General features: G+C 68.7%; 227 protein-coding genes, 2 tRNA genes, 1 other RNA gene and 8 pseudogenes (1 of these 238 cut by a window edge). 120 read left to right on the plus strand and 118 right to left on the minus strand.

The window, feature by feature from the left end:
* Window positions 1-438: 438 nt before the first annotated feature.
* Both ASD47_RS22610 and ASD47_RS22615 read left to right on the plus strand, forming a co-directional pair.
* Window positions 439-987: a hypothetical protein gene (locus ASD47_RS22610; RefSeq protein WP_056761718.1), complete on the plus strand. Its 549-nt coding sequence runs from the start codon at window positions 439-441 to the stop codon at window positions 985-987.
* Window positions 988-1,051: 64 nt separating this feature from the next.
* A complete protein-coding gene (locus ASD47_RS22615) occupies window positions 1,052-1,468 on the plus strand; it encodes a DUF4826 family protein (RefSeq protein WP_056761721.1) in 417 nt (138 codons plus the stop codon).
* Window positions 1,469-2,429: 961 nt separating this feature from the next.
* Here the strand turns inward: ASD47_RS22615 and ASD47_RS22620 are convergent.
* Entirely contained in the window at window positions 2,430-2,936 is a 507-nt protein-coding gene (locus ASD47_RS22620) for a hypothetical protein (protein ID WP_230983913.1), read from the minus strand.
* 122 nt (window positions 2,937-3,058) lie between these two features.
* On the opposite strand from ASD47_RS22620, the gene ASD47_RS22625 reads away from it, so the two are divergent.
* Together ASD47_RS22625 and ASD47_RS22630 are read left to right on the plus strand one after the other, a co-directional pair.
* Entirely contained in the window at window positions 3,059-3,454 is a 396-nt protein-coding gene (locus ASD47_RS22625) for a VOC family protein (protein ID WP_056761724.1), read from the plus strand.
* Between the two features lie 18 nt (window positions 3,455-3,472).
* A complete protein-coding gene (locus ASD47_RS22630; RefSeq protein WP_056761727.1) occupies window positions 3,473-4,513 on the plus strand; it encodes a ThuA domain-containing protein in 1,041 nt (346 codons plus the stop codon).
* Here ASD47_RS22630 and ASD47_RS22635 read toward each other — a convergent pair.
* The 3 genes from ASD47_RS22635 to ASD47_RS22645 all read right to left on the minus strand — a co-directional run bounded on the left by ASD47_RS22635 (window position 4,510) and on the right by ASD47_RS22645 (window position 6,610).
* The gene (locus ASD47_RS22635; RefSeq protein ID WP_056761730.1) at window positions 4,510-5,610 is read right to left on the minus strand and encodes a peptidoglycan DD-metalloendopeptidase family protein; all 1,101 of its coding nucleotides are present in this window, start codon (window positions 5,608-5,610) and stop codon (window positions 4,510-4,512) included. The genes ASD47_RS22630 and ASD47_RS22635 overlap by 4 nt on opposite strands.
* 77 nt (window positions 5,611-5,687) lie before the next feature.
* Complete coding sequence (locus ASD47_RS22640) at window positions 5,688-6,254, minus strand: DUF2239 family protein (RefSeq protein WP_056761732.1); 567 nt, start codon at window positions 6,252-6,254, stop codon at window positions 5,688-5,690.
* Between the two features lie 8 nt (window positions 6,255-6,262).
* On the minus strand, window positions 6,263-6,610 hold the full coding sequence (locus tag ASD47_RS22645) for a GIY-YIG nuclease family protein (protein WP_056761735.1): 348 nt from the start codon (window positions 6,608-6,610) through the stop codon (window positions 6,263-6,265).
* Window positions 6,611-6,744: 134 nt separating this feature from the next.
* Between ASD47_RS22645 and ASD47_RS22650 the strand changes: the two genes are divergently transcribed.
* Complete coding sequence (locus ASD47_RS22650) at window positions 6,745-7,065, plus strand: hypothetical protein (protein ID WP_056761738.1); 321 nt, start codon at window positions 6,745-6,747, stop codon at window positions 7,063-7,065.
* A gap of 3 nt (window positions 7,066-7,068) precedes the next feature.
* Here ASD47_RS22650 and ASD47_RS22655 read toward each other — a convergent pair whose 3' ends face one another.
* Window positions 7,069-7,515, minus strand: coding sequence for an NUDIX domain-containing protein (locus ASD47_RS22655; protein ID WP_056761739.1), 447 nt, complete (start codon window positions 7,513-7,515; stop codon window positions 7,069-7,071).
* 4 nt (window positions 7,516-7,519) lie between these two features.
* Window positions 7,520-8,551, minus strand: a complete 1,032-nt coding sequence (locus ASD47_RS22660; RefSeq protein WP_056761742.1) for a S1/P1 Nuclease — start codon at window positions 8,549-8,551, stop codon at window positions 7,520-7,522.
* Window positions 8,552-8,901: 350 nt separating this feature from the next.
* On the opposite strand from ASD47_RS22660, the gene ASD47_RS22665 reads away from it, so the two are divergent.
* Entirely contained in the window at window positions 8,902-9,393 is a 492-nt protein-coding gene (locus ASD47_RS22665) for a 3D domain-containing protein (protein WP_056761745.1), read from the plus strand.
* A gap of 36 nt (window positions 9,394-9,429) precedes the next feature.
* Here the strand turns inward: ASD47_RS22665 and ASD47_RS22670 are convergent, their stop codons facing one another.
* The 8 genes from ASD47_RS22670 to cobA all read right to left on the minus strand — a co-directional run bounded on the left by ASD47_RS22670 (window position 9,430) and on the right by cobA (window position 16,214).
* Window positions 9,430-9,900 (minus strand): response regulator, encoded by a 471-nt coding sequence (locus tag ASD47_RS22670; protein WP_056761748.1) that lies wholly within the window; start codon window positions 9,898-9,900, stop codon window positions 9,430-9,432.
* Between the two features lie 34 nt (window positions 9,901-9,934).
* Complete coding sequence (locus ASD47_RS22675) at window positions 9,935-10,312, minus strand: hypothetical protein (protein ID WP_056761751.1); 378 nt, start codon at window positions 10,310-10,312, stop codon at window positions 9,935-9,937.
* A 48-nt stretch (window positions 10,313-10,360) separates the two neighbouring features.
* Window positions 10,361-11,914: an alpha/beta hydrolase gene (locus ASD47_RS22680; protein ID WP_082564759.1), complete on the minus strand. Its 1,554-nt coding sequence runs from the start codon at window positions 11,912-11,914 to the stop codon at window positions 10,361-10,363.
* Between the two features lie 75 nt (window positions 11,915-11,989).
* Complete coding sequence (locus tag ASD47_RS22685; protein ID WP_230983912.1) at window positions 11,990-12,781, minus strand: phosphoadenylyl-sulfate reductase; 792 nt, start codon at window positions 12,779-12,781, stop codon at window positions 11,990-11,992.
* The gene (locus ASD47_RS22690) at window positions 12,781-13,281 is read right to left on the minus strand and encodes a DUF934 domain-containing protein (protein ID WP_056761759.1); all 501 of its coding nucleotides are present in this window, start codon (window positions 13,279-13,281) and stop codon (window positions 12,781-12,783) included. The genes ASD47_RS22685 and ASD47_RS22690 overlap by 1 nt, the downstream gene beginning before the upstream one ends.
* Window positions 13,265-14,923 (minus strand): nitrite/sulfite reductase, encoded by a 1,659-nt coding sequence (locus tag ASD47_RS22695; RefSeq protein ID WP_056761762.1) that lies wholly within the window; start codon window positions 14,921-14,923, stop codon window positions 13,265-13,267. The genes ASD47_RS22690 and ASD47_RS22695 overlap by 17 nt, the downstream gene beginning before the upstream one ends.
* Before the next feature lie 5 nt (window positions 14,924-14,928).
* Window positions 14,929-15,294: a DUF2849 domain-containing protein gene (locus ASD47_RS22700; RefSeq protein ID WP_056761765.1), complete on the minus strand. Its 366-nt coding sequence runs from the start codon at window positions 15,292-15,294 to the stop codon at window positions 14,929-14,931.
* The gene (gene cobA / locus ASD47_RS22705) at window positions 15,291-16,214 is read right to left on the minus strand and encodes a uroporphyrinogen-III C-methyltransferase (RefSeq protein ID WP_056762105.1); all 924 of its coding nucleotides are present in this window, start codon (window positions 16,212-16,214) and stop codon (window positions 15,291-15,293) included. The genes ASD47_RS22700 and cobA overlap by 4 nt, the downstream gene beginning before the upstream one ends.
* 221 nt (window positions 16,215-16,435) lie before the next feature.
* Between cobA and gcvA the strand changes: the two genes are divergently transcribed.
* Window positions 16,436-17,392 carry a transcriptional regulator GcvA gene (gene gcvA / locus ASD47_RS22710; RefSeq protein WP_056761768.1) on the plus strand — a complete coding sequence of 319 codons (957 nt, stop codon included), beginning with the start codon at window positions 16,436-16,438 and terminating at the stop codon, window positions 17,390-17,392.
* A 60-nt stretch (window positions 17,393-17,452) separates the two neighbouring features.
* Entirely contained in the window at window positions 17,453-17,782 is a 330-nt protein-coding gene (locus tag ASD47_RS22715; protein WP_162251701.1) for a chorismate mutase, read from the plus strand.
* A 3-nt stretch (window positions 17,783-17,785) separates the two neighbouring features.
* Here the strand turns inward: ASD47_RS22715 and ASD47_RS22720 are convergent, their stop codons facing one another.
* From ASD47_RS22720 to ASD47_RS22730, 3 genes are all read right to left on the minus strand, one after another.
* Window positions 17,786-18,373 (minus strand): hypothetical protein, encoded by a 588-nt coding sequence (locus ASD47_RS22720; RefSeq protein WP_056761775.1) that lies wholly within the window; start codon window positions 18,371-18,373, stop codon window positions 17,786-17,788.
* A gap of 26 nt (window positions 18,374-18,399) precedes the next feature.
* A complete protein-coding gene (locus ASD47_RS22725; RefSeq protein ID WP_056761778.1) occupies window positions 18,400-19,230 on the minus strand; it encodes a TIGR00266 family protein in 831 nt (276 codons plus the stop codon).
* 98 nt (window positions 19,231-19,328) lie between these two features.
* Entirely contained in the window at window positions 19,329-19,667 is a 339-nt protein-coding gene (locus ASD47_RS22730; RefSeq protein ID WP_056761781.1) for a histidine phosphotransferase, read from the minus strand.
* Between the two features lie 81 nt (window positions 19,668-19,748).
* Between ASD47_RS22730 and ASD47_RS22735 the strand changes: the two genes are divergently transcribed.
* The 3 genes from ASD47_RS22735 (at window position 19,749) to ASD47_RS27770 (ending at window position 20,568) form a co-directional block, all read left to right on the plus strand.
* Window positions 19,749-19,824: transfer RNA gene (locus ASD47_RS22735), tRNA-Lys, on the plus strand.
* Between the two features lie 253 nt (window positions 19,825-20,077).
* Window positions 20,078-20,311 (plus strand): hypothetical protein, encoded by a 234-nt coding sequence (locus ASD47_RS27765; protein WP_235526105.1) that lies wholly within the window; start codon window positions 20,078-20,080, stop codon window positions 20,309-20,311.
* A gap of 11 nt (window positions 20,312-20,322) precedes the next feature.
* The gene (locus ASD47_RS27770; protein WP_235526107.1) at window positions 20,323-20,568 is read left to right on the plus strand and encodes a hypothetical protein; all 246 of its coding nucleotides are present in this window, start codon (window positions 20,323-20,325) and stop codon (window positions 20,566-20,568) included.
* Between the two features lie 41 nt (window positions 20,569-20,609).
* On the opposite strand, the gene dxs is transcribed toward ASD47_RS27770, so the two are convergent.
* The 7 genes from dxs to ASD47_RS22775 all read right to left on the minus strand — a co-directional run bounded on the left by dxs (window position 20,610) and on the right by ASD47_RS22775 (window position 26,097).
* Entirely contained in the window at window positions 20,610-22,526 is a 1,917-nt protein-coding gene (gene dxs / locus ASD47_RS22745; protein WP_056761784.1) for a 1-deoxy-D-xylulose-5-phosphate synthase, read from the minus strand.
* A 17-nt stretch (window positions 22,527-22,543) separates the two neighbouring features.
* Entirely contained in the window at window positions 22,544-23,428 is an 885-nt protein-coding gene (locus tag ASD47_RS22750) for a polyprenyl synthetase family protein (protein ID WP_056761789.1), read from the minus strand.
* On the minus strand, window positions 23,425-23,775 hold the full coding sequence (locus ASD47_RS22755) for a tRNA-binding protein (protein ID WP_056761793.1): 351 nt from the start codon (window positions 23,773-23,775) through the stop codon (window positions 23,425-23,427). The genes ASD47_RS22750 and ASD47_RS22755 overlap by 4 nt, the downstream gene beginning before the upstream one ends.
* The gene (locus ASD47_RS22760) at window positions 23,775-24,017 is read right to left on the minus strand and encodes an exodeoxyribonuclease VII small subunit (RefSeq protein ID WP_056761797.1); all 243 of its coding nucleotides are present in this window, start codon (window positions 24,015-24,017) and stop codon (window positions 23,775-23,777) included. Before ASD47_RS22760 ends, ASD47_RS22755 begins: the two co-directional genes overlap by 1 nt.
* Before the next feature lie 121 nt (window positions 24,018-24,138).
* A complete protein-coding gene (locus ASD47_RS22765; RefSeq protein WP_056761800.1) occupies window positions 24,139-24,768 on the minus strand; it encodes a phosphoglycerate mutase family protein in 630 nt (209 codons plus the stop codon).
* Between the two features lie 48 nt (window positions 24,769-24,816).
* Window positions 24,817-25,737, minus strand: coding sequence for a histone deacetylase family protein (locus tag ASD47_RS22770; RefSeq protein WP_056761803.1), 921 nt, complete (start codon window positions 25,735-25,737; stop codon window positions 24,817-24,819).
* Window positions 25,738-25,740: 3 nt separating this feature from the next.
* Window positions 25,741-26,097: a helix-turn-helix domain-containing protein gene (locus tag ASD47_RS22775; protein ID WP_056761805.1), complete on the minus strand. Its 357-nt coding sequence runs from the start codon at window positions 26,095-26,097 to the stop codon at window positions 25,741-25,743.
* Window positions 26,098-26,206: 109 nt separating this feature from the next.
* On the opposite strand from ASD47_RS22775, the gene ASD47_RS22780 reads away from it, so the two are divergent.
* The 3 genes from ASD47_RS22780 to ASD47_RS22790 all read left to right on the plus strand — a co-directional run bounded on the left by ASD47_RS22780 (window position 26,207) and on the right by ASD47_RS22790 (window position 29,116).
* Window positions 26,207-27,211 (plus strand): zinc-binding alcohol dehydrogenase family protein, encoded by a 1,005-nt coding sequence (locus ASD47_RS22780; protein WP_056761806.1) that lies wholly within the window; start codon window positions 26,207-26,209, stop codon window positions 27,209-27,211.
* Window positions 27,212-27,252: 41 nt separating this feature from the next.
* Window positions 27,253-27,765, plus strand: a complete 513-nt coding sequence (locus ASD47_RS22785; RefSeq protein WP_056761808.1) for a GNAT family N-acetyltransferase — start codon at window positions 27,253-27,255, stop codon at window positions 27,763-27,765.
* Window positions 27,766-27,937: 172 nt separating this feature from the next.
* The gene (locus ASD47_RS22790; RefSeq protein WP_056761810.1) at window positions 27,938-29,116 is read left to right on the plus strand and encodes a VWA domain-containing protein; all 1,179 of its coding nucleotides are present in this window, start codon (window positions 27,938-27,940) and stop codon (window positions 29,114-29,116) included.
* A gap of 159 nt (window positions 29,117-29,275) precedes the next feature.
* Here ASD47_RS22790 and ASD47_RS27095 read toward each other — a convergent pair whose 3' ends face one another.
* Both ASD47_RS27095 and ASD47_RS22795 read right to left on the minus strand, forming a co-directional pair.
* Window positions 29,276-29,419: a hypothetical protein gene (locus ASD47_RS27095; protein WP_162251700.1), complete on the minus strand. Its 144-nt coding sequence runs from the start codon at window positions 29,417-29,419 to the stop codon at window positions 29,276-29,278.
* 46 nt (window positions 29,420-29,465) lie between these two features.
* Entirely contained in the window at window positions 29,466-30,341 is an 876-nt protein-coding gene (locus ASD47_RS22795; protein WP_056761812.1) for a transglutaminase family protein, read from the minus strand.
* Window positions 30,342-30,433: 92 nt separating this feature from the next.
* Here ASD47_RS22795 and ASD47_RS22800 point away from each other — a divergent pair, with 92 nt between their 5' ends.
* Complete coding sequence (locus tag ASD47_RS22800; protein ID WP_056761815.1) at window positions 30,434-31,660, plus strand: putative DNA modification/repair radical SAM protein; 1,227 nt, start codon at window positions 30,434-30,436, stop codon at window positions 31,658-31,660.
* On the plus strand, window positions 31,660-33,096 hold the full coding sequence (locus ASD47_RS22805; protein ID WP_056761817.1) for a UdgX family uracil-DNA binding protein: 1,437 nt from the start codon (window positions 31,660-31,662) through the stop codon (window positions 33,094-33,096). Before ASD47_RS22800 ends, ASD47_RS22805 begins: the two co-directional genes overlap by 1 nt.
* A gap of 56 nt (window positions 33,097-33,152) precedes the next feature.
* Here the strand turns inward: ASD47_RS22805 and ASD47_RS22810 are convergent, their stop codons facing one another.
* The 4 genes from ASD47_RS22810 to ASD47_RS22825 form a co-directional block, all read right to left on the minus strand.
* Window positions 33,153-34,499, minus strand: a complete 1,347-nt coding sequence (locus tag ASD47_RS22810; RefSeq protein ID WP_082564761.1) for a PepSY domain-containing protein — start codon at window positions 34,497-34,499, stop codon at window positions 33,153-33,155.
* A gap of 8 nt (window positions 34,500-34,507) precedes the next feature.
* A complete protein-coding gene (locus ASD47_RS22815; protein WP_056761819.1) occupies window positions 34,508-36,604 on the minus strand; it encodes a TonB-dependent siderophore receptor in 2,097 nt (698 codons plus the stop codon).
* A gap of 253 nt (window positions 36,605-36,857) precedes the next feature.
* Entirely contained in the window at window positions 36,858-37,541 is a 684-nt protein-coding gene (locus tag ASD47_RS22820; protein WP_056761820.1) for a TetR/AcrR family transcriptional regulator, read from the minus strand.
* A 175-nt stretch (window positions 37,542-37,716) separates the two neighbouring features.
* Window positions 37,717-38,022 (minus strand): UvrB/UvrC motif-containing protein, encoded by a 306-nt coding sequence (locus ASD47_RS22825; RefSeq protein WP_056761821.1) that lies wholly within the window; start codon window positions 38,020-38,022, stop codon window positions 37,717-37,719.
* 94 nt (window positions 38,023-38,116) lie between these two features.
* Between ASD47_RS22825 and ASD47_RS22830 the strand changes: the two genes are divergently transcribed.
* Window positions 38,117-39,571 (plus strand): MFS transporter, encoded by a 1,455-nt coding sequence (locus tag ASD47_RS22830; protein WP_056761822.1) that lies wholly within the window; start codon window positions 38,117-38,119, stop codon window positions 39,569-39,571.
* 8 nt (window positions 39,572-39,579) lie between these two features.
* Here the strand turns inward: ASD47_RS22830 and ASD47_RS22835 are convergent, their stop codons facing one another.
* Window positions 39,580-40,641, minus strand: coding sequence for a Glu/Leu/Phe/Val dehydrogenase (locus tag ASD47_RS22835; protein WP_056761823.1), 1,062 nt, complete (start codon window positions 40,639-40,641; stop codon window positions 39,580-39,582).
* A gap of 95 nt (window positions 40,642-40,736) precedes the next feature.
* Between ASD47_RS22835 and ASD47_RS27775 the strand changes: the two are divergent.
* Window positions 40,737-40,844, plus strand: a pseudogene (locus ASD47_RS27775) (hypothetical protein); the annotation flags it as partial.
* Between the two features lie 17 nt (window positions 40,845-40,861).
* On the opposite strand, the gene ASD47_RS22840 reads toward ASD47_RS27775, so the two are convergent.
* The 4 genes from ASD47_RS22840 to ASD47_RS22855 all read right to left on the minus strand — a co-directional run bounded on the left by ASD47_RS22840 (window position 40,862) and on the right by ASD47_RS22855 (window position 43,663).
* On the minus strand, window positions 40,862-41,893 hold the full coding sequence (locus ASD47_RS22840; protein ID WP_056761826.1) for an alpha/beta fold hydrolase: 1,032 nt from the start codon (window positions 41,891-41,893) through the stop codon (window positions 40,862-40,864).
* Window positions 41,890-42,477, minus strand: coding sequence for a uracil-DNA glycosylase family protein (locus tag ASD47_RS22845; protein WP_056761828.1), 588 nt, complete (start codon window positions 42,475-42,477; stop codon window positions 41,890-41,892). Before ASD47_RS22845 ends, ASD47_RS22840 begins: the two co-directional genes overlap by 4 nt.
* Window positions 42,478-42,543: 66 nt before the next feature.
* Window positions 42,544-43,179, minus strand: a complete 636-nt coding sequence (locus ASD47_RS22850; RefSeq protein WP_056761830.1) for a glutathione S-transferase family protein — start codon at window positions 43,177-43,179, stop codon at window positions 42,544-42,546.
* A gap of 187 nt (window positions 43,180-43,366) precedes the next feature.
* Entirely contained in the window at window positions 43,367-43,663 is a 297-nt protein-coding gene (locus tag ASD47_RS22855) for a DUF3253 domain-containing protein (protein ID WP_056761831.1), read from the minus strand.
* Between the two features lie 105 nt (window positions 43,664-43,768).
* On the opposite strand from ASD47_RS22855, the gene ASD47_RS22860 reads away from it, so the two are divergent.
* Window positions 43,769-44,218: a PaaI family thioesterase gene (locus ASD47_RS22860; RefSeq protein WP_056761833.1), complete on the plus strand. Its 450-nt coding sequence runs from the start codon at window positions 43,769-43,771 to the stop codon at window positions 44,216-44,218.
* A gap of 42 nt (window positions 44,219-44,260) precedes the next feature.
* Here the strand turns inward: ASD47_RS22860 and ASD47_RS22865 are convergent, their stop codons facing one another.
* The 3 genes from ASD47_RS22865 to ASD47_RS22875 all read right to left on the minus strand — a co-directional run bounded on the left by ASD47_RS22865 (window position 44,261) and on the right by ASD47_RS22875 (window position 47,104).
* Window positions 44,261-44,878: a glutathione S-transferase family protein gene (locus tag ASD47_RS22865; RefSeq protein WP_056761835.1), complete on the minus strand. Its 618-nt coding sequence runs from the start codon at window positions 44,876-44,878 to the stop codon at window positions 44,261-44,263.
* 62 nt (window positions 44,879-44,940) lie between these two features.
* On the minus strand, window positions 44,941-46,221 hold the full coding sequence (locus ASD47_RS22870; protein ID WP_056762107.1) for a NupC/NupG family nucleoside CNT transporter: 1,281 nt from the start codon (window positions 46,219-46,221) through the stop codon (window positions 44,941-44,943).
* A gap of 145 nt (window positions 46,222-46,366) precedes the next feature.
* Complete coding sequence (locus tag ASD47_RS22875) at window positions 46,367-47,104, minus strand: calcium-binding protein (RefSeq protein ID WP_235526119.1); 738 nt, start codon at window positions 47,102-47,104, stop codon at window positions 46,367-46,369.
* Between the two features lie 309 nt (window positions 47,105-47,413).
* Here ASD47_RS22875 and ASD47_RS22880 point away from each other — a divergent pair, with 309 nt between their 5' ends.
* From ASD47_RS22880 to ASD47_RS22900, 5 genes are all read left to right on the plus strand, one after another.
* Window positions 47,414-48,607 (plus strand): ABC transporter permease, encoded by a 1,194-nt coding sequence (locus tag ASD47_RS22880; RefSeq protein ID WP_056761837.1) that lies wholly within the window; start codon window positions 47,414-47,416, stop codon window positions 48,605-48,607.
* Window positions 48,604-49,371, plus strand: coding sequence for an ABC transporter ATP-binding protein (locus ASD47_RS22885; protein WP_056761839.1), 768 nt, complete (start codon window positions 48,604-48,606; stop codon window positions 49,369-49,371). The genes ASD47_RS22880 and ASD47_RS22885 overlap by 4 nt, the downstream gene beginning before the upstream one ends.
* A gap of 20 nt (window positions 49,372-49,391) precedes the next feature.
* Entirely contained in the window at window positions 49,392-50,396 is a 1,005-nt protein-coding gene (locus ASD47_RS22890; RefSeq protein WP_056761841.1) for an HlyD family secretion protein, read from the plus strand.
* 139 nt (window positions 50,397-50,535) lie between these two features.
* Window positions 50,536-51,444: an SDR family NAD(P)-dependent oxidoreductase gene (locus ASD47_RS22895; protein WP_056762109.1), complete on the plus strand. Its 909-nt coding sequence runs from the start codon at window positions 50,536-50,538 to the stop codon at window positions 51,442-51,444.
* 277 nt (window positions 51,445-51,721) lie between these two features.
* Complete coding sequence (locus ASD47_RS22900; RefSeq protein WP_056761842.1) at window positions 51,722-53,032, plus strand: outer membrane protein transport protein; 1,311 nt, start codon at window positions 51,722-51,724, stop codon at window positions 53,030-53,032.
* Window positions 53,033-53,126: 94 nt separating this feature from the next.
* Here the strand turns inward: ASD47_RS22900 and ASD47_RS22905 are convergent, their stop codons facing one another.
* Entirely contained in the window at window positions 53,127-54,239 is a 1,113-nt protein-coding gene (locus tag ASD47_RS22905; RefSeq protein WP_056761844.1) for an Mrp/NBP35 family ATP-binding protein, read from the minus strand.
* A 97-nt stretch (window positions 54,240-54,336) separates the two neighbouring features.
* Between ASD47_RS22905 and hflK the strand changes: the two genes are divergently transcribed.
* Both hflK and hflC read left to right on the plus strand, forming a co-directional pair.
* Window positions 54,337-55,437, plus strand: coding sequence for an FtsH protease activity modulator HflK (hflK, locus tag ASD47_RS22910; RefSeq protein ID WP_056761845.1), 1,101 nt, complete (start codon window positions 54,337-54,339; stop codon window positions 55,435-55,437).
* Window positions 55,437-56,279 (plus strand): protease modulator HflC, encoded by an 843-nt coding sequence (gene hflC, locus ASD47_RS22915; RefSeq protein ID WP_056761847.1) that lies wholly within the window; start codon window positions 55,437-55,439, stop codon window positions 56,277-56,279. The genes hflK and hflC overlap by 1 nt, the downstream gene beginning before the upstream one ends.
* Window positions 56,280-56,328: 49 nt before the next feature.
* Here hflC and ASD47_RS22920 read toward each other — a convergent pair whose 3' ends face one another.
* Genes ASD47_RS22920 through ASD47_RS22930 form a run of 3 tightly spaced genes read right to left on the minus strand, consistent with a single transcriptional unit; the run spans window position 56,329 to window position 58,396 of the window.
* The gene (locus ASD47_RS22920) at window positions 56,329-56,976 is read right to left on the minus strand and encodes an HAD family phosphatase (RefSeq protein ID WP_255355541.1); all 648 of its coding nucleotides are present in this window, start codon (window positions 56,974-56,976) and stop codon (window positions 56,329-56,331) included.
* A 32-nt stretch (window positions 56,977-57,008) separates the two neighbouring features.
* Window positions 57,009-57,878 (minus strand): phosphoserine phosphatase SerB, encoded by an 870-nt coding sequence (serB, locus tag ASD47_RS22925; RefSeq protein WP_056761849.1) that lies wholly within the window; start codon window positions 57,876-57,878, stop codon window positions 57,009-57,011.
* A gap of 56 nt (window positions 57,879-57,934) precedes the next feature.
* Window positions 57,935-58,396: a hypothetical protein gene (locus ASD47_RS22930; protein ID WP_056761850.1), complete on the minus strand. Its 462-nt coding sequence runs from the start codon at window positions 58,394-58,396 to the stop codon at window positions 57,935-57,937.
* Window positions 58,397-58,451: 55 nt separating this feature from the next.
* On the opposite strand from ASD47_RS22930, the gene miaA reads away from it, so the two are divergent.
* The 9 genes from miaA to ASD47_RS22965 all read left to right on the plus strand — a co-directional run bounded on the left by miaA (window position 58,452) and on the right by ASD47_RS22965 (window position 64,523).
* Entirely contained in the window at window positions 58,452-59,327 is an 876-nt protein-coding gene (miaA, locus tag ASD47_RS22935) for a tRNA (adenosine(37)-N6)-dimethylallyltransferase MiaA (protein ID WP_056761852.1), read from the plus strand.
* Entirely contained in the window at window positions 59,324-59,752 is a 429-nt protein-coding gene (locus ASD47_RS22940) for a hypothetical protein (protein WP_056761854.1), read from the plus strand. The genes miaA and ASD47_RS22940 overlap by 4 nt, the downstream gene beginning before the upstream one ends.
* Window positions 59,753-59,761: 9 nt before the next feature.
* Window positions 59,762-60,244 (plus strand): CinA family protein, encoded by a 483-nt coding sequence (locus tag ASD47_RS22945; RefSeq protein ID WP_056761855.1) that lies wholly within the window; start codon window positions 59,762-59,764, stop codon window positions 60,242-60,244.
* A 118-nt stretch (window positions 60,245-60,362) separates the two neighbouring features.
* Window positions 60,363-60,410 carry a hypothetical protein gene (locus ASD47_RS28340; RefSeq protein WP_369744215.1) on the plus strand — a complete coding sequence of 16 codons (48 nt, stop codon included), beginning with the start codon at window positions 60,363-60,365 and terminating at the stop codon, window positions 60,408-60,410.
* Window positions 60,411-60,524: 114 nt separating this feature from the next.
* Window positions 60,525-62,330 carry an acetolactate synthase 3 large subunit gene (locus tag ASD47_RS22950; protein WP_056761857.1) on the plus strand — a complete coding sequence of 602 codons (1,806 nt, stop codon included), beginning with the start codon at window positions 60,525-60,527 and terminating at the stop codon, window positions 62,328-62,330.
* Window positions 62,331-62,479: 149 nt separating this feature from the next.
* Window positions 62,480-62,818, plus strand: coding sequence for a GIY-YIG nuclease family protein (locus ASD47_RS26345; RefSeq protein WP_082564764.1), 339 nt, complete (start codon window positions 62,480-62,482; stop codon window positions 62,816-62,818).
* Complete coding sequence (ilvN, locus tag ASD47_RS22955) at window positions 62,819-63,367, plus strand: acetolactate synthase small subunit (RefSeq protein WP_056761859.1); 549 nt, start codon at window positions 62,819-62,821, stop codon at window positions 63,365-63,367.
* Between the two features lie 2 nt (window positions 63,368-63,369).
* Entirely contained in the window at window positions 63,370-64,221 is an 852-nt protein-coding gene (locus ASD47_RS22960; protein WP_056761860.1) for a hypothetical protein, read from the plus strand.
* Between the two features lie 71 nt (window positions 64,222-64,292).
* Window positions 64,293-64,523 (plus strand): DUF6289 family protein, encoded by a 231-nt coding sequence (locus ASD47_RS22965; RefSeq protein ID WP_056761862.1) that lies wholly within the window; start codon window positions 64,293-64,295, stop codon window positions 64,521-64,523.
* A 54-nt stretch (window positions 64,524-64,577) separates the two neighbouring features.
* On the opposite strand, the gene ASD47_RS22970 is transcribed toward ASD47_RS22965, so the two are convergent.
* Together ASD47_RS22970 and ASD47_RS22975 are read right to left on the minus strand one after the other, a co-directional pair.
* The gene (locus ASD47_RS22970) at window positions 64,578-65,240 is read right to left on the minus strand and encodes an aquaporin (RefSeq protein ID WP_056761864.1); all 663 of its coding nucleotides are present in this window, start codon (window positions 65,238-65,240) and stop codon (window positions 64,578-64,580) included.
* A gap of 122 nt (window positions 65,241-65,362) precedes the next feature.
* A complete protein-coding gene (locus tag ASD47_RS22975; RefSeq protein WP_056762111.1) occupies window positions 65,363-66,271 on the minus strand; it encodes an AraC family transcriptional regulator in 909 nt (302 codons plus the stop codon).
* 243 nt (window positions 66,272-66,514) lie between these two features.
* Here ASD47_RS22975 and ASD47_RS27995 point away from each other — a divergent pair, with 243 nt between their 5' ends.
* From ASD47_RS27995 to ASD47_RS23005, 7 genes are all read left to right on the plus strand, one after another.
* On the plus strand, window positions 66,515-66,643 hold the full coding sequence (locus ASD47_RS27995) for a hypothetical protein (protein ID WP_255355536.1): 129 nt from the start codon (window positions 66,515-66,517) through the stop codon (window positions 66,641-66,643).
* A complete protein-coding gene (locus tag ASD47_RS22985) occupies window positions 66,640-66,927 on the plus strand; it encodes an Atu4866 domain-containing protein (RefSeq protein ID WP_056761867.1) in 288 nt (95 codons plus the stop codon). Before ASD47_RS27995 ends, ASD47_RS22985 begins: the two co-directional genes overlap by 4 nt.
* Window positions 66,893-67,257: a transfer-messenger RNA gene (gene ssrA, locus ASD47_RS26350) on the plus strand. Before ASD47_RS22985 ends, ssrA begins: the two co-directional genes overlap by 35 nt.
* 299 nt (window positions 67,258-67,556) lie before the next feature.
* Window positions 67,557-68,042 carry an SspB family protein gene (locus ASD47_RS22990; protein ID WP_056761869.1) on the plus strand — a complete coding sequence of 162 codons (486 nt, stop codon included), beginning with the start codon at window positions 67,557-67,559 and terminating at the stop codon, window positions 68,040-68,042.
* Window positions 68,043-68,046: 4 nt separating this feature from the next.
* A complete protein-coding gene (locus ASD47_RS22995) occupies window positions 68,047-68,532 on the plus strand; it encodes a PaaI family thioesterase (protein WP_056761871.1) in 486 nt (161 codons plus the stop codon).
* Window positions 68,533-68,539: 7 nt separating this feature from the next.
* Window positions 68,540-69,340: a C13 family peptidase gene (locus tag ASD47_RS23000; protein ID WP_056761872.1), complete on the plus strand. Its 801-nt coding sequence runs from the start codon at window positions 68,540-68,542 to the stop codon at window positions 69,338-69,340.
* A gap of 118 nt (window positions 69,341-69,458) precedes the next feature.
* A complete protein-coding gene (locus tag ASD47_RS23005) occupies window positions 69,459-71,657 on the plus strand; it encodes a serine hydrolase (RefSeq protein WP_056762112.1) in 2,199 nt (732 codons plus the stop codon).
* 44 nt (window positions 71,658-71,701) lie between these two features.
* Here the strand turns inward: ASD47_RS23005 and ASD47_RS23010 are convergent, their stop codons facing one another.
* From ASD47_RS23010 to ASD47_RS23020, 3 genes are read right to left on the minus strand one after another with little or no spacing between them, the layout of a single operon-like run.
* Window positions 71,702-72,103, minus strand: coding sequence for a RusA family crossover junction endodeoxyribonuclease (locus ASD47_RS23010; RefSeq protein WP_056761874.1), 402 nt, complete (start codon window positions 72,101-72,103; stop codon window positions 71,702-71,704).
* A 2-nt stretch (window positions 72,104-72,105) separates the two neighbouring features.
* Entirely contained in the window at window positions 72,106-72,429 is a 324-nt protein-coding gene (locus tag ASD47_RS23015) for a YbjQ family protein (protein WP_056761875.1), read from the minus strand.
* Window positions 72,430-72,483: 54 nt separating this feature from the next.
* On the minus strand, window positions 72,484-73,023 hold the full coding sequence (locus ASD47_RS23020) for a DUF1697 domain-containing protein (protein ID WP_056761877.1): 540 nt from the start codon (window positions 73,021-73,023) through the stop codon (window positions 72,484-72,486).
* Window positions 73,024-73,152: 129 nt separating this feature from the next.
* Between ASD47_RS23020 and fumC the strand changes: the two genes are divergently transcribed.
* The 6 genes from fumC to ASD47_RS23050 are packed head-to-tail and all read left to right on the plus strand — an operon-like array spanning window position 73,153 to window position 77,025.
* A complete protein-coding gene (fumC, locus tag ASD47_RS23025; protein ID WP_056761879.1) occupies window positions 73,153-74,544 on the plus strand; it encodes a class II fumarate hydratase in 1,392 nt (463 codons plus the stop codon).
* A 2-nt stretch (window positions 74,545-74,546) separates the two neighbouring features.
* Window positions 74,547-74,993, plus strand: a complete 447-nt coding sequence (locus tag ASD47_RS23030; RefSeq protein WP_056761881.1) for a GNAT family N-acetyltransferase — start codon at window positions 74,547-74,549, stop codon at window positions 74,991-74,993.
* Window positions 74,990-75,673: a phytanoyl-CoA dioxygenase family protein gene (locus tag ASD47_RS23035; RefSeq protein WP_056761882.1), complete on the plus strand. Its 684-nt coding sequence runs from the start codon at window positions 74,990-74,992 to the stop codon at window positions 75,671-75,673. The genes ASD47_RS23030 and ASD47_RS23035 overlap by 4 nt, the downstream gene beginning before the upstream one ends.
* On the plus strand, window positions 75,670-76,440 hold the full coding sequence (locus tag ASD47_RS23040) for an AAA family ATPase (RefSeq protein WP_056761884.1): 771 nt from the start codon (window positions 75,670-75,672) through the stop codon (window positions 76,438-76,440). The genes ASD47_RS23035 and ASD47_RS23040 overlap by 4 nt, the downstream gene beginning before the upstream one ends.
* A 31-nt stretch (window positions 76,441-76,471) precedes the next feature.
* A complete protein-coding gene (locus ASD47_RS23045; protein ID WP_056761886.1) occupies window positions 76,472-76,714 on the plus strand; it encodes a type II toxin-antitoxin system CcdA family antitoxin in 243 nt (80 codons plus the stop codon).
* Window positions 76,708-77,025: a CcdB family protein gene (locus ASD47_RS23050; RefSeq protein WP_051339603.1), complete on the plus strand. Its 318-nt coding sequence runs from the start codon at window positions 76,708-76,710 to the stop codon at window positions 77,023-77,025. The genes ASD47_RS23045 and ASD47_RS23050 overlap by 7 nt, the downstream gene beginning before the upstream one ends.
* Here the strand turns inward: ASD47_RS23050 and ASD47_RS23055 are convergent.
* On the minus strand, window positions 77,022-77,423 hold the full coding sequence (locus ASD47_RS23055) for a YccF domain-containing protein (RefSeq protein ID WP_056761887.1): 402 nt from the start codon (window positions 77,421-77,423) through the stop codon (window positions 77,022-77,024). The two genes, ASD47_RS23050 and ASD47_RS23055, sit on opposite strands and share 4 nt — an antisense overlap.
* 165 nt (window positions 77,424-77,588) lie before the next feature.
* On the opposite strand from ASD47_RS23055, the gene ASD47_RS23060 reads away from it, so the two are divergent.
* Window positions 77,589-78,437 carry an FkbM family methyltransferase gene (locus ASD47_RS23060; RefSeq protein WP_056762113.1) on the plus strand — a complete coding sequence of 283 codons (849 nt, stop codon included), beginning with the start codon at window positions 77,589-77,591 and terminating at the stop codon, window positions 78,435-78,437.
* A 4-nt stretch (window positions 78,438-78,441) separates the two neighbouring features.
* Window positions 78,442-78,561, plus strand: a pseudogene (locus tag ASD47_RS28345) (hypothetical protein); the annotation flags it as partial.
* Between the two features lie 6 nt (window positions 78,562-78,567).
* Here ASD47_RS28345 and ASD47_RS23065 read toward each other — a convergent pair.
* Window positions 78,568-79,110 (minus strand): hypothetical protein, encoded by a 543-nt coding sequence (locus ASD47_RS23065; RefSeq protein WP_056761888.1) that lies wholly within the window; start codon window positions 79,108-79,110, stop codon window positions 78,568-78,570.
* 1 nt (window position 79,111) lies between these two features.
* Window positions 79,112-80,122 (minus strand): polyprenyl synthetase family protein, encoded by a 1,011-nt coding sequence (locus ASD47_RS23070; protein ID WP_162251703.1) that lies wholly within the window; start codon window positions 80,120-80,122, stop codon window positions 79,112-79,114.
* Between the two features lie 200 nt (window positions 80,123-80,322).
* On the opposite strand from ASD47_RS23070, the gene ASD47_RS23075 reads away from it, so the two are divergent.
* Window positions 80,323-81,021: a methyltransferase gene (locus ASD47_RS23075; RefSeq protein ID WP_235526121.1), complete on the plus strand. Its 699-nt coding sequence runs from the start codon at window positions 80,323-80,325 to the stop codon at window positions 81,019-81,021.
* Window positions 81,022-81,058: 37 nt separating this feature from the next.
* Here ASD47_RS23075 and ASD47_RS23080 read toward each other — a convergent pair whose 3' ends face one another.
* Window positions 81,059-81,622 (minus strand): nucleoside 2-deoxyribosyltransferase, encoded by a 564-nt coding sequence (locus ASD47_RS23080; protein WP_056761890.1) that lies wholly within the window; start codon window positions 81,620-81,622, stop codon window positions 81,059-81,061.
* A 49-nt stretch (window positions 81,623-81,671) separates the two neighbouring features.
* Here ASD47_RS23080 and ASD47_RS23085 point away from each other — a divergent pair, with 49 nt between their 5' ends.
* Together ASD47_RS23085 and ASD47_RS23090 are read left to right on the plus strand one after the other, a co-directional pair.
* Window positions 81,672-82,472: a CAP domain-containing protein gene (locus tag ASD47_RS23085; protein ID WP_056762115.1), complete on the plus strand. Its 801-nt coding sequence runs from the start codon at window positions 81,672-81,674 to the stop codon at window positions 82,470-82,472.
* A 102-nt stretch (window positions 82,473-82,574) separates the two neighbouring features.
* Window positions 82,575-83,768: an alpha/beta fold hydrolase gene (locus ASD47_RS23090; protein ID WP_056761891.1), complete on the plus strand. Its 1,194-nt coding sequence runs from the start codon at window positions 82,575-82,577 to the stop codon at window positions 83,766-83,768.
* Window positions 83,769-83,839: 71 nt separating this feature from the next.
* Here ASD47_RS23090 and ilvC read toward each other — a convergent pair whose 3' ends face one another.
* On the minus strand, window positions 83,840-84,859 hold the full coding sequence (gene ilvC, locus ASD47_RS23095; RefSeq protein ID WP_056761892.1) for a ketol-acid reductoisomerase: 1,020 nt from the start codon (window positions 84,857-84,859) through the stop codon (window positions 83,840-83,842).
* Window positions 84,860-85,026: 167 nt separating this feature from the next.
* Between ilvC and ASD47_RS23100 the strand changes: the two genes are divergently transcribed.
* Window positions 85,027-85,962: an NAD(P)H-dependent oxidoreductase gene (locus ASD47_RS23100; RefSeq protein WP_056761893.1), complete on the plus strand. Its 936-nt coding sequence runs from the start codon at window positions 85,027-85,029 to the stop codon at window positions 85,960-85,962.
* Here the strand turns inward: ASD47_RS23100 and ASD47_RS23105 are convergent.
* Window positions 85,959-86,360, minus strand: a complete 402-nt coding sequence (locus ASD47_RS23105; protein ID WP_056761894.1) for a DoxX family protein — start codon at window positions 86,358-86,360, stop codon at window positions 85,959-85,961. The two genes, ASD47_RS23100 and ASD47_RS23105, sit on opposite strands and share 4 nt — an antisense overlap.
* Window positions 86,361-86,559: 199 nt before the next feature.
* Window positions 86,560-87,495 carry an RcnB family protein gene (locus ASD47_RS23110; protein WP_056761896.1) on the minus strand — a complete coding sequence of 312 codons (936 nt, stop codon included), beginning with the start codon at window positions 87,493-87,495 and terminating at the stop codon, window positions 86,560-86,562.
* Between the two features lie 134 nt (window positions 87,496-87,629).
* Between ASD47_RS23110 and ASD47_RS23115 the strand changes: the two genes are divergently transcribed.
* From ASD47_RS23115 to ASD47_RS23140, 6 genes are all read left to right on the plus strand, one after another.
* Window positions 87,630-88,184 (plus strand): DUF924 family protein, encoded by a 555-nt coding sequence (locus ASD47_RS23115; RefSeq protein ID WP_056761898.1) that lies wholly within the window; start codon window positions 87,630-87,632, stop codon window positions 88,182-88,184.
* Window positions 88,185-88,254: 70 nt separating this feature from the next.
* A complete protein-coding gene (locus ASD47_RS23120) occupies window positions 88,255-89,205 on the plus strand; it encodes an SH3 domain-containing protein (protein WP_056761900.1) in 951 nt (316 codons plus the stop codon).
* Between the two features lie 98 nt (window positions 89,206-89,303).
* Entirely contained in the window at window positions 89,304-90,146 is an 843-nt protein-coding gene (locus ASD47_RS23125) for a thymidylate synthase (protein ID WP_056761902.1), read from the plus strand.
* Window positions 90,143-90,571: a PaaI family thioesterase gene (locus ASD47_RS23130; RefSeq protein ID WP_056761904.1), complete on the plus strand. Its 429-nt coding sequence runs from the start codon at window positions 90,143-90,145 to the stop codon at window positions 90,569-90,571. The genes ASD47_RS23125 and ASD47_RS23130 overlap by 4 nt, the downstream gene beginning before the upstream one ends.
* Before the next feature lie 69 nt (window positions 90,572-90,640).
* A complete protein-coding gene (locus ASD47_RS23135) occupies window positions 90,641-91,156 on the plus strand; it encodes a dihydrofolate reductase (RefSeq protein WP_056761906.1) in 516 nt (171 codons plus the stop codon).
* The gene (locus ASD47_RS23140) at window positions 91,156-91,566 is read left to right on the plus strand and encodes a hypothetical protein (RefSeq protein WP_235526131.1); all 411 of its coding nucleotides are present in this window, start codon (window positions 91,156-91,158) and stop codon (window positions 91,564-91,566) included. Before ASD47_RS23135 ends, ASD47_RS23140 begins: the two co-directional genes overlap by 1 nt.
* A gap of 1 nt (window position 91,567) precedes the next feature.
* Here the strand turns inward: ASD47_RS23140 and ASD47_RS27780 are convergent.
* Window positions 91,568-91,686, minus strand: a pseudogene (locus ASD47_RS27780) (hypothetical protein); the annotation flags it as partial.
* 70 nt (window positions 91,687-91,756) lie between these two features.
* Here ASD47_RS27780 and ASD47_RS23145 point away from each other — a divergent pair.
* Entirely contained in the window at window positions 91,757-92,668 is a 912-nt protein-coding gene (locus tag ASD47_RS23145) for an SMP-30/gluconolactonase/LRE family protein (RefSeq protein ID WP_056761908.1), read from the plus strand.
* Between the two features lie 103 nt (window positions 92,669-92,771).
* Window positions 92,772-93,563, plus strand: a complete 792-nt coding sequence (locus ASD47_RS23150) for an SDR family NAD(P)-dependent oxidoreductase (protein ID WP_056761909.1) — start codon at window positions 92,772-92,774, stop codon at window positions 93,561-93,563.
* A gap of 45 nt (window positions 93,564-93,608) precedes the next feature.
* Here ASD47_RS23150 and ASD47_RS23155 read toward each other — a convergent pair whose 3' ends face one another.
* The 6 genes from ASD47_RS23155 to ASD47_RS23180 all read right to left on the minus strand — a co-directional run bounded on the left by ASD47_RS23155 (window position 93,609) and on the right by ASD47_RS23180 (window position 98,087).
* Window positions 93,609-94,700 carry an NADH:flavin oxidoreductase gene (locus tag ASD47_RS23155; RefSeq protein WP_056761911.1) on the minus strand — a complete coding sequence of 364 codons (1,092 nt, stop codon included), beginning with the start codon at window positions 94,698-94,700 and terminating at the stop codon, window positions 93,609-93,611.
* A gap of 226 nt (window positions 94,701-94,926) precedes the next feature.
* Window positions 94,927-96,138, minus strand: coding sequence for an acyl-CoA dehydrogenase family protein (locus ASD47_RS23160; protein ID WP_056761913.1), 1,212 nt, complete (start codon window positions 96,136-96,138; stop codon window positions 94,927-94,929).
* Between the two features lie 5 nt (window positions 96,139-96,143).
* Window positions 96,144-96,434, minus strand: coding sequence for a putative quinol monooxygenase (locus ASD47_RS23165; protein ID WP_056761915.1), 291 nt, complete (start codon window positions 96,432-96,434; stop codon window positions 96,144-96,146).
* Between the two features lie 105 nt (window positions 96,435-96,539).
* Complete coding sequence (locus ASD47_RS23170; RefSeq protein ID WP_056761916.1) at window positions 96,540-96,932, minus strand: hypothetical protein; 393 nt, start codon at window positions 96,930-96,932, stop codon at window positions 96,540-96,542.
* 24 nt (window positions 96,933-96,956) lie between these two features.
* Window positions 96,957-97,244: a hypothetical protein gene (locus ASD47_RS23175; protein WP_056761918.1), complete on the minus strand. Its 288-nt coding sequence runs from the start codon at window positions 97,242-97,244 to the stop codon at window positions 96,957-96,959.
* Window positions 97,245-97,391: 147 nt separating this feature from the next.
* Window positions 97,392-98,087 (minus strand): DnaJ family molecular chaperone, encoded by a 696-nt coding sequence (locus ASD47_RS23180; protein ID WP_056761920.1) that lies wholly within the window; start codon window positions 98,085-98,087, stop codon window positions 97,392-97,394.
* 367 nt (window positions 98,088-98,454) lie between these two features.
* Between ASD47_RS23180 and ASD47_RS23185 the strand changes: the two genes are divergently transcribed.
* On the plus strand, window positions 98,455-99,348 hold the full coding sequence (locus tag ASD47_RS23185; RefSeq protein WP_056761922.1) for a hypothetical protein: 894 nt from the start codon (window positions 98,455-98,457) through the stop codon (window positions 99,346-99,348).
* Window positions 99,349-99,377: 29 nt separating this feature from the next.
* Here the strand turns inward: ASD47_RS23185 and ASD47_RS28350 are convergent.
* The 15 genes and pseudogenes from ASD47_RS28350 to ASD47_RS23255 form a co-directional block, all read right to left on the minus strand.
* Window positions 99,378-99,466: pseudogene (locus tag ASD47_RS28350) on the minus strand (hypothetical protein); the annotation flags it as partial.
* Between the two features lie 34 nt (window positions 99,467-99,500).
* Complete coding sequence (locus ASD47_RS23190; RefSeq protein ID WP_056761923.1) at window positions 99,501-100,895, minus strand: GH1 family beta-glucosidase; 1,395 nt, start codon at window positions 100,893-100,895, stop codon at window positions 99,501-99,503.
* 288 nt (window positions 100,896-101,183) lie between these two features.
* On the minus strand, window positions 101,184-103,013 hold the full coding sequence (locus ASD47_RS23195) for a DUF885 family protein (protein ID WP_056761925.1): 1,830 nt from the start codon (window positions 103,011-103,013) through the stop codon (window positions 101,184-101,186).
* 73 nt (window positions 103,014-103,086) lie between these two features.
* Window positions 103,087-103,314, minus strand: coding sequence for an NAD(P)H-dependent oxidoreductase (locus tag ASD47_RS23200; protein ID WP_056761927.1), 228 nt, complete (start codon window positions 103,312-103,314; stop codon window positions 103,087-103,089).
* A 185-nt stretch (window positions 103,315-103,499) separates the two neighbouring features.
* Window positions 103,500-104,261, minus strand: coding sequence for an NYN domain-containing protein (locus ASD47_RS23205; protein WP_056761928.1), 762 nt, complete (start codon window positions 104,259-104,261; stop codon window positions 103,500-103,502).
* 96 nt (window positions 104,262-104,357) lie between these two features.
* A complete protein-coding gene (gene metH, locus ASD47_RS23210; RefSeq protein ID WP_082564765.1) occupies window positions 104,358-107,027 on the minus strand; it encodes a methionine synthase in 2,670 nt (889 codons plus the stop codon).
* The gene (locus ASD47_RS23215; RefSeq protein ID WP_056761932.1) at window positions 107,024-107,425 is read right to left on the minus strand and encodes a DUF4259 domain-containing protein; all 402 of its coding nucleotides are present in this window, start codon (window positions 107,423-107,425) and stop codon (window positions 107,024-107,026) included. The genes metH and ASD47_RS23215 overlap by 4 nt, the downstream gene beginning before the upstream one ends.
* A gap of 1 nt (window position 107,426) precedes the next feature.
* Window positions 107,427-108,422, minus strand: coding sequence for an ATP-grasp domain-containing protein (locus tag ASD47_RS23220; RefSeq protein WP_056761934.1), 996 nt, complete (start codon window positions 108,420-108,422; stop codon window positions 107,427-107,429).
* Window positions 108,423-108,433: 11 nt separating this feature from the next.
* Window positions 108,434-109,510 carry a homocysteine S-methyltransferase family protein gene (locus tag ASD47_RS23225; RefSeq protein WP_056761936.1) on the minus strand — a complete coding sequence of 359 codons (1,077 nt, stop codon included), beginning with the start codon at window positions 109,508-109,510 and terminating at the stop codon, window positions 108,434-108,436.
* A gap of 85 nt (window positions 109,511-109,595) precedes the next feature.
* A complete protein-coding gene (blaCAU, locus tag ASD47_RS23230; RefSeq protein WP_056761938.1) occupies window positions 109,596-110,471 on the minus strand; it encodes a CAU/MBL1b family subclass B3 metallo-beta-lactamase in 876 nt (291 codons plus the stop codon).
* Window positions 110,468-111,424 (minus strand): methylenetetrahydrofolate reductase [NAD(P)H], encoded by a 957-nt coding sequence (gene metF / locus ASD47_RS23235; protein WP_056761940.1) that lies wholly within the window; start codon window positions 111,422-111,424, stop codon window positions 110,468-110,470. Before metF ends, blaCAU begins: the two co-directional genes overlap by 4 nt.
* Entirely contained in the window at window positions 111,421-112,422 is a 1,002-nt protein-coding gene (locus tag ASD47_RS23240; RefSeq protein WP_056761942.1) for a metalloregulator ArsR/SmtB family transcription factor, read from the minus strand. Before ASD47_RS23240 ends, metF begins: the two co-directional genes overlap by 4 nt.
* 97 nt (window positions 112,423-112,519) lie before the next feature.
* The gene (locus ASD47_RS23245) at window positions 112,520-112,894 is read right to left on the minus strand and encodes a VOC family protein (protein ID WP_056761943.1); all 375 of its coding nucleotides are present in this window, start codon (window positions 112,892-112,894) and stop codon (window positions 112,520-112,522) included.
* Window positions 112,895-113,092: 198 nt separating this feature from the next.
* The gene (locus tag ASD47_RS23250) at window positions 113,093-114,052 is read right to left on the minus strand and encodes a 2-hydroxyacid dehydrogenase (RefSeq protein ID WP_056761946.1); all 960 of its coding nucleotides are present in this window, start codon (window positions 114,050-114,052) and stop codon (window positions 113,093-113,095) included.
* Window positions 114,053-114,248: 196 nt separating this feature from the next.
* Complete coding sequence (locus tag ASD47_RS23255; protein ID WP_056761948.1) at window positions 114,249-114,860, minus strand: type 1 glutamine amidotransferase domain-containing protein; 612 nt, start codon at window positions 114,858-114,860, stop codon at window positions 114,249-114,251.
* Between the two features lie 186 nt (window positions 114,861-115,046).
* Between ASD47_RS23255 and ASD47_RS26845 the strand changes: the two genes are divergently transcribed.
* Window positions 115,047-115,487 carry a hypothetical protein gene (locus ASD47_RS26845; protein WP_235526145.1) on the plus strand — a complete coding sequence of 147 codons (441 nt, stop codon included), beginning with the start codon at window positions 115,047-115,049 and terminating at the stop codon, window positions 115,485-115,487.
* 70 nt (window positions 115,488-115,557) lie between these two features.
* On the opposite strand, the gene ettA is transcribed toward ASD47_RS26845, so the two are convergent.
* Entirely contained in the window at window positions 115,558-117,225 is a 1,668-nt protein-coding gene (gene ettA, locus ASD47_RS23265) for an energy-dependent translational throttle protein EttA (protein ID WP_056761950.1), read from the minus strand.
* A gap of 75 nt (window positions 117,226-117,300) precedes the next feature.
* Between ettA and ASD47_RS27785 the strand changes: the two are divergent.
* The 3 genes and pseudogenes from ASD47_RS27785 to lepB all read left to right on the plus strand — a co-directional run.
* A pseudogene (locus tag ASD47_RS27785) lies at window positions 117,301-117,414 on the plus strand (hypothetical protein); the annotation flags it as partial.
* 158 nt (window positions 117,415-117,572) lie between these two features.
* On the plus strand, window positions 117,573-119,951 hold the full coding sequence (locus tag ASD47_RS23270; RefSeq protein ID WP_056761952.1) for a TonB-dependent receptor: 2,379 nt from the start codon (window positions 117,573-117,575) through the stop codon (window positions 119,949-119,951).
* A 132-nt stretch (window positions 119,952-120,083) separates the two neighbouring features.
* Complete coding sequence (lepB, locus tag ASD47_RS23275) at window positions 120,084-120,848, plus strand: signal peptidase I (RefSeq protein ID WP_056761953.1); 765 nt, start codon at window positions 120,084-120,086, stop codon at window positions 120,846-120,848.
* A gap of 31 nt (window positions 120,849-120,879) precedes the next feature.
* On the opposite strand, the gene ASD47_RS23280 is transcribed toward lepB, so the two are convergent.
* Window positions 120,880-121,215: an EF-hand domain-containing protein gene (locus ASD47_RS23280; RefSeq protein WP_056762117.1), complete on the minus strand. Its 336-nt coding sequence runs from the start codon at window positions 121,213-121,215 to the stop codon at window positions 120,880-120,882.
* 274 nt (window positions 121,216-121,489) lie between these two features.
* On the opposite strand from ASD47_RS23280, the gene ASD47_RS23285 reads away from it, so the two are divergent.
* Window positions 121,490-123,721, plus strand: coding sequence for a S9 family peptidase (locus tag ASD47_RS23285; protein ID WP_056761955.1), 2,232 nt, complete (start codon window positions 121,490-121,492; stop codon window positions 123,719-123,721).
* Window positions 123,722-123,762: 41 nt separating this feature from the next.
* Here ASD47_RS23285 and ASD47_RS23290 read toward each other — a convergent pair whose 3' ends face one another.
* The 3 genes from ASD47_RS23290 to ASD47_RS23300 are packed head-to-tail and all read right to left on the minus strand — an operon-like array spanning window position 123,763 to window position 126,108.
* The gene (locus ASD47_RS23290; protein WP_235526147.1) at window positions 123,763-124,299 is read right to left on the minus strand and encodes an AAA family ATPase; all 537 of its coding nucleotides are present in this window, start codon (window positions 124,297-124,299) and stop codon (window positions 123,763-123,765) included.
* A 56-nt stretch (window positions 124,300-124,355) separates the two neighbouring features.
* A complete protein-coding gene (locus tag ASD47_RS23295) occupies window positions 124,356-125,168 on the minus strand; it encodes a hypothetical protein (protein WP_056761956.1) in 813 nt (270 codons plus the stop codon).
* Between the two features lie 43 nt (window positions 125,169-125,211).
* Window positions 125,212-126,108, minus strand: coding sequence for an alpha/beta hydrolase (locus tag ASD47_RS23300; protein WP_056761958.1), 897 nt, complete (start codon window positions 126,106-126,108; stop codon window positions 125,212-125,214).
* Between the two features lie 127 nt (window positions 126,109-126,235).
* On the opposite strand from ASD47_RS23300, the gene ASD47_RS23305 reads away from it, so the two are divergent.
* Both ASD47_RS23305 and ASD47_RS23310 read left to right on the plus strand, forming a co-directional pair.
* Window positions 126,236-126,418, plus strand: a complete 183-nt coding sequence (locus ASD47_RS23305; RefSeq protein WP_056761959.1) for a hypothetical protein — start codon at window positions 126,236-126,238, stop codon at window positions 126,416-126,418.
* A 60-nt stretch (window positions 126,419-126,478) separates the two neighbouring features.
* Window positions 126,479-127,039, plus strand: coding sequence for a hypothetical protein (locus ASD47_RS23310; RefSeq protein ID WP_056761961.1), 561 nt, complete (start codon window positions 126,479-126,481; stop codon window positions 127,037-127,039).
* 211 nt (window positions 127,040-127,250) lie between these two features.
* Here the strand turns inward: ASD47_RS23310 and ASD47_RS23315 are convergent, their stop codons facing one another.
* Window positions 127,251-127,970 carry a sensor histidine kinase gene (locus tag ASD47_RS23315; protein ID WP_056761963.1) on the minus strand — a complete coding sequence of 240 codons (720 nt, stop codon included), beginning with the start codon at window positions 127,968-127,970 and terminating at the stop codon, window positions 127,251-127,253.
* A 342-nt stretch (window positions 127,971-128,312) separates the two neighbouring features.
* On the opposite strand from ASD47_RS23315, the gene ASD47_RS23320 reads away from it, so the two are divergent.
* The 6 genes from ASD47_RS23320 (at window position 128,313) to ASD47_RS23340 (ending at window position 132,184) form a co-directional block, all read left to right on the plus strand.
* Window positions 128,313-128,558 (plus strand): hypothetical protein, encoded by a 246-nt coding sequence (locus ASD47_RS23320; protein WP_056761964.1) that lies wholly within the window; start codon window positions 128,313-128,315, stop codon window positions 128,556-128,558.
* A 142-nt stretch (window positions 128,559-128,700) separates the two neighbouring features.
* Window positions 128,701-128,835: an entericidin A/B family lipoprotein gene (locus tag ASD47_RS23325; RefSeq protein WP_018061959.1), complete on the plus strand. Its 135-nt coding sequence runs from the start codon at window positions 128,701-128,703 to the stop codon at window positions 128,833-128,835.
* 298 nt (window positions 128,836-129,133) lie between these two features.
* A complete protein-coding gene (locus tag ASD47_RS23330) occupies window positions 129,134-129,532 on the plus strand; it encodes a DUF983 domain-containing protein (protein ID WP_056761966.1) in 399 nt (132 codons plus the stop codon).
* Window positions 129,533-129,631: 99 nt separating this feature from the next.
* Window positions 129,632-129,787 carry a DUF3309 family protein gene (locus tag ASD47_RS26360; protein ID WP_082564766.1) on the plus strand — a complete coding sequence of 52 codons (156 nt, stop codon included), beginning with the start codon at window positions 129,632-129,634 and terminating at the stop codon, window positions 129,785-129,787.
* 118 nt (window positions 129,788-129,905) lie between these two features.
* Window positions 129,906-131,357: an MFS transporter gene (locus ASD47_RS23335; protein ID WP_056761967.1), complete on the plus strand. Its 1,452-nt coding sequence runs from the start codon at window positions 129,906-129,908 to the stop codon at window positions 131,355-131,357.
* Between the two features lie 44 nt (window positions 131,358-131,401).
* Complete coding sequence (locus tag ASD47_RS23340; RefSeq protein ID WP_369800333.1) at window positions 131,402-132,184, plus strand: DUF599 domain-containing protein; 783 nt, start codon at window positions 131,402-131,404, stop codon at window positions 132,182-132,184.
* Window positions 132,185-132,193: 9 nt separating this feature from the next.
* On the opposite strand, the gene ASD47_RS23345 is transcribed toward ASD47_RS23340, so the two are convergent.
* Genes ASD47_RS23345 through msrA form a run of 3 tightly spaced genes read right to left on the minus strand, consistent with a single transcriptional unit; the run spans window position 132,194 to window position 133,681 of the window.
* On the minus strand, window positions 132,194-132,541 hold the full coding sequence (locus ASD47_RS23345; protein ID WP_056761968.1) for an MmcQ/YjbR family DNA-binding protein: 348 nt from the start codon (window positions 132,539-132,541) through the stop codon (window positions 132,194-132,196).
* Window positions 132,538-133,014: an SMI1/KNR4 family protein gene (locus ASD47_RS23350; protein ID WP_056761969.1), complete on the minus strand. Its 477-nt coding sequence runs from the start codon at window positions 133,012-133,014 to the stop codon at window positions 132,538-132,540. The genes ASD47_RS23345 and ASD47_RS23350 overlap by 4 nt, the downstream gene beginning before the upstream one ends.
* A 13-nt stretch (window positions 133,015-133,027) precedes the next feature.
* On the minus strand, window positions 133,028-133,681 hold the full coding sequence (gene msrA / locus ASD47_RS23355) for a peptide-methionine (S)-S-oxide reductase MsrA (protein WP_056761970.1): 654 nt from the start codon (window positions 133,679-133,681) through the stop codon (window positions 133,028-133,030).
* 153 nt (window positions 133,682-133,834) lie between these two features.
* Between msrA and ASD47_RS23360 the strand changes: the two genes are divergently transcribed.
* The 3 genes from ASD47_RS23360 (at window position 133,835) to ASD47_RS23370 (ending at window position 135,724) form a co-directional block, all read left to right on the plus strand.
* Window positions 133,835-133,924: transfer RNA gene (locus tag ASD47_RS23360), tRNA-Ser, on the plus strand.
* 364 nt (window positions 133,925-134,288) lie between these two features.
* The gene (locus tag ASD47_RS23365) at window positions 134,289-134,693 is read left to right on the plus strand and encodes a GreA/GreB family elongation factor (protein ID WP_056761972.1); all 405 of its coding nucleotides are present in this window, start codon (window positions 134,289-134,291) and stop codon (window positions 134,691-134,693) included.
* Between the two features lie 56 nt (window positions 134,694-134,749).
* A complete protein-coding gene (locus ASD47_RS23370; protein ID WP_162251702.1) occupies window positions 134,750-135,724 on the plus strand; it encodes a DUF4424 domain-containing protein in 975 nt (324 codons plus the stop codon).
* Here the strand turns inward: ASD47_RS23370 and ASD47_RS23375 are convergent, their stop codons facing one another.
* The 4 genes from ASD47_RS23375 to ASD47_RS23390 form a co-directional block, all read right to left on the minus strand.
* Window positions 135,725-136,051, minus strand: a complete 327-nt coding sequence (locus ASD47_RS23375) for a helix-turn-helix transcriptional regulator (protein WP_056761976.1) — start codon at window positions 136,049-136,051, stop codon at window positions 135,725-135,727.
* Window positions 136,038-136,484: an SRPBCC family protein gene (locus ASD47_RS23380; RefSeq protein WP_056762120.1), complete on the minus strand. Its 447-nt coding sequence runs from the start codon at window positions 136,482-136,484 to the stop codon at window positions 136,038-136,040. Before ASD47_RS23380 ends, ASD47_RS23375 begins: the two co-directional genes overlap by 14 nt.
* 113 nt (window positions 136,485-136,597) lie before the next feature.
* The gene (locus ASD47_RS23385) at window positions 136,598-137,059 is read right to left on the minus strand and encodes an EF-hand domain-containing protein (RefSeq protein WP_056761977.1); all 462 of its coding nucleotides are present in this window, start codon (window positions 137,057-137,059) and stop codon (window positions 136,598-136,600) included.
* Window positions 137,060-137,073: 14 nt separating this feature from the next.
* A complete protein-coding gene (locus tag ASD47_RS23390) occupies window positions 137,074-137,871 on the minus strand; it encodes a DUF4198 domain-containing protein (RefSeq protein ID WP_056761979.1) in 798 nt (265 codons plus the stop codon).
* Between the two features lie 159 nt (window positions 137,872-138,030).
* On the opposite strand from ASD47_RS23390, the gene ASD47_RS23395 reads away from it, so the two are divergent.
* Together ASD47_RS23395 and purU are read left to right on the plus strand one after the other, a co-directional pair.
* Window positions 138,031-140,277, plus strand: coding sequence for a TonB-dependent hemoglobin/transferrin/lactoferrin family receptor (locus tag ASD47_RS23395; protein ID WP_056762121.1), 2,247 nt, complete (start codon window positions 138,031-138,033; stop codon window positions 140,275-140,277).
* A 153-nt stretch (window positions 140,278-140,430) separates the two neighbouring features.
* Window positions 140,431-141,300, plus strand: coding sequence for a formyltetrahydrofolate deformylase (gene purU, locus ASD47_RS23400; RefSeq protein ID WP_056761980.1), 870 nt, complete (start codon window positions 140,431-140,433; stop codon window positions 141,298-141,300).
* On the opposite strand, the gene ASD47_RS23405 is transcribed toward purU, so the two are convergent.
* Window positions 141,297-143,306 (minus strand): glycoside hydrolase family 2 TIM barrel-domain containing protein, encoded by a 2,010-nt coding sequence (locus ASD47_RS23405; protein ID WP_235526150.1) that lies wholly within the window; start codon window positions 143,304-143,306, stop codon window positions 141,297-141,299. The genes purU and ASD47_RS23405 overlap by 4 nt on opposite strands.
* Before the next feature lie 142 nt (window positions 143,307-143,448).
* On the opposite strand from ASD47_RS23405, the gene ASD47_RS23410 reads away from it, so the two are divergent.
* Window positions 143,449-144,480 (plus strand): MerR family transcriptional regulator, encoded by a 1,032-nt coding sequence (locus ASD47_RS23410; RefSeq protein ID WP_056761983.1) that lies wholly within the window; start codon window positions 143,449-143,451, stop codon window positions 144,478-144,480.
* Between the two features lie 59 nt (window positions 144,481-144,539).
* On the opposite strand, the gene ASD47_RS23415 is transcribed toward ASD47_RS23410, so the two are convergent.
* Window positions 144,540-153,113: a M10 family metallopeptidase C-terminal domain-containing protein gene (locus ASD47_RS23415; RefSeq protein ID WP_056761985.1), complete on the minus strand. Its 8,574-nt coding sequence runs from the start codon at window positions 153,111-153,113 to the stop codon at window positions 144,540-144,542.
* Between the two features lie 433 nt (window positions 153,114-153,546).
* Between ASD47_RS23415 and ASD47_RS23420 the strand changes: the two genes are divergently transcribed.
* From ASD47_RS23420 to ASD47_RS23430, 3 genes are read left to right on the plus strand one after another with little or no spacing between them, the layout of a single operon-like run.
* Entirely contained in the window at window positions 153,547-154,086 is a 540-nt protein-coding gene (locus ASD47_RS23420; protein WP_056761987.1) for a phage tail protein, read from the plus strand.
* A gap of 36 nt (window positions 154,087-154,122) precedes the next feature.
* Window positions 154,123-154,674, plus strand: a complete 552-nt coding sequence (locus ASD47_RS23425) for a phage tail protein (protein ID WP_056761988.1) — start codon at window positions 154,123-154,125, stop codon at window positions 154,672-154,674.
* Window positions 154,675-154,704: 30 nt separating this feature from the next.
* Window positions 154,705-155,250: a phage tail protein gene (locus ASD47_RS23430; RefSeq protein ID WP_056761990.1), complete on the plus strand. Its 546-nt coding sequence runs from the start codon at window positions 154,705-154,707 to the stop codon at window positions 155,248-155,250.
* 25 nt (window positions 155,251-155,275) lie between these two features.
* Here the strand turns inward: ASD47_RS23430 and ASD47_RS23435 are convergent, their stop codons facing one another.
* Window positions 155,276-155,581: a hypothetical protein gene (locus ASD47_RS23435; RefSeq protein ID WP_056761992.1), complete on the minus strand. Its 306-nt coding sequence runs from the start codon at window positions 155,579-155,581 to the stop codon at window positions 155,276-155,278.
* Window positions 155,582-155,721: 140 nt separating this feature from the next.
* Between ASD47_RS23435 and ASD47_RS23440 the strand changes: the two genes are divergently transcribed.
* From ASD47_RS23440 to ASD47_RS23470, 7 genes are all read left to right on the plus strand, one after another.
* Window positions 155,722-156,195: an N-acetyltransferase gene (locus ASD47_RS23440; protein WP_230983901.1), complete on the plus strand. Its 474-nt coding sequence runs from the start codon at window positions 155,722-155,724 to the stop codon at window positions 156,193-156,195.
* A complete protein-coding gene (locus tag ASD47_RS23445; RefSeq protein WP_235526153.1) occupies window positions 156,192-157,193 on the plus strand; it encodes a Gfo/Idh/MocA family protein in 1,002 nt (333 codons plus the stop codon). Before ASD47_RS23440 ends, ASD47_RS23445 begins: the two co-directional genes overlap by 4 nt.
* A 218-nt stretch (window positions 157,194-157,411) precedes the next feature.
* Window positions 157,412-158,770 carry a nucleotide sugar dehydrogenase gene (locus ASD47_RS23450; RefSeq protein ID WP_056761998.1) on the plus strand — a complete coding sequence of 453 codons (1,359 nt, stop codon included), beginning with the start codon at window positions 157,412-157,414 and terminating at the stop codon, window positions 158,768-158,770.
* A gap of 1 nt (window position 158,771) precedes the next feature.
* Entirely contained in the window at window positions 158,772-159,425 is a 654-nt protein-coding gene (locus ASD47_RS23455) for an acyltransferase (RefSeq protein WP_056761999.1), read from the plus strand.
* Window positions 159,422-160,342 (plus strand): NAD(P)-dependent oxidoreductase, encoded by a 921-nt coding sequence (locus ASD47_RS23460; RefSeq protein WP_056762000.1) that lies wholly within the window; start codon window positions 159,422-159,424, stop codon window positions 160,340-160,342. Before ASD47_RS23455 ends, ASD47_RS23460 begins: the two co-directional genes overlap by 4 nt.
* A complete protein-coding gene (gene wecB / locus ASD47_RS23465) occupies window positions 160,339-161,430 on the plus strand; it encodes a non-hydrolyzing UDP-N-acetylglucosamine 2-epimerase (RefSeq protein WP_235526161.1) in 1,092 nt (363 codons plus the stop codon). The genes ASD47_RS23460 and wecB overlap by 4 nt, the downstream gene beginning before the upstream one ends.
* Entirely contained in the window at window positions 161,427-162,812 is a 1,386-nt protein-coding gene (locus ASD47_RS23470) for a hypothetical protein (protein ID WP_056762002.1), read from the plus strand. The genes wecB and ASD47_RS23470 overlap by 4 nt, the downstream gene beginning before the upstream one ends.
* 40 nt (window positions 162,813-162,852) lie before the next feature.
* On the opposite strand, the gene ASD47_RS27170 is transcribed toward ASD47_RS23470, so the two are convergent.
* The 3 genes from ASD47_RS27170 to ASD47_RS23480 form a co-directional block, all read right to left on the minus strand.
* Window positions 162,853-163,002 carry a hypothetical protein gene (locus tag ASD47_RS27170; protein WP_163229564.1) on the minus strand — a complete coding sequence of 50 codons (150 nt, stop codon included), beginning with the start codon at window positions 163,000-163,002 and terminating at the stop codon, window positions 162,853-162,855.
* Between the two features lie 14 nt (window positions 163,003-163,016).
* Window positions 163,017-164,102 carry a hypothetical protein gene (locus tag ASD47_RS23475; protein WP_056762005.1) on the minus strand — a complete coding sequence of 362 codons (1,086 nt, stop codon included), beginning with the start codon at window positions 164,100-164,102 and terminating at the stop codon, window positions 163,017-163,019.
* Window positions 164,103-164,244: 142 nt separating this feature from the next.
* Entirely contained in the window at window positions 164,245-165,381 is a 1,137-nt protein-coding gene (locus ASD47_RS23480; protein ID WP_056762008.1) for a helix-turn-helix domain-containing protein, read from the minus strand.
* 337 nt (window positions 165,382-165,718) lie between these two features.
* Here ASD47_RS23480 and ASD47_RS23485 point away from each other — a divergent pair, with 337 nt between their 5' ends.
* Window positions 165,719-166,225, plus strand: a complete 507-nt coding sequence (locus tag ASD47_RS23485; protein ID WP_230983898.1) for a hypothetical protein — start codon at window positions 165,719-165,721, stop codon at window positions 166,223-166,225.
* Between the two features lie 13 nt (window positions 166,226-166,238).
* Here ASD47_RS23485 and ASD47_RS23490 read toward each other — a convergent pair whose 3' ends face one another.
* Window positions 166,239-167,915, minus strand: coding sequence for an MFS transporter (locus ASD47_RS23490; protein WP_056762012.1), 1,677 nt, complete (start codon window positions 167,913-167,915; stop codon window positions 166,239-166,241).
* Between the two features lie 176 nt (window positions 167,916-168,091).
* On the opposite strand from ASD47_RS23490, the gene corA reads away from it, so the two are divergent.
* Together corA and ASD47_RS23500 are read left to right on the plus strand one after the other, a co-directional pair.
* Window positions 168,092-169,060 (plus strand): magnesium/cobalt transporter CorA, encoded by a 969-nt coding sequence (corA, locus tag ASD47_RS23495; RefSeq protein ID WP_056762013.1) that lies wholly within the window; start codon window positions 168,092-168,094, stop codon window positions 169,058-169,060.
* 141 nt (window positions 169,061-169,201) lie between these two features.
* Window positions 169,202-169,858, plus strand: coding sequence for a hypothetical protein (locus ASD47_RS23500; protein WP_056762015.1), 657 nt, complete (start codon window positions 169,202-169,204; stop codon window positions 169,856-169,858).
* A gap of 36 nt (window positions 169,859-169,894) precedes the next feature.
* On the opposite strand, the gene ASD47_RS23505 is transcribed toward ASD47_RS23500, so the two are convergent.
* Window positions 169,895-170,119 carry a hypothetical protein gene (locus ASD47_RS23505; protein ID WP_056762018.1) on the minus strand — a complete coding sequence of 75 codons (225 nt, stop codon included), beginning with the start codon at window positions 170,117-170,119 and terminating at the stop codon, window positions 169,895-169,897.
* Between the two features lie 367 nt (window positions 170,120-170,486).
* Between ASD47_RS23505 and ASD47_RS27790 the strand changes: the two are divergent.
* Window positions 170,487-170,660, plus strand: a pseudogene (locus ASD47_RS27790) (hypothetical protein).
* Here the strand turns inward: ASD47_RS27790 and ASD47_RS23510 are convergent.
* Entirely contained in the window at window positions 170,629-171,267 is a 639-nt protein-coding gene (locus ASD47_RS23510; protein WP_056762019.1) for a TetR/AcrR family transcriptional regulator, read from the minus strand. The pseudogene ASD47_RS27790 and the gene ASD47_RS23510 sit on opposite strands and share 32 nt — an antisense overlap.
* A gap of 167 nt (window positions 171,268-171,434) precedes the next feature.
* Between ASD47_RS23510 and ASD47_RS23515 the strand changes: the two genes are divergently transcribed.
* The 5 genes from ASD47_RS23515 to ASD47_RS23535 all read left to right on the plus strand — a co-directional run bounded on the left by ASD47_RS23515 (window position 171,435) and on the right by ASD47_RS23535 (window position 178,368).
* Window positions 171,435-171,620, plus strand: a complete 186-nt coding sequence (locus ASD47_RS23515; protein WP_056762021.1) for a hypothetical protein — start codon at window positions 171,435-171,437, stop codon at window positions 171,618-171,620.
* Window positions 171,621-171,667: 47 nt separating this feature from the next.
* Complete coding sequence (locus ASD47_RS23520) at window positions 171,668-172,846, plus strand: efflux RND transporter periplasmic adaptor subunit (RefSeq protein ID WP_056762023.1); 1,179 nt, start codon at window positions 171,668-171,670, stop codon at window positions 172,844-172,846.
* Between the two features lie 226 nt (window positions 172,847-173,072).
* Entirely contained in the window at window positions 173,073-176,252 is a 3,180-nt protein-coding gene (locus ASD47_RS23525; RefSeq protein ID WP_056762025.1) for an efflux RND transporter permease subunit, read from the plus strand.
* A complete protein-coding gene (locus ASD47_RS23530; RefSeq protein WP_056762027.1) occupies window positions 176,252-177,685 on the plus strand; it encodes an efflux transporter outer membrane subunit in 1,434 nt (477 codons plus the stop codon). The genes ASD47_RS23525 and ASD47_RS23530 overlap by 1 nt, the downstream gene beginning before the upstream one ends.
* Before the next feature lie 284 nt (window positions 177,686-177,969).
* Window positions 177,970-178,368 (plus strand): hypothetical protein, encoded by a 399-nt coding sequence (locus tag ASD47_RS23535; protein WP_056762028.1) that lies wholly within the window; start codon window positions 177,970-177,972, stop codon window positions 178,366-178,368.
* Window positions 178,369-178,371: 3 nt separating this feature from the next.
* Here ASD47_RS23535 and ASD47_RS23540 read toward each other — a convergent pair whose 3' ends face one another.
* Window positions 178,372-178,611 (minus strand): hypothetical protein, encoded by a 240-nt coding sequence (locus tag ASD47_RS23540; RefSeq protein ID WP_028039238.1) that lies wholly within the window; start codon window positions 178,609-178,611, stop codon window positions 178,372-178,374.
* Window positions 178,612-178,857: 246 nt separating this feature from the next.
* Between ASD47_RS23540 and ASD47_RS23545 the strand changes: the two genes are divergently transcribed.
* The gene (locus tag ASD47_RS23545; protein ID WP_056762030.1) at window positions 178,858-179,148 is read left to right on the plus strand and encodes a hypothetical protein; all 291 of its coding nucleotides are present in this window, start codon (window positions 178,858-178,860) and stop codon (window positions 179,146-179,148) included.
* A 275-nt stretch (window positions 179,149-179,423) separates the two neighbouring features.
* Here ASD47_RS23545 and ASD47_RS26365 read toward each other — a convergent pair whose 3' ends face one another.
* From ASD47_RS26365 to ASD47_RS23585, 9 genes are all read right to left on the minus strand, one after another.
* Window positions 179,424-180,587, minus strand: coding sequence for a Shedu immune nuclease family protein (locus ASD47_RS26365; RefSeq protein ID WP_082564773.1), 1,164 nt, complete (start codon window positions 180,585-180,587; stop codon window positions 179,424-179,426).
* 113 nt (window positions 180,588-180,700) lie between these two features.
* Window positions 180,701-182,281 carry a HAMP domain-containing sensor histidine kinase gene (locus ASD47_RS28045; RefSeq protein WP_056762032.1) on the minus strand — a complete coding sequence of 527 codons (1,581 nt, stop codon included), beginning with the start codon at window positions 182,279-182,281 and terminating at the stop codon, window positions 180,701-180,703.
* Window positions 182,278-183,000 (minus strand): response regulator transcription factor, encoded by a 723-nt coding sequence (locus ASD47_RS23555; RefSeq protein WP_082564768.1) that lies wholly within the window; start codon window positions 182,998-183,000, stop codon window positions 182,278-182,280. Before ASD47_RS23555 ends, ASD47_RS28045 begins: the two co-directional genes overlap by 4 nt.
* A gap of 117 nt (window positions 183,001-183,117) precedes the next feature.
* Window positions 183,118-184,137, minus strand: coding sequence for a helix-turn-helix domain-containing protein (locus ASD47_RS23560; RefSeq protein WP_056762033.1), 1,020 nt, complete (start codon window positions 184,135-184,137; stop codon window positions 183,118-183,120).
* Between the two features lie 601 nt (window positions 184,138-184,738).
* The gene (locus ASD47_RS23565) at window positions 184,739-186,112 is read right to left on the minus strand and encodes an HlyD family type I secretion periplasmic adaptor subunit (RefSeq protein ID WP_056762034.1); all 1,374 of its coding nucleotides are present in this window, start codon (window positions 186,110-186,112) and stop codon (window positions 184,739-184,741) included.
* The gene (locus ASD47_RS23570; RefSeq protein ID WP_056762036.1) at window positions 186,109-187,878 is read right to left on the minus strand and encodes a type I secretion system permease/ATPase; all 1,770 of its coding nucleotides are present in this window, start codon (window positions 187,876-187,878) and stop codon (window positions 186,109-186,111) included. The genes ASD47_RS23565 and ASD47_RS23570 overlap by 4 nt, the downstream gene beginning before the upstream one ends.
* Before the next feature lie 119 nt (window positions 187,879-187,997).
* Complete coding sequence (locus tag ASD47_RS23575) at window positions 187,998-188,933, minus strand: Gfo/Idh/MocA family protein (protein ID WP_056762038.1); 936 nt, start codon at window positions 188,931-188,933, stop codon at window positions 187,998-188,000.
* Window positions 188,934-189,032: 99 nt separating this feature from the next.
* Window positions 189,033-189,488, minus strand: a complete 456-nt coding sequence (locus tag ASD47_RS23580; protein WP_056762039.1) for a VOC family protein — start codon at window positions 189,486-189,488, stop codon at window positions 189,033-189,035.
* 52 nt (window positions 189,489-189,540) lie between these two features.
* The gene (locus ASD47_RS23585; protein WP_082564769.1) at window positions 189,541-191,841 is read right to left on the minus strand and encodes a glycoside hydrolase family 3 N-terminal domain-containing protein; all 2,301 of its coding nucleotides are present in this window, start codon (window positions 191,839-191,841) and stop codon (window positions 189,541-189,543) included.
* 106 nt (window positions 191,842-191,947) lie between these two features.
* Between ASD47_RS23585 and ASD47_RS23590 the strand changes: the two genes are divergently transcribed.
* Complete coding sequence (locus ASD47_RS23590) at window positions 191,948-192,181, plus strand: hypothetical protein (protein WP_056762041.1); 234 nt, start codon at window positions 191,948-191,950, stop codon at window positions 192,179-192,181.
* Between the two features lie 144 nt (window positions 192,182-192,325).
* On the opposite strand, the gene ASD47_RS23595 is transcribed toward ASD47_RS23590, so the two are convergent.
* The 4 genes from ASD47_RS23595 to ASD47_RS23610 all read right to left on the minus strand — a co-directional run bounded on the left by ASD47_RS23595 (window position 192,326) and on the right by ASD47_RS23610 (window position 196,099).
* On the minus strand, window positions 192,326-193,216 hold the full coding sequence (locus tag ASD47_RS23595) for an oxygenase MpaB family protein (RefSeq protein ID WP_082564770.1): 891 nt from the start codon (window positions 193,214-193,216) through the stop codon (window positions 192,326-192,328).
* A gap of 160 nt (window positions 193,217-193,376) precedes the next feature.
* Window positions 193,377-194,969, minus strand: coding sequence for a fatty acid--CoA ligase (locus ASD47_RS23600; protein ID WP_056762043.1), 1,593 nt, complete (start codon window positions 194,967-194,969; stop codon window positions 193,377-193,379).
* Window positions 194,970-195,093: 124 nt separating this feature from the next.
* Window positions 195,094-195,549 carry a hypothetical protein gene (locus ASD47_RS23605; RefSeq protein WP_056762044.1) on the minus strand — a complete coding sequence of 152 codons (456 nt, stop codon included), beginning with the start codon at window positions 195,547-195,549 and terminating at the stop codon, window positions 195,094-195,096.
* A gap of 250 nt (window positions 195,550-195,799) precedes the next feature.
* Window positions 195,800-196,099: a hypothetical protein gene (locus ASD47_RS23610; protein ID WP_056762046.1), complete on the minus strand. Its 300-nt coding sequence runs from the start codon at window positions 196,097-196,099 to the stop codon at window positions 195,800-195,802.
* Between the two features lie 253 nt (window positions 196,100-196,352).
* On the opposite strand from ASD47_RS23610, the gene ASD47_RS23615 reads away from it, so the two are divergent.
* The 5 genes from ASD47_RS23615 to rutA all read left to right on the plus strand — a co-directional run bounded on the left by ASD47_RS23615 (window position 196,353) and on the right by rutA (window position 201,409).
* Entirely contained in the window at window positions 196,353-197,999 is a 1,647-nt protein-coding gene (locus ASD47_RS23615; protein ID WP_235526171.1) for a sensor histidine kinase, read from the plus strand.
* A gap of 291 nt (window positions 198,000-198,290) precedes the next feature.
* Complete coding sequence (gene rutB / locus ASD47_RS23620) at window positions 198,291-198,989, plus strand: pyrimidine utilization protein B (protein WP_056762049.1); 699 nt, start codon at window positions 198,291-198,293, stop codon at window positions 198,987-198,989.
* A 144-nt stretch (window positions 198,990-199,133) separates the two neighbouring features.
* Complete coding sequence (gene rutC, locus ASD47_RS23625; RefSeq protein WP_056762051.1) at window positions 199,134-199,523, plus strand: pyrimidine utilization protein C; 390 nt, start codon at window positions 199,134-199,136, stop codon at window positions 199,521-199,523.
* On the plus strand, window positions 199,523-200,341 hold the full coding sequence (rutD, locus tag ASD47_RS23630; protein WP_056762052.1) for a pyrimidine utilization protein D: 819 nt from the start codon (window positions 199,523-199,525) through the stop codon (window positions 200,339-200,341). Before rutC ends, rutD begins: the two co-directional genes overlap by 1 nt.
* Window positions 200,342-200,344: 3 nt before the next feature.
* Window positions 200,345-201,409, plus strand: coding sequence for a pyrimidine utilization protein A (gene rutA / locus ASD47_RS23635; RefSeq protein ID WP_056762054.1), 1,065 nt, complete (start codon window positions 200,345-200,347; stop codon window positions 201,407-201,409).
* Between the two features lie 126 nt (window positions 201,410-201,535).
* Here rutA and ASD47_RS23640 read toward each other — a convergent pair whose 3' ends face one another.
* Both ASD47_RS23640 and ASD47_RS23645 read right to left on the minus strand, forming a co-directional pair.
* The gene (locus ASD47_RS23640) at window positions 201,536-202,042 is read right to left on the minus strand and encodes an FKBP-type peptidyl-prolyl cis-trans isomerase (protein WP_056762056.1); all 507 of its coding nucleotides are present in this window, start codon (window positions 202,040-202,042) and stop codon (window positions 201,536-201,538) included.
* A gap of 321 nt (window positions 202,043-202,363) precedes the next feature.
* Window positions 202,364-204,298: a M61 family metallopeptidase gene (locus tag ASD47_RS23645; protein WP_056762063.1), complete on the minus strand. Its 1,935-nt coding sequence runs from the start codon at window positions 204,296-204,298 to the stop codon at window positions 202,364-202,366.
* A gap of 262 nt (window positions 204,299-204,560) precedes the next feature.
* Between ASD47_RS23645 and ASD47_RS23650 the strand changes: the two are divergent.
* Window positions 204,561-204,901 (plus strand): annotated as a pseudogene (locus tag ASD47_RS23650) (DUF559 domain-containing protein).
* Between the two features lie 73 nt (window positions 204,902-204,974).
* Here ASD47_RS23650 and ASD47_RS23655 read toward each other — a convergent pair.
* Window positions 204,975-205,343 (minus strand): response regulator, encoded by a 369-nt coding sequence (locus tag ASD47_RS23655; protein WP_056762064.1) that lies wholly within the window; start codon window positions 205,341-205,343, stop codon window positions 204,975-204,977.
* A 219-nt stretch (window positions 205,344-205,562) separates the two neighbouring features.
* Between ASD47_RS23655 and ASD47_RS23660 the strand changes: the two genes are divergently transcribed.
* The 5 genes from ASD47_RS23660 to ASD47_RS23680 all read left to right on the plus strand — a co-directional run bounded on the left by ASD47_RS23660 (window position 205,563) and on the right by ASD47_RS23680 (window position 210,302).
* Window positions 205,563-206,192, plus strand: a complete 630-nt coding sequence (locus ASD47_RS23660) for a PepSY-associated TM helix domain-containing protein (RefSeq protein WP_056762065.1) — start codon at window positions 205,563-205,565, stop codon at window positions 206,190-206,192.
* Between the two features lie 11 nt (window positions 206,193-206,203).
* Window positions 206,204-206,734, plus strand: coding sequence for a DUF2271 domain-containing protein (locus ASD47_RS23665; RefSeq protein ID WP_056762066.1), 531 nt, complete (start codon window positions 206,204-206,206; stop codon window positions 206,732-206,734).
* Between the two features lie 11 nt (window positions 206,735-206,745).
* The gene (locus ASD47_RS23670; RefSeq protein WP_056762068.1) at window positions 206,746-207,651 is read left to right on the plus strand and encodes a DUF4198 domain-containing protein; all 906 of its coding nucleotides are present in this window, start codon (window positions 206,746-206,748) and stop codon (window positions 207,649-207,651) included.
* A 129-nt stretch (window positions 207,652-207,780) separates the two neighbouring features.
* Window positions 207,781-208,773 (plus strand): FAD:protein FMN transferase, encoded by a 993-nt coding sequence (locus ASD47_RS23675; protein WP_056762070.1) that lies wholly within the window; start codon window positions 207,781-207,783, stop codon window positions 208,771-208,773.
* On the plus strand, window positions 208,770-210,302 hold the full coding sequence (locus ASD47_RS23680) for a sulfite reductase flavoprotein subunit alpha (RefSeq protein WP_056762072.1): 1,533 nt from the start codon (window positions 208,770-208,772) through the stop codon (window positions 210,300-210,302). Before ASD47_RS23675 ends, ASD47_RS23680 begins: the two co-directional genes overlap by 4 nt.
* 81 nt (window positions 210,303-210,383) lie before the next feature.
* Here the strand turns inward: ASD47_RS23680 and ASD47_RS23685 are convergent, their stop codons facing one another.
* Window positions 210,384-210,923: an NTP transferase domain-containing protein gene (locus ASD47_RS23685; protein WP_056762074.1), complete on the minus strand. Its 540-nt coding sequence runs from the start codon at window positions 210,921-210,923 to the stop codon at window positions 210,384-210,386.
* 145 nt (window positions 210,924-211,068) lie between these two features.
* Between ASD47_RS23685 and ASD47_RS23690 the strand changes: the two genes are divergently transcribed.
* Window positions 211,069-212,127: a LacI family DNA-binding transcriptional regulator gene (locus tag ASD47_RS23690; protein WP_056762076.1), complete on the plus strand. Its 1,059-nt coding sequence runs from the start codon at window positions 211,069-211,071 to the stop codon at window positions 212,125-212,127.
* Between the two features lie 141 nt (window positions 212,128-212,268).
* Here ASD47_RS23690 and ASD47_RS23695 read toward each other — a convergent pair whose 3' ends face one another.
* On the minus strand, window positions 212,269-212,646 hold the full coding sequence (locus ASD47_RS23695; protein WP_056762078.1) for a DUF427 domain-containing protein: 378 nt from the start codon (window positions 212,644-212,646) through the stop codon (window positions 212,269-212,271).
* A gap of 210 nt (window positions 212,647-212,856) precedes the next feature.
* Here ASD47_RS23695 and ASD47_RS23700 point away from each other — a divergent pair, with 210 nt between their 5' ends.
* The 5 genes and pseudogenes from ASD47_RS23700 to xylD all read left to right on the plus strand — a co-directional run bounded on the left by ASD47_RS23700 (window position 212,857) and on the right by xylD (window position 217,576).
* A complete protein-coding gene (locus ASD47_RS23700) occupies window positions 212,857-214,008 on the plus strand; it encodes a fumarylacetoacetate hydrolase family protein (protein ID WP_056762080.1) in 1,152 nt (383 codons plus the stop codon).
* 37 nt (window positions 214,009-214,045) lie between these two features.
* Window positions 214,046-214,792: a D-xylose 1-dehydrogenase gene (gene xylB / locus ASD47_RS23705; protein ID WP_056762082.1), complete on the plus strand. Its 747-nt coding sequence runs from the start codon at window positions 214,046-214,048 to the stop codon at window positions 214,790-214,792.
* Window positions 214,783-214,899: pseudogene (locus ASD47_RS27805) on the plus strand (hypothetical protein); the annotation flags it as partial. The gene xylB and the pseudogene ASD47_RS27805, both read left to right, overlap by 10 nt.
* 33 nt (window positions 214,900-214,932) lie before the next feature.
* Complete coding sequence (locus ASD47_RS23710; RefSeq protein ID WP_056762083.1) at window positions 214,933-215,808, plus strand: SMP-30/gluconolactonase/LRE family protein; 876 nt, start codon at window positions 214,933-214,935, stop codon at window positions 215,806-215,808.
* Complete coding sequence (gene xylD / locus ASD47_RS23715; protein WP_056762085.1) at window positions 215,795-217,576, plus strand: xylonate dehydratase XylD; 1,782 nt, start codon at window positions 215,795-215,797, stop codon at window positions 217,574-217,576. The genes ASD47_RS23710 and xylD overlap by 14 nt, the downstream gene beginning before the upstream one ends.
* A gap of 159 nt (window positions 217,577-217,735) precedes the next feature.
* Here xylD and ASD47_RS23720 read toward each other — a convergent pair whose 3' ends face one another.
* A protein-coding gene (locus ASD47_RS23720) for a TonB-dependent receptor domain-containing protein (RefSeq protein ID WP_056762088.1) crosses the window boundary here: on the minus strand, window positions 217,736-217,987 show its end. Its footprint extends 1,932 nt past the window's final position; only the last 252 of its 2,184 coding nucleotides appear in the window; the start codon falls outside the window, past its right edge; its stop codon occupies window positions 217,736-217,738.

Raw genomic sequence — 217,987 nt, forward strand, 5'->3', positions numbered from 1 at the left:
GATGAAGGCGATCCAGGCCTGACGCCGGCCTCGCGCCACGCTCATGCTCTCTCGCAGGGGCGCAGCGGTTAGAGGGTTTTTACACAGCCTCGACCCGTTGCTGACTTCTCAAGCGCCTTGCGTCCTTCGAGGCGCGCTCAGGAGCGCGCACCTCAGGATGAGGAACTCAGCACAACGCTCCTCATCCTGAGGCGCCCGCGCAGCGGGCCTCGAAGGACGCACGACCTGTCCGAAATCACGCCTGGAGCGCCGTCGCCAAGGTCAACTTTCTGGTAGCGCCCCCAAAGGCGCTTTCGACCCCGAACAGACCTTTACCCTGTCCGCTTCCGGCATGGCGCTCAAAGGCCGGTGACGGGCGCGATCGCAAATTCCGGACCCGACCCGTTGCGAACTCGCAGCAAATTAGCACAACGTCGCGGCGCAGCTTGAAGGCGACGAATGACCCCGAACAACATCAAGGAATTCCGCGCGGGGCTGAGCGACGCCCTAAAAGCGCATGGGCTTTCTCGCAGGAAGTTGCGGCCCCAGGTTCAGCCAGGCTGGGAAGTTTCCAGCGAGGGGGCGATCAAGCCGCAATACTTCCCGCATGAGATTAGACATCCTTGGGGTTTTAATCTCACGGGAGTGATCGCGATCGAATTGCTAGAGCTGCGCTCTTGGCTCGATGCTAATTACCCGGCCGCCGATCAAGGGATATTCCGCTCAACATTCGTTGGCTGGCATTTGGGGAACGATCGAGATTTCGACTTTCTCGCTGCTACCGGAGAGGATGTGCCGATCGGCGAATGGGTCGAGCGGGTGAAAGTCAGACTGGAGAGAATTCCGACGTCTCTGGACGAACTTGTTCAGGCGTATCACCTCCAATCAGAAACGATCAGAGGTTTGGCATCTGTCTCGAACCAGCCCGCTTGGGACTTCTTGCTCGACTGGTTGCCGAAGCGCCATACCTCGATGCCGATCCCGTGGCCGCCAGGGCTCGTCCGCTAACTTCCGACATCCACCCTGAGTAGAGCTTGTTGCTCCGCTCCCGCTGTTCGCCGAATGTGCGCTCATGACTGATCAAGACGAAGAAGCGTGGTGCGACGCGCGGCGCAGCGAGGTGGTCGAATATCTGGATCGGGCCTCGCTCCACCACGGAGAAATCGGCGAATGGCCCGCTTGGCACATCGCGCCATATGTCTCCCTGTGGGCAATTGAGAGCGTAATCGCGCCCGGAAGCGTGGGGTGGTGGGCGCTCTGCGGCGACTTGCCTACGGACTATTGCGCCGCCAACGACTGCCGTTCTCCTAGGGAAGCGGTCGCGAAAATAGCGCGCACGTGGCTTAAGTCCGTCGCCGAGACCGCGCCGGATGACACGACGCTTCAAGGCCTCGGCCTGGATGCCTCTCTCGGGCCGATGCTAACGAGTCGAGCGAATGCCCTGCTCGACTGGGAGCGAGACCCCGCGATTTGGGCGGAAGACCGGTGACCACCCGTCGCGGACCTTCGGGCTGTCTCTTTTCCGGCAAATCCCATCGCTCCGCATGGGGCCTCGCCGCTGCGGGCGGGCTCACAACATTTCCCCAACGCTCGTCACCCTCGGACTTGTTCCGAGGACCCCTGCCTCCACTGCGAAGGAGGCTGGTCCGTTGAGCGGTGAGGCCGTGGTTCCGTCTGGAGCGACAGCGCGGCTGAACGAGGGGTCCTCGGAACAAGTCCGAGGATGACGGCAATTGGGGGGATGGACGCTGCTCAATCCCCGTCGTCGGCGCTACAAACCCCAGCCCTTCCAACGCCCTGCAGAAAAAGCAGCGTCACCGGTCCTCGGGCCTCAAACCTCCTGCACAATCGAAGCTGTCCCTATCGCGGGGGAGGGCTCTTGGTACCGGCCCAAGCAGGCGATGGGGGTGGGACCGAGCGGGGCCGCCTGGGCCTGGCGATCGGACCGCGGCGGGCGGCGGGGCTCAGAAGGCTCCAAGGCCCGGCGGGGACGGTGGCGGGACAGGCGGGTCGACGGGGCCGGGAGTTCAAACCGGCCTGTTCCAGGATCAGTCGGAGTCGCCGACGGCCCCTTCCGGGCGACCTGATCCTGCCCGCCTGAGGGGAAACGCCGACCGGGATGAAACAAGCCCTCAGTCGTCGTCCCTTGAGACAAACGGTTTCGCGGAGCGGTCAGGTCTAGCCGAAACGCACACTCTAAACCCACGGTCATCCGGGCTGGGCCCGGACCGCTCCGCGCCTCCCCGCCCACTCGCCCGCGAAGGGCCGAGGTCGAAGAGCCGTGTCCGTGAAAGACCCCCTCAGTCGCTTCGCGACAGCTCCCCCAGAGGGGGAGCATCTGAGCGGTGCTAGATCCTCCCCCTCTGGGGGAGGTGGCCCGGAGGGCCGGAGGGGGATCGCGGCGCATCAGGCCTGAGCGCCGGGCCCATGCCATGAGCATGTCGCCTCTTCTAATGCGGCCAGACCTCGGTGAGCACCTTGGCCTTGCCGCCCTTCCAGCTGACCTCCAGGGCCGGGGTCTTGGGCTGGCCCTCGGCGAACAGCTCGTAGATCACCTCGCCGTCGGCCTGGGTGCTCTCGATCACCCGGACCGGCGCGACCTTGGGGGCGGCCTTGACCGCGGCGTCGCGCACCGGCTGGGGCGTGGCGGTCCAGGCGACGTCGCGCTGGGTCTCGACGATCTTCCACCGGCCGCCGGCCTCCAGCAGGTCGAACTCGATCTCTGCGCCGTCCGGCAAGGTCCCCTCGACATCATAATAGCGCCGGTCCTCGCGCACCTTGAGTTCCGCCGCCTTGATCTTCAGGCCCGGCGCGGCCTTGGTGACCGCCGCGACCACGGCCGGCGGCAGGTCGGCGGCTTCCACGGGCGTGACCTTGGTCTCGGGAACCTGGGCCCCGGCGGCGCCGGCCGCGAGGGCCAGGGCGATGGCCGAAGCGAGGATCGAACGTGCGAACATGGCGGCTTCTCCACAGGCGGATCGTCGGCGACCCGGGCAGTATGCTTCAATCGGGCGTCGATAACCCGCGGATCGTACGTCGCGTCCTCGTGCTAAGCAGGGATGTCACCGAGTGAGTCTCCATGGCCCAGCACCTCGCCCTCCTGTCCCTGCTCGTCCGCGACTACGATGAGGCCCTGGCCTTCTATCTCGGCAAGATGGGGTTTTCCCTAGTGGAGGACAGCCACTTGGGCGGTGGCAAGCGCTGGGTCGTGGTCGCGCCGGGCGCGGCCGGCACGCGCTTCCTGCTGGCCAAGGCCAGCGACGACCAGCAAACGGCGTTGGTCGGCGGCCAGGGCGGCGGCCGGGTCTGGCTGTTCCTGCACACCGACGCCTTCGAGGCCGACCACGCCCGACTGAGCGCCGCCGGGGTGAGGTTCCTCGAGGCGCCCCGCCACGAAGCCTATGGCAGCGTCGCGGTCTTCGAAGACCTGTACGGCAACCGCTGGGACCTGCTGCAGCCCAAGACCAAGGCCTGATCCCCCATGCTCCACCCCATGCGTCGCATCCTCGCCCTGCTGTTCGTCGCCGTCGCGGCCCTGGTCGCCGCCCCGGCCATGGCCGAGCCTGTTCCGTTGCGGGTGCTCTATCTGGACCAGTCGGTCGGCTGGAAACACGCCCCCGTCGCCCGGCCCGAGGGCGGCGGCCTGGCGCCGTCCGAGATCGCGATAAAGGCCATCGGCGAGGAGAGCGGCGCCTTCACCGCCGAGGTCACCCAGGACGCCCGCGAGATCACGCCGGAGCGGCTGGCGAGCGTCGATGTGCTGGTGTTCTACACCACCGGCGCCCTGCCGATCTCGCCGGAGGCCTGGGCGGTCGTCCAGTCCCGCGTGAAGGCCGGCAAGCTGGGCTTCGTCGGCGTCCACAGCGCCACCGACACCGGCTGGCCCTATGACGGCCCCGGCGAGACCTATACCCGCTTCATCAACGGCAAGTTCGCCGGCCATCCCTGGACCCAGGGCACGCCGATCCGCGTCGAGACGCTGGATCCCGACCTGGCCCTGGTCGGCATGTGGCCGGTCGGGTTCGACTATGCCGAGGAGATCTACCAGCACAGCGACTTCGACCCGGCCAAGGTGCGCGTGCTGCAGACGCTGGACTTCGCCGGCACGCCGCTGAAGCGGCCCTACGCCGTGCCGGTCGCCTGGGCGCGCCAGGTCGGCCAGGGCCGGCTGTTCTTCACCAACCTGGGCCACACGCCCTCGACCTGGGACGATCCGCGCTTTCGCAAGCAGATCGTCGCGGCGGTGAACTGGACCGGCCGTCGCACCGACGGCGAGGCCAGCCCCGACACGCTGCGCCAGTTCCTGTGGCAGGTGAAGGCGCTGCTGGCCTACGCGCCCGCCGACGGCCGCGACGACAAGGCGATCCTCGGCCGGCTGCTGAAGATGGAGCCGAAATGGCAGGCCGCCACCGCCCAGCGCATCGCCGACCTGCGCACGGTCTATCCGGCCAAGCCCGACAGCGACCGCGCGCCGTTCGACACCGCCTACAAGGCGGTGCTGGCGGACGTGCTGGCGCGGGGCGGCGCCCGCTAGCGCCCCTCCACCACGTCGCCGCTGTCGATCGCGCCGTTGACCACCGGGGTGCGTACGGCGCCGCGTACCCGGGTGAGGCCGGCGAACCCGCTGGGCGCGCCCTCGTCGCGCATGCTGGGGCCGGTCATCAACTGATAGTGCAGATGCGGAAACAGCGAGCTGCCCGAGGCGCCGATCGCCGCCACGGGCTGGCCCGCCTTGACCGGATCGCCGACCTTCACCTTCAGGCTGGCCTGGCGGATGTGGCCCAGGATGCTGAACAGGCCGTCGGCATGGCGGATCACGACATAGTTGCCGAACAGGGCGTTCGGCGCGTCCTTCAGTTCGCCCGGATCGAAGCTCTTGTCGTCCGGCCGGCTGTCCAGAGCCGCCACCACCATGCCGTCGGCCGGCGCCCGCACCGGGCGGCCGAAGCCGAGATAGCTCTCGTTGCGCGTCGCATCGCCCGCCGCCATCCGGCCCTCGGCGTCGACGGGCGCCAGGTCGTAGGAATAGCGCATGGCGTTGGCGCCGATGCCCATCTGCTTGAGGAACGGATGCTGGGTGTCGAACCGGCGATGGTGCGACAGCAGGTCGTGACCATCCCAGACCAGCACCCGGCCCTCCACCGGCAGCACCAGCTTGCGGGTCCAGGCGGGCGCGCTCGCGAAGACGGCCTTGGCCTCGACCACGGTCGGGACCTCGCCGGCCGGCGCCGTTTCGCCCTCCTTCGTCACGCGCTCCAGCGTCACCCGCACCCGCATGGCCGAGGCGGCGACGTCGCCGGGGAGCTCCGGGAACGGGTTGAAGAACAGCCGGGTCTCGCCAGGCGCCAGCACCCGATTGGCGATGGTCTCGATGGCCGGGGCGAAGCCGTTGCCGTCGATCCGCCGCTCCAGCACCGCCGCGCCGCCGGTATCCAGGGTGGTCACCGTGACCTCCGAGACCTCGACCGGCCAGGCCTTGTCGTTGGTGATCAGCACGTCGAAATTGGCGCTGGCCCCCGCCGCCGTCGGCTCCAGATAGGGCCGCTCGGGCAGGATGCGGGCCTGGGCCAGGGCGGCTTGCGAACCGCCGGCCCAGAGGCCGAGCGCCAGCAGCGAGGCGATGAGTTTCATTCGGGTCCCCCGTTTCGTGATCGGCGCACCCTGCCACGCCGCCCCGGGATCTCGGCCTTAAACCTCTGTAACGGCTGTTACACTTCGGTAATGGACGCCTCGAACGCCTCGCTCGCCAGGGTCCGCAGGTGGTCGCGGACGTCCGTCGGCCAGTCGGCGATCCGCGCCGCGAACCCGGCCGCGTCGCCGGCGAACAGCGCCCGGCTCATGGCCTCGAAGCCCGGCCGGTCGCCGGCCATGGCCGAGGCGAAACGGTAGGCGGCGTCGCGGGCGGCGCGGCGGCGGTCGGGCCCTTCGCTCTCGCGACGGGCGGCCTCGACCAGCTTGCGCAGGGCGACCGACGCGCCGCCCGGCTGGGCGGCCAGCCACTCCCAGTGGCGCGGCAGCAGGGTCACCTCGCGAGCCGTGACGCCCAGCTTGGGCCGTCCGCGGCCGCGCGGCGCGGGCTCGCCCACCCCCAACCGCAGCGCAATGTCCCAGGGTCCGCCTCGCAGGTCAAAATCCACCTGGCGTCCCTCGGGGTCGAAGATCAGCAGCGAGGCGTCCGGCGCCTGGGCCAGGCGAGCCTGGGCGGCCACCGCGACCTCCAGCTTCGGACCGGCCGCGAGCCGCCGCTCGCCCTCGAACAGCACATAGGACGTCATCGGGCCGCTCACCGCCGCAATTCCTCGGCGTGCAGGGTCGCGCGCCAGTGCTCGCGGCGCTCGACCAGCAGCGAGGCCCGGCCCAGCCGCTCCAGCCCCTGGTCGTCGAGGACTTCGAGCACCTCGAAACCGAAGGCCGCCTCGCCGTGGGCGTTCCAGGCCTGCTGCAGGGTCGGGCTGGTGTGGCCGCCCATGCGCAGGGCGAACCAGACGCCGTTCTGGCGGGTCGACAGGTCGGGCGTGCCGCCGATCCAGACCTCGCCGGTCGCCGCGCAGCGGACGGCGTAGATCCCGGCCTGGACCCTGCGGTCCTTATAGTCGCGCACCAGGGCGCGCCGGTTGTTCGTCTTTTCCATGAGCAGCTTTTTACCCGGGTATTTTATGAAGTCAATATTATCCGGGTATATTAATCCGCTAATGCCCCACCTTCGCCCGCTGGCTCGCGGGACCCAAAGACGCTAGAGACCCCGCTCCCATTCCGGAGGCCGATATGGTCCGCAATCTCAAGGGCAGGCTGATCGCTCCAGCCGTCGACCCGATCGCCCAGGCCGATATCGCCTGGTTCGAGGCGCACGAGGGCCGGGCTTTCCGCCTGCGCGATCCTGCGCCGCTGGAGTTCAAGGATCCGCTGGGCGATCCCGGCGACGGCTTTTCATGGCGCGTCCTCGTGGCCAGGCTGGCCGACGGCGGCCGACTGAAGCTGCCCGTGTCATTGGCCTGGGACCTGCACAACGACCACGCCAAGGACACGCACCTGAAGATGATCTTCGACCAGGTCGCGCCGGAGAAGGCCAAGGCCCTGCTGAGGTAGGCCTTAGCCCCGCCGCAGCCAGGCCGCCACGGCCCAGGCGTGGGCGTCGTGCCTCAGGGCGACGACCGCGTCGCGCGGGTCCAGCCAGACCAGCGTATGGTCGTCCTCGACCTTCAGCTCGGACCGCTGGCCAGTGACGCGGACGACATAGATGCCGCCGTTGTTGCACACCGGCTGGCCGTTCGACTTCAGGAAGGGCTGGCTGACCTCGATCACCCGCCGCCCCACCTCCACGACCAGGCCGGTCTCCTCGCCGAACTCGCGCACCACGGCGGCGTGCTCGTCCTCGTCGCCATCGACCGCCCCGCCCGGCAGGTCGAAATAAGGCGCTCGGCCCGGCTTGCGCACCTCGACCAGGGCGATGGTCCCGTCAGCCCCCTCAGCGATGCCGAAGGCGGCCCAGCGGTGCTTGTACTCCAGGCCCGGCTCGGGCGCGTCGAACGCCTGCATGGGATCAGTCCTTGCCGTAAAGGTCGTTCCACGGATCGGCCTTGCCGCTGGTCACGTCGTCGACCGTGATCTCGGGACGATAGCCGATCTTGCCTGTGGCGCTGGCCTTCCAGGCGTCGACGACCATGTCGCGCAGCTGGGTCGCCCCGGCCGCCAGGCGCTCGTCGACGAAGGTCTTGGCGCGCGGGTCGGTCGCGACCAGTCCGCCCTCCTTCTCCAGCTTGTACAGCGGCTCGACGAAGCCGACGGTCGTGCTCAGATAGGTCACGGTCCGCGCCTCGATCGTGCAGCCGCAGTCCTTGTAGGCCGGCACCAGCGCCTTGACGTCGGCGTCGACCGCCACGGCCTTGACCAGAGGCCCCTCGAAATTGCCGTGGGTGGCCTTGCTCTGGGTGTAGCCATTCGGATTGGGGTAATCGCCCCAGCCGTTGTAGTGCACGCTCAGATGCAGCGGCTGGCTGGCGTCGCCGACATAGTGGGCCCAGACGCCCAGGTCGCGGACCAGCAGGTCCTCGCGCCGCTTCAGGTCGGCGACGTAATAGGCTTTCCGGGTGGCGTCTTTCTCGGTGGCGGAGACCGACTGCAGGATGCGCCAGTAGGTGAAGTCCTTCACCAGCTGTTGGTAGCCGTCGATGATCGAATACGGTAGGTAGCCGGCGTTCCAGCTGTCGTGGCCGACCGCGGTCAGGGCCTTTTCGTAGTCGGCGCGGGTGGACGGCAGGGTTTCCAGCGTGAACTTGGGCCCGCCGTACATCCGCCCCTCGTCGTCGATGTCGAGGAAGTGGGCGGCGTCGCGGTCGGTGTCGTGGACCTTGCCCGAGCCCTTCCAGCGGTCCGGCTCGCGGGCGTATTCGCCGATCGCGGCGGCCGCCTCGGGCGTGCGCAGGAAGGCCGGCAGGTCGCTGGGGAGGCTCTCGGCGGCGACCACGCCGACCATGCGGTGGCCCCAGGCGCCCCAGGCCAGGGCCGAACTGGCGGGAGCAGCCATGGCGGCGATCATCGCGACGCTGGCGAAAAGGCAGACGGACAGCTTCATGCGCACTCCAACGAACGGACGACCGGGCCACCGCCGCGTCTCACCCTGCCCCGCGGACCGGCCCAAGACGCGTGCACCGCCGAAAAGCCGTGGACGACTCCGGTTTATGCCACCCCGACGCCGACCGCCAGAGCGCGGCGTTTCCGCTCCAAGCGTCAGCATGCAATCCCTTGCCCGTTCCCGATTAACGCTCATCAGGGAACCAAAAGTGCGTTCGAACGATGGCGCCGCGCGCCGCCGCTAAGGGTGCGGCGCGGCATCAAGTCGCCTCCAGGTGGGTTGTCACGCGGCTGTGATCTTAGTAATCAGGCCGCCGACCGACACTCTACGCCGATAAGAGGAACCCCTCGATGCGACGCACGTTTGCGGGATTTCTGGCCATCGCGGCCATGTCCATCGCCCTCCCCGCCCTGGCCGCCGACTCGGACTCCAAGCCCGATCCGCTGGGCGATCTGATCGCCGGCGCCCTGACGGGCACCATGCCGGGGTCGGTCGAATACAAGATGAAGGCCACGCTCTACCACGCCGGCGCCAAGGGCATCCGCGCCCTCGATAGCCTGGGCTGCAAGGTGGTGGCCATGCGCACCCTGGCGGTCGACAAGACCGTGATCCCGCGCCGCACCGTGGTGTTCATCAAAGAAACCGTCGGCCTGCCGATGCCCAACGGCGAAAAGCACGACGGCTACTGGTACGCTTCCGACATCGGCGGGGCGATCAAGGGCAACAAGCTGGACCTGTTCAGCGGCCAGGGCGCGTCCTCGATGAAGCCCCTGATGGGCCTGAACCTCTCGACCCTCTCGGTGACCAAGGTCGGCGAGTTCAAGGGCTGCCCGCCGGAATAGCCGGCGTCGCCCGGAGGCGAAGCCTTCCGGGATCTCCTAGATGAAGACGTCGCTGGACGGCGAAGGCCGGCCTGCGGGCGGCATCCGCGATCCCACCGCGCCGGCCGGCGACGGCGCGGGCGAAGCCGGCTTCAGCATCTTGCCGACCCGCTCGACTAGGTCCGCGCCGCTGAACGGCTTGAGCATGCAGGCCCGGACGCCGAGAGCAGCGCCGCGCTTGACCTCGTCGACGCCCAGTCGCTTACCCACCAGCAGGATCTGGCCGCGCGGGCGCGAGACGTCGCGTTGCAGCGCCGCCATCACCTCGAAGGCGGTCATTTCGGTGATCGCCAGGTCCAGCACCATGAGGGCCGGGCGCATGTTGTGCGCCATTTCCAGCGCGGCCGGACCGCTGCGGGCCGCCAACGCGTGATAGCCGGCCAGGTCCAGGCGGATCTGCAGCATTTCCAGGACTGCCCGGTCGCTGTCGGCGACCAGGATCCGCGTGCCGGGTTGAACCATGTTCATGGGCGTCCCCGCAGTTGGTGTCGGCGGCGCGTCATCAGAAGAGATCCAGGTCGCCGGCGTCGTCGCCGTCGTTGATGCCCGCTTCGTCGCCGCCGAACGACGAGGTCATCCTATCGGCCAAGGCGCCGAGGGTCACGCTCTGCAAGGCGGCGCCCACCTCGATCTGCTCGGGCGCGGCCACGGTCTGGCTGAGGCTTCGAGCGAAGGTCGACAGGCCCGTCAGGTGCTGGCTGAGCAGGTCCACGGCCTGAATGCCCTCGATCAGCTGCTCGCGATGCTCGGGCGCTACGGTCCCCAGCAGCTTGCCGATCAACGTGTCCAGGAAGATGCAGCGGGCGCCGGCCAGCTCCAGCTCCCACGACAGGACGTCGAACGTCGCCGCGACGTCCGACCGAAGCTCACTCGCGACCATCGACAAGATCTTTTCTCCCGAACCCAGGCCGAAGCTACGAGGCGAGGCCTAACGACGATTTAACCTTGGGGATGTGTCGGGCCTGGTTCCCTGCGTCGAAACCGCGCGCCCAGGCGCTGGAAAGTCCGGCCTGGCAAAGGTTACAGGGTCCAGCTGCACCTCGGCCGGCAGGTCCGTCGTGCGGCCGTCGCGCAGGAAGTCGTAAACCTTGGCCGCCACCTCGGGTCGGCCGCGCAACAGGGCGAACGGGCCGTTATGCTGGGCGCGATGCAGGACGATCGTCCGGCTGTTGGGGAAATAGGGCAACATGGCCAGGGTGTTCTCGATCGGCGTCGAGGTGTCCCAGTCGCCCTGGACGAAAAGCACCGGCGTCGGGTCCTGGACCGGCCGGCGGAAGGCGTCGCCGGCGTCCGGCGTCGCCCACTCGCCCTTGGTCGCCAGATAGGCGGCGAAGTTCCAGTTTCCCAGCATCGGCAGGGCCGGATCGCTCCACAGCAGGCTCTTGCGCTCGGCGGTCATGTCCAGGCCGATATTGATCAGCGGATTGATCAGCGACCGCTTCTCGGACGCGCGCCAGCCGATGGCGTCCCTGGCCCACGCCTCGTAGTGGCCGTGATAGGCCGACACCACGAAGCGCGGGAAGGCGGCGGCGTCGGCCGAATAGGTGATCAGGGCCAGTTGGTAATCTTCCAGGCCCAGCACGATCCGGCGCGCTTGGCCGCCCTCGTCCTCGACCGTCACGGTGACCGGTCCGCCCGCGAACCGGTCGCGCACGGCCCGCATCGCCGCGATCAGCCCGCCCGGCGGCAGATAGGGCTCCAGGCCGGGATCGGCGTCGGCCTCGACGGCGATGCGCTGGAAGGCCGCGAACACCTGCGAGGGCATGTCGTAGCCGTAATCCAGCGGCTCGGCCGACGAGATCACCGCCCGCGCCACGCGGCCCGGATGGCGCTTCAGGACCGCGAAGGCCCATTGCGAGCCGAAGCTGGCCGCCACCAGGCTGACCTTGTCGTAGCCCAGGGCCTGGCGCAGGTCGTCGACGTCGTCGGCGATCTGGGTGATCGAATAGCCGGAAAGGTCCGCTTGCGGATAGGCCGCCTGGGCCCGGCGGGCCAGGTCGCGGGTGACCTCGATGTCCTGGGCCGTGGTCGACGGCCGGTCCAGCGGCAGGGCCGGGCTGTCGATCTCCATCAGGTCGCCGCGCAGGGTATAGCCCCGCTGCTCGATGACGATCAGGTCGGCGACCTGGGCGTAGGCCTGCCACGCCTTGACCCGCCGCCTGGCGGCTTCGTCGTGGTCGAGCACGATGTCCAGCATGGTGACGCCGGGACCTCCCGCCAGCAGCACGATCGGTGGGGCGTCCGTGGCGCGGGCGGCCCGGACGCGCGCGAACCCGACGCCGATCAGCCGGCTGCCCGGCTTGGCGCGGTTCTCGGGTACGTACAGCGTGCCGATCTCGTAGGCCATGGTCGAGCCGTCGAGGGCGTTAGCGACGCCGGGCTCGGTGGCGACCTGCCCGGCGCGACGGAGCGGCTCGGCGGTCGCGGGTAGGGTCGAAGCGGCGATCAAGGCCGCGAACATGCACGCCAGCACCGCCCTCATCGCCCGCCCCCTCTCAACCGAACGTAGAAGGCAGGCTCAGACAGCGACGTCCTGGCGTCAAGAGCCGCCGAGGCTTTAGATCCCCTCGCCCACGTTCGGCGCGGCGCCGGGGGCCCGGGCGACGTGGATGCCGCATTCGGTCTTGTCCTGGCCGGCCCAGCGGCCAGCGCGGACGTCGGCGTTGGGGTCCTCCACCGGCTTGGTGCACGGCCAGCAACCGACCGAAGGGAAGCCCTGGGCGACCAGCGGATGGGCCGGCAGGTCGTGCTCGGCGACATAGGCCTCCAACTCGGCCTTGCCCCAGTTGGCCAGGGGGTTGAACTTGATCTTGCCGTCAGCCTCCTCGACCACCCGCAGCCGCAGGCGGTCGCCGCCGTGGAACCGCTTGCGGCCCGTGGTCCAGGCGGCGAACTCGCCCAAGGCGCGGTCCAGCGGCAGCACCTTGCGGATGTGGCAGCAGGCGTCGGTGTCGGTGCGCCACAGGTCCGACTTGGGATCGGTGACCGCCAGGTCGGTATAGGCCGGGCGCAGGTCGCGCACGTCGGTCAGGCCCAGCTTGGCGGCCAGTTGCCGGCGGTAGTCCAGGGTCTGGCCGAACAGCATGCCGGTGTCGAGGAACAGCACGGGAATGGCTGTCGACACCTGGCTGGCCAGGTGCAGAAGCACCGCTGATTCCGCGCCGAACGAGCTGACCAGGGCCAACTGGTCGCCGAACGTCTCGTAGGCCTTGCGCAGGATGGTCAGCGGGTGGGCGTCGCGCAGCTCGGCGTCCAGCCGCGCCGCCAGGTCAGCGGCCCCGCTTTCCGGGACGAGAGGCTGCGTCGCGACGGTCGGCTTCACCTCGGTCACGGTCTGGTCGTAGGCCATCAGCTGGCCCTTTCCTCGAACGCCACCTGACGGTTGTCGGCGGCGCGTTGATAGACATGGCGATAGCGGTGGGCGGCCTTGGTCCAGACCTCGGGCGTCGCGCCGTCGGCGGGTTCGAAGGCGTCGAAGCCGCAGCGGACCATGAAGCCGGCCTGTTCCTGCAGCACGTCGCCGACCGCCCGCACCTCGCCGGTGAAGCCCAGGCGCTCGCGCAACAGGCGGGCCGAGGTATAGGCGCGGCCGTCCCGGTATTTCGGGAAGGCCAGGGCCACCACCGACAGGCGCGGCAGGTCATAGGCCAGAGCTTCGACCTCCTGGTCCGCCTCGACCCGCACGCCGACGCGCCGGCTGTTGGACAGCAGGATCTCGCCCTCGGCCTGGAAGCGGGCCAGGGACAGGATCACGTCGCCTTCGGGCAGGGCGTCGTCGTCGCCGACATGGGTGAAGACGTCGTCGGCCCACTGCGCCGTGTCGCCGGTCAGCTTAATCAGCTTGGGCATAGACCGCCTCCTTGAAGGGCTCGAGGCCGACGCGGCGATAGGTGTCGAGGAAGCGCTCGTCGCCGGCGCGGATGTTCAGATAGGCGTCGACCAGGGCGTCGATGGCCGGGGCCACCTTGTCGGCCGACAGGCCCGGGCCCAGGATCCGGCCGATGCTGGCGTCCTCCGCCCCCGAGCCGCCGAGCGAGAGCTGGTAGAATTCCTCGCCCTTCTTGTCGACGCCCAGGATGCCGATGTGGGCCACGTGGTGGTGGCCGCAGGCGTTGATGCAGCCGCTGATCTTGATCTTCAGCTCGCCCACCTTCTCGGCGCGATCCGGATCGGCGAACTTCCTGGCGATGTCCTGGGCGATCGGGATGGCGCGGGCGTTGGCCAGGGCGCAGTAGTCCAGGCCCGGGCAGGCGATGATGTCGCTGGCCAGGTCGATGTTGGCGGTGGCCAGGCCCGCGGCCTCCAGGGCCGCGTGCACGGTCGGCAGGTCGTCCAGCTTGACGTGCGGCAGGACTAGGTTCTGGGCGTGGGTCACGCGCAGGTCGTCCAGGCTGTAGCGCTCGGCCAGGTCGGCGACGACCTCCAACTGCTCGGCCGTGGCGTCGCCCGGCGTCTGGCCGATGGCCTTCAGAGACACCTCGACGATCGCATAGCCGCTCTGCTTGTGCGGCTTGACGTTGTTGCGCACGAAGCGCTGCAGGGCCGGGCTGGCGGCGCGGGCGGCCTCGAAGGCTTCGGACACGGCCGGCAGGGTCTCGAAGCGGGTCTGGGCGAAGGCGGCGCGGACGCGGGCCAGTTCGCTGGCCGGCAGGTTGGCGCGCGCGGCGTCGATCTTGCCCCACTCCTCCTCGACCTGACGGGCGAACTCCTCGGCGCCCAGGGCGGCGACCAGGATCTTGATCCGGGCCTTGTAGATGTTGTCGCGGCGGCCATGGCGGTTGTAGACGCGCAGGATCGCCTCGACATAGCTGAGCAGGTGCTCGGCGGGCAGGTACGAGCGGATGGTCGGGCCGACATAGGGCGTGCGCCCCTGGCCGCCGCCGACGATCACCTCGAAGCCGATCTGGCCGTCACGGCCCTTGCGCAGGATCAGGCCGATGTCGTGCACCTTGACCGCCGCGCGGTCGGTCAGGGCGCCGGTGATGGCGATCTTGAATTTGCGCGGCAGGAAGCTGAACTCGGGATGCAGGGTCGACCACTGGCGCAGGACTTCCGACCACACCCGCGGGTCGTCGATCTCCTCGGCCGTGGCGCCGGCATAGGGGTCGGCGGTGACGTTGCGGATGCAGTTGCCGCTGGTCTGGATGGCGTGCAGGTCCACCTCGGCCAGGGCGTCCAGGATGTCGGGCGCGTCCTTCAGCTTGATCCAGTTGAACTGGATGTTCTGGCGGGTGGTGAAGTGGCCGTAGCCCTTGTCGTAGGTGCGGGCGATCCAGGCCAGGCGGCGGGCCTGGCGGGCGTTCAGCGAGCCGTACGGAATGGCGATCCGCAGCATGTAGGCGTGCAGCTGCAGGTACAGGCCGTTCATCAGCCGCAGCGGTTTGAACTGGTCCTCGGTCAACTCGCCGGCCAGACGGCGCGCCACCTGGTGGCGGAACTCGTTGGAGCGGTCCGTCAGGAATTCGCGGTCGATGGGATCGTACAGGTACATGCGGCTTACTTCCTGCGGATCAGGTCGACGCGACCGGTCGAGCGGGCGGCGCCGGCTGCGTGGCGCAGCGCCTCGATGACCTCGCCGCCGACGGCCTGCTTGCCGTGGGTGGGTTCGTTGGTGGGCCCCAGGGCCCGGATGCGTTCGCGATAGCTGATCGGGGCCAGACCGCCGTCCACCGGGGCCAGGTCGATCGGATAGACGTCGACCACCACCGTCGGCTGGGCCTTGCCGTTGGCCACCACGGTCTCGACCTCGGCCTCCTGGCCCTCGCCGAACAGCTGGGCGTCGCCGAAGCCCTCGACCCAGGCGCCGGCCTTCCAGAACACGACCTCGCCGTCGATCAGGCGATTGGCGGTGATGGCTTTCATTGACCAGGGCTCACGCGTTGGACTTTCGGGGAGGCGACCTCGTCCTTAGACAAGCTCAGGATGAGGCCTACTGCAGCGCCCGAGACAACCTCATCCTGAGCTTGTCGAAGGACGAGGTTGTTCGGCACGACGTCGGCCATCGCCATGGCCTCGCCGACCATCAGCAGCGCCGGGCCCTTGAGGCCCTCGGCGGCGAGCGCCAGGCCGGCCAGAGTGGTCAGGAGACGGCGCTCGTCGGCGCGGCTGGCGTTCTCGACGATCAGGGCCGGGGTCGAGCCGGCCCGGCCAGCCGCCGTCAGGCGCTCGGCGATCAGGCCGGCGGTCGAGACGCCCATATAGACGACGACGGTCTGGTTCGGCCGCGCCAGGGCGGTCCAGTCCAGATCCGGCTCACCATGAGCGGCGTGGCCGGTGACGAAGGTCACGGCTTGGGCGGCGCCACGGTGGGTCAAGGGCGCGCCGGCTCCGGCCGAGGCGGCCAGGGCGGCGGTCACGCCGGGAACGACGGTGCAGTCGACGCCGGCCTCGCGGCAGGCGGCCAGCTCCTCGCCGCCGCGGCCGAACAGGAACGGATCGCCGCCCTTCAGCCGCACCACGGTCAGGCCGTCCAGGGCCAGGGCGACCAGCAGTTGGTTGATGTCGTCCTGCGGCAGGGTGTGGCGCGACTTGCGCTTGGCGACGTTGATCCGCCGCGCCGCCACCGGCGCCAGGTCGAGGATCTCGTCGGACACCAGGCCGTCGTGGACCACCACCTCGGCGGCCTGCAGGGCCTTCAGCGCCTTGATCGTCAGCAGCTCCGGATCGCCGGGCCCCGCGCCAACCAGGGTCACCCGGCCCGGCGCGCGCGCGTCCGTCCCGCCGCCGAGAGCGACGAGACCGGCGTTCGACCGGGAAGCGGATCGGACCGTTGGCCGAGCCATCAGATTCAGGTCCTCTATAAGCCAGCCACCATTGGCGACGCGCCGGACCGGCGCGTTCGCCAAACCGGTGCGCTTCAAAGCATTGCGGGGCGAACCCTAGGGTCCGCCCCGCTCGCGTTCGCCAAGGAAAAGGGCCATCTCCATCAGCGAACGCTTGCAAATTGGTCGCGACCGGGCCAATTCGCAAACAAGGTCTTCTGCCGGGGCGTTCAGTAAAACTCATGGAAAGACAGTCCGAACGACGTCGCCTCCCGCCCTTGAACGCCCTGCGCGCGTTCGAGGCGGCCGCACGTCACCTGAACTTCAGTCGCGCCGCCGACGAGCTTTCGGTGACGCCGGGCGCGGTCAGCCAGCAGATCCAGAACCTGGAGGACTATGTCGGCGCGGCCCTGTTCAAGCGCACGCCCAAGGGCCTGCTGCTGACCGACGCGGCCCAGACCGCCCTGCCCGCCCTGCGCGAGGCCTTCGACCGGCTGGCCGAGGCCGCCAGCCTGCTGACCGCCGCGGTCGACGGCCGCCGCCTGACCCTGACCGCCGCCCCCTCGTTCGCCGCCAAGTGGCTGGTGCCGCGCCTGGGCAAGTTCGAGCAGGCCCAGCCCCAGGTCGACGTCTGGCTGTCGGCCGGCATGGAGGTCGTCGACTTCGCGGCCGGCGAGGTCGACCTGGCCATCCGCTACGGCTCGGGCCGCTATCCGGGCCTGGAGGTGATCCGCCTGCTGAGCGAGACGGTGATCCCGGTCGCCAGCCCTGAACTCCTGGCGTCCAACCCGTTGGAAACGCCCGAGGATCTGTCGCGCCACATCCTGCTGCACGACGGCTCGCCCGACGCCGACGACAGCTGCCCGGACTGGGCCATGTGGCTGGCCGCGCGGGGCATCAAGAGCGTCGACGGAGCGCGTGGCCCGCGCTTCAACCAGTCCAGCCTGGTGATCGAGGCCGCCGCCAACGGCCGCGGCGTCGCCCTGGCCAAGCAGACCCTGGCCCAGGCCGATCTCGACGCCGGCCGGCTGGTGATCCCGTTCGAAGCCGCCACGGCGGTCGATTTCGCCTATTACGTCGTCCACCCCAAGGCCAAGGGCCGCCTGCCGCAGGTCAAGGCCTTCGTGGCCTGGCTCAGGGACGAGGCCGCCGCCCATGAAGCGGCCCTGCTGACCATGGACAACGGCGCGGGCATCTAGGCGGCCGCCACGGTCAGGTTTGGTATGGTCCCCGCCGCTCAAAACGGCTTAAAGGGGCGCATGATCAAGACGACTCTCAACGTCGACGAGCGCCTCGCCCCCGCCGACTGCCAGACGATGCTCGACGTCCGCCAGGGGGTCGACGCCCTGGATCGGGCCCTGGTGGCGCTGCTGGCCGAGCGCCAGGGCTACATGGACGCCGCCGCCCGCATCAAGGCCGACCGCAACAAGGTGTTCGACCGCGCCCGGATCGAGGACGTGGTCGACAAGGTCAAGATCGCCGCCCGCGAGTCGGGCCTGTCGGAAGCCATCGCCGAGCCGGTTTGGCGTACGCTGATCGACCGCTGCATCGCCTATGAGTACGACAGCTGGGATCGGACGAAGGGTTAGGCCTCAGTCGGCTTTCAGCCGCCTGATGGAGCGCCGGAGGTTTTCGCGCGCCCTGGCCTCGAACCTGGCCTTGCCCCAGTCCGAGAAGTACAGCGCGTCCCGCTCCAGGAAGCGCTCGAGAATCGCCGCGCGTCCGGCCCGAAAAACGGTTTCCGGGACCTCCCGATACTCGTGCCGGACGCCAGCTTCGTAAGTGTCGAACGCCTCAGGCGCGGCGCCGAGAATCGACAGGTCCATGTCGAGAAACCGCGCCATGTCGCCGACCTCGCCGGGCGGAAGATCCTCGGGAACGGCGTGGTGCTGCGTCGCCTCGATCAAGCGCACCGCCCGCTCCAGAGTGGCCGCCGGCACGACGCTGTCCAGCATGCGTCGGGCGAGTTCGGCGCTGCGGGTCTCGTTGTCGGCGCGGCGAGGCTCGTAGATCGCGTCGTGCAGCAGGATCGCGCATCGCACCGCCAGCGGATCATCAAGCTCGGTCTCGATCTCCGCCAGCTGGCCCAGCAACGCCAAGGGGTGGCTCCAGTCATGGTAGCCGCGGTCCTCCCCCTCGTGGAGGGCACGGATGTCCGCCAGAACCGCGTCCGAAAGCATCGCGCCCTTCCTCACAATGCTACGGCCTATCGATTCCCGCCGATCAGATCGCCCAGTTCGCCCAGAATCGACCCCTCGCCGCGATTGCCGCCCTGGCCGCCGGCGGCCGCCAGCATCCGGCCGGCCAGGCGCGAGAACGGCAGGGACTGGATCCACACCTTCCCCGGTCCACGCAGCCGGGCGAAGAACAGCCCCTCGCCGCCGAACAGCACGCTGCGCACGCCGCCGGCCGTGACCAGGTCGAAGTCGACGCCCGGCGTGTAGGCCGCCAGGCAGCCGGTATCGACGTGCAGCTCCTCGCCGGCCCGCAGTTCGCGCTCGACCAGCGTGCCGCCCATCTGGACGAACACCCAGCCGTCGCCGTCCAGCCGCTGCATGATGAAGCCCTCGCCGCCGAACAGGCCGGTCATCATCCGCTTCTGGAAATGGACGCCGATCGACACGCCGCGCGCCGCGGCCAGGAAGCTGTCCTTCTGGCAGATCAGGCTTCCGCCCAGCTGGCCCAGGTTCAGCGGCAGGATCGAACCCGGCGTCGGCGAGGCGAAGGCCACGCGCGCCTTGCCCGAGCCGGTGTGGGTGAAGACGGTGGTGAACAGGCTCTCGCCGGTGACCAGGCGCTTGCCCGCCCCCAGCAGCTTGCCCATGAAGCCGCCGCCGGTATCGCCCGAGCCGTCGCCGAACACCGTGGTCATCTGGATGCTGGCGTCCTTCCAGACGAACGATCCGGCCTCGGCCACGGCGCTCTCGCCGGGATCCAGCTCGATCTCCAGGAACTGCAGCTCCTGGCCCTTGATCTCGAAATCGACGTCATCGGCGACGCTGGCGCTGCGCTGGTGGGACCAGGGGCTGTTGGTCATGGTCGAAGGGACTCCCGTTATGGCCCCCGCAGCCTAGGCGAGCGCCGCGCGGCAAGCCAATTACAGGTTCGTAAGTTCAGGGGCGAATGAGAGCTCAGCTACCCCTTCAGCGACCGCAGCGCCCGTTCGTGGGCGTAGGCGGCGATGTCCAGCAGCGCGGCGTCCAGGGCGTTACGCACGTCGCCCAGGCTCCGGGTCCCCGCCTCCGCCTGCGCGCAGACATCCCCCAGGACGAAGGCCCCCACGCCCCGCGCCGCGCCCTTGACCGTATGGACCGCGTCCATCCAGCCGGGATGGCTCTTGTCGAGCATCGGCGTCCACAGCGCGGCCTGCTCGCGAAACAGCGCCAGCACCTCGTCGATGACCGCGGAATCGTTCATCGCGAACCCTTCCAGGTAAGCGAAATCCACGGCTCCGCTGATATCTCGTCTGGCCAAAAAATAGTCCCTTGCGTTCCAAGATTCTTTGCGTATGTTCCGCGCCTCGCCGCCGAGGCAAACCATCGCTTCGGGTCGCGCGGGCGCATAGCTCAGTTGGTAGAGCAGCTGACTCTTAATCAGCGGGTCGTAGGTTCGAATCCTACTGCGCCCACCATCTTCCTCCGAAATCCGATCCTCAAGCCCTCCCCTCCGGGGATCCCGACACGCTCGGGCCGGACGGACGATAGCCCAATCCGCCGTCTCTGACGCCCCTGGAAATCGCCGCTCCTCCCGCGGTCGCCGGCGGGGCGATCCAGCGATCCTGCGCCAGGTCGGGCCTGGACGGGCCAACGCGAACGGGAGCCGTAAACCGCGCGGCGCTGAACCCGCGCGCCGGGACGGACGTTCCCTTGACGAAGGGACCGCCCATGCCTCGCCGCCGCCTGTCCACCCGCCTGCCGCCCAACGCCCTGCTGCTGCTCCTGACTCTCGGCGGGCTGACGTTGGGGGCCTGCGCCCATGACCGGGCCGGCCAACCGGGCTACGGCTGGAACTACATGGACAACGCCGGCGAAGGGCCCAAGCTGGCCTATGGCCGGCCGAACAGCGACGACGTCGTGATGATGCGGCCTGCGCGCCCCACGCCTCGGGCGTCACCCTGACCACGACGGGCGTGGCGGGCGGCGAGATCGCCCTGGCCTCGGGCCGCTCGGTCACCCGGCTGAGGGCCCAGCCGGCGGTGTCGGACATGGACGGCGGCGTGCTGGAAGCCCGCACCACGGTCGACGCCTCGGCGCTGCGCGCCTTCCGCCGCACCGGCGACCTGGACCTGCTCGTGGCCGACGCCCACCACGACCTCGACGCCGCCTCGGCCGATCAGCGGCAGGTGAAGGCGTTCTTCAAGGCCTGCTCGACCTAGGGCGAAGATGTTGGGCGCACGATTTCGAGTATCGATCCGCCTTAAGCCCGACGCCCCGCCGCGCTGATGTTGTCGATGCCCAGCGCCGACAGCGCCCCGCGCAGGATACCCTCGGCGTCGAGGCCCGCCTGGGCGTACATCAGGTCGGGCTTATCCTGGTCCTGGAAGACGTCGGGCAGCACCAGGGTGCGGATCTTCAGGCCGCGGTCCAGGGCTCCGTGCTCGGCCAGGGCCTGCAGCACGAAGGCGCCGAAGCCGCCCATAGCCCCCTCCTCCACCGTGATGATCGCCTCGTGCTCGCGCGCCAGGCGCAGCAACAGGTCGACATCCAGCGGCTTGGCGAAACGCGCGTCGGCGACCGTGGCCGACAGGCCGCGGGCGGCCAGCAGGTCGGCGGCCTTCAGGCATTCGGTCAGGCGCGTACCTAGCGAGACGATGGCGACGCTGGTCCCCTCGCGGACGATGCGGCCCTTGCCGATCTCCAGCGGGGCTGCGAGCTCCGGAAGGGTCAGGCCCAGGCCCTCGCCGCGCGGATAGCGGAAGGCGCTGGGACGGTCGTCGATGGCCACGGCGGTCGAGACCATGTGGGCCAGTTCCACCTCGTCGGCGGCGGCCATCAGCACCATGCCGGGCAGAGCCCCCATGAAGCCGATGTCGAAGGTGCCGGCGTGGGTCGGGCCGTCGGCGCCGACCAGGCCGGCGCGGTCCATGGCGAAGCGCACCGGCAGGCGCTGGATGGCCACGTCGTGGACCACCTGGTCATAGCCGCGCTGCAGGAAGGTGGAATAGATCGCCGCGAACGGCTTCATGCCGTCGGCGGCCAGACCGGCGGCGAAGGTCACCGCATGCTGCTCGGCGATGCCGACGTCGAATGTGCGCTCGGGGAAGGCCTTGCCGAACAGGTCCAGGCCCGTGCCCGAGGGCATGGCGGCGGTGATGGCCACGATCTTGTCGTCGATCGCGGCGTGCTTGATTAGCTCCTGGGCGAACACCTTGGTGTAGCTGGGCGGGCCGGCGGCGGCCTTGTGCTGCTGGCCGGTGACCACGTCGAACTTGACCACCGCGTGCAGCTTGTCGTCGGCCCCCTCGGCCGGGGCGTAGCCCTTGCCCTTCTGGGTGACGACGTGGACCAGCACGGGCTTCTCGTCGAAGTTCTTGGCGTTGGTCAGCACGCTGACCAGGGCGTCCATGTCGTGGCCGTCGATTGGGCCGACATAGTGGAAGCCCAGCTCCTCGAAGAAGGTGCCGCCGGTGACCATGCCGCGGGCGTATTCCTCGGCCTTGCGGGCTGCGTCGCGGATCGGGGTCGGCAGCTTTTCGACCACCGTCTTGCCCAGCTTGCGCACCTTGCGATAGGCGCCGCCCGAGACGAGGTTGGCCAGATAGGCGCTCATCCCCCCCACCGGCGGGGCGATCGACATGTCGTTGTCGTTGAGGATGACGATCAAGCGCTTGGTGGTGTCGGTGGCCGCGTTCATGGCCTCGTAGGCCATGCCGGCGCTCATCGAGCCGTCGCCGATCACGGCGATGACGCTGTTGTTCTCGCCTTTCGCGTCGCGCGCGGCGCAGAAGCCCAGCGCCGCCGAGATCGAGGTGGCCGCGTGGGCCGCGCCGAAGGGGTCGTATTCGCTCTCGGCCCGCTTGGTGAAGCCCGACAGCCCGCCGCCCTGGCGCAGGGTGCGGATGCGGTCGCGGCGGCCGGTCAGGATCTTGTGCGGATAGGCCTGGTGGCCGACGTCCCAGATGACGATGTCCCTGGGCGTGTCGAACACGTGGTGCAGGGCGACGGTCAGCTCGACCACGCCCAGGCCCGCGCCCAGGTGTCCGCCGGTCACCGAGACGGCGTCGATGGTCTCGGCCCGCACCTCGCTCGCCAGCTGCTTCAGTTCGGCCACGCTGAGGCCGCGGGTGTCGGCGGGCGAGGCGATGGTGTCGAGGAGAGGGGTCAAGGCAGGCATGTCCGAAGAAAGCGCGGTCAGTTGCGGCGGTCCAGCACGAAATCCACGCTAAGGCGCAGATGTTCGGCCCGTTCGCCGAAAATATCGAGATGTGACCGAGTCTGAGCGGCCAGGAGGTTGACTCGTTCCTTGGCCGCTTCGAGGCCCAGCAGGGTGACGTAGTTGGCCTTGCCCTTGGCGGCGTCCTTGCCGCCGGCCGCCTTGCCCAGCACCGCTTCGTCGCCCTCGGCGTCAAGAATGTCGTCGACGATCTGGTAGGCCAGGCCCAGGTCCTGGGCGAATCCCATCAGGGCCGCCCGCTCCTCGGGCTTGGACCGGGCGATGATCAGCGGGATCTCGAAGGCGAAGGCGATCAGGGCGCCGGTCTTCAGGCGCTGCATGCGGGCCACCGCGCCCAGGTCGTCGCGAACGCCCAGCAGGTCGATCATCTGGCCGCCGGCCATGCCCTTGGCGCCCGAGGCGATCGCCAGCTTGCGCACCAGTTCCGAGCGGACATGGCCGTCGTCGTGGGTGTCGGGGTGGGCCATGATCTCGAAGGCGGCGGTCTGCAAGGCGTCGCCGGCCAGGATCGCCGTGGCCTCGTCGTACTGCACGTGGACGGTCGGACGGCCGCGGCGCATGTCGTCGTCGTCCATGGCCGGCAAGTCGTCATGCACCAGGCTGTAGGCGTGGATGCACTCCAGGGCGCAGGCGGCGCGCAGGACCGGCCGCTCCGGAAGGTCGAACATCTTGCCCGTCTCCAGGGCGAAGAACGGCCGCAGGCGCTTGCCGGGCCCCAGGGCCGCATAGCGCATGGCCTCGGTCAGGCGGCTCTCCGGACCGTCGGCCCGCGGCAGCAGTTCGTCCAGCGCCACGGTGACGATGTCGGCGGCCTGGACGATGCGCTTTTCGAGGTCGATCAAAACAGCTTCCCCCCGTTGGGAACGTCGCGGTCGACGTCGATCAGCACCACGCCGCCCTCGGCGTCCGGAAACCCCAGGCACAGGACCTCGGACTTCACCGGACCGATCTGGCGCGGCGGAAAATTGACCACGGCGGCCACGCGGCGGCCGATCAGTTCGTCCAGGGCGTAGTGCTTGGTCACCTGGGCCGAGGATTTCTTCACCCCGATCTGGGGACCGAAATCGATGGTCAGCTTGTAGGCGGGCTTGCGCGCCTCCGGAAACGGCGTGGCCTCGATCACCGTGCCGATGCGGATATCGACCCGTTCGAAGTCCTCGTAGCCGATCTGGGGCGACGCCTGGCCCATCAGTTGAACTCGGCCGCTTCGGCGGTGACGGCGCCGCCCTGGCCCAGCACGATCTTCTCGACCTTCAGGCGGGCCGCCTCCAGCTTCTTCTCGCAGTGGGCCTTCAGCGCCGCGCCGTCCTCGTAGATCTCGATCGAGCGCTCGAGCTCGGCCTTGCCGGACTCCAGCTCGCCAACGATCTGCTCCAGACGGGCCAGGGCCTGCTCGAAGCTCATGCCTTCAAGATCTTGCGGACTGATCATTTCTACTCCGGGGGCGAATGGGCGCACCCTAGTGGCGGGCCGCGGCGCGGGCAACGCCGTTGGCGGGGCTTTTGGTGAACGGGGCCCGGGGCGCCGAGGTCCCCGGCGCCCGCGCGCGCGGTCAGGGCCGCTCGAAGCGCTTCACGCACCAGTACTGGAATCCCTGGTCCAGCGTCTTCTTCAGGCCGCGCTTCTGAAGCGACAGGCCGATCATGGTGTTGAAGAAGCCGTGGGCCACCAGCAGCACTTCCTGGCCGTTCTTCGACAGGTCGATTAGCAGGTCGGCGGCCTGGTCGGCGCGGATCTCGGCCTGGGCCCGGCTCTCCTGGCCGGCGTGGTGATCGAAGAACCACCACCAGAACCGGGCGAAGAAGCCCCAGTGCTTGGGCGACATCTTGATCCAGCGCGGCCAGGGCGGCGGCGGCAGGGGCGCCTCGATGAACAGCGGATCGGTGGCGAAGGCCTTGCCGTCGGCCACGGCCGTGGCCGTCTCGATCGAGCGGCGGCGCGTCGAGGCGATCATCACCCCGGCCCGCCTGGCCGTGGCCTTCAGGAACTCCGGCGGAGTCTGGCCGGGCAGCAGCCCGCCCTCTTCGTAGCGCGCCCACCATTCGCCGTAGGCCGGGGCGTTGAAGCGGACCTTGCGCGACAGGGCCGGCTCGCCGTGACGGGCCAGGGTGATCGCGCCAGGGCGCTCGGCAGGTCCGGAAGGTCCCGGCGAGGAAAGGTGGTCGGCGGATTCGTCGGCCATAGATCTTGGAGGTCCGGCTGGTCGCCCCCGGCGACCCGATCGAACCTCTCACCCCTCCTGCAACGCCTTGACATGCGCCGCCGCCGAGCGGCCGAGCGCCTCTAGGTCGTAGCCGCCCTCGAGCGAGGAAACAATACGCCCGCCGCAACGTCGGTTGGCGACCGAGGCGATCGCTCGTGTCGCCCAGGCGAAATCCTCGGCCTCCAGGCTCTGGGCGGCCAGCGGATCGCGGACATGGGCGTCGAAGCCGGCCGAGACCAGGATCAGCTCTGGGGCGAACCCGTCGACCCGGTCCATCAGTCCCTCGAAGCCTTTGCGCCAGACCTCGCGAGGGGCGTGCGGGGCGACGATGGCGTTGGCGACGTTGCCGACCCCGGTCTCGGACGGATCGCCGGTGCCCGGATAGAGGGGCGATTGGTGGATCGAGGCGAAGAACACGCTCGGATCATGCTCGAACGCCGCCTGGGTGCCGTTGCCGTGGTGGACGTCGAAGTCGACGATCGCCACGCGCTTGAGGCCGGCCGCCTGGGCGACGCGGGCGGCCACGGCGATATTGGAGAACAGGCAAAAGCCCATGGCCGTGCTCGGCTCGGCGTGGTGGCCCGGCGGCCGCACCGCGCAGAAGGCCCGTTTCCCCTGCCCGTCCGCCACGGCCCGGGTCGCGGCGACCACCGCCCCGGCGGCGCGGCGGGCCGCCGTCAGGCTGCCGGCCGACAGCACGGTGTCCGGGTCGAGGGCGTGGCGGCCGGCGCGCGGCGCGGCGGCCAGGATGGCGTCGATGAAACCTTGCGGATGCACCAGCGCCAGGTCGGCGAAGTCGACCAGCGGAGCCTCGAATCGCTCCAGGTCCAGACCGGCGTCGTCCTCCAGCGCCTCGATCACCGCCCGCAGACGTTCGGGCCGCTCAGCGTGACCGTCGCCAGGCCGGTGGTCCAGCATGTCCGGATGGGTGTGGAGCGCGACCTCCATGGCTCAGGCCGCTTTCGGGGCGGCCGCCAACCGGGCGATGCGACCCTCGCCCCAGGCGGCCAGGGCGTCGATCACCGCCCCAAGGCTGCGGCCCTCGTCGGACAGGCTGTATTCGACCTTCGGCGGCACCTGGGCGTAGACCCGGCGATCGACCAGGCCGACCTCCTCCAGCTCGCGCAGCTGCTTGGTCAGCATGCGCTGGGTGATCCCCCTCAGCCGCCGGCCCAGTTCGTTGAACCGCAACGTGCCGTCCCGCTTCAGGTGGAACAGGATCACGCCCTTCCACTTGCCGTCGAGCAGGTCGAGGGTGGCTTCGACCGGGCATCCTTCGGCGCAGCTGTAGTCGCGACGCTTGGTCATCACGGTATCCTTTGGTGTACTACCTACAGAATTTCGCCGTACTTGCGCGCTTCGCAGGCTAGTCCGATCTGGGGGTCCAGGCCAAACCTATCAAGCCCTGAGGACCCCCATGAAAGCCGTCGGTTTCAAAGCCCCCTCGCCCATCGACGTCCCCGAGTCGCTGATCGACTTGGACCTGCCTCAGCCCGTCCCGACCGGCCGCGACCTGCTGGTCGCCGTCCGCGCCGTCTCGGTGAATCCCGTCGACACCAAGGTCCGCGCCAGCCGTAAACCGGTCGAGGGCCAGGCCGAGGTGATCGGCTGGGACGCCGCCGGGGTTGTCGAGGCGGTCGGACCGGAGGCGACACTGTTCAAGGTCGGCGACCCGGTGTTCTACGCCGGGGCCATCGACCGCCCGGGTTCCAACGCGCAGTTCCAGCTGGTCGACGAACGTATCGTCGGCAGGAAGCCCGCCAGCCTGTCCTTCGCCGAGGCCGCCGCCTTGCCCCTGACGGCGATCACCGCCTGGGAGCTGCTGTTCGACCGACTGGGCGCCACGACGGACAGCACCGGCGCCCTGCTCGTCGTCGGCGGGGCCGGCGGGGTCGGCTCGATCCTGATCCAGCTGGCTCGTCAGCTGACGGGCCTGACGGTCATCGCCACCGCCTCTCGGCCCGAAACGCGCGACTGGTGCCTGGCGCTGGGCGCCCACCACGTGGTCGATCATGCCGGCGACCTCGTCTCGGCGGTCAAGGCGACCGGCGCCGGCCCGGTCGGCCTGGTGGCCAGCCTGACCAATACGACCGACCACTTCCCAGCCCTGGTCGAGATCCTGGCGCCGCAAGGCCGCCTCGGGGTGATCGACGATCCCAAGAGCCTCGACGCCCTGCCGCTGAAGTGGAAGTCGATCTCGCTGCACTGGGAGATGATGTTCGCCCGCTCGCTATATCAGACTCCAGACATGATCGAGCAGCACCGCCTGCTGGACGCCGTCGCCGACCTGGTCGACGCCGGCCGGCTGAAGACCACGCTGACCCAGGTGCTGACCCCGATCAACGCCGCCAACCTCAAGACGGCCCACGCGGCCGTCGAGAGCGGCAGGACGCGCGGCAAGATCGTGCTCGAAGGCTTCTGACCCGTTGCAAGACGGCGGTCGTGGCGGCTATCGGTGTCGCCATGACCGCGACCTTACGCCGAGCCACGATCAACGACGCCGACACGGTTTCCAGCCTCGGCGCCCGCACCTTCAGCGAAACCTTCGCCCACCTTTACCCGGCGCAGGACCTGGAGACCTTCCTGGCCTATGCCTACGGCCTGGAGCGGACACGCAACGACCTGGCCGACCCCGCCAAGGCCGCCTGGCTGCTCGAAGACGACGGCGAGGTGATCGGCTACGCCCTGGCCGGCCCCTGCGGCCTGCCCCATCCCGACGCCCGGCCTGAGCACGGCGAGCTGTATCGGATCTATGTGCTCAAGTCGCACCAGGGCGGCGGTCGCGGCTCCGTGCTGCTGAACGCCGCTTTGGACTGGCTGGAGCAGGACGGCCCGCGCCCGCTGTGGATCGGCGTGTGGTCTGAGAACTTCGGCGCCCAGAAGCTCTATGGCCGCCTGGGGTTCCAAAAGGTCGGCGAGTATCACTTCCCGGTCGGGGAGACGAAGGACCTGGAGTTCATCCTGCGGCGGGGGTGAGATCGAGCGTCCTTCGAGGCTCGGCTTCGCCGCGCATCTCAGGATGAGGATGTCAGCATAGGAGCGCCTCATCCTGAGATGCCCGCGTAGCGGTCCTCGAAGGACGCAGGGCCGTTGCGCGCCGTCGCATAACCCGCCATCCTTCGAACACTCGTTCGAAAGCCGTCCGCCCATGTTCCTGCGCTTTTTCTCCGAACTCCGCGCCGCCAAGGTCCCCGTGTCCCTGCGCGAATACCTCCTGCTGATGGAGGCGCTGGACAAGGACGTCATCGACCGGCGGATCGAGGACTTTTACTTCCTGTCGCGCGCCAGCCTGGTGAAGGACGAGAAGAACCTCGACAAGTTCGACCGGGTGTTCGGCCATGTGTTCAAGGGGCTGGAGACGGTCGAAGACGGCATCACCGCCGACATCCCGGCCGAGTGGCTGAAAGCGCTGACCGAGAAGTTCCTGACCGACGAGGAAAAGGCGCAGATCGAAGCCATGGGCGGCTTCGAGAAGCTGATGGAGACCCTGCAGGAGCGCCTGAAGGAGCAGAAGGAACGCCACGAGGGCGGCAACAAGTGGATCGGCTCGGGCGGGACCTCGCCCTTCGGCAACAACGGCTACAATCCCGAAGGCGTCCGCATCGGCCAGGACAAGAGCCGCCACGGCCGGGCCGTGAAGGTCTGGGACAAGCGCGAGTACAAGAATCTTGATGACAGCGTCGAGCTGGGCACCCGCAACATCAAGGTGGCGCTGCGCCGCCTGCGCAAGTTCGCCCGCCAGGGGGCGCTCGACGAACTGGACCTGAACGGCACCATCCGCGGCACGGCGGAGAAGGGTTATCTGGACATTCAGATGCGCCCCGAGCGGCGCAACACCATCAAGGTGCTGCTGTTCTTCGACATCGGCGGCTCGATGGACGGCCACATCAAGCTCTGCGAAGAGTTGTTCAGCGCCGCCAGGACCGAGTTCAAGCACCTGGAGTTCTTCTACTTCCACAACTGCCTTTACGAGGCGGTGTGGAAGGACAATCGCCGCCGCCAGGTCGAGAAGATCCCGACCTTCGAGGTGCTCCACAAGTTCCCGCACGACTACAAGGTCATCTTCGTGGGCGACGCGACGATGAGCCCCTACGAGATCACCTATCCGGGCGGCAGCGTCGAGCACTGGAACGAGGAGGCCGGGGCCATCTGGATGAGCCGGGTCACCGACATCTATCAGAGCGCCGTCTGGCTGAACCCCACGCCGGAGCGGCACTGGGACTACACCCAGTCGATCGGGGTGATGAAGCAACTGATGAACGACCGGATGTTCCCCCTGACCCTGGACGGGCTGGACAAGGCGATGCGGGAACTGGTGCGGGGGTGACCCTTCCTGACAATGCCGCGCCAATCCGGCCGGCCGAAAACCTCGTCCTTCGACAAGCTCAGGATGAGGTTTTCTAGACGCTGAGCCTGCGAACGGTCCTCATCATGAGCTTGTCGAAGGACAAGGACCACGCACGACCATGAAAGGCCGATCCGTCTCCTAGTGGGCCGGACGCGGCTCGAACGAGCGCTTTTCCGGCGTCTTCAGGCACTCGGCGTCGGGCTTCTGGCCATGCTGCGGCTTGGGCTCCGGACGCGGCAAGTGGCCGGCGCCGAGGGGAGCCTGGTGTTGGAATGCTTTCATCATCGCCTCATCCTCCCGAAATCTCTTGTCGTTGTTCTCGTTCTTGTCAGGCCGCCGCCTCCAGGGCGTCCAGCAGCCGCACCTCGACCCTGACGCTCAGATGCGCCTCGCCGGGCTCGCCGATGATCGTGCCCGACACCGGCCGCGCTTCGCCAGGCGTGCGCGTGGCGGCGACCCGGATCAGGTCGGGCGATTCCGCCAGGCCGTTGGTCGGGTCGAACTCGGTCCAGCCCAGGTCGGGCAGGAACACCTCGCACCAGGCGTGGGTCGCCCCCGCGCCGCGCACCGTCGCGCCGGGGCTGTGGATGTAGCCGGTGGCGAACACCGCCGCATAGCCCAACCGCCGCAGGGCCTCGACCATCAGCCAGGCGAAATCGCGGCAGGTGCCGCTGCCTTGGGCGATGGTCTCCGCCGGCGTCTGGACGCCGACCTCCTCACGCGGGACATAGTCGAACTGGTCGTGGATCGTGCGGTTCATCCGCAGCAGGAAGTCGACCGCCGGCTCGTCGGGACGTTCCATCTGGCCGCGCAGCCAGCGCAGCAGCACCCGGTCCTCGTCCTCGGTGGCCGGGACGATGAAGGGGTTGAGCACGGCCCGGTCCTCGCGGGCGTAGACGATCGGCGAGACGGTGTGCGGGTCGTCGACGTGCAGGCTGGTCAGGGGCGCGGGAAAGCGGTCGATCACCAGCCGGCTGATGATGGTCAGGCTGTCGGCCTGCCCCTGCGGCGTGAACCAGCAGACGCAGTTCCCGGCCGCGTCATAGGTCCAGCGGGTCTCGCCCGGCAGCGAGGTCTGCAGCGAGGCCTCGCTGATGCGGATGGCGTGGCTGTCGCGCGGTCGGATCAGCAGCCTGTGCGCCCCGAAGCCGACCGGCCGGGCGTAGCTGTATCGCGTTTCGTGGAGGATGCCGAGCCGCGCCATGGGTCCATCATAACCCCATCAGGCCTGCTTCGTTCCGTCACAGGCGGGTGATCGCGCTGGACGGAACAAAATGGGAACAATAGATTGGACGCATGGCCGTCCTCGATCTGAAACGCAAGCTCGCCATCCTCTCCGACGCCGCCAAGTACGACGCCTCGTGCGCCTCGTCAGGAGCCGAGAAGCGCAACTCCCTGGGCGGGAAAGGCGTCGGCTCGACCGAAGGCATGGGCATCTGCCACGCCTATGCGCCGGACGGGCGCTGCATCAGCCTGCTGAAGATCCTGCTGACCAACTTCTGCATCTACGACTGCGCCTATTGCGTGAACCGGGTGTCGTCCAACGTCGCGCGGGCCCGGTTCAGCGTGAAGGAGGTCGTCGACCTCACCCTCAACTTCTACAAGCGCAACTACATCGAGGGTCTGTTCCTGTCGTCGGGGGTGATCCGCACCGGCGACTATACGATGGAGGAGATGGTCCGGGTGGCCCGGTCGCTGCGACTGGATCACGACTTCCGCGGCTACATCCACCTGAAACTGATCCCCGAGGCTTCGCCTGAACTAGCGGCGGAGGCGGGCCTGTACGCCGACCGGGTGTCGATCAATGTCGAGCTGCCGCACGACGAGAGCCTGGCGGTGCTGGCGCCGGAGAAGGACGCCGCCGGCATCAAGAAGGCCATGGGCCGCATGCGCCTGCATATCGAGGACCGCAACGAACCGGTGAAGGCCGGGCGCGCCAGGCCGCGCAGGTTCGCCAGCGGCCAGTCGACCCAGCTGATCGTCGGCGCCGACGGCGCCAGGGACGGCGACATCCTGGCCCGCAGCGCCGCGCTCTACGGATCCTACCAGCTCAAGCGGGTCTATTATTCGGCCTTCAGCCCCATCCCCGACGGCAGCGCCCGCCTGCCGCTGAGCCGTCCGCCGCTGGTGCGCGAGCACCGCCTGTACCAGGCCGACTGGCTGATGCGGTTCTACGGTTTCGGCCAGGGCGAGATCGTCGCCCCGGGCGAGGACCTGGACCTGGCCGTCGACCCCAAGACCGCCTGGGCCCTGCGTCATCGCGGCGACTTTCCGGTCGACGTCAACACCGCCGACCGCGAGACCCTGCTGCGCACGCCGGGCCTGGGCGCGCGGGGCGTCGATCGCATCCTGCAGGCCCGCGCCCAGACCCGACTGACCCTGGACGACGTCAAGCGGGTCTGCGGCTCGGTCAAGCGAGCCAAGCCTTTCATCGTCACCGCCGACTGGACGCCGGGCGCCGCGACCGACGCCGAGGGTCTGCGAGCCGCGCTGGTCGCGCCCCAGCAGCTGAGCCTGTTCTGATGCGGGTGGCGCGGCTGGAGTCCGAGATCGACTTCGACGGCTGGCGGACGGCGGCGCGGGCGCTGCGGGCCGAGGGGGTGAGGCCGGAAGCGGTGGTATGGACGGTGGAACGTGAGCTGTTCGATCAAGGTCTCTTCCCTCCCCATGAAGGCGAGGGAAAGGCATTTGGTGTCCCCGCCGCCTTCGTCGAGCTGGCCCGGACCGTCATCCTGCACCGCTCCCCCGAGCGGTTCGCCCTGCTCTACCGCATCCTCCACCGCCTGGAACGCCAGCCGCGCCTGCTGGACAATCCTGCCGACACCGACGTCGCCAAGGCCCGCGACATGGCCAAGGGCGTTGGACGCGCCATCCACAAGATGCACGCCTTTGTCCGCTTCCGGCGGGTCGAGGACGTGGCGCCCGAGACCCCAAGGGAGCAATACGTCGCCTGGTTCGAACCGGCCCACCGCGTCACCGAGGCCGCCGCGCCGTTCTTCGCCCGGCGGTTCGCCAACATGAACTGGTCGATTCTGACGCCCGACGCCTGCGTCCATTGGGACCGGGCCATGCTGACGATGTCAGCCGGCGCCGATCCCGCCGACGCGCCCTCCCAGGACGCCCAAGAGGAGATGTGGCGCACCTACTACGCCTCGATCTTCAACCCGGCGCGGCTGAACCCGGCGATGATGAAACAGGAAATGCCCAAGCGCTATTGGCGGAACCTGCCGGAGGCGGCGCTCATTCCAGACCTGATCGAGAAAGCGCAGAGCCGGACCGAGACCATGGTCGCCGCCCAACCCGCCAAGCCGTCGGAACGCGTGCTCAAGGCCGCCCTGAAGCACGCGCGCGGGTCGTACGGCGAGGGCAACCTGACCAACCTGGAGGAGGTGGCGGCCGGCATCCAGGTCTGCCGCCGCTGCGACCTGTGGCGCGACGCCACCCAAGGCGTTCCCGGTCTCGGTCCGGCCAGGGCGGCCTTGATGATCGTCGGCGAGCAACCGGGCGACCAGGAGGACCTGCAGGGCGTCCCGTTCGTCGGACCGGCCGGCCAGCTGCTCGACCGGGCGATGGCCGAGGCCGGCGCGCCGCGCGACCGAGTCTTCGTGACCAACGCCGTCAAGCACTTCAAGCACGAGCCGCGCGGCAAGCGCCGGCTCCACAAGACCCCGGACCGCGGCGAGGTCCAGGCCTGCCGCTGGTGGCTGGACGCCGAGCGACGGCTGGTCCGCCCCAAGGTCATCCTGGCCCTGGGCGCGACGGCCGTGCAGGCGGTGTTCGGCAAGGCCTTGCCGATCGGCAAGACCCGAGGCCAGCGCCAGGCCCTGGAGGGCGGCGAGCTGGCCCTGGTCAGCTGGCACCCGTCGTTCATGCTGCGCATTCCCGACCGCGACGCCAAGGACCGCGCCTATGCCGAGCTGGTCGCGGACCTGAAGCAGGCCTGGAAACTGGCGGACTAGTTCTCTTCTGCTGCTAGCCCGGCCAAGGTCCGCAGGGCTGGGATGACAAGCGTTGATCAGGCCGCTCTTGCCCCACGCCCCACCCGCGCCCTGCGCTTCTTCAGCCAGATCACCACGCCAGTGACGCTGAGCGCCGCGACGACCAGGCCGGTCAGCGAGATCAGGATCCGTCCCGGAATCCCCAGGATGCGGCCCGAGTGCAGCGGGAACTGGGCCTGGACGAAGATGTCGGCGGCGGTGCCCTTCCACGGCTGGCGGGCGCCCAGCAGAGCGCCGGTCTTGCCGTCGTAATAGAGGTAGGGCGGACCGACGCCGGCCGCGCCGTGGTCGCCGCCGGGCTCGTGGAAGGCCACGCCGTAGATGCCGTATTCAGGCGAGTAGAACGCGCTGCCGGCCGACGCCCGCCAGCCGCGCTTGGCCGCCTCGACCCGGGCGCTGTCCAGCACCTGGGCGTAGGTGCGGGTCGCCACGATCGGCGAATGGATGTCGGCCGGCTTGCGCAGGTCGAAGGGGCCCGGCGTCACCTTCGAGACCTTGGACATGACCGGATAGAACACCTCGCTGTAGAGGTTCAGCGAGAAGGCGGTGAAGGCCACGGTGAACAGCACGCCCCACAGCCACAGGCCGAAGGCCCGGTGGATGTCGAAATTGATCCGATAGGCGCTGGCCGAGGTCTTGATCACCCAGGCCGGTTTCCAGCGCGCCCAGAACCCCTTGGCCGGCTTGGCGCCGTTCCCGCCGGGCAAGGCCTTCCGGCGCGGCGGCAGGGTCAGGTAGAAGCCCACGAAGCAGTCCAGCGTCCACAGGACCGCCACCCCGCCCAGCAGCCAGATCCCCCAGCGGTCGATCCCCCACATCGCCGGAATGTGCAGGGTGTAGTGCAGCACATAGAGGAACGAGACAAAGGTCTCGCGGGTGATCGGCCAGACCGCGCCCCACTCGCGCCGCCCCTGCTCGGCCCCGGTCGCCGGATCGATGAACACCTGGTTGTAGTGCGGCTCGAACAGCTTGCCGGTGGCCGGGTTGCGCTTGGGCGCGACGCCGAAAGCCAGGGTCCCGCCCGGCTCGGGGGCCAGGGGCAGGTAGGTCACCTGCACCCGCGGATCGCGGACCTCGATCCGGCGCGCCAGGTCGAGCGGCGGCAGGGCGGCGGCGCCCTTCGACTGGGCGAACATCAGGTGCGGATTGAGCAGATCGTCCAGCTCGTGGTCCCACGAGATCACCGCCCCGGTGACGCCCGACACGAACAGGAACCCGGCGATGAACAGCCCCACCCAGCGATGAAGGAAGGTCAGGCCGGGCCGAAGGCTGAACGGCGCCAACCGGGCGGCTCCCGAACGCACCGGCGCGGGACCCGCATCCGGAGCGGTGGCGGGGGCGAGGTCATGGGTTCGCGCGTCCATGTCCGTCCTCAGAAGCTGTAATCAAGACGCAGCGACACGCTGCGCGGCGCGGCGTAGTACGACTGGGTCCACATCAGGCTGGTCAGGTAGGTCTTGTCGGCCGCGTTCTTGACGTTGAGCGTGGCGCGCACCTTGTCGGTCAGGTCGAGGCCGGCCATCAGGTCGACGACGCCGTAGGCCTTCTGCTCGACGGGCGCGATGTCGACCATCGACACCGCGCTCTGCCAGCGCAGAGCGCCGCCGATCGTCAGGTTGCGCAGTTCGGGGAAGGTATAGGCCGTGGTGGCCTTGAATGTCTTTCGCGGCAGGTACTCGCGGTTCTGGCCGTCCTCGCCCTCGACCTTCAGCTGGGTCCAGCCGGCGCTGACCGTCCACTGGTCGCTCAGCGCGCCGGTGGCCTCCAGCTCATAGCCGGTCACCTTGGTGTCGAGACCGGCATAGACCGTGCGGCTTCCGTCCATGCCCACGGCGATGGCCAGATCGTCCTGCTCCGACTGGAACACCGCGCCTGTCAGGTAGAGGCGGTGGTCGAACCACTCGCTCTTGACCCCCGCCTCATAGGCCTTGCCATGGGCGGCCGGCAGGTTCCGGTTGTTGATGTCGCGCTCGGACTGCGGATTGAAGATGTCGGTGTAGCTGGCGTAGAGTGAAACGTTGGGATTGAGGTCGTAGACCGCGCCGACATAGGGGCTGACCTTCTTCTCGTCGCGCGGCGTGTCGGCGCCGTACGAATAGCCCTTGGACTTCAGTTTCAGGGCGTTGAAGCCGGCCACGATCTTGAGCGGGTCGGCGACGCTGAAATGGGCGGCGGCGTAGAAGCGCGATAGGCGGTCGGTCTGGTCGGAGGCCTGGTACGCGCCGGGATAGGCCGGTTCGGCGACCCGCTGCGCGCCCCACAGGCCGATGGCCGGATAGGGGATCTCGGAGTCGAGGGCGAAGTTCTCCCATTCCTTGCCGGTCGACTTGGACGTCTGCCCGCCGACCACCAGCTGGTGCGTCCGCCCGAACAGCTGGAACGGTCCGGAGGCGTAGGCGTCGAGGATGAAGTTCTCGTACTTGGACGGATAGACGCCGCTCATGCCCTTCACGCCCAGGCCGGTGTCCGGATCGGGGTTGCCGTAAGCGTAGAGCAGCTTGGCGTTCTCGTTGAAGCGCTTGTAGGTGCCCGTGGCCTTGAGCTCCCAACCGTTGTCGAACCGGTAGTCGAGCTCCGTAAAGGCCGTCTGGTCCTTGACGTCCCAATAGGTCCAGTCGGCCGAGGTCGACGCCGAGCGCGGATAGTCGACCTTCGCGCCGTCTTCATAGAGCAGCGGCAGGGCGCCCCACAGCACGCCGCGCGAACGGTTGTCCTGCAGCGCATAGCCGGCGGTGACCGTCAGCTTTGGCGTGACGTCCCAGGCCAGCAGACCCGAATAGACGTTGCGATTGACGTGGTAGTAATCGAGGTACGATCCCCTGTCCTCGTTGGCGTAGATCAGCCGGCCGCGCACCGTACCCGCGGCGTTCAGCGGTCCCGAAACGTCGGCCTCCAGGCGGTAGTCGTCCCACGAGCCGTACTGCAGAGCCGCGTTGGCCTTGAAGGTGTCAGTCGGGCGCTTGCGCACATAGTTGACCGTCGCCGACGGATTGCCGGTGCCGGTCATCATGCTGTTGGCGCCGCGCACCACCTCGACCCGGTCGAACAGCACGGTGTCCAGGTCGCCGAACTGGATGCCCCAGATCAGCGGCAGGCCGATGCCGTCGACCTGGAAGTTGGTGATGTCGAAACCACGGGAGTTGTAATAGGTCCGGTCGGTCTCGACCTTCTCGACATTGACGCCGGTCACCTGGGCCAACAGGTCGTTGACGCTGGTCAGGCCGAAATTGCGGATCCGGGCCTGGTCGAGGATCGTCACCGACTGCGGGGTCTCGCGCAGGCTCATGTCCAGCCCCGTCACCGCCGAGGTGCGGGTGCGCGCCCCGGTGACCACCACCCCGTCCACCTGGTTCTCGACCACGCCGGCGTCGGCGACGGGCGCGGTCTCTTCAGCCTGGGCGACGGCGGCGGAAGACAGGGCCAGGAGCGCGGCGCCGGCCATCAGCAGGGCGCGCGGGGAGGAAATCATGGATGGTCTCGCTTGCGAACAATAATGAGTCGCAAGTGCAATAGTAGGTAAGGGCGCGACCTGTCAAACCGTCACCCGGCGTTGCACGACGTTTGTAGGATGAGGGCGCGAGTCCGCGCATCCGGAGAGCACGCGGCGCTCGTCCAGGTCCGGGCCGGCCGCGCCGCCGGCTCACTCACGCAAATCTCGGCAGCTTCGCGAGGCCTTTCGAGGTAAGGCGATCTCAAGCCGCCTCCCGATCGGAGAACGACCGCTAGGCCGAGAACCCCGCCTCGGCGAAGGCCAGCATGCGGCCCAGCAGGGCCTCGACGTCGGCCTCGCTGGTCGTGCCTTCCGACAGCACGTTCAGGCGGTCGAACTCGGCGAAGCGGTTGTTGTGCAGCATGCCCAGGGTGAAGTGCAGCCGCCAGTAGATCTCCTCGGACGGCAGGTCTGGACGGGCCTTGAGCAGGGCGTCCGAGAAGCGGCGCAGGTGGGTGACGTCGGTCTGCAGCACCTTGCGGATCTCGTCGGTGCCTTCGCTGCGGGCGCGGATCAGGAACTGCAACGAGATGCGGCGCTCGTGGTCCGGCGCCAGCCACTTCAGCGGCGGGGTCAGCAGGGCGGCGAGGATCTCGCGCACCGGGGGGTTGCCCGCATGGCGGTCGATCGCCTCGTGCAGCTTCTTGGCCCGCTCGCGGTTCAGCTCGACCGTGCGGCGACGGAAGATCTCGTACAGCAACGCGTCCTTGGACCCGAAGTGGTAGTTCACCGAGGCCAGGTTCACACCCGCCGCGGCGGTGATGTCGCGCACCGACACGTTCTGGAAGCCGTGCAGCGCGAACAGGCGCTCGGCGGCGACGAACACCAGGTTCTTGGTAACGGCTTCATTGTCGACGCCCTCGACCTCGGTCTCCGGCGCGGTGGTGACGGTCGCGCCGTCGCTCTTCGGACTCACTACGGTATCCCCTTTACCTGTAGGGAAGTCTTACGACCGTTCGAATTTGGCGCAAGCGTCAAGATGAAACGCGGACGGAGGAATTCTGAAAGCGGCCCCAAGGCGCCTTGAGGTGGGCGCCCCGGGGCGGGCGCCCGCGATCCCGCAAGGCAGATCGGCGCACGGCCCCCAGCCGTCAGCTCTTCGAGCGTCGGCCGCCCCTGGAATGTCCCGTCGTCATCGGGTCTGGCTTGGGGGGCGGAACCCACCCCTTGGGCGGGACATAGCTGGATTGGTTGGTCCCCAGGCCCATCCTTCCCGGCTCCTGGCGACGAAGGTAGGAAGCCTGGGGCGCGTCGGCGCCGGGCTGTTCCATGATCCGCTGGTCGCGGCGGATCTGATCGACCTGGTCGCGCAGCGCCGCGGCCGTCTCGAAATCTTCTGAGGCGACAGCCTGGGCCATCTCCTCTTCCAAAGCCGACAGATGGGTTTCCTGGGTCATGGCGGGCTCCGGGCGGGTGCGTTCAATGTAACGCGCCAGACGTCGGATCGGGCCGCGCTTGAGATCGGCGCCGCGCGGGCGTAAGCCGCGTTTCGTGTCGTCCGATCAGCCCGCCCCTTCGCCAGACCCGTCGACTCTCGGAACCCGGCTGATCGCCCTGGCCGTGGCCAGCGCCCTGCTGATGGAGTTCATCGACTCCACCGCCCTGTCGACGGCCCTGCCCACACTGGCCCGGGCCTTCAGCGTCGATCCGATCCATCTGAAGCTGGCCCTGACCTCCTACATCCTGGCCCTGGCGGTGTTCACCCCCGCCAGCGGCTGGGCGGCGGAAAGGTTCGGGGCGCGGCGGGTGTTCATCACAGCCATGATCGTCTTCCTGGCCGGTTCGGCCTTATGCGGGCTGTCGCGGGACCTGGCGGCCCTGGTCGCCTCGCGCATCCTCCAGGGCGTCGGCGGGGCGATGATGACGCCGGTCGCCCGGCTGATCGTGGTCGGCTCGACGCCCAAGGACAAGCTGATCCGCGCCATGGGGTGGTTCACCATGCCCGCCCTGGTGGGCCCGCTGATCGGCCCTCCCCTCGCCGGCCTGGTGCTGAGCGTCGCCGACTGGCCGTGGATCTTCTACCTGAACCTGCCGATCGGCCTGCTGGGCATGGCGGCGGTGATGCGCTTCGTGCCCCGGGGCCAGCCGAACAAGGAAATGGGCCGGTTCGACACCCTGGGCTTCCTGTTGTCGGCCCTGGCCATCAGCGGCCTGGTGGTGGTGGCCGAGACGGCAGGCCTGTCGCTGCTGCCGCCCTGGGCTCAGGCGACCGTGCTGGCGCTGTCCGTCGCCGCCGGCTGGCTGTACCTGCGCAAGGCCAAGGTCACGCCAAGGCCGATCCTCGACCTGGACCTGCTCAAGTATCGCACCTATCGCGCCAGCCTGCTGGGCGGGACCTTCGTGCGGCTGGGGATCGGGGCCAGCCCGTTCCTGCTGCCCCTGCTGCTGCAGGTCGCCCTGGGCTGGAGTCCCCTGAGGGCCAGCGCGGTCACGCTGGGCGCCGGGGTCGGCACCCTGATCGCCCGGCCGTTCGCCGCGGCGGGCCTGAAGCGCTTCGGTTTCCGCACCTCGCTGGCGGTGTTCGTGGTCGCCACGGCGATCCTGACGGCGGTCCCGGGGTTCTTCACCCTGGCGACGCCGATGGCGGTGATGGCCGCGGCCCTGTTCCTGGCCGGCTTCGCCCGCTCCAACCAGTTCATCGCCGCCAACACCATCGCCTATGCCGACGTGCCCCAGCCCAGAGTGGCCGCGGCCTCTACGCTCGCGGCGGTGAGCCAACAAGTGGGCCTGGCCCTGGGCGTCAGCTTCGGCGGCCTGATGCTGCACGTCGCGCGCGGCCACGGCGCGCACCTGACCCCCGACCGCTTCACCTGGCCGTTCGTGGCCATCGGCCTGGTCACCCTGCTGGCCCTGCCGGTCTACCTGCGGCTGGACCGCGACGCGGGGGCGGAGATCAGCGGAAGGGTGCGAACAACAGAAACCCTCTCCCAGCGGGAGAGAGTTTGATTGGGAGTTTAGGAACGCGCCGCCGCGATGCGGGCGCGGGCGATCTCGTCGGCGACCAGGTTGGCGGGGCGCTTGTCGACCAGCGAGTGGTCCAGCACCTCGCCCAGCGTCTGGGCCAGGCGATCCAGCTTGGTCGCCACCCAGTCCGGATCGAAGGCCACGCCGGCCTCCAGCGCCCGGATCTCGCCGGCCACGTTGATGATGCCGCCGCCGTTGATCACGTAGTCGGGAGCGTAGAGGACGCCGCGATCATAGACGGCCTGGCCGATCGTCGCGTCGGCCAACTGGTTGTTGGCCCCGCCGGCGATCACCTTGACCTTCAGGCGCGGCAGGGTGGTGGCCGAGATCGCGCCACCCAGGGCGCACGGAGCGAAGACGTCGGCCTCCACATCGAAGATGGCGTCGGTCGAGACGATCCTGGCGCCGGTCCTGGCCGCCACCTCGTCCAGGGCGCGGGCATTGACGTCGGCGATGACCAGCCTGGCGCCCGCAGCGTGCAGCTTCTCGGCCAGATAGGCGCCGACATGGCCGACGCCCTGGATGGCGACGGTGACGCCGTTCAGGTCGCGGTTCAAGGCGCGCTGGACACACAGGCGCACGCCACGGAACACGCCCTCGGCGGTGACCGGCGACGGGTCGCCCGAGGCGGCCGCGTGGCCTTCCAGGCCGGCGACGTAGCGGGTGGTGCGACGGGTGGCGACCAGGTCGGCCGGCGAGACGCCGACGTCCTCGGCAGTCCAGTAGCGACCGGCCAGGCTGTCGACGGCGCGACCGAAGGCCTCGAACAGCTCGGGAGTCTTCTGGCTGCGGGCGTCGCCGATGATCACGGCCTTGCCGCCGCCGAAGTCCAGGTCGGCCATGGCGTTCTTGTATGACATGCCGCGCGACAGCCGCAGGGCGTCGGTCACGGCCGCGTCGGCGCTGGAATAGTCCCACATCCGGCAACCGCCGGCCGCGGGGCCGCGGGCAGTGGAGTGGATGGCGATGATCGACTTCAGGCCGGTTTTTTCGTCAAAGAACGCGTGAACGCCTTCGTGTCCCTCGAAATCCGGGGAATCGAACAAGGTCATGCCGTCAGTCCTGCCCTAGTCAGAAAGTTTGCGCGCGGTGTACGCTGGCGGGCCTTCCCCCACAACCCCTCGCTTCAGGGCGCGGGTTTACCGGGCGCCGTGCGTCCTTCGAGGCTCGGCTTCGCCTCGCACCTCAGGATGAGGAATTCAGTAGCAACAAAGCGCCTCATCCTGAGGCGTCCGCGCAGCGGGCCTCGAAGGACACACGGCCGCGGCGGCGCTACTGTTTCGATATTTCCGACCGCACCACGTTCGGCGCGGTCGGCGCCCCCGGGATCGGCGGAGCGCCGGACGGCAGGTCGGCTAGAGGGTCCTTCAGGAACGAGGCCGCGTCCGTCCACACCACCTGGGCCTGCCGGTCGACCAGCAGCAGGTGCCAACCGTTGGCGTAGTAGGCCGAGCGGTCGTCGGGCTTGAGCCGCCGGACGGCCTCCATCGTCGGCTCCTTGGGGATGATGTGGTCGTTGGCCCCGTAGAAATAGGCGACCGGGACCTGGACCTTGCCCAGCGCCGCCCAGGCTTTCTCCATCAGCCCGACCAGGCCGTACAGGGTGTCCGAACGGGCGCCCCAGATCATCAGCGGGTCGCGCCCCATGCGCCGCAGCTCGTCGATATTGTCGGTGGGCTGGACATTCTTGACCAGCCATTCCGGCGGCTTGACCACCCAGCTTCGGGTGGTGTGGGCGGTGATCCACAGGCTGGTCTTGTAGGGCAGCGGCTGGTTCGACCAGCCCCAGACGGCCGGCGCGAACAGCAGCAGGCGCTCGGCGGCGGGCGGGCGGTCCGAGGCCATGGCGACGATGGCCAGCGCCCCGCCCATGCTCTCGCCGGCCAGGGCGACCTTGGCCTCGGGATGAGCTTCGCGGACCAGGGCCACGGCGGTGCGGATGTCCTCGATCACCAGTTCGGGCGGCGCCCAGACGCCGCGGTCGGGGGAGCGGCCGAAGCCGCGGATATCGATGGCGTAGGTGGCGATCCCCTGCCCCGCCCAGAACGGCCCGGCCAGGTGGAAGGCGTTGGCGTAGTCGTTCATGCCGTGCAAAGCGACGATCACGTGGGTGACGGGCTGCCCTTCGGGCGGCAGCCACGTCATCAGGCCCAGCCTCTTGCCGTCGAAGCTGAACAAGCCGTCCTTGTCCAGCCGGGGGCCTCGATAGCCCAGCTCGCCCGGGCCGGGATGCTGGATGACCGGAGCGCAGGCGGCCAGGCTGGCCGCGCAGGTCGCCCCCAGAAGGAGAGTCCGACGGTTCATGACCCCAGAATGCCCGCCACTCGGCGGCGAAGATAGGGCGTGACCTCGACCTCGAACCAGGGATTGCGCCTGAGCCAGGCGGTGTTGCGCCACGACGGATGCGGCAGGGGCAGGACGCCTTGGTCGATATGGTCCCGCCAGGCGGCGACGGTGTCGGTCATGTTGGCCCTCATCCGCTCACCCAACGCCCAGGCTTGGGCATGGCTCCCGACCAGCAGGGTAAGCTCGACGTTCGGCAGGGCCGCCAGCAGCGGCTTGCGCCAGAGCGCGGCGCAGCGGGCGGGCGGCGGATAGTCGCCGCCCTTGGGATTGGTCCCCGGAAAGCAGAAGGCCATGGCCGCGACGCCGATCTCCGGCCGGCCGTAGAAGGTCTCGCGATCGACGCCCATCCAGTCGCGCAGGCGATTTCCCGACGGGTCGTTGAACGGCAGGCCCGTCTCGTGCACCAGCCGCCCCGGCGCCTGGCCGCAGATCAGCAGGCGCGTCCCCTCGCCCACCCGCACCACCGGCCTGGGTGTATGCGGCAGGTACGGCGCGCAGGCCCGGCAGGCGGCGATGTCGGCGAGAAGGACGTCCAGCGGCATGGCGTGCAGTTAGGGCGACGGCCGCCGCCCGGCAAGCGCGACCTGGGCGCGCACCCGCGCGGGCGTTCAGGCGGCCAGCAGGCGCTTTTCCTTGGCGACCTGCTCGGCGAACGAGGGCCGGGCCAGGATCGCGTCGGCATAGGCCCGGGTCCCGGGCCAGGCCGAGAGATCGAAGCCCAGATGGTCGAGATTGGCGAACGGGCTGGCCACGGCGATGTCGGCCAGGGTGATGCGGTCCTCCAGCAGGAAACCGCCGCCGTCGGGAACCAGGCCTTCCAGGTAATCCAGCAGCGGTGGGATCGTCTCGCGCTCGGCCTTCACGCAGACGTCCTCGTCGCCGTCCCTGCCCATGAAACGGGGACCGACGATGCGGTTGAAGAACAGGGGGCCGGCGGCGGCGACGACGATCGTGTCGGCGAACTCCTCGAACCACACCGCCCGCGCCCGGTTGCGCGGATCCAGCGGGATCAAGTTGGGCTCGGGATGCAGGGCCTCCAGATAGGTGATGATCGCCGAGGAATCGGAAATCTGGAAATCACCATCCCTGAAGCCGGGGATCTTGCGGAACGGGCTGCAGGCCAGGAAGTCGGGGTCGGGTTCGCCGCGCCGGGAGACCTTGTTCTCCAGGACTAGCCCCTTCTCGGCCCCGAAGGCCAGGGTCTTGCGCACATAGGGCGACAGCGACGAGCCGTAGACGATCATGATGGAGCTCCCTTATGAGTCCCGCTCATAGGTCCACGGCTTAGGTTGCGTTTCAAGACTTTGGCCAAAACACCGTGGGTCCTTCAAGGTCCCGCTCCGCAGACGCCTCAGGATGAGGACGCCTGTTGCAGTGAATTCCTCATCCTGAGGTGCGAGCCGCAGGCGAGCCTCGAAGGACGCAGGGCGCCTAGCCCTCGCCCCCCTCTTCGCCCGCCGCGTCCTCAAAGCTGGTCGGGTCGCCTTCCTGGCGCAGACGCAGCCGGTAGACGCCGCGGAACTTCTCCGGATTCACCGGCTTGTTGTGGCGCAGGATGACGATCTGACCCTCGCGGGCCAGCTCGATGGCGTTGGTCCGCACATGACCCAGCAGGCGCTGCCAGCGCTCGGGCTCGATGGCCTTGGCGACCGACATCGGATCGATGGACTTGCCAGCGGCCACGGCGGCCAGTTGCGAGAGAATGGTGTCTTGGATCGGGGTGGTCATGGCCGGAGGGATGGCACGAATCCGTCAGCAGCGCGAGGGCCGCCGCTTGCCTCCCGCGCCGCGCCGTCTTAGCTGCATCCTCAAAGACAACGAAGGGGACGGATCATGGACGGCGGCAACGAGATCTGGGACGGGCCCAAGCTGGTGACCGAGGGCGAATGGGCCGGCTGGCGAACCTGGGCCGGCATGGACGCCTTCGAGGACCAGACCGGGCCGTTCTATTTCAAGGAAGAGAACGGCGTCGTCCGCAGCGCCTTCCGCGCCGAGCCCCGCCACATGAACGGCGGCGGCTTCATGCACGGCGGCTGCATGATGACCTTCGCCGACTATTCGCTGTTCGCCATCTCCTGGGCCTACCTCAAGGATGTCCGGGCCGTCACCGTAAGCCTGAACGGCGAGTTCCTCGGTCCCGCCAAGGCCGGCGACCTGGTGGAATCGACCGGCGAGGTCACCAAGGCCGGCGGGTCGCTGCTGTTCGTGCGCGGACTGGTGTCGACGAGCGGCGCGCCGATGCTGAACTTTTCCGGCGTGATCAAGAAGATCCGGGCGCGGTGACAGGATGGGGATAGGCGCATGCGCCTGTCCCCGTTCGCGTTCCTATACCCCCGCCTTCGCCGCCGGCCGGGCCATCATGCCCTCGAGCCAGCGCTTCACATGGACCAGCTCCGCGTCGGGCCGAAACCGCACCATGCGGGCGAAGTCGATCGCCGTCGCGGCCAGGATGTCAGCCATGGTCAGCCGCTCGCAGGCGATGAAGTCGCTCTCGGCCAGGCGGCGATCCAGCATCTTCAGCCCCTTCTCGGCCGAGGTCCGGCCATGGGCGGCGACCTCGGGAATCTGGGTCTCGATGGCGGCCAGGGCGGGATGGGCGTGGCGAACCGCCATCATCAGCGGCGTGGCCACGGTCATCTCCGTCCGGCGCGACCACATCTCGATGACGGCCGACTCCCAGGCGTCCTCGCCGAACAGGTTGGGCTCTGGATAAAGGCTCTCCAGGTAGCGGCAGATGGCCACCGACTCGGTGATGGTCCGACCGTCGTCCCTCTCCAGGGCCGGCACGTTGGGCAGGCCCGCCCTGGCCAGGTATTCGGGCGTGCGGTGCTGGCCGCCGAAGATGTCGATGTCGACGACCTCGATGTCCTCGATCCCCTTCTCGGCCATGAACCAGCGCACGCGGCGGGGGTTGGGCGCACGGCGGCTGTCATAGAGCTTCAAAAAGAAATCCTCCCGGCTTGCGACCGGGAGGATGCTTCGGTTCCGCGAGGGAAGGAAGGACCTTACAGCCCGAACCAGGCCCGCGGCATCAGGCCGATCAGCGAACCGGTCAGGCAGGTGGCCAGGAAGCCGGCCATCATCGCCTTCCAGACCAGGCCCAGCACCTCCTGCCGGCGCTGGGGCACCAGCACCGAGAAGCCGGCGACGTTCATGCCTACCGAACCGATATTGGCGAAGCCGCACAGCGCATAGGTCATGATGATCCGGGTGCGCGGGTCCAGCAGCTCCGGACCGGTCTTGGCCATCTGGATGAAGGCGGTGAACTCCGTCAGGATCAGCTTGACGCCCAGCAGGCCGCCGGCCGCGCCGGCTTCCTTCCAAGGCACGCCCATGGCCCAGGCCAGGGGCGAGAAGACCACGCCCAGGATGCGGGCGATGCTCAGGTGCTCGCCGCCCACCATCGGCAGGGCGAACAGGATCTTGTCGACCATGGTGGCGAGGGCGATGAACACGATCAGGGTGGCGCCGACGTTCAGGGCGATCTGCAGGCCGTCGGTGGTGCCCTTCATGACCGCGTCGATCGAGCTGCCATAGGTCTTGTCCTCCTCGGCGAGGTCCAGGTCGTCGGACTTTTCGCTGGGATCGCCGGGCACCATGATCCGGGCCAGCAGAACGCCGGCGGGGGCCGAGATCAGCGAGGCGGCCAGCACGTGGGCGGCGGCGTTGGGCAGCACGTCGTGCAGGATGGTGGCGTAGGCGACCATGGTCGAGCCGGACACGCAGGCCATGCCGACCGCGATCAGCATGAACAGTTCCGAGCGGGTCAGGCGCTCCAGATAGGCGCGGATGAAGATCGGCCCCTCGATCTGGCCCATGAAGATGGTGGCGGCGGTGGCCAGGGCGGGCGGGCCGCGCAGGCCCAGGGTCTTCTGGAACAGGAAGCCCAGGCCCTTGGCCAGCCACTTCAGGATGCCCCAATGCCACAACAGCGCCGACAGGGCGCAGACCACCAGGATCACCGGCATGACCCGGAAGGCGAACAGGAAGCCGGCCCCTGGATTGGTCTCGGTATAGGGCGGCGTCGTGCCCGACAGGTAGCCGAACACGAAGTTGGTTCCCGCCTGGGTCGACGAGGCCAGCCCTTCCACCGCGCCGTTCACGCCCTGCAGCGCGCTGCGCATCGCCGGCAGCTTGAACAGCACGAACACCAGGACCAGCTGGATGGCGATCGCGCAGACGGCCAGCACCAGCGGGAAGCGCTTGCGGTTCTCGGACACCAGCCAACAAAGGCCGAGGATCAGCGCCACGCCCGCCAGGGCCTGGACGTTCTCGGGAAGGAAGATCAAGACGGAAGGACCTTAACTGATGAGGCGACGCCCCCGCGACGCCATCCAAGGGCCCAAATGACTATGAATGGGGGGCGCGGCGCAAGGGCCATGCGCAGGAAACCGCGAGGGCCGGCCGGTCCGCCCAACCCTCGCGCAAGACCTAGGCGGCCAGGTCGATCGACGTGGCGTCCGGACCAGTCGAGCTGGTCAGGCTGCTGACCAGCTGGCTGAGCAGCTTCTGCATCAGGTCGGAGGCGTCGCTGGAGACGTCGCCCCCCAGACTGTCGGCCGCCGAGGTCAGGGTCTGGGCCAGTTCGTCGGCCGAGACCACGCCGTCGCCGTTCAGGTCGGCGGCGTTGGTTGAGGCGCTGGTCGACGCCGCGGTGTCGCCCGCCCCGTCGCTGGGCGGCGGCCCGGGCGGCGGGCCGCCGTTTGGCGGCTTCAGGGCCTGGAACTCGCTGAGCGACAGCGAACCGTCGCCGTCGGAATCGCCGTCGGTCAGCATATTGGACGCCATGTCCGTGGCGCTGGGCGCGCCGGCCGGCCGGCCCGACGGGGCATGGGCGGCCATGGCCGTGGCCAGTTCGTCGCTGGTCACGGCTCCGTCACCGTCCGCATCGGCGTCGGCGAACATCGAGGCGGCCCGGTCGCCTTGGTCGGTCTGCTGCGTGCTCAGCAGCGAAGCCAGCGTATCGGCGCCGAAACCCTGGCCCGACGAGGACCAGCCCTGCATCGGCGGCGGCGGACCGTTCCTGCCGCCCGACGGCAGGTTTTGCCCGGCCTGGCCGAGCGCGCTGCTTGACGCCGCGCCGGTGTCGGCCGCCTGGGTCGAGGCGGACGCCCTCGCCTGCAGCAGCTGCTGCAACAGCGAGGACGATCCGAGACTGGAGATGGTCATCTGTCTCTCCTTTGAGGAAGGAGCGCCGGTCCCTGCGCCGCACGCCCGCGCCGAAGGGCCGACGCGGAGAGCGAAGTGCGAAAAACATGCCCTGTTTCAGCGCGTTACGGCTCCGATACAATGCGTGGCTTATCGATACACCCGACCGAAACCGAAAAGCTTGACCAACCGGCGCGGTCCCGCCTCGCCGCCCAAACCAGCACGGCGCCGCTTTTGGCGCGCGCGAACTACGCCTTACCCCGATTTAACTTGGCCGCTTGAAGTTCACCGGTCATTGCTGCAACCGTAGATTTGGGGAGCGTTGCGAGCATGTCGCTGGCCTTGGCCACACTGTTGTACGAGTGGCGTCGGTACATGGCGGCCGTCGTCGCCCTGGCCTTTTCGGGCCTGCTGGTGCTGGCCCAGGTCGGCATCTTCGTCGGCATCGGCAAAGGCTTCACCGCCCAGATCGACCGCGCCCGGGCCGACATCATGGTGCTGGGCCCCGGCGCCAAGGCGCTGTTCGGCGGCCCCTCGGGCCTGCCGCGCCGGATGATCCCCCTGGTCTACAGCCACCCCGAAGTGCTGCAGGTGGCGCCGCTGGACGGCTCGGGCGGCCGCTTCCAGAACATTCAGTCGCCCGAGGAGCAGGCCAAGGCCGATGCCCGCGCCAAACAGGGCGGCAAAGGCGGGGGCGGGGGTGGCCGCAAAAGCGAGTTCGTCAATGTCACGGTGATCGACGCCATCCCGGGCTTCGTCACGGTGCCGACCGACTATACGCTGAGCATGGTCGAGGCCCTGCGCCAGCCGTACTCCGTGGCCGTCGACCAGACCGCCCTCAAGCGCCTGGGCGTCAAGAAGGGCGACAAGGCCCTCTACAATGGCAAGACCATCACCATCGGCGTCGTCACCCACGGCTACCCCAACATCATCCAGCCGACCCTGGTGATGTCGCGCGACACCCTGCGAATGCTGGGCGAGGCCGACACCGGCCAGCGCGTCGGCCCCCTGATGGTGCAGATCCGCGACCCGGCCCGCGCAGAGATCGTCGCCGCCCAACTCAACAAGAAGGGCGACGGCAAGTTCCGCGCCTGGACCCGCCAGGAACTGGCCGACGCCAATTCCGGCGCTATGCTCGGCGACCAGATCATCGTCATCATCCTGGGCTTCTCGGCGTTCCTGGGCCTGCTGATCGGGGTGGTGATCACCTGGCAGACCCTGCGCGGGGCGATCATGGCCAACATCAAGGAATTCGCCAGCCTGCGCGCCCTGGGCGTGTCGATGAGCGACCTGCGCAACATCGTCCTGGAGCTGAGCTTCTGGGTCGGGGTGGTCGGGGTGGTCGCCTCGGGCGTGCTGACCTGGCTGGTCTCTCTGGCGGCCACCGTCAGCGGCGTGCCGATGTACTTCCCGCCCCTGCTGGTGGTGGTGGTCGCGGTGTTCCTGATCGTCATCGCCATGGTGTCCGGTTTCCTGTCGCTGGGCGTCCTCAAGAACAGCCAACCCGCGGACCTCCTGCGATGAACGCTCCCGTCACGATCAAAGGCGTCAGCAGCTTCACCCATGGCGAAAGCGCCCTTACGGCCAAGGGCCTGGTCAAGCGCTTCAAGACCGGCCGCACGTTCATCGAGGTGCTCAAGGGCGTCGACTTCGACGCCAAGCACGGCGACGTGACCATGGTCATGGGCCCCTCGGGCTCAGGCAAGTCGACCCTGGTGGCGGCCCTGTCGGGGCTGCTCAAGCCCGACGAAGGCAAGGTCAAGGCCCTCGAGGCCGCCGACCTGTGGAAGCTGTCGCCGGGCAAGATCGACAAGTTCCGCCTGGACCACTGCGGCTTCATCTTCCAGGGCTTCAACCTGTTCCCCGCCCTGACAGCCAAGCAGCAGGTGATGACCGCCCTGAAGTACCAGGGCGTCGGTCCCGGCGAGGCCGGGCGGCGCGCCCAGGCGGCGCTGGAATCGGTCGGCCTGGGCCCACGCGTCAACCAGCGTCCGTCCGAGCTGTCGGGCGGCGAGAAGCAGCGCGTCGCCATCGCCCGCGCCCTGGCCAAGAACCCCAACCTGATCTTCGCCGACGAGCCAACCTCGGCCCTCGACGGGAAAAGCGGCGAGATCGTCATCCGCCTGCTGCGCCAGGCCGCCACCGAACGCGGCGCGGCGGTGATCTGCGTCACCCACGACCCGCGGCTGGAAGCCTACGCCGACCGCGTCATCCATATCGAAGACGGCCGGATCCTGGACGACGTGCGCCGGACGCCCGACGCCAATCCCACGCCGCTCAGCCACTGATTTTCCGAGGAAGCCCCGCAATGCCCGCGTTCCTGCGCCGCCCCGCCTTCTGGATCATCCTCGCCGTGTTCGCGCTCGGCGGCGGCGGGTTCTTCTTCATGAAGACACAGGCCGCCGAGAAGAAGAAGAAGCTCGAGGCCGCCGCCGTCCAGGAAGAGCCGAGCCCCTACGCGGCCATCGCCAACGGCAAGGCCGACGTCGAGGGCGGCATCATCCAGGTGGCTGCGCGTCGCCAAGGCATCGTGCGCGAAGTGTTCGTGCAGGAAGGCCAGGACGTGGTGGCCGGCCAGGCCCTAGCCAAGCAGGAGGACGACGACGCCCGCCTGGCCGCCGACACCGCGTCGGCCAGCCTGGCCTCGGCCCGCGCCCAGGTCGCCGTCTACCAGGTGCAGTTGCACACGGGCCAACGCGAGTACAAGCGTCTGCAGAACCTGTCGGCCGCCAACTTCGTGGCCGGCCAGCGCCTGGACGCCGCCCAGGACCAGATCTCGTCGGCCAACGCCAACATCCAGGCCCAGCAGGCCGCGATCCAGGTGGCGACGGCCCAACTGGCCCAGGCCCGCTATAACCAGGAACTGACGGTGATCCGCGCGCCCGCCAACGGCCGCATCGCCCGTCGCTACGCCAATCCCGGCGCCGGCGCCTCGACCCTGAACGTCACCCCGATGTTCGACCTCGAGCCGCAAACCGCTCGCATCGTCCGCGCCGAGATCGTCGAGGCCGACATCCCCAACATCACGATCGGGCAGGAGGTCGAGATCCAGCCGGAAGCCGACCCGACCAAGACCTATGTCGGAAAGGTGCTCCGCCGCGCCGCCGTGTTCGGGGCCCGCAAGCTGGCCTCCGACGATCCGAGCCAACGCAGCGACGAGCGCGTCGTCGAGGTGGTGGTCAGCGCCGACGGCGCCCCGATCCTGGTCGGCCAGCGCGTGCTGGTGAAGTTCATGAAGCCCGGCCAGAAGGCCGGCGTGAAGCGCGACCAGCCCAAGCCGCCGGTGGCCGGCGGCGACAAGAAGAAGGCGTAAAGCGCCCTCCTCCCCTCCCGGGCGGGGCTATCGCATATGCGTTGAGCCGGACCGGACGGGTGGACCGCTCTCTTGACGCCAATTCTCCCGCACCGCACAAACGCCCCAAACAAAACACGCGTTTGAGGGAGATATGAGCATGGCGGACGATATCCGGTTCGACGGTCAGGTGGCGATCGTCACGGGAGCGGGCGGGGGCTTGGGCCGGCAGCATGCGCTGGAGCTGGCGCGGCGCGGGGCCAAGGTGGTGGTCAACGATCTTGGAGCCAGCGTCGACGGCTCGGGCGGCTCGTCCGAGGCGGCCAAGGCTGTCGTGGCCGAGATCGAGGCCTTCGGCGGCCAGGCCATCGCCCATGGCGCGTCGGTGACCGACGACGCCGGCGTCGCCGACATGGTCAAGACCACGATGGAAAAGTGGGGCCGGATCGACATCCTGGTCGCCAACGCCGGCATCCTGCGCGACCGCACCCTGACCAAGATGGAGCTGGCCGACTTCGAGGCGGTGATCCAGGTCCACGTGTTCGGCACCTTCAAGCCGATCAAGGCGGTCTGGGACATCATGAAAGCCCAGAACTACGGCCGCATCGTCGTGACCACCTCGTCCTCGGGCATGTACGGCAATTTCGGCCAGTCCAACTACGGCGCGGCCAAGATGGCGGTGCTGGGCCTGATGAACACGCTGAAGCTGGAAGGCGCCAAGAACAACGTCAAGATCAACGCCATCAGCCCGGTCGCCGCCACCCGCATGACCGAGGGCCTGATGCCGCCGGAGGTTCTGGAGAAGCTGAAGCCGGAATATGTCACCCCGGGCGTGGTCTATCTGGTGTCGGAAGACGCCCCGACCGGCGCGATCCTGACCGCCGGCGCCGGCGCCTTCGCCCTGTCGCGGATCTTCGAGACCGAAGGCGTCTATCTGGGCGAGGGCGGCCTCTCGGCCGAGGAGGTTCGCGACAACTGGGACAGCATCACCGCCGAGGCCGACCAGAAAGCCTACTTTAATGGCGGCGAACAGGGCGCGAAGTTCTTCCGCAAGCTGGCGGGCGGTTAATTCCGCTCGCGAAGGCGAGATCTTGAATTGTGACGCGGAAGAACGTGGCGTAGATTTCCCTTACGTCAGCTTTTCCGCGTCCTTTTCAGGCAACTTCAAACGTAACTGACAGAACATCGAAATATAGATCCCGTTCGACGCCGACATTCTTGGGCGCTCTGCACAAAATTCACGGTTTTGCGAATAAATAGCAACGGTTTTTGACTGGATGCGTTAGAGCGACGGCAACCGGCGCCACCAAGGGCGCCGGAGCTTCCTCCCCAGAAGGTCGTCTCTCATGTCCATTACGCGTATCTCCCTCGCCGCCGGCGTGGCGCTCGCCGCGCTGGTCGCGGCTTCCCAGGCCTCGGCCGCCGCCTTCTACCTGCAGGAACAATCGGTGCGCGGCGCCGGTCGCGCCTATTCGGGCGAGGTCGCCGACCGCGGCGCCGCCAGCCTGTGGTGGAACCCCGCCTCGATCGCCGGCCTCGACAAGAACGAGATCTACGGCGGCGTGCACCTGGTCCAGGTCGACTCCCAGGTCAACAACGCCGGTTCGACCCTGACCCGCCCGGTCATCCCCGGCGGCTTGACCACCCCGGTCGGCGGCGAGCCCTATGCCGGCGGCCCGATCAACAACGGCATCGTGCCCAACCTGGCCGGCGCCTTCCGCGTCAACGACAAGCTGGCAGTCGGCCTGTCCGTCGCCGCGCCCTACAACTTCACCACCGACTACAACAGCCGCAGCTGGACCCGCTACGACGCCCTGAAGTCGAACCTGAAGACCATCGACGTCAACGGCGTGATCGCCTACCGCGTCAACGACATGCTGGACCTCGGCGTAGGCGTTTCGGCCCAGTACACCGACGCCGAACTGAGCTCGGCCCTGCCCAACCTGTCGCCCCTGCTGCCCGACGGCTCCTCGTCGCTGAAGGGCGACGGCAACTGGGACTACGGCTGGAACGTCGGCGCCCAGTTCCACGCCACCCCGGCCCTGACCATCGGCGCCTCGTATCGCTCGGAGATCAAGCACAAGCTGGACGGCCACGTGGTCGTCTCCGGCCTGCTGGGCCCGCTCGCCGCGGCCAATGTCGACACCGACGGCAAGGCGACGATCACCACTCCGTGGATGGCCAACCTGGGCGCCCGTTGGCAGGTGACCGACAAGACCACCCTGAACGCCTCGGTCTCGCGCATCGGCTGGAGCGAGTTCGACCAGATCGTCGTCACCTATCCGAACGGCGGCAGCGTCAGCGAGCAGAACTACAAGGACACCACGACCGTGGCGGTCGGCGTCGATCATGACGTCAACGACAAGCTGACCCTGCGGGCCGGCGTGCAGTACGATCCGACCCCGACCCCGGACGTCGGCCGCACCGCCCGCGTGCCAGACGGCGACCGCATGCTGTACGCCATCGGCTCGACCTGGAAGGCCACCGACGCCATCCAGTGGGACGCGGCCTTGTCGTACATCAGCTTCGACGACACCAAGATCAACCGCACCGAAACGATCTATCGCGGCACCGCCGCGGCGACGACCCTGAATCTCAAGGGCGACGTCGGGGGCTCGGCCGTGGTCTTGTCGACGGGCCTGCGCTGGAGCTTCTAAGCCCTGGCGTGAGTTGACGAAAGGAGGCCGTCCGGAGCGATCCGGGCGGCCTTTTTCTTTTGATCCTCCCCCGCAGGGGAAGCCCCATGGCGAACTATTCCTTCACCCCGTCCCACAGCGCCTTCGCCGCCCCGACGAACGCCTTGGCCGCGGCGCTGTCCGGCGCGCGCAGCACCACGGGGGTCCCCGCGTCGCCCGCCTCGCGCACGACGATCTCGATCGGGACCTGGGCCAGGACCGGCACGCCCAGCGCCTTGGCCTCCGCCACCCCGCCGCCGGCCCCGAAGATCGGGATCGGGGCGCCCGTGGCCGGGTCGGCAAAGAAGGCCATGTTCTCGATCAGGCCCAGGATCGGCGTGGCGGTCTTGCCGAACATCGCCGCGGCCCGGCGGGCGTCGATCAGGGCGATCTCCTGGGGCGTGGTCACCAGCACCACGCCGTCGATCCTCAGCTTCTGCACCAGGGTCAGCTGGATGTCGCCGGTGCCGGGCGGCAGGTCGACGACCAGCACGTCCATCGGCGCGGCCTCCGAGCCCCAGGCCACGTCGTGGATCATCTGGCGCACGGCCGACGACGCCATGGGACCGCGCCAGATCATCGCCTTGCCCTCGTCGACCAGGAAACCGATCGACATCAGCCTGATCCCATGGGCCTCCAGCGGTTGCAGCTTGCCGTCCTCGAAGCTGGGCTCGCCGTCGACGCCCATCATCCGCGGGGCCGAGGGCCCGTAGACGTCGGCGTCCAGCAGCCCGACCCGCAAGCCTAGGGCGGCGAAGGCGCAGGCCAGGTTGGTGGCCACGGTCGACTTGCCCACCCCGCCCTTGCCCGAGGCGACGGCGATCACGTGCTTCACATGGGCCGGCTTCTCGGCCTCCGGCGGCGGGACCAGCCTGGCCTGGCCGTCTTCGGAAACCTTGGCGCCCTTGCGCACCCGCGTCGCGCCCTCGGCGGCCTGGGCGGTCAGCACCACCTGGGCGACGTCGACGCCCGGCAAGCCGGCCAGCACCTTCTCGGCCGCCTCACGCACCGGGGCGTAGGTCGCCGCCTGGGACGCCGGGACCTCCAGCATGAAACCGGCGCGACCGGCGCGGACCACCAGGCCCTGCACCAGACCGGCCGCCACCAGGCCTTCGCCGGAGACCGGATCGACGATCAGGTTCAGCGCCGCGCGGGCGTCGTCGAGGGTGGCGGGGGAAGCTGCGGTCACGGGATTGTCTTGCCTTGTTCTGCGGGGGCTTTCATATCCGCGTGCGGGGGTCGTTTTACAACCCCGCCCTTCGTTGTGACGGAAGACCAAGCCGCCCATGCCCTGGAACGACAACGCCGGCCCCGGACCCTGGGGATCCCCGCCGCCGAACGACGGCAAGAAGGACGCGGATCGTAACCGGGGCGAAGAGCCGCGTCCGAGCGGTCCCGGCGGTCCGCCGCCGCCCATCGACGTCAACGCCCTGCTCGAACGGCTGTCCGACCGGATGCGCCAGGTCCTCGGCGGCCCGCGCCGGTCCCGCGCGCTCGCCATCTCGGCGGCGGTGGCTGTCGGCCTATGGGCGATGTCCGGATCGTACGTGGTGCAGCCCGACGAGCAAGCCGTGGTCACGACCTTCGGCGCCTATTCGCGCACCGCTTCGCCCGGCCTGCGCTATCACCTGCCCTTCCCGATCGAACAGGTCGAGAAGGTCTCGGTCACCTCGCTCCAGCGCATCGACGTGGGCGGCGTTCCCACCGCGCCCCTGCCCGACGAAAGCTTGATGCTGACCGGCGACGAGAACATCGTCGATCTCAGCTTCTCGGTTCAGTACCGCATCTCCGACCCGGCCAAGTACCTGTTCAACCTTCGTGACCCCGACGCGGCGATCAAGGCCGTGGCCGAGAGCGCGATGCGCGAGGTGATCGGCAAGACCGCCCTCCAGCCCATCCTGACGACCGCCCGCGGCCAGGTGCAGGACCAAGCGGGCAGCCTGACCCAGGCCATTCTCGACCGCTATCAGGCCGGCGTGTTCATCGACGGCGTGCAAATCCGCGCCGCCAACCCGCCGCCACCGGTGATCGCCGCCTTCCAGGACGTCACCGCCGCCGGCCAGAACGCCGAGTCAAACGCCAACATCGCCCGCGGCGAAGCCGCCAAGGTCGTGCAGGCCGCGCGCGGCTACAGCGCCCAGGTGGTCCGTGAAGCCTCGGGCGAGGCCGCTCGCTTCAACCAGGTCTATGACCAGTACAAGCTGGCCCCGGCCGTCACCCGCGAACGCCTCTACATCGAGACCATGGAGCGCGTGCTGGCCCGGTCGAACAAGGTGGTGGTCGACAGCAAGGGCGCCAGCGCCCCGATCATTCTGCCCCCCGACGCCTTCCGCCCGCGCACCTCGACCGCTCGAGTCACCTCTTCCACGCCGGCGGGAGCCAACTGATGACCGATCGTCGCCTGTTCGCCGGAGCCGCCTTGGCCATCGGCGCCCTGATCCTTCTCTCCCAGACCGTCTATCAACTGGACCAGCGCCAGCAGGCGCTGATCGTCCGTTTCGGCGATCCGATCCGCGAGGTCGAGTCGCCCGGCCTGCACCTGAAGACGCCCTTCGTCGAAAACGTCGTGCGGTTCGATAATCGCAGCATCGCGCTCAACGTCGACCAAGAGGAGATCATGGCGTCGAACGCCCAGCGCCTGGTGGTCGACGCCTTCGTCCGCTATCGCGTCACCGACCCGCGCCAATTCTACCGCACCCTGCGCGACGAACGCACCGCCGCCGACCGCCTGACCCGCCTGGTCAACTCATCGCTGCGTCAGGAACTGGGCCGGGCCTCGTCCGAGGAGATCGTCTCCGGCGGTCGCGCCGCCCTTACCAAGCGGACTCGCGACGACATGGTCCGCCGCGCCGCGACCTCGAACCTGGGCGTACAGGTCATCGATGTGCGCATCAAGCGCGCCGACCTGCCCGAGGCCAACCAGCAGGCGGTCTTCGAACGCATGCGCACCGCACGTCAACGCGAAGCCGCCGAACTGCGGGCCAAGGGCGAGCAACAGCGGCTGGAAATCATCGCGACGGGGACTGAGGAAGCCGAGAAGATCCGCGGCCAGGCCGATGCCCAGCGCGCCCAGTTGTTCGCCGAAAGCTTCGGCCGCGACCCGGGTTTCGCCGCCTTCTATCGCTCGATGTCGGCCTACGAGAAGGCGCTGGGCCAGGGCGACACCACCCTGGTGCTGTCGCCCGACAGCGCGTTCTTCAAATATTTCGAGAAGGGTCCGGCGGGCTGACCTGATCCTTCTCCCCCTTGCGGGAGAAGGAAGTCCCGGCTGGACGGCTCTAAGCCGCCGCCTTCAGCAGGTCCATGACCACGTGCAGGCTCTCCGCGATGTGCACGCACTTGTCGTGCATCTCTTCATTCGGATCGAGAATGTCCGGCACCATGATCGTCATCATCCCCGCCGCGTGGGCCGCGCGGACGCCCGGGTGGGAATCCTCCAAGGCCAGGCACAGGGTCGGGTGCACGTTCAGCCGGCGGGCGGCTTCCAGATACGGGTCAGGATGCGGCTTGTGGCGGACGACGTCGGCGTTGGCGACCACCGCGTGGAAACGTTTGACCAGGTCGAAGCGGCCTAGATAGCGGTCGACGGCTTGGCGGCTGTTGGAGGTGGCGATGGCGCGCGGCACACCCAGGGAGTCCAGGTAGTCGAGGATCTCCATCACCCCGGTCTTCAGCCGCACCTCGGCCTCAAGGATCGCCTCAACGTCGGCCCAGGTGCGGGCGAAATAGTCCTCGACCGGGAAGCCGGCGCCGTAGAGCTCTCGCAGCATCATCCCGCATTCCGGGTTGGTCTTGCCGACCATCGAGCGGTAGGTGGCGGCCGTGAAGTCGACGCCAAACGCCTGGCCCGCCTCGATCATCGCCGCCTGGTAGACGGTCTCGGTGTCCAGCAGCAGCCCGTCCATGTCGAACACCACCGCCCGAATCTCTTCCGGAAAGGGGACGCCGCGTGGGAAGGTCACGAGGCGAACTCCGCGGCGGTGTAGCCCTGGAAGTAGAGCAAGGCGGTGAGGTCTGCGTGGTCGACCTTGGCGTGGGCCTGGGCCGCGACGATCGGCTTGGCGCGGTAGGCGACGCCCAGGCCCGCGGCCTCGATCATCGCCAGATCGTTGGCGCCGTCGCCCACGGCCAGGGCGTCGGCGGGGGTCAGTCCCAGCGCCGCGGTCTCCTCCCGCAGGGCCGCCAGCTTGGCCTCCTTGCCCAGGATCGGATCGCCGACCGTGCCAGTCAGGAGGCCGCCCGCCTCGATCAAGGTGTTGGCGCGGTTCAGGTGGAAACCGGCGGCGTCGGCGACGCGCGAGGTGAAGAAGGTGAAGCCCCCCGAGACCAGGGCGCAGCGAGCGCCGTGGGCCGCCATGGTCCGCACCAGGGTCCGCGCCCCGGGATTGAGCTTCACGCGGTCGTCGTAGCAGGCCTGCAGGGCGTCAACCGACAGGCCCTTGAGCATGCCGACCCGCTCGCGCAGCGCGCCCTCGAAGGCCAATTCGCCGCGCATCGCCCGTTCGGTGATCTCCGACACCTTGTCCTTGACCCCGGCGAAGTCGGCCAGTTCGTCCAGGCACTCCACATTGATGATCGTGGAGTCCATGTCGGCGATCAGCAGCCGCTTGCGGCGGTTCTCGACGGGCTGCACGGCGAAGTCGACCGGCAGGTCGCCGACGGTGGCCTTCACCGCCTGGTGCGTCTCGACCGGCGGCGAGTCGGCCAGCAGGTCCAGCGCGCCCTCCCCCAGCGGAATATCCGACGTGATCGCCACGGCGGCGCGCACGACGGCGGCGGCCTGCGCCAGGGCGGCAGGGTCGGGCGAGACGAGTGTGATCGCGAGCATGACGGGGCGGCTATTGGAGGAAGCCGCCCGCGTCAACCTTCAAGCGTTCCGAAGGCTCAGGATTGGGGCGCGGCCACCGACATGCAACGGCTGAACACCGCCATGGCCTGGTCCTTGCCGCCGCCGTCCTGGTTGATCTTGGCCGACAGCGCGGCCACGCCTCGGCGGTACAGCGTCGAGGGCGTCGAGCCCTGGGCCACGCCCTCCGCATAGGCCTTGTCCAGCACCTGGCCGCCGCTGACGCCCAGCAGCTTGAACATCGGGACCATCGCCGCCCCGGCGCCGTTGCCCTGCGAGAACTTCGCCGCCAGCTGTGGATTGCGCTGCAGCACCTCGTCGATGGTCACCAGCATCACGCCGCAGCCCAGGCGCTCGTCCAAGGTGGCGGGCCCTTCGGCTTGAGGCGCCGTCTCGGCGGTCGCCTGGGCTGGCGTGGTGCGATCGCCCGATGCGGCCAGGGCCGAAGACGCGGTCAAGACAAGAACGCCGGCCAGGATGGCGCCGAAGGTGGTTTTCATGGTTTGTCCCCGATAACGCGAACCCCTCGAGACCGGAAAAGGACTCGACCCGAGATTGCCTGATACAAAGATCGTCCTTATCGCCGGGCCAACCGCCAGCGGCAAGTCCGCCCTGGCCCTGAAACTGGCGCGCGAGACCGGCGGCGAGATCGTCAACGCCGACTCCATGCAGATCTATGCCGGCCTGCGGGTGCTGACGGCCGGACCGTCGCCCGACGAGCTGGCCCAGGCGCCGCACCACCTGTTCGGCGTCGCCGACGCCGCCGACGGTTGGTCGGTCGGGCGCTGGCTGGCGGCGGCGACTCACGCCTTGGCGGAGATCGCGGCGCGCGGCCGTCCTGCCATCTTGGTCGGCGGCACGGGCCTCTATTTCCGCGCCCTGACCCACGGCTTGGCCGACGTGCCGCCGGTGCCTGAAAGCCAGCGCGAGATCTCGGCCCTGCTCTACGCGGCCCAGGGCGAGCCCGAATTCCGCGACGTGCTGGCCACGCTCGACCCTCAGGCCGAGGCCCGTATCGAGGTCGGCGACCGCCAACGCCTGGTCCGGGCCCACGCCGTGGCCGTGGCCACCGGCAAGTCGCTGACCGCCTGGCAGACCGACACCCGACCGGCCCTGGCGGCGGGGAGCTGGCGGGGCGTCGTGCTGGAGCCGCCGCGCGCCGAGCTCTACGAGCGCTGCGACACCCGCCTGGGCCTGATGGTTGAGCACGGCGCCCTGGACGAGGTGGCGGCCATGGAAGCGCGCGGCCTGGACCCGTCCCTGCCCGCCCTCAAGGCCGTCGGCTACCGCGAACTGGCCGCTCATCTGCGGGGCGAGACGAGCCTGGACGAGGCGCTGGAAGCCGCGCGGCAGGAGACGCGGCGCTACGCCAAGCGGCAGATGACCTGGTTCAGGAACCAGACGCCGGATTGGGAGAGGGTGGTTCCATGAAATACGCGCTGACGCTCTTCGCCTTGGCCGGCCTCACCGCTTGCGCCACGCCGGATCCCGTCGAGCAGCCCAGCTACGCGCAGCTGGGCATGGTCGTCGATAGAGACTCCAAAGGAGGATTGCTCTTCAGTCTTGGCTTGCCCGAACCGCTCAACGGCGAGCGCGTCCGGCTCTATACGCACCGCATGGCTTTCCGACCCTGCGCTTGGCGAACCGCTCGCCCAATGACCTTCAAGGCCGCCGACGTCGGGATCGTCACGATGATCGACGGCGGTGTCATCAAGGGCCCCGCTGCGCAAAGCCGGGAAATGGCGGCGACGTTCGACCGGCTGATCGCCGAACGCGGCCTGCGGGTGACGTCTGAGGAGACAGCCTGCGCCAAGTCGCTGATGGATCAGATCGCTTTCAGCGAAGATGCAAACTAGGGAACATTCATGACCGAACTCGCCCGCCTCGCCGCCGCCGTCGCCGCTCGCCTGACTGAGCGGGGTGAAACCGTCGCCGTGGCCGAATCCTCGACCGGCGGCCTGATTTCGGCGGCCCTGCTGGCCGTGTCCGGCGCGTCGAAGTTCTATGTCGGCGGCGCGGTGGTCTACACGGCCCGCGCCCGGCTTACCCTGCTGGACATCCCGCAGAAGGCCATGGACGGCCTGCGCTCGGCCAGCGAGCCCTACGCCGTGCTGCTGGCCCGGGTGGCCGGCAAGAACCTGAAGGCGACCTGGGGACTCTCGGAAACCGGGGCGGCCGGGCCGGACGGCAACCGCTATGGCGACGCGGCGGGTCACAGCTGCGCCGCCGTGGTCGGGCCGGACACCGAGGTCAGTCTTACCGTCGAGACGGGCCTGGACGACCGCGAGACGAACATGCGGCGCTTCGCTGAGCACGCCCTTGCCCTGCTCCTGGAACGCTTGGGTTGAATTTCGCCTGACGGAACGCCGTTGCGCCGGCGCAACGGGTCGTTTCTTGCGTCAAAGCGCGCCTTGACGCCCTTGGGCGAGCATGGCATTCCCCAATCATCCATTTGGAGCAACACTCGTGCGCAACACCATGATCGTACTTATGGAGCGGCCGTTCACGGCGTGACCTCGAAGTCACGCTGATAGATCGGTCGCGCGCACAAAGGTCCTTCGGGGCCTTTTTTCTTTTCCGCTTCTCCGCTTCCCGCCGCCTCGCTTCCCAACCCCAGGGATCACCGCCATGACCGCCCACCAGACCATCGAGAGCTCGGCCGCCGTCGACACCGCCTCCCGCGCCATGACCGGCGCCGAGATCGTGGTCCGCGGCCTCGTGGACCAGGGCGTCGAGGTGCTGTTCGGCTATCCGGGCGGCGCGGTCCTGCCGATCTACGACGCGCTGTTCCACGAATCGCGCCTGCAGCACATCCTGGTTCGCCACGAGCAGGGCGCAACCCACGCCGCCGAGGGCTACGCCCGCAGTTCGGGCAAGCCGGGCGTCGTGCTGGTCACCTCGGGCCCGGGGGCGACCAACGCCATCACCGGCATCATGGACGCCCTGATGGACTCGATCCCGATGGTCGTCATCACCGGCCAGGTCCCCACCCACCTGATCGGCACCGACGCCTTCCAGGAAGCCGACACGGTCGGCATGACCCGCTCGTGCACAAAGCACAATTACCTGGTCAAGGACGTCCGCGACCTGCCGCAGATCATCCATGAGGCCTTCAAGATCGCCACCACCGGCCGGCCCGGCCCGGTGCTGATCGACATCCCCAAGGACGTCCAGTTCGCCAAGGGCGAATATTACGGCCCGACCGAAGTCGCCTCGACCCACGCCTACAATCCGCGGGTCAAAGGCGACCAGAACCGCATCGCCGAAGCCGCCCGACTGATCGCCGGCGCTCGCCGACCGATCTTCTACACCGGGGGCGGCGTCATCAACGCCGGTCCCAAGGCGGCCGAAGCCTTGCGGGAGTTCGCGGCCCTGACTGGCGCGCCGGTCACCTCGACCCTGATGGGCCTGGGCGCCTTCCCGGCCGCCGACCCGGCGTGGCTGGGCATGCTGGGCATGCACGGCACGTTCGAGGCCAACAACGCCATGCACGACTGCGACGTGATGATCTGCGTCGGCGCCCGCTTCGACGACCGGGTCACCGGCCGGCTCGACGCCTTCTCGCCGGGCAGCAAGAAGATCCACATCGACATCGACGCCTCGTCGATCAACAAGAACGTCCGCGTCGACCTGCCGATCGTCGGCGACGCCGGCAGCGTGCTCGAGGACCTGATCGCCGCCTGGAAGGCCGCCGGCCACCAGGCCAACAAGGCCGCCCTGACCGACTGGTGGGCCCAGATCGACCAGTGGCGCGCCCGCCAGTGCCTGAACTACCGGCGCTCCGACACGGTCATCAAGCCGCAGTACGCCATCGAGCGCCTGTACGCCCTGACCCGTGACAAGGACGTCTACATCACGACGGAAGTCGGCCAGCACCAGATGTGGGCGGCCCAGTTCTTCCGGTTCGAGGAGCCCAACCGCTGGATGACCTCCGGCGGCCTGGGCACCATGGGCTACGGCCTGCCCGCCGCCCTGGGTGTGCAACTGGCCCATCCGGGCGCCCTGGTCGTCGACATCGCCGGCGAGGCCTCGATCCAGATGTGCATCCAGGAGCTGTCGACGGCGATCCAGTTCAACCTGCCGGTCAAGATCTTCATCCTGAACAACGAATGGATGGGCATGGTCCGCCAGTGGCAGCAGCTGCTGCATGGCGAGCGCTACAGCCACTCCTATTCCGACAGCCTGCCCGACTTCGTGAAGCTGGCCGAAGCCTATGGCGCGGTCGGCATCCGCTGCTCGGACCCGGCCGAGCTGGACGGCAAGATCCTGGAAATGATCAACAGCGACAAGGTCGTGGTCTTCGACTGCCGCGTCGAGAAGCACGAGAACTGCCTGCCGATGATCCCCTCGGGCAAGGCCCATAACGAGATGATCATGGGCGACGTCGAGGACATCGGCAACGTGATCGGAGCGGCGGGCGCGGGACTGGTCTAACGCACTGCGTCCTTCGAGGCCCTCCTGCGGAGAGCGCCTTAGGATGAGGAATTCAGTAAGGTCGCGGTTTTTCTGCTTTCGTGTCGTCCACATCCTTCCTCATCCTGAGGTGCGAACCTGAAAGGTTCGCCTCGAAGGACGCAGGGCCGATGTACGATCTCAACAGCGCATGGGTTTACATGCTCCAGTGCCGCGACGGTTCATACTATGTCGGCTCTCATCGAGGACCGGATGTAGAGGTGCGCGTCGCTCAGCATCAAGAGGGTCGCCGCGGCGAGTACACAGCCTGTCGGCTTCCCGTGAAGCTCGTATGGTGTCAGCCCTTCCAATACATCGTCGACGCTATCGACACCGAGCGTCGGATCAAAGGTTGGTCCCGCGCCAAGAAAGAAGCGATGATGCGCGGCGATTGGGATGCACTACCGTCCCTGTCGCGTCGTCGCAGCGGCAAACCCAAACAACAAGAGCACAGAGTCAGAGCGCCCTAGATGACCGACCTCCAACCCGCCTCCGCCTACGACATGGCCCCGAACGAACAGGTCGAGCAGACCGCGACCTTCGCCCTGCTGGTCGACAACGAGCCGGGGGTGCTGCACCGGGTGGTCGGACTGTTCGCCGCCCGCGGCTACAACATCGAGAGCCTCACCGTCGCCGAGACCGACCGCAAGGCCCACACCAGCCGGATCACCGTGGTCACCCGCGGCACCCGTCACGTGCTCGACCAGATCGAGGCCCAACTGCACAAGGTGGTTAGCGTCCGCCGCGTGCACGACGTGACCCGCGATCCCAACGGCGTCGAACGCGAGCTGGCGCTGGTCAAGGTGCGCGGCCAGGGCGTCGACCGCGTCGAGGCCCTGCGCATCGCCGAGATCTTCCGCGCCAAGCCGGTGGACACCACCCTGGAAAGCTTCGTGTTCGAGATCTCGGGCGCGCCGTCGAAGATCGACAAGTTCCTGGACCTGATGCGGCCGCTGGGCCTGGTGGAACTGTCGCGCACCGGCGTGCTTTCCATCGAGCGGGGTGTTGAAGGGATGTAGCCATGACGGGCGCGATGCTTCTGGCCGGCCTGCTGACGGGGTTCGCCCTGGTCGGCCAGCAGCCCGCCGCCCAGGCTCCGCCCGCCCCGCCGCCCGATCCTGCCGTTTGGTGGTCGCCCGAGATTCCCAAGCCGCCCCCGGAGCAGGACCCGTTTCAGGGCCGCCGCCTGCGCAAGGGCGAGCAACTGGTTCCGATCGACAACGGCGTCGATCCCCTGCTCTACCGGCTCTGGGGCCTGCAGCCCCTGCAGAGCCAGCTGATCAAGCCCGGCGAACTGGTGCTGGAGGTCTGGGCTCGCCCGGCCACAGGCGTGCGCCAGGCGGTGGTTCGGGTGACCGTGCGCCGCGACGGCCGCGCCTTCGTCCAGGCTCGCGCCGGCCTGGGCTGCTGTACGCCGGAGATCGGCCGCCGCGTCGACATCGATGCCGAGCTCGCCACCCAGCAGATCCCGCCGCTGAAAGCCCTGGTCGGCGCGCCGATGTGGAGCCAACCGCGGTCGGTGATCGTCGACTATGGCGGCGGGGCCGTGGAGCCGGTGTGCCTGGAGGGCGTCTCGTGGGACGTCACCCTGCTGGTCCCCGGCCAGGCCCGCCACCTGCGCCGAGCCTGTGACGACGCCGAGGTGGGCTCCATCGCGCCGGCCCTGGCCGCGGCGCTGTCGGCGGCCTCGGGCCGCGACGCCCGGTTCGACGCGGTCTTCGCGCGCGGCGGCGACTTCTCGCGCCAGCAGCGGGCCTACGACTCCCTGATCGCCTCGGGCGGTCAGTTGAAGCCCGGCGAGAACAACCGCCCTCAGCCACCGGCGGCGCCGTTGCCGCCGGAAGACCCGCCAACCGTAAATACTCGCCCATAGGGACGAGATCAATCTTCGATTGTGGCGCTCGCGGCGCGATGCAAGAGTGAGCGCTCCAGGAGGAGTCCACCATGCGCCCGTCAAAAACCTTTAAGATTCTGGCCCTGTCGGTCGTCGCCGCTTCGGCCCTGGCCGCCGGCGTCGCTTTCGCCCTGCCCACCCACGAGGTCGAGACCTACTACTATTCCGACGCCTCCCACACCGAGGAGGTCGGACACACATTGCTCGCCTGCAACGGTCACTTCTTCTCGAACGGCGTGCAGACGGCGTATGCGGACGTCACCTCCACGCCCTGCGATTAAGCTTCCGACAGACCACTGCGGTTATGACCTCAGTGGTCCGCCGTTCCGCCGAAGCTAGCCGACCTTCAGTACGTTGAAGCGGTAGAGCAGCGCGCCCAGCACGGCGCCGATCGCCGGGGCGACGAAGAACAGCCACAGCTGCGCTACAGCCTGGCCGCCGACGAGGATGGCCGGGCCGAAGCTGCGGGCGGGGTTGACCGAGACGCCGGTCACCTGGATGCCGACGATGTGGATCACCGCCAGGGCGATGCCGATGCCCAGCCCCGCGAAGCCTGGGGCGGCGTCGGTGCCGGTCGAGCCGAGGATGACGATCACGAACAGGGCGGTCATCACCACCTCGAACGCAAAGGCGGCCTCGACCCCGAAGCCGCCGCCGTAGCCCGTGCCCCAGCCGTTCTGGCCCAGGCCGTGCGCCGTGCCGCCGGCGATCAGCAGCAGCACCGCCGCCCCCGCCGTCGCGCCGACGAACTGGGCGATCCAGTACAACCCCATCTCCTTGGCGCTCATCCGCCCGGCCACGAAGGCCGCCAGACTGACCGCCGGGTTGACGTGGCAGCCCGACACCGGACCGATGCCGTAGGCCATCGCCACGATCGCAAACCCGAACGCCAAGGCTATGCCAAGTTGTCCGACATGGTCGCCGCCCAGCACGGCCGCACCGCAACCGAACAACACAAGAGCAAACGTGCCGATGAACTCGGCAACAATTTTTGACATTTCGCGATCTCCCGCTCCGCGCCCGCACTTCACCTTGAAGACAAGCGGTACAACCTTGTCTCTATTTGGCGAGTCCTGGAATAGGGGAAATGCGCTGGCGATCGGCGGGCGACCGACGGGCGTCAGGTCTCCAGCAGCATGTCGGGCCGGCCTCTCAGGCGGGCCGCGTCGCGCAGGGGCGGAGCCCCGAACAGCCGCGCGTATTCGCGGCTGAACTGCGAGGGACTGTCGTAGCCCACCGCGTGGCCGGCCGAACCGGCGTCCAGCCGCTGGGCCAGGATCAGCTTGCGCGCCTCCTGCAGGCGGATCTGCTTCTGGTACTGCAGCGGGCTGAGCGCCGTGACCGCCTTGAAGTGGCGATGCAGGGCCGAAGGGCTCATCCGCGCCTCGGCCGCCAGTTCCTCGATGCTGAAGGGCTGGTTGAAGTGCTGGGTGATCCAGCCGATGGCGCGCTTGACCTGGCGCATGCGGCCGTCGGCGCGGGCGATCTGGGCCAGGCGCGGCCCCTGGTCGCCCAGCAGCATGCGGTAGAGGATCTCGCGCTCGATCAGCGGGGCCAGCACGGCGGCGTCACGCGGCGTGTCGATCAGCCGGACCATCCGCATCACCGCGTCCAGCAGGGGCGGATTGACCTGGCTGACGGCCATGGCTCCGACCAGCGGCCCGGCGTCCTGGGCCAGCGCCGGCTCGCCGCCCAGCTGCAGCAGGAGGTCGCCGATCACCGCCGGGTCCAGCGTCATCCGGAAGGACAGGTACGGCGCCTCCGGCGAGGCTTCGACCACCTGGCCGATCACGGGCAGGTCAACCGAGGCGACCACATAGTTCAGCGCGTCGTAGACCAGGACCGATCCGCCGCTGAGCACCTGCTTGCGTCCCTGGGCCACCACGCAGACCGCGGCGCCGAACACCCCGTGGGTCGGCTCGCTGGGCTGGCTGGCGCGATGCAGGGAGGCCTTTTCGCAGACCTTGTGATCGCCGTCCGTAGGCGCGTATCGTTCAATCAGAGCGGCGAGTTCGCCCGGCTCGACCATCGACATTTCCTTTTTCTGATGGCGCTTGCCCTACACCCGGCGCGGGGGGCCGTCACCTCCGCCAGACATGATGTGCAGGATCGTGCAATCAAGGAGCAGCATCGGTCTATCGCGAACGACGATCCATGGGTCATGGTGGGGATGTCCCGCCCCCGCCGCCATCGCCGCCCCTTCCCGAGCTCTCGGCCACAGCCGTCGGCCCAGGACCGGACGACGCGGCGGCCGTCCGCCCCCGAGGATGTCATGACCCGCTACACGCCCCGCCGGCCCCAGGCCGCGCCTCGGTGGTTCGTCGCCGCCTGGCTGACCGCCACCGCCCTCTTCACCGCCGCCTCCGCCCTCAGCGGCGCCGCATGGGGAGCTGTCCATTGACCGGCCGCCGCGTCTCCGGCGTCTGGGCCAGCGCCGACGGAGGCGTCAGCCTGGAACTGCGCCCCGACGGCCGCTTCGACGAGCGCCACGAAGGGGAACTGGTGTTCGCCGGTCATTACGAGCTGATCGGCGACGACATCCGGCTGTTCGAGGACGGCGGCGGCCAACTGTCGGGCCGCCTGACCGAGGGCCGGCTGAGCCTGGCGCCGCCGCCACGTCCTGCGCCCCACCCTCGTCAATGGCGGCGTCGCTCTTCCCATGGCGAGCCTCACCCCCTATATTGAGGGCGTTCGGGTTCGCCCGGACTATGGGGATAAACGCGCACGTAATAAGCGGACTGGACCCGGGTGCGATTCCCGGCGGCTCCACCAAAACCTCCCGAGTTATCACGGGACTTCATGGGGCCGATCAGCATCGACAGACGTGTAAAGGTGTATGCTTTCTCTCGGCGTGGCTCACCGTATCGGGCCGCTAAACTAACTGCGAACGATAACTTCGCTGAAGAGTTCGCCATCGCCGCGTAATGCGGTGCGGGTGATCTCGCCTCTTAAGTCCTAGGGGTTCAGATCCTTAGGCGGGGCCCGGAGGGAGCCTGCCAACAGAATCCCTCCACTTTCCACGACATCGCCGAGGCTCCCTCCTCTTCCTTGCTGAAGGATGAGGGAGCCTGCCAACAGAATCCCTCCACTTTCCACGACATCGCCGAGGCTCCCTCCTCTTCCTTGCTGAAGGATGCGGGAGCCTGCCAACAGAATCCCTCCACTTTTCACGACATCGCCGAGACTCCCTCCTCCAGCAGCAGGGAAAGCCGTCGGGCCAATTGTAAAATTCCCCTACTCCCCCACCTTCTCGCCGCCCCTGCGACACGCTACTCTGCGCGCTTCGTTCCAGTTCCCGCCTTACGATGGACCGCATGGCCCAGACCAATCCGCCTGAAGACCTGATGCAGTACGAGGCGATGGCCCAGGACGCCCTGCGCGGCGTCGTCAAGGCCGCGCTGAAGAAGGCCGCCGCGCCCGGCGGCCTGCCCGAGCCGCACCATCTGTACATCACCTTCAAGACCCAGGCGGCGGGCGTGTCGGGCCCCCAGGACCTGCTGGGCAAGTATCCCGACGAGATGACCATCATCCTGCAGCACCAGTATTGGGACCTGGCGCCGGGCGAGACTTTCTTCTCGGTCACCCTGAAGTTCGGCGGCCAGCCCAAGCGGCTGTCGATCCCTTATGCCGCGGTGACCCGGTTCTACGACCCGTCAGTGCAGTTCGCCCTGCAGTTCGAGGCGCCCGAGATCGCGCCGCAGGAGCCCGAGCCGGAGCCGGAACCCGAGGTCGCCGCCGCCACCGAAGGCGGCGAGGAAGCGCCCAAGATCATTTCCCTCGACCAGTTCCGCAAGAAGTAGCCGGGTGAGCGACATCGCCCCGAACGATGTGGCTTTCGATGCGCCGCAGAGCCTGACGGACGAGGCGATCCTGGCGCGCTTTCAGACGTCCAAGAACCCGCCGGGCAGCGCCCGCACGCTGGGCTTCCACATGCTGTCGGTCAACCAGGTCGAACGCCGGGTCGAGATCGCCTTTGCGCCCTCGGTCGAGGCGGTCGGCAATCCCATGGGCCAGGTCCAGGGCGGCTTCGTCTGCGCCATGCTGGACGAGTGCATGTCGGTGGCGGGCATGATCGCCTCGGGCATGACGTCCGTCGTTCCGACGCTCGAGATGAAGACCAGCTTCCTGCGTCCGGCCCTGCCCGGCCCGCTCAAGGGTGTCGGCTGGGTGGTCAAGCAGGGCAGGACGGTCTGTTTCCTGGAGGGCGAACTCTACGATCCGGAAGGCCGGCTGCTGGCCCGGGCCAGCGCTACCGCGATCCCGACGCCGTTCTCGAAGTTCAAGACGTAACGGGATCATGCGGCGGTTCGCGAGCCTGATCCTGGGTTTGCTGCTGACGTCGCTGCTGGCCGCCGCGCCGGCTCAAGCCGACACCCCGTCGTTCTCCAACTGGGCCGCCGTCGTGGTGGCCGGCGATTGGCGCGCCCATTCGGGCGGCCCCACGGAGGCCTTCGACAACGCTCGCCGCGACGTGAGCGCGACCCTGCTCGGCCTTGGATTTTCTCCCGACGCCATCCGTCAATATTCGATGCGCCCCAGGCGCTATCCCGCCCCCAAGCCCCGCAAGACCGACCTGGGCGCCATCCACGCCGACCTGCGCGACCTGGCGACCAAGCGCACGGCCGGATGCCTGGTCTATCTCACCAGCCACGGCGCGCCCGAGGGGGCGCTGCTGGGGGAGGACATCCTTCCGCCCAGCCTGCTGGCGGCCATGGTCGACGACGCCTGCCCGGCCCGCCCATCGATCATCGTGGTCTCGGCCTGCTTTTCTGGGGTGTTCGTCAAGCCGCTGCAGCGCGAAGACCGGATGATCCTGACCGCGGCGCGGCCCGACCGCACGTCGTTCGGCTGCAGCGAGGACGACAAGTACCCCTATTTCGACGACTGCTTCCTGTCGTCGGCCCCCGCCGCCCACGACTTCGCGGTCTTGGGCCGGGCGGTGCAGGCTTGCGTGGCGCGGCGGGAGCGCGACACCGGCGCCGAACCGGCCTCGGAGCCGCAGCTGTGGATCGGCGCGGGCCTGAGGCCGCTGCTGCCGCTCTACGCCTTTCCGCCACGCGCTCCCATCAAGCCCGCCGCTTCCCCAAAACGACGCTGACCGGCCAGGCGTCCACGGGAAAGACGCCCGGGCAGGACCACATCCCCTTGATCCCCGCCCGGGGCGCCCTAGAAGTCTGATCACTCTTAGTTTTCCAGAAGCCGGCGAGGTCTTGTTCGTGACGCTGCGTCTTTCGTTCAGGGCTGTTGTTTCGGCGGCGATCATCGGGTGCGGCCTGTTTGGCGCGACGGTGGCCGAGACCCAGGACGCTCCGGCCCGACGGCCGGCGGCAACGAGCGCCGTCCTGCCCTCCAAACCGATCCCCTACACCTCGACGGTGCGCCGCCGCGCGCCGCGCCCACGCCCCGCCGCGCCGGTCGCCGCCCGTACGGCGACCCCGACCCGCGCCACGACGGCGACGGCCGCAACGGCGGCGGCGCCCCCGACGGCGGCCTCGCCGGAAACCGCCGCGCCCGCGCTGTCGCCCGCCCCCGCCAGTTCCACCGTCGCCCCGCTGCCCCCCGCCGACCTGGAAGCCTATGTCGACGGCGTCGTCCGCGACCGCATGGCCCGCGACCACATCGCCGGCGTGACCGTCGCCGTGGTCCAGAACGGTCAGGTGGTGCTGAAAAAGGGCTATGGCGTCGCCAGCCTGAGAGACCGTCGCCAGGTCGATCCCGACACCACCCTGTTCCGCGTCGGCTCAATCTCCAAGACCTTCACCTGGATCGCCCTGATGAACGAGGTCGAGGCCGGGCGCATGCGCCTGGACGCCCCGATCAACGTCTACCTGCCCGAGAAACTGCAACTGAAGGACCAGGGCAAGAAAACCCCGGTGCGACTGCGCGACCTGATGACCCACACCGCCGGGTTCGAGGACCGGGCCCTGGGCCAGTTGTTCGAGCGCGACCCACGTCGCGAACGGCCCCTGGAACTGTACCTGCGCCAGGAGCGCCCCAACCGCGTGCGCGAGCCGGGCCTGCTGCCGGCCTATTCCAACTATGGCGTCGGCCTGGCGGGGGAGGCCCTGGCCAACGTGACCGGCCAGCCGTTCGAGAAGGTGATCGCCGACCAGGTGATCCTGCCCGCCGGCCTGACCCACACGACCTTCCGCGAGAACCGCCCGTGGCGGGACGATCTGCCCGCCCCGATGGCGCCGGCCCTGGCGGCCGGCCTGTCGGACGGCTTCCGCTGGACCCCGCTGGGCTTCCAGACCGAAGCGCCCGAGTTCATCGGCCACATCGCCCCCGCCGGCGCCGCCTCCAGCACGGCTGGCGACATGGCCCGCTACATGACCCTGCTGCTGAACGGCGGGACGATCGATGGCAGGACGATCTTCTCGCCCCGGACCAGCGCGATGTTCCGCACGCCGATGTACCGCCCGGCCGAGGGCGCCCCGGGCTGGAACGCCGGCTTCATGGACATCCCCCTGCCCGGCGGCCGCCGCGGCTTCGGCCACGCCGGCGCGACCCTGTGGTTCCACTCCAACCTGGTCATGGTCCCCGAACTGGGCCTGGGCGTGTTCGTGGCGGTCAACACCGACACCGGCGCCGACCTGCCCGCCAGCCTGCCCTCGACGATCATCGAGCGCTTCTACGCCCCGCGCCCTGAGATCCCCGCCGCCAGCAAGATCACCCGCGACGAGGCCCGCGCCTATGAGGGCCAGTTCCTGACCACCCGGCGCGCCTATGGCGGACTGGAAGGCTTCATCGACCGCTTGATCGGCCAGGCGACCGTACGGGCCGCGCCGGACGGCCGTCTGACCCTGACGATCGACGGCCAGTCCAGCCAATGGACCGCCACCGACCAGCCCGACACGTTCGCGCCCGCCAGCGGCGCGGGCCTGCTGGTGTTCCAGCGCGAGGACGGCAAGGTGGCGCGGTTCTTCTCGCCCACCGGCGGCGCGGCGTTCGAGCGCATCGACTTCCCCCACCAGCGCAGCCTGTTGACCACCTTCGCCGTCCTGGCCGCCCTGGCCGCCCTGGCGACCCTGGTCGGCGTGGCCACCCGCGACCGCCGCGAGGCGCGCCAGACCCCGACCCAGGCCCGGGCCAGCCTGCTGCAAACCATCCAGGCGATCCTCTGGCTGGTCGCCCTCGTCGGCGTGGGCGTGTTCGCCAGCGGCGCCGACGACATGGCCCGGGCGTTCTATGGCTGGCCCAGCGGCTGGCTGCTCAGCGCCTCGGCCTGCGCCTTCGTGGCCACCCTGCTGACCATCGCCACCCTGGCCATGCTGCCGGTGGTGTGGCGAGGCGGCCGGCGGGTCGACAGCTGGACCGCGCTGCGCAAGCTGGCCTTCAGCTGCACCACGCTGATCTTCCTGGGCTTCGCCCTGCTGCTGGCGGCCTGGGGCTTCCTGGAGTTCTGGAACGCCTAGAGCGAAAACGGGGACAGGCCCATGGGCCTGTTCTCAGCCGCTCCTCAGTCTTCCAGCGTCGCCCGCAGGAAACGCGATTCCAGCCGGCGCACCACGATGACGATCCGTTCGCGCTCTGCCGGCCGGCGCTCGACCAGCAGCCGGGCCACCTGGGCGTCGTCGTGGAAGGCGTAGCCCTTGATCGCGTCCAGCAGGGCCTTGGCCAAGTTGTCCAGGTCCATCCACGGCGGCTCGCCGACGAACTCCATGCCGATCTCGACCGAGAACTCGCCCCAGGTCGGACGCGCCCCGCGCCAGACCTTGCGGAAGAACTCGTAGATCAGCGGCTTGTAGTACTTGGCCTGGGTGGTGAGGCCGTCGACCACCAGGGTCAGTTCACCGTCGGCCTCGCGGGCCCGGACCTTGCCGTGGTGGATCCAGCCGTCACTCTCACCCAAAGGAGGCATCGCTAGGCGATCGGCTCGACCTTCACGGCGGTGCCGTAGGCCAGGACCTCGGTAATGCCTTCCATGATCTCGTTGGCGTCGTAGCGCATGGCCAGGATGGCGTTGGCGCCCATCTCGGTCGCGTGCGCCACCAGCAGGTCGTAGGCCTCCTTGCGGGCCGCCTCGGCCAGGTTGACATAGATCGACAGCTTGCCGCCGAAGATCGACTGGATCGAGCCGCCGATATTGCCGATCACGCTGCGCGAGCGGACGGTGACGCCGCGCACCAGGCCCAGATGGGCGACGATGCGGTGGCCGGGCAGGTCATTGGTGGTGGCGACGAGCATGGGATATCTCCTTGGCGTGCCGTCGATATAGCCAAGGCCGGCGGGCCGCGTCCCCTACAAACCCACCATCGTCGCCAGCTTCAGCACCGTGTTCCAGTTGCGGGCGGTGCCCAGAGGGGACCTCTTGGTCTTCTTCCAGTCCCGGTCGAGCATCGAATGGCCCACGTCCTCGGGGTAATCGATATAGAGTTCGCGCGTTCCGACCTTGAAGGTCTCCGGACCGGTGATCGCCGCGCGCAGCGTGGCTTCGTCGCCGTCCGGCAGTGCGGCCTTCATGAAGTGCACCAGCAGGTGGTTGGGGTGGCTCCTGACCTCGTCCGGATAGGGGTTCGCGTCGATGATCGCCTTCAACTCGGCGGAGGTGCGGACGAAAAACTCGGTGCGCAGGCCCATACGCTTTTCCAGGCCGTCCTCCAGCCGCTTTTCCAGATGGGCGTCTGCCTCGGCCTTGCCCCACAGCACCAGGTTGCCGCTGGCCAGCAGGGTCTTGGCGTCGTCGAAGCCCAGGTCCTTGGCCAGGCCCAGCAGGTCGTCCTTCAGCACCTTGCGGCCACCGACGTTGACGCCGCGCAGCAGGGCGATGTGAGGGCTCATCGGGCGAACTCCGTTCCTTGATTGTTCCCGTCGTACCCGCGACCGCGTCCGTGAGCAACCGGGGAACGTTGCCCTGGGCGCGCCTTGGGTCTAGACCCCGCTCGACCGTTTTTCCGGGAGACCCGCCGCATGACCGCCACGCGCAACGAGACCGACACCTTCGGCCCGATCGCCGTCGAGAACGACAAGTACTGGGGCGCTCAGGCCCAGCGTTCGCTCGGCAATTTCAAGATCGGCTGGGAGAAGCAGCCGCTTCCGGTCGTCCGCGCCCTGGGGATCGTCAAGCGCGCCGCCGCCGAGGCCAACCTGGCCTTGGGCAAGCTGGACCCGAAACTCGCCGAGACCATCGTGGCGGCCGCCAACGAAGTCATCGAAGGCAAGCTGAACGAACACTTCCCGCTGGTGGTCTGGCAGACCGGCTCGGGCACCCAGTCGAACATGAACGCCAACGAGGTGATCTCGAACCGCGCGATCCAGATGCTGGGCGGCGAGATGGGCAGCAAGAAGCCCGTCCACCCCAACGACCACGTCAATATGAGCCAGTCGTCGAACGACACCTATCCGACGGCGATGCACGTGGCCTGCGCCGAGCAGATCGTCCACGATCTGCTGCCGGCCCTGAAGCACCTGCATGAGGCCCTGAAGGCCAAGTCCGACGCCTGGGCCAAGATCATCAAGATCGGCCGCACCCACACCCAGGACGCCACCCCCCTGACCCTGGGCCAGGAGTTCGGCGGCTACGCCCAGCAGGTCGCCAACGGCATCGAGCGCATCGAGCAGACCCTGCCCAAGCTGATGCAGCTGGCCCAGGGCGGCACCGCGGTCGGCACGGGCCTCAACGCCCCCATCGGCTTCGCCGAGAAGGTGGCCGAGCAGATCGCCGCCATCACCGGCCTGCCCTTCACCACCGCTCCGAACAAGTTCGAAGCCCTGGCCGCCCACGACGCCATGGTCTTCAGCCACGGCGCGATCAACACCGTCGCCGCCAGCCTGTTCAAGATCGCCAATGACATCCGCTTCCTGGGCAGCGGCCCGCGCGCCGGCCTGGGCGAACTCAGCCTGCCGGAAAACGAGCCGGGCTCGTCGATCATGCCGGGCAAGGTCAACCCGACCCAGTGCGAGGCTCTCACCCAGGTCTGCGTCCAGGTGTTCGGCAACCACGCCGCCGTCACCTTCGCCGGCAGCCAGGGCCATTTCGAGCTGAACGTCTTCAACCCGGTGATGGCCTACAACTTCCTGCAGTCGGTGCGCCTGGTCGCCGACGCCGCGATCAGCTTCACCGACAACTGCGTGGTCGGCATCGAGCCGCGCGTCGACAACATCAACAAGGGCGTCGAGAACAGCCTGATGCTCGTCACGGCCCTGAACGGCAAGCTGGGCTACGACGCCTGCGCCAAGATCGCCAAGACCGCGCACAAGAACGGCACCACCCTGCGCGAGGAAGCCGTCGGCGGCGGCTACCTGACCAACGAAGAGTTCGACCAGTACGTCCGCCCCGAGAACATGATCTCGCCGGGCTGAATTTGATCCAGCTGGTCCGGATCATCGACGACCTGCCGGACGGCTTTGACGCCCTCCTCGCCGACGCGGCGAGTGAGGGCGTTGGCGCCATGGCTCGGCTCGCAGAGGGCTGGGCCAGCGCCGACCAGCGCTTCGAGGACGACGGCGAGGCCCTGCTGGGCGCGCTGCTGGCCGGCGAACTGGCCGGGATCGGCGGCCTGTCGGTCGAGCCCGCCGCGGCCGAACCCGCCCGCCGCGTGCGCCGCCTCTATGTCCGCCCCGCCTTCCGCCGCCAGGGCGTGGCGCGCGCCCTGGCCTCCGCCCTGATCCAGGAAGCCTTCGACCAGGTCGACCTCCTCACCTGCAACGCCGCCGCCTCCCCCGTCGCCGCGCCGTTCTGGGAGGCGCAAGGCTTCTCGCCAGATCCTTCGGGACCTTGGACCCACCTGTTGCGGCGGAGCGTCGGATGACCCCGTCCCTCGCCTTCGCCCGCGATGGCGCGGCGCTGTTTCCTGCCGTGCTCGACGACGCGACCGTCGAGGTCCTGCGCGCCTTGGCCAACGAGCGTATCGGCGCCCGTCCCGGCGCCAGGTTGCGCGGCGACGCGATACTGGCCGACCTGCTGGCCTTCCGGGGCGCGATCGGCGCCCTGGCCGCCACCCTCACCTCTCCTGCCGCCCGAGTGGTGCGCGCGGTGATGTTCGACAAGACGGCCGAGGCCAACTGGGCCGTGGCCTGGCACCAGGACCGCACCCTGCCCGTCGCCCGTCGAGTCGAGGTGGCGGGCTTCGGCCCCTGGTCGACCAAGGACGGCGTCTTGCACGTCGCCCCGCCGTTCGAGATCCTGGCGCGAATGATCACCCTGCGCGTCCATCTCGACCCCGTCGACGCCAGCAACGCCCCGCTACGCGCGGCTCTGGGCTCGCACCGCCTGGGCCGCGTGGCCGCGGAGGACGCCGCCGTCCGCGCGGCCGAGCATTCCGTGATCACCTGCCTGGCCGAACCCGGCGACGTCTGGGTCTACGCCACCCCGATCCTGCACACCTCCGACCGGGCCAACCCGCCCCGACGCAGGCGGGTCCTACAGATCGATTACGCCGATTTCGACTTGCCCGGCGGCCTGGCTTGGGCGGGACTTTCCAGCGGATGACCGCCCTCGACCGCCCTTATTGGATCGAGGCCCGCGTTGAGCGGCGAGAGGGTTGGGACGCTGGCGCCTACCCTTTCAATTTGCCGGTGGTGCGAGATCTCGACACCCTGGCATTCCATCCGCATGTGACCTTCCTGGTCGGCGAGAACGGCTCGGGCAAGTCGACCCTGATCGAGGCCCTGGCGGTGGCCTGGGGCTTCAACGCCGAGGGCGGGTCACGCAATTTCAGTTTTTCGACCCGCAGCTCACATTCGGATTTACATCGCTTCATTCGTCCCGTGCGTAGTCCCCTTCGCGCGCATGACGGCTATTTCCTGCGCGCCGAGAGCTACTTCAATATTGGGACAGAGATCGAAAATCTCGACAAGGATCCCGCCGGCGGCCCACCGATCGGACCGGCGTATGGCGAGCGCCTCCTGCACGAACAGTCGCACGGCGAGGCCTTCTTCGCCCTGTTTGACAACCGCTTCCGCGGCGATGGCCTCTACATCCTCGACGAGCCCGAGGCGGCCCTGTCGCCGCAGCGGCAGCTGTCGTTCCTGGCGCGGCTGCACGAACTGGTCCTGGCCCGCTCGCAGTTCATCATCGCCACCCACTCGCCGATCCTGCTGGGCTATCCCGACGCCTGGATCTACCAGGCCTCCGAGCGCGGCCTCGATCGCGTGGACTACGAGGACACCGAGCACTTCCAGGTGACCCGCAACTTCCTCAACCGTCGCCAGACCTTCCTGGACGTGCTGCTGGCGGACGACGACTTCGAAGCCTGACGCGCGGCGAGGGGCGTGTTAGCCTTCGCCCATGGGCAAGGTCGAACTCGACATCGGCATCGATCCGGAACTGCTGGCGCAGGCCAAGCGGCTGGAAATTTCCGTGGCCGGCATGAGCGAGACGCAGCTTCGACTGCATCTCCAGAAAGTGGACCCCGCCTGCGCCGAGGAACGTGCGCGGCGGTGGGCGGACGAGAACGCCGACGCGATCAAAGCGCTTCATCGGTTCGTCGAGGAACACGGCGCCTTCGGGGACGATCTGCGGACGTGGTGATCCGTCAGTACGACGTCTTCGACAATCCGAGCGCGATCACGCGCGCCAAGGTCCCTTATGTCGTCGTTCTGCAATCCCATTTGTTCGAGGCGCTGCCAACGCTGGTCATCGCGCCCATGATGCGGCTCGATCAATCGGTGCATGGCGGCAAGATCTTGGTCGAGGTGAACTTCGCGGATGAACGCCTGGTCGTGAATACGGCTTTCCTGACCAACATCGAACGTTTGCGGTTGGGCCGCTCGCGCGGCTCCCTCGCCGCCTACGAAGACGACATCCGCCGCGCCGTCGACCGCCTGTTCACCGGCTTCTAGCGCCGGTCCACCACGGTCCGGCCGATCGGGGCCAGGGCCACGACGGCCAGCTGCAGGTCCTTGATCGCGAACGGGATGCCGATGATCGTCACCGCCTCGGCGACGGCGGCGATCAGATGCGCCAGGGCGATGTACCAACCGCCCAGGACGAACCAGATCACGTTGAGCGCGCAGCCCAGGGGACCGGTGCCCAGGTCCTCGCGGCCGGTCACTAGGTCGCGCGGCACGATCTCCTTGCCGAAGGGCCAGAAGGCGAAGCCGGCGATGCGCCAGGCCGCGCCCGCATAGGGCAGGCCCACGATCGTGATGGCCAGCAGCAGCCCGCCCAGCAGCCACAGGCAACCGGAGATGAAGCCGCCGAAGATGAACCACAGAATGTTGAGCAGCAGGCGGATCATGACGGCCTCCGGAAGTCGCAAGCCTAGGCGTGGGACGAATCGCGGGTGATGTCGAGCTTCGCCTTTCCCTTCGCCGGACGTGACCTTGCCACAAGGTATCGCTATGTGACGCGCTCGAAACAAAGGCGCGACGCGATTCCGCGCGAGGCGCAGAACGAGGGCACGATGGGTCTGTTCCGCAAGAAGAAGCACCAGGCGATCTCGCTGCCGGTCGGCGCGGCCCCTGTGCCCGCCTCGGTGAAGTTCCGCGGCTGCACGTTCCGCATGCCCGACCACTGGGTGATCACCAAGCAATTGCTGGACGGCAAGGACTACGAGCCCTGGGTGCTGGACTATTTCCTGCAGACCCTGAAACCCGGCATGACCGTGCTGGACGTCGGGGCCAGCTGGGGCGCCTTCGCCTTGCCCGCCGCCAAGAAAGTCGGTCCCACCGGCCGGGTGATCGCCATCGAGATGAGCCCAGGCAACGGCCGGGTGATCCTGGAGAGCGCCAAGACCAACGCCATAGACAACATCCGCCTGATCCTGGTGGGGGTGTCCGACACCCTGGAGACGGCCTTCTTGCGCCGCCAGACCATGCACAACAATCACCAGTTGGAGCCGGCCGGCCAGGCCGCGCCGGACGACCTGAGCGACTACGACTTCGCACCGGTGGTGCCGATCGACCTGCTGCGCGGCGAACTTGGTAAGGTCGACGTGATGAAGATCGACATCGAGGGCATGGAATATCGCGCCTTCATGGGCGCCAAGGCCTTCATGGCCGAGCAGAAACCGATCACCTTCCTGGAATATTCACCGCGCTTCCAGGCCGAGACCTCGCGCGCCGAGGGCTCGGCCCTGCTAAGCTTCTTCCTGGACCTGGGCTACGGCGTCGAGATCCTGCACCGCAAGAAGAAGCGCGAGACGGTCAAGGGCGCCGACGCCGCCGAGGTGATCGCCCGAATCGACGCCGCCTGGACGCGCCACGTCGAGGACGACAACGGCACGCACCTGGACCTGTGTCTGAAGGCGTAGGGCTGAACGCCGTGCGTCCTTCGAGGCTCGGCTTCGCCTCGCACCTCAGGATGAGGAATTCAGCAGCAACAAAGCTCCTCATCCTGAGGCGTCCGCGCAGCGGGCCTCGAAGGACGCAAGGCGCAACCGCCTACTTGATCAACTGCCACCGCTTGGCCCACCGCCCCTTGCCGAAGCGGGTGAGGATCAGCAGGTAAAGTCCCGCATAGATCACCGTGCCGGCGCCGACGACCGCCATCGCCCAGGGTCCGGGCGCATGCCAGGGCGGTGGCGCCAGCCAGTTGTGCGGCGGCGCCGTAAGTTCCAGCCACAGTCCGCCCACCCAGGCCAGCGAGAACAGCAGCACGGCCGGATAGCGCAGCAGCGGGCTCTTCTGGACCAGCAGCAGGACCTGGAGGAACGCCACGGCCAGGCCGGCGGCGATCGCCGCGCCAGCGGTCAGCCAGCCATTGTGCGCCAGCGCCTTGACCTGCATCGCTGTGGAAACGGCCGCCCACAGTGGAGCCCACAGCACCGGGCCGAACATCAGCAGCAGGACGCAAAAACCGATCACCACGCCCAGGCCGCCACCGATCACCCGGCCGGCCGCCTCGCCGGCGTGGTGCGCGTGGTCGTGGCCGTGCCGTTCGTCGCGAGCTGTTTCGGAGGAGGCCCGCCGCCCCGCCCTGGCCATGTCAGGCTCGCCGGCTGACCGCGAAGTCGGCCAGGCTCTCGAGGCTGGAGCGCCAGTCGTTGGCCGGGAAGCCCGCCAGGGCCGCCTTGGCCTTGTCGGCGTAGTTGGCGGCCAGGTCGAGCGTGGCCTCCAGCGCCCCGGTGCCGACGATCAGCTCGCGGGCCCGACGGAAATCGGCCTCGGTCTGCTCGCGGCGGCCAATGGCCCGTTCCCAGAACTCAGCCTCTCGCGGGCCCGAGCGGGCGATGGCCAGGAGCAGCGGCAGGGTCGCCTTGCCTTCGCGGAAATCGTCGCCGGCGTTCTTGCCCAGCGCCTCGGTGGTGCCGCCGTAGTCCAGGGCGTCGTCGGCCAGCTGGAAGGCCAGGCCCAGGTTCATGCCATAGGCGCGCAAGGCGTCCGACTGGGCCGCCGTCACCCCGGCCGAGACGCCGCCAGCCTCCGACGCCGCGGCGAACAGCTCGGCGGTCTTGGCGGCGATGATCTCGAGGTACAGCGCCTGCGACAGGTTCAGGTCGTGGCTGCGGGTGAGCTGCAGCACTTCGCCTTCGGCGATGACGCGGCTTGCACGGGCCAGGATCTCCAGCGCCTTCATCGAGTTGGTCTCGACCATCAGCTCGAACGCCCGGGCGAACAGGAAGTCGCCGACCAGCACGCTCTGCGCGGCGCCCCAAATCAGATGGGCCGCGACCTTGCCGCGCCGCAGCTGGCTGCCGTCGACCACGTCGTCGTGCAACAGGGTGGCGGTGTGGATGAACTCGACGGCGGCCGCCAGCTTCAGGCAGGTGTCGTTGTCCGACCCGGCCAGGCGCGCGGCGGCTACGGTCAGCAGCGGACGCAGGCGCTTGCCGCCGGCGGCGATCAGGTGCTCGGCCAGGGCGGGAATGACCGGCACTTCGCTTTGCATGCGCGCGGTGATCAGAGCATCGACCCCGGCCATGTCGGCGGCGGCCAGCCGCACGAGACGATCCACCGATCCCGGCTGGCGGGCGAGGGTCGCTGCAGCTGCGTCCAAAACCATACTCTCCCTGCTGACGCCCGCCGGCGGTCGGCGTACGCCTCGCGTCCCTTGGGCTTGATCAGCCGTTGCGAGCGACAATGGTGGCGGGATAGGTCAGGGTCAAGGCGAGCACAAGGCTTGAAACGTTGCCGAACGAGATACCCGCGGCCGGAAGCCCGCCAAGCGTCACCGAAGACGCCGTCCTGAACGGCCGCGTGCGACTGCGCCAAGCCGTGGCGGGCTACCGGGCGGGCATGGACGCGGCCCTTCTGGCGGCCGCCTGCGACGCGGGGCCCGGCGAGCGGGTGATAGAGGCCGGCTGCGGGGTGGGCGGCGCGCTGCTGGCGGCGGCCGTCCGGCGCCCCGGCGCCCGATTCGTCGGCATGGAGCGCGATTCCGTCGCCGTCGAGCTGGCCCGAGGCAATGCGGAGCTCAACGCGCTCCAGGATCGGGTCGAGATCGTCGGCGGCGATGTCGAGCGCGGCTTTCGCGCGCTGGACCTGCCGGTGTTCGACGCGGTCATGAGCAATCCGCCGTTCTTCGATGACCCCGCCGCCCTGCGCGCGCCCGCGCCGGAGAAATCCGGCGCCTGGATGGCCGACGGCGGGCTAGGGGCCTGGACGGCCTTTTGCCTGAAGGCCGTGCGCGAGGGCGGGAGCCTCACCCTGATCCACCGCGCCGACCGCCTGGCCGACCTCCTGGCGCTGCTGGCCCCTAAGGCCGGCTCGTTCAAAATCCGCCCGATCGCGCCCTTCGCCGACGCCCCGGCCAAGCGAGTGATCGTCCGGGCGATCAAGACTGGCAAGGCTCCGCTGGTCCTGCTGCCGCCGCTGGTGCTGCACGAGCGCGACGCGCCGGGGCATTCGGCGGCGGCCGAGGCGATTTTGCGGGGGGACGCGGCGCTGGGGTGGTGAGCGAACTTCTCCCCGTGGGGGAGGACCTCGAAGCTCCCTACTCCGCGTACAGCGCCAGCGCCTCCAGGCACATCTCCAGCCCGGTCAGGTCGTGCAGCGGATCGTCGGTGATGATCACGAACAGGCGCCGCGCCTCGGCCCACAGCATCAGGGTCTCGGGCAGGCCGAAGTCCTCGACCACGCAGCCGTCGCCGTCGCGCCAGACGCCGTGCTCGTCGCGCTGGGCGCCGACATGCACCTCCACCCGGTCGACATATTCGGCCTCGCTCTCGTCGGCGATATTGACATAGGCCATGACCGGACGCCCCAGCCCGGCCAGCACCCCGGCCTCGAACGCCGCGGCGCTGGCGCAGGACGGTCCGCGGAACGGCGTCAGGTTGATGATCCCGGCGTCGGCCTGCCGCAGCTTGGCCATTCTCTCGGCGTAGAGTTCGCGGGCCTGGACCTCGACATTGTCGGCCTGGGTCTCGACGATGGCCGGCGCGGTCAGGCCGGTGAAGCCGTTGTCCGCGCAGAAGGCGCGCTGGCGCGCGCTTTGCGCCTCGGCGTCGGGAAGCCAGGGCTCGGGGCCGGCCAGCCAGATGGAACGTACGGGTCTCATGCCCCTTACAACTTGCCGAAACAGGACGCTGTCAACCGCCTTGAAGACCATGATCGCCCCAAACCGCCGCGCGCTGATCGCCGCGACCGCCGCCGCCCTCGCCGCGCCAAGCTTGGCCGAGGCCGCGCAGAGCGACCCGTGGCTGGCCTATGACCGCCGCCTGCGCCAGCAACTGGCCGAGAGCCGGGGCGACTTCGATCCCGATTTCGAGACCAACCTGCGCGACCTGGGCGACCTCTTCCGGCGGGGCCGGAGCCTCTCCGAACTCGCGCCCGATCCCGGCCTGGCCCTGGCGGCCCGCGCCCACGCCGCCGACATCGCCCGCACCGGCGTCTTCGACCACATGACCCGCGAGGGTTTCGGCCCCGCCGCCCGGGTCGGGCTGCTGGCCCGCGACCTGGTCGGCGCCCCGGCCGAGAACATCGCCGAGCGCCTGAACGCCGACGGCGCCGTGCGACCCGATCAGATCATGGGCCAGTGGAAGGGCAGCGCCGGCCATCGCGCCAACCTGCTGTCGCCAGGCTTCACCCATGTCGGCTACGGGGTGCTGCGCCGGGGCCGCGAGGTGATCGCCGTGGGGGCCTATGCCGAGGTCTCCGCCCGCCTGGCCGCCCCGGCCCCGCTCCGCGTGGCCTCGGTCGCCTCCATCGCCTCGGCCCTGTCCAACGCGGTCCCGCGCATCGACCAGTTCTCGGTGTCGGAGCCTGGCGCCGAACCCCTGGTCGAGACTTATGTGGAGGCCCCCGGCGCCCGGACCTTGCCGCCGGGGGCCTGGCAGCTGCGCCCGCACTTGTCGACCGGCGCCCGGAAGTACCAGGTGGCCTGGGGGCCGGTGTTCGTGCTGGGGTGAGAAGCCAGAGCGGCGGCGATTATCCTATGTTTTCCCTGGGCGTCGCCCCGGGAACATCACAGCCGGGCGGTCGTTGGGATCTTCCACCCACCGGACCCGCCAATGCCTCTCCTCTTCCTGCTGCGACTGATCTTTTCCCTGCTTTCCTGGGCCGTCCTGGCGGCGGCGGGATATCTGATCTGGAGCTGGTGGCAAGGCGACCTTGTGGTCGCTCCCGATGGCCTGGCGCGGCGCGTTCGCGACGAGGACTGGCGGTTATGGGCGGGCCTGGCCCTCCTGGCCTGGTCGTTCCTGGGCAAATGGTTGGTTGTCCCGCTCGTGGCCAAGCCCGACACGCGGCGCACACGTCCTGACCGAGTCGCTGGGCAGATCGTCAAGAGCCCCGGCGGCGGCGAGCTGCATGTGGAGGTCTCGGGCCCCATCGACGGACCGCCGATCATCCTGACCCATGGCTGGGGCCTGGACAGTACGATCTGGTTTTACGCCCGGCACGACCTGGCCAGGCGGTTTCGCGTCATCACGTGGGACCTGGCGGGGCTGGGCAAGTCGCGACGCGGCTCCTCCGGCAAGATCGATCTGTCTCGCTTCGCGGACGACTTGGCGGCCATCCTAGACCTTACCGGCCAACGCCCCGCGGTGCTCGTCGGGCATAGCATCGGCGGAATGACCATCCAGACCCTGGCGCGCGACCACCCGCGCCTCTTCGCCGACAAGGTTCGCGGCGTGGCCCTGCTGAACACCACCTACACCAATCCTCTGCGGACCATGGTCTTCAGCCGCCTGTTCCAGGCCCTGCGACGACCCTTGCTGGAGCCGCTGCTTCACCTGACGATCTGGCTGCAGCCCGTGGCCTGGCTCAGCGCTTGGCAGAGCTATCTGAGCGGATCGGCGCACCTGGCCAATCGCTTTGGCTTTGGCCGGTTCGTCACGCGCAGCCAGCTGGAGCACACCACCCTGCTCGCCACGCGCAACGCCCCCGCAGTCCAGGCGCGGGGCAATCTGGCCATGTTCCGCTGGGACGCGACCGGCGCGCTCGAAGGCCTCCAGACGCCTGTCCTGGTGATCGGCGGCGAAGTCGACATCATCACCAAACTGGAGGCGAGCCGCGAGATCGCCAGGTCCGCGCCGGAGGCTCGATTGCAGATGGTCGACGGCGTCAACCACATGGGCTTCCTGGAACGGGCGAACCTCTACACGGCGGCGATCGAGAGCTTCGCCGAGTCCGTGCAACCCGAGTCCGTGGCGAGCCAGCGGATCGAAACCCCGGCGGTGCTGGGAGCTCATGAAAGCTCCTGAGATCTGAGAAAACGAAAAACGGCGGGCCCTTGCGAGCCCGCCGTTCGTCGGTTCAGCGATGGAGCGAAGGCCTAGTTCTTGGCTACGTCCACCAGCTTGTTCTTGGCAATCCAGGGCATCATGGCGCGCAGGCGGCCACCGACTTCCTCGATCTGGTGCTCGGCCGAGCGGCGACGGGTCGCCTTGAAGCTCGGCTGGCCGACTTGGTTCTCCAACATGAAGTCGCGAACGAACTTGCCCGACTGGATGTCGTCCAGCACCCGCTTCATCTCAGCCTTGGTTTCCGGCGTGATGATGCGCGGGCCGGTGACGTACTCGCCATACTCGGCCGTGTTGCTGATCGAGTAGTTCATGTTGGCGATGCCGCCTTCATACATCAGGTCGACGATCAGCTTCAGCTCGTGCAGGCACTCGAAATAGGCCATTTCCGGCGCGTAGCCGGCTTCCACCAGCACTTCGAAGCCCGCGCGGACCAGTTCGACCGTGCCGCCGCAGAGGACGGCCTGCTCGCCGAACAGGTCGGTTTCGCATTCCTCGCGGAAGTTGGTCTCGATGATGCCCGAGCGACCGCCGCCGATGGCGCTGGCGTAGGCCAGGCCCAGGTCGAGGGCGTTGCCGGTGGCGTTGTGGTGCACCGCGATCAGGCAGGGCACGCCGCCGCCCTTCTGGTACTCGCCGCGCACGGTGTGGCCGGGGCCCTTGGGGGCGACCATCAGCACGTCGATGGTGTCCTTGGGCTCGATCAAGCCGAAATGGACGTTCAGGCCGTGGGCGAACAGCAGGGCCGCGCCGTCGCGGATGTTGGGCGCGATGTCGTTCTTGTAGATGGCGGCCTGATGCTCGTCGGGCGCCAGGATCATCAGCAGGTCGGCCCAGGCCGCGGCTTCCGCCACGGTCATGACCTTCAGGCCTTCACCCTCGGCCTTCTTGGCGGTCGGCGAGCCGGCGCGCAGGGCGACGGCGACGTTGGTGGCGCCCGAGTCCCGAAGGTTGAGGGCATGCGCGTGACCTTGCGAACCATAGCCTACGATCGCGATCTTCTTGTCCAGGATGCGGGCGAGGTCGGCGTCGCGATCATAATAGACGCGCATGTTTTTTCTCCAGGACTTGGTCAATATGGCCACCCCGCGCAACGGCGGAGCGACAAAGGCCGGGCGTTTGAGCGTTTTTTTGCCGTTTCGTCAAGGCGACGACGACAGAACGTTGTGGCCGGAAAGCCTCTGTGGCGACGTTTTAGACGCTAGAGCGTTTCCCCGCCATGGCCAGCCTTGAAGAAGCATCCGAACACGCCCCGACGATCGCTCCCCGGCCGACCGAGGACCGCGCCCTGCGGGTGCTGGTGGTGGCGGGCTCACAGCGACGCCACAACAGCTGCCCGGGCCTGGATTCCAAGGCCCGCGCCCTGATGCTGCGGATGGCCGCTCGCCTGCCCGCCGCGTGGCAGATCGACACGGAGGACCTGGGCAACCAGCACGGCAGGCCGAAGATCCAGGCCTGCAACGCCTGCGTCAGCTCGTCGATGGCGCTCTGCGTCTGGCCCTGCAATTGCTACGGCCCGCGCAGCACCACCCAACCCGACCTGATGTGGGACCTGGACCTCTATGGCCGCCTGGCCCGGGCCGACGCCTGGGCTTTCATCGGCCCCACCAACTGGTACGGCCCTTCCACCAACTTCAAGCTGATGTTCGACCGCCTGGTCTGCGCGGCCGGCGGCAATCCGCGTCCCGACCTGATCGACAAGAAGGACACGCTGAAGGCCCAGGCCCTGGAGCGCTCGCCCCAGTGGCGGCGGCTGACGAGGAACCACCTGGAGGGGCGCACAGCCGCGTTCTTCACCTATTGCGACGGCGGGGCCAACGAGCTCGGCGAGGACGGCCGGCCCCAACTGGTCCAACGCAAGGACTGGTTCGACCCGGGCCAGGAGCCGTACCAGGACGAGCGCCTGGCCTATCAGGGTCTGGTCTGGCAGTGCCGCTACAGCGGGATCGAGGTCCCCGACCGCCTGTGGACCGCCGGCGTGTTCGGCGAGGGCAAGCCCTACGCCGACGACCAGGCCGACGACATGATGGCCGAGACCGACCACGTCGCCGAGTTCGACGCCTGGGTCGATGCCTTCATCACCCACGTGGCGCTCAAGGGGATCGTGGCGACCAAGGAAGACGAGCGGGCGGCGAAGTCGACCACGAACGTCTAGGCGTTGGCCGCCGCGCGCCAGGGAAACAGCGCCCGCAGCCCCGGGTCGCGCAGCCACAGGCCGCCCCACATGAACAGGCCCAGGTAGATCGAGAACAGTTCGTGGCTGAACAGTGGGTTCTCGACCCGAACCTGGGTCGCCATGGCGCCGCCCAGCAGGCCGGTCATCAGGACCGCGCCCAGCACGGCCGTGCGCGGAAACAGGTAGAGCGCGACGAAGGCCAGTTCCATGATCCCGATCATCAGGACGTAGTCGGCCTTCCAGCCCAGCGCCGTCAGGGTTTCGGTCGCGACCGGCATGCCGGCCAGTTTCGGCAGGACCGATGCGCCCAGCATGAACAGGGCGAACAGACCGGTCAGGACGCGTCCCGTCCAGACCATGGGCGAAGCTTTCAACATCGTCGTTTCCTTTCGAAGCCGTCGCGCGGCGGGCAAGGCGTTGCGCCATTGCCCCGAGGACGATCCCGCGGCCCGCGACCCGACAAGTCCCCCTCGAAAAACTTCACCGTCGAAGCTCGGACCGAGATGCCGACGCTGGAAACGACAAAGCCCGGGCGGATCGGCGATCCGCCCGGGCTTCTTCAAGAGGCGGCCAAGCCTACCAGAACAGGTCGTAGTAGACGCTCAGCACCTGGCCGCTCCAGACGTCGACCAGCACGGCGTCGTCCCCGACCCGCACCCACTCGCAGCCGATCGGCGGATACGGCAGGCCGTAGCGCCAGGCGTCCAGATAGTAGGACGAGCCGTACCAGCCGCCCGGCAGGTAGTCGCCGAACGACCAGCGGCGCGCATAGAATCCGCGTGGATAGCGATAGGCCGGGACGCGATAGCGCTGGGTGGCGCGATAGGATGGCCGGTAGCGGCGCTGGTCGTAGCGCTGGCGGTCGTTGTCACGGTCGCGCCAGTGGCCGTCGTGGCCCGGCCGGCCCCAGTCGGGGCGTCCCTGGCCGGGGCGGCCCTGGTCGCCACGTCCGGGACCCCGGTCCCAGCCGCCATTGCGGTCGCCACGATCACCGCGATCGCTCCAGTTCCGGTCGCCGCGGTTCCGGTCGCCGCGATTTTGATCATCGCGGCCTTGGTCACCCCGATTTTGATCGCCGCGGTTCTGGTCGCCACGGTTCTGGTCGCCACGATCCCAACGGCCGTCGCGGCCGCCCCGGTCTTGCCAGCCTTCCCGCGGATTGCGGGGCTGCGGCGCCGGCGCCGGTTGCTGGGGCTGCTGGGCCTCGGGCGCCGGCCGGGCGCCGCCGTTCCAGTCGGGACGACCACCGCGATCGCCCCGGTCGCCGCGTTCCCCGCGCGACTGACGCCAGGCGCCGCGATCGCCGCCGCCCGAAGGCTGCTGTTGCGGTTGAGCCTGGGGCGCCTGAGCCTGGGGCTGCTGCTGTTGCTGTTGTTGCCGCTGACGCCAGCCGCCGCCCTCGGCGCCGCGTTCGCCGCGACGATCCGGGCGGTCCTGCCCGGCGCCGGCGGCTTCCGCCGCGGCCCCGCCCAGCAGCGACAGGATCATCGCCGTCGTGATCAGACGTTTCATGTCTTTCCAAGTGCTCCAAGGGGCCTCGTGCTGACCCCGTCGCTCATCCCTTGTATTGAAGTGTCGGCCTTGCTCCATGAACCTTGTTTGAACGACTCCGCCTATCCAAGATTGTCCAAAAAGGGGGATCCGCCATGACCGCCAGACCACAGGACGTACTGGGCTTCTGGGCCGCCGCCGGTCCCGAAAAATGGTTCGCCAAGTCCGACGCCTTCGACGACGCCATCCGATTGAAGTTCGAGCCCGTCCACCTGGCCGCCGCCCGTGGCAAGTACGACGCCTGGGCCGCCGAGGCGCAGGGCGCCCTGGCGCTGGTGATCCTGCTGGACCAGTTCCCCCGCAACCTCTACCGCGACAGCGGCCACGCCTTCGCCACCGACGGCAAAGCCCGCGCCATCGCCGCCGCCGCGGTGGCCGCCGGCCACGACAAGGCCGTCGCGGCCGAACTGCGGCCTTTCTTTTACCTGCCCTACGAGCACTCCGAATCCCTGGCCGACCAGGAAACCAGCATCGCCCTGTTCGAGGGGCTGCTGAAGGACACCGGCGACGCCGACAGTCTGAAATGGGCCATCGCCCACCGGGACATCATCGCCCGCTTCGGCCGCTTCCCCCACCGAAACAAGGCCCTGGGCCGAAGCACGACGTCGGCCGAGCAGGCTTTCCTGGACGAAGGCGGCTTCGCGGGCTGACGCGAGCTTGGCCGCGCCCTTCGCGCAAGCTAAGGTTGGCGCTCGAAGTCTGGGATTACTGGAGCACATCATGAAACTGCTATCGGGCCTGCTCACGGCCGGCCTCACGCTGTCGATCCTCGCGCCGAGCCTGGCCTTAGCCCAGGCCAAACCGAGCAACGCCCAGAAGCTCCAGACCCAGGCCGTCGCCGAGATCCCCCACTGCGCCCGCAAGCTGGGCACCCTGTCGATCATGGACGGCGACGATACGCGCGGCTGGATGCAGTACAATCTGGCCTCGCCGCAGAAGCTGCTGAAGGCCATGGTCCAGAAGTCGGGCTGCTTCAATCTGGTCGACCGCGGCGCGGGGCTCAACGCCGCCCAGATCGAGCGCAACATCGGCGGCAATCTGGGCCTGCAGCGTGGCTCCAACGTCGGCCAGGGGCAGGTCAAGGCCGCCGACTACGTCCTGGTGGCCGAGGTCCAGGCCAGCGACGGCAACGCCGGCGGCGGCGCGGTGGCCGGCGCCATCGGCGGCCTGATCGGCGGTCGCGTCGGCGGCCTGGTCGGCGGCATCAAGACCAAGAAGCTGGAAGCCAACACCGTCCTGTCGCTGACCAACGTGCGCACCACCGAGACGGTGGCCGTTCAGGAGGGCTACGCGGCCAAGAACGACATCGGCTGGGGCGCGGGCGGCGGCTGGGGCTTCGGCGGCGCTGTCGGCGGCGGCTACGAGGACACCGAGATCGGCCGGATCATCACCCTGTCGTTCATCAACAGCTACACCAAGCTGGTCACCGACCTGGGCTTGCTGTCGACGACGACCACGGCCGCGGCGGACGCGCCGTCCAAGACCTTCGTGGCCACGCGCGTGACCAACATGCGCGCCACGGCCGCGGCCGGCGGCAAGCTGATCCGCGCCCTGCCCGCCGGCGCCATCGTCTACCCCACCGGGACCAAGAACGGCCTGTGGTGGGAAGTGGCCGACGAGAACGACAATGTCGGCTGGGTGCTGAACACCGGCCTGGAGCCGGCGCGGTAGGCCAGCGAACGACCCGCGACAAGACGCCCCGCCCGAGTCCTCGAGCGGGGCGTTTTTGTGATTGGCCATCCCGACGATTCGCGTAGGACAGTGGCCCCATGAACGCCCACGCGCCCGTCCACGCCGATCCCGCCGCCGCCAACCATCCCGAGCGGCAATACCTGAACCTGCTCGCTGACATCCTCGCGAACGGCGTCCAGCGCGGCGACCGCACCGGCACCGGCACCCTGGGCGTGTTCGGCCGGCAGATCCGCTTCGACCTGTCGAAGGGCTTCCCGGTCCTGACCACCAAGAAGCTGCACCTGCGCTCGATCATCGTCGAGCTGCTGTGGTTCCTGCGCGGCGACACCAACGTGAAGTACCTGCAGGACAACGGCTGCAAGATCTGGGACGAGTGGGCCGACGAGAACGGCGACCTGGGGCCCGTCTACGGCAAGCAATGGCGCTCGTGGGCCGCGCCGAACGGCCAGTCCATCGACCAGATCGCCAACCTCGTCGAGGGCCTGAAGACCAATCCCAACAGCCGCCGCCACATCGTCAGCGCCTGGAACCCGGCCGATGTCGAGGACATGGCCCTGCCGCCCTGCCACTGCCTGTTCCAGTTCTTCGTCGCCGATGGAAAACTGAGCTGCCAGCTCTACCAGCGCAGCGCCGACGTCTTCCTGGGCGTGCCGTTCAACATCGCTTCCTACGCCCTGCTGACCATGATGGTCGCCCAGGTGGTGGGGCTGGAGCCCGGCGAGTTCGTCCACACCTTCGGCGACGCCCACCTTTACCTCAACCACCTGGACCAGGCCCGCGAGCAGATTCAGCGCGAGCCCAAGCCCTTCCCCACCCTGAAGATGGCCGACAAGCGCGACCTGTTCACCTTCGAATACGAGGACTTCCAGTTGGAAGGCTACGAGGCCCACCCGCACATCAAGGCCGCGGTCGCGGTTTGACCTGGGCTACCGACCGGCTCGACCAGATCAAGGGCGGCGAGGTTGTTTTCCCGCCCGTCGTCCAGACCCTGAGGCTCGGCGGCCTGGACGACTGGGGCGAGGGCTGGGTCCGCAAGACCTGGACGCCGGCCCCGGAGCTGCTCAACAGCGACGGCTCGCTGTTCGGCGGCTACATCGCCGCCTTGGCCGACCAAATCCTGGCCTTCACGGCCATGACCGTCGCCCCCGCCGACGCGATGTTCCGCACCAGCAACCTGAAGATCGACTTCATCCGTGTGGGTAAGGCCGAGGTTCTGGCGATCGAAGGCCGGGTGGTCGCCCGGACCAGGGGCATGATCCATGTCGAGGCCGACTTCCGCCGTCCCGACGGCGAACTGATCGCCCGGGCCGGCGCCCAGCAGATTGTCGTCCCTTTCGGCGGCTGAACCGTCCGCCGGCGTCGCAAATCCGACAGAGCGGTGGCCGCAGCGCCCGACGCAGGGTAAACTTGTCCCATGTCCGTTATCCTGACCGTCGGCCCAGTGGCTCGCTCCCTCAACGGCGTCATCGGCCGGGACAACGACCTGCCATGGCGGCTGAAATCCGACTTGGCGATCTTCAAGGCCTGTACGATGGGCAAGCCGGTGATCATGGGACGCAAGACCTGGGACAGCCTGCCGCGCAAGCCCCTGCCGGGGCGGATGAACATCGTGCTGTCGCGCGACGGTTCGTTCGAGCCGCCCCAGGCCGTGGTCTGCGAGAGCTTCCTGGAGGCCGTGCAGATGGCCAAGGAACAGGCGGCCGAGGACGGCGTCGATGAAGTCTGCGTGATCGGCGGCCGCGCCCTGTTCGAGACCGCCCTGCCCAAGGCCAAGCGGCTGTACCTGACCGAGGTCCAGGCCGAGGTTCAGGGCGACGTCAGCTTTCCCGCCTTCGACGAGGCGGCCTGGACCGAGGTGCGTCGCGAGGAGCATCCCGCCGGTCCTGACGACGACCACGCCTTTGTCTTCCGTGTCCTGGAGCGTCGATGATGACCGCCCGTCCCCGCGCCATGACCGGCCTTCTCTGCAGCCTCGCCCTTTCCGTGGGCATGGCCGACGCCGCCAGGGCCGACATCGGCCTGGGCCAGGGCGACAGCCTGGCGCGGGCGGCGGCCACCGACGTGGTGGTGTTCAACGTGGTCAGGGTGCGGCCGCTGGACGGCGGCGAGGTCGCCAGTTGCCGGGTGTTCGGCCGAGCCATCCGGGCCGAGCGGGGCAAGCGCTTCAGGCCGCGCCAATCGGTGCGCCTCATTGTCCCCTGCGCGACCCAGGGCGCGGACGCCTCGGACGCCACGCCCAAGTGGGTGGACCGCGAGGCCCTGGTGCGCTCGGCCCACGGCCGCGCCTTCCTGGGCAGTGACGGCGGCCTGATCGCCTACGAGCTCTACGATCTGAACTGAAGCGCCGTGCGTCCTTCGAGGCCCCCTTCGCGGGCGCCTCAGGAAGAGGACGTCCGTTGCACTGAATTCCTCATCCTGAGGTGCGAGCCGTAGGCGAGCCTCGAAGGACGCAAGGCGCTTGCCGCGCCGTTCAAACGCCCGTTTACTCCCACAACCCGCCCGCGAGAGGCGCAGATGCCGGGAGAGACGCATGGAACTGGAACTCCTCGCCGAGGGTCTGCAATTCCCTGAGGGCCCGATCGCCATGGTCGACGGCTCGGTGATCCTCGTCGAGATGCAGGGCCAGGTCCTGACCCGGGTGCGTTCCGACGGGGGCAAGGAGACGGTGGCCGAGGTCCCCGGCGGCCCCAACGGCGCGGCCATCGGTCCGGATGGCGCGATCTATGTCGCCAACAACGGCGGCAGCTTCCAGTTCATCGACATCGGCGGCCTCAACGTGCCCGGCCCCACCCCGCCCACGCACACGGGCGGCTCGATCCAGCGGGTCGATCTGGCGACGGGCGCGGTGACCACCCTCTACACCGAATGCGACGGCAAACGGCTGGTGGGCCCCAACGACCTGGTCTTCGATCGGCAGGGCGGCTTCTGGTTCACCGACCACGGCTGCAGCACGCCAGACGGCCGGAAATACGGCGCGCTCTACTACGCCCTGCCCGATGGCTCGAAGATCACCCGCTGGCGTGACCACCTCATCTCGCCCAACGGCGTGGGCCTTTCGCCCGACGAGAAGACCGTCTACATGGCCGACACCCTGCTGGGCCGGCTGTGGTCGTTCGACGTGGTCGAGCCCGGCGTGCTGGCCGATCCCGCGCCGCTGCAGCCGGGAAACGTGATCTGCAACCTGCCGGGCTACCAGCTGCTGGACAGCCTGGCGGTCGAGGCCGACGGCAGGGTCTGCGTGGCGACGATCATCAACGGCGGCGTCACCGCCTTCTCGCCCGATGGGACGACCGAGCACTACGCCGTGCCCGACGTGATCGTGACCAATATCTGCTTCGGTGGAACCGACATGCGCGACGCCTGGATCACCGCTTCGGGGACCGGCAAGCTATACAAGGCCCGATGGCCCCGGCCGGGATTGAAACTGAACTTCAAGGCGTGAAGCCGTCTTTTGTGACCGGAATTCACAAGTCCAGGTTCTGGCCTTGATTTAGTTTCGGGCCGCGGCGGGCCCATTTTTGGCTCCCCGACCATGGAGCCCGGCGATGGACCTCAAACTGAACGACAAGACCGCCCTGGTGACCGGCTCGACGGCCGGCATCGGCCTGGAGATCGCCCGCGCCCTCGCCGTGGAGGGCGCCAAGGTGTTCGTCACCGGCCGGGCCCAGGACAGGCTGGACGCGGCGGTCGCGGACATCCGGGCCTCCGGCGGCGAGAAGATCGAAGGCGTATTGGCCGACGCCGCCACCGCCGACGGCGCGGCCGCGATCCTGGAGGCGGTTCCAGCCGTCGACATCCTGGTCAACAACCTGGGCATCTATGAGATGAAGGCCTTCGTCGACATTTCGGACGAGGACTGGCTGCATCTGTTCGAGGTCAATGTGATGAGCGGCGTGCGGCTGTCGCGCGGCTACTTCCCCGGCATGCTGGAGCGCGACTGGGGCCGGGTGATCTTCATCTCCAGCGAGTCCGGCCTCGCGATCCCTGGCGAGATGGTCCACTACGGCATGACCAAGAGCGCCCAGCTGGCGGTCGCGCGCGGCATGGCCCAGCAGACCAAGGGCACGGGCGTGACGGTCAATTCGGTCCTGCCCGGTCCGACCCGCGCGGCAGCCATCGCCGACTTCCTAAAGAGCGTGTCCAGCAATCCGGACGCCTCGCCCGAGGAGCACGAGGCCGAGTTCTTCACCAAGCACCGCTCGTCGTCCCTGCTGCAACGGATGATCGAACCGCAGGAGATCGCCAGCCTGGTCGCCTATGTCGCCAGCCCGCTTTCGGCGGCCACCAACGGCGCTTCGCTGAAGGCCGAGGGCGGACTGGTCACGACGATCGCTTAGCTATTTGTCCCTTCCCTCCCCACGAGAGGGAGGGAAAACTTTGTTCTAGTACAGCACCCCCAGCGCCGAGCGCTCGAAGCTCTTCAACTCGTCCTCGCGGCCGTCGCGGATCTTCACCACCCACTCGGGATCCTGCAGGATGGCGCGACCGACGCCGACGAGGTCGAACTCGTCGCGCTCCAGGCGCTCAAGCAGGCCGTCGATCGAGGCGGGCTGGCTGCCTTCGCCGCCGAACGCCGCGATGAACTCGCCCGACAGGCCCACCGAGCCGACGGTGATGGTCGGGGCGCCGGTGAGCTTCTTGGCCCAGCCCGCGAAGTTCAGGTCGCTGCCCTCGAACTCCGGCTCCCAGAACCGGCGTTGCGAACAGTGGAAGATGTCGGCGCCGGCGTCGGCCAGGGGCTGCAGCCAGGCTTCCAGCAGCTGGGGGGTCTCGGCGTTTTTGACCGCGTAGTCCTGCTGCTTCCACTGCGACAGACGGATGATCACCGGATAGTCGGGGCCGACGGCGGCGCGGACGGCCTTGAGGATCTCGGCGGCGAACTTGCTGCGCTCGGCGATGCCAGGACCGCCGAAGGCGTCGCCGCGCACATTGGTGCCGTTCCAGAAAAACTGGTCGATCAGGTAGCCATGGGCGCCATGTAGCTCGACGGCGTCGAAGCCGAGGGCCTTGGCGTTGGCGGCGGCGCTGGCGAAGGCGGCGATGGTGTCGGCCACCTCCTCATCTGTCATCGGCTCGGTAAAGGGATTGCCGCCGGGCTTGGACAGGCCCGAGGGGCTATCGATCTTGCCCAGCACGTCCTTGCCCTTGGCCGAACCCACGTGCCACAGTTGCGGGGCGATCAGGCCGCCGGCCGCGTGGACCTCGTCGACCACCTTCTTCCAGGCCGCCAGCTCCTTCTCGCCATGGAAGCGCGGGATGTTGGCGTCGTTCAGCGAGGCCGGCCGGGCCACCCCGGTGCCTTCGGTGACGATCAACCCGACCTGGTTCTCGGCGCGCCGACGGTAATAGGCGGCGACCTCGTCAGTGGCCACGCCGCCGGGCGAGAACGACCGGGTCATGGGGGCCATCACCACCCGGTTCGGCAGCTTCAGCGACTTGAATTCGAACGGCTTGAACAGGGCGTCGAGGGCCATGGGCGGCTCCGAAAGGGCTAGGTTAGCAGCGGTTATAAGGGTGGGTTGCGTTTAAAGACGATAGAGAAAAACTAAGGCCCTCCCCCTGTGGGGGAGGTGATCGCGAAGCGATCGGTGGGGGGAGCTCTTGGATCGCGATCCAGGTCGTGGCAGCCTGCCGATCACTCCCCCTCCGTCGGCTGCGCCGACACCTCCCCCACAGGGGGAGGACCGACATGGCCGACCCTCACAAACCCAACACCAGCTTGGTGATGATGTTCTTCTGGATCTCGCTGGACCCCGCATAGATCGTGGTCTTGCGGTAGTTGAAGTAGGACGGGGCGACGGGGCCGGCATGGTCCGGACCCGCGCGGCCGTCATTGGTCGTCGCCCAGGTGTCGCGCACGAACGGCGCGGCGTAGGTCCCCACCGCCTCGAGGGCCAGTTCGGTGATCGCCTGCTGGGTTTCCGATCCGGCCAGCTTCAGCATCGACGAGGCCGGCCCCACCGCCTTGCCGGCCCCGCGCCCGGAAAACACCCGCAGCTCGGTGGCGTTCAGCGACTCCACGGCGATCTCCAGCTCGGCGATCCGGGCGCGGAAATCGGGATCGTCGATCAGCGCCCCGCCGGCATCGGATCGCTCCAGGGCCGCGATCTTCTTGACCTTGCGCAGCATGTGCATCAGCCCGGGCGCATAGGCGTTGCCGCGCTCGAACTCCAGCAGGTACTTGGCGTAGGTCCAGCCCTTGTTCTCCTCGCCGATGCGATTGGCGACCGGCACGCGGACATTGTCGAAGAAGACCTGGTTGATCTCCTGCTCGCCCTCGGCCGGACCGTCCAGGGTGGGCAGCGGCTTGATCTGGATGCCCGGCAGGGTCATCGGCAGCAGCAGGAAGCTGATGCCCTCCTGCGGCTTGCCCGCGCTCGAAGTGCGCACCAGGCAGAACATCCAGTCGGCCCACTGGGCGTGGGTGGTCCAGATCTTCGAGCCGTTCAGCACGTAGTCGTCGCCGTCCCGCTCGACTTTCATCTGCAGGCTGGCCAGGTCCGAGCCCGAACCGGGTTCGGAATAGCCCTGGCACCACCAGGTGTCGGACGACAGGATCGGCGGCAGGTGCTGGGCCTTCTGCTCGGGCGTGCCGAAGGCCATGACCACCGGCGCGCACATCTTCAGCCCCATCGGAGAGGGATGCGGCGTGCCGGCCAGCGACATCTCCATGTTGAAGATGTAGCGCTGCGACGGCGTGAAGCCCGCCCCGCCCAGCTCGACTGGCCAGTCCGGCGCGACCCAGCCGCGCTCGAACAGTTTCTTCTGCCACTTCACCTGACCGGCCTTGTCCAGGTAGCCGTTCTTCGACTGCGCCATCTTGCGGCGCAGGTCGTCGTCATAGGCCGTGGCGATCCAGTCGCGGACTTCGCGCTGGAAGGCCAGATCCTCGGGCGAGAAGGCGAGATCCAAGGCCCCTACTCCACCGCGTCGAGATATTCGATCTCGGGCCGGTCGGCCATGAGCGGCCCCATGGCCGCGCCGGCGGCCTTGAAATAATCGGTCCCGCCGTGATGCTTAAGGGCGTTCTGTGAGGCGTAGAGCTCCAGCACCTTGTAGGTTCCGGCCTCGGTCCGGCTGCGAGTCAGCTGATAGACGAGGCAGCCCGGCTCGTTGGCTTTCACCCTGTTCTGCAGGTCGAGGAAGACCTTTTCGAAGTCCGCCGTCTTGTCCGGCTGCACCTTCAGCACCGCCACCACGCCGATCATGTCGTCCTCCCGAGGCCTTGCCGGCCAAACACTTGTTTGAACGCAGTGTCGGGGAAGCGGCGGCGAAGGGCAAGGGGCTTGCTGAGCTTGGTCGCCAGGGCGGAGCTAACGGGCCCACGGGATCGGCGCCGGTCGACTCGCCAGACGTCGGCTTTCGGCGCTGGCCTGCTGGACCGCGATGATATGCCTGGGTTCGAAAGGCAGTTCGCTGCCTTCCCAAAATTCACTGTTCTGCTGGATCGCCGATGGTTCGTTGTCGAGCATGCCGAGATAGCCGCCTGGCGTTCGCTCCCGCACGATGACCCACATTCGTTCGAAAGCCTCGGGCTCCTCGGCGCTGTCGACGGCGATTCTGAAGATCAGCTTGGCGAAGTCGCCGGGCTGAAGGATCTGGCGCACCGCCAAGTCTGGAATGGGAAACGTCGCCGGCGCACGGCGATGATAGTCTTCGCCGTCTTCGAGGCTCCAGCCGTCAACGCTGAAATCAGGTTGTCGCATGGAACTCTAGACGGCGGCGCGAGATCAGCGCCGCTCGTTCCAGCCATAGGCCACCCACGAATGGCCGCCCATGTGACGGGCCTCGATCAGGCCGGGGTCGCCGCTGGCAGCGGCGGCGGGCGCGTGGCGGCCACGGAACGCGAAGGCGGCGAGGCCGAGCAAGGCGGTGGCCATAAAGCCGATCACCACCAGGGTGGCGGCGAACACCACCGCGATCACCGCGGCGGCGGCGACGGCGATCGAGGTCGCCACGGCGCCGGCGAGCGTCACCAGGCTGCGCCAAGCGATACCGGTAGCCTTGCCTGTCTCCATGGTCGTCCTCGCAGGCGTGCCCCGCCTTATGAATCAAGATGGGGCGCCAGTCCTGAACGTCAACTGAACACCCGGCGGATCGTTCCGTAAAATGAATTCGGCGCTAACCATGGCGAATTGTCGGCCTTGGGCGAGCCGCGCGACGCCCTAGTTGGCGCCGAGACCCGCCAATTCGCGCCGTTCGCGCATCACCGTGCTGAAGGCCGCGTTGATCGCCGCCGACTTGGCCTCGGCCACCTCGATGAACTCCAGCGGCAAGCCGCGGGCCCGGGCGCGGTCGGGGTGAGCCTCCGACATCGCCGCGCGCCAGGCCGAGTGCACCACCGCGTCGTCGGCGTCGGCCGGCACGTCGAGGATGCGATAGGGGTCGTCCGGGCCCGTGCCGACGTGGGTGGCCGTCAGGCGGCGGAACGAGAGCGGCGACATGCCGAACAGGTCGGCCACCCGTTCCAGATAGCTCAGTTCGTCCTGAGTCACCGCCCCGTCGGCCTTGGCGATGTGGAACAGGCCGTCCAGTACGTCCTCGAGGATCTGCGGGCAGGTGCGGTAGCGCTTGGCCAGCCGCTTGGCGTAGCTCTCGAAGCCATGCGTCGTTTGGCGGGCCAGGTCGTACAGGCGGTGGATATTGTTCTCTGACTCGGGGGCCGGGTGGAACACCTCGGCGAAGGCGGCGTATTCGTCGCCGTCGGCCGAGCCGTCGGCCTTGGCCAGCTTCGCGCCCAGCGCCGTGACCGCGGTCGAGAAGGCCGGGTCCTGACCAGGCAGACCCGGCGGACACTCCTGGCACTCGGCCATGTCCAGCCGGCGCGCGGCGAGAGTTGCGATGTTACGCCAGAAGGTCATGCCGTGACGAAAGTCCAGAAGCGTGGCGGAGTGATGACGGCGGACACGTCCCCCGCCTCTCAACGGATCACGCTCCCGTTTTGCCTTCTAGCACAAAAACGCCATGTCCCCACCCGCTGCTTGCTGCGGCGCACATTGAAACTTTGTAACGTGCAGAGACCGTTGCGACTCACGCGACGCTTGGCCACGCACAGGAATCTTTGCCGCAAGCGGGAGCGCTTTCGCCGATCCAACCGTTATGGCGACGCTTGGTCGACCGCGGTGCAAAACATCCGGCGCCACGTTCTGGTCTCAAACGGGCCGGAAATGCTCTATTCGAACGCGACCGACTCTCTGAGCGACGCCCTACAAGAGGACCTCCGCCCGCATGGCGACCGCCTTCCTTCTCGCCCTGGCCCTGATCGCCCAGGACGCTCCGGTGTCCACCGCGCCGACCGCTTCGGCTCCCCCGCCCCGCACCCAGCCCGCCGCGACTGCCCCGACCGACGACTACGGCTATGTCGGCTGGTGCTACGGCGCGCTGGGCGGTTATGTCGAGCTGTACGACAAGGTGATGCCGGAGGTGACCCGCATCGAGAAGACCTTCCCCGGCCCCGACGGCTTCAACGCGGCCATGAAGGAATATCCGGCGATGCGCGCCCAGGCCAAGAAGGACCTGGCGACCTATCGCTCGGCGATCGTCGCGGCTGAGAAGGCCAGCCCCCGCCCGATTTCGGAATATGGCGCGGCGGCGATCAAGAAGGGCCACTCGGTCTGGACCGGCGCCGACCAGATCGACAAGGCCCGCCTGGCCCAGGTGTGGATGAGCTGGAGCCCGCCCAGCGACTGCGACACCCGCGCCAAGACGCTTGAGACCAAGTCCAACCTGTTCGGCCAGGCCCTGAACTACAACGTCAAGAAGGACGCCGCGCCCCCCGTTGAGGAGACCAAGGCTCCGGAGCCCGCGCCCACCGCCGCCGAAACCGCCGCGCCCGCGAGCGAACCCGAAGCGCCTCCGCCGTCGGTCGCGGAAGCTGCGCCGGCCGAGACTCCTGCAGCCCCGGCTCCGGTCGCAACGCCGGCCGTGGCGAAGCCTACGACCAAGCCAGCCGCCAAGAAGACCGCGACCGCTTTGCCGCCGATCGGCGCCAAGCCCGCCGCCATGCCGATCGCCGCCAAGGGCGAGATCATCATCGACCCGAACGATCCCAAGCCCTGCGCCGGCAGCCTGGTCCCGGCCAAGCGCGGCGGCAAGAACGTGCTGATCTGCAAGGCGGACTGAAGCGGATCGACATTCAAGGCACCGCGTGGTCCTCGTCCTTCGACAAGCTCAGGATGAGGACCAGGCTCGACGGCAAGAAAACCTCATCCTCAGCCTGTCGAAGGACAAGGTTCCTGATCCCGGAACCGAAGGTCGATCCGCCCCGATCGCCTCTACGCCGGCGGCAGCAATCCTGTCGTCGCCACGCCCTTGAACCATCCGTACGACGTCTTGGGCGTCCGCACCCCGGTCGCGCGGTCCATGGCCACCAGGCCGAACTTCGCTGTGTAGCCGATGTCCCATTCCCAGTTGTCGATCAGGGTCCAGGTGAAATAGCCGCCGACCTGCGACCCGGCCTCCATGGCGCTCTTCACCGCCTCCAGGTGGCGGCGGAGGTACTGACAGCGGAAGCCGTCGTCGATCACCGCCGGACCATCGCCGAACGCGTCCGAGCAGCCGTTCTCGGTGATCAGCACCGGCGGATTGCCATAGTCGCGGCGCACCATCTCCAGCACCTCGGCCAGGCCTGACGGATCGATCTGCCGGCCGAAGGCGTCCAGCTCGGCGCCCCTCGGCGGCGACCCGACCGCGATGTGGCTGGGACTGGCCATGTCCAGCTTCACATAGGCGGGGGCGTAGTAGTTGACCCCCAGAAAGTCGATCGGCTGGCGGATAAGCTTCAGGTCCCCGTCGCGGACGTGGCCCTCGAGGAACTCGTCCATCAGCGCCGGGTAGGTCCCCTTCAGCAGCGGATCTAGCCAGGCTCGGTTCCACAGAGCGTCCAGGCCGTCGGCGGCGGGGCGATTCCAGAACGCCAGCGGCCCGCCCGACGCGCGGCACGGCTGTAGCGCCTGGGTCGTGCCGATCCGCAGGTCGCCGCCCCCGGCGCGCAGGGCCTGGATCGCCAGGCCTTGACCCAGGTTCATGTGGTGGGTGGTCGGCCCCAGCAGGGCGATGTCCTTCAGCCCCGGCGCCTGCTCGCCCAGCACATGGCCGAACACCGCGTGCACGGCCGGCTCGTTCAGGGTGATGACATGCTTGAGCCGGTCGCCCAGCCGTCCGGCCACGGCCGCGGCGTATTCGGCGAAGCTCTTGGCGGTGTCGCGCGCGCTCCAGCCGCCTTTGTCCTGCAGGGCCTGGGGCAGGTCCCAGTGGAACAGGGTGGCGTAGGGCGTGACCCCCTTGGCGAGGCAAGCGTCGACCAGGCGCTCGTAATGGTCCAGACCCGCGGCGTTGACCGTCCCCGCCCCGGTGGGCAGCACCCGCGACCAGGCGATCGAGAACCGGAAGGCCTTCAGGCCCGCCCCGGCGATCAGGTCGACGTCCTCGGCGTAACGCCGATAGCTGTCGGTCGCGACGTCGGCGTTCGAGCCGTCCTTGATCCGGCCCGGCTGCCTTTCGAAGGTGTCCCAGATGCTTGGTCCGCGGCCGTCGGCGACGGGCGAGCCCTCGGTCTGGAAGGCCGCCGTCGCCACGCCCCAGACGAAGTCCTTAGGGAACTGACGCGATCGGATCGTCGCCTCCGTCGGTCCGACGCGGTCGCAGCCGCCCAGGCCCAGACTGGCCATGCCCCCCGCCGCGAGCGCGCCCAGCGCCCTCCGGCTGATGCCGTTGTCCACCTTCGCCCCCTGCCCCACCGGAGGTCGAGCGCCTCCGTGCAAGGTCAGGATGAACGCAAAGCGCGAGCTTTGGCTAGGGGGCTCGGCGCATCCGGCCTTCCGCCCCCCAGCGAATGCCGGGACCTAGATGGACTAGCTGTGAGGCCGACGCCGCGAGCGCGGAGCTCTTCCGATCAGCCATGCCGTCAAGGGATCTGGGTCCCGGCATTCGCCGGGATGAGTAGGATTTGAGGGAGCTCAGGTTGTCCGCTTGCCCTTCACGTAAGCGTCGATCACGCCCTCCAACTGGGTCAGCGGGACGTTGCCGCCCATCACCACCGCATCGTCGAAGGTGCGCAGGTCGAAGCGCGGCCCCAGCGCGGCCTGGGCCTTGCTCCGCAAGCGCACGATCTCGCTGTGGCCGACCTTGTAGCCGCAGGCCTGGCCCGGCCAGGCGCAGTAGCGGTCGACCTCGCCCTGCACTTCCTGGCGGGTCGAGCCGTTGGTGGTCACGAACCAGTCGATCGCCTGGTCGCGGGTCCAGCGCTTGGCGTGAATGCCGGTGTCGACCACCAGGCGGCAGGCGCGGAAGGCGATGGACTGCAGGTAGCCCAGCTGGCCCAGCGGATCGCCGTCATAGACGCCCAGCTCGTCGGCCAGTTGTTCCGCGTAGAGGGCCCAGCCCTCCGAATAGGCGTTGAAGGCCAGCAGCGAGCGGACCAGCGGCAGCTTGTAGGTGTACTCGCCCTGCCAGATGTGGCCGGGCAGGCCCTCGTGATAGGTCAGGGTCGGCAGGCCGTAGCGCGGCCACATGCCCGTGTCGCGCAGGTTGATGTAGTAGTTGCCGGGAACCGTGCCGTCGATCGAGCCCGCCGCCGCATAGCCGCCGGGCGCGCCGTCCTGGATCTCGACCGGCACGCGCTTGATGACCAGGTTGCCTGGAACCATCGTGGCGAAGGCGCGTGGCAGGCGGGTGCGGATGTCGGCCACCCGGCCGTTCAGATAGGCCAGGATCTGGGCCCGGCCCTCGTCGGTGTTGGGGAACAGGTTCTTGGGGTCCTCGCCCAGGGCCTTCATCCGTGCGCCGACGCTGCCCTGGGTCAGGCCCTGGGCCTTCAGCAGGGTGTCCATGCGCGCGAACAGCGCCTTCAGCTGCTCTTTGCCCATCTGGTGGACCTCGTCGGGCGTCAGGCGGCTGGTGGTGCCGGCCCGCAGCGCCCAGGCGTAATAGGCGCCGCCGTCCGGCAGCTTCCACGCCCCCGCGTCGGCGGTCGCCTTGGCGCGATGGGCGGCCAGTTCGGCGATCTGGCGGTCCATGGCCGGGGCGATCTTGCCCTCTACGATGGCGGCGGCGCGGCGCGCGTGGTCGCCCGGGACGTCCTTGGCCTTGCGGGCCAGCGAGGTGACCAAGCCCCAATCGGCGACGGGCTGGGCGCGGGCGCCCTTCTGTTGCTTCAGGGTCTTGTCCAGCAAGAAGTCGGGGGCGACCACACCCAATGCGCCGTCATGCCTCAGGCGCGCCGTCTCACCGTCCAACTGGACGGCGTAGAGCTCCAGACGGTGGAGGTAGGACTCGACGTCGGCGGCGTTGGCCACCGCGTGCTGGCTGTCGAGAAAGTCGGGCGTCTCGACGAACGCCCCGGTGTTCTGGGCCACCACATAGGGCGCGTTGCGATAGGACCACTGCGAAGACAGGCCGATGGCGTCGCCATAGGGGAAATCGAACCCCTCGACGGCCAGTTCGTGGGCGGTCTGGACGACGCCGAGGTCGAGGGCGGCCGCCGGGCTCAGCCCCTTGCGGTCGACCGCCTTCATCCGGGCGACGCGGGCCCTGGCGGCGGCGGCCAGCCTGCCCCGGCCCGCCAGCGAACGGTCGGTCAGGCTGGACTTCAGGGCCGCGCGCCTGTCCTTGTCCAGCCCCAGGGCCGAAGCGTTCTCCGGATATTCCCGCATCAGATCCTCGGCGACCCGGGCCAGCAGGGCCTCGGCGGCGGCGTCACCGGGGGCGGCGGCGGCCAGGGCTGGGCCGCCCGCCGCAGCGGCGGCCGCACCGAGCGCTAGAACATCACGTCGATTGAGCTGACTCACGCTGGATCTCCCCGAGGTGGGAAGAGTCCTAGCGCGGTTTCCCTCTCCCGCAAGGGGAGAGGGATCGATGCGTCTAGGCCGCCAACTTCAGAATCTCGCCCTGAGCCGCCTCCAGCGATTTGCCGCGGGCTTCTTCGCCCAGGGCCACGCCCTCGGCGCGGATGAAACGCAGGTCGGTGACGCCCAGGAAGCCGAACAGACCCTTCAGATAGGTCTCCTGATGGTCGAGGCCGACGGTCGGGGCGCCCTCGCCGTAATAACCGCCACGCGACGAGGCGAAGCGCGGCGGGTAATTGTTCACCGCGACCCGACGGACCAGGGCTATCGATCGGTTCGGTCGTTCGACGCCGACATGGAGCTGGCGGCGCTGCTGGCGCCGGAACTGGCGATGAGGCTGACCAGCTTGCTGGACTAGGCTGGTCGAGCCTCAAGGCCGCCCCGGACAGGGCAAGCCCAGGCGCCCGACCAAACCTCGGCGCACCGACTTCACGCCTTGCGGACACCCGCCCCCCGCGTGGGCTTCGTCCTGATCTGAACGGCGCCGGCGTCCGAGTTTCGGATTTCGAAAAGGCCGACCTTGGTCACGAGGTCGCTCAGCTTGGCCTGACCATAGGTTCGCGGATCGAAATCGGGCGCGAGGATCGCAAGTTGCTGGCCGACCCGGCCCAAGGGCGTCCAGCCGCCCCCCTCGTCCACATCCAACTGGGCCAGGGCCGTTCGGATCAGGGGGACCGCCGCGGTCGGCGACTGACGCGCCGAGACGAGCGTGGTGGACGCGTGGTCGGGCGATACCGGCGCCAGAGTTTCGGGCAGCAGGTTCTCGGTATAGACGAACCGGCTGCAGGCCTGCCGGAAGCTCTCCGGGGTCTTGCGTTCCCCAAAGCCGTAGACGTCGACGCCCTGCTCGCGAATGCGAGCCGCCAACCTGGTGAAGTCGCTGTCTGACGACACCAGGCAGAACCCGTCGAAGCGGGCCCCGTGCAGCAGGTCCATGGCGTCGATCACCAGGGCGATGTCCGAGGCGTTCTTGCCCGGCGTATGGGCGAAGTTCTGGTAGGGCATGATCGCGTGGACGGACAGCAGGTCCGTCCATCCCTTCAGGCGCGGGCTCGAGAAGTCGCCATAGATCCGTCGGAGGCTGGCTTCCCCGATCTTGGCGATTTCCTGGAACAGCCCCGGCGCGATGCGGGGAGACGCGTTGTCCGCGTCGATGAGCACGGCAAGGCGAGGAGCGCGCTGGTCAGCCATGGCGCCGACGTTACCTCAAAGTGAGGCATAGGACACCCGGAGGTCGCGTGGCGTCGCTCGCGCGGCGCCCGCGGCCAGCGTTAGCGTTTTATGGCCCTAAGCCGCCTCCCCCCGCGCCCGCGCCGCCGGATCGTAGTTGAGGATCGGCGACAGCCATTTCTCAGCCAGGGCCACGTCCCAGCCCTTGCGGCGGGCATAGTCCTCGACCTGGTCGAGATCGACCTTGCCGACCCCGAAATAGTGGCTCTGCGGATGACTGAAATAGAAGCCTGAGACCGCCGCGCCGGGGCTCATGGCGTAGCTCTCGGTCAGGATCATGCCGGTGGCCGCCTCGGCGTCCAGCAGCTTGAACAGCGTGCCCTTTTCGGTGTGGTCGGGCTGGGCCGGATAGCCGGGGGCCGGGCGGATGCCCTGGTACTTCTCGGCGATCATCACGTCGACGTCACGCGACTCGTCCGGCGCATAGCCCCATAGTTCGACGCGGGCCTTGTAGTGCAGCCACTCGGCAAAGGCCTCGGCCAGGCGGTCGGCCAGGGCCGAGGCCATGATGGCGCTGTAGTCGTCGCCGGCGTCCTTGAAGCGCTTGACGATCTCGTCCTCGCCATGGCCGGCGGTGACGGCGAAGCCCCCTATGTAGTCGGGCCCTTGGCCGACCGGCGCGACGAAGTCGGCCAGGGCCAGGTTGGCCTTGCCCTCGGACTTGTCCATCTGCTGGCGCAGGGTGAACAGACGCGCCAGCTCGGTCGAGCGGCTTTCGTCGGTGTAAAGGACGATGTCGTCGCCATCGGCCTGGGCCGGCCAGAAGCCGACCACGCCCTTGGCCTCGAACCACGTCTCGGCCACCACCTTGTCGAGCATGGCGCGAGCGTCGCGATAGAGATCTGTCGCGGCCTCGCCGACCACGTCGTCTTCCAGGATCTGCGGGAAACGGCCGATCAGCTCCCAGCTGGCGAAGAACGGCGACCAGTCGATGAACGGGACCAGTTCGGCCAGCGAGGGCTCGAACGTGCGCGCGCCGATGAAGGCCGGCTTGGGCGGCGTGTAGCCGTTCCAGTCGATGGCGAACTTGCGCTTGCGCGCGTCGGCGATCTTGGTGCGCGCCTTGACCGTCTGGCCGCGCGCGTACTGCTCGCGGATGCGGACATATTCAGCCCGGGTCTCGGCCTGCAGCCGGTCGCGTTCGCTGGCCGACAGCAGGCCCGAGACCACGCCCACGGCCCGGCTGGCGTCCAGCACATAGGTGGTCGAGCCGCTGCGATAGGCCGGCTCGATCTTGACCGCCGTGTGGGTGCGGCTGGTGGTGGCCCCGCCGATCAGCAGCGGCATGGTGAAGCCCTGCCGCTCCATCTCCGAGGCCACGAACACCATCTCGTCCAGCGACGGGGTGATCAGGCCCGACAGGCCGATCATGTCGACATTGTGCTTGCGCGCTTCGTCGAGGATGCGGTCGGCGGGCACCATCACGCCCAGGTCGATGACCTCGTAGTTGTTACATTGCAGCACGACGCCGACGATGTTCTTGCCGATGTCGTGGACGTCGCCCTTGACCGTGGCCATCAGGATCCGGCCGGCCTGCTCGCGCGGCTTGCCGGCCTTCTCGGCTTCCATGAACGGCTCCAGCCAGGCCACGGCCTGCTTCATAACGCGGGCCGACTTGACCACCTGCGGCAGGAACATCTTGCCCGAGCCGAACAGGTCGCCGACCACGTTCATGCCGTCCATCAGGTGGCCTTCGATCACGTGCAGCGGCCGCTCGACCGACAGGCGGGCTTCCTCGGTGTCCTGGTCGATATAGTCGGTGATGCCGTTGACCAGGGCGTGGGTGATGCGCTCGTTCACCGTGCCCTTGCGCCATTCCAGGTTGGCGGTCTGGACCTGGCTCTTGTCGCCCTTGTAGCGCGGGGCCATGTCGACCAGGCGCTCGGTGTTGGAGACGTTGGTGCGCTGCGGACGGTTGAGGATCACGTCCTCGACGGCCTCGCGCAGTTCAGGATCCAGGGTATCGTAGACGGGCAGGTCGCCGGCGTTGACGATGCCCATGTCCATGCCCGCCTCAATGGCGTGGTACAGGAACACCGAGTGGATCGCCCGGCGCACCGGCTCGTTGCCGCGGAAGCTGAACGACACGTTCGACACCCCGCCCGAGATGCGGGCGTAAGGGCAGCGCTTCTTGATCTCGCGCGTGCCCTCGATGAAGTCGACGGCGTAGTTGTCGTGCTCCTCGATCCCCGTCGCCACGGCGAAGATGTTGGGATCGAAGATGATGTCTTCCGGCGGGAAGCCCACCTTGTCGACCAGGATGCCGTAGGCCTTCTCGCAGATCTCGATCTTGCGGGCGGCGGTGTCGGCCTGGCCGACCTCGTCGAAGGCCATGACCACCACGGCCGCGCCGTAGCGCAGGCACAGCCTGGCCTGCTCGATGAACTTTTCTTCGCCTTCCTTCATCGAGATCGAGTTGACGATCGCCTTGCCCTGCACGCACTTCAGGCCGGCCTCGATCACCTCCCACTTGGAGCTGTCGATCATCACCGGCACGCGGGCGATGTCGGGCTCGGCCGCCATCAGGTTCAGGAAGGTGACCATGGCCTGCTTGGAGTCCAGCAGGCCCTCATCCATGTTCACGTCGATGACCTGGGCGCCCGCCTCGACCTGCTGGCGCGCCACCGACAGGGCGGCGGCATAGTCGCCCTCGACGATCAGCTTCTTGAACTTGGCCGATCCGGTGACGTTGGTGCGCTCACCGATGTTGACGAACACGGGTCTCATTGGGATGCGCTCAAGGTCGTTTGCAGGGCGGCGATCTGGGTGAGCCATGCGTCGTGGTCATCGCCCTCCTGCCAGAGTTCGTCGAGTTCGGAGGCTGGAGCCACAACGCGCGCCAAGGCCGATCGGGCCAGGGCGACCGCGCCTTGCGGCGGCGCGCCGAGGGCGGCCTTCAGGTCACGTCGGTCATCGGGCAGGATCGCGACGTCGCCGACCGCCGCCGCGACGATGGCGGCGGCGGCCACCGCCATCTGCCCCTCTGGAGCTTCCAGATAGCCGGCGCTCTTCGTGACATGGTCGAGCATCTGGATGACCGTGCGCCAGTCGGGCGCCTCGGCCAGATCATCGATGAAGTCGCTGGCGTCGTCGTTGTCGAACGCCCCCTCATTCCACGTTCCCATCCTAGACCCCCTCGGCCGTGACCCGCGCGACCGCCAGGGCGATCTGGCCGTCCAGGAAGTCCCGGAACGTGATCCCTTGGGCTTTCAGCGACTTGGGATACAGCGACGCCGCCGTCATGCCCGGCAGGGTGTTGATCTCCAGGAAGATCGGGCCGTTCGGCGTGACGATGAAGTCGCTGCGCGAATAGCCGCCCGCGCCCACCGTCTTGTGGGCCTTCAGGGCCGCCTCCTGCATGGCGGCGTTGACCTCGGGGGCGAAGGTGGCCGGGCAGATCTCCTCCGTCGTCTTGGCCAGGTACTTGCCGATATAGTCGAACGCGCCGTCGGCCGGTCGGATCTCGACCGGCGGCAGGGCGAAGACCTGGCCGTCCTGCTCCAGTACCCCGCAGGTGGCCTCGGCGCCGGCCACGAACGGCTCGATCACATAGGCCTCGCGGGCGGCGGCCGCCTTCAGGGTCTCCAGGTCGGCGGCTTCGTTGACGAAGATCAGGCCGTAGCTGGAACCGTCGGCCACCGGCTTGGCGACCAGCTTGCCGTACTTCGCCAAAGCGGCTTCCGCGTCGGCCAGGGCGACCGTCGACGGCGCCACGACGCCGGCCTTGGCCACAGCGGCCTTGGTGGCGATCTTGTCGAAGGCGAGGCGGCTGGACTTGCTGTCCGACCCCGTGAAGGCCACGCCCCGCGCCTCACACAGGGCCGCCAGGTCGCCGTTCTCGGCCGCACCGCCGTGCATGCCCAGGACCAGCACGCGGTCCTCGGCCCTGGCCTTGTCGAGCGCCGCCGCGATCCCGCCGATCGGCGCGCCCTCGGTCGGCAGGTCGATCTCGAACGGCCGCTCATGGGCCTGCAGCGCCGTGTCGCTGGCCACATAGACCTGGTCGTCGGGCGCCCAGAACCACAGGTCGGCGTCCGGCAGGGCCTTGGCCAGAGCCTTGGCGCTGGCCACCGAGACCAGGCGTTCGCGGCTCATGCCGCCGAAGAGGATCGTCGTGCGCATCGTGAAAGGTCTCAAGCCAGCTCGAACGGTTCCAGGCCCGCCAGGCGCATGGCCTTGGGGCGCTCGGGGATGGCGCGGGGCGTCAGGCCGCGCACCTCGTCGGCCACATGCCGGATGTGGTCGGGGGTGGTGCCGCAGCAGCCGCCCAGGATGTTGACGATGCCGTCCTTGGCCCACTCATGCAGCTGGTGGCCGGTCTGATGCGGTTCTTCGTCATACTCGCCCATGGCGTTGGGCAGGCCGGCGTTGGGATAGGCGGCGACCAGGGTGTCGGCGATGCGGGCCATCTCGGCGATGTGCGGGCGCATCAGGTCCGCCCCCAGGGCGCAGTTGAAGCCCACCGCGAACGGCTTGCAGTGCTTGATCGAGTTCCAGAACGCCTCGGCCGTCTGGCCCGACAGGGTGCGGCCCGAGCGGTCGGTGATCGTACCGCTGATCCAGATCGGCAGCTCTTCGTGGCCCTCGTCGCGCAGGTCCATGATCGCCTTGATCGCGGCCTTGCAGTTGAGGGTGTCGGTGATGGTCTCGATCAGGAACAGGTCGACGCCCCCCTCGTAGAGCGCCGCCACCTGCTCGCGATAGGCCTGGTAGACCTGGTCGAAGGTCACCTTGCGCGCGCCCGGATCGTTCACGTCCGACGACATCGACAGCATGACGTTCAGCGGCCCGATCGAGCCGGCGATGAACTTGGGGCCGGCGGGGTTTTCCGCGTTCCAGCGATCGGCCACCGACCGGCCGATCCGCGCGCCCTCGAAATTGATGTCGCGCACCGTGGCGGCGTCCAGCCCGTAGTCGGCCTGGGCGATGGTGGTGCCGGAAAAAGTGTTGGTCTCGGAGATGTCGGCGCCGGCGGCGAAATAGGCGTCGTGCAGCTCCGCCACCAGATCCGGCCGCGTCAGGCACAGGATGTCGTTGTTGCCCTTCATCTGGCCGTCGTAGTCGGCGAAGCGCTGGGCGCGGTAGTCGGCCTCGGACAACTTCTTCTTCTGGAACATCACCCCCCACGAGCCGTCGAGGATCAGGATGCGTTCCTTGGCGGCGGCCTTCAGGGCCGCGATGCGGCCAGTTCGGGTGGTAAGATCGGTCATGGTCGGCTCCTGCCGGGTCTTTCCAGCGCTTCGCGAGGAAACGAAAACTCTAATTTTGCTCGCCGAGCCCAATGTCGGGCGAAGGTCACGGCCTGCGTGCGTTCTGCTGCCGGGCAAGCTCCTTGTCGAACGCCTCCTCCGAAGTCGCCGCATAGCGCGCCAGTTCGGTCAGGTCGATGAAGGCGTTGACGTCTCCGGCCAGCATCTTCCTGCGCTTGTCCAGCAGATGGCCCTGCTCCTCGTGGGCGGGCAGCATCACGTCGGTGGGGAGCGCCTTCAGCGTGGCGAAGGTGGCGCGGTAGTCGGCGACGATGGTCCTGTAGGTCTTGTTGCCCACCAGCACGTTGCCGGCCACCGAGGCCGAACAGGGGAAGGTGACGTTCAGCGGCCGCCCCCGGTCGACCACCTGGGTGGTCCAGGTGGTGCAGCCGATCGTGTGGCCCGGCGTCAGGTGGGCGACCAGGGTGGTCTCGCCCAGCTTCAGCTTCTGGCCGTCGCCAAACCCCTTGTCGACCTTGACCGGCGCGAACGGCGTCAGCCCGTTGTCGTTGTCGCCGAAGTGCTGGCCCTTCTTCAGGGCCGGCTCGTCCGGCCGCGAGGCCCAGACCTTGGCGCCGGTGTCGGCCTTCAACTGGGCCAGCCCGCCCGCGTGGTCGTAGTGGGCGTGGGTGTTGATCAGGACCTTCACATCCGAGAGCTTGAAGCCGAGCGCCTGGATGTTGGCCTCGATCAGCTTGGCGCCCGCCGGCGAGGCCCCGCTGTCGAGCAGCACGTGGCCTTCCGACGACGAGATCAGCCAGGCCGACAGCCCTTCGGAGCCGACATAGTAGATGTTGCCGACCACCCGGTAGGGCCGGATCGGCTTGGACCAGTTGGCCGGATCGGCGGCGAACGTCGTGGCTCCCGGCGCGAAAGCCGCCAGGGCGACGATCGCCAGGAGGATTGGGGCCGCCCGTTTCATGCCGCCGCCTCCGCCGAGACGGGGGACGGCGCCGGCGCGATCTCGCGCACGCCCAGCACGCGGCAGATGGCGTAGACGAGGTCGGCGCGGTTAAGGGTGTAGAAGTGGAAGTCGGAGAAACCCTGCTCCTGCAGCTTGGCGCACATCTCCGAGGCCACCGAGCAGGCGATCAGCCGGCGGGTGTCGGCGTCCTCGTCCAGGCCATCGAACAGATTGGCCAGCCAGGCCGGCACCGCCGTCTGGCAAGCGGCCGACATCTTGACCAGACCCTTGAAATTGGTCACCGGCATGATGCCCGGCACGATCGGGATGGTGATCCCGGCCGCCCGCACCTTATCGACGAACCGCAGGAAGGCGTCGGTATCGAAGAAGAACTGGCTGATGGCCAGGGTGGCCCCGGCGTCGACCTTGGCCTTCAGCACCTCGATGTCATGCTCGATCGAGGGGCTTTCGGGATGCTTCTCCGGATAGACCCCGACCAGCACGTTGAACGGCGCGACCGCTCTCAGGGCCGAGGTCAGCTCGGTGGCGTTCCTGTAGCCGTCCTCGCGGGGCACGTAGACGCCGCCGATGCCGCCTTCGCCGGGCGGCGGGTCGCCGCGCAGCGACACCACGTGGCGCACGCCAGTCTCCCAGTATTCGCGGATCACCTCGTCGACCTCGGCGCGGCTGGCGCCGACGCAGGTCAGGTGGGCGGCCGGCTTCAGGTTGGTCTCGTCCAGGATGCGCTTGACCGTGCGATGGGTGCGCTCACGCGTCGACCCGCCAGCCCCGTAGGTCACCGAGACGAAGGCGGGGTCCAGCGGGGCCAGGCGCTTGATCGCCGCCCACAGGTTCTCTTCCATCTGTTCGGTCTTGGGCGGGAAGAACTCGAACGACACGCGCGGCCGGTCGGTGCGCTCGCCGGCGCGGGCGACCGGGCCCAGGACGCGACGAAGAGGAGGAACGGTCATGCGGCGCTTCTTTCGGCAGTCTTGGCGGCGTTTTGAACGGCGGTCGGGTCGTGGGGGCGGCGCGCCGTCCAGATCTTGACGGTGAGGCCTTCGTCGGACGCCGGCGGCAGGGCGATGCTGGCGTCAAGGACCAGGCCGGCCGTCTCGATCCAGGCGATGATCTCGGCGTCGGCGAAGCCCAGGCGCCGGTGCTGGTGGCTCTCGCGCAGGAACTCGTGATCGTGAGGCGCGAAGTCGGCGATCAGCAGCAGGCCGCCTCCCGCCACCAGACGCGCGGCCTCGGCCACGGCGGCGGCGGGATCGCCCAGATAGTGCAGCACCTGGTGCACGGTCACCAGGTCGGCGCAGCCGCCCGGCAGGCCGGTGGCGAAGATGTCGCCGTGGCGCAGCTCGCACTGGACCAGCCCCGCCTTGGCCACCTCATCGCGAGCGATGTTGAGCATCTGCTGCGACAGGTCCAAGCCCAGGGCCGCGCCCGCCCGACGACCAAAGAGCGTCAGCATGCGGCCCGCGCCGGCGCCCAGGTCGACCATCTCGTCGAAAGGCCCCTCGCCCGCCGCCTGCAGGATAGCGGCCTCGACTTCGGCCTCGTCGACATAGAGCGAGCGGATCTCGTTCCAGCGCGCGGCGTTGCGGGCGAAATAGGCCTGGGCGCCAGCCGTCCGCTCGGCGCGCACCAAGGCCAGTCGCTCGGCGTCGCTCCGGGCGACGGGATCCTGGGAGTCGATAAGGTCCAGGGCGTGCTCGATCACGGCCCGCCCCGCCGACTTCAGCGCCAGACGGTAGAACACCCACGCGCCGTCCGGAAACCGCTCGACCAGCCCGGCTTCGGCCAGCAGCTTCAGGTGCCGCGAGACCCGAGGCTGGCTCTGGTCCAGGATCCGGCACAGCTCCAGCACCGAAAGCTCTTCGGTCGCCAGCAAGGCCAGCACGCGCAGGCGGGTCGACTCGCCCGCCGCGCGCAGCAGATCCACCACCTGTTCGGACGATACCTTCATAGGGACATAAAGATATCTTTATGTCCGATTTGGCAAGCAAAATCCGACCGGGACGCGTCTGTGAATGACCGAAACGCCAACGGCCCGGCGCGGCAAACTATGCCTCTGGAGACGGCTTCGACGGCTCCCAAAGCTCGATCTTGACCCCGGCCGGGTCGATCAGCCAGGCAAACTTCCCCATCTCCTCGTCCTGACGCCCGGTCGGCTCGACCCCTTCGGCCGCCGCCTTGGCCAGCACGCCGTCCAGGTCGTCGACGATGAAGTTGATCATGAACGGCGCCTGGGACGGTTCGAAATAGCGGGTGTCGGCGGCGAACGGCGACCAGTTGGCGAAGCCCGTCTTGAGCGACTTGAACATGACCCCGCCCCAGTCCTGCACCTCGAATCCCAGCACCCGGGCGTACCAGTCCCGCACGACGGCGGGATCCTCCGCCTTGAAGAACACCCCGCCCAACCCCAACACCTTGGCCATCCGGATCTCCCTCAGCGCCGCGCGGATGCCGCGCGTTCAATCCTCGACCCCAAGTTTGTGACCAGGCGGGACTGACATTCAAGGCCGAGCGTGGTCCTCGTCCTTCGACAAGCTCAGGATGAGGACCATTGGCAGGCCCAGCAGTCGAAAACCTCATCCTGAGCTTGTCGAAGGACGAGGTTTTCGACCTCCGGAATCCTACCCGTCCACCGGCGAGGCCAGGGCTTCGCCCTTGAAGAACCGGCGCAGGTTCTCGACAGTCAGCCCGACCATGGCCGGGATGCTGTCCAGGGTCGCGCCGGCGGTGTGAGGGGTCAGGACCGTGTGAGGCACGCCGGCCCAGCGCGAGGCCGGGGTCGGCTCGTGGTCGAACACATCCAGTCCGGCCATGCCCAGCCGGCCGTCCTTCAGCGCGGCGATCAGGGCGTCCTCGTCGACCAGCGAACCGCGGGCGATGTTGACCAGCAAACCCTGCGGCCCCAGGGCCTCGATGACCGCCTGGTTGATCATGTGGCGGTTGGTGGCGTCGGGCCGTGCGCAGACCACCAGGATGTCGCTGTCGCGGGCCAGGTCCAGCAGGCTCCTGGCGCGGGGCCGGTCGGTGTCCTTGAGACGCGGCGCCCACCACGAGACCTTCAGCTCGAAAGCTTCCAGCCGCCGGGCGACGGCCTCGCCGATGTGGCCCAGGCCGACGATGCCCGCCTTGCGGCCGCGCAGGCCATGGCGGGGGCTCATCCGCTCCATGCTGGTCCAGTGGCCGCTACGCAGCTTCTGATCGCCCTCCACGATGCCGCGCCAGGCGGCCAGCACCAGGCCCACGGCGTGGTCGGCGACGTCGGCGGCGTTGAGGCCGACCGAATGGGTGACGGCGATGCCGTGCTGCTTGCACCACGGGACGTCGACGCCGTCATAGCCGACGCTGACGCACGCGATCAGGCCCAGTCGGGGCATCTCCGACAGCAGGTCCTTGGCCAGCACCAGCTCGCCGGCGTGAACGATGGCCCGCACCTGTCGCCCCGGCCCGTCCAGGAACGCCAGGTGGTCAGGATAGTCCCACAGGCGATGCACCTGGTACGCCCCTTCGAGAAGCGGCTGCAGCGGCATCAGCATCTCGTGCGAGAGGACGATGTGGGGCTTCTCGGCGGGCGTTTGGGGCATGCTGTTCTCCATCCCGGACGACGCGCGATCCATCAGGACAACGCCTCCGCGACCTGTTCCTGAAAGATCGGGATCAGTCTCGCCAGATCAAGCTACTCCAGTTCCTGGCGAACGCTATTGGTCGCCAGGTCCCGGAATAGTGATCACCCTAGAGCGAACCGCGCGATGCAGGAATCGTGCGGTTCGCTCTAGATCTTTATTTTCGCATCGCTTTTGCGGAAAATCGGCGTCCACTTTTCCGCGCGATGCTCCAGGCCTTGTGACGGCCTTCGGCGAATTCCTCGATCATCTTGGCGCAGAAGGCCGGCAGGTCGTCGGGCTTGCGCGAGGTGACCAGCCCCTGGTCGACCACGACCTCGCGATCCACCCAGTTGGCGCCGGCGTTCTTCAGGTCGGCCTCCAGCGACGGCCACGAAGTCATCTCCCGGCCCTCCACCCCGCCGGCGTTGATCAGGGTCCAGGGCCCATGACAGATCGCCGCCACCGGCTTCTTCTCGGTGACGAAGTGGCGGATGAAGTCGATGGCCTTGGGCTCCAGCCGCAAGGCGTCGGGGTTCATCACCCCGCCCGGCAGGACGATGGCGTCGTAGTCGGCGGGCTGGGCCGAGGCCAACTCGCGATCGACGGGCACCGCTCGGCCCTTGTCCTGATGCTCCCACCCCTGGATCTGACCGGGCTTGGGCGAAACGACCTCGACCCGCGCCCCCGCCGCCTTCAGCGCCTCGACCGGCTTTTCCAGCTCGGACTGCTCGAAGCCGTCGGTGGCGAGGACGGCGACCTTGCGGCCGGCGAGCTTGGAATCGGACATGGCGGGGCTCCTGAAACGAACGGCGACCAGCCAGCCAAAACCCGTCGCGCCGCCCGAGGTTCCGCCCCCTGCGGCGGCGGGTCCGTCACGCGCGAAAGGCCAAGCTGTGAACCCGTTGCCCCGCTTGCGGGTTTCTGTTGCCGACGCGCCCTGTCGGCGCGCTCAGGCCTGGAGAACAGTCTCATGATGATCAGAACGCTCGCCGCCGGCGTCGCGCTGGCCGTGCTCGTCGCCGGAGCCGCTTCGGCCGCGCCCCAATCCAAGGGCTCGACCGCCGCGGCCAGTCCCAAGCAGCCGATCCCCTACAGCCAGTTGGACGCCTATCTGAAGGCCTCGCCCAAGACCCGGGCCAGCAAGGACTGGTGGAGCGGCTCGGCCTCGACCGGAACCTCGACCGACACCTCGGCCACGGCGCCCGCCACCGACACCTCGGCCACGGCCTCGACCTCGACCTCGACGACCACCGACGGCTCGGTGAACCCACCGACCTCGTCGACCATGCCGTCGGACTCCTCGACCAGCATGCCGGCCACCCCGCCGACCATGCCCGACGCCTCGACCCCGGCCCCTGATTCGAACCTCCCCGGCTCGACCACGACGCCCGGCGCGCCGACCGAACCGAAGTAGGCTTGAGCCCAAACGACGACGGGGCGGCCCTCGCAGGCCGCCCCGTTGCGCGTAAGACGATCCGTTCGCGCTATCGCGCGAACTTCTGGAACTTGATGCGCTTGGGGATCAGGCTGTCGGCGCCCAGGCGGCGCTTCTTGTCTTCCTCGTACATCTCGAAGTTGCCTTCGAACCATTCGACGTGGCTGTCGCCCTCGAAGGCCAGGATGTGGGTCGCCAGGCGGTCCAGGAACCAGCGATCGTGGCTGATGACCACGGCGCAGCCGGCGAACTCTTCCAGCGCCTCTTCCAGGGCCTGCAGGGTCTCGATGTCCAGGTCGTTGGTCGGTTCGTCGAGCAGCAGCAGGTTGCCGCCGGTGGCCAGGGTCTTGGCCAGGTGGACGCGGTTGCGCTCACCGCCCGACAGCAGGCCGACCTTCTTCTGCTGGTCGCCGCCCTTGAAGTTGAAGCTGCCGACATAGGCGCGGCTGTTGATCTCGCGCTTGCCGACGATCATCACGTCGGTGCCGCCGCTGATCTCCTGCCAGATCGTCTTGTTCGGGTCGAGCGCGTCGCGCGACTGGTCGACATACGACAGCTTGACGGTCTCGCCGACCTTGACCGTGCCCTGGTCGGGCTGCTCGCGGCCGGTGATCAGCTTGAACAGGGTCGACTTGCCGGCGCCGTTCGGGCCGATCACGCCGACGATGCCGTTCGGCGGCAGCTTGAACGACAGGTCCTTGAACAGCACCTTGTCGCCGTACTCCTTCTCCAGGCCGGTGACTTCCAGCACCACGTTGCCCAGGCGCGGGCCGGGCGGGATCTGGATGTGGGCGTGGGTCTGGGCGGCGCGGGCGTTCTCCTGGGCGGCGACCATTTCCTCGTACGACGCCAGGCGGGCCTTGGACTTGGACTGGCGGGCCTTGGGCGAGCTGCGCACCCATTCCAGTTCGCGGGTCAGGGCGCGCTGGCGGGACTCGGACTCGGACTGTTCCTGGACGACGCGCTTCTGCTTCTGCTCCAGCCAGCCGGAGTAGTTGCCCTCGTAGGGGATGCCCTTGCCGCGATCCAGCTCCAGGGTCCACTTGGTGACCTGATCCAGGAAGTAGCGATCGTGGGTGACCAGGATCACGCAGCCCGGGAAGTTTTCCAGGTGGTGCTGCAGCCAGGCCACCGACTCGGCGTCCAGGTGGTTGGTCGGTTCGTCCAGCAGCATGATGTCGGGCTTGCTGAGCAGCAGGCGCGCCAAGGCGATGCGGCGCTTCTCGCCGCCCGACAGGCTTTCGATATTGGCGTCGTTGGGCGGGCAGCGCAGAGCGTCGATGGCCATCTCGACCTTGGAGTCGATGTCCCAAAGGTCGCGCGCGTCGATGATCTCCTGGAGCTTGGTCATCTCCTCCATGAGCTCGTCGGAATATTCCTCGCCCAGCCGGGCGGCCAGCGCGTTGTACTGATCGAAGACCTTCTTGTCCTCGCAGTCGGCGATGACGTTGCCCCAGACGTCGAGCGTCGGATCCAGCACCGGCTCCTGCGGGAGATAGCCGCGGCGGATGCCTTCGGCGGCCTTGGCCTCGCCCGAGAACTCCTTGTCGATCCCGGCCATCACCTTCAGCAGGGTCGACTTGCCCGAACCGTTGACGCCCACGACGCCGATCTTGGCGTCGGAATAGAACGACAGCCAGATGTTCTCGAAGACCTTCTTGCCGCCGGGATAGGCCTTGGTCAGGCCTTGCATCTGGAAAATATATTGCTGAGCCATGGGGGGCGTCGGCCTCTTCGGTATTCGGGATCGGGGGGTCGGGCGCTCAGATAGCCTCCGGGACGGGATTCCGCAATGTTCCCGGCGGGTTTCGGCGCGCGCCTTGCGTCCTTCGAGGCTCGGCTCCGCCTCCCACCTCAGGATGAGGAAGTCAGAAACCACAAAGCTCCTCATCCTGAGGCGCCCGCGAACGTGGGCCTCGAAGGACGCACCGTCGCTGTCACCACCCCGTCGCTGTTCCGTCGGAAACCCGACACGGAACTGTCGACGCGCTGTCGTCGAGCGCTGTTACCGCACCTCCCCAAGCCGGCGCCGCTCCCCTTGAGCGCCGGCGTGGGGATACAAGCATGAAACGACACCTGATGCTGGGCGGGGCCTTCTGCGCCTTGCTGCTGACCGCGCCGCACCTGGCCCTGGCCGCCGAACCCGCCGCCGTCGCGGCCCCCGCCGACGCAGCCGCGGCCGACGCCAACGAAGTCGACGCCGTGATCGTGCTGGGCCAAGGCCAGAGCCGCCAGGTCCAGACCATCAGCACCACCCAGATCGAGGTCCTGGCCGCCGGTTCCAGCCCGCTGCGCGCGGTCGAGAAGCTGCCCGGCGTGAGCTTCCAGTCGGCCGACGCCTTCGGCGCCTACGAATGGTCGACCCGCGTCGCGATCCGCGGCTTCGACCAGAGCCGCCTTGGCTTCACCCTGGACGGCGTGCCCCTGGGCGACATGAGCTACGGCAACTACAACGGCCTGCACGTCAGTCGCGCCGTCATCAGCGAAGACCTGGGCAAGGTCGAACTGGCCCAGGGCGCCGGTTCGCTGTCGACCGCCTCGACCAGCAATCTGGGCGGCACGCTGCAGTTCTTCACCCGCGATCCGTCGCAGGAGTTCCACGTCCAGACCAACGCCACGGTCGGCTCGGACTCGATGTACCGGGTGTTCGGCCGGATCGACACCGGCGCCATCGAGAGCCTGGGCGGCCTGCGCGCCTACGTCTCGGCCGTCGACCAGAAGGCCGACAAGTGGAAGGGCGGCAGCGAGCAGAAGCAGCGCCAGTACGACGCCAAGGTCGTGCTGCCCCTGGGCGAGACCGGCTCGCTGACCGCGTTCTGGAACCATTCGGAGCGCCGCGAGCAGGACTACCAGGACATGTCCTTCGACATGATCAAGCGCCTGGGCCGCAACTGGGACAACTTCCAGCCTGACTGGAACAAGGCCATCGGCGTGGCCACCGTACTGAACAACCCGGCCAACTACGCCGGCGCGACGCCGATCCTGAACGGCGGCTACTGGACCGGGGTGGGGACCAACCCCTACGCCCAGTACGGCGTGGCCACCCCCGACGACGCCTACTACGCCGGCGCCGGCATCCGCGACGACGACATCTACGCCGTCACCCTGAAGCACGACCTGGGCGAGATGGTCCGCTTCGACCTGACCGGCTACGGCCACAAGAACCAGGGTCAGGGCCTGTGGTACACGCCCTACACCGTCAGCCCGGGCTATGGCGCGGCTGGGTCGACGGCCGCCCCGCTGGCGATCCGCACCACCGAGTACGACATCGACCGCAAGGGCCTGATCGGCAACCTCTATGTCGACCTGGGCAGCCATGCGATCAGCGCCGGCTTCTGGACCGAGGACAACGACTTCCACCAGGCCCGCCGGTTCTACGCCGAGACCCTGGCCGCCCCGTCGCGCGACCCGCTGGACTTCCAGTCCAACCCCTTCAAGACCTCGTGGGAGTACAAGTTCAACACCAAGACCACGACCGGCTACGTCCAGGACGTCTGGACGCTGACCGACGCCCTGAAGGTCAATTTCGGCTTCAAGGCCCTGAAGGTCGAGAACGAGGTCAAGTCGATCGTCGGCGCCGTGAACGGCAAGATCCAGTCCAAGGACAACTTCCTGCCCCAGGTCGGGGTCGTCTATGACCTGAACAATGGCGTGGAGCTGTTCGGCGGCTACACCGAGAACATGGCCGCCTACGTCTCGGCCGCCACCTCGGGCCCGTTCGCCTCTCAAAATCAGGCCGTGGTGGATTTCGTCCGCGACAACCTCAAGCCCGAAACGTCCAAGACCTTCGAGGGCGGCGTCCGCTACAAGACCGACCGCTTCCAGGGCGTGGCAGCGTTCTATCACGTCGACTTCGAGAACCGCCTGGACAGCGCCAGCACCGCCCCGCCGATCCTGGGCCTGCCGGCGGTTCTGTCGAACGTCGGCGCGGTCAAGACCAAGGGGATCGAGCTGGCCGGCCAGTATCGGATCACCGACGCCTGGTCCCTGTACGGCTCCTACGCCTACAACGACTCCACCTACGAGGACGACGTCCCGGGCGCCGGCGGCACGGTGGCGATGCACACCAAGGGCAAGGACGTTGTCTTCACGCCCAAGTCCCTGCTGAAGGCCAGCCTGGGCTACGACAAGGGCGCAGGCTTCTTCGGCAACCTCGGTGTCAGCTATACCAGCTCGCGCTGGTACACGTTCGAGAACGACGGCGGCAAGGTCGACGGCTTCACCGTCGCGGACCTGACCGTCGGCTACCGCTTCGCCGGCGAAACCAACGCCTGGCTGCGCGGCCTGGAGGTGCAGGCCAACATCACCAACCTGACCGACGAGGACTACATCTCGACGGTGGGCTCGGGCGGCGCGTCCAAGGCCGACCCGAGCGGCACGGCCATGACCCTGCTGCCGGGCGCCCCGCGCCAGGCCTATGTGACGGTCCGCAAGCGGTTCTAGGACCGGCGGGGACACGCCTTTGCGGCGTGTCCCCGATCGCGACGCCAGCTTTCCCGTGTCCGGACACGATTTCCGGGCTGTCCCGACACGGCTTTTCTGGTCTTTCGCCGCGCGCCGGAGCGTCGTCGGAACATGACCGACACCTCCTCCCCCGCCCCGTCCATGGCCGCCCTGGGCCACGAGATCATCGACATCGTCCGCACCGTCGGCGTCGCCCTGGCGATCGCACTGGTCCTGCGGGTCGTTCTTTTTCAGCCCTTCACCATCCCGTCGTCCTCGATGGAGCCCGGTCTCGTCACCGGCGACTACATCGTCGTCTCCAAGCTGGCCTATGGCTGGAGCCGCGCCTCGCTTCCTCTGAACCCGCCCCTGTTCGAAGGACGTCTGCTGGGCCGCGCGGCCCAGCGGGGAGACGTGGTGGTGTTTCGATTGCCGCGCGATCCGGCCCAGACCTGGATCAAGCGCGTGATCGGCCTGCCCGGCGACCGGGTCCAGGTTCGCAGGGGCCAGGTCTTCGTCAACGGCCGGGCGATCCCCCAGGCTCCGCTGGGCGTCATCTGGGACCACGACGCGCAGGACCGGCGGGTTCTGGCGATCGGGGAGCACACGCCCGACGGCCGCGCCTACGTCACCTACGATGGCGGCCCCGGGCAGCCGGGCGACGACACCGACGTCTATGTCGTGCCGCCCGGTCAGTACTTCGTGATGGGCGACAACCGCGACAACTCGCTGGATAGCCGCTGGCCGCACGAGTTGGGCGTCGGGCTGCTGCCCGCCGAGAATCTGGTCGGCAAGGCCGGGTTCGTGTTGGCCTCATGGCGACCAGGCGCGTCGATCCTCAAGCCCTGGACGTGGCTGGACCTGCAGCCCGACCGCTTCCTGAAGCCCATCCGCTGACCGGGGACACGCCCGCGGCGTGCTCCCCCAGTCAGCGTCGGCTGAATTCCTCGAAGCTCAATGCGCCATCGTGATTGGCGTCCAGGCGGTCGAAGGCCGCGTGGGCCGCGAGCGGCCGGGCCAGGGAGGGAGCGGCGACCGCGCCGACGGCCAGGCCCGCCACCGCGGCGGCCAGGACACGCCAGCCCAGGTTCGAGCGGCTCGGACGGCCCGTCCGGCCGTCCAGTTCCTGGTCGATAAAGACGCGGACCGCCTCGCTGGCGGTGCGGCGCGTCTCGCGGCATCGCGCCATGAAGGCGACCTTGGTCTCGTGCGGCAGACGGACCTCGAGCATGTCGCTCTTCTTGGGCGGCTTGCCAGGGTTCATGGCCATCCTCTCGATGATGCCTCGAAAGGCTAGCATCTTTGCCGACGCGCAAAAAGAAAGCCCGGCCAAAAGACCGGGCTGAAAGTTATTAGGGAGGAAACGCCCAGGAAGGGCAGAGGCGCTCGGCGCCTCACGAGCTCCTGTTAGCGCTAACAGATGCGTCATGGCAAGCGTTTCCTGCCGGACGCGGCGAGCTGACGCACTCTGCGCCCCTTTGAGCGAACCCGAACTTCCCTGCTGACAACGGCCACGCTGGCCTCTAGCGTCCCGCGCCATGATCAGACCCTCGCTCCTGGCCATCACGGCCTGCCTCGCCCTGTCATCGCCGGTCCTGGCGGAAAAACTCACCCCCGAACGGATCTTCGCCGACCCCGCCCTGAACGGTCCCACGGCCAAGGGCGTGGCCCTGTCGCCGGACGGCAAGCGCGTCACCTACCTGAAGGGTAAGCCCGAGGCCGCCAACGTTCAGGACCTGTGGGCCGCCGATGTGAAGGGCGGCGAGCCCTACCGCCTGATCGACTCCGCGGCCCTGTCGTCGGGCGGCAAGGAACTGTCGGAGGCCGAGAAGGCTCGCCGCGAACGGGCCCGCGTCTCGGCCCGCGGCATCGTCGAATACAGCTGGGACGAGGAAGGCCGCTTCATCCTGGTCCCGCTGGACGGCGACCTCTATCTGGACAGCGTCGCCGACGGCAAGGTCACCCGCCTGACCGAGACCCCTGGCGATGAGGTCGACGCCAAGGTCTCGCCCAAGGGCGGCTTCGTCTCCTACGTCCGCGACCAGAACCTCTACATCAAGCCCGTGGCTGGCGGCCCGGAGAAGGCCCTGACCACGCAGGGCAAGGACGCCCTGTCGTTCGGCACGGCCGAGTTCGTGGCCCAGGAGGAAATGGACCGTTTCACCGGCTACTGGTGGAACCCGGGCGAGACCAGCATCGCCTACACCCGGGTCGACGAAAGCGGCGTCGACGTGATCCCCCGCGCCGACATCGGTCCGGGCGGCGCCACCGTGGTCGAGCAGCGCTATCCGCGCGCCGGCCGCCCCAACGCCGTGGTCGACCTGTTCGTCCAGGACCTGGCCACCGGCAAGGTCGTCCAGATCGACCTGGGTCCGAACAAGGACATCTATGTCGCCCGCGTCGACTGGTCGGCCGACGGCAAGACCCTGTACGTCCAGCGGCAGACCCGCGACCAGAAAAACCTTGAGCTGATCGCCTACGATCCGGCTTCGGGCCCTGGCCAGATGGTTGGGGGCAAGACGATCGTCACCGACACCGACGCCCACTGGATCGAGCTGTCGGACGACTTCCATCCGCTGAAGGATGGAAGCTTCCTGTGGTCGTCGGAAAAGTCGGGCTACAAGCACCTCTACCGCTACGCCGCCGACGGCAAGCTGATCGCCCAGGTCACGACCGGCGACTGGCCGGTCGCCGACCTGGAAGGCGTCGACGAGGCCCGCAAGGTGGCGATCTTCTCAGCCTCGATCGACACCCCGCTGGAGCGTCGAATTTACGAGGTCTCCTATGCCAAGCCGGCCACGCCGAAGGCCTTGACGCCGGCCGGCGGCTGGTGGACCGCCAAGGTGGCCGAGACGGGCGGCGCCTTCACCGCCGGCTACAGCGATCCGAAGACCCCGCCGCAGATGGCGCTGTATGACGCCACGGGCAGGCGCGTGCGCTGGATCGAGGAGAACCGGCTGGCCCAGGGGCACCCGTACTGGCCCTACGCCGCCACCCTGCCCGCCCCCGAGTTCGGCACGCTGACGGCGGCCGACGGCGAGGCGCTGCACTACGAGATCCTCAAGCCGGTCGGCTTCGATCCGGCCAAAAAGTACCCGGCCATCGTCTCGGTCTATGGCGGCCCGCACGCCCAGACCGTCAGCCGCTCCTGGCAGAAGGTCGGCGAGCGGCCCTATCTCGAGGATGGCTACGTCATCTTCAAGCTGGACAACCGCGGCAGCGCCAACCGCTCGGCCAAGTTCAAGCGCGCCTTGGACCGCCGCATGGGCACGGTCGAGGTTGAGGACCAGTTAGTCGGCGCCAAGTTCCTGGCCGGCCTGCCCTATGTCGACGCCGACAAGCTGGGCGTGATGGGCTGGTCGTACGGCGGCTTCATGACCCTGATGCTGATGACCGCGCCAGACACGCCGTTCAAGGCCGGGGCCGCAGGCGCGCCGCCGACCGAGTGGGGCCTCTACGACACCCACTATACCGAGCAGTTCATGGGCAAGCCGGACGAGAACAAGGACGGCTACACCCAGTCGGACGTGCTCAACCGCCTGAAAAACCTCAAGCCCAACAGCCTCCTGCTGCTGCACGGCATGGCCGACGACAACGTCATCTTCGAGAACAGCACCCGCCTGATCGCGGCCATGCAGAAGAACGCCATCCCGTTCGAGATGATGCTTTATCCGGGCGAGCGCCACAGCGCGCCCGGCAGCAAGACCAAGGGCCTGCACGTGCTCAAAACGCATCTGGCGTTCTTCGATCGCCAGTTGAAAGGCCAGTGACGAGGCCGGGACAGGCCCATGCGCCTGTCCCCGATCGCGCCCTAGACTTCCAGCCTCTCCAGCACGAAGCCGGCCCGCGCGACGACGTCGGTCTTCGGCAGGATCGAGACCGCATAGCCAAGCCGTCGGTAGGCCGACAGCAACCGCTCGTACTCGGCCTTAGCCGCCTCGAAGCCGTGCGGCCGCTCGGGATCGTTGACATAGATCTCCGGCCATGGCGGGGCCAGGAACACGCGCCGATGGTAGCGATGGGCCCGGCCCAGCGGCTCCAGCACGGCCTCGCCGGTCGCATGCTCCAGGGCCGCGGCGGCGTCGACCAGGCCGCGATCGAAGAACACCCAACCCGTCAGGCCTTGGGCGGTCGTGCGATCCGCCAGCGCCACCGCCACGGCCCGTCGCGCGAAGGCCGCTGCGTCGATCCAGGGCAAGGCCGCGCCGCCGCCGGCCAGCGCTTCCCGCACGATCCGCCGGCCGGGCTCCTCGACCCCGGCGTGGCCGCGCCGCTGTAGTTCGGTCAACAGGGTTGACTTGCCGCCGCCGGAGCAGCCGGAGAGCACGACGAAACGGTTCAGGGTCAACCTCCTGTCGGGTTGTGATCCGCTCCCCGGTACGGAAGGCAGACAACCGGGCAGGACTAGGAGACAGCCGCCGGCAAGGTGGCCGGCTGGGTCGTCCTCACCCGGAACATCCGCGCCTCCCGCGCCACGTCGTACAGGCGGTGGATGACGAAGACCTCCGGCTGCGCCGTGCGCAAGGCTTCCTCGGCGAGGGTCAGATGGAAGGGCGTGGCCGGACCGCCGGTGGTGGTCTTCACGGCTATGCGGCGGGGCGCGCCCGTGCGGCTGAAGCTGACTAGGTCGCACCCCTCGTCGGCGGGCGGCAGGGCCAGGCGGACCTGGGCAGCGAGGTCCGGGCGGCCGCGTTCCTCCAGCCGGCGCTGCTCGTGGACCAGGGCCGCGGCGAGACCGATCCGGGCCAGGATCCGGGCCCCGTGATCGCGGACGGCGGGGTCGAACTTGGCGACCAGCCGTTGGGCGCGCTCGCTGGACGGGGCATGACGGGCCAGCGACGGGGCGCCTTCGGCCAGGATCGGGGCGCCGGCCTGGCCCAGCAGGGCCGGCGGCTGGGCCAGGTCCTTGAGGACGCCCGGCCGCGCGCTCAGGCAGCGGTCGATCGCGTCGACCAGGCCGTCGCCGAAGTCCCAGCGCGGCGGATGATCGTTCAGGGTCGGCAGGCCGATCAGGGTCAGCACCGCCGAGATCTCACCCTGCAGAAAGGTGATCGCTCCACCCGATCGGTTGGTGACGAACCGCAAGGTGCGCTGGTGGTTGGCCGGATCGTAGGCGCGGCCGGACATCGTCTTGTCGAGCATGACCAGATAGTCGCCGACCACCAGGTCCTGTTCGGCCTCGTTCCAGGTCCTGCCGTTGATCGCCGAGTCGCCCACGCGGCGACGATGCCTCAAGCGGAGCCGTGACGCCAGGACCGGCTCAGCCGCCCAGGCGGTCCAGCCAGGCCAGGAACTGGCCGGCCCAGGCTGCTTCCGGCGCGTCGGGCGGCGAGCGCAGGGCAAAGCCGTGGCCGCCGGTCGGATATTCATGCACCTCGGCTTGGCCGCCCGCCGCACGGATCGCCGCCGCGCCTTCGCGAGCGTTGGCGATCGGGACCTTGGGATCATCGGCGGCATGAAAGATGAAGGCCTGGGTCGGGACGGTGAAGCCGTGGAACGGTGTCCATTCCGGCCCCCGGGGCTTGGGCGTGGTCAGCCAGACGTAGCCCAGGCCGATGAAATCGGGCAGCACTGGCCGGCCGTCCAGGGCGTCGACCGGCGGATAGAGCGGCGCGGCGCCCCGCGAGGCCAAGGCCGCCGCCAGGGTCGCGCCGGCGGAGAAGCCCAAGGCTCCAGTCCGAGACGCCCCGACCTTGGCCTTCAGCAGTCGCAAGGCGCGCTGGGCGTCCTGCAGCGGCGCGTCGACGCCTGCGGACCAGCGGTCGGTCGGCAGGCGGTAAAGCAGCACGCCGGCCGCGATCCCCTGCCCCGCCAGCCAGCGGGCGACGTCGTGGCCTTCCTTGTCGATCACCACCTTGTTGAACCCGCCGCCCGGCAACACCAGCACGGCGAACTTCGGCGGCAGGACGCCGACGGGCCGATAGATCGTCAGGGTCGGGCGGGTGACGCCCACGATGCTGTAATCGACGCGGCCGTCCGGCCAGTTGTAGGGCACGCGCCGCTCGGCGGCCTTCACCGCCTCGCCGCCGGGGGCTGCGCCGGGCCACAGGGCGATGGTCTCGCCCGGAAGATCGGCCGCCGTCGCCGGGCCGGCGCCGCCCAGCATCAACAGGGGCCCCGCGGCCAGCAGGCCTCGCCGGTTCACACCCAGACCCATCACAATCTCCCCCGCACACCGGCCTCATGGCATGACCCAAGGTTGAGACAGATCGACACCCGTGGCAACGGCCCTCGGCTGCGCGCCGGCCGGGACGCGCGGTCGCCGATCGTGCTAGAAGCCGCCCATGACCGACAAGACCGACGACCATCCCGACGTTCCCGGCGAAACCCCGATCCAGCGCGCCCTGCGCCTGAAGAAGGCCGCGCTCGCCGCCAAGCCGCAGCCGCCGCGCGGCGGTCGATTCCAGCGCGAGCAGGCCGCCGCCGCCGCCTCGAGCAGCAAGAGCAAGCCCTGGATGACGCGCTAGATCGCGTTCACCTCAAGCGGCGCCTTGAGAACGCCGTGCTTTGACCACACGTTGATCGCCATGCGCGCTCCCCTCCTCGCCCTGCTCGCCAGCCTCGTGGCCGGCCCCGTGCTGGCCCAGGCGACCAAGCCGCCGGCCGAGACGCCGACGCCGGTTTCGCCCGTGACGGTCATGCCGCCGACCCAGAAACCCAAGGTGGTCGCCACCTGGCCCGCCAACGGCGAGGCGATCGCCCCGGGCGTGCTGGTGCTGAAGGTGGTGTTCGACCAGCAGATGACGCCCCGCGACTTCGCCTACGGCCTGGGAGCGGGCGGCGACAAACTGAACTGCCTGAAGACGCCGCGCCTGCTGAACGACAACAAGACCTTCGTCCTGCTGTGCACGACCCTGCCGGGCAAGACCTACGCCGTCGCCCTGAACCCCGATGCGCCCGGCGGCCCGGCCTTCAGCAACGTGGCCGAAAATCGCGCCGAGCCCGGCGCGCTGACCTTCACCACCGGAACCGGCGAGCCGGTTACCAAGCTGCGTGACGCCATCAAGGCTGCGGGCCTGGGCGACCTGGACATGCCCGTCGAGGAAGCGCCGGACGCCGCGCAGTCAGGCGCCAAGACGGCGCCCTGACGAAAAAACCTTGGGGGAGAGCCGGCCGAATTCGTGCGTCGGGACACCCCGGCCGGCTCTCGGCCTGCGGTCGGACCCGCCCCGTCGGAAAAAGGCGGCCCGGCGGTCGGAAGGAATCGGGGGGAGGACACCTCGACACCCGCAGGCGCGCCCAGGTTGCAACATCCTGGCGCCCCGCCGCCATCAGGTAAAACCCTAGGACGCGATTTTTTCAGCCGCGATCGGGCCACAGCGGGATGACCCGGTGTTCCTCGTTGGAATCGAGGAGCAGCCGTACGGTCAGGCCAAGGCCGCCGGACTCATAGACCAGCTTCGCGCCGAGCTGCCGCGTCAGGCCGCGCACCACCCGAAAGCCCAGACCGCCGTCGGTGTGAGGGTCGAACGTCTCGCTCAGTCCCACGCCATCGTCGGTCACCTCGACCACCAGGCCGCTGCCGACCGAACGGCAGGACACCTGAATCCGGCCCGCCACGCCCGAGGGGTGGGCGTATTTCAGGGCGTTCGTCACTAGCTCGCTGACGATCAGGGCGACCGGCGTGGCCTGATCGGCCCGCACCATGCAGCCGCCCGAATCCCTGTGAGTGATGATGGTGTCGCCGGCGAAGCTGACGGTCTCCATAAGGCTGGTGCACAGCTTGGCCAGGAAACGGCCAAGGTCGATGCCGTCCTCGTCTTCGCCGGGCGCGCCCGACAGCAGGCGATGCAGTTCGCCGACGGTCTCGATCCGGGCGGCCACCTCCTCCATCGCGATGCAGGCCTCGCGAGCCGACAGCGGTTGGCCCGCCTTGTGCAGCCGGGTCGCCTGCAAGCGGGTGTACCCCGCGATCAGGGCCAGGTTGTTGGCGATGCGATGCTGGGCTTCGCTAAGCCGGTCATCAGACCCGACATGGCGAACGACCGCATCGCCGAAGTCTCGGCGTTCGACGTCCATGGCTCGGGGGCTTTCAGTAAGGCGGCAGGACATTCCGTCACCTCACTTGAGCACAATCCAGATAGAAAAGCGACCATTTAATTAGACAAGGAATCATACTTCTATCTCACATGAGGCACAGATCGCGTCGTGTCGGAAACTCGACTTACAACCAACTTATATAAGGACCTTTAATCACTTGGAGTATGCTGAGCGCACACAGCCTATCGCGCTAAATGAGTAAGTGGCGTATTTTTGGCCAAGTGCGGTCTTTACGTGTCCCTGGAACCCGATGGCGGCGCTCGCGCGTTAGCTCTACCGGACAAGAAGGAGAGCCGCCCCTTTCCCGGGGGCCGAGACCCCATGAACGACCTGACTCGACCCGAACGCCTGCAGATCATGCTCACGCAGGAAGAGCTCGCCGCGCTGGACGACTGGCGCTTCGCACGCCGCATGCCCAGCCGCGCCGCCGCAGTTCGCGAACTGCTCAAGCGCGGCCTGGAGGTCGACGGCGTCCAACTGGCCGACGGCAAGATGCGCTCGCGGGACTTCGGCGTGGTCGAGAGCCCCCTGCGCTCGAACGGCTCCAGCGCCGACGGCGAAGGCTGATCCCGGCGCCGGAGTTCGCTGACCAGACCCTTGATGCCGACAGTCGCCAGGCGCCATGACTTCGCCGTGGTGACGCGCTTGAACCTGGTCCTGGGCCGAGGTTAAGGTCCGATGCTGTTTCCCTAACTTCAGAGACCTCCTCATGCGCAAGATCGTGATCCTCGCCACCGTGGCCGCCGCCCTGATGGTTTCGGCCTGCAACACCGTCGCCGGCGTTGGTCAGGACGTGTCGGCCGCCGGCCGGGCCGTGACCAACACCGCCAAGGACGCCAAATAGTCGCAGGATCGAGGGTTGCGGACTCCAGGCGACCGGAGTCCGCGAACCCCGACATAGTTAAGCTAGGCCGCGGCGCAGTGCCGCTCGCGGCGGGTTTTTCCAGAACGCACGGCGACTTACCCACAGGACGCCGTAATAGGTGTGGTTAACCGGCTCCAGTAACGACATTTCTATTGCTCGCCTTTCGGGCGAATTCTTCAGTCGACAGCCGTTCATCTCAACGAAATCTGATTCAAAATGGCGCATGCGACCGTGCGCCCCCTTTCACTGGCCGCGCCGTGGAGTCATATCGACGCCCATGAACGAGCAGATCTCTTCCTGCCCGCCTCCGGTCAGCATGCTGACCGGCATGAAGCGCGGCGTCCGCCACCGCTGTCCCAACTGCGGTGAGGGGCGGCTGTACACCCGTTACCTGAAGGTCGATCTCGACTGCGAGGTCTGCGGCCATGACCTGGCGCGCTATCCGGCCGACGACGGCCCGGCCTATTTCACGATCCTGATTATCGGGCACCTGGTCGTCGCCCCGCTGCTGCTGTTCCCGTTCATCTGGAAGATGTCGCCCGCGTTGGTGGTGCCGCTGACGGTGCTGCCGCTGGCCGCCCTGACCCTGCTGCTGCTGCCTCGCGTCAAGGGCGCGGTGATCGGCGCCCTGTGGGCCGTGGGCCTGCGCAAGGCCGAGGACTGCCCGGGCGGTTAGGACGCGCCCGAGCGGCGTTTCGGAACCTCTGCCGAGCTTCTTGCATTCCCTCCGCCTGAACCCCGGCGCGCGGGGCGCTTGGATGCAACGGAGACGGACATGCTCGGCACGATCCTCATCATCATCCTGATCCTGGCCCTGATCGGCGCCCTGCCGACCTGGGGTCACAGCCGTTCGTGGGGCTACTACCCCTCCGGCGGCCTGGGTCTGATCCTGATCATCATCATCATCCTGGTCCTGCTCGGCAGGATCTAGCGACTCCCGGGGTCGCGCTGGGGGACACGCGCTCGCGTGCGCCCCCGGCCACGCCGACGCCCTTCCCCCGGCGACCCATGTTCGCCTAAGGTCCCTCCCCAATGACACAGGGGGCGACATGACCGACACCGCCGCGGCGACGCCGCCAGAGACGGTCGCGCCCTTGAGCGCCTGGCGCCGGACGCGGGCCATCCTCGGCGGATCGGCCGGCAACCTGGTCGAATGGTACGACTGGTTCGCCTACGCGGCCTTCTCGATCTATTTCGCCAAGGTCTTTTTCCCCAAGGGCGACCAGACCGCCCAGCTGATGCAGACCGCCGCCATCTTCGCCGTCGGCTTCGGGGCGCGCCCCGTCGGGGCGTGGCTGATGGGCCTCTACGCCGATCGCAAGGGCCGCAAGGCCGGCCTGACCCTGGCGGTAGGCCTGATGTGCGTCGGCTCGCTGATCATCGCCCTGTGCCCCGGCCACGCGAAGATCGGCGACGCCGCGCCGATGATCCTGCTGCTGGCCCGCCTGCTGCAGGGCCTGTCGGTCGGCGGCGAGTACGGGGCCAGCGCCACCTATATGAGCGAGATGGCCGGGCGGAAGCGGCGCGGCTTCTGGTCCAGCTTCCAGTACGTGACCCTGATCATGGGCCAACTGGTGGCCGCCCTGGTGCTGGTGATCCTGCAAAACAGCCTGAGCAAGGCCGACCTGGCCGAGTGGGGCTGGCGCGTACCGTTCTTCGTCGGCGCGGCCCTGGCCGTGGTGGTGTTCTGGATCCGCACCGGCATCGAGGAAAGCGCGTCGCACCAGAACGCCGGCGCCCGCGACCCGATCAGCCGTCGGCAGGTCGTCTGGGTAGTCGGGCTGCTGGTGGCCACCGTGGCGTCCATGATCTGGGGCTTCACCGACACGCCAGCCGCGACGAGGTCGCAGTACGTCGCGGTCGTTCTGCTGGTCGCCACCTATGTCGCCCTGGCCGCGCCCCTGGTCTTGCGTCATCCGGGGCAGACCCTGGCGATCATCGGCCTGACCGCCGCCGGTTCCTTGGCCTTCTACGCCTACACCACCTACATGCTGAAGTTCCTGGTCAACACGGCCGGTTTCGACAAGGCCACGGCCGGAGGTATCAACCTGGCCACCCTGGCCGGCTTCATGCTGATCCAGCCGCTGTTCGGCTGGGCCTCGGACAAGGTCGGCCGCAAGACCATGCTGGTCTTCGCCTTCGGGCTCGGAGCCCTGATCGCTTGGCCGGTGTTCAGCCTGACCGCCAAGGCGACCAGCCCCGTCGTCGCCTTCGGCCTGATCTTCGCGGCCCTGTTCGTGCAGTCGGGCTACACCGCCATCAGCGCGGTGGTGAAGGCCGAGCTGTTCCCGGCCCATGTCCGCGCCCTGGGCGTTGCCCTGCCCTACGCCATCGGCAACGCCGCGTTCGGCGGCACGGCTGAATATGTCGCCCTGTGGTTCAAGCACGAGGGCATGGAAAGCGGCTTCTACCTCTATGTGTCGGCGATCATGGCCGTGGGCCTGACCGTGTCGCTGCTGCTTCGCGACACGGGCAAGACCAGCCTGATCCTCGAGGACTGACACCGCCCTTTCGCCGACTCCCGTTCCGGACTTAAGTTCGCCTCATGCATGCTTCGCTTTCCCACGCCCTGTCCAAGCAGTTCCTGGCCCTGCCCGTCATCGACCTTCTGGTCCTGGCGTTTTTCCTGTTCTGCTGGCTGTTCTACGAGCCGATGCTCAAGCGGCTGGGCCGGGAGCGGAACGTCATCAACACCGACATGACGGTGATCCGCCGCCGGTGGATGGCCGAGATGGCGGTGCGCGAGATCGCCCTGCTGGACGGCCAGCTGCTGGGCCATGCGCTGAACTCGGCCTCGTTCTTCGCATCGAGCAACCTGATCCTGATCGCCGCGGCGGCCGGCGTGCTGTTCGGCGGCGACAGCGCGCTCAAGAGCATCGAAGGCCTGGCCGTGCTGGCCCCCGCCTCGACCCTGGTGTTCCAGATCAAGCTGGGCGTGGTGCTGGTGGCCCTGGCGCGGGGCCTGCTCGACTTCATCTGGTCGATCCGCCAGATGAACTACTGCCTGGCCGCCATCGGCGCGACGCCGATGTGGTCGCCGCGCGCGGTGCTGGACGAATATGCCGAGGCCACCGGCGCGATCCTCAACCCCGCCCTGTCGGCGTTCAACGCCGGGGTGCGCGGCTACTATTTCGCCCTGGCCGCCGCGGCCTGGCTGCTCGGGCCCGTCGCCTTCGCCGTGGCGACTGGCGGGGCGATGGCGCTGCTGCTCTGGCGCCAGCGCCGCAGCCCCGCCTCGGCCGCGGTGCGCAAGGTCCGGCAGATCCTGGAGCGCCAGCCCGTGGTGATGGGCCCGCACCTGACCAAGACCAACGGCGAGCAGGTTTAGGCCGGAAGCCTACAGCCCCAACTCCGCCTTCACTTTTCGGGTCAGCTTGGCGGCGATCAGGCCGTGCGCCGTCTTCAGCCAGTCGGTGACCTCGTCGGCGTCCTGGGCGGCCAGGTCGGCGAAGTGCAGCCATTTGGCGCGGGCCAGATAGGGCGCAGGCGTGGCGCGGCCCATCTCGCTCAGCACTTCGAACGCCACGTCCGAGGCCTTCAGCGAAAAGCCGTTGCGCCCGACCGCCCCGCCCAGCACGGCGAACATCTTGCCGCCCACCTTGTAGACCTGGTCGTCGCCCCACTGGATGGTCATGGTCGCGCCCGGCAGGGCCATGGCTGCGGCGTCGAAAGCCTTGGGGGTCATGCTTGCCATTCGATATAGTCGACGCCGCAGAACCGCTCGATCCAGACCGAGAAACTGTCGGCCACGACGCGCAGGTCACCGTCATCGTGGTTCCAGAACCAGATCGGCGCCCGGCCCGGCCGGCCGGCGCGCCCGTCCCGGACGTCGAAACAGAAGAGATTGCCCGAGCAATCGTCGGCGAACGCGACGAGGTGACCAGGCAGGCCGCCTTCGCGCCAAGCTTGGGTCTGCTCGACAATGAGGTCCGGCTCAAAGAAATCGCTGACGTCGGATATATCCGCCTCGGTCTCGACGATGCTGTGCAGCAGGGCGATGGTCATCCAAGGCAGACCATGAGCCAAAATCGCCGCGCGATAATCCTGCGGAAACACGAAGTCGAGCCGGGCTTCCACCGCGTCGAGATCGGCGTGCTGGACCTTCGTCGGCGGATGGTCGCCGATCGTCCACTTGTCGATGAACAGTTCGAGAGACACGTGCGCTCCGCCCCTAAGCCTCGAGCCCGATTCCGATCGGACACACCACGCCCGTACCACCGACGCCGCAATAGCCCCCGGGGTTCTTGGCCAGGTACTGCTGGTGATAGTCCTCGGCGAAGTAGAACGGTCCGGCCGCACCGATCTCGGTGGTGATGGTTCCCAGCCCCTGGGCGTTCAGGGCCTGCTGGTAGGCCTCCTTGCTCGCCACCGCCGCAGCGGCCTGGGCGTCGGAGGTCACATAGATTCCCGAGCGGTACTGCGTGCCGATATCGCCGCCCTGGCGCATCCCCTGGGTCGGGTCGTGATTCTCCCAGAAGGTCTTGAGCAGGGTCTCGTAGGTGACGACGCGCGGGTCGAACACGACCTGCACCACCTCGTTATGACCCGTGCGGCCGGTGCAGACCTCCTCATAGGTCGGATTCGGGGTGACCCCGGCCGCATATCCGGCGGCGGTCACATGCACGCCCGGGATCTTCCAGAACACCTGCTCCACGCCCCAGAAGCAGCCCATGGCCAGCACCGCGATCTCCATGCCGTCGGGATAAGGTCCCTTCAGCGCATGGCCGTTGACGAAGTGGGTTCGGGCGGTCGGGATCGCCGCCGCCCGTCCCGGCAGGGCGGTGTCGACGGTCGGCATGTCGAGGATCTTGGGCGCGGAGACCATGGCGAATCCCGGGATCGAAACGGAAGTCTCGATCCTAAGGCGTTCGCGATCGCGTTTCACCTCGCATGGCCGCTTGCCCCCGCAATCGTCCTGAGTATATTGCGCCCCTTCCTGCGTCGGGGGCCTCAACCGCCTTCCGCATCTGGTGCGCATGGTGAGGTGGCCGAGTGGTTGAAGGCGCACGCCTGGAACGCGTGTATAGGGGAAACTCTATCGAGGGTTCGAATCCCTCTCTCACCGCCACCGCCCTCTCCCCAAATTTGACATCAGGGCCCCGCGTCCCTACCTGACGCTCACCGAGCGCGATCCGATCGCGCCGGACGCCTGACCACAGGCTTCCAGTCTCCAGGCTCGCGCTCAGCGCCAGACGCTTGGAGCCAGACGGAAAATCCCCGCCATGCCCTTTTCAGATCGGCCGTAAGAGACGGCCAGCGTCGCTCTAGGCCACGCACAATCCTGACCAGGGAACGCGGCTTCATTCCCCGAAGCTCACGGTCTTCATGAAACGCCTGCGCCCCACGGCGCGCGTTCGCCGAGCCCACACAGGGTCCCGCGCTCAGAAAGCGCCGGCCAGGGCTCAAGACACATCCAGAAAGACTCTACGACCATGTTTTCCACCCAAACCCAATCCACCCAAGCCCTGCCCGCGGTCTATGTGACCGAGGCCGACTTCGAGATCCTTTCCAACTTGGCCGACGCCGCGGCGGGCCGCGCGCCCGGCGGCCGCGTCCTGGCCGGCGAAATGGCCCGCGCCGTGATCGTCGAGCCCGGCGAAGCGCCCCGCCCCTTCGTCCGCATCGGCTCGCGCGTCGCGTTCCAGGACCTGTCCAACGACCAGACCCGCATCGTCCATGTCAGCCTGCCGCGCGACGCCAGCATCGACGACGCCCGCATCTCGGTGCTCAGCCCCGTGGGCGCGGCCCTGATCGGCCTGACCGCCGGCGAGGCCTTCCACTGGACCGACCCCGAAGGCCGCGCGCGCGGCGTCCGCGTGCTGGCGGTCCAGGACTGACCCTGACGCCGGTCAAGGCTGTCGCCAAGCCCTGAGCCGATGCTATGGCTCGGCCCATGATCCAGCGCCACCTTCCCGCCCTGCTCGCCGCCCTCGCCGTCCTGACGGCTGCCCCTGCCCGGGCTAACGACACCTCGGCCGAGTTGGCGGCGGGCGGCCTGGTCCTGACCAAGAGCGACAGCATCGAGATGCGCTCGGAGGACCTCTACATCTCCGAGCAGGCCGTGCGGGTGCGCTACGTGTTCGCCAACACCAGCGGCAAGGACGTCACCGTCCGCGTAGCCTTCCCGATGCCCGACATCGGCGGGCCGGACTTCTTCCAGAGCGACGTGTCGATCCCGATCGCGGATGCCCCCGCCAACGTCCTGGGCTTCTCGACCAAGGTCGACGGCAAGCCCGTAAGAGCCGAGGTCGAGCAGAAGGCCATCGCCACGGACGGCGTCGACCGCGCCGCCTGGTTGATCGCCAATCGCATCCCGCTGGCCGTCCACCTGGGCGGCGTCGATGAGGCTCTGCGCGCCCTGCCGAAGGCCAAGCGAGACGAGGCGGTCAGGCTGGGGCTCTACGACCCCGACCAGGGCGGTGTCTGGGTGCTGAAGACCACCTACCACTGGCTGCAGACCTTCCCGGCCGGGCGACCGATCGTCGTCGAGCACGCCTACCGGCCGTCGGTCGGCGCCACCGTGGCCACCAGCGTCGGCACCGAATACGCCAACGAGATCAAGGACAAGTACTGCGTCGACAAGGCCCTGACCGACACCGTCATCCGCGCCGCCAAGGCTGACAAGGACGGCAACGCGCCGTGGGTCGACCGCTGGATCGACTACGTCCTGGTCACCGGCGGCAACTGGAAGAAGCCGATCGGCGACTTCCGCCTGGTGGTCGACAAGGGCTCACCCAAGAACCTGGTCAGCTTCTGCGGCTCGGGCGTGAAGAAGATCAGCCCCACCCAGTTCGAAATGCGCCGCACCAACTGGCGGCCTGAGAAGGACCTGTCGATCCTGCTGCTGGTCTCGCACGACGCGATGTAGCTACTCTTCGACAAAGGCCTTGAGCCGCGCCAGCGTGTCGTCCCACTGGCGAGACACGCCGTCGAGATAGGCGCGGGCCTCGTCCAGCGCCTCCCGCCGCGCGGCGAAGCGGCTCTCGCGGCCGACCCGGAGGCTGGCCACCAGGCCGGCGTCCTGCAGCACGTGCAGGTGCTTGGTGATCGCCTGGCGGGTCAGGGCGGTGTCGATGGACAAGGCGGCGATCGAGCGGGCCTGGCCGTCGCCCAGCTTGTCCAGCAGCGCCAGACGAGTGCGGTCGCCCAGGGCGGCGAAGATCGGCGCGGGGTCCGCAGCGCTAGGATTCAACATGGGCCTTGATGTTCTGGACCTGCTGCGTCCAGCCGCCGTCGTTCATCCGGAAGGCTTCCTCGCGGCGATGGGCGGGCACCTTGTCGAAGCCGGACTCCACGACCGTCAGCCGCGTGCCGGCCCCGTTCGGCGCCAGCAGGAACTCGACCAGGGTCGGCTCTTCCTGGTCGTAGTCGACGTCGGGATCGATCCCGTAGGGATGCCAGGTGAAGGCCAGGCGCCGCGGCGGTTCGATGGCCGTCACCTTGGCCTTCCAGGTCACGTGCTCATAGCCCGGATGGGTGATCTGGCCGCGGGCCTCCTGGCCGACGGCGAACGGCGCTTCCAGGTCGACCTTGAACCAGGTCCCGAATTCCTTGTGGTCGCTGACGGCGCGCCAGACGCGCTCGATCGGCGCGTTCAGGTCGATGGTCTTCTCGATTCGGTCGAACATGATGGCAACCTCCTGGTTGCGCATTTGTGACTCTAATCGGGAAGAAGAGCAACCTTTCAGTTGCCATTGATTGGGGACAGGCGCATGCGCCTGTCCCGAGCCCTAGATCTCGATCAGTTCGTGTCCTCGGCCACCGGGTCGGCCGCCGAGACGGCGCCGTCCTTGTTGGTGTCGTGGGTGACGAACATCCGCCAGCCGGAATAGTCGAACTCGGCCGGGGCGATGCCGCCACTCTTGTCGGTATCGAGCACGCCGAAGCGCACGTCAGCCTGGCGCAACTGGCGCACGCGCTCCTCCTCCTTCTTCTCGGCCGTGTCGGTCGAGGCGGCCAGGCGCTTGGCCAAGCGGGCGGTGAACTCGCCGACATATTCGTCGTGCGACAGGGCGCCGTCGTGATTGGCGTCGATGCCGGCGAACTGCTTGTCACGGCCGGCCTTGAACTCGTCCTTGCTGACCGAGCCGTCGCCGTTGAGGTCCTGCTCCTTGATGAAGGTGTCGCGGGCGTGCGAGGCGGCGAAGGCGGGGGCGGCCATGCAGAACGCGGCGGCGGCCAGGAGGGCGATCTTGCGGGTCATCGGACAGGTCTTTCTCAGCGCAGGGATTCGAAGGTCAGGGCGTAGGTGTAGGAATGGCCAGTGGCGTCGGTAGCGGTTGGCGCGACGCGATAACGGGCCTGGATCTGGTAGACGCCCGATCGGGCGACCTTGACCGTAAACCGGCCCTGGTCGTCGCTGGTCAGGGTGACCGGCGGGGTCTTGGCGTCGGCGTAGCGGTCGTCGCCGGCGTGCAGTGTGATCGCCTGCCCGGCCACCGGCTTGCCGTCGAACAGCACCGTGAACTTGGCGTCCTGGCCGGTGAAGATGCTGCTGGGATGGGTGATGGCGACGAATTCCAGGCCCTTGCCGACCGGGGCCAGGGCCGCCGTGCTCGGCGCGCCGCGGGTCACATAGACGTCGGCCAGGGTCAGGCTCTGCATGTCGACCGGCGTGGTCCCGGCCGGCGCCTTGGCGGGATCCTCGAGGAACTCCCACTGGCCCTTGACCAGCACGGCCTTGGCGGTGCGGCCGGTGCGCTGGCCGGTGGTGATCCGATAGGTGCCGGGCTGCTCGGTCGCGACTTCGACCAGGGCCAGCTCGCGCAGGTTGGTGGCGGTCAGCGGCATGCGCGCGCCGTTCGGCCCGACCACCGCCCAGGCGTCGGACTTCATCGCCACCTCGGGGCTGAAGAAGCTCTCGGTGAACGAGCCCTGCACGGTCACCAGCTTGCGATCGGTGACGTCGAAAGCGCTGGGCAGCAGGTACGGCGAATGGGCCTGGGCCGCGCCGGCCAGGACGCCGCTTAGGGCGACCCCGGCCAGGAAGGCGGCGAACGAGGGCGAGCGGCGCATGGCTGAAAGTCTCCGGATTCCAAGGAAGCGTCGCCTTCGGCTCTAATAGGAATGATTCTGAGAATCAATTGCATTTAGCTTGACCAAGCGAGCCTCCCCTCGTAGGTCCTCCGCCAACAGATGCGAATAGTTCGCATGTATCAGATCCGGGGGTCCTCGATGTCTCGCCTCAAGCTCGCCAGCTTCGCCGCCGTGTCGGCCACCGCCCTGCTCTGCGCCCAGGGCGCCTTGGCGGCGGAAACGGCGGCCGATGCGGTGGAGTTGGACAAGGTCATGGTCACCGCTACCCGCTCGGAGACCAAGCTGCAGGATGCGCCGGTGACCGCCAGCGTCATCTCCGGCCAGGACATCGAGGACGGTCTGGTCAAGGACATCAAGGACCTGGTCCGCTTCGAGCCCGGCGTGTCGGTGCGCAGCGCGCCCGCCCGCTTCACCGCCGCCGGGGCCTCGACCGGCCGCGACGGTAATGCCGGCTTCAACATCCGCGGCCTGGAGGGCAACCGCGTCCTGATCCTGGTGGACGGCGTGCGCGTGCCGGACGGCTACGCCTTCGGGGCCCAGAACATGGGGCGCGGCGACTATGTCGACCTCGACACCCTGAAGTCGGTCGAGATCGTGCGCGGCCCCGCCTCGGCCCTCTATGGCAGCGACGGCCTGGCCGGCTCGGTCAGCTACTTCACCAAGGATCCGTCCGACCTGCTGAAGGCCGGCAAGGCCTTCGGCCTGCGCGGCCGCGTCGGCTACGCCTCGGCCGACGAGAGCTGGAGCGAGAGCCTGACCGCCGCGGGCCGGGCCGGGGCCTGGGAGGCCATGGTCGCCTATACCCGCCGCGACGGCCAGGGCCAGAAGACCGCCGGGACCAACGACTCGGCCAACACCGACCGCACCACCGCCAATCCCGAGGACAACCGGTCCAACGCCGTCCTGGCGCGGGTGGTCTACACCCTGAACGACCAGAACCGCTTCCGGCTGACCTATGACCACCTGGACCGCGACACCGACTGGACGGTGCTGAGCGCCATCGCCAAGCCGCCCTTGGCTGCGACCAGCGTGCTGGGCCTGACCGCCTGGGACAAGGTCAAGCGCGACCGCGTCAGCCTCGACCACCGCTTCACCGACGGCCAGGGCCTGGTCCAATCGGCCACGACCACGCTCTACTATCAGGACAGCACCACCCGGCAGTATTCGGCCGAGGACCGCAACACCGCCGCCGATCGCACCCGCGACGCCACCTTCGACAACGAGGTGTTCGGCGCGGCGCTGGAGCTGCACAGCCAGGCGGCGATCGGCGGCTTGACGCACAAGCTCGTCTGGGGCGGCGACGCCTCGCTGACCCGCCAGGAGGGCGTGCGCGACGGCACGGTCCCGCCGGCCGGCGAGACCTTCCCCACCCGCGCCTTCCCGACCACCGACTACACCCTGGCCGGGGCCTATGCGCAGGACGAGATCGCCGTGGGCCCCGTGACCCTCTATCCAGCCGTCCGCTTCGACTACTATAGGCTGGAACCCAAGACGGACGCCCTGTTCACCGCCAACGTCCCGGCCAGCCAGAGCGAAAGCCACGTCTCGCCCAAGCTGGGCGTGGTGTGGAGGGCCACCGACCTGGTGACGGTGTTCGCCAACGCCGCCGCCGGCTTCAAGGCGCCCTCGCCGTCCCAGGTCAACAACGGCTTCGCCAACCTGGCCTCGAACTACAGGTCGATCTCAAACCCCGACCTGAAACCCGAGACCAGCCAGACCTTCGAGCTGGGCGTGCGCCTGAACCGCCCGACCTGGAACGCCAGCATCACCGGCTTCACCGGCCAGTACGACGACTTCATCGAGCAGGTGCAGGTGCGCGGGACGTTCACCGCCGCCGACCCGGCCGTCTACCAGTACGTCAACCAGTCCAAGGCCGAGATCACCGGCGCCGAGGCGCGATTCGTCACCGAACTGGGCGGTGGCTTCACCCTGCAGGGCGCGGCCTCCTACGCCCGGGGCAATTCGGAGAACAACGGCGCGAAGGTCCCGCTGGCTTCGGTCGACCCCGTCAAGCTGGTGGCGGGTCTGTCCTACCGCGACCCGGCCGGCCGGTTCGGCGGGGCGCTGAACGCCGTGCACGCAGCGCGGAAGTCCGCTGGTCGCTCGGGCGTCAGTTGCAGCGCCACCATCCTGGTCAATGGCGCGCCCCAGACCCAGACCGGCTCGGACTATTGCTGGATGCCCAAGGCCTTCACGGTTCTGGACCTGACCGCCTACTGGAACATCACCGAGAGCGTCACCCTGCGCGGCGGCGTGTTCAATCTCACCGGCCAGACCTATGCCTGGTGGAGCGATGTACGCGGCCTGGCCGACAACGCCCCCGTCAAGGACGCCTACACCCAGCCCGACCGCAACTACAGCGTCTCGCTGGCGGTGAAGTTCTAGGGTTCCGGTCGGCCTATCCCCTTCGGCCGGCTTGGAGCGGGCCGCGACCGTGCCGGCGGTCGCGGCCCGTTTTCGTCGAGGCGTGCTTTTGTAAAAGCCCTGTCAGAACAATGCGGCTTGGCCGTGCGGCCCAGGTCGACTACGACCCCTGCCATGAACGCCCAGACCCCCGCCGAACGCTACATCCTGATCCTGCAATGCCCCGACCGTAAGGGCGTGGTCGCCGCCGTGTCCGGCTTCCTGGCCGACAACGACGCCTCGATCGTCGAGAGCAGCCATTTCAACGACGGCTTGGCCGACCAGTTCTACATGCGCACGGTCTTTCGCCCGGATGGTGCGATGCCGGGGATCGACGACCTGCGCCGCGGCTTCGAGCTGATCGCCAAGCGCTTCGGCATGACCTGGGCCCTGCATGACGCCGGTGCCAAGCCCAAGGTGCTGATCGCGGTCTCCAAGTTCGGCCACTGCCTGTTCGACCTGCTGCACCGCTGGCGCGCCGGCCTGCTGCCGGTCGAGATTGTCGGGGTCGTCTCCAACCACGAGGACATGCGCTCGTTCACCGAATGGAGCGGCCTGCCCTATTTCCACCTGCCGACCACCAAGGCCAACAAGGCCGAGCAGGAGGACGCCTTCCTCAAGCTGGTCGACGAGCTGGCCGTCGACCTGGTCGTACTCGCCCGCTACATGCAGATCCTGTCGCCGGCCCTGTGCGCGCGGCTGTCGGGCAAGTGCATCAACATCCACCACTCGTTCCTGCCCAGCTTCAAGGGCGCCAAGCCCTATCACCAGGCCCACGACCGAGGCGTGAAGATCATCGGCGCCACGGCCCACTACGTGACCACCGACCTGGACGAGGGCCCGATCATCGAGCAGGGCGTCCACCGGGTGGACCACAGCCACACGCCCGACGACCTGGTCACCCTGGGCCGCGACGTCGAATGCACCGTGCTGGCCCGCGCCGTGACCTGGCACGTGGAGCACCGCGTGCTGATCGCCGGGGCCAAGACGGTGGTGTTCGACTAGGGTTTCGCGACAAGCGTCCACGTCACCGCGTCCCGCGCTCCGCCGCCTTCCACCACAAGGCGGTTGACGCCCGGCGCCAGCGTCACGGGCCAAGTGGCGACATGGTCGACCACCGGCGCGCTTCCCAGGTCGCGCCCGTTGAGGCGCAGCGAGACCGAGGGGACGTTGGCGTAAACCTTCACCGTCACCGCCGGCGTGTCGCGGACCACCGCCCGGCGGCTGGTGATGTAGGCCATCGGCGCCGTGGTCCAGTTGGCGCGATACCAGTAATAGGCGTCCTTGCGGACCTTGCGGTCATAGGTCACCAGGCCCTTATCGTTGATCCCCGGACGGTCGCCCTCGTCGCGGCCGTCGGACGCCAGGTCGAAGCCGACCCAGACGAAGGTCCCCCACAGCCACGGCTTGTCGCGCAGGACCCGCCAGTAGGTCTCGTGGAACAGGGCCTGGTACTGCTCGGGGTGCCACCGGCTCTTGGCGACCGGGCGGCGCGGCGGGTCTTCCTGCTGCAGCACGCTGGCTCCGGCGCCGTATTCGCTGATCGCCAGCGGCCGGTCGGGGCTTTTGGCGTGCACCGCCTCCACCCAAGGACCGACGTCCTCGGGCTTGCCGTCGTACCAGCCGAAATAGCGGTTCTGGCCGATCAGGTCGGTGTGTAGGGCCTGGGGGTCGGTCTCGGGCTTGCAGCAGTCGGCCAGCACCGTGGGACGCGACGGGTCCTCGGCCTTGGCCACCGTCTGCAGGCCCGATAGCAGTTTCGCGGTGGCCGCATCGGACCGGTAGAGCTCGTTGGCCAGGCCCCAGGTCACCACCGAGGGGTGGTTGTAGTTCTGGCGGATCAGCTCGCGCAGCTGCTCGGCGGCGTTGTCGGCGAAGGCGGAGCCATCGTCGGCGACGCTGTTGAGCGGGATCTCGGTCCAGACCAGGAAGCCGTCACGGTCGGCGTTCTCATAGGCGCGGCGCGGGTGCTGGAAATGCACGAAGCGCAAGCCCGTCGCGCCCATGTCGCGCAGGATGGCGAAGTCCGCGTCGATCTCCGCGTCGCGGACCGCCAGGCCTTCGGTCGGCCGGCCGGAATGGAACAGGTTGACGCCATGCACGCCGTACGGCTGGCCGTTCAGCAGGAAGCCCCGCGCGGGATCCACCGCGATCGAGCGGAAGCCGACCGGAACGGTGACCGTGTCGTCGCCCACCGAGGTCACCAGCCGGTACAGATAGGGGTCGGCCCGTCCCCGCCACAGACGCGGGGCCGCGATCCAGGTCGCCAGGGTCATCGGCGTGACGGCGCCGGGTGCGACGTCCGCCGTTCCAGACAGGGTCGCCACCGTCTTGCCCGCCGCGTCCAGCAGGCGCGAACGCACGGCCACCCGGACCGGCGCGACCTGGTCGTTGCGCACCCGGACCAGCACCGACAGGTCAGCGCCGTCGGCGCTGACCGCCGAGGGCGTGGCGTAGACGCCGGGACCGCCGTGGTCGAGCATGTCGACGTGGATCGCGTCGGTGACCACCAGCCGCACCGGCCGATACAGGCCGCCAAACACCGTGAAATCGCCGCCCAGCGGCGCGACGTCCTTATGGCTGGCGTTGTCGACCCGCACCGCCACCAGGTTGGCGCCGGGGACGATCCTGTCGCTGACGTCAAAGCGGAAGCCCGCATAGCCGCCGGCGTGCCGCCCCACGGGATGGCCGTTGACCCAGGCCTCCGAGACCAAGGCCGCGCCGTCGAACTCCAGGAACGCCCGCTGTCCGACCTTGAGCGGAGGAACGACCAGGTGGGTGCGATACCAAGCCGGTCCACGATAATAGCCGCCGCCGTCGGCCCCGTCGGCCGCGTTATAGGTGTGGGGCAGCCTCACCGTCTCCCAGGCGCGGTCGTCGAAGGCCGGGGCCTGAGCCGTCTGGGAGTCGCCCTTGGCGAAGGTCCAGGTCGTCAGCGGAACCGTCGTGCGGGGACCCGCGACGGCCAGGGCCGGGATCAGGCACAGCGCCGCCAGGACGAGCAGCGCCAAGCGCGGTGTCGGAAAGCCCATCGGTGCGTTCGCTCCCTCGTTTGTCGGACCGATAGCATGAGATTCGAACGAGGCGGCCATTGACCTGGCCCCTGGGTCCGCCCCGATAAGGACGACGGTCAACCGCCAGCGAGGTGATTCCGTGCCTTCTCCCATCCGCTTCCTGAACCCTGCCGAGGCCGCGCGGCGGCTGGGCGTATCGACCAAGGCCCTGCGACTGTACGAGCGGCGCGGCCTGGTCACGCCCCAGCGCACGGCGGCCGGCTGGCGAGCCTATGGACCGGCGGAGATGACGCGGGCGGGCCAGGTGGCGGCCCTGCGCGCCCTGGGCCTGAGCCTCGCCCGCATCGCCGACGTGCTGGACGGCGACGCCCAGGCCCTGGAGCCGGCCCTGGCCGCCCACCAAGCGGCGCTGGAGCAGCAGGGCCGACAACTGGCGGAAGCCGTCGAAAAGGTCGGCGCCCTGCGCGCTGGCCTGGCCCGGGGCCGAACGCCGGACGCCGAGGACCTGGTGCGGCTTCTGACGCCGGTCGTCCGTCCCGGCGTGGCCTTCGACCTGCCCTGGCCGTGGGGCGGCGAGCCCTTCACCTTCCTCGACATCCCGCCCCTCACCTACATCACCGGCCCGCTGGGCAGCGGCAAGACGCGGCTGGCCCTGCGCCTGGCCGAGACCCTGCCTGGCGCGGTCTTCCTGGGCCTGGACCGGACGACCGACGGCGGCGCTGCGATCCGCGCTGGCCTCGACGCCGATTCCGCCCTGGCCGCGCGCGTCGACCGGACCCGGGCCTGGCTGATCGAGGACGGCGCCACACCGTCCGACGACCTGCTAGCGCTGCTGGCCGCGCTGGAGGCCGAAGCCGCCGCCCTGGTGATCGACATGCCCGAACAGGGGTTGAACTCCCCGACTCAAGCGGCGCTGGTCGCCTGGCTGCGCCGCCGTGGCCCGGAGGCACGGCCGGTGTTCCTGTTGACGCGGTCCAGCGCGATCCTCGACCTAGCCGCTCTCGGAAGCGGCGAGGCGCTCCTCTACTGCCCGGCCAACCACGCCCCGCCGATGCGCGTCGCCCGGTATCCCGGCTCGCCCGGCTACGAGGCCGTCGCGAGCTGCCTGGCGTCGCCCGAGGTTCGGGCCCGCACGGCGGGGATGATGGCGGTGATGCGCCACACGGGGTGAGATGGAGCGTCCCAGCCGCCGGTCGATAGTCGACCGTGACCGGAAGCGGCCGCCCGCCCCTACAGCAGGATGTCGGCGGAGGTGAGCGTGCCGGTGACGTTCAGGACGATCACGAAGTCGGCCACCCCGTCGCCGTTCACGTCGCCCGACACGTGGTAGTAGCCCGAGCTGTCCGGCGCGGCGATGATCAGTTGACCCGCCACGTTGGAGAAGCTGGTCACCACCGCGAAGGCGTCATTGGCGCCCGTGCCGGAATTGGCGTCGATGCCGGTCAGGTCCAGCTTGTCGGCCTGGGCGGAGCTGAAGTCGAAGATCAGGTCCGTGGCGAAGGGCAAGCTTTCGCCGGCCGAGGTGTAGACGAAGGTGTCCGCCCCGGCGCCGCCCAGCATGAAATCGGCTCCGCCGGCCCCGGTCAGGATATCATTCCCGTCCAGGCCGTAGAGGATGTCGTTGCCGGCCGCTCCAACCAGGGTGTCGGCGACGTTGTGACTGGCGCCGTCGCCCACCAGCACGAAGGCCTGGCTGGCCCCGCCGCTGGTGACCAGGTCGGTGGCCTTGAGCGACGTTCCGGAGACTGCGACCACGGCCTGGCTGTTTCCACCGCCGTCGGGGGCCGAATAGATGAAGGTCGTGCCGTCATAGCGCCCGATGGTGATCTTGCCGCCATCGATCGCCGAGATGTCGATCTTGTCTTGCCCGGAATTGAACCCGAAGATCACGTCATAGGCGGCGAAGTTGGACTGCGATATCGCCGTGTACTGGAAGGTGTCGGTCCCGGACCCGCCATAGAGGATGTCGGCCCCGCCGCCGCCGTTCAGGGTGGTGGTTCCCGAACCGCCGACCAGGACGTCGGCCCCCGCCGTGCCCGTCAGAGTCTCGACGCCGTTGCCGGCGTACAGCGTGTAGCCATGGACCGCCCCGCTGACGATCAGGTCGGACGTCTTGAGGTCGCCATTGATCTGGACGACGCCCGCGCTGCCCCCCGAGCCGAAATAGACGAAGGTGCTGGAGCCGAAGTGGGCGATCGCCACCGTGCCCGCGTCGACCGCCGAGATGTCCAGCTTGTCCTGGCCGGTGGCGAAGTCGGTGATCGTGTCCCACTGCAGGACGGACGAGTCCCCGGCGCCGTACAGGAAGGTGTCGACCCCCGCCCCGCCGGCAAGGGTGTCGCCGCCGCCGCCGCCGCGGATCGAGTCCGCGCCGTCCGCGCCACTGATGATGTCGGCTCCCGAACCGCCCGTCAGGGTGTCGCCGCCGGACGAGCCGGTGATCGTGAAGCCGAAATTGGCCACGCCGGTGACGATGTCGGTCACCTCCAGCCCCTGGCCCAGCGACTTGATCTGTCCCTCGGCGACGCCGTCCCCGTCGAGGTCGATCGACAGGATCTTGTCGACGCCGTCCGTGCCCAGGGTCAGCTTGGTCGTGCCGGTGATCAGCGGCGTCAGCCACAGGGTGTCCGAACCATGGGCAAAGTCGGTGATCGTGTCGAAGGCCCCGACCGTGCTGTCGCCGATGGCTTCATAGGCGAAGACGTCCGCGCCGCCGCCGCCCGTCAGGGTGTCGGCGCCGCCCTTGCCGGTCAGGGTATGGGCCGACCCGTCGCTGATCAGGATGTTGGCGTTGGCGTCGCCAGTGGCCGAGCCGGTGACGGTCACCGTCAGTTGAGCCGTCGCCGACGCCCCCGAGGGGTCCTTGATCGTATAGTCGAACGTATCGGTCACCACCTGGCCGACGACGAGTCCCTCATGGTCGGCCACGTAGCTGTAGGAGCCGTCCGGATTGATCGTCAGCTTGCCATAGGCGCCGTTCACCACCGTGCCGCCCGAGACCACGGCCTGGTCCACATGGGTGGCGTTGTAGGCGACATTGGTCACCGTCAAGGTCGTGGCGGCGTTGTCGACATCGGCGTCGTTGGTGCGGACCGAACCCGTCAGCGTCAGACGTTGGGCCACCGCACCGGCGTCGTTGCTGGCGGTGGGCGCATCGTTGACATTGGCGACGGCCGCGGTGGCGGCGCTGGTCTTGCTTTCCCCCGCGCCGTGGCCGTCGGTATAGCTGACCACCACGCGGACCGTTCCGCCGACGTCGGCGTCGCCCAGCGCGTAGGTCGCCTGGTCGGTCCCGACATTGACGTAGCCCGAACCCGTGTCGCGCTGCCATTGATAATGCAGCGCGCCCAGGCCGTCCGCATCCGCCAGGGTGGACGAGGCCGTCAGCACCTGGTCCTCGGTGGCCGCGCCGGCGATCGTCACCGTCCCGGTCGGCGCGTCGTTGATATTGGCCACGGCCGAGGTCGGGCCGCTGGTCTCGCTTTCGAACACGCCCTGGCCGTCGGTGTAGCTGACGACCACACGGATCTGCGCGCCGACGTCGGCGTCGCCCAGGGTGTAGGTCGCCTGGTCGGTCCCGACATTGACATAGCCCGACGAAACCGTGCTGCGCTGCCATTGATAGTGGAACGCGCCCAGTCCGCCGGGGTCGGCCAGGCTGGAGGTGTCGGCGGTCAGGACCTGGTCCTCCGTGGCCGCGCCGGTGACGCCGACCCCGCCGGTATGGGGACCGTTGGCGGGCAGGATCGTCGCCGTGGCGGCGCTGGTCGCGGCCTCGGCCGTGCCCTGGGCGTCGACATAGGAGGTCACCACCCGGATCACGCCGCCGACGTCGGCGGCGGCCAGCGTATAGGTCGCCTGGTCGGATCCGACATTGACGAAGCCCGAGCCGCTGTCGCGTTGCCACTGGTAGTGCAGCGTTCCCAGCCCGTCCGCGTCGGCCAGGGTCGAGGTGTCGGCCGTCAGGACCTGGTTTTCGTTCGTCGTCCCGGTGACGGCGACGCCGCCGGTGTGCGGGTCGTTGACGTTGGCGATCGCCGCGGTCGAGGCGCTGGTCGCCGACTCGGCGAAGCCCTGGCCGTCGGTGTAGCTGATCACCACTCGGACCACGCCGCCGACATCCGCGTCGCCAAGGGTGTAGGTCGCCTGGTCCGCGGCGCCGACGATATTGGTGAAGCCCGAGCCGACGTTGCGCTGCCACTGGTAGTGCAGCGTCCCCAGGCCGTCGACGTCGGCCAGGGTCGAGACCGCGGTCAGGACCTGGTTCTCGGTCGGCGCGCCGGTAACCGACGCGCCGCCCGTATGAGGATCGTTGACGCCGCTGATCGAGGCGCTGGCCGACGAGGTTACGGCCTCGGCCGTGCCCTGGCCGTCGACATAGCTGACCACCACGCGGACCACGCCGCCGACGTCGGCGTCGCCCAGGGTGTAGGTCGCCTGGTCCGAACCGACATTGACGAAGCCGCTGCCCGTGTTGCGTTGCCACTGGTAGTGCAGCGTGCCCAGGCCGTCGACGTCGGCCAGGGCCGAGGTGTTGGCGGTCAGCACCTGGTTCTCGGTGGGCGCGCCGGTGATCGCCACCGCGCCGGTCGGGGCGTCGTTGACGTTGGCGATCGACGCGGTGGAGGCGCTGGTCGCCGACTCGGCGAAGCCCTGGTTGTCGGTGTAGCTGACCACCACCCGGACCAGGCCGCCGACGTCGGCGTCGGTCAGGGTATAGGTCGACTGGTCGGTTCCGACATTGACGAAGCCGGAGCCTACGTTGTGCTGCCACTGGTAGTGCAGCGTGCCCAGGCCGTCGACGTCGGCCAGGGTCGAGACCGCGGTCAGGACCTGGTCCTCGGTCGGCGTACCGCTGATCGACGCGCCGCCGGTGTGCGGATCGTTGACCCCGGCGATCGCGGCGCTGGCCGACGAGGTTACGGCCTCGGCCGTGCCCTGACCATCGGTGTAGCTGACCACCACGCGGACCGTGCCGCCGACGTCGCCGTCGCCCAGGGTATAGGTCGCCTGGTCGGCCGCGCCGACGATGTTGGTGAAGCCCGACCCGACATTGCGCTGCCACTGGTAGTGCAGCGTGCCCAGGCCGTCGATGTCGGCCAGGGTCGAGGTGTCGGCCGTCAGCACCTGGTTCTCGGTGGTCGTGCCGGTCACCGCCACCGCGCCCGTCGGGGCGTCGTTGACGTTGGCGATCGACGCGGTGGAGGCGCTGGTCGCCGACTCGGCGAAGCCCTGGTTGTCGGTGTAGCTGATCACCACACGGACCACGCCGCCGACATCGGCGTCGCCCAGGGTGTAGGTCGACTGGTCGGTTCCGACATTGACGAAGCCGGAGCCGACGTCGTGCTGCCACTGGTAGTGCAGCGTGCCCAGGCCGTCGACGTCGGCCAGGGTCGAGACCGCGGTCAGGACCTGGTCCTCGGTCGGTGTGCCGGTCACCGAGGCGCCGCCGGTGTGCGGGTCATTGACCGCCGCGATGGCGGCGCTGGCCGAGCTGGTCACGCTGTTGGCGAAGCCCTGGCCGTCGGTGTAGCTGACCACCACGCGGACCGTGCCGCCGACGTCGCCGTCGCCCAGCGTGTAGGTCGCCTGGTCGGCCGCGCCGATGATATTGACGAAGCCGGAGCCGACGTTGTGCTGCCACTGGTAGTGCAGCGTTCCCAGGCCGTCGGAATCGGCCAGGGTCGAGGTGTCGGCCGTCAGCACCTGGTTCTCGGTCGGCGTGCCGGTGATCGAGGCCCCGCCGGTGGGGGCGTCGTTGGTGGCGGAGATCGCCGCCGTCGCCGCGCTGGTCGCAGATTCCACCGTGCCGCCGGCGTCGGTATAATAGATCACCACGCGGACCACGCCGCCGATGTCGCCGTCGCCCAGGGTGTAGGTCGCCTGGTCCGCGCCGACATTGACGTAGCCGCCGCCGACGTCGTGTTGCCACTGATAGTGCAGCGTGCCGATGCCGTCGGGGTCGGCCACGGTCGAGACCGCGGTCAAGACCTGGTCCTCGGCCGCCGTGCCGGTGACGCTGGCGCCGCCGGTGTGGGCGTCGTTGACGGCGGTGATGTTGACCAGCACCGAGCCGCCGGCCGACGCGCTTCCGCCGGCGCCCTGGCCCCCGCCGGGCGCGCCGTCGTCCAGCGTGTAGTTCAGCGTCACCGAGGCGGGCGGCGCATCGCTGGTGTTGGTGTAGCTGATGTGGTTGAGGACATCATTGACCAGCGCGGTCGTCGCCGTGGCGGCCGAACTGGTGAAGCTGATCGTCAGCACGCCGCCGACGCTGGTGAAGGTGGCGAAGGTCAGGCCGCCGACCTGCAGGTTGGCGCCGCTGACCGTGAACAGCCCGCCCGAGGCGAAGGCGAAAGTGTCGGCCGCGTTGGCCGAGGCGCGCTGGACCGCGAAGCTGGCCCCCGCATAGTCGCCGTTGCCGCCATTGCGCGCGCCCAGGTCGACGTCGGAGACCGTCAGCGAACCCAGCAGGGTCGCCGCCGTCTGTTCGGTGGCGCCCACCGTGGTGGCGCTGGCCGGCACGACGGGCGTGTCGTTCACCGCCGTGACGCTGGTCGTCAGGTCGATGCTGGCGTCGCTGAACCGGGTCTGGCCGCCGTTGACGCTGACGTCCAGCAGCGCGCCCGTGGTCACCGCTCCGCCGGAATTGTCGATCAGGTAGACGGTGAGGGCCGGAACCGCGCCGTTGAAATTCGCGGCCGGCAGGAAGCGCAGCAGCGTGCCCGCCGCCAGGACCAGGGCTGTGGACTCGCTGGGCGAGCCGATCGTGGTCCAGGCGCCGTTGAAGTACTGCCAGACGCCTTGGCTCGTGGCGGCGTTTGCGGTGATGGCCACCCCGGCCAGGGCGTCGCCGTCGGGATCGCTGAAATGCGAGCCGAACAGGGTCGAGACGGTCTGGCCCGACGGGGCGGCGGTGTCTTCATTGACCGCCGTCATGGTGGCCGAGCCGGTGGCGACCGGCGCGTCGTTGGTCGCGGTGACCACGATGTTCAGCGTCAGTGACGCGCTGTACGGCGTCGAGCCGCCGGTCGTCGTCAGGTCCGCCGTCTGGCCGGTGGTCACCGCGCCCGAGGAGTCCTCGATCATCGAGACGGTCAAGGCCGGGGCCGTGCCCGAATAGTCGGCCGCCGCCACGAAGCGCACCAGGGTGCTGGCGTCCAGCACGAAGGCGGCGGCGGTCGAAACGGCGGGCAGATCCTGCCAAGTCACGCCGTCGAAATACTGGTAGACGCCCTGGGCCGCGGTCGCGGCGTTGGCGGTCACGGCCACGCCGGTGAAGGCGTCGGCCGACGAGCCGCCGGACACCTGGTCCTTGGCGTCGGAGAAGTGGCTGGCGAACAGCGATGAGACCGTCTGGCCGGCGCCGGGCGCGGAATCCTCGCCGATCGAGGTCAGGCTGACGGCCGAGCCGCCGGTGACGGTGGGCGCGTCGTTGACTGCGGTGACCGCGTGGCTCAGCACCACCGTGCCGGTGCTGTAGGGCGTCGAGCCGCCGCTGGTGGTGGTGTTGACGACGGCGCCGTTGGTCAGGGCGCCGCCCGAGGCGTCGACCAGCTTGACCGTCAAGGTCGGGGCCGGGCCGTTGAAGTCGGTGGCGGGCAGGAAGCGGATCGGCGCGCTGGCGGCGATCGTCACCGCCGCCGCCGTCAAGGCCGCGCCGATGTTCACCCAGGTCGAGCCGTTATAGTACTGCCATTGGCCCGTGCCGGCGGTGGAGCCGTTGGCGGTCACGGCCACGCCGGCGAAGGCGTCGCTGTCGGCGTCGCTGTACTGGCCGCTGAACAGGCTCGAGACCGTATTGGTCAGGGCCGCGTTGGCGACCTCTTCGTTGGTCGCGGCGAGGGCTTCGGTCCCGTCGCCGGCCACGACGGGGGCGTCGTTCACGCCGATGATGGTGATGGTGTAGCCGTCGGTGTCGCTCAGCACGCCGCCCGAGCCCGTGGCCCCGCCGTCGCTGGTCACCACCGTCAGGGTGTCCGTGCCGCTGATGCCGACATTGCCCAGGAACACCAGGCCGTTGCTCGCCGCCAGGGTGGTGTTGATCTTGTTGATCGTAGCGGTGACGGTCACCGAACCCGCGCCATTGCCGACGATGTCGCCGGACACCAGGCCGCTCGCGACGTCCGTCCGCAACGTCAGCACGCCCTTGGTCACGCTGAGGGTGACCGTGACGATCGCCGACGCGGGATTGGCGTCGACGTCGCTGACCTGCAGGCCGGTGACGGCGATGTTGGTCGCTTCGTTGCCCGTGGCGCTGGAGACCGTGCCATTGACCGGCGCGTCGTTGACCGCCGCGATGTTGATCGTCGTCGTGCCACTGTTGACCGACCCGGCCAGCACGCCGGGCGTCCCGTCGCTGACCGTCCAGGTGACGGTGCGGCTGGTGTTGGCGCCATAGTTCGTCGGGTTGTCGCCCGTGGTCCAGTAGGTGATGGCCGCCAGCACCGCCTGGTAGTTGGCGATGGTGTCGTAGCCGGTCAGGCTGAGGGTCTCGGTCGCGGCGTTCCAGGCGACCGTGATGTTGGTGCCCGAGATCAGGCCGGCGACCTGCTTGCTGGCGCCGTAGCCCAGATGGTCGTCGGCGGTGCTGGACTCGTTGGACGAGAACGTGCCGCCGGTGATCTGCACCGTGGCGCTGGCCAGGTGGTCGCCGTCGGTGTCGGTGATGGTCGGCGCGCCGGTCAGCAGGGTGGTCGCGGCCGCCTGCTGCTCGTTCATGGCCGTGGCCGTGCCGCTGACGCCCAGCACGGGCAGGTCCGCGAAGGTCATCCCCTCGATATTAGCGCCGGAGACCGTGAGATTGGCCGCGATCGTGCGGATCAGGGTGGCCTGCGTGCCGGCGCCGTTCAGCTGGAAGACGTAGATCACGTCGTCGCTGTCGCTGCCGGAGGTCTCCTCGCTCTCGACGTAGATCTGACGCGTCGACTGATCGAACGTCATGTCGCCGCCGTAATACGCGCTGCCGCCAGGCAGGCCGACCAGCGTCACCTTGGTGGCCGTGCCGCTCGAGGCGCTTGAGCTGATATACCAGATCGCATTGTCATTGGCGTCGTAGCCGACGTCGGGAGACGGGTACTGCGAACGGGTCGTGAAATAGACCAGGTCGGTGCTCTCATCGACCTCGACATCGATGATCTGGCCGTTGCTCATGTCGAACGGGAACTGGGCGTCGGCGACCAGTTCGGTGGCGACGTTCGGCGCTGACAGGTCGAGACGATAGATGCCGACCGCCAGGCCGTCGACGCGTTCGGTGTAGAACAGCCGGCCGCCGGGGACGATCGAATGGTCGATCGCGAAGTCCTGCGGATCGAGCACGAAGAAGCCGCTCTCGTTGGGGCGGTTGTCCGTGACGGCCGTGGTCAGATAGCCCTCGTCGGTCACCACGCCCGTCAGGGGATCGTAGTTGTAGACCTTGATGCCGGTGATGTTTCCGTTCGGCGTGCCGGAGCCGTCCTGGTAGCCGACGTAGATCTTGTGGGTGAATGGATCGACTTCGATCGTGTTGACTAGGATGCTGTCGGGAAAATCGACCGCGATGGCCGGGGCCGCCGAACTGCCGATCGAGCCGCGCACCAGATAGGCGGTGTTGTCGAGCGGACTGCTGGCTATGGCGAAATAGAAGCCCGCCGCTGTGTCCAGCCCGATGTCGGCGGTGAACGAGCTGGGCAGCTTGTCGTCGCCCGTGCCGGCTCCGCCGTTGTCGATGACGACGGTGCTGCCGGTGCCGTCGTCATTGATGCGGACGAGGCGCGTGTTGGCGTCGCCGCCTTCGGTGATATACCACAGTTGGCCAGAGAACGGCATGGATCAGTCCTTTGCCTTGGCGAAACCGCGCGTCGGCTGACGCGAGCGGGACGCCCTCGGGGCGCGCGCCCCGCACGAAATCGATGATGTTTGGATGCTGGCCAGACAGGCCGGCGGATGACGCGAAGACGGAAAGTCGCGCATGCGAGCGCATGTCTTGCGCATTTGACTCCCCCCTCGCTTTAGTCGAAGCGTGTACGCAACCTTAACGAGGAGTCCAGAGGCGCACAAGTAGACATACGCGGATCGTCGAACGATGTTCTACTATCTATTGTGCAGCCCAGGATAGTGAGTTACGACAAGGACAATCGCGAGGTGGGGGCGGCCGTTCTTAATCAAGGTTAAGAGATGACCACGACTTAAGGTTTAGTTACCTTGTCGCGCGACAGAAACTTGCGCTTTGAAAAGACCTTTGGGAGCGAGGGAAGCAGCCATGGCCGAGCCTTATGTTGGTGAGATCCGCATGTTCGGAGGCAACTTCCCTCCGCTCGGTTGGGCGATGTGCGACGGACAGCTGATGTCGATCTCCGAGAACGACACGCTGTTCAATCTGATCGGCACCACCTATGGCGGCGACGGGCAGTCGACGTTCGGCATGCCCGACCTGAGAGGCCGGGTTCCCAGCCACCAGGGCTCGAAGAACGGCCAGACCTACATCATCGGACAGATGACCGGCGTGGAGACCGTCACCCTCGCGCCCCAGCAGTTGCCGCAGCACACCCACCCCTTCTACGCGGCCTCGACGCCCGGCGCGGCGAGCACGCCCACCACCCAGACCATGATCTCCAGCCAGGGACCGGGCGGCACCGTCCTGTTCGGCTACCAGCCTTACGACGCCGCCAATCCGCAGGTCGCGCTATCCGCCGCGTCGACCACGCCCAGCGGCGGCAACCAGCCGCACGAGAACATGCAGCCCTATCTGGGCATCAATTTCATCATCTCGCTCTATGGCGTCTACCCGTCCCCGAGCTGATGCGTCCGCCCGAAGATCTTTTGGAGACTCAAAGAGATGAGTGATCAATTCGTCGCGGAGATCCGCATTTTCGGCTTCAACTTCGCTCCGAAGGGCTGGGCGCAGTGCAATGGCCAGCTCCTGCCGATCCAGCAGAACACCGCGCTGTTCTCGCTGCTGGGCACCACCTATGGCGGCAACGGCACCACCAACTTCGCCCTGCCCAATCTGATGGGCAACATTCCAATCCACATCGGACGCAACCAGCCCGGCCCTGGTCTGTCGGTCTACGACCTGGGCCAGACCGGCGGCTCGCCGAACGTGACGCTGGTCGAGACCGAGATGGCGATGCACACGCACTCGCCGATGGTGACCACGACGGTCGGCACCGTCACCGCCGCGGCCAACAACCAGCCCGCCCAGGCCTTCTACGGCACCTTCCAGTCGGCCACCCGGGGCCTGTTCTACAGCCCGACGCCGCCGGCCGTGCAACTGCCGGCCCAGAGCATCGGCCCGACCGGCGGCTCGCAGCCGCACAACAACATGATGCCGACGCTGGTCCTGAACTACTGCATCGCCCTGCAGGGCGTTTTCCCCGCTCGCAACTAACCCCCGCGACCGATACGAGGAGCAAGACTCATGGGTACGCCATACATGGGCGAGTTGCGGATCATGTCCTTCAACTTCGCTCCGAAATACTGGGCCCAGTGCAACGGCCAGCTGCTGTCCATCCAGCAGAACCAGGCCCTGTTCTCGCTGCTGGGCACCACCTACGGCGGCAATGGCGTGACCAACTTCGCCCTGCCGGACCTGCGGACGATGGTCCCCGCCCACACGGGCTCAGGCTATCCCCAGGGCGCGATCGTCGGCGAGTACAGCCACACCCTGATCCAGACCGAAATGCCGCAGCATCTGCACTTCCTGAAGGCCGACGCCACCCATGCCGGAGACACAAACGCGGCTACGGCGGTCGCGGGCAACAGCTTCGGGCAGACCTACGGCAAGCCCAGTTCGGGCTCGAACATCGCGTTCAACATGTACAGCACCACCCTGACCCCTGTGGCGCCCATGGCCCCTCAGGCGCTGGGCGTCGCCGGCGGCAGCCAACCGCACGAGAACCGCCAGCCGTTCCTGGTGCTGAACATCTGCATCGCCCTGCAGGGAATCTTCCCCTCGCGGAACTAGCTTTCGGGTCCTTCGCAGCGTGGCTTCAGTTGAACACCGCCTGGTAGTCCTGTCGCCCCGGCGCGGGGGTGTGGACCGGGATCAGATAGAGATCGTAGGCGGTCCCGTCTTCGCGGATGATCGTATGCATCCCCTCGGCCAGGACGTCGCCGGGAGGACCGCTAAAGATCAGCGTGAAGGGCCGGAAGGCCGGGTCGCCGTGGCCAGGCTGGTTCTCGAACCGCTCGACCTCGCTCAGCGACAGCACGTGGCGGCCGCCCTCGACCCGAAACGAAGTCCCCACGTGCGGAGCAAAGGCGTCTGCGGTCAGGGCGACGAAATCGGCGGTCATGAAGTCCCTCGGATCGGAATCGAAGCGCGGCCATTATGACGACCTCGCCACCTGAACGGGAAGACCTTGGCGCATCGCCCTTTGAAGATGCAAGGACGGACGACGCCGGCGGAGCCGCCAGCTTCGCCCTGCGAGCCGAGGTGGAAACCGATGCGGCCTTCCGCCTGGCGCTGTTCCGGACCTCCCGCGGTCCGGGATGGGACCAACTTCCCCTGCCCGCCGACATGCTGGCCCAGCTCATGGAGCAGCAGTTCCACGCCCAGACCCAGGGCTACCGCGCGGCCTATCCGCAGGCCCGGCTCGAGATCGTCACGATGAACACCGAACCGGTCGGACGGCTCGCCACGCAGCGGGACGCCGACGCCCTGCACCTGATCGACATCGCCGTGGTCCCCGAACGGCGGGGTCAGGGGATCGGCGGGGCGATCCTCCGCGCGCTGATGGATGAGGCCGCCGCGACCGGAAGGCCGGTGACGCTGCACGTGGCCCGCGACAACCTGGCGGCCCAGAGGCTCTATCACCGGCTGGGCTTCGCCCTGGCAGGGGCGGACGAGACGCACCTGACCCTGGCTTGGCCGGCCGGGTCCGCCTCAACACCCGTGGCGGCGACTTGACCCGGGTCGCCGTGGTCGGTTGCGGGGCTTGGGGCCGGAACCTGATCCGGACCTGCGCGGAATTGGGCGTGCTGGGGGCGGTGGTCGACGCCGACGCCGCGGCCGCCCAAGGCCAGGCCGACGCCTGGAGTGTTCCCGCCCTTCCTCTGGCCCAGGCGCTGGACGACCGGCGCCTGGACGCGATGATCATCGCCGCCCCCGCGCCCGTCCATGCCGCGCTCTGCCGTTTGGCCCTAAGCCACGGCAAGGACGTCTTCGTCGAAAAACCCCTGGCCTCCGACCTGGCGGAGGCCGAAGCCCTGGCCGCCGACGTGGCGTGTTCGGACCGGGTGTTCATGGTCGGCCACCTGCTGCGTCACCACCCAGCGTTCCAGGCCCTGGAGGCGATCGTGGCGCGCGGCGAGATCGGCGCCCTGCGCTACATCACCGCCTCGCGGCTGAGCCTCGGCCGCGTTCGCACGCACGAGAACGCGTTCCTCAGCCTGTCGCCGCACGACGTCTCGATGGTCCTGGCCCTGGCCGGCGCCGAGCCGGCCAGGGTCAAGGCGACCGGCCAGGCCTTCGTCACGCGCGGCGTCGCCGACGAGGTGCATGCCGATCTCGGCTTTCGTGGCCCTGGCGCCTGCGGCGACCTCCACGCCCATATCGCCGCCAGTTGGCTGAGCCCGATCAAGGAGCAGAGGCTGGTCGTGGTCGGCGAAACGGGAGCCCTGGTGTTCGACGACGTCCGCCCCTGGCCGGAAAAGCTGATGCGACGCGACCAGGCCGTGATTTTGACCGAGGCCGGTCCAGTGGCCTCCGGAACCGAACCGCGCTTCGTCGACCTCGTCGCCGAACCGCCCCTGACCAGAGAAATTCGCCACTTCATTCAGTCTTGCCAGACCAGGGAAACCCCTTTGACGGGCATCGATGAGGGAATTCGCGTACAGCGGGTGCTTGAGAGTGTTCAACTGCAGTTGAGCCGCGGTCCAGATCAACTCCAGAGCCAATCCAACTGACACGATGATCTCGCGCGGGACCGCATAACCTTGTTCAATCACCCAACTGACGGCAAGTATTCAGTCCAGGAAAGGCCAATAGCCAGTCAAATACAAGGCTATCCAAGGTCAATATACCAAGATAAACACCCTTCCCGTGAAGGCATTCGCCGCGTACGATCCGGTATGTCGAGGGGCGCGTCGATCTCAAATAAGAACGCCCCGGCTATGAGGGGCCAATGAACGTTCATATCCCGACGTTTCCATTGCACGGCGCTGACGATCTGGCGTCGAACTTTCAAGGGCTGACTCGGAAAATCCTGCAGCGCGAGGCCGTGATCGGCGTCGTCGGCATGGGCTATGTCGGCCTTCCGCTGTCGGAGGCCTTCTGCTCGGCCGGCTTCCGCGTGATCGGCTTTGATCTGGACGAGACCCGCCTGGCCAGCCTGTCCCGGGGCGCGTCCTATCTGAACCATTTCGCCGACGCCCGCGTGGCGGCGATGGCCGAGCAAGGCTTCGCCGCGACCAGCACGCCGAACGTCCTGGCCCGCGCCGACGCCGTGCTGATCTGCGTGCCGACCCCGATCACCTCGCACAACGCGCCGGACCTCGGCCACGTCGTCGAGGCCGCCGAGACCCTGGCGGCCGTGTTGCGGCCGGGCCAACTGGTCGTCCTGGAGTCCACAACCTTTCCAGGCGCCACCGTCGAGGTGCTCAAGCCGATCCTGGAGCGCTCGGGCCTGCGGGCCGGCCGCGACTTCGCCCTGGCCTATTCGCCCGAGCGCGAGGATCCCGGCAACCAGGCCTTCACCACCGCCTCGATCCCCAAGATCGTCGGCGCCGACTCCGAGGCCGAACGCCGCGTGGCCTGTACGCTCTATGATGCGATCACCGTCACGGTTCCCGTCAGCGACACCCGCACCGCCGAAGCGGTGAAGCTGACCGAGAACGTGTTCCGGTTCGTCAACATCGCCCTGGCCAACGAGCTCAAGGTCAGCTTCGAAGCCCTGGGCATCGACGTCTGGGAGGTGATCCAGGCGGCCCAGACCAAGCCGTTCGGCTACATGCCCTTCTTCCCCGGCCCCGGCGTCGGCGGCCACTGCATTCCCGTGGACCCCTTCTATCTGGCCTGGCGGGCCAGGGCCGAGGGGGCCAGCCTACGGATGGTCGAATTGGCGGGAGAGATCTCGCGGGCCATGCCCCGGCGCGTGGTCGACAAGACGCTGGAAGCCCTGGCCGCGCGCAGTTGCTCGCCGATCGGCGCCCATGTCCTGGTCGTGGGCGTAGCCTACAAGCGCAACATCGACGACACCCGCGAGACCCCGGCCCGCGACATCATCGAGATCCTGCGCAGCCACGGGGCCCGGGTCAGCTATCACGACCCGCTGGCCCCGGAACTGATCGTCGGCGGCACGTTGATGCAGTCGATCGACATCGGCAGCGACACGCTAGCGGGCTTCGATTGCGCCATCATCGTCACCGACCACGACGCCATCGACTATGCGCGACTGGTCCGCGAGACGCCGCTGGTGGTCGACACCCGCAACGCCGCCGCCCAGGTCGATGCCGGTCTGGCCGGCAAGATCGTGAAGGCCTGAGATGGCGGCCCCGACTCCCGCGGACCGCCCGCCCGCCTGGGTCCATCCCTCGGCCGAGGTCGAGACCGGCGCGGTGCTGGGCGCCGGCACGCGGGTCTGGCGGTTCAGCCATGTCGCGGCCGGCGCCCGGATCGGCGAGGATTGCGTGATCGGCCAGAACGTGGCGATCGCTCCCGGCGTGGTGGTGGGCGACCGCTGCAAGGTGCAGAACAATGTCAGCCTCTATGCCGGCGTCGTCCTGGAGGACGGCGTGTTCTGCGGTCCCAGCTGCGTGTTCACCAATGTGGCCACGCCACGCGCCGAGATCGAGCGCAAGGCCGAGTTCCGCCCCACGAGGGTGGGGCGCGGCGCGACGATCGGGGCCAATGCGACGATCGTCTGCGGCCATGATCTGGGCGCCTGGTGCCTGATCGCCGCCGGCGCGGTCGTGACCCACGACGTCCCGTCCCTGGCGCTGATGGCCGGCGTGCCCGCGCGCCGCATCGGCTGGGTCAGCCATGCCGGCGAGGTGCTGGGCGCGGACCTGGTCTGCCCACGCACCGGCGACCGCTACGCCGAGCGGTCCGGGGCGTTGCGACGGGTGATCAATCTCTCGGGCTTCGGCGAGGACCCGCCCGACACCCCCAATGAAGAACCAGCAGCGAGCGTCGGATGAAACGGGCCCTGGTCATCGGATCGGAAGGCAATATCGGCAAGCCGCTGGCGGCCCATCTGCGCGCCGGGGGCTGGGAGGTGCTGTGCGCCGACATCAAGCCCGGCTGGCGCAAGGACTACCTGCAGGTCGACATCAACCAGCCGGCCGACCTGATGCCGACCCTGCGCTGGAAGCCGGACGTGATCTTCGCCCTGGCCGCCGTGGTCAGCCGGGTGACCTGCGAGCAGGCCTCCAGCCTGGCCGTCAGCACCAACCTGGGCGGGCTGAACAACGTGATCCTGCTGGCCCAGGCCGCCGACGCCAAGCTGGTCTATTTCTCGACGTCCGAGGTCTATGGCCCCACCGACGGGCCGATGGACGAAATCGCCACGGTTCCGCGGCCCAACAACCGCTACGGCCTGACCAAGCTGCTGGGCGAACAGCTTGTCGACTACGAGGTCGCCCAGCACGGCCTCCGCGCCGTCACCTTGCGGCCGTTCATGATCTATGACGAGAACGAGGACTTCGGCGACCACCGCTCGGCGATGATCCGCTTCGCCCACGACCTGGCGCGCGGACTTCCGATCGAGGTGCATCGCGGCGGCGCCAGGGGCTGGCTGCACATCTCCGACGCCGTGCGGGCCATCGAGGCCGCCGCCGGCGTCGACGAGCACGCGGTGATCAATATCGGCCACCCCGACATCACGCCGATCGAGGCCCTGGCCGAGGGTCTCCGAACACGCCTGGACGCCGCCCCTTCGCTGATCACCCTGCGCGACCTGCCCGCCCGGATGACGGCCGCCAAGCAGCCCGCCCTGGACCGCATGCGCGACCTGCTGGGCGTGAGCCCGAAGGTCTCGCTGGACGAGGGCCTGGACCGGGTGGTGGCGCGGGTGCGGGCCCGCCTGGCCCAGGGGCGGCTGGAGCAGCCGGCGTGACGACCGGCGCCCTGCTGACCGTCGTCGGCGCCCGGCCCCAGTTCGTCAAGGCCATGCCGGTCAGCCGCGCCATCGCCCGCACGCCGGGCCTGACCGAAGTGATGGTCCATACCGGCCAGCACCATGACGCGGCCTTGTCGGACAGCTTCTTTCGCCAGCTGGACCTGCCCGAACCGGCCGAGAACCTGGGGATTCACGGCGGCTCGCATGGCGAGATGACCGGACGGATGCTGGCCGCCCTCGACGGGGTGATCGCCCGCCACGCCCCCGACCTGGTGATCGTCTATGGCGACACCAACTCCACCCTGGCCGGGGCCCTGGCGGCGGCCAAGGCCGGCGTGCCGGTGGCCCATGTCGAGGCGGGCCTGCGGGTCTTTGATCGGTCGATGCCGGAAGAGACCAACCGCGTGGTCGTCGACCACCTGAGCCGGCTGCTGTTCGCCCCCACCCGGGCTGCGGTCGGGCATCTGGCGCGCGAGGGGCTGGTCGAGGGCGTTTTCCACGTGGGCGACGTGATGCAGGACGCGGTCCTGGCCATGGCCGCGCTGCCGGACCAAGGCGACGGCGTCCTGCGTCGGCTGGGCCTGGCTTCGGGCGCCTATGCCGTGGCCACCCTGCACCGCGCGGCGACGACGGATAGCGCCATCGGCCTGGCCGCCGCCGTGGGCTATCTGCGCCAACACGCCGGCCGCCTGCCCGTGGTGCTGCCGCTGCATCCGCGCACCCGCCAGGCGGCCGGCCACTTCGGGGTCGACCTGGCCGGCCTGACGGTGATCGAGCCGCTGGGCCCGGTCGACATGCAGCGCCTGCTGGCCGGCTGCGCCCTGGTGCTCACCGATTCCGGCGGCCTGCAGAAGGAGGCCTATTTTCATCGCAAGCCCTGTGTCACGCTGCGCGACGACACCGAATGGAGCGAGACGGTGGAGGCGGGGTGGAACCGGCTGTGGACCGTGGATAACTACCGGCCGCGGCGTGAGATCGACGACTATGGCGCGGGCGACGCCGCCGAGCGGATCGTCGCGACGATCGCTCATTTTGTCGCCGAGCACCTCGACGCGCCGTCCGCGGCGGCTGGAATCCGCCCATGAAGGACACCCACGGCCGCCCACACCCGCCCCTGCCTGGCCACGACGCGTCACCGGACGAGCGGGTCAAGGATCCGTCGGCGGGCGAGCCGCGGCCGCTGCGCATCCTGGTGGCCTGCAACTACGACCCCGCCAACGCGGCCACGGTCTGCGACCACATCAACGCCTTCGTCCGCTATTCGCGTCACGAGGTCCGCGTGCTCTCGCGGGTCGGGGAGATCTTCGACGGCGTGAAACTGTCGGCCTTCGACGCGGTCGTGATCCACTATTCGCTGTTCCTGGCGATGGAATCCTTCGTCGGGCCGCGCTCGCGCCGCGCCCTGGCCGCCTTCCGCGGCGCCAAGGCGGTGTTCATCCAGGACGAATACCGCTTCGTGAACGCCACCCTCGACGCGCTGCAGGCTTGCGGCGTGGACTGGGTGTTCACGTGCCTGGGTCCCACCGAGGCCGAGCGGGTCTATGGTGGCGTCAGCGGCTTGCGCACCCAGCAGGTGCTGACCGGCTACGTGCCGCACTGGCTGACGCACTATCCGCCCCTTCCCCTGTCGGCCCGAAAGACCATGGTGGGCTATCGCGGCCGGACCTATCCGGCCTGGCACGGCGAGCAAGGGCGCGAAAAGATCCAGATCGGCAAGCTGTTCAAGCGTGACGCCCCGCGGTTCGGCATCTCGACCGACATCGCCTGGTCGGAACGCAGCCGGTTGTACGGCCGCGACTGGGTGACGTTCATCCGCAACTGCCAGGCCGTGCTGGCGGTGGAGAGCGGAGCCAGCGTCTTCGACTTCGACGGCGACGTGGCCGCCCGCACCGAGAGCTTCGCCGCCCTGGTCGAGCGCCCCCACCCCATCCCGGCCCTGGCCAAGAAACCGTCCTACGAGATGCTGCGCGACCGGTTCTTCGCCGGCCGCGAGGACCAGATCGACATCGCCCAGATCTCGCCCAGGGTGTTCGAGGCGATCGCCCTGCGCACGCTCGTCATCGCCTATCCCGGGCGGTATTCGGGCGTTCTCGAGCCTTGGCGGCACTATGTGCCGCTCGACAAGGACCACGGCAACATGGCGGAGGTCGCCGCGATCCTGCGCGATCCCGAGCGGGTCGCCGAGATCATCACCAACGCCTATGCCGAAATCGCCCTGAACCCGGCCTATGGCTATGGGGCGATGATCGACCTGTTCGACGCCCGGATCACCGAAGCCGCGGTCGGACGGCCACGCGCCGCCGTCGACGACCGCACCGACGCCAAGTTCCGTCGGGCCTTTCCCTTCCGGCTCGTCGACAACCCCCACGACGTTCAGCGCCCTCGCCTGATCCGGCGGCTGGCCGGCGCGGCCGGCCGACGCCTGGGACTGGGACATCTGGCGGGCCGTTTGCGGCGACGACGGTGACCTTGCGGCCAGTCCGCCGGTCGCCAGGTCGGCGAGCGCTTTAATCGATCCTGATCCATCGCTTCAGCCGCAACAGGCGCGAGATGTCGCGCAGCCAGCCCCGCACTGGGGCCGGCGCGGCGAGCAGGCGCGATTCCACGATGATCACCGCCCACGCGGCCCAGTCGCGCAGCCGCAGGAACAGCGGCAATCCCCAGCCGCGCCTCACGCCAGCACCTGACGGGCGATGTCGCCCACCACCGCCCGCCAGCTGTAGCGGCCCGAGGCCACGATTTCTTCATAAGCCCGGTCGACCATGGCCTGGGCCCGCTGCGGGTCCTGGCTGCGGTCCAGGGCCGCATCGATGTCCGACAGGTCGCGACGCACCGGCTGATAGTGAACGCCCGCCTCGAGCACGCCGCTGTAATCCCCCTCCACCAGCACCTGGAAGGTCCGGGTCGCCACCGCCTCGAGGTGACGTGGCGACATCGCGCGGATCTCCGCCCCCGGCGCCAGCACGATGGCCGAGGACGGCGGCATCCATCCCGCGGATCTCCCCGACGTCGGGTCGCTGGTCGGCAGGTCGCCCTTCGGATCGACCAGGGACGAGCCGCCCTCGACCCCGACCACCGCCCGGCTGGCGCCCAGCAGGCGAATCCAGGCCTCTCCCACCAGCCGGCGCTGGCCGTCGACCGCCACGTCGGCGCGATGCCCGCCCGCCTGGGCCCAGGCCTGGGCCCTCAGCCCGACCTCGCGCTTGAGCCGGCCCATCTCGCCCAGCCAGGCCGGGGTCTCCCAAGCGCGATAGCTGACGGAGATCGGCCGCTCGGCCAGGTCGCTTGACGTCCGTCGCATCAGGCGGTCGTCGATGTAAGCGGTCAGGAAGCGTCGCAGGGCATAGGGCCTTTGGTCGACGGGATAGACCTCGTCCCACAGCGCCGGTTCCAGCGCGGTCAGCAGCAGGTCGATCCTCGCCTCGACCAGCAGGTCGCGCAGCGCCTGGAGCCCAAGGAATTCGTCGAGCGGCGCGGCGACGCGCCGCGCTCGCCCCGGCGTCGCGTCCATCGCCCGTCGCAGCCCGCCCAGACCGATGCGGGTGTATCGCGCAGCCAGGGCCGTCGCGTCGATCATCACCAGGTCGGGATCCAGCCGGGTGATCCAGGTCGGATTGAACGGAAATCCTATGTTCAGGAAGGCCACGGATCCCGGGAAACAGCTCTTCCATGCGAAGATGCGCTGGTGCTCCCACCGGCGCATCGGCCACTGGCCGCGCCAGTTGTACAGCACCAGGGCGGTTGGTCGGCTCCCCATGCCCGACGGACTAGGCGACGCCGGATCGAAGCCGGCTCTCGGTCGCCAAACGCGCAGGGAGCAATCGCGAAGCCATCAACGCCATCCTGACCGCGAGCGCCCGGCGCGCTCAACCTCAGCGTCGGGGCGTCGGTGATGGCTGTCAACGCCTAAGGTTGTCGCCCTGGGCCGTGCGCAGGGTCTCGGAGGGCGATTCGCCAAACATCGCCCGATAGGCGCCGGCAAACCGGCCCAGCTCCCAGAAACCCTGGTCCAGCGCCACCTGGGTGACCGTCGTTGGCCGATCGCCCGCGTCCAGCAATCGGGCCCGGGCCGCCGACATGGCCTTCAGCCGCAGATAGGCCTTGGGACTGATGCCGAGCAGGTCGTGAAAGGCGCGGTACAGCGTCCGACGAGAGATGTTCAGGGCCAGGCAGATGTCTTCGATCTGCACGGCCTGGCGGGCGCCGCCGCCTTCCACGAAGTCCTCGGCGCCGCGCACGATGCGAGCGGCGTTCAGCACGCCCTGCCGACGGCCGCCCCCGACTTGGACCTTGGCAACGGCCGTCAGTACGCCGTCCAACAGTTCGTTACGCAGGAAGGCCACGGCGCTGCTCGGAACGCCGCCGCCCAAGGCCCTCAGCAGGCTGGAGCAGCCCTGCAGCACGCGCTTGCAGGCGGCGCGGGCCTCCGGGGGCGGCGAATAGATGGCCGGTCCGGTCCAGAAGCCCGGCTCGGCCAGTCCTTCGAACGCTTCAGCCCGCTGCATCAGCAAGTCCCATGGCGCGGTGACGACGGCGTAGGCGACATGGCCCTGGAACCGCCCGTCCAGTTCGCCGCCCGGCGGGATGGCGATGATGTCGCCCTCCTCGACCAGGTGACCCCACTGGTTGAGCACGCCCTCCTGCTCCATCACCGAAACCAGGCTGAAGGCCTTCTGATCGATAATCCCTCGAACCCGGAGATCGCCATCGAACGCCCCGGCGTCGAAACCCATGTCTCCCAGGGTCGCCCGCAGCAGATGACCGCGGCAGGGTTCCGGCGTCAGCTGGGTGACCGCCAGGTCGCGCCCGGCGGCGTGGGCCCAGACCTCGTGCGCGCCCTGGGTCTCGCGGGCCACGACCTGACCCAGGACGACCGCCGCCGACCGCGCCCCGAACGACCGCCGCTCGTCCAGCGTTCCCGCGACCAGCCCGTCGTCGGACGGATCGCCGTCGACCGGCGTGACCGTCTCGTTTTGCCGCCAGTCGGTGCTCGACCAAGATCGAAGATGAGGATCTTTCGCGCTTTCGTTGTCCATCGAACCTCTCCTGGCCGGGACGACACGATCAATGGCCTCCGCGCCCTGATCTTGAGGCGACCGCACCCGTCGCCGCACCCGATTCGCTCTCCAACGATGCCACGGCCCATCTGTGTTGTAAGTAAGGTGAAACCACTAGAAAGCATCGAAGTAACAGAGAAAATTACAACTTTTCCAACGGCTCAGCTTGGTAACCAAGTCTTAGGTATAGTTAATTCGCCGTTATTCATAAATACGAAAAATGTCCAGGCATAGATGCGATTCTGGCACTCACCGCATAGCAATCCGAGAGTTTTCCGAAGAAACATGGTGACCAGGCGGGGCGCCGGAGGACTCTATGGCTCGTCAAACTTGGAAGGAAATGGCGATCTTCGGAAAACGGAATCTCGCGGAAACACCCGGCGGCGCGAACGAACGGGATCGCCTGGCGCAGGCTTTGCGCGACATGAAGGCCGCCTGCGACGGGGAACAGCGGCAAAGGCGTCAGATCGCGGAGAGCGGCGCTCGCCAGCTGAGCCGGGCCCAGGCCGTCCTGCGCGAGGCCGAGGCCCGGCAGCGCGACGCCGAGGCGGCGCTGCGCCGCGCCCGGCGGATGGCGGCCGTCGGCTGGATGGCCGCGGAGGCCTGCCGGGACATGACCGCCCTGCACGCGGTGGCGACCAAGGCCCTGACCTCGTCCCGCGAGCGGCTGCAGGGCGACCACCGGACGGTCAACGAGATCGACTGGGCCCTGGGCGGCCTGAACCAGGCCGAGCAGATGCTCGAGCGGGTCGCCGCCTATCTCGACGCCCGCCGCGAGACCGCCCAACGCGCCCACATCGACGGGCTGCTGGCGGGGAGCTGAGAAAGCCGTCCGGCTACGCCTCGATGTCGACGTCCTTGGTTTCCTTCAGGAACAAAACGCCCACCACCGCGGTCACCGCGGCCACCACGATCGGGTACCACAGGCCGTAATAGATGTTGCCCGTGGCGGCGACCATGGCGAAGGCCGTGGTCGGCAGGAAGCCCCCGAACCAGCCGTTGCCGATATGGTAGGGCAGGCTCATCGAGGTGTAGCGGATGTTGGTGGGGAACAGCTCGACCAGCATGGCGGCGATCGGGCCGTAGACCATGGTCACGTACAGCACCAGGATCGCCAGCACCGCCACCACCAGCGGCTTGTTGATCAGGGCGTCGTCGGCCTTGGCCGGATAGCCGGCGGTCTTCAGGGCCGCGCCGAGCTCCTTTTCCCAGGCCGTTTTGCGGGCCTTGAAGGTCGCCTTGTCCAGGGCCTGGCCCGGGAACGAGGCGATGGTCGCCTGGCCGATCTTCACCTGGGCGACCGAGCCGGCCGGGGCCGCCTGGTTGCTATAGGTGACGCCGGCCTTGGCGAGGTACGACTTGGCCAGGTCGCACGAGCGGTTGAACACCGTCTTGCCCACCGGGTCGAACTGGAACGAGCAGTCGGCCGGGTCGGCCACGACGGTGACCGGGGCCGAGGCCACGGCGGCGGCCAGTTGCGGATTGGCGGCCGTCGTCAGGGTCTTGAACAGCGGGAAATAGGTCAGAGCCGCGAGGATGCAGCCCAGCATGATGATCGGCTTGCGGCCGATCTTGTCCGACAGCCAGCCGAAGATCACGAAGAACGGCGTGCCGATCAGCAGAGCGACAGCCACCAGCAGGTTGGTCGTGCCGCCGTCGACCTTGAGCATCTTCTCCAGGAAGAACAGGGCGTAGAACTGGCCGGTGTACCAGACCACCGCTTGGCCGGCGGTCAGCCCCACCAGCGCCAGCAGCACGATCTTCAGATTGCCCCAGTTGGCGAACGAGTCGGCCAGGGGCTTCTTGCTGCCCTTGCCCTCGTCGACCATCTTCTGGAACGATGGGCTTTCGGACAGTTGCAGGCGGATCCACAGCGACACGCCCAGCAGCAGCACCGAGATCAGGAAGGGAATGCGCCAGCCGAAGGCCTCGAAGGCGTCCGCGCCGGTCGCTTTGCGGGTCAGCAGGATCACCACCAGGCTGAGGAACAGGCCGAACGTCGCCGTCACCTGGATGAAGCTGGTGTAGAAGCCGCGCCGTCCCGGCGGGGCGTGCTCGGCCACATAGGTGGCGGCGCCGCCGTACTCGCCGCCCAGGGCCAGGCCCTGGACCAGGCGCATGATCACCAAGGCGATGGGCGCGGCGATGCCGATGGCGGCGTAGCTGGGCAGCAGGCCGACCGTGAAGGTCGACAGACCCATCAGCAGCATGGTGATCAGGAAGGTGTTCTTGCGGCCCCACAGGTCGCCCAGCCGGCCGAACACCAGGGCCCCGAACGGTCGGACCGCGAAGCCCGCCGCGAAGGCCAGCAGGGCGAAGATATAGCCGGTGGTCTCGTTGACGCCCGAGAAGAAATGCTTGGTGATGTAGGTGGCCAGCGAGCCGTAGAGGTAGAAGTCGTACCACTCGAACACCGTGCCGACCGAGGCGGCCCCGATGACCAAGGCGTCCTTGCGCCCGACGGCGCGACCGCCCTTGGCGCCCTTCACCGTTTGCGCGGCGTCGCTTCCCATTCGCATTTCCCCCGTCGCCGCGGCCGGCGATCAAACACTGTTACCGCAACCATCATGACCGGCGTGCGCGGCGTTGGCGAGAGGCTAAACATGAACCGGACGAAAGCCGAAGCGTTGGCTCGGAGAAATCTTCACGGTCCCATTTTACGGGACCAGACAAGCGGTTGGGGATCCCGATGAGCGTCGTCGCGGCCTATGTCTACAAGAACGGCGCGCGAGTCCGGGAGATCAGCCTCGACAAGGATGACGCCCTGGCGGTCAAGCCCGGCGAGTTCGTCTGGATCGGCCTCTACGAGCCCAGCGAGGCCGAGCTGGATCGGCTGCGGACCCGCTTCAAGCTGCACCCGCTGGCGATCGAGGACGCGCTCAACGCCCACCAGCGGCCCAAGGTCGAGATCTATGGCCGCGAGCTGTTCGTGGTGGCCCGCACCGCCCAACTGGTCGACGCCCAGATCGCCTATGGCGAAACGGCGATCTTCGTCGGCGAGGGCCACCTGATCACCGTCCGGCACGGCTCGGCTCGGGCCCACACCGAGCTGCGCGACCAGCTGGAGGCCTCGCCGACCCTGCTGGCCAAGGGTTCGGACTACGTGCTGCACGCGGTGCTCGACTTCGTGGTCGACGGCTACCTGCCGATCATCCAGGCCCTGGAGGACGAGGTGCTGGACATCGAGCGCCGCACGCTCGAGGCCTTTCTCAGCCACGGCGAGGTCAAGCGCCTGTTCCACCTGCGGCGCGACCTGATCCGCTTCAAGCGGGTCCTCTCCCCCATGGCCGAAGTCTGCGGGCGGCTGGAGCACCTGGAGACGCCCTGCCTGGACGACGACGTCCGCCCCTATTTCCGCGACGTGCTCGACCACACCCAGAAGGTCGAGGGCATGGTCGACGCCCTGCGCGAGGTGATCACCTCGGTGTTCGAGGCCGCCTCCCTGCTGGAACAGCAGCGGCAGAGCGCGATCACCCGAAAGCTGGCCGCCTGGGCCGCCATCCTGGCCGTGCCGACGGCGGTGGCCGGCATCTACGGCATGAACTTCGAGCACATGCCGGAGCTGCATTGGGTGTGGGGATACCCCGCGGTGATGGTGGGAATCGTCGGCGTGGTGGGATGGCTGTACTGGCGGTTCAAGAAGAACGAGTGGCTGTGACAGACGCCGCCCCGTCGGAAAGGCCCGGGCGGGTCAATAAACTTAACGGCGAACCTATCGGCGGAAATCAATTTATGGTTAATTCGCGATAGTACGAGTTGCTTTGCGTCCGCCCCTCAAATCCAGCGCTCGGACACGATCATGAACCGTCAAAGCGGTCCCGAAACACCCTTTCCCCTGGCCGCCAGCCTCCCAGCCGCGGCCGGAGGCCCCAGCATCTGGCCCTTTCCTCCGCTGATCCCGAACAGCAGCGTCAGCGGGCCGCCGCCCGGCTATTCCGAAAGCTACGGAAGGGCCGAATACCGTGCGTTTCGCCTTGGACGCGCCCTGCTCATCCAGGCCTGGGGCACGCTGTCGAGCGTGAGCCAGATCCCGGACATTCGGCAAAGCCCGCTCAAGATCTACCCGCCGCAATTCGACTTCTGGGTCTATACGCCGCAGTTCGCATTGCCGGCCCTGAAGCCTTTCAAACTCTCGGAGATCTTCGGGTTTCCGGCGGGGGCGCCGGTCGTCGTGATCCACGACGCGGACGGCCACCACACGGTCGAGATCGAGGACCTCGCCTTCGACGAACGGCCCGCCGTCGCCCTCCAGGGCGGGACGCCCCCGCCCGAGGAGATCGGCTACGGAAAGTCGTTCGAGGCGGCGTTCGCCGCCGCGGTGGCCGCGCTTCCCAGAACGGCACCCGGCTCGGCCGACGGCCTGGCGACCTATCGGCTGATCGAAAGCGGCCTGCGGCGTGGCGGGTTCCCGGGAATAGACCTTCACTACGCCCGGGTCGACGTCACCTTCTCCTGAGCCGACCGCCCGGGCCGGCAGTCGGCCCGGGCGCTTTCAGCTCGCCCAGCGCGCCGGGTGCAGGAACCGTCCCGCCTCGGCGCCGTCGCGCAGGAACACGCGCACCTCGGCGGCATGGCCGGAGGCGGCCAGGCGATTGGCCAAGTCCCGGGCGGCGGCTTCCGCCCGGCCGCCGCGTTCGAAGGTCAGTTCGGCCTCGAGGGCCTCGGAGCGCACGGCCCAGCCCTGCTCGGCCGGGGCGACGGAAATCAGCAGAGCCATCACGAGCTCCTTACGCAAATCGAATTGGGAGCGCTGATCCAACAGCGCGAACGAGCGGTTGTTCGGGCGCGGATCGGCCCCGAAACATCGAGGTCAGATCGACATTCGCCCTACGGGGGGATGACATCGACACATCTTATAGGCTCGCAATTTCACAACTTGACGACACGGTTAAGTCCGGAACGCAACTGACGCGAGCCAGAACTCCTGGCCCTGTTTTTAGTTTCTCGGGTCGTTCGATGATCTGTCGACGGGGTCAGAAAATCTGCCGGGACTCAAATCCTATTCCGTTGATAGGCTTTAAGAGGCGCCGCCTTTTCCCTCCCCTTCGGCGGCGCCGGCGCGCGCCGCGCGGACCCGTCGGGGGATGGGTGTCCGCGCGGCGCGTCTTGGCCTTGCGTCCTTCGAGGCTCGCCTACGGCTCGCACCTCAGGATGAGGCATTCACAGCCAAAACGCTCCTCATCCTGAGGCGCCCGCGAAAGCGGGCCTCGAAGGACGCAGGGTCTCTCAGCAGTCCTTCTGATCCAGGTGCGCCTTGATCAGCGCCCGACCGGCGCGCGCCACGGCGCGCACAGGGCCCGCGGCGCCCAGGGTGACGCGGGCGGTATAGGACCCTTCCATCAGCAGCATCAGGCCGTCGGCCAGATCCTCGTCCGGCGCGCCGGCCCGCCGGCACAGGTCGACAAGGCGGGCGTGGAGCTGTTGCTTGTAGGCCACCGACACCTTCTGGGCCGGATGGTCGGCCTCGTGCAGTTCGATGGCGGCGTTGGACAGCGGGCAGCCGTGGACGTCGGCGTTGCAGGCCTTGGTCTCGAAGGCGTCGAAGATCGCCTCCAGCTGGGCCCGCGGGTCGCCGCAGGTGCAGCCGACGACGTCGTCCCACCACACCCAGTAGTCGCGTTCCTGCTCGCGCAGCACCTCGGCCACCAGCTCGTCCTTGGACGGGAAGTTGCGGTACAGCGTCATCTTGGTGGCGTCGGCCTCGGCGGCGATCGCCTCGACCCCCACCGCGCGGATGCCATGCTGATAGAACAGCTCGCGGGCGGTTTCGAAGATCCGGTCGCGGGCCGGTCGCTTGGACAACGGAGCGCACACGGGCGCCTCCAGGTCGTCCAGCTTGCCCCCGCCAGAATTTCTCTCAGCCATTTTCACAGCACCTCACCTTGACGCGAGAGTTACCGGTCAGTATCTCTCACCGCGTGGATGATACCGAACGGTATCGTCACATACGACTACATCGTCACAGATGGACGTCACGTCAAGCAACAGCAACTGCGACATTTGATCCTTAACCCCGGAACGGAGCGCGAGCCATGCCCCCGAGCGCAAGCCCTCAAGGCCAACACGCCGACGCCTCGCCCGCCAAAGCCGCCTGGCTGGCCGGCCCCGCCCGTTCCCTCCGCAAGCTGATCGGCCAGGGCCCCGAGGGTTCGTCCGGTCGGGACTGGGCCGCCTCGCCCAAGGTCCGCCAGAAATCCCGGCGCCCCGTCTGGGAATAGAAAAACCGCCGTCTCCTCCCCGCTTCTTCTGTCCGATAGGTACGCCTATGTCCCTCCGCCCCGTTTTCACCTCGTTCGCCGGCCTGGCCGCCGTGGCCGTGCTGGCCGCCTGCAGCGCCCAGGCCAAGCAGGAAGCCGCTCCGCCGCCCGCCCAGGTCACCATCACCCCCGTAGCCTTCAAGGAACTGCGCCAGTGGGATGACTTCACCGGCCGTCTCGAGGCCATCGACACTGTCGACATCCGCCCGCGCGTCAGCGGCTTCATCGACGGCGCCCGGTTCGAGGAAGGCGCCCGGGTCCGCAAGGGCCAGGTGCTGTTCCAGATCGACCCGCGCCCCTACCAGGCCGAGGCCAACCGCGCCCAGGCCGAGGTGGCCCGGGCCAAGGCCCAGCTGGACCTGGCGGTCGTGAACCGCGAGCGCGGCCGCCGGCTGATCGAGCAGAACGCCCTGGCCCAGAGCGAGTTCGACCGGCTCTCCGCCGAGGAAAAGGCCGCCCAGGCCAATCTCGGCGCCGCCAACGCCGCCTACCAGACCGCCCGCCTGAACCTGGAATGGACCCGCGTGGTCTCGCCGATCGACGGCCGGGTCTCCAAGGCCGTGATCACCCGCGGCAACCTGGTCACCCCGTCCGACCTGCTGACCACGGTGGTCAGCGACACCCCGATCTACGCCACGTTCAACGCCGACGAGCAGACCTTCCTGAAGTACGCCTCGGCCGAACGCGGCAAGGCCAGCCCCGTCTATATGGGCCTGATGACCGAGGACGGTTATCCGCACCAGGGCCAGCTGAAGTTCATCGACAACGCCCTGGACGCCAAGAGCGGCACGATCAACGGCCGGGCGATCTTCGCCAACGCCGACGGCCGGTTCACCCCCGGCTTGTTCGCCCGCATCCGCATGGTCAGCGACACCTCGCAGACGGTGGCCCTGGCCCCCGACCGCGCGGTGGCCACCGACCTGGGCAAGCGCTACGTCGTGGTCGTGGGCGTCAACAACAAGGCCGAGTACCGCCCGGTCGAGATCGGCCCGCTGGCCGGCAACCTGCGCATCATCCGCACCGGCCTGAAGCCCGGCGACCGGGTGATCGTCGGCGGCCTGCAGAAGGTCAAGCCGGGCGACACCGTCAACCCGGTGGTCGTCAAGACCGACCTGTCCTCGGACCTGTCGCAGTTCGAGACCGGTCCGCAGCGGGTCGCGATGATCAACTCGGTTTCTCAGAACTGACCGTCCTTTAACCCGCTCATCCCGGCGAAAACCGGGACCCAGATCCCACGGCGACGGGGTGGGCTGGAAGAACGCGGCGCTCTTGGCGTCAGCTTCCCAGCTCTTCCATCTGGGTCCCGGCATTCGCCGGGATGAGCGGATCAGGAATTCGCCTTCAGGCCGGTTTGAACCGGTCCACGCCCCCTCCTTGCCTCCTCCCCATACTCGCCCGCAAAAGGCGCCTCCCATGAATTTCTCAAAGTTCTTCGTGAGCAGACCGCGCTTCGCCGCCGTGCTCTCGATCGTCATCTTCATCGCCGGGCTGGTGGCTCTGCCGCGCCTGCCGATCTCGGAATATCCCGAGGTGGTGCCGCCGACCGTGGTCGTGCGCGCCGCCTATCCGGGCGCCAACCCCGCCGTCATCGGCCAGACCGTCGCCGCCCCGCTGGAGCAGGCGATCAACGGCGTCGAGGGCATGATCTACCAGTCCTCGCAGTCGGCGTCGGACGGGGCGATGATCCTGACCGTCACCTTCGCCCTGGGCACCGACCTCGATAAGGCCCAGGTGCAGGTCCAGAACCGCGTCGCCCAGGCCCTGCCGAAACTGCCCCAGGAGGTGCAGCGCATCGGCGTGACCACCGACAAGGCCTCGCCCGACCTGACCCTGGTCGTGCACATGATCTCGCCCAACAACCGCTACGACATGCTGTATCTGAGCAACTACGCGCAGCTGAACGTCCGTGACCGCTTGAAGCGGGTCGACGGCGTCGGAGACGTGCAGATCTTCGGGGCCGGCGCCTACTCCATGCGGGTGTGGCTGGATCCGGAAAAGCTGGCCTCGCTGAACATGACGGCCGGCGACGTGGTCAAAGCCCTGCGCGAGCAGAACGTCCAGGTCGCCGCCGGCCAGCTGGGCGCGCCGCCCACCAACATGGGCTCGGACTTCCAGCTGTCGATCAACGCGCCCGGCCGCCTGACCGACGAGGAGCAGTTCCGCAACGTCATCATCCGCTCCGGCGCCAACGGCGAACTGACCCACCTGGGCGACGTGGCCCGGGTCGAGATGGGCGCCAACAACTACGCCCTGCGCTCGCTGCTCGACAACAAGTCGGCCGTGGCCATGCCGATCTTCCAGCGCCCCGGCTCCAACGCCCTGGCCATGGCCGCCGACATCAAGAAGACGATGAAGGAGCTGAAGAAGGAGTTCCCCGAGGGCGTCGACTACGAGATCATCTACGACACCACCGCCTTCGTGCAGGAATCGATCGACTCGGTGATCCACACCCTGATCGAGGCCATCATCCTGGTGGTGCTGGTGGTGGTGCTGTTCCTGCAGGGCTGGCGCGCCTCGATCATTCCGCTGATCGCCGTGCCCGTCTCGCTGATCGGCACCTTCGCCGTCCTGCTGATGCTGGGCTTCGGCCTCAACGCCCTGACCCTGTTCGGCCTGGTGCTGGCCATCGGCATCGTCGTCGACGACGCCATCGTCGTGGTCGAGAACGTCGAGCGCAACATATCCAACGGCCTCGAACCGGCGGCGGCCACCCGCAAGGCCATGAGCGAGGTCACCGGGCCGATCATCTCCACGGCCCTGGTGCTGTGCGCGGTGTTCATCCCGACCGCCTTCATCAGCGGCCTGTCGGGCCAGTTCTATCGTCAGTTCGCCCTGACCATCGCCATCTCGACGGTGATCTCGGCCTTCAACTCCCTGACGCTGTCTCCGGCCCTGGCCGCGGTGCTGCTCAAGAGCCACGACGCGCCCAAGGACCGCTTCCAGAAGCTGATCGACGCGGCCCTGGGCTGGCTGTTCAACCCGTTCAACCGCTTCTTCGCCAAGGCTTCCAACGGCTATGTCCGCAATGTCGGCCGCACCCTGGGCAAGTCGACAGCGGGGCTGGTGATCTACGGCCTGCTGCTGGCCCTGACGATCGGGGCCTTCATGAAGACCCCCGGCGGTTTCGTGCCCCAGCAGGACAAGGCCTATGTGGTCGCCGTCGTGCAACTGCCCGACGCGGCCTCGCTGGACCGCACCGAGGCGGTCATCCGCCAGATGGGCGACATCGCCATGAAGGTGCCGGGCATCAAGCACTCGGTGGCCTTCCCCGGCCTGTCGGCCAACGGCTTCATCAACAGCCCCAACTCCGGCGCGGTGTTCTTCCCGCTGTCCGACTTCAAGGACCGCAAGGACAAGTCGATGTCGGCCAACGCCATCGTCGGCCAGCTGAACCAGAAGTTCGGCGCCATCCCCGACGCCCAGATCGCGGTCTTCCCGCCGCCTTCGGTGCAAGGGCTGGGCACGATCGGCGGCTTCCGCATGCAGATCGTCGACCGCGCCGGCCTGGGTCCGGACGAGCTGAACAAGCAGACCCAGAACCTGATCGACAAGGCCCGCAAGGACCCCGCCCTGGCCGGCGTGTTCTCGACCTACCAGGTCAGCGTGCCGAAGATCGAGGCCAACATCGATCGCGAGAAGGCCCGGGCCTCGGGCGTCAGCCTGACCGACCTCTTCGAGACCATGCAGGTCTATCTGGGCTCGCTGTACGTCAACGACTTCAACCGCTTTGGCCGCACCTACGAGGTCAACGTCCAGGCCGACCAGAAATTCCGCCTGCAGCCCGAGCAGATGCTGCGCCTGCAGACCCGCAACGGGTCGGGCCAGATGATCCCGCTGGGCGCCTTCGTCAGCTTCAAGGAGGCCACCGGCCCCGACCGCGAGAGCCATTACAACGGCGTGCTCACGGCCGAGATCAACGGCGGCCCGGCCCCCGGCTACTCGACGGGCCAGGCTCAGAAGGCCCTGGAGGACCTGGCCAAGCAGGAGCTGCCCAACGGCATGGGCTACGAGTGGACCGAGCTGACCTACCAGCAGATCCTGGCGGGCAACACGGCGGTCTACATCTTCCCGCTCTGCGTGCTGCTGGCCTTCCTGGTGCTGGTCGCCCAGTACGAGAGCTGGAGCCTGCCGCTGGTGGTCATCCTGATCGTGCCGATGACCCTGCTGTCGGCCCTGGCCGGCGTGCTGCTGACCCATGGCGACAACAACATCTTCACCCAGATCGGGCTGATCGTGCTGGTGGGGCTGGCGTGCAAGAACGCCATCCTGATCGTCGAGTTCGCCAAGGAACGCGAGGAGCACGGCGACACCCCGATGCAGGCGGTGCTGGAGGCCTGCCGCCTGCGCCTGCGGCCGATCCTGATGACCTCGATCGCCTTCATCATGGGCGTGTGGCCGCTGGTCGTCAGCCACGGGGCGGGCGCGGAGATGCGCCGGGCCATGGGCGTGGCGGTGTTCTCCGGCATGCTGGGGGTGACGGTCTTCGGCCTGGTCCTGACCCCGATCTTCTACTTCGTCATCCGCCGCAACACCGCCCGCCGGGCGGCCTTGAAGGCGGCCAAACAAACCACGCCCGTCGTGGAGGCGCACTGATGCTTGCTTCAATCCAACCCCGCCAGCCCGGCTGGCGCAGCCTGAAGGTCCAGCTCGGCCTGTTCGCCAGCATGCTCCTGCTCTCGGCCTGCGCCGTGGGTCCGGACTACAAGACCCCGGTCCAGGCGCCGGTGGTGCTGCAGAACGCCCCGGCCGGGGCCTTCTCGACCGCCGCGCCCGAGGCCCAATGGTGGAAGGCGTTCAACGACCCCGTCCTGGACGGCCTGATCAGCCAGGCCCTGGCCGGCAACCTCGACATCCGCGTCGCGGTCGCCCGGGTGGACGAGGCCCGGGCCCTGTTCAAGGACGCTCGCCTGGACCAGGCGCCGCGGGTCACCGCCAGCGGCGCCTACCAGAAGAGCGACCAGCAGCAGCCGGGCTCGAACGGCCAGCGGGTGGAGAGCGAGACCTATCAGGCCGGCTTCGACGCCGGCTGGGAGATCGACCTGTTCGGCCGCGTCCGCCGGGGCGTGGAATCGGCCCGGGCCGAGGCTGGCGCGGCCCAGGCCGACCTGCGCGACGCCCAGGTGACCATCGCCGCCGAGGTGGCTCGAAATTACCTGGAACTGCGCGGGGCCCAGGCCCGGCTGGCCGTGGCCAACCGCAACCTCGACACCCAGCGCGAGACCCTGCGCCTGACCCAGGTGCGCTACAACGCCGGGGCCGGCAGCCCGATCGACGTGGCCAGCGCCCAGGCCCGCCTGAACGCCACCGAGGCGGCGATCCCGTCGCTGATCACCGCCGAGAAGCGGGCCAACTACCGGCTCTGCGTCCTGGTCGGCAAGCGGCCGGGCGAGTTGGACGCGACCCTGGTCGCCACAACAGCCGAGGTCACGCCGCTGATCGCCGCCCTGCCGATCGGCGACGCGTCCGACCTGCTGCGCCGCCGTCCCGACGTCCAGGCCGCCGAGCGCCGCCTGGCCGCCCAGACCGCCAAGGTGGGGGTGGCCACGGCCGACCTGTTTCCGCGCGTGCGGGTGACGGGCTTCATCGGCTTCCTGTCGGGCACGGCGTCGGGCTTCGGCAACAGCGCCAGCCAGGCCTGGTCGGTGGCCCCGTCGGTGTCCTGGCCGGCCCTGGACCTGGGCGGCGCCCACCAGCGGCTGAAGGCGGCGGAGGCCCGCAACGACGCCAGCCTGGCCGTCTACGACCAGACCGTGCTGCGGGCGCTGGAGGACCTGGAGACCGCCCTGGTCGCCTACCGCCAGCAGCAGGCCCAGCTTGTCAGCCTGACCAACCAGGCCGCCGCCTCGCGCCGCGCCGCCGAGCTGGCCCGCATCCAGTACAAGGAAGGCGGCATCGACTTCCTGGTGCTGCTGGACGCGGAACGCACGCTGCTGGCGGCCGAGGACTCGCTGACCGTCGCCGAGACGGGCGTGAACACCAACGTCGTGGCGATCTACAAGGCGCTGGGCGGCGGGTGGACGTCGTAAAAGTTATCCACAGGGTTGCTATTCAATCCGTCATCCCGGGCCTTGTGCCCGGGACCCCTGGTTCAGCTCGCAGGTGAAGCGCCTTGGCGCGCCGGCGCGCCACCCCTCCGCACCTGCGGCGGACGGAGGGGTCCCGGGCACGAGGCCCGGGATGACGGTGGCGAGGTGGGTTGAAACGCCGTTTATCCCCGCTCCCGCCGAAACAAACCTCAACCCGATCAACGCCGTACACAAAAACGCACGTTTCCTGTCCCCACCCTCCAGGACGGCCGCACACTAGCGGCATGACCCAAGCCCAAGACATCCCCACCCGCTGCCTGGCCTTCCAGCTCCAGCTGATGGACGCCCTCGAGGCGGCCTGGAAGAGCATCGAGGCCACCACCGATCCCGTCGCCATCCGCCAGGCCCGCGACAAGGCCAAGGCCGTCGGCGAGTTGGCCGCCATGGCCCGCAAGGTCGCGCTGGTCCTCCCGACGCCGCGCGGCAAGCCGCAGATCGCCGAAACGGCCGCCGCCGGCCTGCACGCCGCCCAGGGCCTGGCCAACGTGCGCGAGATGCTGATGGCCTCCAGGGCCGCCGCCGCCCCGGCGGACGCGCCTGTGGACGCGCCCGTGGCCGCCCAGGTCGAGCACGCCCGCCGCGCGCTGGACAAGCTCAAGGGCGGACGGCGCGGCCGGCTGTAGGGCTCAGGACCCCGCCGCCGCGCTGGCCGCCGAGTAGCGGACGATCAGGTTGGCGAACACGCAGATCATCACGCTGAACGCCATGGCCATCACCCCGGCGATGCGCAGGGCCGAGGCGACGTCCTCGGACACGCCCCGCTCCCGCCCCCTGAGCGCGCGGAAGACGCCGGGCTTGAAGGCCAGCAGGAACCCCAAGGCGAAGATCACGACGGCGAACAGGTCGATCGCCAACAGTCCGGTCATTCGAAGTCTCCATCGGTCGGCGCGAGGGTTCAATGCCGGACGGGGCGGTTCGGTCCCGTGGGTGATCAATTCATTGGGGGCCGCTCTCTTCTCCCCGTTGCACGGATGAGCAGAAGGCCCGCCAACGGCCAGGACGCGCCTTGACTTGGTCGCACGCCACAGCTCCGATCCACCGGCTGCGGCAGGGACGCCCAGGAAGAGACAGGCCGGACCATGCCGCTTGAACGTCAGTGGACATCGGAAAGGATGATCACGCTCCGGGGCAATTTGATCTCGGTGATCGGCATGATCATGCTGGTGTGGTTCGTCGGCGGGGTGGCCCTGTTTCCAGACGGCCCCATTCACCTCTGCAACGCGTCGACCCACTATTTCTACCTGGATCACCCGTTCGGATACTGCGGCAAGCAGGGACAGTCGCACAACGCCATCGACTTCCACCGCTTCCAGGTCTGGCAAACCGTTCTTTTCAGCCTCTGGCCGTTTGGCATAATCGCCATCGCGGCCTTGGGACACGGCCTGTCCCGGAAGGCGCCTTGAGGCCAAGGTCGGCTGACGCCGCCTAAACCGACGCGCCGCTCTTCTTCTCAACCGCCAACGGGCGAGGCCGCGCCTTAAAGCCTTGATGGCGAGCCTGCTCTGGCGTCTGGCCGAGTCAAGGACCGCCTCCGGCGGCCGCGTCGCGGCGACGCTCCGCGTCGTCCTTGACTCGGCCAGACGCCAGAGCTCCGATCCACCAAGGCTTTAAGGCGTGGCCGCATCCGCTGGGGCGGATGAGTTGTACCGACAAGCGGACGGTCAATAAAGTTAGTTGGCTAGCGCGCGTTTCTAGTGATGAAACGAGCGCGGTCCGCAAGTTCATCGAACGTGATGATGTCGATGCTTCGAGTCTCTCGTCGGAACAGCTCGAATGTGTCCTGCTTTACACGAGCGTCCCGGATCCCATGGCCGGGATCGAACTCCGCTCGCGATCCAATCACGAGGATTGCCTTAGGGCTTCGGGTACGAGCTTCGAGACGTTCTGTACCTTCCTTGTTGTAGTGTTCGCCTTGTTGCGAGAAGGCGAGCCATTCAGCTTTCTGTTCAAGAATCTGAGACACTGCTGACGTGAAGTCAGAACTAAAATCCCAGGTCCCCGCTCTACCACCAGCCCTACGCTTGAATATGGGGGTAGACGGTTTTTTTATCTCAACCAATACCGTATAATCTTTGAAGGTAGTGAGAAAGTCTACAGTAGGCTTATTTTGATTATCCGTCCCAGCACCACCCACCACCACTTCACGGTCGAAATGTCTCATGATCCGATAATCGAGACCGTAGCCAAAAACCCATTGTTCACGCTCAAAGAAGTCTTGCCAAGATGCCTCGCTCCAATCTCCAGAGGCGAGTTGCTGTTCAAATTCGGCTAATCCATCCTTACGGCCAAGGAGCGTATTGATTTCATCAGTAGTGAGAGAGCTCTGGAGATCGCGCAATAGTCTTGTGCGCCGATCGGCGGACAAACCTCTAATGGTATCGACCAAACCTCTATCCGAAGCATCAATGACGACCTTCGGCCCCGCCTTCTTAGAAATATCTTCAACTTGAAAGTTCTCTTCGTTAGTTAAATCCAAAAAATTTATCTGATTAAGAAATCCGATCAGCCGCTCAAATTCCTCGCGACGGAAGGTAAATTCCTCTTTCACGAAGCTCTGAATAAAAACCGGACGGGCCTTAAAGGTTTGCAGCGTGAGCCGCTTGATTTCCTTGGAGTCCTGAGTGACTACCGCCGTCACCTGGGTTTTCCGTATCTCACCAGTTATCCGAAGGCACAGGGCCCCTTCAATTTCGCCCACGTGTTGTTCGTCGCTGCCTTCGAAGACCATCCGGACCTGCCGGATCCGCTCAGCGGTCTGACCCGGCCATTGGAAAACCTTGGACAGATAGGTTTTCCCATCCTTCCGTAACTTGAAGAACTCGTGGTCGTCGTGTTCGCTCATAAAGCGACTGTAGCGAACAAAGCTTAGGTGAAAAGCGCCGTCCGCAACGGCTCCTATTAGCCGCAGGTCCGTGAGGGAGCGAAGCACGACTAGCCAGTCGCCCAACCCGCCCCTCAGCCCCTAGCCAACCCCACCTCGAACACCGCCCCCGCCTCGCCCTCCACCAGCCCGATCCGCCCCGAACTCGCGGCCAACAGCGACCGCGCGATCGACAGGCCCAGCCCCGTCCCGCCCGTCTCGCGGCGGCTGGTGAAGAACGGTTCGAATAGGCGGTCGCGATCGGCGGCCGGGACGCCGGGGCCGTCATCCGACACCCGCAGCACCACCTCGTCGTCGACCACCGCCGCGGCGATCCGCACCGCCTTCGCCCCGGCCTGGCGGCTGTTCTCGACCAGCGTCGTCAGCACCGCCTCGACCGTGGCCTCGGGGGCGGCGACCAGGGGCAGGCCGTCCGGCAGGTCCAGGACCACGGCGATGTCGCGGCCCTGGGCGTCGGCTACCCGCCGCGCGGCCGGGGCCAGCTCGGACGCCACCCCCGCCTGCGGCATGGCCATGTCGGCCCGCGCCAGGTCCATCAGCCGGCCGACCAGCTGCGACAGCCGGGCGCTGTCGGCCGAGATGTTGCCGAGGAACCGCCGGCGCTCGTCCGGGGTCATGGTGTCGAAGTGGTCGTCCAGCAGCTCGACCGCGCCGGTGATCCCGGCCAGCGGCGTCTTGAACTCGTGGCTGACGGCGGCGGCGAAGTCGCGCAGGTAGCGCGAGCGCACGGCGATGGCGTCGGCCATCACCCGGAAGTCCTGGTAAAGGTCGCGGATCTCCAGGGCGGCGGTGGCGGGGGTGTCGGGCACGCTGCCCTGGCCGGCGGCCACGCTGCGGGTGGCGGCGCTCAGCGCCTCGATCGGCCGGGTCACGCCGCGCGACACCAGGCCCGACAGCAGCACCAGCAGCAGGATCGTCGCCGCCGCCCCGACCAGCAGCTTGCCCCGGTCCTGGTAGACGCCGCGGAACAGCGCCCGGGGCGAGCGCGACAGCAGCAGCGCGCCTACGACCCGGCCGTTGACGACCACCGGCCGGGCATGGTGCAGGCGCACGGCCGAGGCGCGGCTGAGCCACTCGAACGAATAGCGCGGGTGATAGGCCCCGTTGCGGCGCAGGACCGTGCGCGAACGGCCCTGCAGCGCCGCCTGGATCTCCGGCAGGGCCGCCAGGCTGCCGCCCTGCCCCAGGCCCCGCACGACGACGCCGTGGCGGTCGACGATCAGGATCGAGGCCAGGGTGCTGCGGCTGGTCTGGTCGAAGATCGGCTCCAGCACCTGCGCGGCCGTCTCGGCCGTCGGGTCGGCGGCCGGACCGGGCGTCGCGGCCGGTCGCTCGGGCAGCAGGGGCGAGCTGCGCAGGTCGACGCTGGTCGATTCGGGACGGTAGTAGCCGGGGTCGTCGCGGGCGTCGGGGTCGGCCGGGGTCAGGTCGCGCACCGCCCCCGGCCACAGGTTGGCCGCGGCCGAGGCCAGGGCCGCGCCCTGCGAGGTCAGCTCGGCCTCGGTCTGGCGCACCAGGGTGTTCTCGTAGGTGCGCAGGAACACCGCCCCGATGGCCGGCATGGCGGCGGCGAACAGCAGCACGGTCAGCAGGATGGTCCGCAGGCGCAGGGCCGGCCACCAGCGCCGCAGCCACGCCCCCAGCCCGGCGCTCATCCGCCGACGCCGACGCCCTGGCAGGCGCCCAGGCGGTAGCCGATGCCGGCCCGGGTCTCGATCACGTCGTGCCCGCCCACGCCGGCGAACTTGGCCCGCAGGTTGCGCACATGGCTGTCGATCGTGCGGTCGGTCACCGCGAAGCCCGGGCCGCGCAGGCGGTCGATGATGGCGTCGCGGCTGAACACCTTGGTCGGGGTGGCGGCCAGGGTCTTGAGGATCGTGAACTCGGTGACGGTCAGCGACACCTGGCCGTCGGCCCAGGCCGCGCTCCAGGCCTCGGGATCCAGGCTCAGCCGGCCGCGGACGATGCGGCCGTCGGCCGGGGCGGCCTCGGCGCCCTTGCCGCCGGCCCGGCGCAGGATGGCCTGGACGCGGGCCGTCACCTCGCGCGGGCTGAACGGCTTGACCACATAGTCGTCGGCCCCCAGCTCGATGCCCAGCACCCGGTCGATCTCGTCGTCGCGCGAACTGAGGAACAGGATCGGCAGGTCGCCCCGGGCCCGCAGCCGGCGGCAGACCTCCAGCCCGTCCAGGCGCGGCATATTGATGTCCAGCACCACCAGGTCGGGCGTCCGCTCGGCCACGGCCGCCAGGGCCGCCTCGCCGTCGGCCGCCTCGCGGGTCTCGAGCCCGGCCTTGGCCAGGGCGAACACCAGGAGCTGGCGGATGTGGGGGTCGTCGTCGACGACCAGGATCGTGCGCTGCATGTCGCCCATGTTCAGCGCTCCGCGTGCGGGGTCAACCGGGACGGCGGGGCGGATCGGCGCGTTTGCCGTGCAGATTCGGTGCAGGGGCCCGGTGTGCGCCCTCTCCCATCGGGAGAGGGTGCGCACTCAGGTCCCCGTGGCCGCGTCGGTCCACTTGGCGAACGGCGTGTCGGGCTCCTCGCCCAGGCTGGGCTGCAGCGAGCGCAGGTCGCTGGGGCGGATGTTGAACGCCTTGCGGAAGCTGCGGCTGAAATGGGCCTCGCTGCTGAAGCCGCACTGGAAGGCGATCTCGCTGATCCGCCGGCCGCGCTTGGGGTCCAGCAGCGCCGCGCGGGCCAGGTGCAGGCGGCGCTCCCAGATATAGGCCGTCACCCCGCCCAGGGGCTCGAACAGGCGGTAGAGCGTCGAGCGCGACACGCCCAGCGCCTCGCTGATCCTGGCGGGGTTGAGGCTGGGCTCCAGCAGGTTGTGCTCGACATAGGCCCGGGCCCGCAGCAGCACCGGCGACTCGCGCATGCCGAAATCGGCCCGCCCCGCCTCCATGGCCAGGCACGCGCCCAGCAGTTCGATCGTGGCGCGGGTGATGCCCGGCAGGGTCTGGGGCAACAGCTGCGGGAACCAGCGGGTCACCGCTGTCAGGTGCTCGATCAGCAGGCCGGCGCGATTGGCGTCCAGCACCATGCCGTGCAGCGCGATGTTCGGCGCCACGGCCTCGACCTCGGCGCGCGGCAGGAAGGTGGTCAGCACCTTGACCGCGGTGCTGTGCATCAGCATCGGCCGCGACAGGTCGCAGATCCCCACCTCGCCCGGACCGAACGAGAACGGCACGCCGTCGAAGTCGCCGGTGTGCGAGCCGGCGATGTTGAACTGGACGATGTAGTGGTCGAGGCCGTCGGCGGCGATCATCTGCGGCGTGCGGAACATCGTCTGGCCGCCGGTCTCGGTGACGTAGAAGGCGTGGGGCCCCAGGCGCAGCGCGGTGATGCTGGCCGTGAACCCCGGTTCCGGGTCGCGCGCGTCGAGCGCCGTCAGCACTTCCCGCCGGTAATGGTCGTGCCGCTGCTCGGGCGGGACGCTCCGGGTGCTGAAGTTCGTCCGCCCCAGCCGAAACAGTGTTTCGGCGGGCGGGTCCAAAGGATGATTCATGTGGCCTCCCCCAAGGCACAATCACGCATTGACCATATTCGCCAATGCGGGCGTTCGTCGCACCGCGCGGGGCGCCGCGCGAGAGCGGCGTTTTCCTTTGAGACAAGGGATCAAGAAAATGGAACCGGCATGTAAGGCCCGCGCCGCACAAAGCCTTACAGGTGTCGGCTGCTTCGGACGAACGCCGGTCGGCGATCGGCGCGGCCGCGACCCGGCCGACCGAGGCTCGGGCGCTAGGCCATCGGCTTGGAGAACGACGCACCGCGAGACCTTGGGGGAGGTCGCGCGACCAGCGTCGCCCACGTCCCGAGGGGGACCTAAAACTAAAGGCGGGCCTTGGGGAGGCCCGCCTTTTTTATGGTCTGGCGATGAGCGCTGGTTGCGTCCCGCACATCGCCGCGTGCTTCCCGAATGACAAGGAAAATGAAGCCTCTCCCTGAGCTTCAACGCCGATGCCTTAGGGCGGTCGGCGTATCAGCCGTGCGTGGTCCTCGTCCTTCGACAAGCTCAGGATGAGGACCATCTACAGGCTCGTCAGTCGACCACCTCATCCTGAGCTTGTCGAAGGACGAGGTGTTCGGCCCCGGAGCGGCGTGTCGAGCTAGTGCTCGCGGCCCATCCGCCAGAAGGTCTGGAACATCGGCTCGACCAGATAGGCCAGGGCCGAGCGCTTGCGCAGCGGGATCAGCACCTCGACCGGCAGGCCGGCCTGCAGGCCCGATTGGGCGCCGCGGATCTTGCGGATCTTGTCCAGTTCCTCGGGCGGGGCCGAGACCTCGGCGCGGAAGTACTGCACGCCGGTCTTCTCGTCGGTGAAGCTGTCGGCCGACAGCTCGGTCAGGGTGCCGTTCAGCAGCGGCAGGTCGCGTTCGTGCAGGGACGTGAAGCGGATCTGGGTCTTCTGGCCGGGCTTGAGGTCGTCGGCGTCATTGGGCGAGACCTTGGCCTGGATCACCAGCCGCCGGTCCTGCGGCACGATCTCCATCAGGGTCTGCCCGGGGGCGACCACGCCGCCCACCGTGAAGACGTTCAGTCCCACCACCTTGCCGCCGGACGGGGCGCGGACCGTGGCCCGGGCCAGCTGCTCGCGGGCGGCCAGCACCTTGGGCTGCAGGTCGTCCAGCCGCACCTGCACGTCGCGCAGCTGGCCGGAGACCTCCTCCATCATCTGGCGCTCCAGCGACAGGGTCTGCAGCTTGGTCTCGCCGATCTGTTCGGCCGAGCGGGCGATCTGGGCGCGATAGGCCCCGTCCTCCCCGGTCAGGGAGGCGGCGCTGCGCTGCAGGGCCAGGACCCGGGTCTTGGGCGCGAAGCCCTTGGCGGCCAGCTCCTGCACGCCCTTCAGCTCCTCCTCGATCAGCTTCTGCTGCTCGCGGTTGGCGTCCAACTGGCGCTCGGCGCCGCTGCTCTGCTGGCTCAGCTGCAGGACACGCTGGTTGAGCACCCCGCGCTGGGTCTGCAGCGAGCTGCGGCGAGCCTGGAACTGCTGACGCTGCAGGCGCAGGGCGTCGTCGGCCAGGGGCTTGTCCTCCGGCGTGAGGTCGGCGAACTCCGGCGGCGCGGCGATGGTCGGCAGGCGGTCGCGCTCGGCGACCAGCCGGGCGCGCTGAGCCAGCAGGGTCAGGACCTCGCCGGTCATGCCGCGCTCGCTGGCCCGCAGCTCCGAGGCCGACAGCTCCACCAGGATCTGGCCCTTGACCACGCTCTGGCCCTCGACCACCCGGATGGCGGTGACCACCCCGCCCTCGCGGCTCTGCACCGCCTGGCGGTTGCCAGCCACGGCGACCACCCCGTGGGCGTAGGCCCCGGCGTCCAGCGGCGCCAGGGCCGCCCAGCCCAGAAAGCCGACGAAGAACAGGCCCGCCACCCCGGCCCCGATCCGGATGATGCGCACCGGGTCGTCCGAAAGGCGCGGCGGGATCTTGGCGGCGGCCTCGCCGGCGGTCCCGGGGGCCTGGAAGGTGGCGTCGGTCATGGCTTGGCGGCCTGCAGAGGGGTGACGGTCGAGCCGGGCTTGCCCGGAGCCTGGGCGGCGGCCTGGGCCGCGGCGGCCATCTTGGCCACGACCTCGGCGCGCGGACCGATCATCTCGACCTGGCCTTCCCGCAGCACCAGCAGGCGGTCGGCGACATTGAGGATACCGGTGCGGTGGGCGACGATCAGGATCGCCGCGCCCCGCGCCTTGGCGGCCAGGATGGCGTTGTTCAGCGCCGCCTCGCCATCGGCGTCGAGGGCCGAGTTGGGCTCGTCCAGGATCAGCAGCGGCGGCTGACCGTAGAGGGCCCGGGCCAGGGCCACGCGCTGGGCCTGGCCGGCCGACAGCCCGCGCCCGCCGGCGCCCAGGACGGTGTCATAGCCCTTGGGCAGGCGCAGGATCAGCTCGTGCACGCCCGCCGCCTGGGCCGCGGTCACCACCTCGGCGTCGACGATGGCCGGATCGCCCCCGGCCCAGATGGCGAAGCGCGAGATGTTGTCCTTGATCGAGCCGGCCAACAGGCCCGAGTCCTGCGGCACATAGCCGATGTAGCGGCCCAGCCGGTCGCCATCCCAATCGGTCATGTTGGCGCCGTCCAGCCGCACCACGCCGACCTCGGGGGTCATCGCCCCGGCCGCCACCCGCGCCAGGGTGGTCTTGCCGGCGCCGCTGGGACCGATCACGCCTAGGATCTCGCCCGGGGTCAGCCGCAGGCTGACGCCGCGCAGCAGCACCGGACCTTCGCCGGGCGCGCGCACCGCCACCTGCTCCAGGGCCAGGGCTCCGCTGGGCGCGGGCAGCTGGGTGCCCGACACTTCCAGGCCCCGGCCGGCCGGGAACAGCTTGATCAGGTTGTTCAGCGCGCCGCGCGCCTGGCCGACCACGCCCCAGGAGCCGACCAGCTGCTCGATCGGCTGCAGGGCCCGGCTCATCAGCACCGAGGCGGCGATGATCGCCCCGGCCGAGATCTGCTTGTCGACCGCCAGCCACGCGCCCAGGCCCAGGGCCGCCGACTGCAGGAACATGCGGGTGAACTTGGTGGCCGCCGAATAGCCGCCGCCGGTGAACTGGGCCTTGGCCGACAGGTCCAGCCCCGCCCGGCGGTCCGCCAGCTGGCGCTCGCGCAGGGCGCCGCGCATGCCCAGGGCGCGCACCACTTCGCCATTGGCCGCGGCCGCTTCCTGCGACGCGTAGGCCTGGGACTGGGCGACGAAGGCTTCGCGAGCCCGCGCGCGGGTGGCCCGCTCGTTGAGCACCGCCAGCACCACCAGCACCACGCCGCCGACGATGGTCATCGCCCCCAGCGCCGGATGGATCATAAAGGCGACCAGCACGTAGATCGGCGTCCACGGGATGTCGAAGGCGGCCACGGCCACCGGGCCCGACAGGGCCTGGCGCACGATGTCGAACTCGCGCATGCCCTGGGCCGAGGCCCCGGGCGCCATGGCGCTCATCAGCTTCTGCAGGATACCGCCGGCCAGCAGCCGGTCCAGGCGCAGCCCGGCCAAGGTCAGCAGGCGCGAGCGCACCGATTCCAGCGCCGTCTGGGTGCCCAGGGCGAAGGCTACCACCAGGGTCAGATACAGCAGGGTCAGCCGGCCCTCGGTCGGCACGACCCGGTCGTAGACCTGCATCATGTAGATGGTCGGCGCTAGCAAAAGGATGTTGATCAGCGCGCTGAACACGGCGGCGGCCATCAGGTGCGGCCGGCACGCGCGCAGGGCCGCGACCAGCGGCGGCGGCAACGGAGCGTCCAGGAACTTCACGCGTCTCTCCTATGGGCCCACTTCGCCGCACGAAGGCCCCATACCCCTGGCCGGTACCTAACGTCTCGGCCCGTGATTATGCAAGAAGGTCGTTGCGTCGAAAGCTCGAGACCGGCGCCCTACTCGATGAAAGCAGGCGCCGCGACCCGCCGGCCGAGCAGGAAAGCGTCGGCCACGTGGCGCAGCGGCGTCACGTCGACGTCCGACTGGCCGGCGGCGATCAGCTCGGCGAAGCGGGCGTAGAGGCCCGGATATTCGGCCTCGGGCTGTTCGTGGACCAGGGCGCCGTCGATCCACAGCCGAGCCCCGCCGTGCGACAGGCGCAGGGCGCCGCCGTCGGTGTCGACTTCGATGTCCCAGCTCTGGGGACCGGTCTGCAGGAAGTCGAATTCGGCGGTGACCGGCACGCCTAGGGTATCGACGAAGGCCAGCTGCGCCTGGATCGGCGACTGGCGGTTTTCGGGCACGTGCAGGGTCGCCTCCGTCAGGAAGAACGGACGCGGCAGCACGGCGGTGGCGATCGACAGGGCGTTGATGCCGGGATCGAACACCCCCAGCCCGCCCGGCTCCCAGATCCAGTCCTGGCCCGGATGCCAGACCCGGACGTCCTCGCGCCAGTGGATCCGGGCGGCGGTGATCGTCCGGCCTTCAAGCCAGGCCCGGGCCGGGGCGACGGCGGGGGCGTAGCGCGAATGCCAGGTGGCCTGCAGGGTCACGCCTCGGGCGTCGGCGACCTGGCGCAGGTCCTCGACCTCGCTGAGCGTCGCGCCGGGCGGCTTTTCCAGCATCACATGCTTGCCGGTTTCGAGAGCTTGGCGGGCCAGGCCGTGGCGCACCTGGGGCGGGGTGCACAGGGCCACGGCGTCGAAGGCCACGCCGCTGGCCAGCAGGTCGTCGAACGTGTGGAAGCTGGGCAGACCAGGCTGCTGCGCGTGGCGGCTGACCACCGCGACCAGCGCGAACCGCGGGTCGGCGGCCATGGCCGGCAGGTGCTGGTCGCGGGCGATCTTGCCCAGGCCGATCAGGGCCACGCGGATGGGTGTGGCGGCGGTCATGAGGCCTCGCGACTCTGGAAAACGCTATTTGTAGGATAAATGCTCGGTGGCGGTTGGGATGTCAAACGGCCAGTGAGGCTCAAGGCTCTCCGTCGACCGCTACCGATCGCCGCCGAGCGGTTCGGCCAGCCCGATGAGAAGACCTTCAGGGCCGCGGATGTAGCAGAGCCGATACGCGTTCTCGTACTGAACCACTTCGCCGACCAGCTGCGCGCCGTGCTTGCCGAGCCTGGCCAGGATGTCGTCGATGTCGCTCACCGTGAACATGGCGCGCAGGTAGCCGAGGGCGTTCACAGGGGCGTTCCGGTGATCGGCGACGACGGACGGCGCCAGAAAACGCGAGAGCTCGAGGCGGCTGTGGCCATCGGGCGTGACCATCATGGCGATCTCGACGCGTTGATCACCCAGCCCGGTGATGCGTCCGGCCCATTCGCCTTCCACCGTGCCCCGCCCCTCGAGCGTCAGGCCAAGCTCGGTGAAGAAGGCGACGGCGTCATCGAGGGAGTCCACCACGACGCCGATATTGTCCATGCGCAGAAGTTGGCTTTTGGTCATGATTTCGGTCCAGTTCCTGAGGGTGTCGCACCCGCCGAGCGTCGCTCCGCCCCTAGGCGCCCAACAACTCGAAGCTCGCCGCCAGGCCGTCGACGGCGCTGTTGGCCACCCACAGGTCGAACATCCCCGGCTCGGCGATCCAGCGGTCGTTGTCGCCGACGAACATCAGCGATCCGCGCTCGAGGCTGAAGCGCACGTCGCGCCGCTCGCCCGGCTTCAGCGCCACCCGCACGAAGCGCTTGAGCTCGCGCACCGGCCGCGTGCGGCTGGCCACCCGGTCGCGGACATAGAGCTGGACCACATGCTCGCCCGCCACCCGGCCGGTGTTGGCGACGGTGACCGTGATCGACAGCTTGTCGTTCCAGGCCAGGCGGGTGGTCGACAGCCGCACGTCGCTGAGCGCGAAGCTGGTGTAGGACAGGCCGTGGCCGAACGGGTACAGCGCCTCGTTGCGGGTGGTGCGCCAGCGGGCCTTGTACTCCTGGCTGTCGTCGGCCTGCGGCGCGGGACGGCCGGTGGTCCGGTGATTGTAGGTGTAGGGCTCCTGACCGCTCTCGTGCGGGAAGCTGACCGGCAGCCGGGCCGAAGGATTGACCTTGCCGAACAGCACATCGGCCACCGCGTGGCCGGTCTCGGTGCCCAGGAACCAGGTCGCCAGCACGGCCGGCGCGGCCTTGACCGCCCCCTCCAGCACCAGGGCCCGGCCGTGGCGCAGCAGCACCACCGTCGGCTTGCCCACGGCCCCGACCAGCTCGGCCAGCTGCTGCTGGACGCGCGGCAGGCCGATCTCGGTGCGCGACTGGGCCTCTCCCGACATGTTCTGGCTCTCGCCGACGGCCAGCAGCACCAGGTCGGCGGCGCGCGCGGCGGCCACGGCCTGGTCGTAGCCGCCGGGGATGGCGTTCTCGACGTCGCAGCCCCGGGCGATGGTCAGCTGCGAGGGGTCGGCCATCGCCTCGCGGATCCCGGTCGCCAGATCGACGCCCAGGCTCTTGTCGCCGAAGAAGGCCCAGGGCCCCAGGATGTTGTCGCGGTCGTCGGCGAACGGGCCGATCAGGGCGATCCTTTTGCCCCGGCTCGGCAGGGGCAGCAGGCCGCCGTCGTTCCTCAGCAGCACGATCGACCGCGCGCCGGCTTCGCGGGAGAGCGCCCGCATGGCCGGGGTGGCGGTGTTGGCGGCCTGGGCCTTGGCGTCGATCGAGCGGTAGGGCCGGTCGAACAGGCCCAGGGCCTCCTTCAGGCTCAGCACCCGGCGCACGGCGTTGTCGACGGCGGCCATCGGAACCAGGCCCTGGGCGACCAGCTCGGGCAGGTAGCGGCTGTAGAGGCCGCTCTGCATGCTGATGTCGACCCCGGCCAGGATCGCCAGGCGAGCGGCGTCCTTGTCGTCGGCGGCGTAGCCGTGGGCCACCAGCTCCTGGTCGGCGGTGTAGTCGGAGATCACCACGCCCTTGAAGTTCCACTCGCCGCGCAGGATGTCGGTCAGCAGATGCCGGTTGGCCGTGGCCGGCACGCCGTTGATGTCGTTGAAGGCCGACATCACCGCCAGGCAGCCAGCGTCGAAGGCGGCCTTGAACGGCGGCAGGTGCACCTCGCGCAGGGTCTCCTCGGAGATGTCGACCGTGTTGTAGTCCAGTCCCGCCGACACCGCGCCGTAGGCGGCGAAGTGCTTGGCGGTCGACAGCAGGCTGTCGGGCGCGGTCAGGTCGCGGCCCTGGAAGCCGCGCACCCGGGCCTGGGCCATGACCTCGCCCAGGAACACGTCCTCGCCCGAGCCCTCGGCGCCTCGGCCCCAGCGCTGGTCGCGGGCCACGTCGACCATCGGGGCGAAGGTCCAGTGGTTGCCGTAGGACGAGGCCTCGACCGCCGCCGCCCGGGCCGTGCGCTCGGCCAGGTCGGGGTCGAAGCTGGCCGCCTCGGCCAGGGGGATCGGATAGACGGTCTTGAAGCCGTGGATCACGTCGGCGGCGAACAGCAGCGGGATCTTCAGGCGCGACTGCTCGACGGCGGCGGTCTGGGCCCGCAGCGCGCCCTCGACCCCGACGCCGTTCATCAGCACGCCGACCCGGCCGACGCGGATGTCGGCCAGGATCTGCTCGGTGTTGCGCTGGTTGACCAGCGGATTGATGTCGCCGACCGGCGGCCGGATCATGTCGGAATAGCACGACAGCTGGCCGGCCTTTTCCTCGATGGTCATCCGGCCGATCAGGGCCTCGACCCGGGGCGAGGCGGCGCGGGCCGCGCCCGCTCCGGCCAGGGCGAACCCCGCCAGGCCCGTGGCGCCGGCCAGGACCGTCCGCCGGTCGACGCCCCCCTGCCGCTCCGGACCCTGTCGCCCGCCACCCGTCGCCATGAAGCCTCCCGCACTGAATCGCGGCAAACTCGCCAGAAACGCCGTCGGGTGCAATGGTGCGTTATCTGAGGGGCGACCCCACGCCTTCAACCTTGGAGACACGCTCATGACCACCCGCTGGCGCATCGATGTCCGTCTCGGCGACGCCCCGCCGCAAGCCCCCCTGCGCAGCGTCGTGGTCGAGGCCCCGACCGAGGTCGAGGCCCTGCGCCTGGTCCTGGCCCAGGCCGAGCAGGACAAGGCCGACGCCGAAGAACTGCTGCAGGACGGCCAGGAGGAGGTGTTCTCCCGGACGGAGGTGCGCGAGGGGCATGTGGAGCACCAGGGGCGGACGGATTGACGCGCCAGGCCCTCCCCCTGTGGGGGAGGTGTCGGCGAGCTGACGGTGGGGGGAGTGATCGGCCGGCGACCAACACCCCGGATCGACGACCCCAAAACTCCCCCCACCGATCGCTGCGCGATCGCCTCCCCCACGGGGGAGGGATCAGGAATACAGATAATCCCCCGGCAGCCCCATCCGCAGGCAGGCCTCGACCGGCGGCGCGCCCTGGATCGGCAGGCGGTCTGCGGCCGCGCCGGCCAGCCGCAGCAGGCGGCCCTCGACGGGGCCGAGGTCCCACTCTCGGCCCAGCCCGACCACAGCCCGCACCTCGGCCGGCGTGATCGCCACCGCCGCCCGGATCAGCGCCCCCTGCAGGCCGCGCAGCGGGGCCGGCAGGATCGCGGTCTTGCGCATCAGCGCCAGGAACTCCAGGACGATCCCGTGCCGCTCCAGCCTGGGCAGCATGGCGGCCAGATGCGTCTCCCACCCGGCCACCGAAGCCGGCGCCCCGAGCGCCCCGTACAGCGCCGCGGCCGGCGCGGCCTCGGCGTAGAAGCGGTCGCGGTCGGCGGCGCTCAGCGGTCGGACATAGGCGTGGTAGGCCTCCAGGAAACCAAAGCTGGCCGTGGCCTGGACCCAGTCCAGCAGCTCGACGTCGTTGGCCTGGTAGGCCGCTCCGGCCGGGGTGTCGCCGGCCACCCGGTCGTGCATCCGCCGCACGCCGGCGATCATCGCCTCGGCCGTCGAACGCGCGCCATAGACCGTGACCATCGCCGCCAGGCCGGTGCGTTTCAGGCGCGGCAGCGGATCGGTCCGGAAGCTGGAATGCTCCCAGACCCCGGTGCGCACGCGCGGCTCGGCCAGTTCCAGGATCACCGCGCTCACCCCGCCGACGAACAGCGCGACCGGGTTCTTGAACACCCGCCACGACACCGAGTCCGGCGCGGCCAGGGCCGGTTCGCCGGCCGGCCGGCGGAAGTCAACCCGCGGAGCCCCCTCGGGCTGGTAGAGGCCCTGGATGAGACCCGCGATGCGACCGGGGCCATCCGCCATCAGGTCTTCCTTCCGAACGCTAAACCGGCCGCCATTGGCGGGCCGCCCTCGTCCTTCGACAAGCTCAGGATGAGGGCTAGTTTCGCGGCGATGAACTCGAATGCCTCGTCCTGAGCCTGTCGAAGGACGAGGAATTCGCCCCCTGACCGAGCAAGCAACCCTAATTCACCCGTCGGCTTTTGCCCGCCCAGTACGGCTCGCGCAGTTCCCGCCGCAGGATCTTGCCCGAGGCGTTGCGCGGCAGGGCGCCGATGAAGTCGACGGTCTTGGGCGCCTTGAAGCCGGCGATGCGGCCCTTGGCGAAGGCGATGATGTCGGCCGGATCCTCGGGCGCGCCGGGCTTGAGGGCGACCACCGCCTTGACCGCCTCGCCCCAGGTGTCGTCGGGCACGCCGATCACCGCCACCTCGGCCACGTGCGGATGGCCGTAGACCGCGCTCTCGACCTCGGCCGGATAGATGTTCTCGCCGCCCGAGATGATCATGTCCTTCACCCGGTCGTGGATGAACAGATAGCCGTCGGCGTCGAGATAGCCGGCGTCGCCGGTCCGCAGCCAGCCGTCGGCGTCGACGGCCAGGGCTGTCGCCTCGGGCAGCTTCCAGTAGCCGGCCATGTTGGCGGGCGAGCGCACCGCCACCTCGCCGACCTCGCCCGGCGGCAGGACCTGGCCGTGCTCGTCGAGGATTCTCAACTCGGCGCCCGGCATGGGCAGGCCGGCCGACCGCATGCGGACGCCGCCGTCCGGATCGTGGTCCTCGGGCGGCAGATAGACCACCGTGCCGGTCGTCTCGGTCATGCCGTACTGCTGGACGAAGCCGCAGCCGAACACCGCGACGCACTCGCGCAGCAGGTCCAGCGGGATCGGCGCGGCGCCGTACAGGATGTGGGTCAGGCGGCTGTAGTCGACCTGGCGGGCGCGGGGCAGCCGCACCACCACCTGCAAGGCGGCGGGCACCATGAACATCTTGGAGACCCGGTCCTTCTCGATGAAGTCCAGCACCTTGGTCGGGTCGAACTCGCGGGCCACCACGCCCTTGGCGCCGTTGATCAGCCCGACCACGCCCCAGCCCGTGCCGCCGATATGTGCCACCGGCATGGCCACCAAGCTGACGTCCTCCGGGCCCCAGCGGTTCCAGTCGAGGTCGGCCTGGGCGGCCAGCCGGCGGGGGACCAGGATATTGGCGTGGGTCAGCATCGCGCCCTTGGGCCGACCCGTGGTGCCCGAGGTGTAGAGCTGGACCGCGACGTCGGCCGAGGTGATCGCCACGTCCGGCCGCTCGCCTCCCGCCGCGTCGCGCCAGGCTTCGAACACCGGATGCCCATAGTCATTGGCCTCCATGGCCACGACGATCGGGTGATCCAGCATCAGCACGGCCACGTCGCGGACATGGGCCAGGAGCTCGGGGCCGACGAACACCATCCGCGCCTCGGCGTCGCCCAGGATGTAGGCGATCTCGCGCGGGGCCAGCCGCCAGCCGATCGGGGCCAGCACCACCCCGGCCTTGGCCGCACCGAACAGCAGCTCGAAATAGTGGTCGCTGTTCTTGCCGACATAGGCGATGCGGTCGCCCTTGACCAAGCCCTCGGCCAGCAGGGCGTTGGCGACCTGGTCGGTGTTGCGGTCGAACTGGGCGAAGCTGGTGGCGCGGCCCTCGAACACCAGGGCCGTCGCCTCGGGCCGGACCTCGCGGTGATAGCGGGCGACGTCGCCCAGGGTCGTCAGGCGATCGAAATCGACGGCGGGTCCGGACATGGTGGGCGGGTCTCCTCGCGCGGTCCGAGGCGATCTGCGTCGCCTTCGGGTTGATCCGCCGCCAGGATGGGGGCCATTTCCGGCGCGCGGCTAGGGGAAAAACGCGGCGCGGCGCCGGGTTCCGTCAGGTCTTGGCCCCCAGGCGCCGGGCGTTGGCCGTGGCGGCGGCGTGGATCGGGGCCAGCATCGCCGACTGCCAGGCCACCCCCAGCGACATCATCCGCGCCCAGAAGGCCATCGCGCCGAGCGAGGCGTCCAGGGCCGGCGCGAGGCCGGCGCGCGGCGCCTTCCAGGCTTGGGCCAGGTAGCGGTTGGACTCCGCGGCCATGGCCAGCCAGGCCGGGCCCGCCGCGGCCGCGCCCTGGGCGAAGGCCAGCGGCTTCTCGGAAACCATCCGCGTCAGCTCGGCATAGTTGCCGCGCATCGGGTCGCGGACCGCCGCGACGATCATCGGCGTACGGGCGTCGATCACCCGCAGTGAGGCCAGGGCCAGTTCGGCGCTGGCGCTGGCCAGGGCGAAGGCGCCGGCGGACGTCGCCTTGCGGCGGGGCTTGCGGGTTTGGGGGCGCGTCTTGGGCATGGAGGGACAACGCCGCCCGCCCGGCCTTCGCTCCGCCCGCATGAAAAAGGCCGGCCCCGCGTGGCGGAGCCGGCCCTTCTGGAAACTGGAGACGAGCGCCTTAGGGCGTCGCCCTTCAATCCCCGAGGGCGAAAACCTCGTCCTTCGACAAGCTCAGGATGAGGTTTTCGACTGCCAAGCCTGCACATGGTCCTCATCCTGAGCTTGTCGAAGGACGAGGACCACGCACAGCCTTGAGGGTCGAAGCGCCCTAGTGGGCGGCGTCCTTGGCGTCGTGGCCCGCGTCCTTGGCCTGGTCACCGGCCTTCTCGGCGGTGTCGCCCGCGGCGGCGGCGGTGTCGCCAGCGGCCTTGGCGCCGGCCGTGTCGCCGGTCTGGGCGGCGGTGGTGCTGGCGTTGGCGGCCTGGGCGGCGGCGTCGGCGGCCTGCTGGCTGGAGGCGGCGGCCGCGGTGGCGTCGGCGGCGGCTTCGTTGGCCTTTTCAGCCTTGGGCTGGCAGGCCGCGGCGCCGATGGCGAGGGCGGCGACGGCCGCGATGGTCACGATACGCATGCTGTGAAGTCTCCCAAAAGGTCCCCGACATCTTTGCCGTGGGTGGTCAGGGAACCCCGCGGGCCGCCAAAGGTTGCTCCATCGCCCCTTCAGCGCTCTGTCGGCTAACCGCTTGACCCGGCGCGGCGGCGGCCTTCTGTTGCGTCCAGCCCGCAGGATGAGCCCGTTCGCCTTGCCAGACCCGGTCGCCTCCCCCCCCGCATCGTCGTCGCTCTCGCCCGCCGCCGGCACGGTGCGCCGGCGGCTGCTGCTGATGGCGCTCAGCCTGGTGCTGCCGGCCGTGCTGTTCATGGTGCTGCTGGCCCGCGCCGAGTTCGGCGAGAGCCGGGCCCGGTACGAGCGGCAGCTGATCGCCACCACCCGCGCCCTGGTGCTGGCCACCGACCGGCAGATCGGCCAGGGCCAGAGCGTCCTGCAGACCCTGGCGGTGTCGCCGGCCCTGATCGCCGGCGACATTCCGGCGTTCGAGCGCCAGGCCCGGGCGGCCGTGCAGGGCGGCGACGGCTGGATCGTGCTGATCGACGGCGACCGGCAACTGGTCAACACCCGCCTGTCCCCCGGCGCTCCCCTGCCCCGGGCCCGCCTCCCGGACGACCGCTGGCGGACCATCCGCGCGGGCCGCACCTCGGTCTCGAACCTGATCGTGCGAAAGGACGACGGCTCGGCGCCCGCCTTCGTGTCGATCGACATGCCGGTGATCGTCGACGGCCAGCTGCGCGACCTGGCCTATATCCAGACGCCCGAGGCCTTCGCGACGATCTTCGCCAACCAGAACATCCCGCCCAGCTGGACGGCCAGCATCGTCGACCGCAACGCCTCGGTGGTGGCGCGCTCCAAGGACCTGAAGCGCTTCCAGGGCCGCCAGGTCAGCGGCGAGATGCGCCAGGCCATGGCGCGGGGCAGCGAGGGCGTGGCGCTGAGCCATACGCTGGACGGCACGCCGACCCTCTCGGCCTTCAGCCGATCGCCCACCAGCGGCTGGGCCTTCATCGTCGGCGTGCCCCGGACCGAGCTGAGCCGGGCCAACTGGTCGTCGGTGGGCGGACTGACCCTGGCTAGCCTGGTGCTGTTGATCATCGGAGTGGCGGTGGCCCTGACGGTCTCGCAGGACATTTCGGCGGCCGTGCGCGGCCTGAGCGCCGACGCCAAGGCCGTGGCGGCGGGCGAGGAGATCGCCGCGATCGGGGATCGCTTCCAGGAGATCGCCGAGGTGCGGGCGGCCCTGCATGACGCGTCGGTCCAACTGCGGGCCCGCGAGGCCGAGGAGCTGCGCGCCCACCAGCGCCAGCAACTGATGATCAACGAGCTGAACCACCGGGTGAAGAACACCCTGTTCACGGTGCAGTCCCTGGCCCGGCAAAGCCTGGGCCGGCCGGCCGACACGCCCGGCCTTCAGGCCTTCAACGAGCGCATCATGGCCCTGGCCCGCGCCCATGACCTGCTGACCCGGAGCGTCTGGGAGGGCGCCGACCTCCAGGAGATCCTGGAGGAGACCCTCGAGCCCTATCTGGACCGGACGATCCTGGCCGGCCCGCCGGTCGCCCTGACGCCCAACGCCGCCCTGGCCCTATCGATGGTGTTCCACGAGCTGGGCACCAACGCCGGCAAGTACGGGGCCCTGTCGCTTCCCGGCGGCGCGGTGACGGTGGTCTGGCACGTCGATCCCGGCGCGCCGCACCGGCTGACCCTGCACTGGGAGGAGCGCGGCGGCCCCCCCGTCTCGCCGCCGGCCCGCAAGGGCTTCGGCTCGCGCCTGATCGCCGCTACCCTGAAGTCCGACCTGGCCGGCGAGGCGCGGGCCGACTACCGGCCCAGCGGCCTGGTCTGCGTCCTGACCCTGTCGCTGCGCCGGCCGGACGAGCAGGAAGCGGAAGGGCGGGAAGGGTCGACACTTCCCTGAAGCCGAAAACCTCGTCCTTCGACAAGCTCAGGATGAGGTTTTCTACCGCCGAGCCGTAATGGTCCTCATCCTGAGCCTGTCGAAGGACGAGGACCACGCACCGCGTCGGGTCCCACCGAACCGCTGCGCAGCGGACGACATTTAGTAAGTCGTTTCTGAATTAGCCCAAGACTTAGGCGCCCGGCGGGGCAATTGCGGTTCGCCGATCATCGATCGATTGCGCCCGGCTTCGCGATGGTCTTACCTGCGTCGCTCACCCCGTGGGGAAGGTCCCGCGCAAGGATTGGGCCCATGACGACACCCGACGCCCTGATGCTGCCGGCCCGGCCCGAGCCGATCGCCCTGCCGGTCGACAAGACCGCGGTGATCGTCATCGACATGCAGAACGCCTACGCCTCGCCCGGCGGCTATCTGGACCTGGCCGGCTTCGACATCAGCGGCGCGGCGGCGGTGATCGACAAGATCAAGGGCGTGCTGGACGTGGCCCGCGGCGCGGGCATGCCGGTGATCTATTTCCAGAACGGCTGGGACAGCGACTATGTCGAGGCCGGCGGCCCCGGCTCGCCCAACTGGCACAAGTCCAACGCCCTGAAGACCATGCGCGCCCGGCCCGAGCTGCAGGGCAAGCTGCTGGCGCGCGGCACCTGGGACTACGAGCTGGTCGACGACCTGAAACCCCAGCCCGGCGACATCCAACTGCACAAGACCCGCTACAGCGGTTTCTTCAACAGCCAGCTGGACAGCGTGCTGCGTTCGCGCGGCGTGCGCCACCTGGTGTTCGTCGGCATCGCCACCAATGTCTGCGTGGAGTCGACCCTGCGCGACGGCTTCTTCCTGGAATATTTCGGCACAGTGCTGGAGGACGCGACCCACCAGGCGGGTCCCGAGTTCGTCCAGCAGGCGGCGCTCTACAACATCGAGACGTTCTTCGGCTGGGTCTCGACCACGGCCGATTTCAAGGGAGCGGTCGGGCAGCGGGAAGGCGCGTGACCAGCGCCGTGCGTCCTTCGAGGCTCGGCTACGCCTCGCGCCTCAGGATGAGGACCTTTTGAGCCTTCTGAATTCCTCATCCTGAGGCGCCGCGAAGCGGCCTCGAAGGACGCAGGGCCTCGCAAACACTAAGGAAAACGAGATATGCCCAAGACCGTCATCATCCCGCCCGGCACGGGCACGCCCATCGCCCCGTTCTCGCCGGGCACGCTGGCCGACGGGATCGTCTATGTCTCGGGCACCCTGGCCTTCGACAAGGACAACAACGTCGCTTTCCCCGACGACGCCGAGGCCCAGACCCGCCAGGTGCTGGAGACCATCAAGTCGGTGATCGAGACCGCCGGCGGGACCATGGACGACGTGACCATGAACCACATCTTCCTGACCGATTGGTCCAACTACCAGACGATCAACAAGGTCTATGCCGAGTACTTCCCCGGCGACAAGCCGGCCCGCTACTGCATCCAGTGCGGCCTGGTGAAGCCCGGCTTCGTGGTCGAGATCGCCAGCGTCGCCCACATCGGCAAGCGCTGATGCAGTCCGGGACCGTCGACGGCCTGTACTACGAGGTCCACGGCGGACCGGCGGCCGGCCGCGCGACGGTGATCCTGTCGGCCGGCCTGGGCGGTTCCGGGGCCTTCTGGGCGCCGCAGATGGCGGCGCTGCTGAGCCGATTCCGCGTGGTGCTGTACGACCATCGCGGCACGGGCCGCAGCGTGCGGGAACTGCCCGCCGGGCCTTACAAGGTCGCCGCCATGGCCGAGGACATCGTCAAGGTCATGGACGCCCTGGGCCTGGAGCGCGCCCACGTGGTCGGCCACGCGGCGGGCGGCAACGCCGGCCTGGCCCTGGCGCTGGACCATCCGGACCGCATCGACAAGCTGGTGGTGGTCAACGGCTGGTCTCGACCCGACCCGCACATCAAGCGCTGCTTCGACACCCGCCTGGCCCTGCTGAACAACACCGGCATCGCGGCCTATGTGCACGCCCAGCCGATCTTCCTCTATCCGGCCGACTGGCTGAGCGCCAATCACGCCCGGCTGGAGGCCGAGGAGGTCCACCACATCCACGGCTTCCCGGACCCGGACGTCATGCGGGCCCGCATCCAGGCCCTGCTCCACTTCGACATCGACGCCGACCTGGAACGGATCCTCTGCCCGGTGCTGGTCAGCGCCAGCGCCGACGACATGCTGGTGCCCCTGGCCTGCTCGCGCCGCCTGGCCGAGCGCCTGCCCAACGCCACGCTCGACATCGCCCCCTGGGGCGGCCACGGCTTCACCGTCACCGCGGCGGAAGCGTTCAATTCACGCCTACTGAGCTTTCTCGGCGGCGACCTTCAACGGGGGGAATAACCCATGGAAATCGGCGTCTTCATTCCGATCGGCAACAATGGCTGGTTGATCTCCGAGGCGGCCCCGCAGTACATGCCGTCGTTCGCGCTGAACAAGGCGATCGTCCAGAAGGCCGAGAAGTACGGCTTCGACTTCGCGCTCTCGATGATCAAGCTGCGCGGCTTCGGTGGCAAGACCCAGTTCTGGGAGCACAATCTCGAGAGCTTCACCCTGATGGCCGGCCTGGCGGCCGTGACAGAGAAGATCAAGATCTTCGCCACCGCCGCCACCCTGACCATCCCGCCGGCCATCGTGGCCCGCATGGCCTCGACCATCGACTCCATCGCCCCGGGCCGCTTCGGCATCAACCTGGTCACCGGCTGGCAGAAGGCCGAATACGACCAGATGGGGCTGTGGCCGGGCGAGCAGCACTATACCGACCGCTACAACTACCTGGCCGAATACGCCACCGTGCTGCGCGAGCTGCTGGACACCGGAGTCAGCGACTTCAAGGGCAAGTATTTCCAGATGACCGACTGCCGGGTCAGTCCGCACCCGGAGGAGACCAAGCTGATCTGCGCCGGCTCGTCCAACGAGGGCCTGGCCTTCACGGCCCAGTACGCCGACTACAGCTTCGCCCTGGGCAAGGGGACCAACACCCCCACCGCCTTCGGCGGGGTCAACGACCGGCTCAAGGCCGCCGCCGACAAGACCGGCCGCGACGTGGCCTCCTACATCCTGTTCATGATCATCGCCGACGAGACCGACGAGGCGGCCATGGCCAAGTGGCAGGCCTACCGGGCCGGCGCCGACCAGGAGGCCCTGGCCTGGCTGACCAACCAGGCCGCCCCCAACGCCGCCGCCGGCTCGACCACCAACACCGCCCAGCTGGCCGCCCCGGAATCGGCGGTCAACCTCAACATGGGCACCCTGGTGGGCTCGTACGAAAGCGTCGCCCGGATGCTGGACGAGGTGGCCGCCGTCGAGGGCACGGCCGGCGTGCTGCTGGTGTTCGACGACTTCGTGGCGGGGGTGGAGAACTTCGGGACGCGGGTCCAGCCGCTGATGGCGTCACGGGCAGGGGTTTGAAAGATCCTCCCCCTGTGGGGGAGGTGTCGGCGCAGCCGACGGTGGGGGGAGTTGGCTGAGGTGGGTCTACGCCCCCCACCGGCGCCTTCGCGCCGCCTCCCCCACAGGGGGAGGACCTAGGAAACCCTAATCCACCGCCAGCATGTCGATCAGCTGCAGGCGGAACACCAGCACGCTGTTGGCCGGGATGGGGCCGGCGGCGCGTTCGCCATAGGCCAGGTTGGCCGGGATCCACAGGGTCCATTCGTCGCCGACATGCATCATCGGCAGGGCCTGCAGCCAGCCCGGGATCAGGCCGTCGGCCGGCATGATCGCCGCCTGGCCGCGCTGGAACGAGCTGTCGAACACCGTGCCGTCCAGCAGCTTGCCCTCGTAGTGAACCTTGACGATGTCGCCCAGCTTCGGCGACTTGCCGGTCTTGGGGCCCGAGGTGGTGATCTTGTACTGCAGGCCCGAGGCGGTGGTGACCACGCCGGGCGCCTTGGCGTTCTTGGCGAGGAACGCCTGGCCCTCGGCCAGGGTCTTGCTCGTGTCGACGGCGGCCGCCAGCTGGGGCGGGGCGGACGCTTCCTGCGCCAGGACGGGGCTCGAGAGCAGGGAAAGGCCCAGGGCCAGGCCGGCGATACGGTTCATGCGGAGACAGTCCATTCGAAGCGGAAGCTTGCGCTGTCTTTCACGGAACCCGTGGCGGCATCAAGACCGTCGCGTTGGCGTCTCGCGATATTCGGAGCATCCCTAGCAAACGCCCGTCATCCTCGGACTTGTTCCGAGGACCCCTGCTTCAGCCGCGAAGAACGACGATCCGTGGGGCTGTGAGATCGCGAACCAACCCGACCGACAACGCGGCGGACCTAGGGGTCCTCGGAACAAGTCCGAGGATGACGGGCGTGGGGTGACGAGCAGACATGAAAAAGGGCCGACGGCATGTACGCCGGCGGCCCCTTCGTCCAGCGCCTACTTCTTCGGCGCGTAGATATCATCCAGCCGCGCCGGCGTCCCCTCGATCCGCTCCAGGCGCGGATACTTCAGGCCGCCGCGGTAGTCGACCTTCACCGTCCGGTAGCGCTCGCCGTCCTTGATCAGCAGCTCGACCAGCGGGGCGTCGGCCTTGGCCGTGGCCTTGACGGCGTCCTTGACGCCGTCGTCGCTGTAGGCCGTGCCGTTGACCGCCACGATGGTCTCACCGGCCGTCAGCCCCGCCTTGAAGGCCGGAGTGTCCCAGTTGACCGCCGACAGCACGCCGCCGGCCCCGACGGTGATCCCCAGCGAGTAGCTGAGATTGACGATCTTGCCCTTGGTCTCGGCCGCCTTGAAGAAGTCGGTCGGGGTGTCGGTATAGACCAGCTTGTAGCCGCCGCGGGTCAGGCCATCCAGCGGCGCGCGCTCCGACAGCCCCTCGACGCGGGTCTTCAGGAAGCTCGCCCAGTCGTACGGGACCACGCCGTTCAGGGTCTGGACCACGGTGTCGAAGTCGTAGGTCAACGGCACGTAGGAGCCGTTCTCGACGCCGAAGAAGGCCTTGGCGAAGTCGTCCAGCGACTTCTTGCCGCCGGTCTTCTCGCGGATCAGCGTATCGGCGTCGAGCCAGATCAGCTGGCCTTCCGAATAGTAGTCCTCGCTGCGCTGCCAGCTGGTCCACGAGGCCGGCTTGCGGTTGGCGATGATCGGGTCGTTGGTGGTGTCCAGCACGTTGCGCCAGTTGCGGCCGGCGCGGGTGTCGTACAGGGCGGCGGTGGCGGCCAGCGACTCCAGGCCCTGCTGCTTGGTCTGCAGGCCCGAGCGGGCGGCCAGCACGTTGCCCCAGTACTGGGTCTGGCCCTCATAGACCCACATCAGGCTGTCGCGCATCGGCTCGTTCAGCGTCGGGGTGTAGAGGTCGGCCGCGCGGCGGAACTTGCCGTTCCATGAGTGGGTGTATTCGTGGGCCAGCAGGTCGCGGCCGACGAAGGTCTTGTCCCAGTCGGTGAAGTACTTGGGCACGACGCCGTTTTCGCTGGAGCGGTGATGCTCCAGGCCGATGCCGCCCATCTTGTCGGTCAGGGCCAGCAGGAAGTCGTAGTGGTCGTAGTGGTGCGCGCCGTACAGCTTGTAGGCCTGCTGCACCAGGTTGCGGTGGATCTGCAGCTGCTCGGGCTTGATCTCCAGATATTCCGGCTTGTCGGCGACGATGTTCAGGCGCACCGGCACGGCCGCGCCCGGGTCCAGGTCGACCTGCTTGTAGTAGCGGCCGGCGAACATCGGCGAGTCGACCAGTGTCTCGAAGGTCGTGGTCTTGAACGTAGTGGTCTGGCCGGCGGTCGAGGCCTTCTCCAGCGCGGTGCCGAAGCCCCAGCCCTCCGGCAGCTTGACGGTCGGCTCGACCTGGATGCGGCGGGTGTAGTAGCCGGCCGGGTAGAAGCCCAGCTGCAGCCACTGGACGTTCAGCATGTCGTCGGTGACCAGGATGCGGCCGACGTCGGACTTCACCGGGGTCAGGAACTGGAAGCTGACCTGGACCTCGTTCGCGCCGTCGGGCACGTCGAAGTGGAAGGCGTGGACGGCGACCGGGTCGCGGGTCCACGGCAGGGTCTTGCCATTGGCGGTGATGACGAGACCAGCGAGCTTGTCCAGGTCGTTGCGCGGCGAATGGCCGCCGGGCACCCATTGCGGATAGAGGATGGTCATCGGGCCGGACTTGGCGACCGGGATCGTCTCGCGGACCTGGAAGATCTTGCGGTCCAGGTCGGTGGCGTCGACCGACAGCTTCAGCACGCCGGGATAGGCCACGTCCTGGGCGGCGGCGATCGGCGGGGTCGGCGGGGCCTGGACCGGGACGCGCTCCTGGGCGAAGGCGCTGGAGAGGCTCAAGGACAGGGCGACGGCGGAGGCGGTAAAGAACAGCGTTTTCAACAAACGACCCCAATGCGACGCGCGGGCGTCTCCCCGCGACGAAAGGCGGCATACTTCTCCTCTAAAGCGGGGCTTGTCGAGGTCGTCCGTGGCGGGGACCGTCGGTTGGCGGTGTTTTGGGCGCCGCGACAGGAATCCCTCTCTCTTTGAGAGAGGGAGGGGCCCGCCGCGAAGCGGTGGGAGGGTGAGAGGTTTCACCGCTAGCCGGAAAATCCCGATTCCTTCGGTTGCGTGATCCCGTAGGCGCTCCCAGGCTGTCGCCATGGACGCCACCGCCAACGCCCGGTGCCTTCGCCCGAACCAGACCCTGGCCGAGAAAACCCTGTGGAAGTTCGTCCGCAACCGCCGAGTCGGCGGCTTCAGGTTCCTGCGACAAGTCCCGATCGACCCTACTTCGCCGACTTCGTCTGCGAGTCGGGCAAGCTCATCGTCGAGCTGGACGGCCCCGCTCATGAAGGTCGCGAGGACTACGACGAACGCCGCACCCAGGCCCTGGAGCTATTCGGATATGCGGTGCTGAGATTCCCCAACGAACGGGTCCTGGCCGATCCCGTTGGCGTCCTCGACGACGTCCTGGCCGCGCTTCGATCGGGCAGGCTGTAACCTCTCACCCTCCCACCGCCTGCGGCGGCGGGCCCCTCCCTCTCTCCGTGAGAGAGGGAAAAGTAGCAGCCCCTCAAGCCGCCTGCGGCCACCTCGCCTCCAGCGCCCGCACCGCGCCCAGCAGGCGGGCGGGCGAGATCGGCTTCTCCAGCCGGGCGTCGCCGCGCTCGTCGTCCTGCAGCAGGTGCTCGTCACGGCCCGAGGCCAGCAGCACGGCCGTGCGCGCGCCCCGCCGGCGGCGGGTGGCCCGGATCAGGTCGCCGCCGTTCATGCGCGGCATCAGGAAATCGGTGATCAGCAGGTCCGGGTCGAAGGCGTCCATGGCCTCCAGCGCCTGCTCGCCGTCGCGGCAGATCAGCACGTCGAAACCCGCTTCGCGCAGGGTGATCTCGTGGAGGGTGGCCAGGAGGATATCGTCCTCCGCGACTAGGATCTTGTGCAACGTCCGCCCCGACATGCTTAACGACTGGTTAAGCACGATTAGCCCGCCCAAATCGCGCCGTCGCCGTGCGCTATCGTCGCAGTCGGCAACCCCAGAAAGCCTTTGTTTCCAGGGAAAACTCACGCGTGTGGCCGCCGACGCGCGGGAAGGCTTGCTTTTGCAAGTCGTTCTCAAGTATGGACTTGAAGCTCAGCCCAAAACCCTCGCGCCCCGGATTTCGTGAAGACCGCCCCCGCCCAGCAAAGCCGCTCGTTCTGGCTCAAGCAGCTGCACCAGTGGCACTGGATCAGCGCGGCCCTGAGCCTGGTGGGGATGCTGCTGTTCGCGGTCACCGGCTTCACCCTGAATCACGCCGGCCAGATCGAGGGCCAGCCCAAGGTCGTCGACCGCAAGGCCACCCTGCCGGCCGACCTGCTGACCCAGCTGGCCAGGGGCCCGGCCGAGGGGAAGCATCCCCTGCCGATCCGGGTCGAGACTTGGCTGGACAGGACCGTTGACGCCGACATCGCCCGCCGCGAGGGCGAATGGTCGCAGGAGGAGGTCTATGTCGCCCTGGCCCGCCCCGGCGGCGACGCCTGGATCAGCATCGACCGCGCGACCGGCGCCGTGGAGCACGAGAAAACCACGCGTGGCGCGATCTCGCTGCTCAACGACCTGCACAAGGGCCGCAACGCCGGCAAGGCCTGGGGCTGGTTCATCGACGTCTTCGCCGGGGCCTGCGTGGTGTTCGCGGTCACCGGCCTGATCCTGCTGCAGTTTCACGCCCGGGCCCGCCCCCTGACCTGGCCCCTGGTGGCCGGCGGCCTGGTGATCCCGCTGCTGCTTGTCATCCTCTTCGTCCACCTGTGAGGCGTCCCCCCATGAAGCGCTCCCCGAAGCTTTCGCTATCCCTGCTGACCTTCGCTGGAGCCGCTGTCGGCGCCGCGCCCGCCCTGGCCGCCGACCTCGCCGTCACGGTCCAGGTGCCGCGCCTGACGGTCGCCGAGTACCACAAGCCCTATGTCTCGATCTGGATCGAGAACCCGGCCGACGCCACCGCCGCCGGCACCCTGGCGGTCTGGTACGACGCCCGCTCCAAGGAGGATAAGGGCGTCAAGTGGCTGAAGGACATGCGCCAGTGGTGGCGCAAGGCCGGCCGCACGATGACCTTCCCGGCCGACGGGGTCAGCGGCGCCACCCGCGCGCCGGGTCCGCAGAAGCTGGTGTTCAGCGGTGCCAAGGGCCCGCTGAAGGACCTCAAGCCCGGCCAGTACAACCTGGTGGTCGAGGCCGCCCGTGAGGTCGGCGGCCAGGAAGCCGTCCGCGTGCCGTTCGCCTGGGGCAAACCGGGCAAGCTCGCTACCGCCAAGGGGACGGCCGAACTGGGCGCCGTCACCGTCGCCGTCAAATAGAGAGAAACGCCATGTCCCTGCGCAATCGCCTTCTCGCCGTCGCGGCCGCCGGCCTCGTCCTGGCCCTGCCGCTGGCCGCCAACGCCCACCGCGGCTGGATCGTGCCGTCGTTCACCGTGCTGTCGGGCGACGGCGCCTGGGTGACGCTGGACGCGGCGATCTCCAACGAGCTGTTCTACGCCGACCACAACCCGATGCGCCTGGACGCGGTGACCGTCACCGCGCCGGACGGTTCCGTCGACAAGATCCAGAACCCGGCCACCGGCAAGTACCGCTCGACCTTCGACGTCCAGCTCTCCAAGCCCGGCACCTACAAGATCGGCTCGGCGGTCAGCACCGTGATGGCCAGCTGGACGCAGGACGGCCAGGTCAAGCGCTTCCGCGGCTCGCCCGAGGACTTCGCCAAGCAGGTCCCAGCCGGCGCCGCCGACCTGAAGACCATCAAGAGCTTCAACCGCAACGAAACCTTCGTCACCCGCGACGCGCCGACCACCACGGTGTTCGCCCCGACCGGCAAGGGGCTGGAGCTGGTTCCGGTGACCCACCCCAACGACCTGGTGGCCGGCGAGGCCGCGACCTTCAAGTTCCTGCTGGACGGCAAGCCGGCCGCCGACCTGGAGGTGACCTTCGCCCCCGGCAATTCGCGCTACCGCGCCACGCCTGGCGACTTCAAGGTCAAGACCGGCGCCGACGGCGCGTTCAAGGTCACCTTCCCCGAAGCGGGCATGTACTGGATAAACGCCGTGGTGCGGACGGGCGAGACCGGCCGGGGCCCGGGCGGCCCTGGCGGTCCGGGCGGCGGCATGGGCGGTCCGGGCGGCGGCGCCCCCGGCGGCGCTCCGGCCCCCGCCACGCCGCTGGCCGGCGACGGCATGAGCGCCAGCTACACCGCCACGCTCGAAGCCCTGCGGCCCTAGGCTCACAAACGTTGTCATCCGCGCGGCAAGGCGATGTGGCGAGCGCCGCGGAACGTCCCTCACCGTCGTTCCAGAGATCGGACAGCCGCTTCGCTTCGATCGGGATGACAACGATTTGAGATCACCCGAATGACCCGCGTCCTCGTCCCCCAGCTCGCCGAGCCGCCCGCCCGTCCGATCGGCGGCGCGGTGCTGGCGCTTGGCGGCCGGACGATGGGCACGACCTGGTCGGTCAGGCTGATCGCCCCGCCGACCGCCGACGCCCAGGCCCTGACCGCCATGGCCCAGCGGGTGCTGGACGAGGTCGTTCGGCAAATGAGCCCGTGGGATCCGCTGTCGGACCTGTCGCGCTTCAACCGCGCCGCCGGCGGCGGCTGGACCGCCCTGCCCCCGGCCTTCGCCCTGGTGCTCCGCGCCGCCCTGGAGATCGCCGAGCGCACCGACGGCGCCTTCGACCCTACCCTGGGGGCCCTGGTCGACCTCTGGGGCTTCGGCCCCCGCCCCTTCTCCGGCGCGCCGCCGCGGGCCCAGGACATCGCCGACACCCGGGAAGCGGCGGGTTGGCGCCGCGTGACGCTGGACGGTGACAGCCTGTTCCAGCCGGGCGGGCTGCGGCTGGACCTCAACGGGATCGCCAAGGGGTTCGCGGTCGACCAGGTCGCCGCCGCCCTCGACCGGGCCGGCGTCCGCTCATACCTGGTCGAGGTCGGCGGCGAGCTGCGCGGAACCGGGGCCAAGCCGGACGGCCAACCCTGGTGGGTCGAGCTGGAACGCCCGCCCACGGCCAATGACGGCCTTCGCACCCTGGTCGCCCTGCACGGCCTGTCCGTGGCCACCTCGGGCGACTACCGCCGGTTCTTCGAGCACGGCGGCCGCCGCTACGCCCATACCCTGGATCCCGCCACCGCCGCGCCGGTCGCCAACCCCACGGTCAGCGTCGCGGTGCTGGACGCAAGCTGCATGCGCGCCGACGCCTACGCCACGGCCCTGACGGTGATGGCGCCCGACGCGGCCCTGGGCTTCGCGACAGAGCACGGCCTGGCCGCGATGATCCTCGCCCACGGCCCGACCGGCTTGGAGGAGCGCCTGTCGCCGGCCTTGTCGGCGATGCTCGACGCATGAGCGCTTGGGAAGCCCTTTCGTCCGACCGCCTGTCGACCGCCGGGCTGGTGCTGTGCGGCTACCTGCTGTTCTGCCTGGCCGTCGCCTGGCGCGAGGCCCTGCGCCGCCAGGCCGCCGACCGCGCGACCCGGGCCTTGTCGGCGGGGACCGGGGCGAGCGTCCTGGTCGTCCACGCCAGCCAGACCGGCTTCGCCGAGGAACTGGCCCTGGCCACCGCCCGGCTGCTGGGCGACGCCGGCGGGCGCGTCACCTTGAAGAGCCTGGCCGAGGTGACCGCTTCCGACCTGGCGGGAGCCGGCCGCGCCCTGTTCGTGGCCAGCACCACCGGCGAGGGCGACGCCCCCGACACGGCCCGCCGCTTCATCCGCGACGTCATGGACGGCGAGCCGGCCCTGCACGGCCTGGACTACGGCGTGCTGGCCCTGGGCGACAGCAGCTACGCCCGGTTCTGCGCCTTCGGCCGGACGCTGGACGGCTGGCTGGCCCATCGGGGCGCGGCGCCGCTGTTCGATCGGGTCGAAGTCGACGACGGCGACCCGGCCGCCCTGCGCCACTGGCAGGCCCATGTCGGCGTGCTGGCCGGCGTCACCGACGCCCCCGACTGGACCCGGCCGCGCTACGGCCGCTGGCGGCTGGCCGAGCGTCGCCGCCTGAACCCGGGCGGTCCGGGCGACGCGGCCTTCCACCTTCGGCTCCAGCCGCTGGACGCCGCGACCTGGGAGGCCGGCGACATTCTCGAGGTCGGGCCCCGCAACGCCCCGGCCGAGGTCGCCGCCTTGCTGGCGCGGCTGGGGCTGGACCTGTCCGCCCCCGTGGTCGCCCAAGAGGGGACGACCCTGGCCGAGGTCCTGTCCTGGCGCCGCCTGCCCCACGACCACAGCATCCCCGCGACCACGCCCCATGCCCTGGTCGACGCCCTGCCGGCCCTGCCCCACCGTGAATATTCGATCGCCTCGCTGCCGGCCGACGGCGGGGTCGAGCTGCTGGTCCGGGCCATGAGGCGGGCCGACGGCAAGCCGGGCCTGGGCTCAGGCTGGCTGACCCTGCACGCCGCCGTCGGGACCGAGATCGCCGCGCGCGTGCGGACCAACCGCGCCTTCCACGCGCCCTCGGACGACCGGCCGCTGATCCTGGTCGGCAACGGCACGGGCCTGGCCGGCCTGCGGGCCCACCTGAAGGCCCGCGCCGCCGCCGGCCGTCATCGCAACTGGCTGGTGTTCGGCGAGCGCACGGCGGCCCACGACTACTTCCACCGCGACGAGATCGAGGCCTGGCGCGCCGGGGGCGTCCTGCAACGCCTCGACCTGGCCTTCTCCCGCGACCAGGACCGCAAGGTCTATGTCCAGCACAGGCTGATGGAGGCCGCCGACGCCCTGCGCGCCTGGGTCGCCGACGGCGCGGCGATCTATGTCTGCGGCTCGCTGGAGGGCATGTCGGGCGACGTCCACGCGACGCTGACGACCGTCCTGGGCGCGGAGGTCATGGAGCGCCTGACCGACGAGGGACGGTATCGGCGGGACGTGTACTGAAGGCCGGGGACATGCCCTCGCGGCGTGTCCCCACAAAACGCAGTGCGAGACTTGGGGACACGCCGCGAGGGCATGTCCCCGTCAGCGCGACAAGCGATCTCGCTCCTCCGGCGTATTGGCCCCCCGCAGCCGGGCCCGCACGGTTTCGTCGCAGGCCAAGACCGCCAGCCCCGCCCGCTCCACCAGCCGCCGCAGCGGCCAGCCGGCTTCGGCCTCGGCCGGCAGGGCGGCCAGGGCCAGCGCCATCGGCACCGGCAAACCCTCATAGACTGCCCCCGGCGCGGCCGCCGCCAGCAGCGGCTGAAGGTCCTCGACCGTCACGGTCGGGGCGTCCACCGCCAGGACCAGGGCCCGCCCCAGGCCGTGGGCCGCCAGGGCCAGGGCCCCGGCCAGCACGCCGCCGACCGGTCCCGCGCCCGGCGCAGGGTCGTCGACATGCTCCAGCCCATGGTCGCGCCCGGCCGTCAGCACGCGGACAGCGCCGGCCGCGCGCGCCAGGGCCGCCACCCGGTCCACCGACCGCTGGCCGTCCCAGTCCAGCGCCGCCTTGTCGGCGCCCATGCGGCGCGAGGCGCCGCCGGTCAGGATGATCGCTCCGAAGGGGACGGCGTCGTGGGTCATGCCGCCAATCTAGGCCACCGGAAGATCGCCGTCTGCACCCGCCGGGCCGCGCGGGCTTCCCTGGCGGTTCAAAGACTTGCGGCCTGGCTTCCAAGACATGGCCGAAACGGTCTAGTGTCCGCCGCGATCAAGGGACGGACCATCGATGAACGACCGCAACGAGCGCCAGCGCCGCCGCACGACCCAGAGCGCGACCATCCGCGACGTGGCGGCCCTGGCCGGGGTGTCGCCGATGACCGTGTCGCGGGTGATCAATCGCGAGACCACGGTCAAGGAAGAGACCCGGGCCCTGGTCGAGGCGGCGATCACCGAGCTGAACTACGCCCCCAACCCCGCCGCCCGCAGCCTGGCCGGCTCGGCCCCATTTCGCATCGGCCTGCTCTACGACAACCCCTCGACCGGCTATCTGTCGGAGTTCCTGGTCGGCGCCCTGGACGAGAGCAGCCGCACCGGCGCCCAGGTGGTGATCGAGAAGTGCGCCGAGCCCGAACTGGCCGGCGCCACCCTGACCCGCCTGCTGAAGACCGGCGTCGACGGCCTGATCCTGCCGGCCCCGCTGTGCGAGAGCGCCCAGGTCCTGGCCGAGGTCAAGGCGGCCGGCGCCGCCGCCGTGGCCGTGGCGCCGGGCAAGGCCAGCGCCGACATGGCCACCATCCGCATCGACAACGAGGCCGCCGCCTTCGAGCTGGCCGAGCACCTGCTGGGCCTGGGCCACAAGCGCTTCGGGATCATCAAGGGCCACCCGAACCAGACCGTCAGCCAGCAGCGCCTGGATGGGTTCCTGGCCGCCCTGAAGGCCGCCGGGATTTCGGACGAGAACGTCCGGATCGAGCAGGGCTACTTCACCTACCGCTCGGGCCTGGAGGCCGCCGAGCGACTGCTGGGCGAGGACGACCGACCCACCGCCATCTTCGCCGGCAACGACGACATGGCCGCGGCCACGGCGGGCGTGGCCCACCGCATGGGCCTGGACGTGCCGGAGGACGTGTCGATCGTCGGTTTCGACGACACTTCGATCGCCGCCAACATCTGGCCGGCCCTGACCACCGTCCACCAGCCCATCGCCGCCATGGCCCGCGCCGCCGTCGACCTGGTGCTGGAAGAGATCCGCCGCCAGCGCGGCAAGACCGGCGAGCCCCGCCAGCTGATGCACCCGCACACCCTGATCGTGCGCGATTCGACGGGGCCGGCGCCGGAGGGGTGAGGGCCTAGTTCTAGGCGGCGTTTCGAGCGCCTTCATGAGCGACGCCGCGTAGGCCCTCGTCCTTCGACAAGCTCAGGATGAGGGCCATTGGCAAGCGGCGGTATTTGAAAACCTCATCCTGAGCGAAGCTTCAGGATGAGATCACCCCTCCTCGACGATCCCGTCCACGCGGTCGGGATAGAACGCCAGGTGATCCTGGATCGCCGCCACCGCCGGATGGGCCGACTCATAGGTCCAGACCGCGTTGGCCGAGCGCGCGCCGCCCAGCGGCAGGCTGTAGTAGGAGGCCTCGCCCTTGTACGGGCAGTAGGTGGCGTGGTCGGTGCGGGCCAGCAGCGCCATGTCGACGTCCTTGCGCGGGATGTATTGCACCGGCGGATAGGACGCCTCTTGCAGCGTCAGGGCCTCGCGGGTGTCGGCCACGACCTTGCCGCCCAGGGTGACGACCACGCGTCTTGAATTGCGCGTGATGCTGATCGGGTGGTCGGGGCCCGGGATCCTGATTGGCCGGTCGGTCATGGCGTTGTCCTGCTTGAGCTTGCGCCTCTTACGTGGTTCTACCCACGGCGGTCCGCCAGGGCGCGTCGGCGGGCGCAGCGCGATTTGCCCGTCGCGGCGGGGCTTGCGCTGGGCGTCGTGTTAGCGCTAACAACGTGATCGACGAATGACGGGGGGCGTGGGCGGCGAGTCAAGACCGGTCCCAACGCGCCCGCTAGGGAGAGACGACCGGTGGCCCTCAGTGATTTCCTTCCCGACGACTGGCGCGACGCGACCCTGCTGGGCCGCATCGATTTTGGCCAGGGCCCGACCCCGGTCCTGGTCCGCGGCGGCCGCATCGAGGATGTCAGCCGGATCGCGCCGACGACCTCGGACCTGATGAACGCCTTCGCGCCCGGCGCGGCGATCCCGCGCGGCGAGGACCTGGGTCCGCTGGAAGCGCTGGACGTGCGCGCCGTCTGGGAGAACCCGGAAGGCGCGGCCGCCAAGCTGCTGGCCCCGGTCGACCTGCAGGTGCTGAAGGCGGCCGGCGTGACCTTCGCCGTCTCGACCCTGGAGCGGGTGATCGAGGAGCGGGCCCGCGGCGACGCCGCCGCCGCCTTGCAGATCCGCGAGCAGCTGTCGGCCAGCATGGGCGGCGACCTGCGCAGCGTCGATCCCGGCTCGGAGGGCGCCGAGCGCCTGAAGCAGACCCTGATCAAGAGCGGCCTGTGGTCGCAATATCTGGAAGTCGCCATCGGCCCCGACGCCGAGATCTTCACCAAGGGTCCGACCCTGTCCTCGATGGGCTGGGGCGACCACGTGGGCGTGCGCAGCGACAGCCACTGGAACAATCCCGAGCCTGAGGTCGTGCTGCTGTGCGACGGATCGGGCCGGATCCGCGGCGCCTCGCTGGGCAACGACGTCAACCTGCGCGACTTCGAAGGCCGCTCGGCCCTGCTGCTCAGCAAGGCCAAGGACAACAACGCCTCGTGCGCCATCGGGCCGTTCTTCCGGCTGTTCGACGACGGCTTCAGCCTGGACGACGTCCGCTCGGCCGAGGTGACGCTGAAGATCACCGGCCGCGACAACTTCGTGCTGGACGGCCACAGCAACATGAGCCTGATCAGCCGCGACCCGGCGGTGCTGGCGGGCCAGGCCTATGGCAAGCAGCACCAGTACCCGGACGGCTTCGCCCTGTTCCTGGGCACCATGTTCGCACCGATCCAGGACCGCGACGCGCCGGGCCAGGGCTTCACCCACAAGGTCGGCGACCGCGTGCGGGTGGCCACCCCCAAGCTGGGCGTGCTGGAGAACGAGGTGACCACCTGCGATCTCGCCGCTCCGTGGACGTTCGGCGTCTCCGCCCTGATCCGCAATCTGGCCGGCCGCGGCCTGCTGTGATCTCCCTGAAAATCGTCTCTTCCTGGTCGTGACGCGTATGTCCTCTGCCATCTATCCCAGCCTCAAGGGCAAACGCGTCGTCATCACCGGCGGCGGCTCGGGCATCGGCGCCGGCCTCGTCGCCGGATTCGCGCGCCAGGGCTCCGAGGTGATCTTTCTCGACGTCGCCGACGAGGACTCCAAGGCCCTGGCGGCCCAGCTGTCGGACTCGCCGATCGCGCCGGTCTACAGGCGTTGCGACCTGACCGACCTGGACGCCGTGGCCAAGGCCTTCGCCGAGATCGGCCCCATCGACGTGCTGGTCAACAACGCCGGCAACGACGACCGCCACAAGCTGGCCGAGGTGACGCCCGCCTATTGGGACGAGCGCATGAACGTCAACCTGCGCCACATGCTGTTCTGCACCCAGGCCGTGGCCCCGGGCATGAAGGCGCGCGGCGGCGGGGCGGTGATCAATTTCGGCTCGATCAGCTGGCACCTGGGCCTGGAGGACCTGGTCCTCTACGAAACCGCCAAGGCTGGCATCGAGGGCATGACCCGGGCCCTGGCCCGCGAGCTCGGCCCCGACGACATCCGCGTCACGTGCGTGGTGCCGGGCAACATCAAGACCAAGCGCCAGGAGAAGTGGTACACGCCCGAGGGCGAGGCCGAGATCGTCAAGGCCCAGGCCCTGAAGGGCCGCCTGGTCCCAGACCACGTCGCCTCGCTGGTGATGTTCCTGGCCTCGGACGACGCCAGCCTGTGCACGGGTCACGAATACTGGATCGACGCCGGCTGGCGTTAGTCGCTCTCGGATGCGAAACCCTCGTCCTTCGACAAGCTCAGGATGAGGGTTTCTACTGCGGGCTCAGCAATAGCCCTCATCCTGAGCTTGTCGAAGGACGAGGACGGTCCCGTTGACCGTCAGCTTTCGCGGAGACCACCATGCCTACCCCCATCTGCGTCTGGGATCTGAAAGCCACCCTCGGCGAGGGGCCGATCTGGTCCGCCGAGGAGCAGGCCGTGTGGTTCGTCGACATCAAGAGCCACAAGGTCCACCGCTTCCATCCGGCCAGCGGCGCGACCGCCAGCTTCGACGCCCCCGACCAGGTGACCTTCCTGGCGCCCCGGGCCGGCGGCGGCTTCGTGGCGGGGCTCAAAAGCGGCCTGCACCACTTCCACCCCGACAGCGGCTTCGCCTTCCTGGGCGAGATCGAGGACGCGGCGCTGGACAACCGGCCCAACGACGCCACGGTCGACGGCGCGGGCCGCCTGTGGTTCGGCACCATGCACGACGCCGAGACCACCCTGACCGGCGCGCTCTACCGCCTGGACGAGGCCGGCCGGCCGCTGAAGCAGGACGACGGCGTCTGCATCACCAACGGTCCTTGCGTGTCGCCCGACGGCAAGACCTTCTATCACACCGACACCCTGGAAAAGGTGATCTGGGCCTATGATCTGAGCCCCGAGGGCGAGTTGTCGAACAAGCGCGTGTTCTTCAAGCTCGAGATGGACGACGCCTGGCCCGACGGCTCGGTGGTCGACGCCGAAGGCTATGTCTGGACAGCCCTGTGGGGCGGCCACGGCGCCCTGCGCCTGTCGCCCGAGGGCGAGGTCGTGGACCGGGTGACCCTGGACGCCATCAACGTCACCAAGCCCTGCTTCGGCGGGCCCGACCTGAAGACTCTCTACTTCACCACCGCCCGCAAGGGCCTGAGCGACGAGCAGCTGGCCGCCTATCCCCTGTGCGGCGGCCTATTCGCCCTGCCCGTCGCCGTGGCCGGCCAGCCCCAGTACGAGGTGCGCCTTGACCTCCCCTAACCGTACCCCCCGCCGCTTCCGCTCGCGCGACTGGTTCGATAATCCCGACCATATCGACATGACCGCCCTCTATCTGGAGCGGTTCATGAACTACGGGATCACCCCGGAGGAGCTGCGCAGCGGCAAGCCGATCATCGGCATCGCCCAGACCGGCAGCGACATCTCGCCGTGCAACCGCATCCACCTGGACCTGGTCACCCGGATCCGCGACGGCGTCCGCGACGCCGGCGGCATCCCGATGGAGTTCCCGGTCCACCCGATCTTCGAGAACTGCCGGCGGCCGACGGCGGCCCTGGACCGCAACCTGTCGTACCTGGGCCTGGTCGAGACCCTGCACGGCTATCCGATCGACGCGGTGGTCCTGACCACGGGCTGCGACAAGACCACTCCGGCCGGCATCATGGCCGCCACCACGGTCAACATCCCGGCCATCGTGCTGTCGGGCGGTCCGATGCTGGACGGCTGGCACGACGGCGAGCTGGTCGGCTCGGGCACGGTGATCTGGCGCTCGCGGCGCAAGCTGGCGGCGGGCGAGATCAACGAGGACGAGTTCATCCAGCGCGCCGCCGACAGCGCCCCCTCGGCCGGCCACTGCAACACCATGGGCACCGCCTCGACCATGAACGCCGTGGCCGAGGCCCTGGGCCTGTCGCTGACCGGCTGCGCGGCGATCCCGGCGCCCTATCGCGAACGCGGCCAGATGGCCTATCGCACCGGCCAGCGGATCGTCGACCTGGCCTATGAGGACATCAAGCCCAAGGACATCCTGACCAAGCAGGCGTTCGAGAACGCCATCGCCCTGGTCGCGGCGGCCGGCGGCTCGACCAACGCCCAGCCTCATATCGCCGCCATGGCGCGGCATGCGGGGCTCGAAATCACCGCCGACGACTGGCGCGCGGCCTACGACATCCCGCTGATCGTCAACATGCAGCCGGCCGGCAAGTACCTGGGCGAGCGCTTCCACCGGGCCGGCGGCGCGCCGGCGGTGCTGTGGGAACTGCTGCAGCAGGGCCGCCTGCACGGCGACGTCCTGACCGTCACCGGCAAGACCATGGCCGAGAACCTGGAAGGTCGCGAGACCCGGGACCGCGAGGTGATCTTCCCCTACGCCCAGCCCTTGGCCGAAAAGGCCGGCTTCCTGGTGCTGAAGGGCAACCTGTTCGACTTCGCGATCATGAAGTCCAGCGTGATCGGCGCCGACTTCCGCGCCCGCTACCTCAGCAAGCCCGGCCAGGAGGACATCTTCGAGGCCCGGGCGATCGTGTTCGACGGTTCGGACGACTATCACGCCCGGATCAACGACCCGGCGCTGGAGATCGACGAGCACTGCATCCTGGTGATCCGCGGCGCCGGCCCGATCGGCTGGCCGGGCTCGGCCGAGGTGGTCAACATGCAGCCGCCGGACGCCCTGCTGAAGCGCGGCATCATGAGCCTGCCGACCCTGGGCGACGGCCGCCAGTCGGGCACCGCCGACAGCCCCTCGATCCTCAACGCCTCGCCCGAGAGCGCGGTGGGCGGCGGCCTGTCGTGGCTGCGCACCGGCGACACCATCCGCATCGACCTGAACACCGGCCGCTGCGACGCCCTGGTGGACGAGGCGACGATCGCCGAACGCCGCAAGGAAGGCATCCCCGCCGTGCCGGCGACCATGACGCCCTGGCAGGAGATCTACCGCGCCCATACAGGCCAGTTGGAGACCGGCGGGGTGCTGGAGTTCGCGGTCAAGTACCAGGACCTGGCCAGCAAGCTTCCGCGGCACAACCACTAGGGTATTAGGCGGCCAACACTTGCCCCTACGGACCGCTTCGCGGTCGTCTTCCCCCACAGGGGGAAGAGCTTCGCGCCATAGGCTCCGCCCCCTTTGGGGGCGGACAGACCGCGCAGCGGTCAGGTGGGGGCAAGTGGGCGTGATCCCACGCCCGCCGCCCTACCCGCCCACCGCCCCGCCGCCGAAGTCGAACTGCTCGGGCCGGGCCTTGCCGCCGCCGAAGCTGTAGGTGAAGCCGAAGAACACCGCCCGCACATTGGCGCGCCGCTCGGCGCGCTCCCGCAGCCACGGCGTATCGATGACCGTCACGTCCTTGAACGCGTTCAGCACGTCGTTGGCCGTGACCACGAAGTTCAGCCGGTCGCTGACCTTGCGGCGATAGCCCAGGTTCAGCAGCGAGATCGGTTCGCG

Source organism: Caulobacter sp. Root1472 (genome assembly GCF_001426985.1).
GTDB classification, from domain to species: domain Bacteria; phylum Pseudomonadota; class Alphaproteobacteria; order Caulobacterales; family Caulobacteraceae; genus Caulobacter; species Caulobacter rhizosphaerae.

What these genes read in the sequence shown, in the direction of transcription:
- ASD47_RS22610 (WP_056761718.1), top strand. Translation starts at nt 439, where the DNA reads ATGACCCCGAACAACATCAAGGAATTCCGCGCGGGGCTGAGCGACGCC.
- ASD47_RS22615 (WP_056761721.1), top strand. Translation starts at nt 1,052, where the DNA reads ATGACTGATCAAGACGAAGAAGCGTGGTGCGACGCGCGGCGCAGCGAG.
- ASD47_RS22620 (WP_230983913.1), bottom strand. Translation starts at nt 2,936, where the DNA reads ATGTTCGCACGTTCGATCCTCGCTTCGGCCATCGCCCTGGCCCTCGCG.
- ASD47_RS22625 (WP_056761724.1), top strand. Translation starts at nt 3,059, where the DNA reads ATGGCCCAGCACCTCGCCCTCCTGTCCCTGCTCGTCCGCGACTACGAT.
- ASD47_RS22630 (WP_056761727.1), top strand. Translation starts at nt 3,473, where the DNA reads ATGCGTCGCATCCTCGCCCTGCTGTTCGTCGCCGTCGCGGCCCTGGTC.
- ASD47_RS22635 (WP_056761730.1), bottom strand. Translation starts at nt 5,610, where the DNA reads ATGAAACTCATCGCCTCGCTGCTGGCGCTCGGCCTCTGGGCCGGCGGT.
- ASD47_RS22640 (WP_056761732.1), bottom strand. Translation starts at nt 6,254, where the DNA reads ATGACGTCCTATGTGCTGTTCGAGGGCGAGCGGCGGCTCGCGGCCGGT.
- ASD47_RS22645 (WP_056761735.1), bottom strand. Translation starts at nt 6,610, where the DNA reads ATGGAAAAGACGAACAACCGGCGCGCCCTGGTGCGCGACTATAAGGAC.
- ASD47_RS22650 (WP_056761738.1), top strand. Translation starts at nt 6,745, where the DNA reads ATGGTCCGCAATCTCAAGGGCAGGCTGATCGCTCCAGCCGTCGACCCG.
- ASD47_RS22655 (WP_056761739.1), bottom strand. Translation starts at nt 7,515, where the DNA reads ATGCAGGCGTTCGACGCGCCCGAGCCGGGCCTGGAGTACAAGCACCGC.
- ASD47_RS22660 (WP_056761742.1), bottom strand. Translation starts at nt 8,551, where the DNA reads ATGAAGCTGTCCGTCTGCCTTTTCGCCAGCGTCGCGATGATCGCCGCC.
- ASD47_RS22665 (WP_056761745.1), top strand. Translation starts at nt 8,902, where the DNA reads ATGCGACGCACGTTTGCGGGATTTCTGGCCATCGCGGCCATGTCCATC.
- ASD47_RS22670 (WP_056761748.1), bottom strand. Translation starts at nt 9,900, where the DNA reads ATGAACATGGTTCAACCCGGCACGCGGATCCTGGTCGCCGACAGCGAC.
- ASD47_RS22675 (WP_056761751.1), bottom strand. Translation starts at nt 10,312, where the DNA reads ATGGTCGCGAGTGAGCTTCGGTCGGACGTCGCGGCGACGTTCGACGTC.
- ASD47_RS22680 (WP_082564759.1), bottom strand. Translation starts at nt 11,914, where the DNA reads ATGAGGGCGGTGCTGGCGTGCATGTTCGCGGCCTTGATCGCCGCTTCG.
- ASD47_RS22685 (WP_230983912.1), bottom strand. Translation starts at nt 12,781, where the DNA reads ATGGCCTACGACCAGACCGTGACCGAGGTGAAGCCGACCGTCGCGACG.
- ASD47_RS22690 (WP_056761759.1), bottom strand. Translation starts at nt 13,281, where the DNA reads ATGCCCAAGCTGATTAAGCTGACCGGCGACACGGCGCAGTGGGCCGAC.
- ASD47_RS22695 (WP_056761762.1), bottom strand. Translation starts at nt 14,923, where the DNA reads ATGTACCTGTACGATCCCATCGACCGCGAATTCCTGACGGACCGCTCC.
- ASD47_RS22700 (WP_056761765.1), bottom strand. Translation starts at nt 15,294, where the DNA reads ATGAAAGCCATCACCGCCAATCGCCTGATCGACGGCGAGGTCGTGTTC.
- cobA (WP_056762105.1), bottom strand. Translation starts at nt 16,214, where the DNA reads ATGGCTCGGCCAACGGTCCGATCCGCTTCCCGGTCGAACGCCGGTCTC.
- gcvA (WP_056761768.1), top strand. Translation starts at nt 16,436, where the DNA reads ATGGAAAGACAGTCCGAACGACGTCGCCTCCCGCCCTTGAACGCCCTG.
- ASD47_RS22715 (WP_162251701.1), top strand. Translation starts at nt 17,453, where the DNA reads ATGATCAAGACGACTCTCAACGTCGACGAGCGCCTCGCCCCCGCCGAC.
- ASD47_RS22720 (WP_056761775.1), bottom strand. Translation starts at nt 18,373, where the DNA reads ATGCTTTCGGACGCGGTTCTGGCGGACATCCGTGCCCTCCACGAGGGG.
- ASD47_RS22725 (WP_056761778.1), bottom strand. Translation starts at nt 19,230, where the DNA reads ATGACCAACAGCCCCTGGTCCCACCAGCGCAGCGCCAGCGTCGCCGAT.
- ASD47_RS27765 (WP_235526105.1), top strand. Translation starts at nt 20,078, where the DNA reads ATGCCTCGCCGCCGCCTGTCCACCCGCCTGCCGCCCAACGCCCTGCTG.
- dxs (WP_056761784.1), bottom strand. Translation starts at nt 22,526, where the DNA reads ATGCCTGCCTTGACCCCTCTCCTCGACACCATCGCCTCGCCCGCCGAC.
- ASD47_RS22755 (WP_056761793.1), bottom strand. Translation starts at nt 23,775, where the DNA reads ATGGGCCAGGCGTCGCCCCAGATCGGCTACGAGGACTTCGAACGGGTC.
- ASD47_RS22760 (WP_056761797.1), bottom strand. Translation starts at nt 24,017, where the DNA reads ATGATCAGTCCGCAAGATCTTGAAGGCATGAGCTTCGAGCAGGCCCTG.
- ASD47_RS22765 (WP_056761800.1), bottom strand. Translation starts at nt 24,768, where the DNA reads ATGGCCGACGAATCCGCCGACCACCTTTCCTCGCCGGGACCTTCCGGA.
- ASD47_RS22770 (WP_056761803.1), bottom strand. Translation starts at nt 25,737, where the DNA reads ATGGAGGTCGCGCTCCACACCCATCCGGACATGCTGGACCACCGGCCT.
- ASD47_RS22775 (WP_056761805.1), bottom strand. Translation starts at nt 26,097, where the DNA reads ATGACCAAGCGTCGCGACTACAGCTGCGCCGAAGGATGCCCGGTCGAA.
- ASD47_RS22780 (WP_056761806.1), top strand. Translation starts at nt 26,207, where the DNA reads ATGAAAGCCGTCGGTTTCAAAGCCCCCTCGCCCATCGACGTCCCCGAG.
- ASD47_RS22785 (WP_056761808.1), top strand. Translation starts at nt 27,253, where the DNA reads ATGACCGCGACCTTACGCCGAGCCACGATCAACGACGCCGACACGGTT.
- ASD47_RS22790 (WP_056761810.1), top strand. Translation starts at nt 27,938, where the DNA reads ATGTTCCTGCGCTTTTTCTCCGAACTCCGCGCCGCCAAGGTCCCCGTG.
- ASD47_RS27095 (WP_162251700.1), bottom strand. Translation starts at nt 29,419, where the DNA reads ATGAAAGCATTCCAACACCAGGCTCCCCTCGGCGCCGGCCACTTGCCG.
- ASD47_RS22795 (WP_056761812.1), bottom strand. Translation starts at nt 30,341, where the DNA reads ATGGCGCGGCTCGGCATCCTCCACGAAACGCGATACAGCTACGCCCGG.
- ASD47_RS22800 (WP_056761815.1), top strand. Translation starts at nt 30,434, where the DNA reads ATGGCCGTCCTCGATCTGAAACGCAAGCTCGCCATCCTCTCCGACGCC.
- ASD47_RS22805 (WP_056761817.1), top strand. Translation starts at nt 31,660, where the DNA reads ATGCGGGTGGCGCGGCTGGAGTCCGAGATCGACTTCGACGGCTGGCGG.
- ASD47_RS22810 (WP_082564761.1), bottom strand. Translation starts at nt 34,499, where the DNA reads ATGGACGCGCGAACCCATGACCTCGCCCCCGCCACCGCTCCGGATGCG.
- ASD47_RS22815 (WP_056761819.1), bottom strand. Translation starts at nt 36,604, where the DNA reads ATGATTTCCTCCCCGCGCGCCCTGCTGATGGCCGGCGCCGCGCTCCTG.
- ASD47_RS22825 (WP_056761821.1), bottom strand. Translation starts at nt 38,022, where the DNA reads ATGACCCAGGAAACCCATCTGTCGGCTTTGGAAGAGGAGATGGCCCAG.
- ASD47_RS22835 (WP_056761823.1), bottom strand. Translation starts at nt 40,641, where the DNA reads ATGACCTTGTTCGATTCCCCGGATTTCGAGGGACACGAAGGCGTTCAC.
- ASD47_RS22840 (WP_056761826.1), bottom strand. Translation starts at nt 41,893, where the DNA reads ATGAACCGTCGGACTCTCCTTCTGGGGGCGACCTGCGCGGCCAGCCTG.
- ASD47_RS22845 (WP_056761828.1), bottom strand. Translation starts at nt 42,477, where the DNA reads ATGCCGCTGGACGTCCTTCTCGCCGACATCGCCGCCTGCCGGGCCTGC.
- ASD47_RS22850 (WP_056761830.1), bottom strand. Translation starts at nt 43,179, where the DNA reads ATGATCGTCTACGGCTCGTCGCTGTCGCCCTATGTGCGCAAGACCCTG.
- ASD47_RS22855 (WP_056761831.1), bottom strand. Translation starts at nt 43,663, where the DNA reads ATGACCACCCCGATCCAAGACACCATTCTCTCGCAACTGGCCGCCGTG.
- ASD47_RS22860 (WP_056761833.1), top strand. Translation starts at nt 43,769, where the DNA reads ATGGACGGCGGCAACGAGATCTGGGACGGGCCCAAGCTGGTGACCGAG.
- ASD47_RS22875 (WP_235526119.1), bottom strand. Translation starts at nt 47,104, where the DNA reads ATGACCATCTCCAGTCTCGGATCGTCCTCGCTGTTGCAGCAGCTGCTG.
- ASD47_RS22880 (WP_056761837.1), top strand. Translation starts at nt 47,414, where the DNA reads ATGTCGCTGGCCTTGGCCACACTGTTGTACGAGTGGCGTCGGTACATG.
- ASD47_RS22885 (WP_056761839.1), top strand. Translation starts at nt 48,604, where the DNA reads ATGAACGCTCCCGTCACGATCAAAGGCGTCAGCAGCTTCACCCATGGC.
- ASD47_RS22890 (WP_056761841.1), top strand. Translation starts at nt 49,392, where the DNA reads ATGCCCGCGTTCCTGCGCCGCCCCGCCTTCTGGATCATCCTCGCCGTG.
- ASD47_RS22895 (WP_056762109.1), top strand. Translation starts at nt 50,536, where the DNA reads ATGGCGGACGATATCCGGTTCGACGGTCAGGTGGCGATCGTCACGGGA.
- ASD47_RS22900 (WP_056761842.1), top strand. Translation starts at nt 51,722, where the DNA reads ATGTCCATTACGCGTATCTCCCTCGCCGCCGGCGTGGCGCTCGCCGCG.
- hflK (WP_056761845.1), top strand. Translation starts at nt 54,337, where the DNA reads ATGCCCTGGAACGACAACGCCGGCCCCGGACCCTGGGGATCCCCGCCG.
- hflC (WP_056761847.1), top strand. Translation starts at nt 55,437, where the DNA reads ATGACCGATCGTCGCCTGTTCGCCGGAGCCGCCTTGGCCATCGGCGCC.
- serB (WP_056761849.1), bottom strand. Translation starts at nt 57,878, where the DNA reads ATGCTCGCGATCACACTCGTCTCGCCCGACCCTGCCGCCCTGGCGCAG.
- ASD47_RS22930 (WP_056761850.1), bottom strand. Translation starts at nt 58,396, where the DNA reads ATGAAAACCACCTTCGGCGCCATCCTGGCCGGCGTTCTTGTCTTGACC.
- ASD47_RS22940 (WP_056761854.1), top strand. Translation starts at nt 59,324, where the DNA reads ATGAAATACGCGCTGACGCTCTTCGCCTTGGCCGGCCTCACCGCTTGC.
- ASD47_RS22945 (WP_056761855.1), top strand. Translation starts at nt 59,762, where the DNA reads ATGACCGAACTCGCCCGCCTCGCCGCCGCCGTCGCCGCTCGCCTGACT.
- ASD47_RS22950 (WP_056761857.1), top strand. Translation starts at nt 60,525, where the DNA reads ATGACCGCCCACCAGACCATCGAGAGCTCGGCCGCCGTCGACACCGCC.
- ASD47_RS26345 (WP_082564764.1), top strand. Translation starts at nt 62,480, where the DNA reads ATGTACGATCTCAACAGCGCATGGGTTTACATGCTCCAGTGCCGCGAC.
- ilvN (WP_056761859.1), top strand. Translation starts at nt 62,819, where the DNA reads ATGACCGACCTCCAACCCGCCTCCGCCTACGACATGGCCCCGAACGAA.
- ASD47_RS22960 (WP_056761860.1), top strand. Translation starts at nt 63,370, where the DNA reads ATGACGGGCGCGATGCTTCTGGCCGGCCTGCTGACGGGGTTCGCCCTG.
- ASD47_RS22965 (WP_056761862.1), top strand. Translation starts at nt 64,293, where the DNA reads ATGCGCCCGTCAAAAACCTTTAAGATTCTGGCCCTGTCGGTCGTCGCC.
- ASD47_RS22970 (WP_056761864.1), bottom strand. Translation starts at nt 65,240, where the DNA reads ATGTCAAAAATTGTTGCCGAGTTCATCGGCACGTTTGCTCTTGTGTTG.
- ASD47_RS22975 (WP_056762111.1), bottom strand. Translation starts at nt 66,271, where the DNA reads ATGGTCGAGCCGGGCGAACTCGCCGCTCTGATTGAACGATACGCGCCT.
- ASD47_RS27995 (WP_255355536.1), top strand. Translation starts at nt 66,515, where the DNA reads ATGACCCGCTACACGCCCCGCCGGCCCCAGGCCGCGCCTCGGTGGTTC.
- ASD47_RS22990 (WP_056761869.1), top strand. Translation starts at nt 67,557, where the DNA reads ATGGCCCAGACCAATCCGCCTGAAGACCTGATGCAGTACGAGGCGATG.
- ASD47_RS23000 (WP_056761872.1), top strand. Translation starts at nt 68,540, where the DNA reads ATGCGGCGGTTCGCGAGCCTGATCCTGGGTTTGCTGCTGACGTCGCTG.
- ASD47_RS23010 (WP_056761874.1), bottom strand. Translation starts at nt 72,103, where the DNA reads ATGCCTCCTTTGGGTGAGAGTGACGGCTGGATCCACCACGGCAAGGTC.
- ASD47_RS23015 (WP_056761875.1), bottom strand. Translation starts at nt 72,429, where the DNA reads ATGCTCGTCGCCACCACCAATGACCTGCCCGGCCACCGCATCGTCGCC.
- ASD47_RS23020 (WP_056761877.1), bottom strand. Translation starts at nt 73,023, where the DNA reads ATGAGCCCTCACATCGCCCTGCTGCGCGGCGTCAACGTCGGTGGCCGC.
- fumC (WP_056761879.1), top strand. Translation starts at nt 73,153, where the DNA reads ATGACCGCCACGCGCAACGAGACCGACACCTTCGGCCCGATCGCCGTC.
- ASD47_RS23035 (WP_056761882.1), top strand. Translation starts at nt 74,990, where the DNA reads ATGACCCCGTCCCTCGCCTTCGCCCGCGATGGCGCGGCGCTGTTTCCT.
- ASD47_RS23040 (WP_056761884.1), top strand. Translation starts at nt 75,670, where the DNA reads ATGACCGCCCTCGACCGCCCTTATTGGATCGAGGCCCGCGTTGAGCGG.
- ASD47_RS23045 (WP_056761886.1), top strand. Translation starts at nt 76,472, where the DNA reads ATGGGCAAGGTCGAACTCGACATCGGCATCGATCCGGAACTGCTGGCG.
- ASD47_RS23055 (WP_056761887.1), bottom strand. Translation starts at nt 77,423, where the DNA reads ATGATCCGCCTGCTGCTCAACATTCTGTGGTTCATCTTCGGCGGCTTC.
- ASD47_RS23060 (WP_056762113.1), top strand. Translation starts at nt 77,589, where the DNA reads ATGGGTCTGTTCCGCAAGAAGAAGCACCAGGCGATCTCGCTGCCGGTC.
- ASD47_RS23065 (WP_056761888.1), bottom strand. Translation starts at nt 79,110, where the DNA reads ATGGCCAGGGCGGGGCGGCGGGCCTCCTCCGAAACAGCTCGCGACGAA.
- ASD47_RS23080 (WP_056761890.1), bottom strand. Translation starts at nt 81,622, where the DNA reads ATGAGACCCGTACGTTCCATCTGGCTGGCCGGCCCCGAGCCCTGGCTT.
- ASD47_RS23085 (WP_056762115.1), top strand. Translation starts at nt 81,672, where the DNA reads ATGATCGCCCCAAACCGCCGCGCGCTGATCGCCGCGACCGCCGCCGCC.
- ASD47_RS23090 (WP_056761891.1), top strand. Translation starts at nt 82,575, where the DNA reads ATGCCTCTCCTCTTCCTGCTGCGACTGATCTTTTCCCTGCTTTCCTGG.
- ilvC (WP_056761892.1), bottom strand. Translation starts at nt 84,859, where the DNA reads ATGCGCGTCTATTATGATCGCGACGCCGACCTCGCCCGCATCCTGGAC.
- ASD47_RS23100 (WP_056761893.1), top strand. Translation starts at nt 85,027, where the DNA reads ATGGCCAGCCTTGAAGAAGCATCCGAACACGCCCCGACGATCGCTCCC.
- ASD47_RS23105 (WP_056761894.1), bottom strand. Translation starts at nt 86,360, where the DNA reads ATGTTGAAAGCTTCGCCCATGGTCTGGACGGGACGCGTCCTGACCGGT.
- ASD47_RS23110 (WP_056761896.1), bottom strand. Translation starts at nt 87,495, where the DNA reads ATGAAACGTCTGATCACGACGGCGATGATCCTGTCGCTGCTGGGCGGG.
- ASD47_RS23115 (WP_056761898.1), top strand. Translation starts at nt 87,630, where the DNA reads ATGACCGCCAGACCACAGGACGTACTGGGCTTCTGGGCCGCCGCCGGT.
- ASD47_RS23120 (WP_056761900.1), top strand. Translation starts at nt 88,255, where the DNA reads ATGAAACTGCTATCGGGCCTGCTCACGGCCGGCCTCACGCTGTCGATC.
- ASD47_RS23125 (WP_056761902.1), top strand. Translation starts at nt 89,304, where the DNA reads ATGAACGCCCACGCGCCCGTCCACGCCGATCCCGCCGCCGCCAACCAT.
- ASD47_RS23135 (WP_056761906.1), top strand. Translation starts at nt 90,641, where the DNA reads ATGTCCGTTATCCTGACCGTCGGCCCAGTGGCTCGCTCCCTCAACGGC.
- ASD47_RS23140 (WP_235526131.1), top strand. Translation starts at nt 91,156, where the DNA reads ATGACCGCCCGTCCCCGCGCCATGACCGGCCTTCTCTGCAGCCTCGCC.
- ASD47_RS23145 (WP_056761908.1), top strand. Translation starts at nt 91,757, where the DNA reads ATGGAACTGGAACTCCTCGCCGAGGGTCTGCAATTCCCTGAGGGCCCG.
- ASD47_RS23150 (WP_056761909.1), top strand. Translation starts at nt 92,772, where the DNA reads ATGGACCTCAAACTGAACGACAAGACCGCCCTGGTGACCGGCTCGACG.
- ASD47_RS23155 (WP_056761911.1), bottom strand. Translation starts at nt 94,700, where the DNA reads ATGGCCCTCGACGCCCTGTTCAAGCCGTTCGAATTCAAGTCGCTGAAG.
- ASD47_RS23165 (WP_056761915.1), bottom strand. Translation starts at nt 96,434, where the DNA reads ATGATCGGCGTGGTGGCGGTGCTGAAGGTGCAGCCGGACAAGACGGCG.
- ASD47_RS23170 (WP_056761916.1), bottom strand. Translation starts at nt 96,932, where the DNA reads ATGCGACAACCTGATTTCAGCGTTGACGGCTGGAGCCTCGAAGACGGC.
- ASD47_RS23175 (WP_056761918.1), bottom strand. Translation starts at nt 97,244, where the DNA reads ATGGAGACAGGCAAGGCTACCGGTATCGCTTGGCGCAGCCTGGTGACG.
- ASD47_RS23180 (WP_056761920.1), bottom strand. Translation starts at nt 98,087, where the DNA reads ATGACCTTCTGGCGTAACATCGCAACTCTCGCCGCGCGCCGGCTGGAC.
- ASD47_RS23185 (WP_056761922.1), top strand. Translation starts at nt 98,455, where the DNA reads ATGGCGACCGCCTTCCTTCTCGCCCTGGCCCTGATCGCCCAGGACGCT.
- ASD47_RS23190 (WP_056761923.1), bottom strand. Translation starts at nt 100,895, where the DNA reads ATGGCCAGTCTGGGCCTGGGCGGCTGCGACCGCGTCGGACCGACGGAG.
- ASD47_RS23205 (WP_056761928.1), bottom strand. Translation starts at nt 104,261, where the DNA reads ATGGCTGACCAGCGCGCTCCTCGCCTTGCCGTGCTCATCGACGCGGAC.
- metH (WP_082564765.1), bottom strand. Translation starts at nt 107,027, where the DNA reads ATGAGACCCGTGTTCGTCAACATCGGTGAGCGCACCAACGTCACCGGA.
- ASD47_RS23215 (WP_056761932.1), bottom strand. Translation starts at nt 107,425, where the DNA reads ATGGGAACGTGGAATGAGGGGGCGTTCGACAACGACGACGCCAGCGAC.
- ASD47_RS23220 (WP_056761934.1), bottom strand. Translation starts at nt 108,422, where the DNA reads ATGCGCACGACGATCCTCTTCGGCGGCATGAGCCGCGAACGCCTGGTC.
- ASD47_RS23225 (WP_056761936.1), bottom strand. Translation starts at nt 109,510, where the DNA reads ATGACCGATCTTACCACCCGAACTGGCCGCATCGCGGCCCTGAAGGCC.
- blaCAU (WP_056761938.1), bottom strand. Translation starts at nt 110,471, where the DNA reads ATGAAACGGGCGGCCCCAATCCTCCTGGCGATCGTCGCCCTGGCGGCT.
- metF (WP_056761940.1), bottom strand. Translation starts at nt 111,424, where the DNA reads ATGACCGTTCCTCCTCTTCGTCGCGTCCTGGGCCCGGTCGCCCGCGCC.
- ASD47_RS23240 (WP_056761942.1), bottom strand. Translation starts at nt 112,422, where the DNA reads ATGAAGGTATCGTCCGAACAGGTGGTGGATCTGCTGCGCGCGGCGGGC.
- ASD47_RS23245 (WP_056761943.1), bottom strand. Translation starts at nt 112,894, where the DNA reads ATGGCCAAGGTGTTGGGGTTGGGCGGGGTGTTCTTCAAGGCGGAGGAT.
- ASD47_RS23250 (WP_056761946.1), bottom strand. Translation starts at nt 114,052, where the DNA reads ATGCCCCAAACGCCCGCCGAGAAGCCCCACATCGTCCTCTCGCACGAG.
- ASD47_RS23255 (WP_056761948.1), bottom strand. Translation starts at nt 114,860, where the DNA reads ATGTCCGATTCCAAGCTCGCCGGCCGCAAGGTCGCCGTCCTCGCCACC.
- ASD47_RS26845 (WP_235526145.1), top strand. Translation starts at nt 115,047, where the DNA reads ATGATCAGAACGCTCGCCGCCGGCGTCGCGCTGGCCGTGCTCGTCGCC.
- ettA (WP_056761950.1), bottom strand. Translation starts at nt 117,225, where the DNA reads ATGGCTCAGCAATATATTTTCCAGATGCAAGGCCTGACCAAGGCCTAT.
- ASD47_RS23270 (WP_056761952.1), top strand. Translation starts at nt 117,573, where the DNA reads ATGAAACGACACCTGATGCTGGGCGGGGCCTTCTGCGCCTTGCTGCTG.
- lepB (WP_056761953.1), top strand. Translation starts at nt 120,084, where the DNA reads ATGACCGACACCTCCTCCCCCGCCCCGTCCATGGCCGCCCTGGGCCAC.
- ASD47_RS23280 (WP_056762117.1), bottom strand. Translation starts at nt 121,215, where the DNA reads ATGAACCCTGGCAAGCCGCCCAAGAAGAGCGACATGCTCGAGGTCCGT.
- ASD47_RS23285 (WP_056761955.1), top strand. Translation starts at nt 121,490, where the DNA reads ATGATCAGACCCTCGCTCCTGGCCATCACGGCCTGCCTCGCCCTGTCA.
- ASD47_RS23300 (WP_056761958.1), bottom strand. Translation starts at nt 126,108, where the DNA reads ATGGGTCTGGGTGTGAACCGGCGAGGCCTGCTGGCCGCGGGGCCCCTG.
- ASD47_RS23305 (WP_056761959.1), top strand. Translation starts at nt 126,236, where the DNA reads ATGACCGACAAGACCGACGACCATCCCGACGTTCCCGGCGAAACCCCG.
- ASD47_RS23310 (WP_056761961.1), top strand. Translation starts at nt 126,479, where the DNA reads ATGCGCGCTCCCCTCCTCGCCCTGCTCGCCAGCCTCGTGGCCGGCCCC.
- ASD47_RS23315 (WP_056761963.1), bottom strand. Translation starts at nt 127,970, where the DNA reads ATGGACGTCGAACGCCGAGACTTCGGCGATGCGGTCGTTCGCCATGTC.
- ASD47_RS23320 (WP_056761964.1), top strand. Translation starts at nt 128,313, where the DNA reads ATGAACGACCTGACTCGACCCGAACGCCTGCAGATCATGCTCACGCAG.
- ASD47_RS23325 (WP_018061959.1), top strand. Translation starts at nt 128,701, where the DNA reads ATGCGCAAGATCGTGATCCTCGCCACCGTGGCCGCCGCCCTGATGGTT.
- ASD47_RS23330 (WP_056761966.1), top strand. Translation starts at nt 129,134, where the DNA reads ATGAACGAGCAGATCTCTTCCTGCCCGCCTCCGGTCAGCATGCTGACC.
- ASD47_RS26360 (WP_082564766.1), top strand. Translation starts at nt 129,632, where the DNA reads ATGCTCGGCACGATCCTCATCATCATCCTGATCCTGGCCCTGATCGGC.
- ASD47_RS23335 (WP_056761967.1), top strand. Translation starts at nt 129,906, where the DNA reads ATGACCGACACCGCCGCGGCGACGCCGCCAGAGACGGTCGCGCCCTTG.
- ASD47_RS23340 (WP_369800333.1), top strand. Translation starts at nt 131,402, where the DNA reads ATGCATGCTTCGCTTTCCCACGCCCTGTCCAAGCAGTTCCTGGCCCTG.
- ASD47_RS23345 (WP_056761968.1), bottom strand. Translation starts at nt 132,541, where the DNA reads ATGACCCCCAAGGCTTTCGACGCCGCAGCCATGGCCCTGCCGGGCGCG.
- msrA (WP_056761970.1), bottom strand. Translation starts at nt 133,681, where the DNA reads ATGGTCTCCGCGCCCAAGATCCTCGACATGCCGACCGTCGACACCGCC.
- ASD47_RS23365 (WP_056761972.1), top strand. Translation starts at nt 134,289, where the DNA reads ATGTTTTCCACCCAAACCCAATCCACCCAAGCCCTGCCCGCGGTCTAT.
- ASD47_RS23370 (WP_162251702.1), top strand. Translation starts at nt 134,750, where the DNA reads ATGATCCAGCGCCACCTTCCCGCCCTGCTCGCCGCCCTCGCCGTCCTG.
- ASD47_RS23375 (WP_056761976.1), bottom strand. Translation starts at nt 136,051, where the DNA reads ATGTTGAATCCTAGCGCTGCGGACCCCGCGCCGATCTTCGCCGCCCTG.
- ASD47_RS23380 (WP_056762120.1), bottom strand. Translation starts at nt 136,484, where the DNA reads ATGTTCGACCGAATCGAGAAGACCATCGACCTGAACGCGCCGATCGAG.
- ASD47_RS23385 (WP_056761977.1), bottom strand. Translation starts at nt 137,059, where the DNA reads ATGACCCGCAAGATCGCCCTCCTGGCCGCCGCCGCGTTCTGCATGGCC.
- ASD47_RS23390 (WP_056761979.1), bottom strand. Translation starts at nt 137,871, where the DNA reads ATGCGCCGCTCGCCCTCGTTCGCCGCCTTCCTGGCCGGGGTCGCCCTA.
- ASD47_RS23395 (WP_056762121.1), top strand. Translation starts at nt 138,031, where the DNA reads ATGTCTCGCCTCAAGCTCGCCAGCTTCGCCGCCGTGTCGGCCACCGCC.
- purU (WP_056761980.1), top strand. Translation starts at nt 140,431, where the DNA reads ATGAACGCCCAGACCCCCGCCGAACGCTACATCCTGATCCTGCAATGC.
- ASD47_RS23415 (WP_056761985.1), bottom strand. Translation starts at nt 153,113, where the DNA reads ATGCCGTTCTCTGGCCAACTGTGGTATATCACCGAAGGCGGCGACGCC.
- ASD47_RS23420 (WP_056761987.1), top strand. Translation starts at nt 153,547, where the DNA reads ATGGCCGAGCCTTATGTTGGTGAGATCCGCATGTTCGGAGGCAACTTC.
- ASD47_RS23425 (WP_056761988.1), top strand. Translation starts at nt 154,123, where the DNA reads ATGAGTGATCAATTCGTCGCGGAGATCCGCATTTTCGGCTTCAACTTC.
- ASD47_RS23430 (WP_056761990.1), top strand. Translation starts at nt 154,705, where the DNA reads ATGGGTACGCCATACATGGGCGAGTTGCGGATCATGTCCTTCAACTTC.
- ASD47_RS23435 (WP_056761992.1), bottom strand. Translation starts at nt 155,581, where the DNA reads ATGACCGCCGATTTCGTCGCCCTGACCGCAGACGCCTTTGCTCCGCAC.
- ASD47_RS23450 (WP_056761998.1), top strand. Translation starts at nt 157,412, where the DNA reads ATGAACGTTCATATCCCGACGTTTCCATTGCACGGCGCTGACGATCTG.
- ASD47_RS23455 (WP_056761999.1), top strand. Translation starts at nt 158,772, where the DNA reads ATGGCGGCCCCGACTCCCGCGGACCGCCCGCCCGCCTGGGTCCATCCC.
- ASD47_RS23460 (WP_056762000.1), top strand. Translation starts at nt 159,422, where the DNA reads ATGAAACGGGCCCTGGTCATCGGATCGGAAGGCAATATCGGCAAGCCG.
- ASD47_RS23470 (WP_056762002.1), top strand. Translation starts at nt 161,427, where the DNA reads ATGAAGGACACCCACGGCCGCCCACACCCGCCCCTGCCTGGCCACGAC.
- ASD47_RS23475 (WP_056762005.1), bottom strand. Translation starts at nt 164,102, where the DNA reads ATGGGGAGCCGACCAACCGCCCTGGTGCTGTACAACTGGCGCGGCCAG.
- ASD47_RS23480 (WP_056762008.1), bottom strand. Translation starts at nt 165,381, where the DNA reads ATGGACAACGAAAGCGCGAAAGATCCTCATCTTCGATCTTGGTCGAGC.
- ASD47_RS23485 (WP_230983898.1), top strand. Translation starts at nt 165,719, where the DNA reads ATGGCTCGTCAAACTTGGAAGGAAATGGCGATCTTCGGAAAACGGAAT.
- ASD47_RS23490 (WP_056762012.1), bottom strand. Translation starts at nt 167,915, where the DNA reads ATGGGAAGCGACGCCGCGCAAACGGTGAAGGGCGCCAAGGGCGGTCGC.
- corA (WP_056762013.1), top strand. Translation starts at nt 168,092, where the DNA reads ATGAGCGTCGTCGCGGCCTATGTCTACAAGAACGGCGCGCGAGTCCGG.
- ASD47_RS23500 (WP_056762015.1), top strand. Translation starts at nt 169,202, where the DNA reads ATGAACCGTCAAAGCGGTCCCGAAACACCCTTTCCCCTGGCCGCCAGC.
- ASD47_RS23505 (WP_056762018.1), bottom strand. Translation starts at nt 170,119, where the DNA reads ATGGCTCTGCTGATTTCCGTCGCCCCGGCCGAGCAGGGCTGGGCCGTG.
- ASD47_RS23510 (WP_056762019.1), bottom strand. Translation starts at nt 171,267, where the DNA reads ATGGCTGAGAGAAATTCTGGCGGGGGCAAGCTGGACGACCTGGAGGCG.
- ASD47_RS23515 (WP_056762021.1), top strand. Translation starts at nt 171,435, where the DNA reads ATGCCCCCGAGCGCAAGCCCTCAAGGCCAACACGCCGACGCCTCGCCC.
- ASD47_RS23520 (WP_056762023.1), top strand. Translation starts at nt 171,668, where the DNA reads ATGTCCCTCCGCCCCGTTTTCACCTCGTTCGCCGGCCTGGCCGCCGTG.
- ASD47_RS23525 (WP_056762025.1), top strand. Translation starts at nt 173,073, where the DNA reads ATGAATTTCTCAAAGTTCTTCGTGAGCAGACCGCGCTTCGCCGCCGTG.
- ASD47_RS23530 (WP_056762027.1), top strand. Translation starts at nt 176,252, where the DNA reads ATGCTTGCTTCAATCCAACCCCGCCAGCCCGGCTGGCGCAGCCTGAAG.
- ASD47_RS23535 (WP_056762028.1), top strand. Translation starts at nt 177,970, where the DNA reads ATGACCCAAGCCCAAGACATCCCCACCCGCTGCCTGGCCTTCCAGCTC.
- ASD47_RS23540 (WP_028039238.1), bottom strand. Translation starts at nt 178,611, where the DNA reads ATGACCGGACTGTTGGCGATCGACCTGTTCGCCGTCGTGATCTTCGCC.
- ASD47_RS23545 (WP_056762030.1), top strand. Translation starts at nt 178,858, where the DNA reads ATGATCACGCTCCGGGGCAATTTGATCTCGGTGATCGGCATGATCATG.
- ASD47_RS26365 (WP_082564773.1), bottom strand. Translation starts at nt 180,587, where the DNA reads ATGAGCGAACACGACGACCACGAGTTCTTCAAGTTACGGAAGGATGGG.
- ASD47_RS28045 (WP_056762032.1), bottom strand. Translation starts at nt 182,281, where the DNA reads ATGAGCGCCGGGCTGGGGGCGTGGCTGCGGCGCTGGTGGCCGGCCCTG.
- ASD47_RS23555 (WP_082564768.1), bottom strand. Translation starts at nt 183,000, where the DNA reads ATGGGCGACATGCAGCGCACGATCCTGGTCGTCGACGACGACCCCCAC.
- ASD47_RS23560 (WP_056762033.1), bottom strand. Translation starts at nt 184,137, where the DNA reads ATGAATCATCCTTTGGACCCGCCCGCCGAAACACTGTTTCGGCTGGGG.
- ASD47_RS23565 (WP_056762034.1), bottom strand. Translation starts at nt 186,112, where the DNA reads ATGACCGACGCCACCTTCCAGGCCCCCGGGACCGCCGGCGAGGCCGCC.
- ASD47_RS23575 (WP_056762038.1), bottom strand. Translation starts at nt 188,933, where the DNA reads ATGACCGCCGCCACACCCATCCGCGTGGCCCTGATCGGCCTGGGCAAG.
- ASD47_RS23580 (WP_056762039.1), bottom strand. Translation starts at nt 189,488, where the DNA reads ATGACCAAAAGCCAACTTCTGCGCATGGACAATATCGGCGTCGTGGTG.
- ASD47_RS23585 (WP_082564769.1), bottom strand. Translation starts at nt 191,841, where the DNA reads ATGGCGACGGGTGGCGGGCGACAGGGTCCGGAGCGGCAGGGGGGCGTC.
- ASD47_RS23590 (WP_056762041.1), top strand. Translation starts at nt 191,948, where the DNA reads ATGACCACCCGCTGGCGCATCGATGTCCGTCTCGGCGACGCCCCGCCG.
- ASD47_RS23595 (WP_082564770.1), bottom strand. Translation starts at nt 193,216, where the DNA reads ATGGCGGATGGCCCCGGTCGCATCGCGGGTCTCATCCAGGGCCTCTAC.
- ASD47_RS23600 (WP_056762043.1), bottom strand. Translation starts at nt 194,969, where the DNA reads ATGTCCGGACCCGCCGTCGATTTCGATCGCCTGACGACCCTGGGCGAC.
- ASD47_RS23605 (WP_056762044.1), bottom strand. Translation starts at nt 195,549, where the DNA reads ATGCCCAAGACGCGCCCCCAAACCCGCAAGCCCCGCCGCAAGGCGACG.
- ASD47_RS23610 (WP_056762046.1), bottom strand. Translation starts at nt 196,099, where the DNA reads ATGCGTATCGTGACCATCGCGGCCGTCGCCGCCCTCGCCATCGGCGCC.
- ASD47_RS23615 (WP_235526171.1), top strand. Translation starts at nt 196,353, where the DNA reads ATGGCGCTCAGCCTGGTGCTGCCGGCCGTGCTGTTCATGGTGCTGCTG.
- rutB (WP_056762049.1), top strand. Translation starts at nt 198,291, where the DNA reads ATGACGACACCCGACGCCCTGATGCTGCCGGCCCGGCCCGAGCCGATC.
- rutC (WP_056762051.1), top strand. Translation starts at nt 199,134, where the DNA reads ATGCCCAAGACCGTCATCATCCCGCCCGGCACGGGCACGCCCATCGCC.
- rutD (WP_056762052.1), top strand. Translation starts at nt 199,523, where the DNA reads ATGCAGTCCGGGACCGTCGACGGCCTGTACTACGAGGTCCACGGCGGA.
- rutA (WP_056762054.1), top strand. Translation starts at nt 200,345, where the DNA reads ATGGAAATCGGCGTCTTCATTCCGATCGGCAACAATGGCTGGTTGATC.
- ASD47_RS23640 (WP_056762056.1), bottom strand. Translation starts at nt 202,042, where the DNA reads ATGAACCGTATCGCCGGCCTGGCCCTGGGCCTTTCCCTGCTCTCGAGC.
- ASD47_RS23665 (WP_056762066.1), top strand. Translation starts at nt 206,204, where the DNA reads ATGAAGCGCTCCCCGAAGCTTTCGCTATCCCTGCTGACCTTCGCTGGA.
- ASD47_RS23670 (WP_056762068.1), top strand. Translation starts at nt 206,746, where the DNA reads ATGTCCCTGCGCAATCGCCTTCTCGCCGTCGCGGCCGCCGGCCTCGTC.
- ASD47_RS23675 (WP_056762070.1), top strand. Translation starts at nt 207,781, where the DNA reads ATGACCCGCGTCCTCGTCCCCCAGCTCGCCGAGCCGCCCGCCCGTCCG.
- ASD47_RS23680 (WP_056762072.1), top strand. Translation starts at nt 208,770, where the DNA reads ATGAGCGCTTGGGAAGCCCTTTCGTCCGACCGCCTGTCGACCGCCGGG.
- ASD47_RS23685 (WP_056762074.1), bottom strand. Translation starts at nt 210,923, where the DNA reads ATGACCCACGACGCCGTCCCCTTCGGAGCGATCATCCTGACCGGCGGC.
- ASD47_RS23690 (WP_056762076.1), top strand. Translation starts at nt 211,069, where the DNA reads ATGAACGACCGCAACGAGCGCCAGCGCCGCCGCACGACCCAGAGCGCG.
- ASD47_RS23695 (WP_056762078.1), bottom strand. Translation starts at nt 212,646, where the DNA reads ATGACCGACCGGCCAATCAGGATCCCGGGCCCCGACCACCCGATCAGC.
- xylB (WP_056762082.1), top strand. Translation starts at nt 214,046, where the DNA reads ATGTCCTCTGCCATCTATCCCAGCCTCAAGGGCAAACGCGTCGTCATC.
- ASD47_RS23710 (WP_056762083.1), top strand. Translation starts at nt 214,933, where the DNA reads ATGCCTACCCCCATCTGCGTCTGGGATCTGAAAGCCACCCTCGGCGAG.